188 protein-coding genes, 1 tRNA gene and 3 pseudogenes (1 of these 192 running past the window's edge) are annotated in these 230686 nt (G+C 71.3%); 91 read left to right on the top strand and 101 right to left on the bottom strand.

Annotated features, from left to right (window positions below; genetic code table 11):
* The 3 genes in view from WME85_RS14785 to WME85_RS14775 are tightly spaced (at most 53 nt apart) and all read left to right on the top strand, a layout consistent with a single transcriptional unit that may run on beyond the window.
* Positions 1-919: the 3' portion of a thymidine phosphorylase gene (locus tag WME85_RS14785; RefSeq protein WP_437838807.1), read on the top strand. Its footprint begins 392 nt before the window's first position; only the last 919 of its 1311 coding nucleotides appear in the window; its start codon lies off the left edge, out of view; it ends in the stop codon at positions 917-919.
* A 53-nt stretch (positions 920-972) separates the two neighbouring features.
* A complete protein-coding gene (locus WME85_RS14780) occupies positions 973-1986 on the top strand; it encodes a sensor histidine kinase (RefSeq protein WP_437838805.1) in 1014 nt (337 codons plus the stop codon).
* Between the two features lie 22 nt (positions 1987-2008).
* Positions 2009-2740 carry a response regulator transcription factor gene (locus WME85_RS14775; RefSeq protein WP_437838803.1) on the top strand — a complete coding sequence of 244 codons (732 nt, stop codon included), beginning with the start codon at positions 2009-2011 and terminating at the stop codon, positions 2738-2740.
* A 97-nt stretch (positions 2741-2837) separates the two neighbouring features.
* Here WME85_RS14775 and WME85_RS14770 read toward each other — a convergent pair whose 3' ends face one another.
* On the bottom strand, positions 2838-3278 hold the full coding sequence (locus tag WME85_RS14770; protein WP_437309740.1) for a hypothetical protein: 441 nt from the start codon (positions 3276-3278) through the stop codon (positions 2838-2840).
* 129 nt (positions 3279-3407) lie between these two features.
* Entirely contained in the window at positions 3408-3875 is a 468-nt protein-coding gene (locus tag WME85_RS14765; protein ID WP_436617061.1) for a DUF3293 domain-containing protein, read from the bottom strand.
* A gap of 312 nt (positions 3876-4187) precedes the next feature.
* Between WME85_RS14765 and WME85_RS14760 the strand changes: the two genes are divergently transcribed.
* The 8 genes from WME85_RS14760 (at position 4188) to WME85_RS14725 (ending at position 13170) form a co-directional block, all read left to right on the top strand.
* Positions 4188-5258, top strand: coding sequence for an ABC transporter ATP-binding protein (locus tag WME85_RS14760; protein WP_437838801.1), 1071 nt, complete (start codon positions 4188-4190; stop codon positions 5256-5258).
* Complete coding sequence (locus WME85_RS14755) at positions 5255-6001, top strand: ABC transporter permease (RefSeq protein ID WP_437838799.1); 747 nt, start codon at positions 5255-5257, stop codon at positions 5999-6001. Before WME85_RS14760 ends, WME85_RS14755 begins: the two co-directional genes overlap by 4 nt.
* Positions 6001-7761 (top strand): GldG family protein, encoded by a 1761-nt coding sequence (locus tag WME85_RS14750; RefSeq protein ID WP_437838797.1) that lies wholly within the window; start codon positions 6001-6003, stop codon positions 7759-7761. The genes WME85_RS14755 and WME85_RS14750 overlap by 1 nt, the downstream gene beginning before the upstream one ends.
* Complete coding sequence (locus WME85_RS14745) at positions 7761-10118, top strand: DUF4340 domain-containing protein (protein WP_437842297.1); 2358 nt, start codon at positions 7761-7763, stop codon at positions 10116-10118. The genes WME85_RS14750 and WME85_RS14745 overlap by 1 nt, the downstream gene beginning before the upstream one ends.
* A 63-nt stretch (positions 10119-10181) precedes the next feature.
* Positions 10182-11096: an SH3 domain-containing protein gene (locus WME85_RS14740; RefSeq protein WP_437838795.1), complete on the top strand. Its 915-nt coding sequence runs from the start codon at positions 10182-10184 to the stop codon at positions 11094-11096.
* An 89-nt stretch (positions 11097-11185) separates the two neighbouring features.
* Complete coding sequence (locus WME85_RS14735; protein WP_437838793.1) at positions 11186-11989, top strand: alpha/beta fold hydrolase; 804 nt, start codon at positions 11186-11188, stop codon at positions 11987-11989.
* A gap of 117 nt (positions 11990-12106) precedes the next feature.
* A complete protein-coding gene (locus tag WME85_RS14730) occupies positions 12107-12679 on the top strand; it encodes a hypothetical protein (RefSeq protein WP_437838791.1) in 573 nt (190 codons plus the stop codon).
* 155 nt (positions 12680-12834) lie between these two features.
* On the top strand, positions 12835-13170 hold the full coding sequence (locus tag WME85_RS14725; RefSeq protein ID WP_437838789.1) for a hypothetical protein: 336 nt from the start codon (positions 12835-12837) through the stop codon (positions 13168-13170).
* 257 nt (positions 13171-13427) lie between these two features.
* Here WME85_RS14725 and WME85_RS14720 read toward each other — a convergent pair whose 3' ends face one another.
* The 10 genes from WME85_RS14720 to WME85_RS14675 all read right to left on the bottom strand — a co-directional run bounded on the left by WME85_RS14720 (position 13428) and on the right by WME85_RS14675 (position 25410).
* The gene (locus WME85_RS14720; RefSeq protein ID WP_436617053.1) at positions 13428-13913 is read right to left on the bottom strand and encodes a response regulator; all 486 of its coding nucleotides are present in this window, start codon (positions 13911-13913) and stop codon (positions 13428-13430) included.
* A 334-nt stretch (positions 13914-14247) separates the two neighbouring features.
* Positions 14248-14320 (bottom strand) — tRNA-Phe (locus tag WME85_RS14715).
* A gap of 284 nt (positions 14321-14604) precedes the next feature.
* Positions 14605-15510, bottom strand: coding sequence for a hypothetical protein (locus WME85_RS14710; RefSeq protein ID WP_437838787.1), 906 nt, complete (start codon positions 15508-15510; stop codon positions 14605-14607).
* 23 nt (positions 15511-15533) lie between these two features.
* Positions 15534-17534, bottom strand: a complete 2001-nt coding sequence (locus WME85_RS14705; RefSeq protein WP_437838785.1) for a M1 family metallopeptidase — start codon at positions 17532-17534, stop codon at positions 15534-15536.
* 259 nt (positions 17535-17793) lie between these two features.
* Positions 17794-19134 carry a hypothetical protein gene (locus WME85_RS14700; RefSeq protein WP_437838783.1) on the bottom strand — a complete coding sequence of 447 codons (1341 nt, stop codon included), beginning with the start codon at positions 19132-19134 and terminating at the stop codon, positions 17794-17796.
* Between the two features lie 34 nt (positions 19135-19168).
* Positions 19169-20998, bottom strand: a complete 1830-nt coding sequence (gene dnaK, locus WME85_RS14695; protein WP_437309728.1) for a molecular chaperone DnaK — start codon at positions 20996-20998, stop codon at positions 19169-19171.
* Between the two features lie 289 nt (positions 20999-21287).
* Positions 21288-22985, bottom strand: coding sequence for a DnaJ domain-containing protein (locus WME85_RS14690; protein ID WP_437838782.1), 1698 nt, complete (start codon positions 22983-22985; stop codon positions 21288-21290).
* Positions 22986-23267: 282 nt separating this feature from the next.
* Entirely contained in the window at positions 23268-23873 is a 606-nt protein-coding gene (locus WME85_RS14685; protein ID WP_437838780.1) for a hypothetical protein, read from the bottom strand.
* On the bottom strand, positions 23873-24739 hold the full coding sequence (locus tag WME85_RS14680; protein WP_437838778.1) for a hypothetical protein: 867 nt from the start codon (positions 24737-24739) through the stop codon (positions 23873-23875). The genes WME85_RS14685 and WME85_RS14680 overlap by 1 nt, the downstream gene beginning before the upstream one ends.
* On the bottom strand, positions 24736-25410 hold the full coding sequence (locus WME85_RS14675) for an RNA polymerase sigma factor (protein WP_437309724.1): 675 nt from the start codon (positions 25408-25410) through the stop codon (positions 24736-24738). Before WME85_RS14675 ends, WME85_RS14680 begins: the two co-directional genes overlap by 4 nt.
* A gap of 324 nt (positions 25411-25734) precedes the next feature.
* Here WME85_RS14675 and WME85_RS14670 point away from each other — a divergent pair, with 324 nt between their 5' ends.
* From WME85_RS14670 to WME85_RS14660, 3 genes are all read left to right on the top strand, one after another.
* The gene (locus WME85_RS14670) at positions 25735-26661 is read left to right on the top strand and encodes a rhomboid family intramembrane serine protease (RefSeq protein ID WP_437838775.1); all 927 of its coding nucleotides are present in this window, start codon (positions 25735-25737) and stop codon (positions 26659-26661) included.
* Between the two features lie 142 nt (positions 26662-26803).
* On the top strand, positions 26804-27505 hold the full coding sequence (locus WME85_RS14665; RefSeq protein WP_437838773.1) for a PA14 domain-containing protein: 702 nt from the start codon (positions 26804-26806) through the stop codon (positions 27503-27505).
* Between the two features lie 179 nt (positions 27506-27684).
* Entirely contained in the window at positions 27685-28998 is a 1314-nt protein-coding gene (locus tag WME85_RS14660) for a GTP-binding protein (protein WP_437838771.1), read from the top strand.
* Positions 28999-29025: 27 nt separating this feature from the next.
* On the opposite strand, the gene rodA is transcribed toward WME85_RS14660, so the two are convergent.
* The 8 genes from rodA to WME85_RS14620 all read right to left on the bottom strand — a co-directional run bounded on the left by rodA (position 29026) and on the right by WME85_RS14620 (position 37726).
* Entirely contained in the window at positions 29026-30162 is a 1137-nt protein-coding gene (rodA, locus tag WME85_RS14655; protein ID WP_437309720.1) for an FtsW/RodA/SpoVE family cell cycle protein, read from the bottom strand.
* Positions 30159-32114 (bottom strand): penicillin-binding protein 2, encoded by a 1956-nt coding sequence (gene mrdA, locus WME85_RS14650; protein ID WP_437838769.1) that lies wholly within the window; start codon positions 32112-32114, stop codon positions 30159-30161. Before mrdA ends, rodA begins: the two co-directional genes overlap by 4 nt.
* The gene (locus WME85_RS14645; protein WP_437838767.1) at positions 32111-32635 is read right to left on the bottom strand and encodes a hypothetical protein; all 525 of its coding nucleotides are present in this window, start codon (positions 32633-32635) and stop codon (positions 32111-32113) included. Before WME85_RS14645 ends, mrdA begins: the two co-directional genes overlap by 4 nt.
* Positions 32636-32639: 4 nt before the next feature.
* The gene (gene mreC, locus WME85_RS14640; protein WP_437309718.1) at positions 32640-33497 is read right to left on the bottom strand and encodes a rod shape-determining protein MreC; all 858 of its coding nucleotides are present in this window, start codon (positions 33495-33497) and stop codon (positions 32640-32642) included.
* A 152-nt stretch (positions 33498-33649) separates the two neighbouring features.
* Complete coding sequence (locus tag WME85_RS14635) at positions 33650-34684, bottom strand: rod shape-determining protein (protein WP_276598056.1); 1035 nt, start codon at positions 34682-34684, stop codon at positions 33650-33652.
* 113 nt (positions 34685-34797) lie between these two features.
* Positions 34798-34959, bottom strand: a complete 162-nt coding sequence (gene rpmG / locus WME85_RS14630) for a 50S ribosomal protein L33 (protein ID WP_061616520.1) — start codon at positions 34957-34959, stop codon at positions 34798-34800.
* 194 nt (positions 34960-35153) lie between these two features.
* Complete coding sequence (locus tag WME85_RS14625) at positions 35154-36089, bottom strand: RNA recognition motif domain-containing protein (protein ID WP_437838765.1); 936 nt, start codon at positions 36087-36089, stop codon at positions 35154-35156.
* Positions 36090-36751: 662 nt separating this feature from the next.
* Positions 36752-37726, bottom strand: coding sequence for a prolipoprotein diacylglyceryl transferase (locus WME85_RS14620; RefSeq protein ID WP_437838763.1), 975 nt, complete (start codon positions 37724-37726; stop codon positions 36752-36754).
* Positions 37727-37965: 239 nt separating this feature from the next.
* Here WME85_RS14620 and WME85_RS14615 point away from each other — a divergent pair, with 239 nt between their 5' ends.
* The 5 genes from WME85_RS14615 to carB all read left to right on the top strand — a co-directional run bounded on the left by WME85_RS14615 (position 37966) and on the right by carB (position 46304).
* Entirely contained in the window at positions 37966-38493 is a 528-nt protein-coding gene (locus WME85_RS14615) for a MogA/MoaB family molybdenum cofactor biosynthesis protein (RefSeq protein ID WP_437838761.1), read from the top strand.
* Positions 38490-39707, top strand: coding sequence for a molybdopterin molybdotransferase MoeA (locus WME85_RS14610; protein WP_437838759.1), 1218 nt, complete (start codon positions 38490-38492; stop codon positions 39705-39707). The genes WME85_RS14615 and WME85_RS14610 overlap by 4 nt, the downstream gene beginning before the upstream one ends.
* Positions 39708-39782: 75 nt before the next feature.
* On the top strand, positions 39783-41501 hold the full coding sequence (locus WME85_RS14605; protein WP_437838757.1) for a carbamoyltransferase family protein: 1719 nt from the start codon (positions 39783-39785) through the stop codon (positions 41499-41501).
* Positions 41502-41868: 367 nt separating this feature from the next.
* Entirely contained in the window at positions 41869-43029 is a 1161-nt protein-coding gene (carA, locus tag WME85_RS14600) for a glutamine-hydrolyzing carbamoyl-phosphate synthase small subunit (protein WP_437838755.1), read from the top strand.
* Positions 43030-43031: 2 nt separating this feature from the next.
* Entirely contained in the window at positions 43032-46304 is a 3273-nt protein-coding gene (gene carB / locus WME85_RS14595) for a carbamoyl-phosphate synthase (glutamine-hydrolyzing) large subunit (RefSeq protein WP_437838753.1), read from the top strand.
* 256 nt (positions 46305-46560) lie between these two features.
* Here the strand turns inward: carB and WME85_RS14590 are convergent, their stop codons facing one another.
* Positions 46561-47712 carry a collagen-like protein gene (locus tag WME85_RS14590; RefSeq protein WP_437838751.1) on the bottom strand — a complete coding sequence of 384 codons (1152 nt, stop codon included), beginning with the start codon at positions 47710-47712 and terminating at the stop codon, positions 46561-46563.
* On the bottom strand, positions 47709-48074 hold the full coding sequence (locus WME85_RS14585) for a hypothetical protein (RefSeq protein ID WP_437838749.1): 366 nt from the start codon (positions 48072-48074) through the stop codon (positions 47709-47711). The genes WME85_RS14590 and WME85_RS14585 overlap by 4 nt, the downstream gene beginning before the upstream one ends.
* 373 nt (positions 48075-48447) lie before the next feature.
* Here WME85_RS14585 and WME85_RS14580 point away from each other — a divergent pair, with 373 nt between their 5' ends.
* Positions 48448-48735 (top strand): TMEM165/GDT1 family protein, encoded by a 288-nt coding sequence (locus WME85_RS14580; protein ID WP_437309708.1) that lies wholly within the window; start codon positions 48448-48450, stop codon positions 48733-48735.
* On the opposite strand, the gene WME85_RS14575 is transcribed toward WME85_RS14580, so the two are convergent.
* The 4 genes from WME85_RS14575 to WME85_RS14560 form a co-directional block, all read right to left on the bottom strand.
* A complete protein-coding gene (locus WME85_RS14575) occupies positions 48732-49418 on the bottom strand; it encodes an HMA2 domain-containing protein (protein WP_437838747.1) in 687 nt (228 codons plus the stop codon). The two genes, WME85_RS14580 and WME85_RS14575, sit on opposite strands and share 4 nt — an antisense overlap.
* Positions 49415-49699, bottom strand: a complete 285-nt coding sequence (locus tag WME85_RS14570) for a hypothetical protein (protein WP_437838745.1) — start codon at positions 49697-49699, stop codon at positions 49415-49417. The genes WME85_RS14575 and WME85_RS14570 overlap by 4 nt, the downstream gene beginning before the upstream one ends.
* A gap of 23 nt (positions 49700-49722) precedes the next feature.
* Positions 49723-52815: a cation-translocating P-type ATPase gene (locus WME85_RS14565; RefSeq protein WP_437838743.1), complete on the bottom strand. Its 3093-nt coding sequence runs from the start codon at positions 52813-52815 to the stop codon at positions 49723-49725.
* A 254-nt stretch (positions 52816-53069) separates the two neighbouring features.
* Entirely contained in the window at positions 53070-54170 is a 1101-nt protein-coding gene (locus tag WME85_RS14560) for a polyprenyl synthetase family protein (RefSeq protein WP_437838741.1), read from the bottom strand.
* Positions 54171-54449: 279 nt separating this feature from the next.
* Between WME85_RS14560 and WME85_RS14555 the strand changes: the two genes are divergently transcribed.
* Complete coding sequence (locus WME85_RS14555) at positions 54450-55061, top strand: methyltransferase family protein (RefSeq protein ID WP_437838739.1); 612 nt, start codon at positions 54450-54452, stop codon at positions 55059-55061.
* 37 nt (positions 55062-55098) lie between these two features.
* Here WME85_RS14555 and WME85_RS14550 read toward each other — a convergent pair whose 3' ends face one another.
* The 4 genes from WME85_RS14550 to treY all read right to left on the bottom strand — a co-directional run bounded on the left by WME85_RS14550 (position 55099) and on the right by treY (position 64370).
* A complete protein-coding gene (locus tag WME85_RS14550) occupies positions 55099-58161 on the bottom strand; it encodes a PAS domain S-box protein (protein WP_437838737.1) in 3063 nt (1020 codons plus the stop codon).
* Between the two features lie 383 nt (positions 58162-58544).
* Entirely contained in the window at positions 58545-59354 is an 810-nt protein-coding gene (gene tsaA / locus WME85_RS14545; RefSeq protein WP_437838735.1) for a tRNA (N6-threonylcarbamoyladenosine(37)-N6)-methyltransferase TrmO, read from the bottom strand.
* An 11-nt stretch (positions 59355-59365) separates the two neighbouring features.
* Positions 59366-61186, bottom strand: a complete 1821-nt coding sequence (gene treZ / locus WME85_RS14540; RefSeq protein WP_437838733.1) for a malto-oligosyltrehalose trehalohydrolase — start codon at positions 61184-61186, stop codon at positions 59366-59368.
* A 1-nt stretch (position 61187) separates the two neighbouring features.
* On the bottom strand, positions 61188-64370 hold the full coding sequence (gene treY / locus WME85_RS14535) for a malto-oligosyltrehalose synthase (RefSeq protein ID WP_437838731.1): 3183 nt from the start codon (positions 64368-64370) through the stop codon (positions 61188-61190).
* 508 nt (positions 64371-64878) lie between these two features.
* On the opposite strand from treY, the gene WME85_RS14530 reads away from it, so the two are divergent.
* Complete coding sequence (locus tag WME85_RS14530) at positions 64879-66462, top strand: RecQ family ATP-dependent DNA helicase (protein ID WP_437838729.1); 1584 nt, start codon at positions 64879-64881, stop codon at positions 66460-66462.
* A 163-nt stretch (positions 66463-66625) separates the two neighbouring features.
* On the opposite strand, the gene glgX is transcribed toward WME85_RS14530, so the two are convergent.
* Entirely contained in the window at positions 66626-68992 is a 2367-nt protein-coding gene (gene glgX, locus WME85_RS14525; protein WP_437838727.1) for a glycogen debranching protein GlgX, read from the bottom strand.
* A gap of 262 nt (positions 68993-69254) precedes the next feature.
* Here glgX and WME85_RS14520 point away from each other — a divergent pair, with 262 nt between their 5' ends.
* The 4 genes from WME85_RS14520 (at position 69255) to WME85_RS14505 (ending at position 73270) form a co-directional block, all read left to right on the top strand.
* On the top strand, positions 69255-70907 hold the full coding sequence (locus tag WME85_RS14520) for a 4-alpha-glucanotransferase (protein WP_437838725.1): 1653 nt from the start codon (positions 69255-69257) through the stop codon (positions 70905-70907).
* 101 nt (positions 70908-71008) lie between these two features.
* On the top strand, positions 71009-71329 hold the full coding sequence (locus tag WME85_RS14515; protein ID WP_437842295.1) for an ArsR/SmtB family transcription factor: 321 nt from the start codon (positions 71009-71011) through the stop codon (positions 71327-71329).
* The gene (locus WME85_RS14510) at positions 71322-71753 is read left to right on the top strand and encodes an SRPBCC family protein (protein WP_437838723.1); all 432 of its coding nucleotides are present in this window, start codon (positions 71322-71324) and stop codon (positions 71751-71753) included. Before WME85_RS14515 ends, WME85_RS14510 begins: the two co-directional genes overlap by 8 nt.
* 209 nt (positions 71754-71962) lie before the next feature.
* On the top strand, positions 71963-73270 hold the full coding sequence (locus WME85_RS14505) for an ammonium transporter (RefSeq protein WP_437838721.1): 1308 nt from the start codon (positions 71963-71965) through the stop codon (positions 73268-73270).
* Positions 73271-73671: 401 nt separating this feature from the next.
* On the opposite strand, the gene WME85_RS14500 is transcribed toward WME85_RS14505, so the two are convergent.
* The 6 genes from WME85_RS14500 to WME85_RS14475 form a co-directional block, all read right to left on the bottom strand.
* On the bottom strand, positions 73672-74403 hold the full coding sequence (locus WME85_RS14500; protein ID WP_437838719.1) for a hypothetical protein: 732 nt from the start codon (positions 74401-74403) through the stop codon (positions 73672-73674).
* A gap of 168 nt (positions 74404-74571) precedes the next feature.
* Complete coding sequence (locus WME85_RS14495; RefSeq protein WP_437838717.1) at positions 74572-75000, bottom strand: arsenate reductase ArsC; 429 nt, start codon at positions 74998-75000, stop codon at positions 74572-74574.
* The gene (locus WME85_RS14490; protein WP_437838715.1) at positions 74997-75740 is read right to left on the bottom strand and encodes an aquaporin; all 744 of its coding nucleotides are present in this window, start codon (positions 75738-75740) and stop codon (positions 74997-74999) included. The genes WME85_RS14495 and WME85_RS14490 overlap by 4 nt, the downstream gene beginning before the upstream one ends.
* Entirely contained in the window at positions 75724-76197 is a 474-nt protein-coding gene (locus WME85_RS14485) for an ArsI/CadI family heavy metal resistance metalloenzyme (RefSeq protein WP_437838713.1), read from the bottom strand. The genes WME85_RS14490 and WME85_RS14485 overlap by 17 nt, the downstream gene beginning before the upstream one ends.
* A 50-nt stretch (positions 76198-76247) precedes the next feature.
* Positions 76248-76553 (bottom strand): ArsR/SmtB family transcription factor, encoded by a 306-nt coding sequence (locus tag WME85_RS14480; protein ID WP_437309685.1) that lies wholly within the window; start codon positions 76551-76553, stop codon positions 76248-76250.
* Between the two features lie 185 nt (positions 76554-76738).
* Positions 76739-77860 carry a hypothetical protein gene (locus WME85_RS14475; RefSeq protein ID WP_437838711.1) on the bottom strand — a complete coding sequence of 374 codons (1122 nt, stop codon included), beginning with the start codon at positions 77858-77860 and terminating at the stop codon, positions 76739-76741.
* A 549-nt stretch (positions 77861-78409) separates the two neighbouring features.
* Between WME85_RS14475 and WME85_RS14470 the strand changes: the two genes are divergently transcribed.
* The 6 genes from WME85_RS14470 (at position 78410) to WME85_RS14445 (ending at position 83511) form a co-directional block, all read left to right on the top strand.
* The gene (locus WME85_RS14470) at positions 78410-79492 is read left to right on the top strand and encodes a hypothetical protein (protein ID WP_437838709.1); all 1083 of its coding nucleotides are present in this window, start codon (positions 78410-78412) and stop codon (positions 79490-79492) included.
* Positions 79492-80097 (top strand): RNA polymerase sigma factor, encoded by a 606-nt coding sequence (locus tag WME85_RS14465; protein ID WP_437838707.1) that lies wholly within the window; start codon positions 79492-79494, stop codon positions 80095-80097. The genes WME85_RS14470 and WME85_RS14465 overlap by 1 nt, the downstream gene beginning before the upstream one ends.
* Complete coding sequence (locus tag WME85_RS14460) at positions 80094-80852, top strand: hypothetical protein (RefSeq protein WP_437838705.1); 759 nt, start codon at positions 80094-80096, stop codon at positions 80850-80852. The genes WME85_RS14465 and WME85_RS14460 overlap by 4 nt, the downstream gene beginning before the upstream one ends.
* A gap of 93 nt (positions 80853-80945) precedes the next feature.
* Entirely contained in the window at positions 80946-81179 is a 234-nt protein-coding gene (locus tag WME85_RS14455) for a hypothetical protein (RefSeq protein WP_437838703.1), read from the top strand.
* Positions 81180-81665: 486 nt separating this feature from the next.
* Positions 81666-82232, top strand: a complete 567-nt coding sequence (ssuE, locus tag WME85_RS14450; RefSeq protein ID WP_437309681.1) for an NADPH-dependent FMN reductase — start codon at positions 81666-81668, stop codon at positions 82230-82232.
* Positions 82233-82383: 151 nt separating this feature from the next.
* Complete coding sequence (locus WME85_RS14445) at positions 82384-83511, top strand: sigma 54-interacting transcriptional regulator (RefSeq protein ID WP_437838701.1); 1128 nt, start codon at positions 82384-82386, stop codon at positions 83509-83511.
* Between the two features lie 7 nt (positions 83512-83518).
* On the opposite strand, the gene ssuD is transcribed toward WME85_RS14445, so the two are convergent.
* Positions 83519-84658 (bottom strand): FMNH2-dependent alkanesulfonate monooxygenase, encoded by a 1140-nt coding sequence (ssuD, locus tag WME85_RS14440; RefSeq protein ID WP_437838699.1) that lies wholly within the window; start codon positions 84656-84658, stop codon positions 83519-83521.
* 251 nt (positions 84659-84909) lie between these two features.
* Here ssuD and WME85_RS14435 point away from each other — a divergent pair.
* Both WME85_RS14435 and WME85_RS14430 read left to right on the top strand, forming a co-directional pair.
* Positions 84910-85131 (top strand): annotated as a pseudogene (locus tag WME85_RS14435) (acyl-CoA dehydrogenase family protein); the annotation flags it as partial.
* A 195-nt stretch (positions 85132-85326) separates the two neighbouring features.
* Positions 85327-85476: an acyl-CoA dehydrogenase family protein gene (locus tag WME85_RS14430; RefSeq protein ID WP_437838697.1), complete on the top strand. Its 150-nt coding sequence runs from the start codon at positions 85327-85329 to the stop codon at positions 85474-85476.
* On the opposite strand, the gene WME85_RS14425 is transcribed toward WME85_RS14430, so the two are convergent.
* Positions 85477-85629 carry a hypothetical protein gene (locus WME85_RS14425; RefSeq protein WP_437842655.1) on the bottom strand — a complete coding sequence of 51 codons (153 nt, stop codon included), beginning with the start codon at positions 85627-85629 and terminating at the stop codon, positions 85477-85479.
* Here WME85_RS14425 and sfnG point away from each other — a divergent pair.
* Together sfnG and WME85_RS14415 are read left to right on the top strand one after the other, a co-directional pair.
* Positions 85568-86622, top strand: a pseudogene (sfnG, locus tag WME85_RS14420) (dimethylsulfone monooxygenase SfnG). The gene WME85_RS14425 and the pseudogene sfnG overlap by 62 nt on opposite strands.
* A 423-nt stretch (positions 86623-87045) precedes the next feature.
* Positions 87046-87474, top strand: a complete 429-nt coding sequence (locus WME85_RS14415; RefSeq protein ID WP_437838695.1) for a hypothetical protein — start codon at positions 87046-87048, stop codon at positions 87472-87474.
* Positions 87475-87749: 275 nt separating this feature from the next.
* On the opposite strand, the gene WME85_RS14410 is transcribed toward WME85_RS14415, so the two are convergent.
* Positions 87750-88187, bottom strand: a complete 438-nt coding sequence (locus WME85_RS14410; RefSeq protein ID WP_437838693.1) for a hypothetical protein — start codon at positions 88185-88187, stop codon at positions 87750-87752.
* A 344-nt stretch (positions 88188-88531) separates the two neighbouring features.
* On the opposite strand from WME85_RS14410, the gene WME85_RS14405 reads away from it, so the two are divergent.
* Complete coding sequence (locus tag WME85_RS14405) at positions 88532-92500, top strand: protein kinase domain-containing protein (protein WP_437838691.1); 3969 nt, start codon at positions 88532-88534, stop codon at positions 92498-92500.
* 244 nt (positions 92501-92744) lie between these two features.
* A complete protein-coding gene (locus WME85_RS14400) occupies positions 92745-93881 on the top strand; it encodes a lipase family protein (protein WP_437838689.1) in 1137 nt (378 codons plus the stop codon).
* Positions 93882-93935: 54 nt separating this feature from the next.
* Here the strand turns inward: WME85_RS14400 and WME85_RS14395 are convergent, their stop codons facing one another.
* From WME85_RS14395 to WME85_RS14385, 3 genes are all read right to left on the bottom strand, one after another.
* A complete protein-coding gene (locus WME85_RS14395) occupies positions 93936-95192 on the bottom strand; it encodes a radical SAM protein (protein ID WP_437838687.1) in 1257 nt (418 codons plus the stop codon).
* Positions 95193-95291: 99 nt separating this feature from the next.
* A complete protein-coding gene (locus WME85_RS14390) occupies positions 95292-95531 on the bottom strand; it encodes a hypothetical protein (RefSeq protein ID WP_437838686.1) in 240 nt (79 codons plus the stop codon).
* 224 nt (positions 95532-95755) lie between these two features.
* The gene (locus WME85_RS14385) at positions 95756-96028 is read right to left on the bottom strand and encodes a hypothetical protein (protein ID WP_437838684.1); all 273 of its coding nucleotides are present in this window, start codon (positions 96026-96028) and stop codon (positions 95756-95758) included.
* Between the two features lie 277 nt (positions 96029-96305).
* On the opposite strand from WME85_RS14385, the gene WME85_RS14380 reads away from it, so the two are divergent.
* From WME85_RS14380 to trxA, 8 genes are all read left to right on the top strand, one after another.
* Complete coding sequence (locus tag WME85_RS14380; RefSeq protein ID WP_437838682.1) at positions 96306-99038, top strand: DUF2169 domain-containing protein; 2733 nt, start codon at positions 96306-96308, stop codon at positions 99036-99038.
* 97 nt (positions 99039-99135) lie between these two features.
* Entirely contained in the window at positions 99136-101535 is a 2400-nt protein-coding gene (locus tag WME85_RS14375) for a type VI secretion system Vgr family protein (RefSeq protein ID WP_437838680.1), read from the top strand.
* A gap of 119 nt (positions 101536-101654) precedes the next feature.
* Complete coding sequence (locus WME85_RS14370; RefSeq protein ID WP_437838678.1) at positions 101655-104333, top strand: DUF2169 family type VI secretion system accessory protein; 2679 nt, start codon at positions 101655-101657, stop codon at positions 104331-104333.
* Positions 104330-105373, top strand: coding sequence for a pentapeptide repeat-containing protein (locus WME85_RS14365; protein ID WP_437838676.1), 1044 nt, complete (start codon positions 104330-104332; stop codon positions 105371-105373). The genes WME85_RS14370 and WME85_RS14365 overlap by 4 nt, the downstream gene beginning before the upstream one ends.
* A 33-nt stretch (positions 105374-105406) precedes the next feature.
* Complete coding sequence (locus WME85_RS14360; protein ID WP_437838674.1) at positions 105407-106057, top strand: DUF3540 domain-containing protein; 651 nt, start codon at positions 105407-105409, stop codon at positions 106055-106057.
* A gap of 12 nt (positions 106058-106069) precedes the next feature.
* Complete coding sequence (locus WME85_RS14355) at positions 106070-106459, top strand: DUF4150 domain-containing protein (protein ID WP_437838672.1); 390 nt, start codon at positions 106070-106072, stop codon at positions 106457-106459.
* A gap of 7 nt (positions 106460-106466) precedes the next feature.
* On the top strand, positions 106467-106913 hold the full coding sequence (locus tag WME85_RS14350) for a hypothetical protein (protein ID WP_437838670.1): 447 nt from the start codon (positions 106467-106469) through the stop codon (positions 106911-106913).
* Between the two features lie 159 nt (positions 106914-107072).
* Positions 107073-107474, top strand: a complete 402-nt coding sequence (gene trxA, locus WME85_RS14345) for a thioredoxin (RefSeq protein ID WP_437838668.1) — start codon at positions 107073-107075, stop codon at positions 107472-107474.
* Between the two features lie 157 nt (positions 107475-107631).
* Here the strand turns inward: trxA and WME85_RS14340 are convergent, their stop codons facing one another.
* The 4 genes from WME85_RS14340 to WME85_RS14325 all read right to left on the bottom strand — a co-directional run bounded on the left by WME85_RS14340 (position 107632) and on the right by WME85_RS14325 (position 110648).
* Positions 107632-108153 carry a hypothetical protein gene (locus WME85_RS14340; RefSeq protein ID WP_437838667.1) on the bottom strand — a complete coding sequence of 174 codons (522 nt, stop codon included), beginning with the start codon at positions 108151-108153 and terminating at the stop codon, positions 107632-107634.
* 36 nt (positions 108154-108189) lie between these two features.
* Complete coding sequence (locus tag WME85_RS14335; protein WP_437838665.1) at positions 108190-108606, bottom strand: GFA family protein; 417 nt, start codon at positions 108604-108606, stop codon at positions 108190-108192.
* A gap of 86 nt (positions 108607-108692) precedes the next feature.
* Positions 108693-109085, bottom strand: coding sequence for a DUF2809 domain-containing protein (locus WME85_RS14330; protein ID WP_437838663.1), 393 nt, complete (start codon positions 109083-109085; stop codon positions 108693-108695).
* A gap of 393 nt (positions 109086-109478) precedes the next feature.
* Positions 109479-110648 carry an FAD-dependent monooxygenase gene (locus tag WME85_RS14325; protein WP_437838662.1) on the bottom strand — a complete coding sequence of 390 codons (1170 nt, stop codon included), beginning with the start codon at positions 110646-110648 and terminating at the stop codon, positions 109479-109481.
* Positions 110649-110764: 116 nt separating this feature from the next.
* On the opposite strand from WME85_RS14325, the gene WME85_RS14320 reads away from it, so the two are divergent.
* Positions 110765-111586: a TetR family transcriptional regulator gene (locus WME85_RS14320; RefSeq protein WP_437838659.1), complete on the top strand. Its 822-nt coding sequence runs from the start codon at positions 110765-110767 to the stop codon at positions 111584-111586.
* 170 nt (positions 111587-111756) lie between these two features.
* Here the strand turns inward: WME85_RS14320 and WME85_RS14315 are convergent, their stop codons facing one another.
* The 4 genes from WME85_RS14315 to WME85_RS14300 are packed head-to-tail and all read right to left on the bottom strand — an operon-like array spanning position 111757 to position 113808.
* Positions 111757-112533, bottom strand: a complete 777-nt coding sequence (locus tag WME85_RS14315) for a phytanoyl-CoA dioxygenase family protein (protein WP_437838657.1) — start codon at positions 112531-112533, stop codon at positions 111757-111759.
* 51 nt (positions 112534-112584) lie between these two features.
* Positions 112585-113133 (bottom strand): hypothetical protein, encoded by a 549-nt coding sequence (locus tag WME85_RS14310; protein WP_437838656.1) that lies wholly within the window; start codon positions 113131-113133, stop codon positions 112585-112587.
* Positions 113123-113629 carry an RNA polymerase sigma factor gene (locus WME85_RS14305; protein WP_437838654.1) on the bottom strand — a complete coding sequence of 169 codons (507 nt, stop codon included), beginning with the start codon at positions 113627-113629 and terminating at the stop codon, positions 113123-113125. The genes WME85_RS14310 and WME85_RS14305 overlap by 11 nt, the downstream gene beginning before the upstream one ends.
* Positions 113630-113676: 47 nt before the next feature.
* A complete protein-coding gene (locus WME85_RS14300; RefSeq protein WP_437838652.1) occupies positions 113677-113808 on the bottom strand; it encodes a hypothetical protein in 132 nt (43 codons plus the stop codon).
* A gap of 327 nt (positions 113809-114135) precedes the next feature.
* Between WME85_RS14300 and WME85_RS14295 the strand changes: the two genes are divergently transcribed.
* Positions 114136-115554, top strand: coding sequence for a L,D-transpeptidase (locus tag WME85_RS14295; RefSeq protein ID WP_437838649.1), 1419 nt, complete (start codon positions 114136-114138; stop codon positions 115552-115554).
* A gap of 51 nt (positions 115555-115605) precedes the next feature.
* On the opposite strand, the gene WME85_RS14290 is transcribed toward WME85_RS14295, so the two are convergent.
* Together WME85_RS14290 and WME85_RS14285 are read right to left on the bottom strand one after the other, a co-directional pair.
* Positions 115606-116469, bottom strand: a complete 864-nt coding sequence (locus WME85_RS14290) for an STAS domain-containing protein (RefSeq protein WP_437838646.1) — start codon at positions 116467-116469, stop codon at positions 115606-115608.
* Positions 116470-116677: 208 nt separating this feature from the next.
* The gene (locus WME85_RS14285) at positions 116678-117532 is read right to left on the bottom strand and encodes an STAS domain-containing protein (RefSeq protein ID WP_437838643.1); all 855 of its coding nucleotides are present in this window, start codon (positions 117530-117532) and stop codon (positions 116678-116680) included.
* Positions 117533-117823: 291 nt separating this feature from the next.
* On the opposite strand from WME85_RS14285, the gene WME85_RS14280 reads away from it, so the two are divergent.
* On the top strand, positions 117824-118513 hold the full coding sequence (locus WME85_RS14280) for an NUDIX hydrolase (protein WP_437838640.1): 690 nt from the start codon (positions 117824-117826) through the stop codon (positions 118511-118513).
* On the opposite strand, the gene WME85_RS14275 is transcribed toward WME85_RS14280, so the two are convergent.
* Positions 118510-118833 carry a DUF1330 domain-containing protein gene (locus tag WME85_RS14275; protein ID WP_437838637.1) on the bottom strand — a complete coding sequence of 108 codons (324 nt, stop codon included), beginning with the start codon at positions 118831-118833 and terminating at the stop codon, positions 118510-118512. The genes WME85_RS14280 and WME85_RS14275 overlap by 4 nt on opposite strands.
* The gene (locus tag WME85_RS14270) at positions 118823-119554 is read right to left on the bottom strand and encodes an SDR family NAD(P)-dependent oxidoreductase (RefSeq protein ID WP_437838634.1); all 732 of its coding nucleotides are present in this window, start codon (positions 119552-119554) and stop codon (positions 118823-118825) included. Before WME85_RS14270 ends, WME85_RS14275 begins: the two co-directional genes overlap by 11 nt.
* Before the next feature lie 110 nt (positions 119555-119664).
* On the opposite strand from WME85_RS14270, the gene WME85_RS14265 reads away from it, so the two are divergent.
* The 5 genes from WME85_RS14265 to WME85_RS14245 all read left to right on the top strand — a co-directional run bounded on the left by WME85_RS14265 (position 119665) and on the right by WME85_RS14245 (position 125909).
* The gene (locus WME85_RS14265) at positions 119665-120615 is read left to right on the top strand and encodes a LysR family transcriptional regulator (RefSeq protein WP_437838631.1); all 951 of its coding nucleotides are present in this window, start codon (positions 119665-119667) and stop codon (positions 120613-120615) included.
* A 255-nt stretch (positions 120616-120870) separates the two neighbouring features.
* On the top strand, positions 120871-121704 hold the full coding sequence (locus WME85_RS14260; RefSeq protein ID WP_437842294.1) for a protein phosphatase 2C domain-containing protein: 834 nt from the start codon (positions 120871-120873) through the stop codon (positions 121702-121704).
* Between the two features lie 106 nt (positions 121705-121810).
* Entirely contained in the window at positions 121811-123736 is a 1926-nt protein-coding gene (locus WME85_RS14255; protein WP_437838629.1) for a hypothetical protein, read from the top strand.
* Between the two features lie 55 nt (positions 123737-123791).
* Positions 123792-124838, top strand: coding sequence for a nicotinamidase (locus WME85_RS14250; RefSeq protein ID WP_437309647.1), 1047 nt, complete (start codon positions 123792-123794; stop codon positions 124836-124838).
* Positions 124839-125084: 246 nt separating this feature from the next.
* Positions 125085-125909, top strand: coding sequence for a hypothetical protein (locus WME85_RS14245; protein WP_437838626.1), 825 nt, complete (start codon positions 125085-125087; stop codon positions 125907-125909).
* 6 nt (positions 125910-125915) lie between these two features.
* Here WME85_RS14245 and WME85_RS14240 read toward each other — a convergent pair whose 3' ends face one another.
* The 3 genes from WME85_RS14240 to WME85_RS14230 form a co-directional block, all read right to left on the bottom strand.
* Positions 125916-126884, bottom strand: a complete 969-nt coding sequence (locus tag WME85_RS14240) for a hypothetical protein (protein WP_437838624.1) — start codon at positions 126882-126884, stop codon at positions 125916-125918.
* Between the two features lie 138 nt (positions 126885-127022).
* Positions 127023-128042: an NAD(P)-dependent alcohol dehydrogenase gene (locus tag WME85_RS14235; protein WP_437838622.1), complete on the bottom strand. Its 1020-nt coding sequence runs from the start codon at positions 128040-128042 to the stop codon at positions 127023-127025.
* Positions 128043-128259: 217 nt separating this feature from the next.
* Complete coding sequence (locus tag WME85_RS14230; protein ID WP_437838620.1) at positions 128260-129252, bottom strand: helix-turn-helix transcriptional regulator; 993 nt, start codon at positions 129250-129252, stop codon at positions 128260-128262.
* A gap of 298 nt (positions 129253-129550) precedes the next feature.
* Between WME85_RS14230 and WME85_RS14225 the strand changes: the two genes are divergently transcribed.
* Positions 129551-130516, top strand: coding sequence for a hypothetical protein (locus tag WME85_RS14225; protein WP_437838617.1), 966 nt, complete (start codon positions 129551-129553; stop codon positions 130514-130516).
* A 30-nt stretch (positions 130517-130546) separates the two neighbouring features.
* Here the strand turns inward: WME85_RS14225 and WME85_RS14220 are convergent, their stop codons facing one another.
* Positions 130547-131542: an AraC family transcriptional regulator gene (locus WME85_RS14220; protein ID WP_437838615.1), complete on the bottom strand. Its 996-nt coding sequence runs from the start codon at positions 131540-131542 to the stop codon at positions 130547-130549.
* 251 nt (positions 131543-131793) lie between these two features.
* On the opposite strand from WME85_RS14220, the gene WME85_RS14215 reads away from it, so the two are divergent.
* Positions 131794-132339, top strand: a complete 546-nt coding sequence (locus tag WME85_RS14215; RefSeq protein WP_437838613.1) for an NUDIX hydrolase — start codon at positions 131794-131796, stop codon at positions 132337-132339.
* An 85-nt stretch (positions 132340-132424) separates the two neighbouring features.
* On the top strand, positions 132425-133402 hold the full coding sequence (locus WME85_RS14210) for a Uma2 family endonuclease (RefSeq protein WP_437838611.1): 978 nt from the start codon (positions 132425-132427) through the stop codon (positions 133400-133402).
* A 33-nt stretch (positions 133403-133435) separates the two neighbouring features.
* On the opposite strand, the gene arfB is transcribed toward WME85_RS14210, so the two are convergent.
* Together arfB and WME85_RS14200 are read right to left on the bottom strand one after the other, a co-directional pair.
* Positions 133436-133864, bottom strand: a complete 429-nt coding sequence (arfB, locus tag WME85_RS14205) for an alternative ribosome rescue aminoacyl-tRNA hydrolase ArfB (RefSeq protein WP_437838609.1) — start codon at positions 133862-133864, stop codon at positions 133436-133438.
* Between the two features lie 234 nt (positions 133865-134098).
* Positions 134099-134761 carry a glutathione S-transferase family protein gene (locus tag WME85_RS14200; protein ID WP_437838607.1) on the bottom strand — a complete coding sequence of 221 codons (663 nt, stop codon included), beginning with the start codon at positions 134759-134761 and terminating at the stop codon, positions 134099-134101.
* Positions 134762-134852: 91 nt separating this feature from the next.
* On the opposite strand from WME85_RS14200, the gene WME85_RS14195 reads away from it, so the two are divergent.
* A complete protein-coding gene (locus WME85_RS14195; RefSeq protein WP_437838604.1) occupies positions 134853-135353 on the top strand; it encodes a winged helix-turn-helix transcriptional regulator in 501 nt (166 codons plus the stop codon).
* Between the two features lie 99 nt (positions 135354-135452).
* Here WME85_RS14195 and WME85_RS14190 read toward each other — a convergent pair whose 3' ends face one another.
* Positions 135453-136466 carry an aldo/keto reductase gene (locus tag WME85_RS14190; RefSeq protein ID WP_437838603.1) on the bottom strand — a complete coding sequence of 338 codons (1014 nt, stop codon included), beginning with the start codon at positions 136464-136466 and terminating at the stop codon, positions 135453-135455.
* A gap of 132 nt (positions 136467-136598) precedes the next feature.
* Positions 136599-137276, bottom strand: coding sequence for a type 1 glutamine amidotransferase domain-containing protein (locus WME85_RS14185; RefSeq protein WP_437838601.1), 678 nt, complete (start codon positions 137274-137276; stop codon positions 136599-136601).
* Positions 137277-137401: 125 nt separating this feature from the next.
* On the opposite strand from WME85_RS14185, the gene WME85_RS14180 reads away from it, so the two are divergent.
* Both WME85_RS14180 and WME85_RS14175 read left to right on the top strand, forming a co-directional pair.
* Complete coding sequence (locus WME85_RS14180) at positions 137402-138304, top strand: LysR family transcriptional regulator (RefSeq protein WP_437838599.1); 903 nt, start codon at positions 137402-137404, stop codon at positions 138302-138304.
* 128 nt (positions 138305-138432) lie between these two features.
* Positions 138433-138969 (top strand): annotated as a pseudogene (locus tag WME85_RS14175) (rhamnogalacturonan lyase); the annotation flags it as partial.
* 201 nt (positions 138970-139170) lie between these two features.
* On the opposite strand, the gene WME85_RS14170 reads toward WME85_RS14175, so the two are convergent.
* Entirely contained in the window at positions 139171-140682 is a 1512-nt protein-coding gene (locus WME85_RS14170) for a DUF1990 family protein (protein ID WP_437838597.1), read from the bottom strand.
* A 219-nt stretch (positions 140683-140901) separates the two neighbouring features.
* Here WME85_RS14170 and WME85_RS14165 point away from each other — a divergent pair, with 219 nt between their 5' ends.
* Together WME85_RS14165 and WME85_RS14160 are read left to right on the top strand one after the other, a co-directional pair.
* Positions 140902-141225, top strand: coding sequence for a hypothetical protein (locus tag WME85_RS14165; RefSeq protein ID WP_437842292.1), 324 nt, complete (start codon positions 140902-140904; stop codon positions 141223-141225).
* A 9-nt stretch (positions 141226-141234) separates the two neighbouring features.
* On the top strand, positions 141235-141543 hold the full coding sequence (locus tag WME85_RS14160; protein ID WP_437838596.1) for a hypothetical protein: 309 nt from the start codon (positions 141235-141237) through the stop codon (positions 141541-141543).
* A 106-nt stretch (positions 141544-141649) separates the two neighbouring features.
* On the opposite strand, the gene WME85_RS14155 is transcribed toward WME85_RS14160, so the two are convergent.
* Entirely contained in the window at positions 141650-141895 is a 246-nt protein-coding gene (locus WME85_RS14155; RefSeq protein WP_436616944.1) for a hypothetical protein, read from the bottom strand.
* A gap of 155 nt (positions 141896-142050) precedes the next feature.
* Positions 142051-142425 (bottom strand): VOC family protein, encoded by a 375-nt coding sequence (locus WME85_RS14150; protein ID WP_437838594.1) that lies wholly within the window; start codon positions 142423-142425, stop codon positions 142051-142053.
* A gap of 246 nt (positions 142426-142671) precedes the next feature.
* On the opposite strand from WME85_RS14150, the gene WME85_RS14145 reads away from it, so the two are divergent.
* Positions 142672-143589 (top strand): LysR substrate-binding domain-containing protein, encoded by a 918-nt coding sequence (locus WME85_RS14145; protein ID WP_437838592.1) that lies wholly within the window; start codon positions 142672-142674, stop codon positions 143587-143589.
* 50 nt (positions 143590-143639) lie between these two features.
* Here the strand turns inward: WME85_RS14145 and WME85_RS14140 are convergent, their stop codons facing one another.
* The 6 genes from WME85_RS14140 to WME85_RS14115 form a co-directional block, all read right to left on the bottom strand.
* Entirely contained in the window at positions 143640-145469 is a 1830-nt protein-coding gene (locus tag WME85_RS14140; protein ID WP_437838590.1) for a hypothetical protein, read from the bottom strand.
* Positions 145470-145656: 187 nt separating this feature from the next.
* Complete coding sequence (locus WME85_RS14135; RefSeq protein ID WP_437838589.1) at positions 145657-146691, bottom strand: NADP-dependent oxidoreductase; 1035 nt, start codon at positions 146689-146691, stop codon at positions 145657-145659.
* A gap of 166 nt (positions 146692-146857) precedes the next feature.
* Positions 146858-147460, bottom strand: coding sequence for a TetR/AcrR family transcriptional regulator (locus WME85_RS14130; protein ID WP_437838587.1), 603 nt, complete (start codon positions 147458-147460; stop codon positions 146858-146860).
* A gap of 345 nt (positions 147461-147805) precedes the next feature.
* Positions 147806-148936 (bottom strand): glycoside hydrolase family 11 protein, encoded by a 1131-nt coding sequence (locus WME85_RS14125; RefSeq protein ID WP_437838585.1) that lies wholly within the window; start codon positions 148934-148936, stop codon positions 147806-147808.
* A 783-nt stretch (positions 148937-149719) separates the two neighbouring features.
* On the bottom strand, positions 149720-149845 hold the full coding sequence (locus WME85_RS14120) for a hypothetical protein (protein WP_437838584.1): 126 nt from the start codon (positions 149843-149845) through the stop codon (positions 149720-149722).
* A 253-nt stretch (positions 149846-150098) separates the two neighbouring features.
* Entirely contained in the window at positions 150099-150503 is a 405-nt protein-coding gene (locus WME85_RS14115; protein ID WP_437838582.1) for a hypothetical protein, read from the bottom strand.
* A 365-nt stretch (positions 150504-150868) separates the two neighbouring features.
* Between WME85_RS14115 and WME85_RS14110 the strand changes: the two genes are divergently transcribed.
* From WME85_RS14110 to WME85_RS14090, 5 genes are all read left to right on the top strand, one after another.
* Positions 150869-152056 (top strand): FIST signal transduction protein, encoded by a 1188-nt coding sequence (locus WME85_RS14110; RefSeq protein ID WP_437838580.1) that lies wholly within the window; start codon positions 150869-150871, stop codon positions 152054-152056.
* Between the two features lie 6 nt (positions 152057-152062).
* A complete protein-coding gene (locus WME85_RS14105) occupies positions 152063-153055 on the top strand; it encodes an STAS domain-containing protein (RefSeq protein WP_437838578.1) in 993 nt (330 codons plus the stop codon).
* 147 nt (positions 153056-153202) lie between these two features.
* Entirely contained in the window at positions 153203-156028 is a 2826-nt protein-coding gene (locus tag WME85_RS14100) for an ATP-binding protein (RefSeq protein ID WP_437838576.1), read from the top strand.
* A gap of 229 nt (positions 156029-156257) precedes the next feature.
* Positions 156258-159050 (top strand): beta-propeller fold lactonase family protein, encoded by a 2793-nt coding sequence (locus WME85_RS14095; protein ID WP_437838574.1) that lies wholly within the window; start codon positions 156258-156260, stop codon positions 159048-159050.
* 251 nt (positions 159051-159301) lie between these two features.
* Positions 159302-160291 (top strand): aldo/keto reductase, encoded by a 990-nt coding sequence (locus WME85_RS14090; RefSeq protein ID WP_437838572.1) that lies wholly within the window; start codon positions 159302-159304, stop codon positions 160289-160291.
* 185 nt (positions 160292-160476) lie between these two features.
* On the opposite strand, the gene WME85_RS14085 is transcribed toward WME85_RS14090, so the two are convergent.
* A complete protein-coding gene (locus tag WME85_RS14085) occupies positions 160477-161886 on the bottom strand; it encodes a PLP-dependent aminotransferase family protein (RefSeq protein ID WP_437838570.1) in 1410 nt (469 codons plus the stop codon).
* Between the two features lie 267 nt (positions 161887-162153).
* Between WME85_RS14085 and WME85_RS14080 the strand changes: the two genes are divergently transcribed.
* Positions 162154-163668, top strand: a complete 1515-nt coding sequence (locus WME85_RS14080) for an arylsulfatase (protein WP_437838567.1) — start codon at positions 162154-162156, stop codon at positions 163666-163668.
* Positions 163669-163744: 76 nt separating this feature from the next.
* Here WME85_RS14080 and WME85_RS14075 read toward each other — a convergent pair whose 3' ends face one another.
* Positions 163745-165040, bottom strand: a complete 1296-nt coding sequence (locus WME85_RS14075; protein WP_437838565.1) for a S1 family peptidase — start codon at positions 165038-165040, stop codon at positions 163745-163747.
* Between the two features lie 422 nt (positions 165041-165462).
* Positions 165463-166308 carry a ketopantoate reductase family protein gene (locus tag WME85_RS14070; protein WP_437838563.1) on the bottom strand — a complete coding sequence of 282 codons (846 nt, stop codon included), beginning with the start codon at positions 166306-166308 and terminating at the stop codon, positions 165463-165465.
* Between the two features lie 765 nt (positions 166309-167073).
* On the opposite strand from WME85_RS14070, the gene WME85_RS14065 reads away from it, so the two are divergent.
* The 4 genes from WME85_RS14065 to WME85_RS14050 all read left to right on the top strand — a co-directional run bounded on the left by WME85_RS14065 (position 167074) and on the right by WME85_RS14050 (position 172117).
* The gene (locus tag WME85_RS14065; protein WP_437838561.1) at positions 167074-168516 is read left to right on the top strand and encodes an RNA polymerase sigma factor; all 1443 of its coding nucleotides are present in this window, start codon (positions 167074-167076) and stop codon (positions 168514-168516) included.
* Positions 168513-169667, top strand: coding sequence for a hypothetical protein (locus WME85_RS14060; protein WP_437838559.1), 1155 nt, complete (start codon positions 168513-168515; stop codon positions 169665-169667). The genes WME85_RS14065 and WME85_RS14060 overlap by 4 nt, the downstream gene beginning before the upstream one ends.
* A 146-nt stretch (positions 169668-169813) precedes the next feature.
* Positions 169814-170974, top strand: a complete 1161-nt coding sequence (locus WME85_RS14055) for a hypothetical protein (protein WP_437838556.1) — start codon at positions 169814-169816, stop codon at positions 170972-170974.
* Positions 170975-171781: 807 nt separating this feature from the next.
* Complete coding sequence (locus tag WME85_RS14050) at positions 171782-172117, top strand: DUF6968 family protein (protein ID WP_437838554.1); 336 nt, start codon at positions 171782-171784, stop codon at positions 172115-172117.
* A gap of 347 nt (positions 172118-172464) precedes the next feature.
* Here WME85_RS14050 and WME85_RS14045 read toward each other — a convergent pair whose 3' ends face one another.
* From WME85_RS14045 to WME85_RS14030, 4 genes are all read right to left on the bottom strand, one after another.
* Positions 172465-172626: a hypothetical protein gene (locus WME85_RS14045; RefSeq protein WP_437838552.1), complete on the bottom strand. Its 162-nt coding sequence runs from the start codon at positions 172624-172626 to the stop codon at positions 172465-172467.
* 259 nt (positions 172627-172885) lie between these two features.
* On the bottom strand, positions 172886-174634 hold the full coding sequence (locus tag WME85_RS14040) for a DNA primase family protein (protein WP_437838550.1): 1749 nt from the start codon (positions 174632-174634) through the stop codon (positions 172886-172888).
* Positions 174624-175079 carry an ERCC4 domain-containing protein gene (locus WME85_RS14035; protein WP_437838548.1) on the bottom strand — a complete coding sequence of 152 codons (456 nt, stop codon included), beginning with the start codon at positions 175077-175079 and terminating at the stop codon, positions 174624-174626. The genes WME85_RS14040 and WME85_RS14035 overlap by 11 nt, the downstream gene beginning before the upstream one ends.
* Positions 175076-175423 carry a hypothetical protein gene (locus WME85_RS14030; RefSeq protein ID WP_437838545.1) on the bottom strand — a complete coding sequence of 116 codons (348 nt, stop codon included), beginning with the start codon at positions 175421-175423 and terminating at the stop codon, positions 175076-175078. Before WME85_RS14030 ends, WME85_RS14035 begins: the two co-directional genes overlap by 4 nt.
* A 1736-nt stretch (positions 175424-177159) precedes the next feature.
* On the opposite strand from WME85_RS14030, the gene WME85_RS14025 reads away from it, so the two are divergent.
* Entirely contained in the window at positions 177160-177786 is a 627-nt protein-coding gene (locus WME85_RS14025; protein ID WP_437838543.1) for a hypothetical protein, read from the top strand.
* A gap of 234 nt (positions 177787-178020) precedes the next feature.
* On the opposite strand, the gene WME85_RS14020 is transcribed toward WME85_RS14025, so the two are convergent.
* From WME85_RS14020 to WME85_RS14005, 4 genes are all read right to left on the bottom strand, one after another.
* Positions 178021-178746 (bottom strand): ExeA family protein, encoded by a 726-nt coding sequence (locus WME85_RS14020; RefSeq protein ID WP_437838541.1) that lies wholly within the window; start codon positions 178744-178746, stop codon positions 178021-178023.
* Positions 178747-178828: 82 nt separating this feature from the next.
* Positions 178829-180220 (bottom strand): DDE-type integrase/transposase/recombinase, encoded by a 1392-nt coding sequence (locus tag WME85_RS14015; RefSeq protein WP_437838539.1) that lies wholly within the window; start codon positions 180218-180220, stop codon positions 178829-178831.
* Positions 180221-180343: 123 nt separating this feature from the next.
* Positions 180344-180907: a DUF6431 domain-containing protein gene (locus tag WME85_RS14010; RefSeq protein ID WP_437838537.1), complete on the bottom strand. Its 564-nt coding sequence runs from the start codon at positions 180905-180907 to the stop codon at positions 180344-180346.
* 1830 nt (positions 180908-182737) lie between these two features.
* Positions 182738-183847: a lipase family protein gene (locus WME85_RS14005; RefSeq protein ID WP_437838535.1), complete on the bottom strand. Its 1110-nt coding sequence runs from the start codon at positions 183845-183847 to the stop codon at positions 182738-182740.
* Positions 183848-184224: 377 nt separating this feature from the next.
* On the opposite strand from WME85_RS14005, the gene WME85_RS14000 reads away from it, so the two are divergent.
* Positions 184225-185016 (top strand): dienelactone hydrolase family protein, encoded by a 792-nt coding sequence (locus WME85_RS14000; protein WP_437842291.1) that lies wholly within the window; start codon positions 184225-184227, stop codon positions 185014-185016.
* A gap of 136 nt (positions 185017-185152) precedes the next feature.
* Here WME85_RS14000 and WME85_RS13995 read toward each other — a convergent pair whose 3' ends face one another.
* From WME85_RS13995 to WME85_RS13970, 6 genes are all read right to left on the bottom strand, one after another.
* Positions 185153-186490 carry a serpin family protein gene (locus WME85_RS13995; protein ID WP_437838533.1) on the bottom strand — a complete coding sequence of 446 codons (1338 nt, stop codon included), beginning with the start codon at positions 186488-186490 and terminating at the stop codon, positions 185153-185155.
* Positions 186491-186672: 182 nt separating this feature from the next.
* A complete protein-coding gene (locus WME85_RS13990; RefSeq protein WP_437838531.1) occupies positions 186673-189966 on the bottom strand; it encodes a protein kinase domain-containing protein in 3294 nt (1097 codons plus the stop codon).
* Between the two features lie 217 nt (positions 189967-190183).
* Positions 190184-191002 (bottom strand): SRPBCC family protein, encoded by an 819-nt coding sequence (locus WME85_RS13985; RefSeq protein WP_437838529.1) that lies wholly within the window; start codon positions 191000-191002, stop codon positions 190184-190186.
* On the bottom strand, positions 190993-191607 hold the full coding sequence (locus tag WME85_RS13980; protein WP_437838528.1) for a helix-turn-helix domain-containing protein: 615 nt from the start codon (positions 191605-191607) through the stop codon (positions 190993-190995). The genes WME85_RS13985 and WME85_RS13980 overlap by 10 nt, the downstream gene beginning before the upstream one ends.
* Positions 191608-191822: 215 nt before the next feature.
* Positions 191823-192623: an N-formylglutamate amidohydrolase gene (locus WME85_RS13975; RefSeq protein WP_437838526.1), complete on the bottom strand. Its 801-nt coding sequence runs from the start codon at positions 192621-192623 to the stop codon at positions 191823-191825.
* 90 nt (positions 192624-192713) lie between these two features.
* Positions 192714-193250 carry an RNA polymerase sigma factor gene (locus WME85_RS13970; protein ID WP_437838524.1) on the bottom strand — a complete coding sequence of 179 codons (537 nt, stop codon included), beginning with the start codon at positions 193248-193250 and terminating at the stop codon, positions 192714-192716.
* 100 nt (positions 193251-193350) lie between these two features.
* Here WME85_RS13970 and WME85_RS13965 point away from each other — a divergent pair, with 100 nt between their 5' ends.
* Positions 193351-193722: a thioredoxin family protein gene (locus WME85_RS13965; protein WP_437838522.1), complete on the top strand. Its 372-nt coding sequence runs from the start codon at positions 193351-193353 to the stop codon at positions 193720-193722.
* A 101-nt stretch (positions 193723-193823) separates the two neighbouring features.
* Here WME85_RS13965 and WME85_RS13960 read toward each other — a convergent pair whose 3' ends face one another.
* Both WME85_RS13960 and WME85_RS13955 read right to left on the bottom strand, forming a co-directional pair.
* Entirely contained in the window at positions 193824-194207 is a 384-nt protein-coding gene (locus WME85_RS13960; protein WP_437838521.1) for a hypothetical protein, read from the bottom strand.
* 279 nt (positions 194208-194486) lie between these two features.
* Entirely contained in the window at positions 194487-196064 is a 1578-nt protein-coding gene (locus WME85_RS13955; protein WP_437838518.1) for a CotH kinase family protein, read from the bottom strand.
* 664 nt (positions 196065-196728) lie between these two features.
* On the opposite strand from WME85_RS13955, the gene rarD reads away from it, so the two are divergent.
* The 3 genes from rarD to WME85_RS13940 all read left to right on the top strand — a co-directional run bounded on the left by rarD (position 196729) and on the right by WME85_RS13940 (position 200305).
* On the top strand, positions 196729-197655 hold the full coding sequence (rarD, locus tag WME85_RS13950; protein WP_437838516.1) for an EamA family transporter RarD: 927 nt from the start codon (positions 196729-196731) through the stop codon (positions 197653-197655).
* Positions 197656-198122: 467 nt separating this feature from the next.
* Positions 198123-199088, top strand: coding sequence for an ABC transporter substrate-binding protein (locus WME85_RS13945; protein ID WP_437838514.1), 966 nt, complete (start codon positions 198123-198125; stop codon positions 199086-199088).
* Positions 199089-199213: 125 nt separating this feature from the next.
* Positions 199214-200305: a TauD/TfdA family dioxygenase gene (locus WME85_RS13940; RefSeq protein WP_437838511.1), complete on the top strand. Its 1092-nt coding sequence runs from the start codon at positions 199214-199216 to the stop codon at positions 200303-200305.
* Positions 200306-200340: 35 nt separating this feature from the next.
* Here WME85_RS13940 and WME85_RS13935 read toward each other — a convergent pair whose 3' ends face one another.
* A complete protein-coding gene (locus WME85_RS13935) occupies positions 200341-201612 on the bottom strand; it encodes a DUF1592 domain-containing protein (protein WP_437838509.1) in 1272 nt (423 codons plus the stop codon).
* A gap of 483 nt (positions 201613-202095) precedes the next feature.
* On the opposite strand from WME85_RS13935, the gene WME85_RS13930 reads away from it, so the two are divergent.
* From WME85_RS13930 to WME85_RS13920, 3 genes are all read left to right on the top strand, one after another.
* Positions 202096-203172, top strand: a complete 1077-nt coding sequence (locus WME85_RS13930) for a lysylphosphatidylglycerol synthase domain-containing protein (RefSeq protein WP_437838507.1) — start codon at positions 202096-202098, stop codon at positions 203170-203172.
* 702 nt (positions 203173-203874) lie between these two features.
* Entirely contained in the window at positions 203875-205371 is a 1497-nt protein-coding gene (locus WME85_RS13925) for a transposase (protein ID WP_437838505.1), read from the top strand.
* Between the two features lie 1110 nt (positions 205372-206481).
* Positions 206482-206658, top strand: coding sequence for a YjzC family protein (locus WME85_RS13920; RefSeq protein ID WP_437838503.1), 177 nt, complete (start codon positions 206482-206484; stop codon positions 206656-206658).
* Positions 206659-206682: 24 nt separating this feature from the next.
* Here the strand turns inward: WME85_RS13920 and WME85_RS13915 are convergent, their stop codons facing one another.
* Positions 206683-207231, bottom strand: a complete 549-nt coding sequence (locus WME85_RS13915; RefSeq protein WP_437838501.1) for a transposase — start codon at positions 207229-207231, stop codon at positions 206683-206685.
* A 122-nt stretch (positions 207232-207353) separates the two neighbouring features.
* On the bottom strand, positions 207354-208034 hold the full coding sequence (locus WME85_RS13910) for a hypothetical protein (RefSeq protein WP_437838498.1): 681 nt from the start codon (positions 208032-208034) through the stop codon (positions 207354-207356).
* Positions 208035-209212: 1178 nt separating this feature from the next.
* On the opposite strand from WME85_RS13910, the gene WME85_RS13905 reads away from it, so the two are divergent.
* The 4 genes from WME85_RS13905 to WME85_RS13890 all read left to right on the top strand — a co-directional run bounded on the left by WME85_RS13905 (position 209213) and on the right by WME85_RS13890 (position 213722).
* Positions 209213-209584: a hypothetical protein gene (locus WME85_RS13905; protein ID WP_437307435.1), complete on the top strand. Its 372-nt coding sequence runs from the start codon at positions 209213-209215 to the stop codon at positions 209582-209584.
* Positions 209581-211080 (top strand): IS21 family transposase, encoded by a 1500-nt coding sequence (gene istA, locus WME85_RS13900; protein ID WP_437838496.1) that lies wholly within the window; start codon positions 209581-209583, stop codon positions 211078-211080. The genes WME85_RS13905 and istA overlap by 4 nt, the downstream gene beginning before the upstream one ends.
* Complete coding sequence (gene istB, locus WME85_RS13895) at positions 211067-211873, top strand: IS21-like element helper ATPase IstB (protein WP_437838494.1); 807 nt, start codon at positions 211067-211069, stop codon at positions 211871-211873. Before istA ends, istB begins: the two co-directional genes overlap by 14 nt.
* A gap of 680 nt (positions 211874-212553) precedes the next feature.
* Positions 212554-213722, top strand: a protein-coding gene (locus tag WME85_RS13890) for an IS3 family transposase (protein WP_437838492.1) whose coding sequence is annotated in 2 segments (ribosomal slippage) — positions 212554-212809 and positions 212809-213722 — 1170 coding nt in all. Because the reading frame shifts where the segments join, the coding sequence is not laid out codon by codon here.
* A 197-nt stretch (positions 213723-213919) separates the two neighbouring features.
* Here the strand turns inward: WME85_RS13890 and WME85_RS13885 are convergent.
* Complete coding sequence (locus tag WME85_RS13885; protein WP_437838490.1) at positions 213920-215092, bottom strand: poly(ethylene terephthalate) hydrolase family protein; 1173 nt, start codon at positions 215090-215092, stop codon at positions 213920-213922.
* Between the two features lie 972 nt (positions 215093-216064).
* Here WME85_RS13885 and WME85_RS13880 point away from each other — a divergent pair.
* Genes WME85_RS13880 through WME85_RS13870 form a run of 3 tightly spaced genes read left to right on the top strand, consistent with a single transcriptional unit; the run spans position 216065 to position 218818 of the window.
* On the top strand, positions 216065-217054 hold the full coding sequence (locus WME85_RS13880; protein ID WP_437838488.1) for an AraC family transcriptional regulator ligand-binding domain-containing protein: 990 nt from the start codon (positions 216065-216067) through the stop codon (positions 217052-217054).
* Between the two features lie 31 nt (positions 217055-217085).
* Positions 217086-217988: an SDR family NAD(P)-dependent oxidoreductase gene (locus WME85_RS13875; RefSeq protein ID WP_437838486.1), complete on the top strand. Its 903-nt coding sequence runs from the start codon at positions 217086-217088 to the stop codon at positions 217986-217988.
* Positions 217989-218011: 23 nt separating this feature from the next.
* Positions 218012-218818: an SDR family NAD(P)-dependent oxidoreductase gene (locus tag WME85_RS13870; RefSeq protein WP_437838484.1), complete on the top strand. Its 807-nt coding sequence runs from the start codon at positions 218012-218014 to the stop codon at positions 218816-218818.
* 152 nt (positions 218819-218970) lie between these two features.
* Here WME85_RS13870 and WME85_RS13865 read toward each other — a convergent pair whose 3' ends face one another.
* The 5 genes from WME85_RS13865 to WME85_RS13845 form a co-directional block, all read right to left on the bottom strand.
* Entirely contained in the window at positions 218971-219657 is a 687-nt protein-coding gene (locus WME85_RS13865; RefSeq protein ID WP_437838482.1) for a DUF899 family protein, read from the bottom strand.
* A gap of 455 nt (positions 219658-220112) precedes the next feature.
* Positions 220113-221462 (bottom strand): extracellular catalytic domain type 1 short-chain-length polyhydroxyalkanoate depolymerase, encoded by a 1350-nt coding sequence (locus WME85_RS13860; protein ID WP_437838480.1) that lies wholly within the window; start codon positions 221460-221462, stop codon positions 220113-220115.
* 62 nt (positions 221463-221524) lie between these two features.
* Positions 221525-222613: an alpha/beta hydrolase family esterase gene (locus WME85_RS13855; protein ID WP_437838478.1), complete on the bottom strand. Its 1089-nt coding sequence runs from the start codon at positions 222611-222613 to the stop codon at positions 221525-221527.
* 83 nt (positions 222614-222696) lie between these two features.
* Positions 222697-223635 carry a poly(ethylene terephthalate) hydrolase family protein gene (locus WME85_RS13850; protein ID WP_437838475.1) on the bottom strand — a complete coding sequence of 313 codons (939 nt, stop codon included), beginning with the start codon at positions 223633-223635 and terminating at the stop codon, positions 222697-222699.
* Positions 223636-224423: 788 nt separating this feature from the next.
* The gene (locus tag WME85_RS13845) at positions 224424-225452 is read right to left on the bottom strand and encodes a sugar-binding protein (protein WP_437838473.1); all 1029 of its coding nucleotides are present in this window, start codon (positions 225450-225452) and stop codon (positions 224424-224426) included.
* 910 nt (positions 225453-226362) lie between these two features.
* Between WME85_RS13845 and pepN the strand changes: the two genes are divergently transcribed.
* Positions 226363-228981: an aminopeptidase N gene (gene pepN, locus WME85_RS13840; RefSeq protein WP_437838472.1), complete on the top strand. Its 2619-nt coding sequence runs from the start codon at positions 226363-226365 to the stop codon at positions 228979-228981.
* 49 nt (positions 228982-229030) lie between these two features.
* Positions 229031-229678, top strand: coding sequence for a class I SAM-dependent methyltransferase (locus WME85_RS13835; RefSeq protein WP_437838470.1), 648 nt, complete (start codon positions 229031-229033; stop codon positions 229676-229678).
* 340 nt (positions 229679-230018) lie between these two features.
* Here WME85_RS13835 and WME85_RS13830 read toward each other — a convergent pair whose 3' ends face one another.
* The gene (locus WME85_RS13830) at positions 230019-230513 is read right to left on the bottom strand and encodes a CBS domain-containing protein (RefSeq protein WP_437838468.1); all 495 of its coding nucleotides are present in this window, start codon (positions 230511-230513) and stop codon (positions 230019-230021) included.
* Between the last annotated feature and the right edge of the window lie 173 nt (positions 230514-230686).

Raw genomic sequence — 230686 nt, 5'->3', positions numbered from 1 at the left:
CGATGTCGCGCTCGACACCGCCGCGTTCGCGCGCATCGTCCGCGAGGTGGGCACGTGCATGATCGGGCAGACCGCGCGGGTCGCGCCGGCGGACAAGCGCATCTACGCGCTGCGCGACGTCACCGCAACGGTCGAGTCGATCCCGCTCATCGTCGCCAGCATCCTCTCGAAGAAGCTCGCGGAGGGCATCGACGCGCTCGTGCTCGACGTCAAGGTCGGGCGGGGCGCGTTCATGAAGACGCTGGACGACGCCCGCGCGCTCGGGACGGCGCTCGTGCGCGTCGGGACCGCGGCCGGCAAGCGCGTCTCCGCGCTGCTGACCGACATGAGCGCCCCGCTCGGGCGCACCGTCGGCAACGCGATCGAGACCCGCGAGGCGATCGAGGTGCTGCACGGCCGGGGCCCGGGCGACCTCGTCGCGTGCACGCTCGCGCTCGCCGAGGAGATGCTGATCGCGGGCGGCGCCGCGGCGAGCGCCGCCGAGGCGCGCGCGAAGCTCGAGGCCGCCATCGCGAGCGGCGCGGCGGCCGAGGTCCTCGCGCGGATGATCGCCGCGCAGAAGGGCGACCCGGCCGTGGTGCAGGACCCCGGCCGGCTCCCCAGCGCCCCCGTCGTGGTCGAGGTCGCGGCGCAGGACGAGGGGTACGTCGTCGCCGTCGATCCGCTGGAGATCGGGCTGTCCGCCGTCGCGCTCGGCGCCGGGCGGACGCGCGCCGACCAGCGCGTGGACCCCGCCGTCGGGATCGAGCTCGCCGCCGTGCGCGGCGACCGCGTCGACCGCGGGGCGCCCCTCGCCCGCGTCCACGCCCGGGGCGCGGACGACGCGCGGGCCGCGGCCGCTCGCGTCCGCGCGGCCTTCCAGCTCGGCCCGGCGCCGGCCGAGGCGCCCGCGCTCGTGCTGGAGCGGATCGAGCCGTAGCCCTGCGCCCGAGGCCGCTCGCGGCCGGGGCGCCGCCCCATTAAGCTGCCGTCATGCGGACCCCGAGGCGCGACCTCACCACGCTCGGCTACCGGCGGATCATCCAGCTCCTCGTCTACCTGGTCATCGTCCCCGGCGTGCTCCTGTCGGGCGTGGGCTTCCTCCTGCTCGTGCTCGGCGAGGCCCAGTACAACCTCATCGTGGGGATCCTGGTCCTCACGTTCTGCGGGACGCTCGCGACCGGGGTCATCCTCGTGTGGGTCTTCCTCCGGCGCGAGCGCAACCTGTCCGAGCTCCAGGCCGACTTCGTGTCCAAGGTCTCGCACGAGCTGCGCACGCCGCTCACGTCGATCCGGATGTTCACCGAGACCCTGAAGCTCAGGCGCGGCGACACGAGCAGCGAGGATCGCTGCATCGACGCGCTCACGAAGGAGAGCGCCCGCCTCCAGCAGCTCATCGATCGGCTGCTCGACTGGGGGCGCATGGAGAGCGGCCGGCGCGTCTACGAGCTGTCGGAGCACCACCTCGAGGACGTCGTCAACGAGGCGATCCACGCCTTCGAGCCCACCCGCGAGAAGCGCAGCGTCGAGCTCGACGTCGCCGTCGACGCGAACCTCCCGCCCGTGCTCTGCGATCGCAGCGCGCTCGTCGACGCGACCGTGAACCTGCTCTCGAACGCCTACAAGTACGGCGGTCAGCCGCGGCAGATCCGCGTCTCCGCCCATGTAACGAACCGGTCGGCGCTGATCACGGTCCGCGACAACGGCAAGGGCATCGCCCGCCAGGAGCACAAGCGGATCTTCGAGAAGTTCTACCGGGTCGACGACCTCCTGGCCCGGCAGCAGGAGGGCTCCGGGCTCGGGCTGTCGATCGTCAAGCACGTCATCCGCGCGCACGGGGGCAGGATCCTCGTCGACAGCGAGCCCGGGAAGGGCAGCACGTTCACGCTCGTCCTGCCGATCCGGAGCGCACCGAAGACGAGCGCCGCCGCGAGGCGCGCGCTCGACGTCGCGACCGCGGGCCCCGAGCCCGCGGAACACGCCGCCGGAGCGGACGCGCCGCGGTAGGCGCGGCGCCTCCGGTCCGGACATGAACATGCTAGAGGACGTGCTCAGCATGACCCGGAACCCTCAAGCCTCAGCGCGGACCGTCCTGCTCGTGGAGGACGACCCCAGCATCGCGATGGGCCTCGAGATGAACCTGACCGCGGAGGGCTACCGCGTCCTCGTGGCCGAGGACGGCGAGCGCGGGCTCACGCTCGCCCGCGCCGGCGGGATCGACCTCATCATCATCGACGTCATGCTCCCGCGCCTGAACGGCTTCGAGCTGCTCCGCATGCTCCGGAGCGAGCGGCGCACGCTCCCGGTGATCATGCTGTCGGCGCGCGGCGCCGAGATGGACAAGGTGATGGGCCTCGAGCTCGGCGCCGAGGACTACATCACGAAGCCGTTCAGCCTGGCCGAGCTGCTCGCCCGGGTGAAGGCGGTGCTCCGGCGCGACGCGATCGCGCGCGCGGACGCCGAGCAGCTGCACGCCGGCGACATCGTGATCAACGCGGCCACGCGCGAGGTCCGCCGCGGCGACGCGCTGATCGATCTGACGGCGACCGAGTTCGACGTGCTGCTCTGCCTCGCCGAGGCGGGCGGCCGGGTCCTGTCCCGGGAGCAGATCCAGGCCAAGGTGTGGGGCCCGACGCACCACGGTACCCCGCGCACGATCGACAACTTCATCCTCCAGCTCCGCAACAAGCTGGAGGACGACGCGGCCGCCCCGCGCCACCTGGTCACGGTGCGCGGGGTCGGCTACCGCTTCGTGCCCTGACCGCCGCGCGGCGCCACGCCAGCGCCCCGCCGTGCCCGCGCCGGCCCCCGTCAGCGCGGGAGCCCTGACGGGGCCAGCCCCGGCCGGGGCGGCCCGTTCAGGGCGCCTGACAGAACTTGTTGATGTTGTCGACGAGGGGATCTTCCTGCTTGATCGCCTTCTCGATCGCGGCCTGGGCGGTGTTGCTCTTCTCCGCGTCGTTGGCGTCGGCCGCGGTCGCCAGGTCGCGCGCCGCCTTGGCGACGTCCTTGGCCATGGCCTGGTACTCGCCCGAGAACTTCTGCAGCTCCGGGGTGGTCAGCTTCACCTGCGCCGCGTCGGCCGCCACCTTGTCCATCGCATCGGCCATCGCCTTGAGCTCGCTCGACCCGCCCTGGTCGGAGCCAGCCTTGGTGCCCTTCTCGATGCTCTGAACGCCCTTGTTGATGACCTCGATGAGCGCGTTGCACTCCGAGACCTTGTTCTGGCCGCAGCCGCCAGCGCCGGCGACGAGCCCGAGCGCGGCGACGAGCGCCGCGAGGGTGACCTGGGTGCGCATTCTCCTGTGTCTCCTCATGTGGTGAGCGAGGCCGGTCCGCCCATCCCTAAATGCCAAGGCATGAACCCACATTTTGCGGGTATGTTTCAACATGGAATCGGCGATCCGCGGTCGCGGGCGCCCCCAGCGTCACGACCGAACCCGCCAGTTGCCCTGGAAAGTTCGGCCGATGTCGTCAGCTGTCGGGTCCGTGATGATGAGCTCCGGCCGGCCGCCTTGCGCGAACACGATCGTGTTCTGCCGGAAGACGCGGCCGAAGGAGATCGCCTCGTCGCGGTCCATGCCGTGGACGAGCCAGGCCGGCTCGCGCCAGATGCCCTCCGGCTCTGCCTCGGATCCGACGCACGGCTCCACCCGGTAACACCCGAGGATCAAGAGATCGCGGAGGACGTGGTGGCGCTGATCGTTCACCCGGCGGGGGATGAGCATCGAGCGCGGGTTGTAGGCGGTGAGCACGGCGAACTTGCGGGTCAGGAGGTCGGGGAGCCCGGCCTGATCCTGGACGATCTCGCCGTCCAGCGAGACGCGCAGCGTGCCCGCCGCCGTGGGGAACTCGTAAATGGTCGAGAAATACGACCGGAGGAGCGTCTGATCCATCGTGAAGCGGTGGGGGTGAGGGGGCCGCGGCGCTCGGCGCACCGGGTGCGTCGCGCGGCGGAGGGGCCCGTGGCCTGAGCGCCCGGGCCGCCGGGCACGACGGCGGAGGGTTACCAGAGACGCGCGGCTCTGGCTACTCGGCGGCGATCGGCGCGCCGCGCGTCGCCGCGACGCATGGAACTCCGGGCGCGCGCTTCCCCTGCCCCGCCCGGTGCGCTAAGCGTTCCGCGCGTTCGTCCAGCGTGGCGCCGCGCGCTTGCCCGCGCCGCGCGCGGCGCCGACTGCCCCCGACCCCCCCGCCCCGATGTCCCGATGATCGAGGTCGAGCACCTCTCCAAGTCCTACGGTCCCCACCAGGCGGTGAGCGACCTCTCCTTCCGGGTGAGCCAGGGCGAGATCGTCGGGTTCCTCGGGCCGAACGGGGCAGGCAAGAGCACGACGCTGCGCATCCTGGCGGGGTTCCTCGGCGCGACCTCCGGCCGGGTGCGGGTCGCCGGGTACGACATCGCCGAGGAGCCGATGCGCGCGCGGGCCTCGCTCGGGTACATGCCCGAGACCTCGCCGCTCTACCCGGAGATGCGCGTCTCGGAGTACCTCGCCTTCCGCGCCGAGCTGAAGCTCGTGCCCCGGCGCGCGCGCCGCGAGGCGGTCGCGCGGGCCCTCCGCGACGCGCGCATCGAGGACGTGGCGAGCGTGATGATCGGCCACCTCTCGAAGGGCTACCGGCAGCGGGTCGGGCTCGCGGACGCGCTCGTCAGCGACCCGCCGCTGCTCATCCTCGACGAGCCCACGGCGGGCCTCGATCCGAACCAGATCCGCGAGGTGCGCGCGCTCGTGCGCCGGCTCGGGCGCGACCGCACCGTGCTCCTCTCGACGCACATCCTCTCCGAGGTCGAGGCGACCTGCACGCGGGCGCTCGTGATCGCCCGCGGGCGGCTCGTCGCGGAGGGGTCGATCGACGAGCTCCGCGCGATGCGCCGCGCGTCGGGCGTGCGCGTCGTCGTGCGCGGCGCGGCGGACGCGGCGCTCGCGGTGGCGCGCGGCGCGGCGGAGGTCCGGTCCGCCGAGGTGGAGCCGGCCGGCGACGCGGCGCGGCTCACGGTCGAGTTCGACGCCGGCGCCGACGCCGGCGCGGCCACCGAGCGGCTCGTGGGCGCGCTGGTCGGCGCGGGCTTCGGGGTGCGCGAGCTCGTCCCGCGCGCCCCGTCGCTGGAGCAGGTCTTCTCCGAGCTGACCGCCAACGACGACGACGGCGAGCAAGGCGCCGCCGACGAGCCGGCCGCGCCCGGGCCGGGCGGCGAGGGCGAGGCGCCCCGGCGCGCGGCCCAGAACCAGAAGAAGAGCAGCGCGGGGCGCCGCGGCGCGGTGAAGGAGCGGCGGTGAGGGGCTTCTGGCCGATCTTCAAGCGCGAGCTCTTCTCGCTGTTCGTCACGCCGCTCGCGTGGGTGCTGATCACCACGTTCCTGGTCGTGCAGGGCGTGCACTTCTTCCTGATCGCGACCCAGTTCGCGGGCGAGGTGGAGCTCTCGGCCGACACGGGCCCGGTGCAGGTCTTCTTCGGCCAGACGATCCTGATCTACCTGCCGCTGATCTTCGTCTGCCCGCTGCTCACGATGCGGCTCTTCGCGGAGGAGCGCAGGAGCGGCACCATCGAGGCGCTCCTCACGGCGCCCGTCGGGTCCACCGGCGTCGTGCTGGCGAAGTTCGCGGCGGCGCTCGTGACGTACGTCGCGATGTGGGCGCCGACGCTGCTCTACGTGGTCCTCATCGGCAAGACCGGCGAGCTCGACTGGCGGGTCGTGGGGTCGAGCTACCTCGCCGTGGTCGCGGTCGGCGCCGGCTACCTCGCGATCGGGACGATGACGAGCGCGCTGACGAAGAGCCAGCTCATGGCCGCGGTGCTCAGCACGATGGCGGTGATGGGCCTGTTCATCCTCGGCATCGGGGAGTTCATCTTCCCGGACGGCCCGGCGCACGACCTCTGCGCCTACGTCTCGGTGTGGACGCAGATGAACGACTTCTCCCGCGGGATCGTCGACCTGCGCCGGCTCGTCTTCGACGGCACGGTGATCGCGCTGCCGCTGTTCGTGACCGTGCGCGCGGTGGACGCGTGGAGGTGGGGCTGATGGCCGGAGAGCAGCCCGGGCCGGCTCCGCGGTCCACGGAGGTCGGGACCCCGCCTTCGCGGGTCCCTCCGTCCACGCAGGTCGGGACCCCGCCTTCGCGGGTTCCTCCGGGCACCCCGCTCGGCGAGAAGCTCTCGGCGAGCGTCGGGATCATCGCCGCGATGGTGCTCGCGGTGCTGGTCAACCTGCTCGTCGCGCGCCACTACAGGCGCTGGGACTGGACGCAGGGCGGCCTGTACACGCTGAGCGACGCGACGGTCTCGACGCTGCGCGCGCTCGAGGAGCCGATCCGCGTCTACGTCCTGCTCTCCGAGGGCGACCCCCTGACGCTCTCGGTGCGGCACCTGCTCGACGCGTACCGCGCCGAGACGTCGCGCATCGAGGTCGAGGTGACCGACCCGGACCGGCGCCCCGCGGAGTTCCTGGCCGTGCAGCAGCGCTACGGCGTCGTGGCGGGCAAGACCGAGGACGGGCGGATCGTCACGGACGCGGCGATCATCGTCGCGCGCGGGGACCGGCCCCACTTCCTCACCGCGAGCGACCTGGTCGAGGTGGAGGACGAGGACGACCTGCGGGCGCGCCCGCGCCTCGAGCAGGCGCTGACGGGCGCGATCCGGAGCGTCGTGCGCAGCGAGCGGCCGCTGGTCTGCTTCGCGAGCGGCCACGGCGAGAAGTCGGTCGACGTCGGCGGCGCCGGCGGGCTCGCGGCGCTCAAGGACCGGCTCAACAAGAACAACTACGAGGTCGTGGAGCTCGGCGGCGGCCGCGGCGGTCACGACCTCGGCGACGACGACGAGGAGGCCGGCGCCGCGCCGAAGGAGCCCGCGCCGGAGGTCGATCTCGACCGCTGCCGGGTGCTCGTCCTCGCCGAGCCGAGCCAGCCCGTGCCCCCGCGCGACGTGGCCCGCTACCGCGCGTTCGTCGAGCGCGGCGGCAGCGCGCTGATCGCGGTCGGCCCGGTGCCGGACGAGAGCGACCAGCGGTACGTGGACCTCGGGCTCTCGGGACTGCTCGCCGCGGCGGGGGTCGAGCTCCGGTCGGACTTCGTGTTCGAGCTCGACCCGAAGCTCCGCTCGACGCAGGGCTTCGGCGAGACCTTCTCGCCCATCGTGAAGCCGCACCCGATCACCGAGGCGCTCGTCAAGGCGGCCGATCTGGGGCTCGGCCCGGTGCTCACGGTGGCGAGCTCGCTCGCGCCCACGAAGAGCGGGCCCGTGGCCCCGGCGCCGCTGCTCGTCACGAGCGACAGGGCCTTCGGCATGGTCGATTTCTTCGGCTGGGCCAGGGACCCGTCGGAGCCGAAGCCGCGCGACGGCGATCACCCGGGGCCGCTCACGGTCGCCTACGCCGCCGAGCTGCCGAAGCCCGCGGGGTCCAGCGCCGCGCACGGGCCGCGGGTCGTGGTGGTCAGCTCGCCCGGCGTGCTCTACGGCGCGAACTGGCAGAGCCCCGAGCTCCGCGGGACGGCCGTCTTCGTCGAGAGCGCGCTGTCGTGGCTCGCCGCGAGCCCGCCCATGCTCGACATCCCCGACAAGCCCGCGGTCACCGCCGGCCTCCGGCTCAGCGAGGACTCGCTCTCGGGGATCTTCCGCTACGTCATCGTGTACATGCCGCTCGCGGCGGCGTTCCTCGGCCTCGCCGTGCACCTGTCGCGGCGCGGCTCCGAGCGTCGCCGCGGCGGCCCCGACGACAGGCGCGGCCCCGGCGCGCCCGCCGGCCGCGGATCGCCGCGCGGGTCCGAGCGCGAGGGGGCGCCGTGATGCGGCCCCTCCGCCGGCACGCGACGACGCTGGTCCTCGTCGTGCTCGCCGCCGCGGCCGCCGTCGTGCTGCTCGTGCTCGACCGGGGCGCGGTGTCCACGGACGAGGCCGAGCGCCGCAAGAAGCACCTGTTCGAGGCGTGGCGGGCCGACGAGATCACCGAGCTCACCGTGACGCTGGCCTCGCCCGGCGCGCCGCAGACAGCGCGGCTCACCCGCGGCGAGGTCAACGACGCGGGCCAGCGCCCCTGGAGCGTCGAGATCGACGGCCAGCGCTACCCGGCCGACGAGCCCGCGGTCGACCAGCTCCTCGGCACCCTGGAGTTCGCGACGGCGGAGCGCCGCGTGCCCGCGGAGGCGAGCGACCCGGCCGCCCTCGGCCTGGCCTCCCCCAGGCTGTCCATCGCGGTCGCGATGGGCCCGCGCCGCGACCGGCTGCTGCTCGGCGGCAGCGCCCCGACGCCGCCCGGCGCCGTCTACGCCGAGGTCGCCGGCCGGGGCGTCTTCGTCATCTCGAAGCAGCTCGCCGCGGCGCTCGACGTGCCGCCGGATCGCCTTCGCTCCCGGAGCTTCGTCCCCTACCTCGGTGCGGAGCTCGCGGGGCTCACGCTCGAGGGCGAGGGCGGCGCGCGGCGGTTCTCGCGCGCCCCCTGGGGAGGCGGCCGCGGCGCCGGCTTCCGCTTCGCCGAGGGCTCGCCCGAGGGCAGCGGCGTCCGGGTCAGCGCGCCGGCGATCGACGGCGTGCTCTCGGCGCTCGGCCGCCTGCAGGCCGAGGAGTTCCTCTCCGAGGAGGAGGCGCGGCAGGCCCTGGCCTCCGACGGCCCCCGGGTCACGCTGACGCTCCTGCCGAGCGATCCCTCGGCGAAGCCCGGCGTGATCGACGTCGGCGGCGACTGCCCGGACAGGCCCGACCACGTCGTCGCGGTGCGGCGCGAGCCCACGCGCGCGGCCGCGTGCGTGCCCGCGAGCGTCCTCGAGCCGCTCACCGAGGAGGCGTCGCGCTTCGTCGACCTGGCCCTCGTGGGCGCGCCGCTCGACGAGGTCGCCGAGGTGAAGCTCGCTGCCGGCGAGCGCTCGCTGGAGCTCGCGCGGTCGGGCAGCGAGTGGCACCTGCGCGCCCCGGAGGACCGGCCTGTCCCGACGGAGACGGGCCGCGCCCTCGTGCAGGCGATCCTCGACGTCCGCGCGACGCGCCTCCTCCCCTCGGCGAGCGATCCCGGGGCGCTCGGCCTCGTCCCGCCCCGGGCCATGCTCCGCGTCGTCTCGACGCCGCCGGAGTCCCCGGGCGAGGGCGAGCCGCGCGAGCGGGTCGAGACGCTCGAGATCGGCGCCGAGCAGGAAGGCGTGGTGCACGTCCGGCGGCTCGAGGACGCCGCGATCGCCGAGATCCCGGCCCCGGCCGCCGGAGCGCTCCTCCCCTCCGAGGTGTCGCTGCGCTCCATGCAGGTGCTCGATTTCGCTCGGGATCAGGTGAGCGCGCTGCGCGTCGAGCGCCCTGGCCTGGTCCAGCGGCTCCGCCGGACGGGAGACGGCGCCTGGGAGCTCCTCGAGCCGCGCGGCGAGGGCCTCGCGGCCGACGACGCGCTCGCGGACGAGCTCGCCGAGCAGCTCGGCGGCCTCAAGGCCGAGCGCTGGGTCGCCGCGGACGCCGGCCAGGGCTACGGGCTCGGCGCCCCTCGGCTCGTGGTCGAGGCCGAGCTGGCCTCCACGCCGGAGCGCGACGACGGCGCTGCGGGCGGCGCTGCGGCGCGCCCGGCCCGGGTCGAGCTCGGCGCCCTCGCCGGCGCTGGCTCGTTCGCGCGCGCCGGCAAGGGCGGTCCGGTGTTCGTGGCGCCGCCGGCGCTCGAGGCCGCGGCCGGGCGCCTGCTCCTCCGCCGCGACGTCTTCGTGGTCGCGCCGCAGGAGATCGCGCGGGTGACGCTCGTCCCCGCGGACGGCAAGCCGGTCGTCGTCGAGGCCTCGCCGGGCGGCTTCACCGTCGCGGGTGCGGGCGGCGATCAGGCCAGCGCCACCGCGACCGCCGCGGGCGTGCGCGACGCCCTCGCCGACCTGCGCGCCGAGGGCGCCGTGACCCTCGGCAAGCCGGAGAAGCACCACGGGCTGAGCCCGCCGCGGCTCCGGATCAACGTCGATCTCGCCCGGCCGCAGGCTGCGCCGGCCGGCGAGGGCGGCGCGACCCCGCCGCGCCGCGCGCCGGGCTCCTTCACCATCGCGATCGGCGCGGGCGACGCTTTCCGCGGCACGAACGTCTTCTACGCGCGGCGCGACGGCGTGGACGCCGTCTACGCGATCGCGCAATCCAGGGTGCGGCCGCTCCTCGAGGCGGCGGGGCTCGCGGGCGCCGCGGGGGTGCGGTGAGCGGCCCTGCTCGAACGGACTATTTCGTTCTGGCGGCCCACCTGTGCTAGGCGACGTGCTGGCATGGCGAAGGCGGACATGGCGAAGCGGCAGCGCCCGCTGACGGTCGACATCCCCCGTCCCGGCGATGAGCAGCCGGTCTGGTCGCGGGTCGGGGTGGTCGCGCTCGTGGGGTTCGTCGTCGGCATCGCCTGGCCCAGGCTCGCCGGCGTCCGTATCGGCCCGAGCGTCCCCGGCGACCTCAAGGCGACCGCCGAGACGGCGGCGGCGGCAGCGCCGCCCTCCCCTGCGGCCGCCGCGCCCGGGACCGCGGAGCCCGACGCCAAGCCGCCGGAGGCCACCGCGAAGGACCAGCAGCAGGTGGTCGTCGGCCCCGGCAGGATCACGCGCTGCTCCGACAAGAAGAACAAGAAGATCGAGGACTGCGGGGAGCTCCAGTTCGACCCGATCGCCCTGCCCCGGCTGAAGGAGCTCGCCCAGTGCCCGGCTGCGCTCGGGGTCGACGGCAAGCTCCCGATCGGCTTCGAGCTCAACTTCGAGAAGAAGGAAGTGCAGGTCGTCAAGGGCAAGAAGACGACCCTGCCCGCCGCGACGGCCAGCGGCATTCTCCAGTGCGCCGCGCGCGAGTTCTCGAACGTGTCCCTCGAGGAGGTCCCGCACAAGTACCGCCGGTACTCCCTCGTCTACACGGCCACCTTCGTCCCCCCGGGCGCGCAGGCTGAGCCCACGAAGGCCGCGGCGGGCGGCGAGGAGCAGGAGCAGGCCGCCGGCACGACGACGAGCGAGACCGCCGTGAGCGGCCTCGCCACGGTCAGCTGGGATACCGCGCTCGTCCGCGGGGCGCCCAAGGAGGGCGACGTGGTCATGCGCCTCGTGCGCGGGACGCGCGTGAAGCTCGTTGGCCGGCAGAACGATTGGTACAAGATCGAGCACCGGGGGAAGACGGGTTGGATGTACCGCGGCGCGATCGGGCTCTAGCCGCCGCGGCGGCCTCTGCGGGCGCCGCGCCGGGGCGCCGGCGCCGCCGCGCCTGACCAGCCTGGCATCGGTCCTCCAGGAGGTGCTCGATGGCACGGTTCGACCTCGGGGGTTTTGCGCTCTACTACGAGGAGCTCGGGCGGGGCCGCCCGGTCGTGTTCCTGCACGGCGTCTGCATGAGCGGGCGTTTCTTCCACCGCCAGCTCCCGTACTTCTCCGCCGGTTACCGCGCCCTCGTGCCCGACCTGCGGGCGCACGGTCGCTCGACCCAGGTGCCGTCCGGCCACACCCTCCCCACGTACGCGCGCGACCTCCGCGCGTTCCTGGAGCGGCTCGCGCTCGACGACGTGGTGCTCGTCGGCTGGTCGATGGGCTGCCTCGTGATCTGGGAGTACGTGAGGCAGTTCGGGACCGCGCGCCTCGCGGCGACCGTCCTCGTCGAGCAGTCCCCCTCCGACTTCAAGTGGCCTGACTGGCCGCTCGGCGCGTTCGACCTCGCGGGGCTGACGGAAGCCATGGAGCAGCTCCAGACGGACCGCGACGCCTTCGCACACGAGTTCATCTCCCTCATGTTCAAGGACCCTCCGGCCGAGGCCGACCGCCGGTGGATGTTCGACGAGATCACCCGCCTGCACGAGTCGATCGCCGGGGCGATCCTCTTCGATCAGACCCTGCGGGATTACCGTCCGGTCCTCGGGTCGCTCGCGGTCCCATCGCTCGTGATCATGGGTCGGGACGAGAAGCTGGTCCCGGTGGCGGCCGGCGAGCACCTCGTTCGCCACCTCCCCGACGCGCGGCTCCTCGTCTTCGAGGGGAGCGGCCACTGCCCCTTCCTCGAGGAGCCGGATCGGTTCAACGAGGAGGTCGACCGGTTCATCCGCTCGCTGCCCTGACGGGCGCCGGGCGCCGCTCGCTTCCGGGCGCCGCGCTCGCTTCCAGGCGCCGCGCTCGCGCGATTGCGGGACCGCGCGCGCTGTCGCGCGTCGGTTCGCGTAGAATGGTCGAGGCCGATGACGCGCAAGCACTCCCTCCCCCTGCTCAACCTGGGTCACCCCGCCCGTGCCGTGGCGCCCACCTCCGCGAAGCCCACGGTCGACGAGGTGCGCGAGCGCCTCGGCGGGCGCGCGTCGACCGAGCCAGGCGTGGGCGAGCTGGTCCTGCTGACCACCGCCGCGGGCAAGGCGCTGCCCGGGGTGGTCCTCTTCAGGCGCGGCGCCGCCATCGACGTGTGGATCGATGCCTCCGCAGAGGCATCGTCCGTCCAGGACAAAGACATGCGCTCGCTGTCGATGCGCTCCGTGAGCCACCGAGGTCTGGTTCGTCGCGCTCGCCCCGCGGACGTCGCGCCGCTGCGCGTCCCTGCGCCGGAGTCGCTCGTGGCCGTCGCTGCGGACGCGCGCGTCTTTGCCGCGCTGAGCGAGGGCCAGCGCATCCGATTCCAGGACGGGGGCGATCTGGCCGAAGGCACGCTGGTCGAGAAGTGCCGCTTCGGGGGCCTGGTGCAGCGCGACGACGGGGGCATCGTCGGCGTCGGTTTCCGCCGGCTCTGGCCGGCGCAGGCCGAAGGCGCCCCGCGGAACTGAGGGAGCTGCGCTGAAGTGTTATCGCGGGCACGCGCGCTGCCTGGCGCGCGCCGCGGGCAGCCAACGTGCGGCTTGTACCTCCTCCTCGAACGCGATAAGAGGGGCAGCGTCATCGTAGCTCGCGCGCCGCGCGTCCAGGTTGGAGGATACCGCCCTTGAAGCTCGTCCCCTCGTTCACGGTCGCCCTCGCGCTCGCCCTGCTCGCGGGCTGTGGGCCCTCGCTCTCGGGTCTGTGCGGAGACAAGTGCGAGTGCACGGGGTCTTGCAGCGATAGCGACGAGGATGTGTGCGTCGATCGCCTCGAGGACGCCGAGAGGTCCGCGGAGTACGAAGGCTGCGAGGACCAGTTCGACGAGGCCATCTCCTGCATCGACGACGAGTTCGTTTGCGACGGTGATGACGTCGATATCTCCGGATGCAGCCGGCCGCTCGAGAACCTGCGTAAGTGCGCCGGACTCGACGTGAGCGCCGCCGTGTACACCCAGTTCTGAGGGTCCGGCGCGGCGCATGCCGTGCATGGCAGTCCGCGCAGCTCCCTTCGAGCCATCGGGACACGGCCCCTCGTCCGAGGTGCGCCAGCCCTGCCCGGCGCGCGTCCTGCCGAATTGGCCGTGTATCCCGCGCGGCGCGCGCGGTTGCGTCTTCGCGGCCTCGGCAGCGAGAGATCTGCTGCTCCCTGGGGAGGTCCTGTCCGATCGAAAGGGGTCGCCGGTGAGGCCCGGTCGCGCGCCGGGGCGGCCCAGATGGGTTATTCGCCGAGGTGGGTGCGGACCTTCATGAGCAGCGTGTCGCTGTCAAAGGGCTTGATCAGGTAGTCGGTGCACCCGTTGGCGAAGCCGATCTTGATGCTGGTCTGATCGCTCCTCGTCGTCATCATGATGATCGGCACGGTCTTCGTCGCGTCGAAAGCGCGGAGCCACCGACAGGCCTGGAAGCCGTCCATGGCCGGCATGACGACGTCCATGAGGATGAGATCGGGGCGCTCCGCCACCGCCTTGGCGATGGCCTCTTTACCATTGCGCGCGATGACGATGTCGTAGACGTCGACGCCGAGCGTCAGCTGCTGCGATAGCAGCGAAGTCAGCGAATCATCGACGACGAGGATCTTCTTCTTGCGAGCCGCCTCGCTGGGCTGGCTATTTGGCGCGGACGGCCGGCTCCGCGGCGCCGAGTCGGAAGCGGAGGCCGTTTCCGGAGAGCTCTTTCGCGAGGAGTCGACACGACGATCGGCCATGAGGGAGCCTCCATGAGGAGGCGCCGTTCCCTAGGGCGCCTCCGGAGTGTTCAGGTTGCAACGAGTGGTCCCCCCGTCACCTTACCAGGATCGCTACCGCACCGGAACCAAGTTCCACTGTCACCCGATGTGGCCAAACCCGCGAAAGTACTCCTGAACAGACTGTTCGCGTCCTCGCCGTCCCGCCGCCGCGCTAGCCGCTGAAACCGCCTGACGAAAGGCGGAGTCGCCCTGGAGCGCACAACGAGCTCAGGACCGGACCAGACGGAAGCTCACGCACAAATGCGAGGGCGGAGCGGCTGCGTCTGCTCGCCGGTACAAGAAAGAAGGGTAGTGCCCAGGGACGGAATCGAACCGCCCACACGAGGATTTTCAATCCTCTGCTCTACCAACTGAGCTACCTGGGCTTGCTGCGGGCCCCGCGCTTACGCCGGAGCGTCGGTCACGGGCGGGCTACGTTACGCGGATGCGGCGCCATGTCAAGCGATTCTGCGTCGCGCTCGCCGCGTGCCCTGTTTCCAGGCTCGGGAGGCCGCGCCTGCCTGCGCCTCAGGCGCTCGGCGTCCCGGCGTCCCGGCGGGCGCCCTCGCCTCCTCCCCTGCCCTGCGCGTCCGGCTCCGGTGGGGAGCGGTCCGTGGGCTCAGTCGGCATCAGCGGCGTCAGCGGCGGCGGCGCCGTCCGGTATCGCGCGTCATTCGTGCTCCTGCCGGGGCGCGGCGCGGTCGGAGAGCCGCAGGGCGGCGGTCAGCCACGAGGCGCGCAGGTAGGCGGCGGCCGCGAGCGCCGCGAGCTGCGCGGCGAACGCGGCGACCACGCGCGGGCCCGAGCCGGCGCCGGCGAGGTGCACGCCCCACGCCCCGCAGGCGAGCGCGGCCGCCGCGAGGGCTCCGCGCGAAGCCCAAGCCCAGGCCGCCGCCAGCGGCGCGGCCTGGAGCGTGGCGAGCCCCCTGGACGTGGCGGCGTAGAAGCCCCGCTGCTCGTCGACCAGGGCGACCCGGGCGAGGTCGTGGAGCAGGCCGATGGCCGCGACCGGCACCAGCGCGGCCCCGGCGACGGCGACCGCCGCGAGGTCGCGGCTGCGCGGCAGGACCAGCAGCTCCGCGCAGAGCTTCATCCCGGGGAGCAGGACGAGCCCGGCGACGGCGACCTGCGCCGCGAGCGCGGCGCCCCAGAGCAGCGCCAGCGGGCCGAGGGCGCGCGCCGCGCGGCCCCCCACCGCCTGCGCCGAGAGCGGCCCCTCCTGGACCAGCGCGGCGAGCAGCACCGCGAGCGGCACCAGCCCGAGCGCGGCGGCGATCAGGGCGCCGGCGCCGAGCTGCGCCGCGAGGGCCGCGGCGGCGATCGCGGCGAGGCGCTCGAGCTCGGTGAGCATCAGCCCGCCGGGGTCGAAGAGGATCGCGTCGCCGCGCGGGTGGTCGCCGACGACCTGGGCCGCGAGGACGGACAGCGGGGTGGCGATGAGCACCGAGGCGAGCGCCCGGTGGCCGAAGTAGAGCGCGACGGCGCCGAGCCGCTCGTGCGCGGCAGGGCGCCGCCGGGCAGGCCGCGCGCGCGGCGGCTCGGCCTCCGCGGCCGACGCCGGCGGCGCTGGAGCCATCGCGCCCTCCTCCGCCGGCTCGCTCATGGCCCGAGGAGCGTGAGCGCGAGCCCCACGCCGAAGCTGGCGCGCGACAGCACGGCGGGCGCGAGGAGGTCGCGGCTCGCGCGGCGCGCGTTGTTCGCGAGGTCCTCGTCGAGCAGGACCCGGTGGTCCGGATCGATCGCGACGGCGGCGAGCGGCGAGGCGCCGGCGTACGGGATCCTGGCGACGCTCTCGCGCGCCTGCCACCGCGCCCGCTGCACGCTGCCGTCCTCGCCGTGCAGCGCGACGTCGACGGGGAGCACGAGCGAGCCGCGGCGCCGCACGACGGCGTGGCCACGGTAGGCCGCCGCCTCGCGGCCGCCCTCGCCGGGGGCGGCCGCCGCGCCGTCCGCGGGCCACGACTGGAACGTCTCGACCGTGTAGTCGACCCACGCGCGCTCGAAGAGCCCGGCGCGGAGCGCCTCGGCCGCCTCGTCGCCCACCTCGCGGCGCACCGCGTCGAGCAGCGCCTCGGGGCCGGGGTGCCGGAAGCGGTTCTCGCGCGCGTAGCGGCCGACGGCGCGGCGCACGAGGTCCTCGCCGTAGGCGCCCCCGAGGCTCGCGAGGAGCACCGCGGGCCTCGTGTACACGAGCGCGGCGTAGTCCCCCCCGTCGATGAAGTCCGACGCCGGCTGCGCGATGGCGCCATTGTGGCCCGACGCGATCGCGCCGGCGCGGTACTGCGCCATGAGGTCGATCTCGAGCCCGAGCAGCCGCGCCCCCGAGCTGTCGCCGTAGCGCGCGCGCAGCGCGTCGGCCTCGGCGTAGGTGGTGAGGCCCTCGTCGAGGAACGGGTAGCGGTGCTCGTTGGTCGCGACGAGGCCGTAGAACCACTGGTGCGCGAGCTCGTGCATCGTGACCGACTCGACGAAGCGCACGCCCAGCGCGGGCCAGAGCCAGCTGCCGCCGGTCGTGATCAGCGTCGGGTACTCCATCCCGCCAGCCTCCTCGGCGCCCTCTGGCGGGTGCACGATCGTGAGCGTGCCGTACGGGTAGCGCCCGAACGCGGCGCCGAGGTGCGACAGGCCGAACCGCACCAGGTCGACCTCGAGCGCCGCCTCGCGCTCGTTTCCCGCGGGGAACAGGCACCGGATCGCGACGCCGTCGTCGGTCGTCGCGCGCACCTCGCGGAAGCGATCCCACGCCGCGAACGCGAAGTCGTGCACGTCCTCCTGCACGAACCGGCGGAACGCCCGCCCGTCGCGCCGCTGCTCCTCCACGAGCCGGCCGGTGGCCCCGACCGCGAAGCCCTCCGGGACGTCGATGGTCACGTCGTAGGCGCCGAAGTCCGCGTAGAACTCCGAGAGCCGTAGGTAGGGGAAGTGCGCCCAGGTCCCGTCGGGCTCGAGGCGCGCGATCTTCGGGAACCACTGCCCCACCATGTGGAAGCTGCCGTGATGGCCCGTCCTGAGCGCGAGCGAGGGGAGGTGCGCGTCCCACGCGAGGTCGATCGTGATCGCGTCGCCGGGCGCGACCGGCTGCGGCAGCTCCACGCGGATGTCGGTCTCGTCGTCGGGGTCGCCGGGCGTCGTGGGCTTCCCCGGGGGCCACACGTCCGCGCCTCCCATCTCGCGCACCGCGAAGCGCTTCACCTGGATATGGCCGTGATCATGGAGGATTTCGCTCCCGCGAAAGCCGTCGACCGACGCGCGTAGGAAGGCGGTGCGCTGGTCCTTGAAGCCGTTCAGGTAGAGGTGGACGAACAGCTCGCGCTGCGGCGCGCGCGAGGCGTTCCGCCAGACCAGCGTCCCCTCGCCGCGCACCGTGTGCTGCGTGGGATCGAGGCTCGCTCGCAGCGTGTAGCTCGCGATCGGGTCGGCGCGCGCCGGCAGCTCGGCGTCGGGAGAGGGCGCCGGTGTCGCGGGCGCCGGCGCGGCGCGGGCGGCCGGCGGCGGCTGCGCCAGGGCGGCGAGCTCGGTCGTGGAGAGGAGCGACGCGCCCGTGCGGCCGGCGAGCAGCGCGAGCAGGAGACCGACAGCGGCCTGGAGAGCCGTGCGCACCGGTGCAACCTAGCGAGCCAGGGCCATCGCGGAAAGCCACGTCCGGGGGCGCGGCACCCCGGCCAGCACGATTCGCGGCGATCGGCGCTGCGCGCGCGGCGATCGCGGCTGGGTTAAGGCCATGCCGGCGGCGACCGCGAAGCGGACGCCGGGGTTCGGGGCGGAGCCCCGAGGAAACAAAGCTAGGCCGCCCGCGCGAAGCCGCCGCGAAGCGGCGCAGCAGTCCGGCCCTCCATGGGCGGACTGCTGGCGGGCGGAGCTAGACGCCGCAGACGACCCCCTCCTGCACGAGCTCGTACAGGATCCGCAGGGCCTCGAGCGTCTGCATGCCCGACACGTCGAGGATCTCGTCGATCGAGCTGTAGCCGTCGATGCACGAGAGCAGGAAGCCCGCCCGGTGATCGAGGTTCAGCGAGCGGAGCTGGTCCGGCGACACCGCGAGGCGGAGCACGCGCGAGCCATCGCCGAGGCGCGACTGGTACATCTGCCGTAGCGACTCGACGCAGCTGTCGGCGTACTGCCGCGCCATCCAGTCCTTCGGGTTCTCCTCGAGCAGGCCCTCCGCGAGGACGAGCGCGCCGCCGAAGTCGCCCTGATCGAACCGGTGCTGCATCTGCTCCCGCGGCCCCGGGGCGCTCAGCTGGGGCTGGGTCGTGCGGGAGTGAACGCTCCTGTCGACCTTCGCGGCGGACGCCGGCGCGCGCTGCGTCTCGAAGGGGCGCGGCGCGCGCGGCCCGCCCTGCGTGTCGCCCGAGACCCGGTACGACGTGGAGCCGGCGAGCGCGCCCGTCCCGCCGCGGAACGCGGGCTCGTCATCCTCCACGATCAGGCCGTAGCGGAGCGTGCCGGGCGGCGGCGTGATCGGCTGCTCGTCCAGGGGCAGGCCCGGCTCCTCGAAGCCGAGCCCGAGGTCGAGGCGGAAATCGATGCCGACCTGATCGCCGTCATCCGGACCGAGCGCGCGGCCCCGCGCGGGCGGGGGCGCGCGGAAGTCGCGCGTGTCGACCGGAGCGCCGCCGAAGACGTCGATCTCGCCGAAGCCGTGCGGGTAAGGTTCGCCCGGCTCGCGCAGGAGGTCGTCGTCGAGGTCCGACCCGAACTCGCGCTCGGCGTCGGCGAGCGACCCGAACCCCATCCGCCCGCCCGGCCGCGACGGGACCCCCGGCTCGTCGCACTCCAGACCGAGCTGCGAGGAGGCCTCCCGGAGCGGCGAGCCGTGCTTGCCGGAGAAGCTGCTGCCGGGCGGCGGCTCCCAGGGGATGGTCCGCCGCGCCGGCGGGGGCGGGTACCCCTCCGGAGGGACCTCGGATGGACGCGGCCGCTGGGCGGTGATCTCGGAGCTCGAATGAGAGCGACGGGTCATCATCTTTGCCACGTACTCGCTGACCGGGATCGGCGGCGGAAGGGTGATCTTGCCCTCGTCGTCCGGCGGCAGGGGCACGCCGGGTGGCGGGGTTGCCATGCGGGATGAGCTCTGCTCCTCGCGCGCGAGCCCGACGCGGGCGAGGAGCTCCTTCGAGGCGACCGGCTGGGTGTCCTCGAGCTCGTCCACCTCGTCCTGCCCCCAGGAGGCGTCGAGGGTCTTGGAGTCAGGCGGCACCGACCGCATTGTCTTCCCTCATCGCGGCCACGCTTCACCCCTGCGGCCGGGCTACGACACCCTTGAACATCCGGTGGGTGCGCGAGAGCGCCTCCATCTGCTCCTTCACCGCGGCCGCGTCGCGCCGGCCGATCGCCTGGCGCGAGCGGTCCACGATCCCGCGCGCCTTGCCGATGGCGTCGCGGCCGAAGTCGCTCGAGGCCACGATCTGCTCGACCTGCGGGAACATGCGCTCGATCTCGGCGATGAGCTTCTCGGCCTCCTGCCGGACGCCCTCGAACTGGTCGCTCGCGCGGCGATCGACGAGGTACTCCTTGGCGGCTTCCATCATCTCGCCGACCTCTTCCTTCGTGAGGCCGCTCGAGGCGGTGACCTGGATCGACTGCTGCTGGCCCGTCTCCAGATCCTTCGCGCTCACGGAGACGATGCCGTCGCTGTTGATCTCGAACGTCACCTCGATCTCGACCTGGCCCTTCGGGGCGCGGCGCAGGCCCGTGAGGATGAACTCGCCGAGCAGCTCGTTGTCCGTCGCCTTCTGGTGCTCGCCCTGCATGACCAGGATCTTCACCGCGGTCTGGTTGTCGCGGCTCGTCGTGAAGATCTTCGACCGGCTCGTGGGCACGGTCGTGTTCTGCGGGATGAGCTCCTCGAAGTTCGACCCGAAGGTCATGATGCCGAGCGCGTGCGGCGTGACGTCGAGCAGGATCATCTGCTTCGTCTCGTCGACGAGCGCGGCCCCTTGCACCGCCGCGCCGAGCGCGACCACCTCGTCGGGGTGCACCCCCTTGCACGGCTCGCGCTCGAAGAAGTCGCGCACGGCCTCCTGCACCCGGGGCATGCGGGTCATGCCGCCGACGAGCACGACGTCCTCGATCTCGTCGCGCTCGAGCCGCGCGTCCTCGAGCGTCTGGCTGCAGATCTCGATGCACCGCTCGACGAGGTCCTCGCACAGCCCCTCGAGCTCGGCACGCGAGAGCGTGCGCTGGAGGTGGAGCGCCTCGTTCCGCGCGCTCGAGATGATGAAGGGCAGGTTGATCTCGGTCTCGAGCACGCTGGAGAGCTCGCACTTCGCCTTCTCGGCCGCGTCCTTGAGCCGCTGGAGCGCCATCCTGTCCTGCCGCAGGTCCACGTCGTGCTGCTCCTTGAAGCCCTGCACCAGCCAGTCGATGACGCGCGCGTCGAAATCCTCGCCGCCGAGGAACGTATCGCCCGCGGTGGCGATGACCTTGAAGACGCCGCCCGCGCCGATCTCGAGCACCGAGATGTCGAAGGTGCCGCCGCCGAGGTCGAACACGGCGATCGTCTTCTCGACGTTCTTGCCGAACCCGTAGGCGAGCGCCGCCGCCGTCGGCTCGTTGACGATGCGGATGACGTCGAGCCCCGCGATCTGCCCCGCGTCCTTCGTCGCCTGCCGCTGGTTGTCGTTGAAATAGGCGGGGACGGTGATCACCGCCTTCGAGATCGGCTCGTTGAGGTAGTCCTCCGCGAACAGCTTCATCTCCTGGAGGACCATCGCGCTGATCTCGGGGACCGAGTACGTCTTGTCGCGCAGCTGGATGCGGACGTCCCCGTGCGGCCCCTCGACGATCTTGTACGAGGCGGTCAGGATCGCGTTCTTCACCTGCGGGGACGACCACTTGCGGCCGATCAGCCGCTTCGCGGCGTAGACCGTATTCTCGGCGTTGGTGATCGCCTGCCGCTTCGCGATGTGCCCGCAGAGCCGCTTGCCGGCCTCGGTGATCGCGACCATGGACGGCGTCGTCTTGTACCCACCGCGATTCGGGATGACGGTCGGGACGCCCTCCTCGACGATGGCAACGCACGAGTTCGTGGTGCCAAGGTCAATGCCGATGACACGCTCCATCGATGCCGCTGCTCCTCTTGTGATCTTCGGCCCGAACGGCCGCCGAGGTCACGATGCTAGAACGTTTCGCGGAGCCGAGCGGGCCAATCGTGCGCGGCCCTTGCGGAAGTCGACGCGTGCGGCCTGCCCTGTCCGGCGCGGCAGCGCCCCCGGTGGGCCCAGCGACCGCTGAGCGCGGGCACGGAGGCGCCAGCGCGAGGGCTCGCCGGGCGGAGCTTCGTCCCGCGTGAACCCGCGCGGCTCGCCTAGAGCGCGGCCGCTGCCCCGGCAGGGTGCAGGACGAGCGGCACTAGACTTGCTTCCCGGATCGCTTGGCCTGCTCGCGCGCCTGCGCAACGAGGCCGCGCAGCCTGGCGTCGTTTCCTGCCAGCTCGGCGGCGCGATCGAGCTCGCCGCTCGCGCTCTTCGCGAGCCCAGCGGCCGAGTATGCCAGCGCGAGCGTGAGCCGGTACTCCACGGAGGCAGGCACGAGCTCGACCGCTCGCCGCGCGAACTCCACCGCGCGCCGCGTGTTCTCCCCTGACTGCAGCGTCGCATACGCGGCCCGCTCGTGCGCGCCGGCGTCGTCGGGACGACCGTTGCACACCTTCGCGTAGCTCAGCGCCGCGTCGAACCAGCGCCCGGTCTGCGCCTCGTAGTTGGCCTGCTTGAGGTAGCCTTCGGCCAGCGTCACCGCGGCGAGGCGCTGCACGTCGGCCGACAACTTCTGGAGCTCGGGGTCGTCCGGCGCGAGCGAGGCGGCGATCCGGTAGGCGTTGGCCGCGCCCGCGTAGTCGTTCCGCTCCAGCGCGACCCGGGCCGCCTCGGAGTGCCGGGCGATCTGGTTCCGGAGCGCCTCGCTGCGCGCGTTGTCGAAGCGCGCCTTGAGCACCTCGACGGCGCGCATCGACTCGGGCGAGCGGACCGCGCCCGGGTCCTTCGGCATCGTCACCGCGGCCGCCGCCCCCGCCGCCGTGGGCGCCGCGGGGGATGTCGCTACCGGCGCCGCGGAGGGCGCGACCGCCGGGGCGCGCCGCAGGCCCGCGGTGAGCTTGCGCGCGAACGTCTCCCGCCGATCCTTCGCGATCGGCGTGCCCGGCGCGCTCGGCGCAGGCGCGACCGGCGCGGGCGCCGCCGCGGACCGCGCCGCCGCAGGCGCGACCGGCGCGGGCACCGCCGCGGGCCGCACTGCCGCGGGCGCAACCGGCGCGGTCGCCGCCGCGGGCCGCGCCGCCGCGCCGCCGACGTCCGCTGCGCTCCGCTCGTGGGACGCCGGCGCCGGCGAGGCTGCGCGGGCGGAGGACGCGGCCGCCACCTGGGCTTCGGGCGGTCGATCGGACGAGTAACGCCCGGGGGAAGCGGCCACGTCGCGCGGATCGGCGAAGGCGGCGCGCACCGTGGCGTCGACGGCGGTGGTGATCGTGGCGATGTCGCGCGGCGTCTGCTCGATCAGCGCCGCCATCGCCCGGTTCTTGTGGGTCTGCTCGAGGTACGTGTCGTACTCGGCGCGCCGCTGCCTCGACGTCAGCGTGTCGTGCGCCAGCGTGATGCGCGTGAAGATCGCCTCGATCTTCTGCTTGTACGAGCCGAGCTGCTTGCGGAAGTAGGTGTCCGGGTGGAACTCGGGCGCGAGCAGGTAATAGGCGCTCTTGATCTGCTTCTTGTCCGCCTGATCCGAGACGCCGAGCAGCGCGTAATAACTGAGGTCCTCGAGTCGGTAGTAGAGGTCGAGGATCCGCCGCTTCCGCTCGGAGGTGAGCTCGACCGGCTCGTCGAGCTCGGCAGGATCGTAGAGCGGCGGGGACTCGACCTGCTGGAGCGCGTCGCGACCGAGCGGGATCGACTCGCCCCCGGACGCCATCGACTTCTCCGGATCCGCCGCGGCCCCGCGCCGACCCGCGTCGGAACCGCCGCGCGGCGACCCCTGGCCAGGGCCCTCGCCGTCCAGAACAATCGCGCCGAAGTCGCGCAGGCGCCGCAGCGCCTCCACGGTGTCGCCGTGCGACATGCCCGTGATCAAGGACAGATCCCGATCGGTCAGGACGCCATCGATCCGGGAAAGGAGGAACGCCTCCGCCGGTTTCAGCGGGAGCGATCTGAGATCGTACCCGGGTTTCGGCCTTGGAACGCGCAACGTCATCGGGTCGGGCAGCGGCCCCTCGCGACGAGTCTAACGAGGAACGCGCGCCCGTCGCAATTGGAGACGCCAACAGAGACGCAAACAGACGCAAACAGAGACGCAACAGAGACTCGAGGCCACGGCGGGCCCGCGCTTCCGCGGGCCCGCGCTTCAGCGCGGCGTTTCCGGGGCGGCCTTGAGGGCCTCGGTGATAACCTGGTCCTGGACCGAGATCGCCTGCTCCAGGAGGCCGAGCGCGCGCTTCCGGGCCTGGGCCGCCGCGTCGCGATCGCCCTGCCCTTCCAGCGCCTTCGCGCGGCGCTCCTCGACCACGCCCGCCACCTCGTAAAGGTGGCCTTCGTAGTGAGACGGCGCGGGCGCCAGCTTGAGCCCCGCCTCGACGTCACGCGCCGCGGCGTCGAACTCGCCGCCCTCGCTCCGGAGCTCCGCCAGCCGGGCATAGGTGTCCGCCGTCACCTCGGCCACCTCCGGCGGCGCGCCCGGCGGACGCGGCGCGGCGATGATCCCCTCGAGGGCGCGGATCGCGGCGGCGCGATCGCCCGCGCCGAGCGCCACGTCGGCGGCGTGGTGCCCCGCGCGCGACCTGGAGAGAAAGGCGAGCAGCGTCGGATCGACGACCTGCGCCGGGGCGCACGCGCACGCCGTGTCATCCGGGGCGCCGGCGGCGCGCGCCGGATCGCCGTCACCGCGCGCGCACCCGAGGTGCGCCGCCGCGAGGAGCCCCAGGCAGGCGGCGGCGGTGCGCGCTCGCCGCATCAGCGCACCCCCCACGCCGCGTAGCGGTTCTGGCGCAGATCGGAAGCGCGCGCGGCGGCGATGCGATCGATCCGCTCCGTCTGGCCGCCCTCCCTGGGGAACGGCGCGGTCGGATCGAAGAGCGCCGCGGTCGAGCGCGCCTCGATCAGCGAGGGCGGCGGCGCGGCCGCGACGGACGCCGCGCCCGGCGCCGCGGGCGCACGCGCGACGGAGGCGCGCTCCTCCCTGAGCTCGCCGAAGATCAGCGCCGCGGCCGCCGCGGCCGCGGCGAGGGTCGACAGCGCCGCCATCGTGACCGGCGCGATGCGGCGGGCGCGCGGCGCGGGCGCGGCGCGGAGGGCCGCCTCGACGAGCGTGCGGCTCCGGAGCTCCGCGAGCGGCGCCGGGCGCCACGCCGCCTGGAGTGCCGTGGCGAGCTCCGCGAGCTCGTCGCGCGCGTCGAGTGCGTCGCGCCTACCCCGAGCCCCCTCGCCTCCCGGACCGCGGCCGCGCTCCGGCTCGTCCTGGCCGAGGCCCCCCGGCTGGAGCGCGTCCCGCAGGCGCTCGGCGGCGCGCTGCTCGGCCCTGGTGGGCGGCGCGTCCTCGTCGCCGAGCGCGCGCGCGAGCAGCGCCTCGTGATCTGCGCGGTCGAGCCCGGCAGGCCGGGCCGCCGCCCTGAGCGCGGCGGCGAGCGGGACCTCGCCCTGCTCGAGCGCCTCGGCGAGCTCGCGCGCCGCGCGCAGCTCGTCGTCGGACGCGGGCGCGAGCGGATCCGCCTCCGGCGCGACGAGCGCGAGCCGCTGGCCGCGATCCGCGCCGGCGCGGCGATCCGGGGCCTCGTCTCCGGCCGGCGAGGGGCGCGATTCCGGGGGGAGCCGCGGCTTCATCGCGACCTTTCCTTGGGCTCCGCGCGCGGCGCGGCAACCCCTGCGGCGAGCGCCTTTTTCAGCGCGGTCATGGCGCGGTGCAGGACGACATCGAACGTCGCCACGCTCACCCCGAGCGCGACGGCCACCTCGTCGCGGGGCCGCTCCTCGAGGACCCGGAGCCGGATCGCCTCCGCGTAACGCGGGTTGAGGCGCCCGAGCGCGTCCTCGACGCGCGCCCGCGCGTCGGCGAGATCGCGCTTCTCGCAGAGCTCGACCTCGCCGCGGGCGGTGAGGTCGGTCTCGGCGGCGTCGATCTCGCGCTGCAGGTCCTCGGGCTCGAAGAGCGCCTCGCGGCGGCGCGCGCGGAGCATGTCGAGCGCGATGCGCAGCGCGATCACGCGGAGCCAGGGGTAGATGCCGCAGCTCTGCCACTGGAACTGGGAGAACCGCTCGACGACGCGCGCGTACGTCTCGGCCAGAGCGTCCTGCGCGGCCGCGTCGGAGCCGAGGCGGGGCAGCAGCACCGAGCGGTACAGCGCGGGCCCGTACCGGCGGAGCAGCTGGCCGAGCGCGGCGCGATCGCCTTGCGCGGCGCGCTCGCACTGCAGGCGCTCCGCCTCCAGATCCGGCCTCGCTGCTGCCACCGCCGTCACGGCCGCGACGATACCCGGACGTGGAGAGGATCGCACCGATGTCCGCCTCTCGACGCGGGCGGGGCCGCGCGCCGGGCGGCGCCGGTCCACGAGCGCGGGCGCGCCGCCGCGCTGCGCGCCGCCGCGAGCGCGCAGCGCGGCGGCGCGGGCAGCGCGGACCGGGCGCGGGAGGGCTGCCGCATTCACACCTCGACAACGGCCCAAAGCCGTGGACCTTACGGCCAGGAGCCGCCACATTGTGCCGACCTCGACGGCGTGCGTCCGCCGTCAGTCCGCCGTGAAAGGAGCCCCCGTGTCCGTCGATACAACCATCAGGTACCGCGCTCGCCTCGCTGCCGGGCGGCGGGTCGGGCTCGCCCTGTGACGGCGGCCCCCCCCGGCGAGCGGGGGCGCTCGCTTCACTGCACGCGCTGCGGCGCCCTCAACGGTAGCGATTTCGACCGCTGCATCCGCTGCGGCGCGCCGCTCCTCCTGCCCTCTCCCCACGCGCCGCCCGCGCGAGGGCTCCTCGACGGGCGGAGCCTGCTCGCGACCAAGATCCTGGCCGGGCTCACGTCGTTCGTGTTCGTGGGGCAGCTGATGGCGGCGCACGGCCGCGGCCTCGGCCTGCTCTCGGCGTGGGACACGCCGAACTACCTCCGCTTCGGCGCGCTCTTCCTCGTGCCGGGCGCCGCGTTCGAGCCGTTCCGGCTGCTCTCTGCGGTCTTCGTCCACATGGGCGTCCTGCACTTCGGCATGAACATGATGACGCTCGGCATGCTCGCCCGCGCCGCGGAGCCCGCCGTCGGCTCGGCGCGGTTCGCGATCGCCTACGTCGTCACGGGCCTGTTCGGCTTCGGCGCCAGCACGGCCTGGAACCTCCTCGTGCAGCCCGAGGTCGTGTGCACCGCGGGCGCGAGCGGCGCGATCTTCGGCGTGATGGGCCTCCTGCTCGGCTGGCTGGTCCGCCGCCGCGACCCGCGCTGGAAGGACCTCGCGCTCCAGGCCGTCTTCTACATCGTCCTCTTCGGCTTCGTGGTGAACGCGTCGAACACCGGCATCCGCATCAACAACGCGGCGCACATCGGCGGCCTGATCAGCGGCGCGCTGCTCGGGCTGGGCTACGCGGGCCCGGCGCGGCGCCGGTACGAGGGCGTGGTGAACGCGGGCGCGCTCGCCTGCGTGATCGCCTGCGTGGCCGCGCTCGCCCTCGCCCAGCGCTCGCCGCTCTGGCGCGCCGCCGCGTCGCTCGAGGGGCTCTCGCAGCTGGAGATCCACGGGCGCGAGGGGCGCCTCGAGCGGCGCTGAGGCCGGGGCCGGCGGGCTCGCGCCCCGCCGGGCCCGCCGGGCGACGCGACGCTGATTGCCGCGCCCTGCTCGAACGTCTAAGCGCCATCCTCGCATTCACGTGGGGGCGGGCCCGTCCGTCCGTTCCCTCTCAGGAGACGTCATGGTCCGAACCTCATCGCGCATCGCCTCGTGCGTGCTCGCCGCGTCCCTCCTCGGCGGCTGCCATGTCACCATCCAGAGCGGCAACACGCCGGCCGAGACCTCGCCGCCGCCCCCACCCCCCGCCAAGACCGCCTCGAAGTCGCGCAAGCCGGCGAAGCCCGACCCCGAGCCGACGCGCCGCAAGCCCCCGAAGTGGCGCCTGCCCGCGAGCAACGCGCCGCGCATCACCGCCACGAACGTGTTCGGCAACGGAGAGGCCGGCGCCTTCCGGGGCCTCGCGTACGTGATCCCCGAGAACAGCAAGAAGCTCCCGAGCTTCGACGGGCTCGTTCCGTTCGCGATGCTGTTCACGGACAAGTTCGAGGTGAAGTCGCAGGATTTCTCCGGCGGCTTCCCGGGCGCGCTCACGCAGAACGAGTGGTTCGCCATCCGCTTCGAGGGCGAGTTCAAGGTGCCGAAGGAGGGCGTGTACCAGCTCCGGCTCACCTCGGACGACGGCGCGATCCTCTACATCGACGACAAGCGCGTGGTCACGAACGATGGTGTCCACAGCGCGAAGACCGCGGACGGAGAGGCCGAGCTCGCCGAGGGGACGCACCGCCTGCGGCTCGACTACTTCCAGGCGGCGCGGGGTCAGGTCGCGCTCATGCTTCAGATCGGCCAGAAGGACAAGTTCGAGCCGCTCGTCGGGATCCGCTGACGAGGGGCGGCGCCGCGCGGCGCCCGGAGCCCGGGTCGGGCGGTCCGGCGCGGCGCGCGGCGCGTTTCTGACGAGCCCGCACCAGCCCGCACCACCCGCGCTGGCCCGCACCAGCCGGTGCGGGCCAGCGCACGCTCCGGCGCCCCCGATCTCCTTTTCGTGTATCTTCGCCGCCGCCCATGGCGTCGGTGAACCCACTGTCGCGCGAGCTCGTCTTCAAGATCGTCTATTACGGGCCCGGTCTGGGCGGCAAGACGACGACGCTGGAGTACCTGCACGCCACGGCCAAGCCGGAGTACCGCGGCAAGCTCGTCTCCCTCGCGACGCCGGTCGATCGGACGCTCTACTTCGACTTCCTGCCGGTCCGGCTCCCGCAGCTGCGCGGGATGAACGTGCGGCTCCAGCTCTTCACGGTGCCGGGGCAGGTCTACTTCAACGCGACCCGCAAGCTGGTGCTCACGGGCGCCGACGGCATCGTCTTCGTGAGCGACTCGCAGGCCGTCCGCGCCGACGCGAACATGGAAAGCCTGGAAAACCTGCGCGACAACCTCGCCGAGCAGGGGCGGCAGCTGCAGCAGATCCCGCTCGTGTTCCAGCACAACAAGCGGGATCTGCCCGATCTCCTCTCGCTGGAGGACCTCGACGCGATGCTGAACCCGTTCCGCGCCTCCTCGCTGGCGACCTCGGCGAAGACGGGGCTCGGCATCTACGAGGGGCTGGAGGAGATCAGCGCCGCCGTCCTGCGCGCGTTCGAGAGCCGCCTGCCCGACGCGATCGGCGGCAGGCTCGGCGGGTTCGACGCCATCGAGGGCGGGCTCGTCACCGCCCTGCGCGACGCGTCGCCGCCGCCGTCGGCGTCGCTCGAGGCGGTGATCTCGCGTGTCGCGCCGCCCAGCAGGCCGTGGTCGACGATGCCGCCCAACTCGACGATCGGCGACCCGAGCGAGGGTGAGGCCGGCGCGACCGCGCCGCCGAGCCGCGAGGCAGCGCAGCGCAGCGCCGCGGGGCCGCGCAGCGCCGGCGTGCGGGAGCCGGCCAGCCGCGACATCCCGTCATCGCTGCGCCTCGCCGCCCGGAGGCTGGCGGCGTCGGCGGAGGCCCCGGCGACCGCGCGCGCCGACGGGCCGTCCGCGGCGACGAGGCACCTCGCCCAGCCGGGCCTCTCGTTCGTCGCGCTCTGGCCGACGGCAGAGCGCGAGGCGATCGCGGAGATCGAGGCGGCGATCGCCGCGGAGCGGTACGCCGTGGCGGTCCAGCGCTGCGACGCGCTCGTCACCGGGATCTTCTTGCGGGCCGCGGAGCTCGCGGGCGCGAGGGAGGCGTCGCGTGACCCCGCGACGGTGCCGGCGCTGCTCGGGCTGGACGGGCGCCGTTACCTCGGGTTTCGCGCCGCGGTCCGGCGAGCGCACGCCGGAGGCGAGATCACCGAGCGCGACGCGCTCAAGGCGTTCGCCTTCGTCATCGACGCGCGCCTCGCAGAAAGCGCGATCTGACACGGCGGGGGCACGCGCCCCCCGCGGTCACAGCCGCTCGAGCGAGGCCACGCCGGAGTAGCGGCGCATCGACACGCTCATGAGGAGCGCGATCGCGACCATCACCGTGGTCACGCTCGAGCCGCCGTAGGAGAACAGCGGCAGCGTGACCCCGACGACCGGGAGCACGCCCGACGTCATCCCGAGGTTGATGACCGCGTGCCAGAAGATGATCGCCGCGCAGCCGACGCCGAGCACCGCGCCGAAGCGGTCCTTGGCCATCGACGCGATGCGGATCCCCCACACGACCAGGAACGCGTACAGGCACACGAGGACCACGCACCCGATGAACCCCCACTCCTCGGCGAAGACGGGGAACGGGAAGTCCGTGAACTGGTCCGGCAAGAAGAGGAACTGGTTCTGGGTGCCCCTCAGGTACCCGCTGCCGAGCAGACCGCCGTTGCCGATCGCCACGCGCGAGTGGTGGGCGTGCCAGCCGCGGTGCAGGAGGTCCTCCTCGGGGTGGAGGAACACGAGCACGCGGGCGCGCTGGTAGTCGAGCAGCACGTACTCCCAGATGATCGGCACCGCGATGAGGATCGACACGACGAACAGCGCCGCGCTCCGCCAGCGCACCCGCGTCACCGCCGCGATCGTGAGGAAGACGAACACGAGGATGAGCGCCGTCCCGAGGTCCGGCTGCTTGAGCACGAGGAGCGCAGGCACCGCGGTCAGCGCGGCGGGGATCGCCAGGTCGCGCAGGGTGCGGCCCTCGTTGCGCGGGTCGTCGTGCAGGTACTTCGCCAGCGCGATGACCAGGAACACCTTCATGAACTCGCTGGGCTGGAAGCGGAACGCGCCGAACTCGATCCACCGCGCGGAGCCGCGCACGTCGCGCGCGAGCACGAACACGAGCGCCAGCGAGAAGACGCCGAACGTGTAGAGCACGTAGCCGAGGCGCTCCAGGTGCCGGTAGTCGAGCGCGATCAGCACGCCGCCGATGATGCCGCCCATGAAGAGCCAGTAGACCTGGCTGATGTACAGCTCCGCGCGCGCCCCGGAGTAGACGCTCGTCGCGCTGTAGAGGTTGACGACGCCGAGCACCGCGATCGACACCGCGGCGATGAAGAGCGGCCAGTCGAAGTGGTCGCGATCGCGTGATGAGAGAGAGTCGCCCCGGATCATGGCGTGCGCCCCGACGTTGCGGGCGCGCGGCCCGCGCTGCTCTTGCCCGCGCGCGGCCCCTCGCTCGGGCCGCCGCGCCGCTCCTTCGCGAGCTCCTGGTAGGCGCGGACGACCTCGAAGGCGACCGGCGCCGCGTGCTTGCCGCCGGTGCCGCCGTGCTCGACGAGCACGACCACGGCGACCTCGGGCGAGCGGGTCGGCGCGTAGCCGGCGAACCACGCGTGCTCGCGGTTGAAGTACCAGACCCGCTCGGCCTCGACCCCGCGGGTGAGCCGGTGCGAGACCTGCGCGGTCCCGGTCTTGCCGGCCATCTCGACGCCGGCGACGCGCGCCCTGAACGCCGTGCCGCCCTCCTCGTTCACGCCGGCGACCATGGCCTTGTGCACGAGGGTGAGGTTCTCCGGGCGGATGTCGATCTGGCGACGCACGCGCGGCGTGAACTCCTGCACGACCGTGCCGGCGCTCGTCTCGACGGCCCGCACGATCTGCGGCTGGTAGAGCGTGCCCCCGTTCGCGAGCGCCGCGTACGCGAGCGCCAGCTGGAGCACGGTGACCGTCGTCGCGCCCTGGCCGATCGCCGCGTTCAGGCCGAAGCCGAGGCGGAACTGGCCCTTGTTCCGGAGCGTCATCCACGCCCTCGTCGGCATCCTGCCGCCCGCCTCGGCGTTGATGCCGAGCCCCGTCCGCGCGCCGAGCCCGTAGCGCTGCCCCATCTCGGCGATGACGTCCATGCCGACGCCGTACTCCGCCGCGAGCCGGTAGAAGTAGACGTTGCACGACTCGGCGATCGCCTTCTGCATCGCGACCGGCCCGTGCACGTGCGTGCACCGGAAGGTGCGCTTGCCGAACGTCAGGGCGCCCCGGCACCGCGAGGACTGGCGGGGATCGATGAGCCCCTTCTCGAGCGCCGCCAGGGCGGTGAACGGCTTGAACGTCGAGCCGGGCGGGTACGCCCCGGAGAGCGTCTTGTCGAGCGCGGGCTTCAGCGGATCGGAGTAGAGCCGCCGGAAGGCGTCGCGGATGACCTGCTTCCCCGAGCCACCGGAGAGGGCGTTCGGGTTGTAGCCCGGCTTCGAGTAGAGCCCGAGGATCCGCCCGGTGCGCACGTCGATGACCGCGACGCCGCCGGCGAGCTCGCCGCGCATCGCCTTGTCGATCGCCTTCTGGATGTCGGCGTCGAGCGTGAGCCGGAGATCGCGCCCGGGGATCGGGTCGACGCGCCGCGGCTCCTCGATGATCCCGTCGCCGCCCGTCCGTCGCCGCCCCTTGGCGTCGACGAGCACCTTCTCCCAGCCGCGCGTGCCGCGGAGGTAGCTCTCCCAGGCGCGCTCGATGCCGGTGACGCCGATGCGGTCGCCCTCGATGTAGCCGACGCTCCGGAGCGACGCGAGCCGCTCGGCGTCCACCTCGGCCATGTAGCCGAGGACGTGCGAGCCGACCTCCTCGTAGGGGTAGTAGCGCACCGGGACCGGCACCACGTCGACCCCCGGCAGCTCGGCGTCGTGCGTCGCCAGCGTCGCCACCGCGTCGCGCGAGATGTCCTCCTTCAGCAGGATCTGCTGGCTCTTGCGCGGGCCCTCGTCGGCGCGGATCGCCGTGATGAGCGCCTCCAGCCTGGCGCGCTCCTCGATGCCGACGCCGAGGTACTCGACGAGCTTCGGCCAGGTCGTCTCCATGTCGAGGCGCCGCGGGACGACGTACACGTTGTACGAGGGCCGGCTCGCCGCGAGCACCTTGCCGTTCTTGTCCCGGATGATGCCGCGCGTGGTCGCGAGCGTCACCCGCCGCACGATGTTCTCCCGGGCGATGGCCTTGTTCTCGTCGGCCTCGAGGATCTGGAGGTAGAACAGGCGCCCGAGCAGCACCATGAAGCCGACGACCATGCCGAGCGCGATCCACCGGAAGCGCCGGCGGAACTCGCTCACGTCGGAGCGCTGGACGAGCAGGCTCACCGCGGGCTCTCCCCTGGCCGCGGGACGTTGATCGTCACCTGGTGGACGCGCTCCGCCAGCCGGAAGACGAACGGCGCGAAGAGCGCCGTCGAGACCGCGTGCGGCGCGACGAGCAAGGCGAGCGCGCGGGGGCGCGCCGCGTCGCCCCCGAAAATGGCGGTGAGGATCACGATGAGCACCCCCTCGACGAGGCCGAAGACGAAGGCCAGCGCGATCTTCGTGAGCAGCGTCTGCGCGGCGAGCCGCACGCCCGCCGCCCGCGATACAACGAAGGTCGCGACGGTGATGAAGGTGAACAGGCCGACCGGCGCGCCGGCGAAGAGATCGAGCAGGTAGCCGAGCAGGAACGCGAGCGCCGCGCCGCGCGCGATCGAGTACTCGTGCACCCCCATGAACACGACGAGCGGCAGGAGCAGGCTCGGCGTGGAGCCCGGGATGTTCAGCTTGCCGATGAGCCGGAACAGGTTCGACTGCAGGATCAGCAGGGCGGCCCCCATGGCCAGGAACGCGGAGTTTCTCATCGCGTCACCTGCGCTGCGCCTGCGGCGGCGTCTCCTCCGGCGGCGTCGTCGTCACGATGACCACCTCCTCCAGCCGGGAGAAGTCGACGGCCGGCGCGACGTACACCTGCTGGTAGATGCCGAAGTCGCGGCGGACGACCTGCGTCACGGTCCCGACCGGGATCCCCTTCGGGAAGCGCCGGCCGACGCCGCTCGTCACGAGGAGGTCGCCGACCTCGATCTCGTCGGTGCGCTGCACGTACTCCACGCTGCACGAGTACTTGCTCTCGTCGCCCGTGCCGCGCACGAAGCCGCGCGCGCCGGTGCGCTCGACGACCACGTCGACGCCGCTGCCCCCGTCGACGACGAGCCGCACGTCCACGGTGTCACCCGCGCTCTTCAGCGTCGTGCCGACCACGCCGTCCGCGGAGAGGACCGGCAGGTTCGAGCCGATGTCCCGCGCCTCACGATCGAGCGTGACGCGCACCACGCGGAAGAAGTCGTTGGTGCTCTTGCCGACGACCTGGGCGCTCACCACGTCGGTGCGGAGGCTCTGGCGCAGATCGAGGAGCCGGCGCAGGCGCCGGTTCTCGTCCTCGAGCGCCTCGAGCTTGCGCACGCGCTCGCGCAGGCGAGCGATCTGGGAGGCCTGCCTGGCGTTGTCCTCCTTGACGTCGACCAGGTAGATGTAGTCGCCCCAGAGGTTCGAGATGCCGCGCGCCAGCGTCGCGGCCGCGTACTGGATCGGCGCGGCGATGCCGATGATGACCCGATCGGCCCCCGTGTTCTGCTTGGGGTCGCGCATGCTGGCGCGCAGGAACCAGAACGGCACCGCGAGCGCCAGCAGCACGATCACGAAGTCGCGGTAGCGTTTCAGGTTCACCGATGGCTCCCGGACCCAGGTAGTACGAGGCGCCCCGCGAGGCCACCCCTGTCAACGCATCGCGCGGCGCCCGCGAGAGGGGGCGCCGCGCGCCGTGTCCCGTCACACAGAGCCCCGCCGGCATGCTCACGGGCGGGGAATACGACGAAAGATCAGCTGATCGTGACCTCTTTCAAGAGCTCGAGGTGATCCAGCGCCTTGCCGCTGCCGAGCACCACGGCGCTGATCGGGTCGTCGCACACCATCACGGGCAGCCCCGTCTCCTCGCGGAGGAGCACGTCGAGGTTCTTGAGGAGCGAGCCGCCGCCGGTGAGCACGATGCCCTTGTCGACGATGTCGGCCGCGAGCTCCGGCGGCGTGCGCTCCAGGGCGATCAGCACCGCGTCCACGATCGCGTTCGTCGGCTCGCTCAGCGAGTCGCGGATCTCGTCGGAGTTGACCACGACCGTCTTGGGGATGCCCGCGACCATGTCGCGCCCCTTGACCTCCATCGTGAGCTGCTGCTCGAGCGGGTACGCGTTGCCGATCGTGATCTTGATGCGCTCCGCGGTCTGCTCGCCGATGGCCATGTTGTACTTGCGCTTCATGTAGGCCATGATCGACTCGTCCATCTTGTCGCCGCCGACGCGCACGCTCTGCGAGTAGACGATGCCGGCGAGGGAGATCACGGCGACCTCGGTCGTGCCGCCGCCGATGTCGACGACCATGTTGCCGCTCGGCTCGGTGATCGGCAGCCCGGCGCCGATGGCGGCCGCCATGGGCTCCTCGATGAGATAGACCTCGCGCGCGCCGGCGCCCTCGGCGCTCTCCTTCACCGCCCGCTTCTCGACCTCGGTGATGCCGAACGGGACGCAGATGATGATGCGCGGCTTGACGAGCGTGCGGCGGTTGTGCGCGCGCGCGATGAAGTAGCGGAGCATCGCCTCGGTGATCTCGAAGTCGGCGATGACGCCGTCGCGCAGCGGGCGGACCGCCTGGATGTTGCCCGGGGTGCGCCCGAGCATCTCCTTCGCCTCGCGGCCGACGGCGAGCACCTTCTTGCCGCCGCGAGCATCGCGCTGGACGGCGACCACCGAGGGCTCGCACGAAACGATCCCCTTGCCCTTCACGTAGATGAGGGTGGTGGCGGTGCCGAGATCGATCGCGAGATCGTTCGAGAACAGGCCGTAGAGCCAGTCGAAGATCATCGCTTCGTCCTAGAGATGAACAAGGTTAAGCCGAGCACCGCGAGGGCGCAGGCGCCTGACCCGAGGCCCGCACGCGCGGGCCCCGGCGGCAGCCGCCAGCAGTGCAGCGTGGCCTAGCCCTTCGAGATCTTGCCCTCTTTGTGCTCGGTGTGCTTGCGCTCGGTCGGGCAGAACTTCTTGATGACGAACTTGTCCGTCATCGTCCGCTTGTTCTTCGTCGTGTGGTAGTTCGCGCGGCCGCAGGTGCCGCACGTGAGCTTGATGATGTCGCGCATCGGAGGTCTCCGAGGACAGGGCCGGCCTGTTTCCACAGACGGCCCTGGTTGAACCTGGACGCGGGCAGCACGGGAAGCGCTGACACCGCAACCGAAGGGGCCCCAGAGGACGTGAGCGGGGTCAACGACGCCCGTCCGCCCGTCCGGAGGGCGCCTACCCTACGGGAAACGGTGCAGTTGTCAACCGGGAGAGCTCATTCGTCATCCCAGTCGTCACCGGTGCGGCCGGTATCCCACTTCTTGTTGTTGCTGCGACGGCCGCCGCCGCCGGCACCACCACCACCGCCGGGAGGGCCGTCGCCGTCGTGCGCGCCGCGCCGCCGGCGATCGTCGAAGGTCTTGCGCGCAGGAGGCGGGGGCGCGCCGCCACCGCCACCGGGGAAGCCGCCGCCACCACCGCCGCCGCTGAAGCCGCCGCCGCCGCCGCTGAAGCCGCCGCCGCCGCCGAAGCCGCCGCCACCACCGCCGAAGCCGCCGCCGCCGAAGCCGCCCGGGCGCTCCTCGCGCCCGGCCGGCCGCTCGCCCTTCGGGTGAGCGAGGTTGACGACCAGCCGCCGGCCGCGCACGTCGGCGCCGCGCAGCGCATCGATCGCGCCGCGCGCCGCCTCGGCGCTGGCCATCGTCACGAAGCCGAACCCGCGCTTGCGACCATCAGGATCCATGGGGAGGTGGACCCGCACCACCGGACCGGCGCCCGTCGCGCCGATGAGCCCCTCGACCTCCTCGACGCTCGCGTCATAGGGGAGGTTGCCGACGTAGAGGGTGCGATCCGGCGCCGCGGCTGGCCCGCCGCCAGGGCCGCCCATCCCGCCGCCAGGGCCGCCTCCAGGGCCGCCGCCGGGTCCCATCGGGCGCCCTTCGCGCCGCGGCGGCTCGGCCTGGAAGGGCCGGACCGAGATCGACTTCCCGCCCTGAAATGAGCCGTCGAGCGACTCGCGCGCGGCGTTGGCTTCGCCGGTCGTCGAGAGCGTGACGAATCCGAACCCGCGCGGACGACCTGTCGCGCGATCTTTCGGAAGACTGACCTCGACGACGTTGCCGCCGGTGGCCTCGAAGAGTTGCCGCAAAACGTCTTCGGTGATGGAGTCGGGCAAGCCCGCCACGAACAACTTACGCGAATCTTCAGCCATTGTAGAAAAACCTGGGGTTGGCCCCTGCGTTCCCTCTTTTTTGGTCCACTCGCTCCGTGATCGATGTCGATGATGCGGAGCCTCTCGCGAGCGCGCCTCGATCGATCCCCCCTTCGGCGGAAGGAGCAACCGAGCTCAATCGAGCGAAGGTCGGCGGGCCGACCCTCTGGTGCAAACTCCACCCCACGATATCTAGTGCCCCAGGCGCGTCAAGGGACCCGCCGCGGGCGAGCGAGCCAAATGCAAGGCCGCGAGGAGCACTCCCGACCCCGCTCCCCAGGGCGCGGACCCGATGGGCAGGGCGGCAGCGCACGCGCCTCCGCCGCCTCCCGCCTCCGTCACAGGCGGGCGCTGCAGGACGAGGGCTCGGGAAGATCGAGTGGTCCAGCGCTGACCAGCTCATGAGGGCATCACCCGACGCCGCGCTGTCCACGAGGGCCGGGCGCCGGCGTCTGGGTCCCGGGAATCCCGAGGGAAATGAGGGTATCGCGCGGCGCCGGGGGCGGAGGGCTCGACGCGCCTGCCCAGCAGACCGGCGTCTCCCCCGGACCGGCGGCCCGCGCGAGAGCGCCAGTCGCCCCTCCTGTCCGCCTGAATCGACGAAGGAGCTGCCCGACGGCCCGGTCCCATAGGACCCCCGCGGGAGAGCGGCCCTCGGAGGACTACCGGCCGGCGCGCGCGCGAGGCGCCCGGGGCTCGTCGGCCTCGCCGTCCTTCTCGTCTTCCTCGTCCTCGTCGTCGGACGGATCTTCGTCCGCGACGCGAGGGTCGCCGCCGATCGAGCCGGTCCCGGCGCTCGACGGCTCGCCGCGCGCCGCCATGCGCAGGAAGTAAATGCCCAGCGCGAGCAGCCCGAAGCAGGCCCACTGCGCCGGCGTGAGGCCGCCGTAGCGCGGGTCGCCGCCGAGGACCGTGCCCTCGTGCTCGCGCAGGAAGTCGAGCCCGAACCGCACCGGAGCGTACGCGGTGCACATGACACCGGTGTAGAACCCGAGGGGGCGATGGGGGTTCCTGCGCCAGAGCACCGCGAACGCGACCGCGAGCGGTATCGAGAGCAGGCACTCGTAGAGGCCGAGATCGAACCGGCCGACGTGACCGGTGCCGAGCGGGTAGCGGACCGCGAACCACGCGTCGGAGAGGCGTCCCGGGTGATCGTGGACCGACGCGCAGCCAGCGCGCCCGAACACCCACGCGAGCGGGAACGCGCTGTTGACCACCTCGCAGTAGGGCAGGATCCTCTCGCGGCGATAGAAGCGCCACGAGGCGGCGCCGATCAGCGCGCCAGTGAAGCCGCCGAAGCTCGACAGGCCGTCCCAGAGCGCGAAGAGGTAGAGCGGATCGCGCGCGACCCGATGCGGGTGATAGAAGATCGCATCGAAGACGTGCCCGCCGATGAAGCCGGCCGCCACGACCCAGAAGATGAACTCGCTCATCTTCTTCTCGTCGAGCCGCCGCTCGCGCGCGTGCCGCGTCGCGACCACGGCGCCGATGTAGACGCCGAGCGCCACCAGCGTGCCGAACGGCTTGATCGAGGGCGGCTTGGCCGGATCGATGTACTGGCCCAGGATCGGGATGTGCTCCAGGAACGAGAGCGGGATCTCGGGGAGCTGGATGTAAGGGATCAGGGGGCCGGACACGCCGCTCCCCTAGCGCAGCGGCGATGCGAACGCCATCCGCCGTCGAGGACACGTCGCGATACCGCCCGCGGCGCGACGCCGGGCCCGCGGGCCAGCGCCGACGGCGCGCCGGCGCGGACGATGGGCCGCGAGCCCGCCCGCGCCCGGGCGGCCACGGCGTCCGCGAGGAGGCCCGGGGCGGCCGCGCCGGCGCCATCAAGTGTTCGCCAACCGCCGGCGACAGGCGTAGATCTCGCCGCATGAGCCGCTCCCCCGTGCGCGTCGCCACGCTGACGCTCAGTGACACCCGCACCCTCGACGATGACGAGGGCGGAAAGCTCCTCGGCGAGCTCCTGACGAGCGCCGGGTTCTCCGTGACGTCCCACGCCGTCCTGCGCGAAGAGCCCGAGCTCCTGCGCGCGGCCATCGAGCAGATCGCGAGCGCAGGAACGGCCGACGCGATCGTCACCACCGGCGGGACCGGGATCGCGCCGCGGGACCGGACCTTCGAGGCCCTGGCGCCGCTCTTCGAGAAGACGCTCGACGGGTTCGGCGAGGCGTTCCGGCGCCTGAGCTGGGACGCGATCGGGCCGAACGCGATCCTGTCGCGCGCCGCCGCGGGCGTCGTGCGCGGGCTCGTCGTGATCGCGCTCCCGGGCAGCCCGAAGGCGGTGGAGCTCGCGGTCGCGCAGCTCATCGGCCCGGTCCTCGGGCACGCGGTGGCGCTCGCGTCCGGCAAGGGCGGCCACCACCACCGGCACCCGCAGGACAGGGAGCCGCGCGGATGATCCCCTTCGACGAGGCGCTCGCGCGGCTGCTCGCGACCGCGGTCCCGGTCGGCCCGGAGCGGGTCTCGCTCGACGACGCGGTCGGGCGCGTGCTCGCCGAGGACATCGCGGCGGCCGACGCGATGCCGGCCTTCGATTACAGCTCGATGGACGGCTACGCGGTGGCGTCGGCCGACCTCGCGGGGAGCGGGCCCTGGAAGCTCCCCGTGCGCGGCGAGAGCGCGGCCGGCCGGCCGCTGCCGGTGCTCGACCCGGGCACGGCGTGCCGGATCTTCACCGGCGCGCGGCTGCCGCCCGGCTCGGACACGATCGTGCCGCAGGAGGACGTGGCGCGGAGCGGCGACGAGATCGCCCTGCGGGAGGCGCCGCGCGCGGGCGCCTGGGTGCGGCGCCGGGGCGCGGATCTCGCGGAGGGCGCCGTGGCGCTGCGCCGAGGAGCGCGCCTCACGCCGGGGAAGGTCGCGCTCGCGGCGGCGCTCGATCGGCCGAGCGTCCTCGTCGCGCGCCGCCCCGTGATCACGGTGCTGTGCTCCGGCGACGAGCTGCGCGCCCCCGGCTCGCCCGGCCTCGCCGGCTCGGTGCCGGAGTCGAACAGCTACTTCGTCGCCGCGACAGCGCGCGCGGCGGGCGCGGCGGTCCGCGTCGCGCCCTTCGTCCCCGACGACGCGGCGCGCGCCGCCCAGGCGGTGTCGACGGCGCTGCGCGGGTCGGATCTCGTGGTGACCGTCGGGGGCGTGAGCGTCGGCGACCACGACGTGGTCCGGCCCGCCCTCGAGGCCGCGGGCGTGACGCTCGACTTCTGGCGCGTCGCCATCAAGCCGGGCAAGCCGCTCGCGGTGGGCCGCGCCGAGCTCTCGCGCGGCGGCGTCGTGCACGTGCTCGGGCTGCCGGGCAACCCGGCCTCCGCCTCGCTCACGTTCGTCCTCTTCGGCGTGCCGCTGATCCGCGCCCTCCAGGACGACGCGGCGCCGCTGCCGCCGCGCGTCGTCGTCCGCGCGGCCGGCGGCCTGCGGCGCCAGACCGGGCGCGCCGAGTTCCTCCGCGCGCGCCTCGAGCTCTCGGGCGGCGAGCTCGTCGCGCGCGTCGCCTCGAACCAGGCGTCCGGCGCGGTGACGAGCTTCGCCGAGGCCGACGCGCTCATCGTCGTGCCGGCCGATCAGGACCGCATCGACGACGGCGACCGTCTCCAGGCCATCCGCCTCGCCGAGATCTGAGCGCGCGGCGGGCCTGCGCTCGCGGCGGAGCGCTCACCTTGACCGTCGCGCGCGGGCACCAGAAGATGGCCTCGCATGCTCATCCTCGGCATCAACGCCTACCACGGTGACGCGTCGGCCGCGCTGCTCGTCGACGGACAGCTCGTCGCGGCGGCGGAGGAGGAGCGGTTCAGCAGGATCAAGCACTGCGCGGGCTTCCCGCGGCTCGCGGTCGAGTACTGCCTCGGCGCCGCCGGCGCGCGCGTCGAGGACATCGATCACATCGCGATCGGGCGCGATCCGAAGGCGCACCTCGGCGACAAGCTCCTCTACGCGCTGACGCGGCGCTCGCCGGCCGGGCTCCTCAAGGGCTCGTTCAGCGCGAGCGACCCGAAGGTGCACCTCGGCGCCGCGCTCGGCGTCGACCCGAAGCGCATCCGCGCCGCGTCGCACAGCGTCGAGCACCACCGCGCGCACCTCGCCTCCGCGTTCTTCCCCTCGGGCTTCGACGACGCGGCCGTCGTGTCGATCGACGGCTTCGGCGACTTCGTCAGCACGATGTGGGCGCGCGGCCGCGGCAACAAGCTCGAGATCCTCCGGCGCGTCGGCTTCCCGCACTCGCTCGGGCTGTTCTACTCGGGCCTGACGCAGTACCTCGGCTTCCCCAAGTTCGGCGACGAGTACAAGGTCATGGGGCTGTCGGCCCACGGCCAGCCGGAGCTGCTCGACAAGCTCCGGCAGGTGGTGCGCGTCAAGGACGGGGCCTTCGAGCTCGGGCTCGAGTACTTCCAGCACCACACGAAGGGCATCGCGATGACGTGGGAGGGCGAACCGCGCTACGGGACCATCCACTCCGAGCGCCTCGTCGATCTGCTCGGCCCCGCCCGCAGCCCGAAGAGCCGGATGGAGGACCGCTTCAAGGCGGTCGCCGCCTCGACGCAGGCGGTGTTCGAGGAGGTCTACTTCGAGCTGCTCGCGACGGCGAAGCACCTCACCGGCTCGCCGCGCCTCGCGCTCGCGGGCGGCTGCGCCTACAACTGCGTTGCCGCCGGGAAGATCCGGCCGAAGGGGCTGTTCGAGGACGTCTTCATCCAGCCCGCGGCCGGCGACGCCGGCACGTCGTTCGGCGCGGCGCTCTACGTCTATCACCACACCCTCGGCAACCCCCGCCGCTTCCACCAGACGCACAGCTACTTCGGCCCGGCCTTCTCGCAGGAGGCGATCGAGGAGCTGCTCCGGAAGGAGCAGGTCGCGTTCGAGACGCTCGCGGACGACGACCTGGTCCCGCGCGTCGCCAGGGCCATCGCCGAGGGCAAGGTGGTCGGCTGGTTCCAGGGGCGGATGGAGTACGGCCCCCGCGCGCTCGGCAACCGCAGCATCCTCTGCGACCCGCGGCGCACGGACATGAAGGACATCATGAACGAGCGGATCAAGCGCCGCGAGGTGTTCCGCCCGTTCGCGCCGGCGCTCCCCCTCGAGCACGTGGGCGACTACTTCGAGCAGACCTCGCCCGATCCGTTCATGGTCAGGGTCTCCAGGATCAGGCCCGAGCGCCGCGCCGAGCTCCCCGCCGTGACCCACGTCGACGGCACGGGTCGCCTCCAGACGGTCACGGCCGAGGAGAACCCGCGCTACCACGCGCTCCTCCGCGAGTTCGGCCGGCTCACGGGCACGCCCGTGCTCCTGAACACATCGTTCAACGCGAGCGAGCCGATCGTTTGCACCCCAAAGGAAGCGCTCGACTGCTTCCTCCGGACGAAGATGGACGTGCTCGTCCTCGAGCGGGCGTACCTGGAGCGCGCGCCGGCGTCGTAGGCAGGCCCGCGCGCCCCCGGCGGGCTCGTGAGAGGCTCGCGAAAAGCGCGCCAGAAGCGGCCGGGAAAGCTCAGGCGAAAGTTCCTGGTTGACGTGGAGCGAGGGGACGGCAAATGGGCGTCCCCGGCATGTGGAAGAACGGGACGGCGGGCGCCATGCCCACCTCGACGGAATGCCGGAGCGCGCGGCTCTGGCGACCGGAGGTGCTTGAACGCCCAGCCTCGAGCATGATGCCGGCCCGTCGCGCGGCTAGCGCGCGGACCTGGTACCCCATGGGCCCTCGGCGCGGCACGCGCTCTCGGCCCCTCCTGCGTAAGGGTCCGCGCCGCGGCGGCCCAGGCGGTCAAAGAGGATGGATGCGAATCGGATGAAGCTCGTACTCGAAGACGGCACGACGATGACGGGCCGGTGCTTCGGCGCCCCGCGCGCGGTGAGCGGCGAGGTCGTCTTCAACACCGGCATGACGGGGTACGTCGAGACGCTCACGGATCCGTCGTACAAGGGGCAGATCCTCGCGATCACGTACCCGCTCGTGGGCAGCTACGGCGTGCCCGCGCCGCGGCAGGCTGGCAGCGTCGACGGGCCCTACGAGGCCGACCGGATCCAGGTGCAAGGGCTCGTCGTCCAGAACTACGTCGAGCGCTACAGCCACCACGCTGCGGTCCGCTCCCTCGGCGCCTGGCTCGCGAGCGAGGGCATCCCGGCGATCACGGGGATCGACACGCGCACGCTGACGCGGCGGCTCCGCGAGGCCGGCACCATGAAGGGCTGGCTGCTCCCGGCCGAGATGGACCTGGAGCGGGCGAAGCGCTCGGCCGAGGCCGTCGACATGCGCGAGGAGGTGTTCCGCGCCGTCTCACCCCGCGAGCCGATCACGTACGAGGGCGGCCCCATGAAGGTGCTGCTGATCGACGCGGGCGCGAAGGACAACATCGTCCGCTCGCTCCTGAAGCGCGGGGTCACCGTCATCCGCGCCCCCTACCACGCGAAGATCGCCGAGCTCGCCGAGAGCGCCGACGGCATCCTCATCGGCAACGGCCCCGGCGACCCGAAGGACCTCGGCCAGCTCGTCGCCGCGGTGCGCGGCCTGCTCGGCACGTACACCAAGCCGATCTTCGGCATCTGCCTCGGCAACCAGATCCTCGCGCTCGCCGCCGGGGGCGACACCTACAAGCTGCCGTACGGGCACCGCGGGGTGAACCAGCCGGTGCAGGACCTCCTGAGCCGCCGCTGTTACGTCACGAGCCAGAACCACGGGTACGCGGTGAAGCACGAGTCGCTGCCCGCCGAGTGGGAGCCCTGGTTCGTCAACATCAACGACGGCACCAACGAGGGCATCCGCTCGCGGCTGCGCCCCTTCTTCAGCGTCCAGTTCCACCCCGAGGCGACGCCCGGGCCCGAGGACGCGGGGTACCTCTTCGACGACTTCCTGCGCCTCTGCGGCGCGATGAAGGGGTCCGCCGATTCGCGATTCAAGACCGCAGGGACCGCCAGCGCGGAGCCCCGCCCCACCGCAGGAAGGAGCTGAGCATGTACGGCGCCTATCTCCCCAAGAAACCCCGGCGCGTCCTCGTGCTCGGCTCCGGCGCGCTCCAGATCGGTCAGGCCGGCGAGTTCGACTACTCGGGGTCCCAGGCGATCAAGGCCCTCAAGGAAGAGGGGATCGCCACCGTCCTCGTGAACCCCAACATCGCCACCATCCAGACGAGCGAGGGGCTCGCCGACCGCATCCACCTCTGCGCGGTCACCCCGGAGTTCGTCGAGCGGATCATCGTCAAGGAGGAGGTCGACGCGATCGCCCTCTCCTTCGGCGGGCAGACGGCGCTCAACTGCGGGCTCGAGCTCCACGACGCCGGGATCCTCGACAAGTACGGCGTGCGGGTGCTCGGGACGCCGATCAAGGCGATCCGCGACACCGAGGACCGGCGGCTCTTCATCGACCGGCTCGACGAGATCGGCGTGAAGACGGCGCGGAGCCGCGCCTGCCGCACGCCCGCCGAGGCCGTGGCCGCGGCGCGCGAGATCGGCTTCCCCGTGATGCTCCGCGGCGGCTACGCGCTCGGCGGCAAGGGCAGCGGCATCGTCGAGAGCGAGCGCGACCTCGACGACGCCGTGCGGCGCGGCTTCGCCGGCGGCGTGCCCCAGGTGCTCGTCGAGGAGTGCCTCCGCGGCTGGAAGGAGATCGAGTACGAGGTCGTCCGCGACGGGCGCGACAACTGCATCACCGTCTGCAACATGGAGAACCTCGATCCGATGGGGATCCATACCGGGGAGTCGATCGTCGTCGCCCCGTCGCAGACGCTGAACGACGAGGAGTACCAGCTCCTCCGCTCCGTGGCGCTGAAGACCATCCGCCACCTCGGCATCGTGGGCGAGTGCAACATCCAGTACGCGCTCGACCCGCACAGCACCGATTACCGGGTCATCGAGGTGAACGCGCGCCTCTCCCGGTCGAGCGCCCTGGCCAGCAAGGCGACGGGCTACCCGCTCGCCTACGTCGCCGCGAAGATCGCGGTCGGCTACACGATGCCGGAGATCGCCAACGCGATCACCCGCAGGACGACCGCGTTCTTCGAGCCGGCGCTCGACTACCTCGTCTGCAAGATGCCCCGCTGGGACCTCGCCAAGTTCCGCGGCGCCTCGACGCGGATCGGCAGCGAGATGAAGAGCGTCGGCGAGGTCATGGCCATCGGCAGGACGTTCCCCGAGGTCATCCAGAAGGCGCTCCGGATGCTCGACATCGGGGTGAAGGGGCTCGACCCCGACGCGTTCACCTTCGAGGACCTCCCCGACGCGCTGAAGAACGCGACGCCGCACCGGATCTTCGCCGTCGCCCGGGCGCTCCAGGAGGGGATGTCGGTCGACGCGATCCACGATCTCACCAAGATCGATCGGTGGTTCTTGCACCAGATCGAGCCCGTGGTGCGGATGCACCGGGATCTGAAGGCGCTCAAGGTCGCCGTCCCGGCGCAGGCCGACAAGGCCGCGCCGGCGCAGGAGCCCGCGATCGGCGAGGCGATCCTCCGGGAGGCCAAGCAGCTCGGCTTCAGCGACCGGATGATCGGCACGCTGACGGGCGCGGCGCGCGGCTCGATCCGGGAGCTCAGGAAGCGGCACGGCGTCGTGCCGCACCTCGCCCAGATCGACACGCTCGCGGCCGAGTTCCCCGCCGAGACGAACTACCTCTATTCGAGCTACCACGCGTCGGCCACGGACGTCGCGCCGTCCTGGCGGAAGAAGATCATGGTGCTCGGCTCCGGCGCCTACCGCATCGGATCGAGCGTCGAGTTCGACTGGTGCTGCGTCAACGCGATCCGCGCGGCCTCGGAGCTCGGCTACGAGACCATGATGCTGAACTACAACCCGGAGACGGTCAGCACCGACTACGACACGTGCGACAAGCTGGTCTTCGACGAGATCAGCTTCGAGACGGTGCTCGACATCTACGAGCGGGAGCAGCCCTACGGCATCGTGGTCAGCATGGGCGGGCAGGTCCCGAACAACCTGGCGCTCCGGCTGCACCAGGCGGGGGCGCGCATCCTCGGCACGAGCGCGGGGAGCATCGACGCCGCCGAGGACCGGAAGAAGTTCAGCGACCTGCTCGACCGGCTGGAGATCGATCAGCCGCGCTGGGCCCACGTCACCGACGCGGCCGAGGCGGGCGAGATCGTGAACAAGCTCGGCGGCTTCCCCGTCCTCGTGCGCCCGAGTTACGTGCTGAGCGGCGCGGCCATGAGCGTGGCGCACGAGCCCAACGAGCTCGATCGCATCCTCGCCCGGGCCAAGGCCGTCTCGCCCGCGTACCCCGTGGTCGTCTCGAAGTTCGAGACCCACGCCCGCGAGGTGGAGATCGACGCGGTCGCCGACCGCGGGGAGATCATCCTCTGGGCGATCAGCGAGCACGTCGAGAACGCTGGCGTCCACAGCGGCGACGCGACGCTCGTCCTGCCCCCGCAGTCGCTCTACATCGCGACGATCCGCAGGATCAAGCAGATCGCCCAGCAGGTGGCGCGGTCGCTCTCGATCACCGGGCCGTTCAACATGCAGTTCCTCGCCAAGCACAACACCGTGAAGGTGATCGAGTGCAACCTGCGCGCGTCGCGGAGCTTCCCCTTCGTGTCCAAGGTGACGGGGAACAACTTCGTCCGGGAGGCGATGCGCAGGATGCTGGGCGTGTCGCAGCCGGTCGAGAACCGCGGGCTCGACCTCGATTACGTGGGCGTCAAGGCGCCGATGTTCTCGTTCTCGCGCCTCGTGGGAGCCGACCCGATGCTCGGCGTCGAGATGGCGAGCACGGGCGAGGTCGGCTGCTTCGGGGACGACATGCACGAGGCGCTGCTCCACGCGCTGCTCGCGACCGGCTTCCGGTTCCCGAAGAAGGGCGTGCTGCTCTCGCTCGGGCCGCTGGAGGACAAGTACTGGTTCGCCGACGAGGCGCGCGTCATCGCCGAGCACCTGAAGCTCCCCATCTTCGCGACGCCGGGCACGGCCGAGGCGCTGCGGGCGCTCGGGCTCGCGTGCACGAGCCTCGCGAAGCAGCCCGACGAGGGGGAGACGGCGATGAGCGCGATCGAGCAGGGGAAGGTCGACCTCGTGATCAACATCCCCCGCGAGTACGACCAGCTCGGCCGGCCCGACGGCTACCTGATCCGCCGGCGCGCGGTCGACGCGAACATCCCGCTGATCACGGACCTCCAGCTGGCGCGCGCGGTCATCGGGGCGATGCGCTCCAAGCGGATCGGGGATCTGCGCACCCTCGCTTACGACGAGTACATCGCGCGCAGCCCGGTGGCGCTGCGCTGACGCGCGGCCGCGCGCCCCTCCACGGGGGCGCGCGGCGCCTCTTCACGATCCATCGACCCAGCCGATAGCCGGCGGGGCGCCCCGCGGGCCTCACGGCGGAGGCGCCCTGCGGCAGCAGGCCTCACACCGGAGGCGCCACGCGGGCCTCACGGCGGAGGCGCCTGCAGCAGCACGACGGAGGCGCCACGCGGGCCTCACGGCGGAGGCGCCCTGCGGCAGCACGACGGAGGCGCCACGCCCGGCGCGGGCGGCGCCCTCAGTCGTTCGTGACGATGAACCAGCCGTTCACGATCGAGCCGATGCCCTGGATCGCGCTCGCGCCGTCGTTGCGAAGGCACATGCCGACGTTCCACGTCCCCTCCCCGAGCACCGTCGTGGCGGACACCGAGTAGGTGGCGCGTGTCGTCGAGAACGGGTGGTGCGCGAAGCCAGGCCCGAAGAAGTTGACGATCTCGCCGGTGCCTCCGCCGACCTGCTGATAGCAGAGGCCCACCATGGAGATCTGCGGGGAAGCGCCCGCTGGCAGCAGGCCCAGCGCCGCGGAAGCCGAGCCGGTCACGCGCTGGCTTCTCCCGGTGATCGTCACCGACCCCGGAGGACCGACGAAGTTGTAGACGGCGCTGTTGGCGGTGAAGTTGCCCCCCACGTTGCCCGCCAGCGCGATGGTCGCAAGGACGCCGGACGGACCGACGGGCCCCTCGGGACCCGCTGGCCCCTCGGGCCCAGGCGGCCCCTCGGGCCCGGTCGGCCCTTCAGGACCCCGCTCGCCAGGCGGGCCAGCCGCGCCCGGGAGGCCGATCGGCCCCTCGGGCCCGGGAGGCCCCTCCGGCCCGGTCGGCCCTTCAGGACCCCGCTCTCCAGACGGACCAGCCGCCCCCGCAGGGCCCGCCGGCCCCTCGGGGCCCATGGGCCCCGCTGGCCCCGCGATGCCGCTCGAGTTGCCCACCCAGTTGCCGTTCTCGTCGATGACGACCTTGTCGCCGATCTTCACCAGCTTCGGCGTGATCTCACCGACAGCGTTGTTCGCGACCAGCGCATAAGGAACGCTCCCGATCGGAGAGCGAGGCTCCATCTCCGGGTCGTCCCCGACCGTGATGCCGAGGTAGCGGACCGAGCCGTTGAAGACCTTCGCCGCCTGCTCCTCGTCGAGCTCGAGCACCGTGGAGAAGTAGCCGTCGTCGAACGAGATCGCGATCGACTCGCTCCAGACGGGCTCCGCGTCCCCCTCGGCGGCGTAGATGGCGAACGTAACCGGGAGCGCGTCATTCACCGGATCGCCGTTGGCCGAGAAGAGCCGGCCCTGATGCGTGATCTGCGTTGGCACCGCGGCGGCCGCGCCGCGCACGAAGCCGACCGAGGCGGCGAGGAGAACACACACCGCGAGGACACGCCGTCCCATCCCGTTCATGGCAAGCTCCCGTTGGCCCCGACCAGACCGCCCTGCATGCGGTAGCTCGGTGAGGTCGTCTTTCCCTGATTCTGAGTCGGCTGACCGAGCGTGAAGACCATGCGATAGCTCGGACTCCGCACGACCTGGCCCGCGCTGACCACATCGCTCGCGGCGACGCCCCGGTCCGCGACCTCGGGCTCCCCGCCCTCGCCACCCCCGCCGTTCGCGGCCACCTGCGAGCCAGCCTCGCCGCCACCGCCGCCGGATCCCCCGAAGCCCGTCGCGCCCGCCGCCACCCTCGCGTCGTCCGTGCCGCAGCTGCAGCCGGGCGACACGGCGAACGACGCAACCGACAGGCCAAGCCACGCAGAAAATTGCACTCGCGTCATCAACGTGTTCCCCTCTGCTTCCGGGGCTTACGATCCGCAGCAGGAAGGTACGCGGCCCGGCGTCAAGGTTCAATCAATTCCCGAGTTATCGCGAGGCCTGACCGCTTTACGTCGGGGTCAACGGGCGCGCCACCAGGACGAAGACGCGCCGAAACACCCGAGAGAGAGAGAGAGAGATGTCCAGAGGCGAGGCGCGCGACGAGAAACAACACCTCTCCGGCGGAATGCTCTCCCTCCGTCCTTTCCTGCCCACGGCGCCGTGAGGACGCTCCCGGCGAGCCGAGTCGATGGTTCGACCGACGGCCGCGCTCCGGGTCGGCCCGACACGAGGAGCCCTGGACGGCGGGGCGTGCTTCTCTAGGGCATGGATCTGAAAGTCCTTCTGGCGACCTTCTGGACGGTGTTCCTGGCCGAGCTCGGCGACAAGACGCAGCTCGCGGTGTTCACGCTGGGCGCGGCCGGTAAGAGCCGCGTTTCCGTGTTCATCGGCGCGTCCGCCGCCCTGGTGCTGAGCACGCTCATCGCCGTCGCGCTGGCCGAGGCGGTCAACTCGCGCATCAACCCGCGCTGGACTCAAGGGCTCGCAGGCGCCCTGCTCATCGTGATGGGCGGCATCTACCTGGTTGGCGCGCTCCGGCCGGGGGCGGGCTAGGCCGCCGTCACGCCCGCGCGGCGCCACGCGGCTAGCGCTCGCCGCGAGGCGGGCCCGCCGCGCCAGGGCCGCCGCCCGCGAAGGCCGGGTCGGACGGCGCGCCGCCGCCGGCGGCGGCGCGCAGCTCCTCCGACACCGACACCGATGGCGGTGCGCAGCTCCTCCGACACCGCCCCCGGGTTGAACGTCATGAACGACCGGAGCGACCACCAGAGCAGGTTGAACCACGCGGGCGCCGGCAACCTGCGCGTCACGCCGACCTCGGCGAGCCCCGCCGTCGCGAACACGACCGGCAAGAGGGTGCCGAGGTCCGCGCGGTAGCCCATCGCCTCGCGCACGTCCGCGTTGATCGCGGCGACGGCGTGAGCGACGGCGCGGGCGACGCGCGTCGGGCCAGGGTGCGCGTCGGGCCGCGGCGCGCCGAGCAGGTGGCCCTCGTCGTCGCGCGCCTCGTTCACCAGCTCGGCGAGCCGGCCGCGGAGCCGCTCGGGATCGAGCGCGCCCTCGAGGCGCTCGACGATCACGGAGCCGGTGGCCGGGCGGACCGTGACGACCTCGCAGCCGGGATCGGCCGCGAGCTGCTCCGCGACGCGCTCGCACGCGCGGCGGTGGCCGGCCAGCGCGGGCGCGCGCAGGCGGACGCGCCGCTCGAGGGCGTGGGCGACGAGCACCGGCGCCCTCATGACGGCTCGCCGTGGAGCGCGGAGGCGCCGTTGGTCCTCCGCGGCGCGTGCTCGCGGCGCGCCGCGCCGCCGGCCCTGCGCCGCGCGCGCTCGACGACCTCGGCCCAGAGATCCTCGGCGTGCTCCCGCTGGCGCTCGACCAGGGCGAGGCCGAGCCGGCCCAGGTGGAGCCCGAGCGCCGCGATCTCGACGACCACGGGCCGGAGGTGCTGCTTCTTGCCCATCAGGAGGACAGCGCTGCCGACCCCCAGGGCGAACGACGGTGGGTGGAACCTCATCATGCCGTGCCTCCCTCGCGCGCGGATCAGGCCGCGCGCGCGCCGCCCGCGGCCTGATCCGCGCGCGCGGCGTTGACTGTGTTGACGATCGAGATCTCGCGGCCGGCGCCCGCGGAGAGCCCCGCGGGGCCGCGCAGCAGCGAGGGCAGCGCGCCCGCGGCGACGGCCAGCGCGAGCTCCCCGGCGCGGAGGCGCTGCGCGCCGAGCAGGCGGCGGAGAGCGGGTGAGCCGAGCGCGAGCGCCTGGAGCGCGGAGGTCGCGGCGAGCGCGCGGGCGACGTGGGGGTTTTCCGCGCGGGGCGAGGGCTCCGGGGCGCGCCCCGCGACGCCGGCGCCAGCGCGGCACGCGAGGATGTGGAGCAGCTGCGCGGTCACGAGCGCGGTGAACGCCCTCGTCCCCGCGGCGGCGCGGCCGCCGAGCGCGTACGCCGCGAGCGAGGCGCCGGACATGCGGGCCGCGTCCGCGGCGAGCGCGCGGACGTCGCGGGGGCCGAACAGCCGCGCCCGAGGGTCGCGCGGGGGGCGCCGCATGACGCCGGGCTCGGCCGGCTCGAGCGCGAGCGCGAGCGCGGGCGCCACGTCGGTGAGGAGGTTGATCCAGAGGAGCTGCAGCGGGGTGAGCGGGGAGACGCCGGCCAGGGCGCCGGCCAGCATCGCGAGGACCTCGCTCGCGTTCGTCGCGACGAAGTACGCGATGGCGCGGCGGACGTTGTCGTGCAGCCGCCGGCCCTCGCAGACCGCCTCGGTGAGGCTCGGCAGGTCGTCCTCGGCGAGGACCACGTCGGCCACGGCCCGCGCGATGTCCGTGCCGCGCTTGCCCATGGCCACGCCGACGTCGGACGCCTTGAGCGCGGGCCCGTCGTTCACGCCGTCGCCCGTCATCGCCACGATCTCGCCGCGCCGCTGGAGCGCCCTCACGATGTCGAGCTTGGCCTCGGGCGTGACCCGGCTGTGCACCGCGTCCTCCGGGATGCCGAGCTCGGCGCCGATCGCGCGCGCGGTCCGCTCCTGGTCGCCCGTGAGCATCAGCGCGCGGATGCCCGCGCCGGAGAGGGCGGCGAGCGCCTCCTTGACGCCTGCCCGCGCGGGGTCGCGGAGCCCGACGAGGCCGGCGAGCACGAGCGGGGCGTCGTTGTCGGGCCGGCCGTTCTGCCGCCACGCGAGGGCGAGCACGCGCAGGCCGCGCGAGGCCATCGCCTCGTTGCGCCGGAGCACCTCGCCGCGCGCCTCGCCGAGGGCGTCGCAGCGCGCGACGACCTGCTCGGGCGCGCCCTTCACGAGCTCGATGTGCCCGAGCTCCGGGTGGTCGTGGACCGTCACCATGAACGCACGCTCGGGCGAGCGGCGCTCCTCGCTCACGCGCCGCGCCGCGAGGCGCCGCGCGCACACGGGGTAGCCGGCCCCGAGCGCGAACTCGACCAGGGCGCGCTCGGTGCCGCTGCCCTGGACGACCTTGCCCACCTCGCTCAGCTCGACGTCGGCGTTGAGCGCGGCGATGCGCGCGAGCGCGTGGACGGGCGCGGCGCTCGGGGCGACCTCGCGCCCGTCCTCGCCGAAGAGCGCGACGCCGCGCGGCGGCCCGGCGCCGTCGCCGTCGGCGCGCTCGGCGCGGTCGGCGCGGTCGGCATTCACCCGCGCGACGACCCGCAGCGCGCCCTCGCCGGGGAGGAAGATCTCGACGACCCGCATCCGGTTCTCGGTGAGCGTGCCGGTCTTGTCGGCGCAGACGACGCTCACCGCGCCGAGCGTCTCGGCCGCGGCCAGGCGGCGGATCACGATGCCGCGGCCGCGCAGGCGGCGGCTCGCGAGCGCGAGCGCGGTGGTGCCCACGGCGGGGAACCCCTCGGGGATGGCGGCGACGCCGAGGGCGACGGCGCTCCGCGCGAGCGCGCGGAGCGGCCGCCGGCGCGCGAGGCCGACCGCCACCACCGCCGACGAGCTCGCGAGCGCGAAGGCCGCGAGTCGACGGCCGATCCAGGCGAGCTCCTGCTCGAGCGGCGGGGTGCGCTCGCCCTCGCGGGACAGCGCGCGCTGGATGTCGCCGAGCGCGGTCCGCCGGCCCGTCGCGACGACCACCGCCGCCCCCTCGCCCGAGGCGATCGTGGTGCCCGCGTACACCATGCTGCGGCGATCGGCGAGGGGCGCGCCGTCCTCGACCTTCGCCGGGCCCTTCTCGGCGGGCTCGCTCTCGCCTGTCAGCGTGCTCTCGTCGGCGGCGAGACCGCCCGCGGCGGTGAAGACGACGCGCGCGTCCGCCGCGACCGGCTCGCCGGCGCGCAGCGCGAGCATGTCGCCGGGGACGAGCTCCGAGGCCGCGAGCCGCTGCTCGCGCCCGTCGCGCACGACGCGCGCCCACCCGACCCGGAGGTCGCCCCAGGCGTGCAGGAGCTCCTCGGCGCGCGATTCGGTGTACGTGCCCACCGCGGCGTTGGTGCCGACGACGAGGAGGACGGCGCCCGCGTCGAACACGTCGCCGAGCGCGAGCGAGAGGCCCGCCGCGCCGAGGAGCAGCGCGGTGGGGACGGTGAAGATCTGGCCGGCGAGGATCTCGACCGGCGAGCGGGTCGCGACGCCCGCGAGCTCGTTCCGGCCGACCGCGCGGAGCCGGCGCTGCGCCTCGGCGGCGTCGAGCCCCGCGCGCGGATCCACGCCGAGGGCGCGGGCGACGTCGCGCGCGTCCTCGGCGTGGGCGCGGGAGGCGACGGCGAAGCGGCGAGCGCCCTCCCCTTCGCGCCGCCCGGCCGCCGCCTGCTCCTGGCCGCCGCCCGGCGCGTCGGGTGGCTGCCCCCCGGCAGACGCCGGGGGCCCGTCGCGAGCGACCTCGCCCGCCGCGACGTCCGCGCGCCGCGCGCGTCGCGCCGCGCGGACGAGCGCGCCCACGCCCTCGAGAACGGCGCGCGCCGCGCGGCGCGCCGAGGGCGGCGGCGGGGCGCCCGGCACGACGTGCGCGTCGAGCACGGCGGCCGCCGCCTCCGCCGCGTCCTCCCGCACCCGCACGAGCACCCGTCCTGTCCGCGCGCTCGCCCGCGCGGACAGGACGCCGGGGACCGCGGCGAGGTCCCGCTCGATGCGCGCGACGCGCGCAGGGTCCCCGAAGAGGCCGGCCACCTCCGCGCGCACCCGCGCGACCTCTGCGCGCCCGTGCAGATCGCGCCCAGGCGCGGCGGAGCGCGCCCGCCGAGCGCGACCGCCGGCGCGGCCCCGACCCCCCGCAGCGTGCCCGATCCAGCCCGTGCCCGAACGCTCCATGATCCTCCGCGCTGGGCCGGAGCCCTTCCGGAGCCCTTTTCAAAGCTCGAGCCAGCGCCCGTGTGCGAGCCGGCCACAGCGACCCGGCGCGCCAGCGCGGCGGCGCGCCGGGGGCCCGGGCCGCGTCAGCCGTAGCTCTGCTTGAGCTGCTCGATCTCGCGCTCGAGCTCGACCACCGCCGGCGCGCCCCCGACCGCGGCGCCGAGCCTGGCGAGGGCGCCGCCGAGGTGGTCCGCGACGCGGCTCCGGCCGAGCGCCTCGACCCGCTCGCGGAGCAGCTCGGCGACGCGCTGCAGGTCGCGCTCGTCGTCGGCGAGGCAGAGCCGCCGCTGGGCCTCGGCGAAGGTCCCCGGATCGGCGACCTCGGCGAGCCACGCCCAGGGCCACGTCGATCGGCGGTGGCGCAGGTCCTCGAGCCCCTTGTCCGCCCGCGCCCTGGAGGTGATGCCGCCGAGGTCGTCGAGCATCTGCAGCCCCACGCCGACGTCGCGGCAGCACCGAGCGACGCTCCGCACGAGCTGCTCCCGCGCGCTCGCCGCGCGCGCGCCGACGTAGCCGCAGAAGGCCATCAGGCTGCCGGTCTTGAGCCGCGTGATGCTCGCCACGACCCGGGGCACGAGCGGCCGCTCGAGCTCCCCGACGCGCACGGTGAGATCGAGCGCCTGCCCCTCGTGGCAGCGCATGAGGGTGCGGCTGAGGCGGCGGTAGATCGCGAGGCGGGTCGCGGCGCCGAGGCGCGCGCGGCCGAGCAGGTCGAACGCCCAGAAATACATCCAGTTGCCGGTGTTGATGGCGAGCGGCACCCCGCAGACGCGGTGCAGCGCCGGCGCGCCGCGCCGCGCGGCGGAGTCGTCCTGAACATCGTCCACGATGAGCGAGCCGGCGTGGAGGATCTCCACGAGGAGCGGCAGCTCGTCGGGCAGCTCCTCTGCCGCACCGCCGCCGAGCGCCCAGCAGAGCGCCACGAGCCGCGCGCGGAAGTCCTTGCCAGGGCGCTGCAAGAAGTCACGCGCCGGCCCGGTCAGCGCCTTGCTCCACAGCTCCTCCGGCAGCGCCAGGGGGAGCGCGCCGGGCCCCGCGCCGAGCGCCCGCCGCAGCGCGCCGGTGAGCGGCGTGTCGCGCAGCTGCGCTCCGGAGAGGAGGCCCTTCTTCACCTGTCGCCCCCCGGCGGGGTGCTCGCCGAGGAGCAGGGGCGCCGACGCGAGGCGCGACCGCGGCTCGCTCATGGATCCGTTGCTATCCGGCAGACCGGGCGACACGGCGCTGCGCCCCCGTCGCGCTCGACTCCCTCGCGTTCCGATGACCACGCGCGCAGCATCCATCGCCTGTCCGAGGAGCGCCAGGGCCGCGCTGGACGCCGTGCGCGACGCACGCGCCAGCGTCGAGCGGGTCGGTCCGAGAAATCCGAGGAAGAGGACCGTAGCCGCAGCAGGAGCGCGCCGAGCTTCCGCCTTGACGCCCACTTTGCCCCCGGGGTCGCCCGCCGTGATAGCTCTGGAGGTTCGATGGCCCGCCCCTGGATTGCCCTGGTCCTGTTCACCGTCTACTGCGCGCTCGCGTTCGGGTGGCGCTCGCTGCGCCAGCGCCGGGCGACCGGCTCCACCGGGTTCCGCGGCATCTCTGGCCGTCCCGGCTCGGTGGAGTGGACGGGCGGCGCGCTCTTCGCCGTCGCGATCGCCCTCGCCGTGGCGGCGCCGATCGCGGAGATCGCGGGGTGGGTCGCGCCGCTCGCCGCGCCCGTCGCGGCCGCCGTGGGGCTCGGGGCCGCGACGGTGCTCGCGGGGACCGCCGGCACGCTCTGGTCGCAGGCCGCGATGGGCGACTCCTGGCGCATCGGCGTCAGCGCGAACGAGCGCACGACGCTCGTGACGCGAGGGCCGTTCACCGCGGTGCGCAACCCGATCTTCAGCTTCATGATCCTGACCGCCTCGGGGATGCTGCTCGTCGTCCCCGACCCGCTCGCGATCGCGTCGCTCGTGGCGCTCGTCGTGGCCATCGAGCTGCAGGTCCGCTTCGTGGAAGAGCCGTATCTCCTGCGCACCCACGGCGACAGCTACGCGGACTACTGCGCCCGCGTGGGGCGCTTCGTCCCGGGGCTCGGCCTCCGGGCCCGGTAGACGCGCGGCCCGCGCGCGGCCCGCCCGGGCGAGCCCCTCACGCCTGCGGCGTGAACGAGGCCAGGAGCTTCTGCAGCGAGCCCGGATCGATCGGCTTGATGAAGTGCATGTCGAAGCCGGCCTCCCGGACCCGGCGCTGATCGTCCTCCTGGCCATAGCCGGTCAGCGCGATCATCAGCGAGGGAGGGACGCCCACGCCCCCCTTGAGCGCCCTCGCCACCCCGTATCCATCCATCCCGCCGGGGAGGCCGATGTCACACAGGATGACCTCCGGCCGGAACGACCGCGCCGCTTCCACGCCAGCGGGGCCGGACAGGGCGACCTCGACCCGGTAGCCGTTCATCGTGAGCAGCGCCTGCAGGCTCTGCGCGGCGTCCTCGTTGTCCTCGATGATCAGGATGCGGAGCGACCTCGAGCGGCGGCGCGAGGAAGGCGCCGGGCGCCCGCACGACGCCTCGGGCGTGCGCTCCAGCGGCAGGTGGACGACCATCTCCGTCCCGTGGCCGATCCCCTGGCTCTCGGCCGAGACCGTGCCGCCGTGGAGCGTGACGAGGCCCTTGACGAGGGCGAGGCCCAGCCCGAGCCCGCCGCGGCTGCGCTCCAGGCTGCGCTCGGCCTGGCTGAACGGCTCGAACACGCGCGCGAGCATCGCCGGATCCATCCCGATGCCGGTGTCGCGGACGCGGACCACGGCGGAGCCCTCCGACGTCGCCGAGAGCGCCGCCGTCACCCGGCCGCCGGCGTCGGTGAACTTGCACGCGTTGTGCAGCACGTTGCTGAACACCTGCGCCAGGCGCGTCGGATCGCCGTGGACCCAGAGCGGCTCCTCGGGCAGCTCCAGCTCGAGCCGCAGCCCGTTCGCCTCGAGCGTGCTGCGGTAGTCCTCGGCCGTCTGCCGGAGCAGCTGCGAGAGCTCGCAGCGCTCCCTGCGCAGCTGGACCTTGCCGCGCCCGACGCGCGAGACGTCGAGCAGGTCGTCCACCAGCCGGGCCATGTGAGTCACCTGCCGGTCGATCACGCCGCACGCGCGGACCAGCGACGGCTGCTGCGCCGCGATGCGCTGCAGGATCTCGACCGCGTTGCGGATGGGCCCGAGCGGGTTGCGCAGCTCGTGCGCGAGCATCGCCAGGAAGTCGTCCTTGCGCTGGTCCGCGTCCTTGAGCGCCGCCTCGGCGCACTTCCGATCGTGGATGTCCGTGCAGGTGCCATACCATCGCACGACGTCGCCCGACGGCCCCCGGACCGGCAGGGCGCGGCACAGGTACCAGCGGTGCTCGCGCGCGGTGGGGAACCCGAGGCGGTGCTCGATCTCGTAGGGCGCGCCGGTCGCGACCGAGTGGATCCAGGCGCCGAGGACCCGCTCGCGATCGTCCTCGTGCAGGAACGACTGCCAGCTCTCGCCCGTCACCGCGGCCTCGTCGACGCCGGCCAGCTCGTGCCACCTGCGGTTGTAGTAATCGATGTCGCCGTCCGGACGGGCGGTCCAGACGATCTGCGGCATCGCGTCGGCGAGCTCCCGGAACTTCGCCTCGCTCTCGCGGAGCGCGCCGCTGATCCGCTCCCGCTCCGTGATGTCGTGCGCGATGCTGATCACGAGGCGACGGCCCGACGCGTCCTTCCCGAGCGGCGCGGAGCTGAAGACCCACGTGCGCGTCGCGCCGCTCGCCGTGGTGATCGTGTAGTCCCCCTCGGCCGACTTGCCCTGCATGGTGTACAGCGCGTCGATCACGGAGCGCACGGCGCCCTTGCGCGCCCCGTACGCCCGCTCCGTCCACTCGGCGATGGTGGGGATCTGCTCGAGGCTGTAGCCGCTGATCTCCGTCCACGCGCGGTTGATGCTGATGACCTGGCCGTCGTCGGCGTGGATCATGATGGGGAACGGGGTCGCCATCACGGCGCGGCGGAACCGCTCCTCGCTCTCCCGCATGAGGAGCTCCGCCTCCTTCCGCTCGGTGATGTCGATCACCGAGCCGACGTAGCCGAGGAACTCGCCGTCCGGGCCGAGCCGCGGCGAGGCCGTGTCGATGCACCAGCGGTAGGCGCCGTCGTCGCGGCGCAGGCGGTAATCGAGCCGGAAGGGCTCCCGCCGCTCGTGGACGCGCCAGAACGCCTCCGCCACCGCCGCCTGATCCGCGGGGTGCACCGCCTCGATCCAGCCGAAGCCGAGCCCCGTCGCCTCCGTCTGGCCCGTGAGCTCGTACCACCGCCGGTTGAGGTACGTGCACGACGCGTCCGGGCCCGTGACCCAGATCATCACCGGCGCGTGATCCGCCATGTTGCGGAACCGCTCCTCGCTCTCGCGCAGCGAGAGCTCCGAGAGCTTGCGCGCGGTGATGTCGCCGACCACGCCCGTCATCCGGAGCGGCTGCCCCTCCTGGTCCCGCAGCACCAGCGCGCGGTCATGGATCCAGCGCACCTCTCCGCCGGCGCCGACGATGCGGAACTCGCTCGAGTACTCCGTCTCCCCGCGCAGCGCGCTCTCGACCCGCGCCCAGGCAGCAGCCTTGTCGTCCGGGTGGATGAGCTTCGTGAAATCGTCCAGCGTGCCGCCGAAATCCGCCTCGTCCGCGCCGAGCAGCGCGAACGTCTCGCGGGGCCAGAAGATGCGCCCGCTCGGGAGATCCCACTCCCAGGCGCCGAGCTGGCCGCCGGCGAGGGCCAGCCGGAGCCGCTCCTCGCTCACGCGCAGGCTCTCCTCGGCCCGCTTGCGCTCGTCGACGTCGGTGGACGTGCCAAACCAGCGGACCACCCGGCCGCCGGCGTCCTTGATGGGCTCCGCCCGACCGAGGAACCAGCGGTACACGCCGTCGTGGCGCCGCAGCCGGAGCTCCAGCTCGAACGGCGCGCCCGCCTCGATGGCGGCGCGCCGCGCGGCGGCGACGCGCGCGGCGTCGTCCGGATGGACCGCGACGTCGATCCCCGCGCCCATCGCTTGCTCCGCCGATTGCCCGGTGTAGTCGCGCCAGCGGCCGTTGACGTAGTCGCACGCGCCGTCGCCGCGCGCCCCCCAGACGAGCAGCGGGAGGGCCTCGGCGAGCAGGCGGAACTGCGGCTCCACCCCGGGCTCCCCGGCGCCGCAGCCGCAGATCGACGACGTCACGTCCATTTCATTTATCACGAATAGTCCACGGTCGCACGGCAGGGCTCGCCGAGCCGCTCCGGCGGTGACGGCCGCCGGCACCGGGCGCCTTCCTCGCGCGCTGCGCTGCCACCGGCTGCCCGGCGATCGCCAGGGTCGGTGAGTGTTGCTCAGGGACCGGCGCCGGGACGCAACGGCGCCGTGTCCATCGAGTTTCCTTCACCGGGGCGACCTGCACAGGCCGAGCGTTCTTGTCTGCTTCGCCTCGCGCCGCAAGCGCGCCGCGTCGAAGCAGCGAGCACCGAAGCCCCTTTGAAAGACGAGAATTACAGCAATCTGGCAGGAACGCTCACCGCGCGTCGCGCGTCGCGGCCGCGAGGCGGACGCCGGGGTTGCGGGCGGAGCTAGCCGCGCCCGAACCGCTCCACGAACTGTCGGTGCGCCGCGAGCTCGGGGGCCTCTCCGCCCCAGAGCTCCTTCTCCCGGTAGCCGGTCGTCACGGAGAGCACCTCGATGCGCCGCCCCTCCGCCCTGAACCGCACCCGCCACGAGGTCACGGCGAGGCGCATCGCGTCCCCGTCGGCGCGGATCCGCCGGTAGGGGTGCGGCTGCGGGCCGAGCGCGAGCACCAGGTCCACGCGCTCCCGCAGCGCGACGCCGTGCGCCGCGTCGAGCCACGCGGCCTGCTCGGCGGCCCGCTCGGTCCAGACCACCTCGAAGCCCGGCTCCGGGTCGGTCGGCGCCTCGGCGCGCGGGTCGCCCGCGAGCGGCGCGACCCAGCCGGTGCGCGCGTGGGGGTACGCGTCCGCGTAGGGCACGTACGGCTTCAGATCGAGCACCGGCGTGCCGTCGATCATGTCCACCCCGCCGACGCGCAGGCAGAGCCCGTCCACCGCGAGGAGCTTGACCACGCTGAGGCCGATCGGGTTCGGGCGGTGCGGCGAGCGCGTCGACAGCACCCCGCGCCGCTTGCCGGCGCTCCGGGGCGGCAGGACCTTCGGGCGCCAGCCCTCGTTGAGGTGGAACCAGAAGACCACCCAGAGGTAGTCCCACCCCTCGATGTCACAGAGCGCGTGCTCCAGCCCGCGGCCGGGCACGAGCTCGATCGTCCCCTCCGCGCCGGCCGCGGCGTGCGGCTGCCGCGGCGCGCTCACCCGATCGGGGAACGGGGTGCGCACCACGCCGATGGGCGTGAACGTGACCGGCTTCAGCATCGCGCGGGAATCTACACCTCGACGAGCAGGACCGCCGGGCCCTCGAACGCCACCCGGCCGCGCTCAAACGGCGCCCGCTGCGCCGCGCCGCCGAACCGCGGCTCCTCGCTGAACGCGAGCACCCGCGCCTCCGGGCGGCCGAGGTCGAGGGACAGCGCGCCGCGGAGCGCGATCAGCGCGACCACCGCGGTCTCGGCCCCGCGGCGATCGATCCGGATCGCGTCCGGCGAGAGCGCCTCGACCGAGAAGTCGCCGCGCGCGCGGCTCCGCAGCGCGGGGTGCGCGGCGCGCAGGCCGAGGAGCTCGCGGTACCACGCGAGCACGCCGGCGTGCTCCGGCCGGCGCCGCTCGCTCCAGTCGAGCTTCGAGCGCTCGAACGTCCGCGGATCCTGCGGATCCGGCACCTCCGCGCCGCTGAACGACGTGAAGTACTGGAACTCGCGCCGGCGGCCCTCGGTCACGAGCCGGCCGAGCTCGGCGTTGTGGTCGGTGAAGTACTGGAACGGCGTCCGCGCGTTCCACTCCTGGCCCATGAACAGGAGCGGCGTGTACGGCGTGACCAGGAGGAGCGCCGACATGGTCCGGAAGGCCGCCGGGCTCACCTTCTCGCCGAGCCGGTCGCCGAGCGCGCGGTTGCCGATCTGGTCGTGGTTCTGGATGCAGTGCACGAAGCGCGGCGGCGGCACCGGCTCGGCCGGCGTACCCCGCGGCTTGCCCGCGTGCTTCGAGACCTGCCCCTCGTAGAGCCACCCCTTGCGGATCGCCGCCGCGATGTCCTCCGCCGTGCCCCGGTGATCCTCGAAATAGCCGTCGCGATCCCCGGCGAAGAGGACGCGGAGCTCGTGGTGGAAGTCGTCGGCCCACACGCCGTCGAGGCCGTAGCCGCCCTGCTCCACGGGCGTCACCAGGCGCGTGTCGTTCGAGCTGTCCTCGGCGATCACCACGACGCGCCGCCCCCCGCCGGCCGCCCGCGCGCGCTCGGCGATCACCTGGAGGATGTGGGGCTCGGTGTCGTCGAGGATCGCGTGGGTCGCGTCGAGGCGCAGGCCGTCGATGTGGTAGTCGCGGATCCACATCTCGGCGTTCGTTATCGCCAGCGCGCGCACCTGCTCGGCGCCCTCGCCGTCGTAGTTCACCGCGTCGCCCCAGGGCGTCTTGTGCCGCTCGGTGAAGTAGCGCTTCGTGTAGGCGCGCAGGTAGTTCCCGTCCGGGCCGAAGTGGTTGTAGACGCAGTCGAGGATCACCCCGAGCCCCGCGGCGTGCGCCGCGTCGACCAGGCGGCGGAGCCCCTCTGGGCCGCCGTAGGCCGCGGCCGGCGCGAAGAGATCGACGCCGTCGTACCCCCACCCGCGCTCGCCCGGGAAGCTCGCGACGGGCATGATCTCGATCGCCGTGACGCCGAGCTCCCGGAGGTCCGGCAGCCGCGAGATCAGCCCGTCGAACGTGCCCTCCGGGGTCGCCGCGCCGACGTGAACCTCGTAGAGGACGAGGTCCTCGAGCGCGACGCCCTTCCACCCCGCGTCGGTCCACGCGAACGACGGATCGTCGACCGCGGACGGGCCGTGCACGCCGAGCGGCTGCGCGCGGGCGTAGGGATCCGGGAACGGCCCCTCGCCGTCGACCTTCACCTTGTAGAGCGCGCCGGCGCCGAGGCCCGGCGCCGTGGCCTCGAAGTAGCCGTCGCCGGTCGGGCTCGCCGGCAGCGTGCCCGTGACCTCCTTGCCGTCCTTTCCGTACGTGACGATCTCGATCCGATCGTGCTCGGGCGCCCAGACGCGGAAGCGGACCGCGCCGCCCTCGATCCAGGCCCCCATGGTGCGAATCGCCTTCATTTCACTGACCTCGCTGAGCCGCCCGCAGCAGCAGGGCGACGGGGAAATCGGAGAGCACGCGATCGAGCGGCAGCGACGCGCCGCCCTTCTGGTCGGACGTCGCGGCCGCGTCGCGCGGCAAGGAAGCGGAAGGCGACGCCTCGATCTCGGCGCCGGTGAAGAGATCCGTGTAGAGGCCGGGCTCCACGTCGACGGAGGTGCCGGCCCACACCTTGCCGATCGGCGGGGCGCAGGCGCCGCCGACGAGCCGCGCGCTGAACCGGGGCGCGACGACGACGAGCGACTGCGCGCTCGACGTGTCCGCGCCGCCGCGGCGCGCGAAGGCGACGACGTGGGTCTCGCGATCGCCGCTCACGGCGCGCGGCACGTAGGCCCCGTCGGCCCCGAAGAGCGCCGGGTGCCGCCGGCGCAGCTCGAGCGCGACGTGCGTGACGAAGAGCTTGATGCGGCCGTCGCGCGCCTCGGCGCAGAGCTCGCGCGCGAGCGCGACGTCCCCGCCGTTCCACCGCGCGCGGAGCGCCGCGAGCGCCTTCTGGCGCGTCGCGTAGTCGACCGCGCGGCGGTTGTCGGGGTCGACGAGGCTGAAGTCCCACACCTCGTTGCCCTGGTAGATGTCGGGCACGCCCGGCGCCGTGAGCTTCAGCAGCGTCTGCGAGAGCGAGCCCCACATGCCGTGGTACGCGACGACGCGCGCGAGCGGCAGGAGCGCGCCCACCACCTCCGGGGAAGCGATCGCCTTGCGCACGAACGCCTCGACGGCGGCGTCGTACTCGGGCTGCGCGTCGATCCAGGACGTGTTGACCTTCGCCTCCTTCGTGGCCTTGCGCATGTAGTCCACGAGGCGATCCGCGTAGGCCGAGAGCGCGTCGCCCTCGGGCGCCCGCGGGTCGTCGGACGGGCCGAGCAGCGGCTCGATCGGCAGGCTCCCGAGGAGCGTCTGGTAGAACAGGTACTCCTCGTTGCTGTCCGGCGCGAGGCGGCCCTCGATCTCGGCCTTGAGCGGCGCGGCGGCGGCGGCGGCGCGCTGGAGCGCCTCTTCCCAGGCCGACGGCAGCTCCGAGAGCACGCTGATGCGCGACCGCACGTCCTCGCTCCGCTTCGTGTCGTGCGTCGACGTCGCGAGCATCGAGTACGGCCACGTCCGGTGCCGCTGCACGTTGCCGCGGTGGAACGCGAGCACGCTCGCGCCGTAGCGCTCGGGCTCGCCCCCGACCTCGTTGAGCGACACGAGCCGGTTGTAGATGTAGAACGACGTGTCCTCGAGCCCCTTGGCCATCACCGGCCCGGTGAGCTGCTGGAACTTCATCACGAACTCGCAGTAGGGGCGCCGGTCCTCCTCGCGGGAGAAGTCCGTCGTGTCGAGCGTGAGGACCGAGCGGACGAACGTGAAGATCGAGGCCTCCATCGTCGGGTTGCGCCGGCGCGCGAGGGCGACGGCGCGGCCGATGGCCACGCGGTCGTGATCGCTGATCGTCGGCGTCCGCTCGTTGACGTACGTCCGGTACACCGGGAAGCACGCGATCACCTCGCGCAGGGCCTCGTTGAGCGAGCCCAGGGTGAAGTCGCGGACGCGGCGGTCGCGCTCGGTGAGCCGGTTCAGCGCGTGGGTGAGCACGTTGAGCTCGCTCGCGAGCGCCGTCCGCAGGATGACCTTCTTCTTCTCGTAAACGAGCGTCTCGAAATCCAGCTGGTCGCCGATGAACCGCTCGTAGATCGCCGTCATCGGCGCCTCGCTCGAGGCGTCGACGAACAGCTCGCCCACGGACGCGGTGAAGTCGTAGCCGCTCGTCCCGTGGATGGCCCAGGCCTCGGGCAGCGTCTCGCCGCGGGCGAGGATCTTCTCGACGGCGACGTACATCGGCCGCGCGACGAGCGCGGCGCCCGCACCTTCCCCGCGCGCGCGTGCCGCGAGCGCCGCGCGGAGCGCCGGCTCCAGCCGGGCGAAGCGGGCCTCCGGGCGGCGCTTCGGATCGAGGAAGCTGCGCGGCTCCGGCTCGCTCTCCGCCTCGGCGAAGAAGCGGCGGCGGCAGCGCTCGATCAGGTAGCCCTGCTGCAGCTCCTCGAAGTAGCCGATCGGGTCCCAGAGGCCGTCGGGGTGGTCGATGCGAAGCCCCGTGACCTGGCCCCGCTCGCAGAGCTCGAAGACGAGCCGGTGCGCCTCGGTGAACACCGGCCGGTGCTCCATCTTGATCGCCGCGAGCTCGTTGATGTCGAAGAACCGGCGGTAGTTGATCTCCTCGGCGGCGGTGCGCCAGAAGCTCAGCCGGTAGGCCTGCTCCTCGAGCAGCGCCTCGAGCGGGTCGAAGCTCCGCGGGTCGCCGACCTTGCCGTTGATGCGCTCGACCCCCTCCTGCACCGCCGCCGCGACGTCGGGCGAGTCCGCCACGAGCGCCGCGAGCCGCCGCTTGAGGACCTCCTTCTCGCGCCGCCGCTCGATGACCTTGGCCCGCTGCGTCTCGGTCCGCGGCGGCAGGTTGCGGAGCCCGGTCAGGATGCTCTGCAGCTCGAGGAGCGCGTCGTGCTCCTCGCCGAGCGCGGCGGCGAGCCCGGGCACGAGCGGCCCGATGACCATCCCGAACGTCCGCGGGTTCACCGGGAAGGCGTGATCGAAGTAGCGGAGGACGAACGCGCCGCTCTCGTACGCGATCTTGAGCTCGCCGCGCTCGAGCACGCGCCCGTAGTGGTCGCCGAGCACGGGGAGCAGCACCTTTTGCTTGAGCTCCGTCTTGAGCGGCGCCCAGTCGATGTCGAAGAACGGCGAGTAGAGCGAGCTCGGGCCGTTCTCGAGGACGTCGTTCCACCAGGCGTTGTCGGAGGTGCCGACGCCCATGTGGTTGGGCACGAAGTCGAGGAGCAGGCCCATGCCGTGCTCCGCGAGCTCGCCCGTGAGCCGATCGAGGTCGGCGCGCTCGCCGATCGCGGGGTTCAGCGCGTTGTGATCGACGAGGTCGTAGCCGTGCAGGCTCTCGGGGCGGGCCTTGAAGAAGGGCGAAGAGTAAAGGTCGCTGACGCCGAGCGCGTCGAGGTAGGCGACGATGCTCCGCGCCTGCTCGAAGGTGAAGTCCTTGTTGAGCTGCACGCGGTACGTCGCGCGCGGCAGCCGCGGCGCCACGCCCTCGCACGCCGCCTCGACGAGCCGCGCCACCGTCGCTTGCTGCGCGGCACTGTCAGCCTGGCTGCTCAACTTCTGATCGTCCGACGCTTCCGTCATTCCTCGTGTGCCTCCGCGGCAGAATCTACTTCGAATGAGGCATCGTGCAGGAGGGGATTTGCCGTGATCGCCACGAGCCCCTGTCGCTCCGACTCCGCATACGAAGGAATAACCTGAGTCCCATAGGGAACCGCAGCAGCAGTGTGCCCCACGCCGCCCGGACACATGCTGAGCGCAAAGCCTCGTCGCCTGGCGCGCCGCCGCGGCGCCCGGGCGGCGGCCGCGCGCCCGATGCGGTCACCCTGGTAGAGGAGCGGCCGTGAAACGGGCTCGCTCGCGGCCGCGCCGCGCGATTCGCCGCTGCGCATGGAAGTCATTACAAACCTTCACCTGGGTTTGCCAGCGCCGCGCGCGCCGGCGGAAGTGTGGCTTTTCGTCTCAACGAACTCCCTGACTCGCCACGGCGGAGCCGCGCAGCGAGGGCGCGAGTTCCAGCGCGCGAGCATGGCGCGCGCAGGGAGGGCGCGCCATGCTCGCGCGCATGGAACAACAGAGGGGCGCGCCGATGTCGCTGGAGGGCTGGCCAGAGATCCGGCAGATGGCGCGCGAGCGGTTCGGCGTGAAGACCTTCCGGCCGGGCCAGCGTGAGCTCATCGAGGCGGTGCTCTCCGGGCGAGACGCCCTGGGGCTCCTCCCCACCGGAGCGGGCAAGTCGCTCTGTTATCAGCTCCCGGCGCTCCTCCTGCCGAGCCCCGCTGTGGTCGTCTCACCGCTCATCTCGTTGATGCAAGATCAACAGGAGAAGCTGGCGGAGGCGGACATCCCTGCGGCCAGGCTCAACTCCACGCTGAGCACGACCGAGGAGCGGGAGGCCGTCGACGGGATCCGTCACGGCGATCTACCGCTCATCTACGTGACGCCCGAGCGGCTCGAGAACCCGGAGTACATCGAGCTCCTCCGGCGCTCGGGCGTGTCGCTCTTCGTGGTGGACGAGGCGCACTGCGTCTCTCAGTGGGGCCATGACTTCCGCCCTGCGTACCTCGCGCTCCGCGACGCGATCGCGGCGCTCGGGCGGCCGCCGGTCCTGGCGCTCACGGCCACCGCGACGCCGGAGGTGGCGAATGACATCGTGGAGCAGCTCGGCATGCGGTCCGCGGCGGTCGTGAACACCGGCATCGACCGCCCTCAGCTGTCGCTGGAGGTGCTCCGCACCCCGAACGAGGAGAAGAAGCGCGAGCGCCTCCTGCAGATCCTCGAGGAGGAGAGCGGCGTCGGGATCGCGTACGCGGCGACGGTCCGGGTCGCGAACGATCTGCACCGCTGGCTCGAGGGCCGCGGCGTGCGGGTGGGCCGCTACAACGGGCAGATGCGCCCGAAGGAGCGGGAGGAGACGCAGCAGCGGTTCATGAACGACGAGTACCGGATCATCGTCGCGACCAAGGCGTTCGGCCTCGGCATCGACAAGCCCGATATCCGGTTCGTCGTCCACTACAACTTCCCCGACTCGCTCGAGAGCTATTACCAGGAGGCCGGGCGCGCCGGGCGCGACGGCCGCCCGGCGCGGGGCATCCTCCTCTATCGCGTGGAGGACCGGCGAATCCAGGCGTTCTTCCTGGGCGGCAAGTACCCGCGCTCCGACGAGAGCCACCGCGTCTACGAGACCATCGGCCGCCTCGAGGCGCAGCGGCCCGAGGGCAAGCGGAGGGGTCCTGGCATCCCGGTGAAGACCCTGGCGGAGGTCGCGGACCTGCCCGAGCGCAAGGTGAAGGTGGTCGTGGCGCTGCTCGAGTCGGCCGGGATCATCGACCGGAGCCGCGGCGTGCGCAGGCTGCGCGACTTCGCCGACGAGGCGGAGTTCGACGCGTTCCTCCGGGCCTACGAGGAGCGGCGGGTGGGCGATCGCGAGCGGCTCGAGGCGGTGATGCGTTACGCCGAGACCCCGGAGTGCAGGATGGCGGTCCTGAAGGCGTACTTCGAGGAGGCGGTCGACCTGGAAGACGGCGTGAGCGTGCCGGCCTGCGAGCGATGCGACAACTGCCGGCACACGGCCGACTCGAACCGCGCCGTCGTCGACCGCCTGACCGCCGCGGCGGCGCCCCTCGAGGGAGAGCGCGCGGCGATGTGAGCGGCGGTGCTCCCGAGCAGCGGAGCATGTGAAGAAAGAGATTTGAACCGCCAAGACGCCAAGAACGCCAAGAGAGAAAGAGAAAATTTAAATTCTCTCTCTCGTCTTGGCGTCCTTGGCGCTCTTGGCGGTTGATCTCTTCTCTCTCTGCCCGCGCTCCCCGCTAGCCCTTCCGCGACTTCGGGGCCCTGACCTTCTTCTTCGTGTTCGTGCCCTTCCGCTCCAGGAGCCGCAGCACCGCCACGGACCGGTCGACGAGGAGGTAGCGCTCCCCCCCTGCCCTCGCGGGCACCGTGCGCCCCGGCTCCGCGGCGGTGCGGGTGTCGATGAGCACCTCCCAGCGCTCGCCGAGCTCGACCGCGGGCAGCACGAACTCGAGCGGCGAGTGGTTCGCGTTGATGAGGACGAGCAGCGTGTCGCCGGTGATCGGCTCGCCCCGCGGGTCGGGCGTGCAGATGGCGTCGCCCCCGAGCAAGTAGCCGATCGCCCGCGCGTTCGGGTGGGTCCAGTCCTCCGCGTTCATCTCGGCGCCGTCAGGCCGGAACCACACGATGTCCTTCATCCCGCTGCCGTGGACGGAGCCGCCCGAGAAGAACGTCCGCCGGCGCAGCACGGGCTGGCTCCGCCGGAGCGCGATGAGGCGGCAGGTGAACTCGAAGAGCTGCTTGCGCCGCTCGTCGAGGTCCCAGTCGTGCCAGGAGAGCTCGTTGTCCTGGCAGTACGCGTTGTTGTTGCCGTTCTGCGTCTTGCCGATCTCGTCGCCGGCGTTGATCATCGGCACCCCTTGCGACAGGAGCAGCGTCGCGAGGAGGTTGCGCTTCTGCCGCTCGCGCAGCTCGACCACCGCGGGGTCGCTGGAGGGGCCCTCGACGCCGTGGTTGTAGCTGTGGTTGTTGTTCGTGCCGTCCCGGTTGCCCTCGCCGTTCGCCTCGTTGTGCTTGTCGTTGTACGAGACGAGGTCGTTCAGCGTGAAGCCGTCGTGCGCCGTCACGAAGTTGACGCTCGCGTACGGCCGCCGCCCGCTCGACGCGTACAGGTCGCTCGACCCGGTGAGCCGGTAGCCGAGGTCGGCCGCGAGCAGATCCCCCTTCCAGAAGCGGCGCACCGAGTCGCGGTAGCGATCGTTCCACTCCGTCCAGAGGACGGGGAAGTTGGCGACCTGATAGCCGCCCTCGCCCACGTCCCACGGCTCCGCGATGAGCTTCGTGCGCGAGAGGACCGGGTCCTGGTGGATGATGTCGAAGAACGAGCTCAGGCGGTCGTAGTCGTGGTGCCCGCGGGCGAGCGCCGACGCGAGGTCGAAGCGGAAGCCGTCGACGTGCATCTCGGTCACCCAGTACCGCAGGCTGTCCATCACCAGCTTCAGCGTCTGGTAGTGCCGCGTGTTCACCGTGTTCCCGCACCCGGTGAAGTCCATGTAGTAGCGCGGGTTGTGCGGGACGAGCCGGTAGTAGCTCCAGTTGTCGACGCCCTTGAGCGAGAGCGTCGGGCCGAGGTGGTTCCCCTCCGCGGTGTGGTTGTAGACGACGTCGAGGATCACCTCGATGCCGGCGGCGTGGAGCGCCTTCACCATCGCCTTGAACTCGTTCACCTGCTGGCCGAGCCGCCCGCTCGACGCGTAGCGGCCCGCGGGCGCGAAGTACGAGAGCGTGTTGTAGCCCCAGTAGTTGATGTGCCCGCGCTCCCAGATCTCGCGCTCGCTCGCCATCTCGTGCACGGGGAGCAGCTCGAGCGCCGTGACGCCGAGCTTCTTGAAGTGCGCGATCGCCGCCTCGGAGGCGAGCCCCGCGTAGGTGCCGCGCAGGTGCGCGGGGACGCCGGGGTGCCGCTGCGTGAAGCCCTTGACGTGCACCTCGTAGATGATCGTGTCCTGCCAGCGCGTCGCCGGCGGTTTGTCGCCGTCCCACGCGAAGCGGTGGTCGACGACCACGGACTTCGGCGCGCCCCAGGCGCTGTCGCGGTGGCAGATCTCGAGGTCGTCGAGGGGCGCCGGCGGAGGGGGCGGCGGGGGCGGCACCGAGCACTCCTTCGCCCTCGGCGGCGGCTCCGAGGCGCGGCGCTCGCTCGCCGCCTTGCTCGCGCGCGCCCCGTCCCCCTTCTCGCCCGCCGCGCCGTCGCGGCCGGGCTTCGGGGGCGGCTTGCTCGGGGTGCCCTCGCGCTCGGGGTGCTCGCCGCGGTCGTAGGCGTAGAGCGGCGCCTTCCAGTTCGGCTCGCTGGAGAGCGCGTACGCGTACGGATCGACGAGGAGCTTCGCCGGGTTGAAGCGGTGCCCCGAGCGCGGGTCGTACGGCCCGTGCACCCGGTAGCCATAGAGCTGGCCGGGCTTGAGCCCCGGCACGTACCCGTGGAAGACGTGCGCCGTGCGCTCGGAGAGCTCGATGCGCACGCGCTCCACGACGTCGTCGACGGCCTCGAAGAGGCAGAGCTCGACCTTCGTGGCGGACTGTGAAAACAGCGTGAAGTTCACCCCCTCGCCGTCATAGACGGCGCCGAGGGGGGTCGGCGTACCGGGCCATATGCGTCTGGTCATCGAAAAACCTGTGGAGCCGCCCTATTCGCGAAATCAGCGCCGCTGTCGAGACACAAGCGCCCGCGGCTCGACTTTTTTACCGCGCCGGGGCTCCCGGACCATCCCGCCGGTTCGGGCGCCGCCCGGCCGCCGGTCGGGTGGTGCCTGCGCGCGCTGCAGCGGCGGCGTGACGAGCGCTCGGCGCGCGGAAGGAGCATCGCGAAGGCGCGCGACCCGGGATAGACTCCGCCCCCGAACGCCTGGAGCCAAGCCAAGAAAGCACATGTCTTCCCCCTCTGCTGAAAACCAGTCGCAGGGCTCGTCTCAGAGCTCACCCTCTTCCTCGGGCGCGCGCCGTCGCATCTCCGGCGTGACGGTGCCGCTCTTCTCGCTGCGCAGCGAGCGCTCGTGGGGCATCGGCGAGATCGGCGATCTCCCCGAGTTCGCCGCGTGGGTGCAGCCCGTGGGGCTGCGCCTCGTGCAGCTCTTGCCGCTCGGCGAGGTGGCGGGCGGCGAGACGTCGCCCTACATGGCGCTCTCCGCCTTCGGGATCGATCCGATGTACATCTCGCTCTCGGCCGTGCCGGAGCTGCCGGCGGAGGCGGTCGGCGAGGCGCTCGGCGAGGACGTCGAGGCGCTCGAGCGCGCGAAGAAGAGCCCGCGGGTCGACTACGATCTCGTCCGGCGCGTGAAGGGGCGGGCGCTCCGCTTCGCCTTTGATCGGTTCGAGCGCGAGCACCACGCGAAGCAGACGCCGCGCGCGGCCGAGCTGGCGGCGTTCGTGAAGCAGCAGTCGGACTGGCTGCCCGACTATGCGCAGTTCCGCGCGTTCAAGGACGGCTTCGGGGGCATCGCGTGGTGGGACTGGCCCGAGGAGATCCGGCAGCGCAAGCCGGCGGCGCTCGAGAACCTGCGGCGCGAGCGCGCGCGGGACATCCTCTATTACGAGTACGTCCAGTGGCTCGCGCACACGCAGTGGGAGGCGGCGCGCGCGGATCTCCGGGGCAAGGGGCTGGAGATCATGGGCGATCTCCCGTTCATGGTGGCGCGCGACAGCGCCGACGTGTGGGCGCACCAGGACGAGTTCCGGCACGACATGTCGGTCGGCGCGCCGCCCGACCAGTTCAACACGGAGGGGCAGAACTGGGGGCTCCCGCCGTACTTCTGGGCCCGGATGCGGGAGAACGACTTCGCGTGGCTCCGGCGGCGGTGCCGCTACACGGGGCTGCTCTACGATCGGTTCCGGATCGATCACCTGGTCGGCTTCTACCGGACGTACATCTTCCCGGAGCAGAAGGGCCAGGGTCAGGGGGGCGAGCGGCCCAAGGCGACGTTCGATCCGGCGGAGGAGCCGGCGCAGCGCGAGCACGGCGAGCGCGTCGTGCGGGCGATGATCGAGGGGGCGGCGGAGACCGGGGCGAAGCTCGTCGCGGAGGATCTCGGCGCGGTGCCGCCGTGGGTGCGGGCGTCGCTGACCGAGCTCGGCGTGCCGGGCTACAAGGTGCTGATCTGGGAGAAGGACGACGTGGTGTTCCGCGATCCGGCGGAGTATCCGCCGCTGTCGGTGTCGTGCTTCGGGACGCACGACACCGACTCGGTGGTGGTGTGGTGGGAGTCGCGGGACGACCGGGAGCGCGCCGGGGTGCTCGATCTGCCGCAGCTCGCGCCGCGTCGGAACGAGTTCGGCCGGGAGTTCACGAAGGAGACGCACCGGGCGCTGCTCGATCTGATCCACGGGGCGAAGAGCGAGCTCGTGCTGCTGCTCGTCCAGGATGTGCTCGCGACGCGGGACCGGATCAACACGCCGGGGACCGTGGGGCCGGAGAACTGGTCGCTGCGGCTGGCGGCGCCGCCGGCGGAGCTGGATCGGGATCCCGAGGTGCGGGGGGCGCTCGATCGGGTGCGGGAGAGCATCCAGGCGAGCGGGCGCGGGTGAGCTGAGCTGCCCGGCCCAGGGCGCGCGGCGTGGCTGGCCCGCGCGCCGGCGCTTGACATGCAACCAAACGGTTGCATGATGGTCCGGTGAGCGCCGGCTCGATGGACAAGGTCTTCAAGGCGCTCGCCGACAGGAGCCGCAGGAAGCTGCTCGACCGGCTGCACGCCGAGAACGGCCGGACCCTCGGGCAGCTCTGCGAGGGGCTGGAGATGACACGCCAGGCGGTGAGCAAGCACCTGGCCGTGCTGGAGGACGCCAACCTCGTCGTCGTCGTCTGGCAGGGCCGGGAGAAGCTCCACTACCTGAACCCCGCGCCCATCGGCGAGATCTACGAACGATGGATAGGCAAATACGAGCGGCAGCGCGTGCGCGCGCTCGGCGCGCTCAAGCGCACGCTGGAGGGAGAGAGCAACGATGAGTAAGCCCGAGTTCGTCTACGTGACGTACATCGCCTCGACGCTGGAGAAGGTCTGGGAGGCGCTGACCACCGGGGAGTTCACCCGGCAATACTGGGGCGGCAGGACCATCCAGTCCGACTGGAGGCCAGGGTCGTCCGTGAGGCACGTCAAGGAAGACGGCTCCTTCGACTGGGAAGGCGAGATCCTCAAAGCCGACCCGCCGAAGCTCCTCTCCTACACCTTCGGCAACAAGCACGGCGAGCGCCCGTCGCGCGTCACGTTCGAGCTGACCCTCCTGGGCCCGCACGTGAAGCTCACGCTCACCCACGGCGACTTCGCGGAGGACAGCAAGGTGCTCCCGGCCATCAGCAACGGGTGGCCGGCGATCCTGTCGAGCATGAAGAGCCTCCTCGAGACAGGGAAGGCCCTCTACCCGGAGTGGCGCTGACCCGAGGAGCGCGGCGCCGCCATGTAGCCGCGCTGCAAATCTGTCAACGCGCTGAACGCCCCAGTCTGTAACGCGCCCGGACAGTTGGGCAGCACACGGGGCTGACTCGCTGCGTCGCGGTAGCATGTTTCACGAGTTCGTGAAGTACATGCCGGCGAAACATTCCGGAAAACTGCCTTCTCTTACCTTCGCGGTCGAGGAGGCCACCAGTGAACGAAATCAACGCCTCGGACACCACCTGGCTCCTGGTCTCGTCGGCAATGGTTCTGCTGATGACGCCAGCGCTGGCCCTGTTTTACGGGGGCATGGTCCGAACGAAAAACACGCTCAGCACATTCATGCACAGCTTCTTCGCCATGGGGATCGTGACCCTGGCGTGGGTAACGCTCGGTTACTCGATGGCGTTCGCCGAAACCAAGGGCGGGTTCATTGGCGGCCTCGACTACGCGTTCCTGAACGGTGTTGGTACGGACCCGCGCGCCGGGACGACGGTGCCTCACCTCCTGTTCATGGCGTTCCAGATGATGTTCGCGATCATCACGCCGGCGCTGATCTCCGGCGCGTACGCGGAGCGCATCAAGTTCTCGTCGTATGTGGTGTTCACGCTGCTCTGGTCGCTCGCGGTCTACAGCCCCATCTGTCACTGGGTGTGGAACCCGGGCGGGTGGCTCCTTGCGCGCGGCGCGCTCGACTTCGCCGGCGGCACCGTCGTGCACCTCGCCTCGGGCGCGAGCGCGCTCGTGATCGCGATCATGATCGGCAAGCGCAAGGGGTACCCGACGCGCAAGATCGTGCCGCACAACCTCACGATGACGCTCCTCGGCGCCGGCATGCTGTGGTTCGGCTGGTTCGGCTTCAACGGCGGCTCCTCGCTCGCCGCGAACGGGCTCGCGACGGTGGCGTTCGTGAACACGCACATCGCGGCCGCCATCGGCGCGCTCGCCTGGGCGCTCATCGAGGCCGTGCGCTTCGGCAAGCCGTCGCTCCTCGGCGTGGCGTCGGGGCTCGTCGCGGGCCTCGTCGCCATCACGCCGGCCGCGGGCTTCGTCGGGCCGATGGCCTCGATCGCGATCGGGCTCGCGGCGGGCGCCGTGTGCTACGGCGCCGTGATGATGAAGGGCAAGCTGGGCTATGACGACAGCCTGGACGCGTTCGGCATCCACGGTGTGGGCGGCCTCCTCGGCGCGCTCCTCACCGGCGTGTTCGCCTCCAAGGTGTGGAACTCGGCCGGCCAGGACGGCCTCATCAAGGGCAACTCCGCGCTGCTCACGGAGCAGGCGATCGCGGCCCTGGTCGCGGCGGGCTACGCGGCGGTGGTCACCTTCGTGCTCGTGAAGGGGATCAACGCGGTGATGGGCTTCCGGGTCGACACGGAGACCGAAGACGAGGGCCTCGACGGCATCCTCCACGGCGAGGAGGCCTACTCGCTCGGCGAGGGCGGCGTTCACACGGCCGTGTCGGAGCGCCCGTCCTCGCTGCCCGCTGCGGCGCCGGTCCTCGCGCGCGAAGGCGCCTGATCCAGCGCAGCGGAAGCTCGCTCGCGGAGGCCGCCTGGCATGCGCCGGGCGGCCTTCGCCGCTTTGTCCCCCCTGCGCTTCGCCCGCGACGGCGCTCGACCGCGGAAGAGCGAGCCGCGTTCCACGAGCGGCGCCTCGCGAACAGGCCGCCGTGCGGGCGCGAGGAGCGGAGCGTGGCGCCGAGCCTGGAGCGACGGGCGTGGTCGTGTGAGCCAGAGAGAGTGAACCACAGAGGCACAGAGGCACAGAGGCACAGAGGGAGAGAGAGCTCGGAGAGAGACCTGAAAGAGAGCTCGGAGAGAGCTCAACATCTCATCTTCATACCTCTGTGCCCTCTGTGCCTCTGTGGTTCACTCTCTTCCTCTCCTCCGTGAGCGTCGAGATGCTCGGCGCGCACGGCGTCACCTGCACGCGAAGGAAGGCTCGCCGGTTTCCCCGCAGCCCTGCTCGCACGTGATCTTGGCGCAACCGCAGCGGCGCAGCGCGCCGCGGTCGCCGGCGCCCTGATGATCGCAGCTGTCGCTCAGGCTGCTGCACTCGGCCTTGCAGCGCGCGCTCTGGGCACGCGACGGGGCGCAATCGACGCCCTCCGCCCGGCCATCGGCGCCGGCGTCGCTGCACAGGTCGACCGACGCGACCTGCTCGAGCAGCGGGATGCGCCCGCCCTGCAGGCACTGCGCGTGCGGCTCGCAGACGTGGTCCCGCAGCACCGCCAGCACGCGGACGCGCTGCCCGCTCAGCGCGCGCCAGTCGGGGCCGAGCCAGCGCTCGGCGTCCTCCCGCGACATGATCCGCCCGGCGATCATGGGCTGCGCGCCCTTCGTGAGCTCCAGCGTGCCGACCCAGCGCTCGCGCGGGGGCGCCTCGGCAAGTCGCTCGGGATCGGCCGGCGGAGGTGCGGGCGACGCCCCGGCGGGCGCGGACCGCGCGCCGGCGGGCGCGGAGCTCGCCGCTTTCGCCGTCGAGGCGGCGGCCGGCGCGGCGGGCGCGGGCGCCGGGGGCGAGCTCTTCGCGCAGCCGAGCGCCCCGGCGCAGCACGCGCCGACCAGCGCTCTGCAAAGCCAGCTCCGGGCGCCCGTCGCGACGGGATCGCGCCGCGAGGCGCGCGCTGAGGCCGAGATCGAGGAAGGCACGCGCCGTTCTATCACGCTCCGTCGCGGCGGAGCGCGCGGGCGCGGGCGGCGCCAGCGCGGCGCTGAGCGACCAGATCAGCGCGACGCTGAGCAGATCAGCGCGGCGCGCCGCCATGGCCTGGAGGGCCGATCACGCGCGCGTCCCGAGGGACCAGGCCGGCTCGAAGCTCATGCTCGGCCCGCTGCGCCCGTGCCAGCGGCGGCCCACCCCTCGCGAGCGACGAGCTGCTCCACCCGCGCGCGGACCTCGTCGCGGATCTCCCGCACGCGCTCCACCGGCTTTCCCTTGGGATCCTCGAGGGGCCAGTCTTCACGGCGAAGCCCTGGAACCGCGGGGCACGCTTCCCCGCATCCCATGGTGACGAGCAGCGCTGCCTGGCTCGCCAGCTCGTCGGTGAGCCGCTGGGGCGTCACGGCCGAGAGGTCGATCCCCTCCTCCGCCATCGCGGCGAGCACCTCCGGATGGACGCGCGGGCCGGGCGCGGTGCCGGCCGAGATGGCGCGCGCCCTGGAAGGGTCGGATAGAGCGTTGAACCACGCCGCGGCCATCTGGGAGCGGCCCGCGTTGTGAATGCAGGCAAAGAGCACGGTCTTCATGGAACATCCTCCGGAATCGTGCGATCGACGACGCGATCGACGACGCGATCGACGACGCGATCGGCGACCCTGGGCAGGGCGGGAACGAGCCAGCGAAACACGAGCGTTGCCGCCGCTGCGCCAGCGAGCTGCGCGACGATGAACCCCGGCGCGTCGGCCGGGCGGATGCCCGCGAACGTGTCGCTCGCGGCCCTGGCGAGCGTCACGGCCGGGTTGGCGAACGACGTGGACGAGGTGAACCAGTAGGCCGCGGTGATGTACGCGCCGACGGCGAAGGGAACCGCCGCGGCCCGCCTCCGGACGCCGCCCCAGATGACGGCGAGCAACCCGAACGTCGCGACGAACTCGCTCACCAGCTGGGCCAGCCCCGAGCGGTCGTGTCGCGACGCCGAGAAGAGGGCCTCGCCGAACATGACGTGGGCCACCGCGACGCCCGCGAAGGCGCCGGCGACCTGGGCCATGAGGTACGCGGGCACCTCGCGCCAGGGGAGCCCGCCCTGGCTCGCGTCGGCGAGCGTGACGGCGGGGTTGAAGTGTGCGCCGGAGATGGCCCCGAAGGTCAGGATGAGCGCCACCAGCGCGGCCCCCGTCGCGATCGTGTTCGCGAGCAGGGCGATCGCCACGTTCCCGCCGGCGAGGCGCTCGGCCATGATCCCGGACCCGACCACCGTCGCGAGCAGCAGGGCCGTCCCGAGCGCCTCGGCGACGGCCCTGCGGGTGAGATCAGCGCGCGGCGGCATCGTCGAGCCCGGACGGGGCGCAGCGCCCGGGCGCGCAGCACGGGGCCTCGCCCTTCGCGGACATCGCCGGCTGGCTCCCCATCACGGCCGCGTCGCCCTTGACCACGAACACCTCCCACGAGTTGCCGTCGGGATCCTCGATCCAGACCTTGTCCTGCACCGCGTAGCAGCAGGCCGTGTCCTCCTCCGTGAAGGTCTTGAGCTCCGCGGCCTCGAAGCGGCTCCTGGCCTCGAGCACGTCCTCCGTGCTCGCCACCTGGACGCCGAAGTGGCTCGCGTTGACGCCCGTCCGCGGCGCCTCCTGCATCGTGAGGTTCAAGGAAGGCGACGCGAGGTCGAACTTCGCGTAGCCAGGACGGCGCTTGGTGGCCCGGACGCCAAACGCCTTCTCGTAGAACGCAACCGAGGCGTCGATGTTGGATACGTTGAGAGAGACATGAGGCTTGATGATGTTCATCGCGCACCTTCCTTCCAAAAATATCGAAGTAGAGGGTAAAAAAAGAGCTATCAGCAGCACGATTTGCCGCGCTTGCAGCAGTCCTCCCAGAGGTAGTCCGTGAGGGCGCGGAGCGCGTCGTAGGCAGCGCTGTAGTAGTGAAACGTCCCTTCCGAGCGCGTCCTCAGGATGCCTGCGTCGACGAGCCGCTTCAGGTGGTGGCTCAGCGTCGAGGCAGCCAGCCCGACGTGCGCCTGGATGTCGCCAGCAGAGGCGCCCTCCGCGCCGGCCTGCACCACGAAGCGCAGGACGGAGAGCCGCACCGGGTGACCGAGCGCGGCGAGCTGCTCGGCGTGGTGGTCGAGCTTCGACGGCACGCCCTACTTCTAACAATTTCGAAGCACCGGCGCCAGCCCTTCTTCCAGAAAACACGAAGTAGCCGGCAGGCTGGTGCGCCAAGCTTGTCCATGGCTGGGATCGAGGCGTACTCGACATCATCCCCCTGGGTGCTGCTCGAAGATGGAGGGCTCGCCCGGCTGTGAGGCCGGGCCTCCGCGCTCGCTTACCGCGCGGCCGCCGGCCACTCCACCGCGACGCGCACGGCCGCGGGCTTGCCGTCGCTGGTGCACGCCAGGCGGCCTCGCGAAAGCGCCTTTTCCACGCACGCCGCGAGCGCGCGCCGCGGCGCGCCCGACAGCACCCGGGCGCGCTCGACCGAGCCGTCCTCCCGCGCGTCGAGCTGCGCCACGACCAGCCCGCCCGGCGCCGCTTCGCAGCGCGCGAGCGCCGGGGCGAGCGCGTCCAGGTTGTCGATGCCGAGCCGGTGGACCGACCGCGAGACGCGCGAGACGTGCGAGACGTCCGCCGCACGCGTGGCGTGCCACTCCTCCGCGGCGTGCAGGTTCGTCGTCGCGTCGACGACGCGCAGCTCGGGGCGCGGCCGGCCCGCGATCTCGGGAGCGGCATAGTCGACGCGCAGCACGCGCCGCCCGCCCGCCGCCTGCAGCCCCGCCGAGCTCCGGACGGCCGCGCAAAGGCAGGCCTCGCGCTTCCCCCGCGGCCCCTCGACATCGTCGAGATCGGCGATCTCGCAGCGCGCGGCGGGCGCGTCGATCAGGAGCTCGTCCGCCGCGGCGTCCTCCCCCGCGTAACATGCGGCGAGCGCGGCGGCCCGATCGCGCCAGCCGCTCGTCTCGGGCCGGCACGCGGAGAAGGGCGCCTGCTCGCACAGGGTGACGGCGCCCTCCGTCACGGCGCCGGCCCCGCCGCCGCCGGCGATGCCACCGACGAGCGCGGCGCCGTCAGGCTTCCGCTCCAGCGCCGCGAACGCCTTCTGGTAGCGCTCGAGCGGCGCGGCCGCCGGGTCCAGCGCGCCGCCGAACGTCACCATCGCCGTGTTGCCCCCGCCCACGAGCTCGACCCACAGCTCCTCGCCGGAGCTCCCGGGGAGGCCGCCTACCCGCAGGATCTCGGTCCAGCGCCACCCCGCGTCCTCGGCGCGCCGCTCGAGCGGGACCTCGTCGAAGGCGCAGCGCGCGCCCGTGGTCGCCGACACAGGACGGAGCTCCGCGTCGACCTCGTCGAGCGGGACCAGGGCGTGGTCCGGCGCCCGCTGCGCGAGGACGCTCGCGAGCGTCTGCCGCAGGGCGGCGCGCTCGTCGCGGAACAGCTCATCGTCGAGCACGGGCAGCACCGCGAGCTCCGGCCGTTCGCCGTCCTCCGGCGCCGCTGCCGGCGCCGGCGCCGGCGCTGGCAGCGGCGCCGGAGGCGGCGGAGCAGCGGCTCGGGCCGGCGCGACAGGCGCCGGAGGGCAAGGCCGAACCACAGCGCAGGCGATCCCCGAGAACGATATGGCGGTAAAAATCCAGCAATGAAGCAGTTGGCGAGCGCGGCGCGATCCGGAGGTCAGCATCGTCGGCGCCCATCCTAATGGACCCGAGGACAGGGCCGCACCGGAGGAACGCCCTCGGCCGCACGCCGCGCGAACCGCACGTCGACATGACGTGAAGCGCGCAGGCGCCGAGCCTTCTCCGCGCGGTGCTTCTCGTGTACACGCCATGTGGGAGCAAGCCCGCAGTGGCGCCGTAAATTGCTGTGACTTGTGGATGCCCTGGGTGTACAGGGGCGCCGCTCTCTTCGAGTGAGCTACCATCCTCTCCGTGATGACGCGTCGCACCGTACGAAGTCGCTCCGCCGCCCGCAGATCTCCGCGCAGCTGGCGAGGTGCGACGCGATGGTGAGCGCGGGGGCCGTGCGTGGACTGGCGGCGGTCGTCATCTCCTCATTCGCCGCGCTCACCCCCGCGGCGGCGCAGGCAGCAGAGGAGTGCGACCGCGCCGCCGCGGACGTCTCGTGGGTGCGCCTCGAGGGCGCAGAGGCGAAGTGCCCCTCGGCATCGCAGATCCGCGCCGAGGTCTCGCGGCGGCTCGGGCGGGAGCTCGTCACGTCGGGCAAGGTCACCTCGATCGAGGCCGTGGTGCAGGGCCAGCCCGGGGCCTGGTCCGCCCAGGTCCGCACCGAGGGGTGCGACGGCGCCCCCCCGACCGTCCGCGCCATCTCCGATCACGGCATGAGCTGCGACGGGATCATGGCCGCCGTCACACAGATCATCGTCCTCGCCGTCGATCCCGACGCCGAGCTCGCCTCCCCGGCTGCCCCCCCCGAGCCGCCCGCCCCCAAGCCGCCCGCCCCCGAGCCGCCTCGCCCTCCGCCCCCTCCGGCGGCCACGAGGCCGCCGGAACCGCCGTTCCCCTGGCCGGCGGAGACCAGGCCAGCGCGCCCGGCGCCGGCCCCGAGCCCGCAGCCCGCAGGGCTCTCGATCACCTGGCGCGGGTTCGCCTCGGTGGGCCTCGTCCCCTCGCCTGGCGCCGGCCTCGCGCTCGCGGGCGAGTGGGCGCTCCTGCCGCGGCTCACCCTCGAGACGGGGACGCTGTGGCTCCCGGAGCAGCACGCGACCGACCCGACGTTCGCCTTCGGCCTCACCGCGGGCTGGCTCGGCGCTTGCGCGGAGGCGATCCGCACCCGGACGGTCGCCTTCGGGCTCTGCGGCCGGCTCCTCGTGGGCGCCGTCTACGCCGTCATCGACGAGGACGAGCGGTACGTCCCCACGGATCCCGGCGCGCGGGCGTGGGTCAGCGCCAGCGCGGGCGCGCGGCTCGGCCTGCGCGTCATCGGGCCGCTGCAGCTCGAGACAGGGATCGACCTCTTCGTCCCCATGACGCGGTACAGCTTCCAGCTCGAGGGAGAGCAGCCGGTGCCCTTCGAGCAGCCGATCGTCGCCGGCGCGGCGTTCGGAGGCGTCGGGGTCACCTTTTGATGAAGGATCCCCGGGGTGCCGGCATTCACCAGGGCGTGGAGCAATGCTTACAAGCCGAGGTCCTGGGGGGCGCCAAGCAGCCGCCCCAGAGCCTCGTCTCCTTGCACGCCGAGCACGGCGGCTTCGTCTGGGCCACCCTGCAACGGTTCGGCATCCAGCAGCCCGACCTGGAAGACGCGTTCCAGGACGTCTTCATCGTCGTCCAGCGCCGCCTCCCCTCGTTCGACTGGGCGTGCCCCGTCACGACGTGGCTCTTCGCCATCTGCCGGCGGGTCGCCGCGTCGCACCGCCGCCGCGCGCACACGCGGCGGGAGCGGCTCGGCGAGGTGGTCGACGACGTGCCCGACTCCGCGAGAAGCCCCGAAGAGGCCACCTCCCAACAGCAGGCGAGATTGCAGCTCGAGGCGATCCTCGAGGCCATGGATCTCGACCGCAGGGCCGTGTTCGTCATGTTCGAGATCGAAGAGATGCCGTGCAACGAGATCGCGAGCCTGGTCGGCGTCCCCGTCGGGACCGTCTACTCGCGGCTCCATGCAGCGCGCAAAGAGTTCGCGAGTCTGTTAAAGAAGGCCGAGACCGAGCGCACGCGCAGGGGGGCGACATGAGCGATCCGAAGCGATGGATCCAGGACGGTGGGGGTGCCCCGCAGGGGGCCCGCGAGCTTCTCCTCGCCGCGTCGCGCCCGCGGGCGATGACGTCCGCCGAGCTCGCGCGCACCGCGGCCCGGGTGGCGCCGCTCGGGACGGCCGCGGGCGCCGGGACGACGCTGCCGATGTGGGTCAAGGGGCTCTTCCTCGCGGTGGGGCTCGGGCTCGGCGGGGCCGCGCTCCACGCCACCCTCGACGGCGGCCCGGGCGGGGCCGCCTCGACGGCGGCCCCGCCGATACTCACGGACCTGCCGCTGGAGCAGCTGCTCTCGCGCTCGCGCGGCGGCGCGCCCGTCGCGGCGCCGGCGCAGGTGGCCCTGGCGCCGCTGGTCGGCGCCGCGCCAGAGGTCGAGGCGCCGCGCCCGGCCGCGCCCCCCGCGCGACGCGACGCGCCTCGGAACAGCCGGCCGGCCGCGCCGGCGCCGGCCGCCCCGATCGACAGCGACGAGCTACTCCGGGAGTCCAACCTCATCGATCGGGCCAGGGCGGCGGCCACGCAGAACCCGGAGGCCGCCCTGTCGGCGGTGGGCGAGCACCAGCGCGAGTTCCCGGCGGGGCGGCTCGTCGAGGAGCGGGAGTACGTCGCGATCCGGGCGCTGATGCGCCTCGGGCGCGTCGACGAGGCGCGGGCGCGCGCCGACGCGTTCCTCGCGCGGTACCCGTCGACCTCCTACGCCGACCGCGTGCACCGGGCCGTCGGCGCCGCCCCCTGAAGAAAAACGACGCCGCAGGAGCGCCAGGCACGGCGGACATCCGGACTTCGGCGCGCGAGCGGATGTTCACAGGAATGTCAGTTCGATGAATCGATGAGCCCCACGATCCCGTCCGCCGGCGTCAACCACCCGTGGATTGGCAACGTCGCGCTCACCCCCCTCGCCCGGGGTGAGCTCGTGAGGGTCCAGTTCGCCCAGCTGCCGACGGCCACCGAGAACGCGCCGAGCGCCAATCCCCCTCCCAGCAACGTGACGCTGCTGATCAGCCTCGAGGTGATCACCAACTCGGGTCCTTGCTACCTGGACAACGTCCGGTTCGAGAGCTAGCCGCGGGCGCGCGCTCCTCGAGCGCGCGCTCATGAAGAGGACGCCGGCTCCCCCCGCCGGCGTCCTCTTCTTTCTTTTTGTCTCCTGTGTCGCAATGGGCGGGACAGCGGCGGAGATCCGAGCCAGCTGCTCTCCAGTGGAAAGCTCGTGCCTGCCTGTGGTGAGCCCCCGGATGAGGACGAGAGATCCGTTCGCGGCGTCGATTGCATGAAGGACGCGCGCGCTCGGTACATCCACCTGACAAGGGGCATGAACGACGACCGGGACGGCGCGGATCGATACGGCAGCAAGAGCGCGGCCGAGGGCCCGCCGGACGTCATGGAGGTGCATGTGGTTGCTGCCATGCGCGGCGGCGATGCCCAGGGTCCCCCGGGAAACGGGCCTGCCTGCGCCGCCAGGGCGCTGGTCCACCTGGCACCATCTCTTATGACGGATGATTTATCCGTTATAGTAGACATAAGGCCCTGGCCTTGTTATGACGCGCCCATGTCAAGCATTGCCATCATCACGGGAAGCGTCTCCGCGCGCTCCAAGACGGGGGCGCTCGCGGCCCGCATCGGGGCGCGGCTCGGGCGCGAGGGGTTCCGCGTCACCACCGTCAATGTCCGCGACCTCCCCGCCGAGGATGTCCTCTTCGGACGCGTCGACTCCCCCGCTGTCGCGGAGGCGACGCGGATCATCGCCGAGGCGGCCGGGGTCGTCATCGCGACGCCCATCTACAAGGCCTCGTACACCGGCGCGCTCAAGGCGCTGCTCGACCTCCTGCCGCAGTTCGGGCTCGCGGGGAAGGCCGTGCTGCCGCTCGCGACGGGCGGAACGCTCGCGCACGTGCTCGCCATCGACTACGGGCTGCGCCCGGTCCTCCAGTCGCTCGGCGCGCGGCACGTGCTCGCAGGGCTGTTCCTCCTCGACAAGGCGCTGCGGCTCGGCGAGGACGGGCAGCTCGAGATCGACGACGAGCTCGGGAACAAGCTGGAAGAGATCGTGAGGCCGTTCATCGACAGCGTGCTCCGCGAAGGCCTCGCGCTCCCGGCGCGCGAGGTAGCCGCCTGAGGTCCGGCCGGGGAGGGGGCGGCGCACGCGCGTGCGCGCTCTTTGAGCTCACCGCAGCTCACCGCAGCTCACCGCAAGTCCGTCGCAGGTCCACTGCAGATGCTTTGCAGGCCACATGCCAGGAACTGGCTGGCGATTCGAGGTTAGACCCATGCGCTTGCTCACCCTCCCCGCCCCGGAATCGACGACCCCCCCGACCGAGCGCGCGAGGGCCCTCGTCTTCGAGGACCCCAGATCGCAACAGCTGCTCCAGCGCGTGAAGCAGGTCGCTTTGACCGACGCGGCGGTGCTGATCAGCGGGGAGACCGGGACCGGGAAGGAGATCCTGGCGCGGCACGTGCATGAGCTCGGCGCGCGGCGCGCCCGCCCCTTCCTCGCCGTCAGCTGCGGAGCGCTGTCGCCGTCGCTCGCGGAGGCCGAGCTCTTCGGCCACGAGCAGCAGATCTGCCCGCGGGGGCGCGGCCTGTTCGAGGCCGCCGAGGGCGGCACGCTCTACCTCGACGAGGTCGGGGACCTGCCGCTCGGCGTGCAGGCCAGGCTGCTGCGCGTGCTGCAGGAGCGCGAGGCGGTCCGGGGCGGCGCGCGACGGGCGGCGCCGGTCGACGTGCGCGTCATCGCCGCGACGAGCGTCCCGCTCGAGAGCGTGGCCGCCGTGGGCAGGTTTCGCGACGACCTGCTCACCAGGCTGAGCGGCGCGACGCTCGCCGTGCCGCCCCTGCGCGAGCGGCCGGGCGACATCCTGCCGCTCGCGCGCTATTTCGTCGGGCTCCACGGGCGCCGCGCCGGGTCCGCGCCGTGCGGGCTCGCGTCGTCCGCGGTGGAGCGCCTGCTCGCGCACGCGTGGCCGGGCAACATCCGCGAGCTCGAGCAGGTCATCCGTCAGGCGCTGCTCGTCTGCCGCGCGGGCCGGGTGACGAGGGACGATCTGCGGCTCACGGCCGCCCAGCCGCAGGCGCCCGCGCCGGCGAGCGCCCAGGCCACGGTCGACGGGCTGATCGCCACGCTCGAGACGACGATCGCCGCGCTCTACGAGAGCGGCATCCCTGGCGTGCACGAGCGCGTCGAGGAGGTCGTGATCCGCGCTGTGTACCGCCGCTGCGAGCGCAACCTGGGGCAGACGGCGAGCCGGCTCGGCGTCAGCCGCGACCTCGTGCGCGCGCGGCTGCTGCCGTCGGGCGAGCTCGCGGCGCCGCCCACGTCCGAGCCCCCGGCCCCGCTGTCGAGGAGGGCCGGAGAGGTGCGGGCGGCGGTGCGGGAGCGCCTCGACTCTCCTTCCTGATTCCTGATCAGCTCTGCGAGCGCTGGGGGAGGATGTCGTTGGCGATCACCTCGCCGAACGGGCCCGTGAGGTTCGGGCGGACGTCGAGCCCCTTCCGCTCGATGGAGAGCCGCGGGAAGAGCAGCTCGGCGACGCGATAGGCCTCTTCGAGGTGCGGATAGCCGGACAGGATGAACGTCTCGATGCCGAGGTCCGCGTACTCGCGCATGCGGCGCGCGACCGTCTCGGGGTCGCCGACGAGCGCCGTGCCGGCGCCGCCGCGGACGAGCCCGACGCCGGCCCAGAGGTTCGGGCTGATCTCGAGCGCCTCGCGCCGGCCGTTGTGCAGCGCCGCCATGCGCCGCTGGCCCTCGGAGTCGAAGCGCGAGAAGGCCTGCTGCGCCGCGGCGATGGCGCGGTCGTCGAGGTGGCGAATGAGGTCGTTCGCCGCCGCCCACGCCGCCTCGGCGGTCTCGCGGACGATGACGTGCATCCGGATCCCGAACCGCACCTGGCGCTGCTCTGCGGCCGCGCGGCGGCGCACGTCGGCGATCTTCTCGGCCACGGCGGCCGGCGGCTCGCCCCAGGTCAGGTAGACGTCGTGGTGCCGCGCCGCCAGCGCGTGGGCCGCGGGCGACGACCCGCCGATGTAGAGCGGCGGGTGCGGCGTCTGGATCGGCGGATACAGGAGCTTCGCGCCCTTGACGCGCAGGTGCTTGCCCTCGAAATCGACCGTCTCGCCGGCCATGACGCGGCGCCAGATCGTGAGGAACTCATCGGTCACGGCATACCGCTCGTCGTGCCCGAGGAAGACGCCGTCGCCCTCGGCCTCGGCGGGGTCGCCGCCGGTCACCACGTTGAGCAGCAGGCGGCCGCCCGAGAGGCGATCGACCGTGGCTGCCAGGCGGGCCGCCGACGTGGGCGCGACGATGCCCGGGCGCAGCGCGACGAGGAACCGGAGCCGCTGCGTGAGCGGGATCATGGCCGACGCGACCGCCCACGCGTCCTCGCAGGACCGCCCGGTGGGGAGCAGCACGCCGTGATAACCGAGGTCGTCGGCGGCCTGCGCGATCTGGCGCAGGTAAGAGAGCGAGACGGGGCGCGCCCCCTCGGCAGTGCCGAGGTAGCGGCCGTCACCGTGCGTCGGGAGAAACCAGAAGATGTTCATCGAAGGATTGGGCTCCTCGCCCGTGCATCGCCGGGCCGCTGGCGTGCATCGCCGGGCCGCTGGCGTGCATCGCCGGGCCGCTGGCGTGCATCGCCGGGCCGCTGGCCCGGAGGCACGTTTCACGCCGCCACCGTGAAACAAGCGCGCCCCCGCGCGAGCGCTGGCCGCCGCCACGGAGCCCCGCGGGCGCGGGCGGCCACCGGTGCTGCTCCAGCAACACCTCGCGAGCACCCTTGCTGCTGGAGCAGCAGCTCGCCGAGGAGAAGGTGGCGACGTCGCGCGCGGGGCTGGAGATCACGAACGGGATGTTCGAGGTGATGGGGGCGAGCGCGACGACCGCGAGCGCCGGGATGGACCGGTACTGGCGAAACCTGCGGACGCACACGCTGCACGACCCGGTCGACTACAAGTCGCGCGAGCTCGGCGCCTACGCGCTGAACGGGGCGATCCCGGAGCCGAGCTTCTACTCCTGAGGAGAGCGGGTCATGGGACCGCGCCCCGCGGGTCAACGCCGCACGCCGGACAGCGCCCTTCCGGGACGGCGGCGCGCGGCGTGGGGCGTCGACACGCGGCACGCGCACCGCGGGGTACCGGCCGGACAGGGGCTCGCCTGACCGGGACGAGGGAAAGAGCCATCGGCGCGCCTGCGCCGTCACGAGGAGAGAGACATGGCGAGACGAGATGATGCTGCGATCCGCGAGAGCGTGAGGGCGATTGTCGCCGCCGTGATCGCGCCGAACGCCGAGCGGGTCGATCGCGAAGGGACCTTCCCGCGCGAGAACTTCGAGGCGCTCGCACGGGGTCGCGCGGATGAGTGATCACGGAAAGACTGCGCAAACGACGCAATCCACGACATCGACGGCATCGACGGGGTCGGCGGCGCGCGCCCCGGTGAAGTTCGCGTACTGGGTGCCGAACGTCAGCGGCGGCCTCGTGGTGAGCAAGATCGAGCAGCGGACGCACTGGGGCATCGACTATAACCGGAAGCTCGCCCGGCTCGCCGAGGACAGCGGCTTCGAGTACGCGCTCAGCCGGTCCGTTACATGGCGAGCTACGGCGCCGAGAACCAGCACGAGTCGACGTCGTTCAGCCTCGCGCTGCTGCTCGCGACCGAGCGGCTCCGGGTGATCGCGGCCGTCCACCCGGGGCTGTGGCACCCCGGGGTGCTCGCGAAGCTCGGCGCGACGGCCGACGATCTGTCGAGCGGACGGTTCGCGGTCAACGTCGTGAGCGGCTGATTCAAGGGGGAGTTCACCGCCCTCGGCGAGCCGTGGCTCGAGCACGACGAGCGATACAGGCGCTCGGAGGAGTTCATCCGGGCGCTCCGGGGCATCTGGACCGAGGACCACTTCTCGCTGCGGGGGGACTTCTACCGGATCAATGACTTCACGCTGAAGCCGAAGCCGGTGCAGAAGCCGCACCCCGAGATCTTCCAGGGAGGCAACTCGAAGGCGGCGCGGCAGATGGCCGCGCGGGTGGCGGACTGGTACTTCATGAACGGCAACTCCATCGAGGGCGTCCGCGCCCAGGTGACCGAGATCCAGGAGCTCGCCGCGCGCGAGGGGCGACGCGTGAAGTTCGGCCTGAACGCCTTCATCATCGCCCGCGACACCGAGGAGGAGGCGAAGCAGGTCCTGCGCGACATCATCGCTCACGCGGACGTGGAGGCGGTGAACGGCTTCGGCGAGGCCGTGCGGCAGGCCGGCCGGGCGTCGCCGGAGCGCGAGGGCATGTGGGCCAACTCGAACTTCGAGGATCTCGTGCAGTACAACGACGGGTTCCGCACGGGCCTCATCGGCACGCCCGAGCAGATCGCGCGGCGGATCGTCGCCTATCAGGCGGCCGGGGTCGACCTGGTGCTGGGCGGGTTCCTGCACTACCTCGAAGACGTGGAGCAGTTCGGGAAGAAGGTCCTCCCGATCGTCCGCGAGCTCGAGGCCGACGAGGCCCGCAAGGCGGCCTGAAGTCGTCCGGCGCCCAGGGCTCGCGGAGAGCTCTGCCAGGCCTGACCCAGGCCGGCGCCGGGATCCTCGAACCGACGCGCACGGTCAACAGCCTCCATGCGCGAGGCATGCGACATGCAACCACGCTGCGCCCGCCGGGCAGCGGGGGCGCTGGGCGCGCCGACGGCGGCCAGTCCTCCGGGCCGGGAGCGCGACCCGAGCGCAGCGATTGCGTGTCCGGCCTGACAGGCGCGCAAACGATGCTGCCGTAGGGGCTGCCGTGAGCCTCTGGATGAAGTCCAGCTTCCCTATGGAGCCGTGGCGCGCGAGATGCAAGTCCGGCAGGTGTACGGAGGTCGGCGGGCAAAACGAGGAGGGATCTGTATGGGCTCAACGCATCTCGGCATGGCAACGAGCTGTAGGCGCGCTTCGTCGGCGCCGCGCATGACACAGGGCGGCGCGACGGTCACTCCTGGCGCACGGGCGCCGGCGCCCTCCGAGAAGGCAGCCGAACCACCATCCGCCGTCGCCGGCGCGCTGGCCCGCGCCGCCGAGGCCGAGCGCGGCGAGCGCAGCGAGTCGTGGGAGCTCTGCAGCGCGCTGCTTGCCGTGGGCGTCGGCTGGCTCGCCTGGTCGTCGCAGCCAGCACCGAGCGCCCACGCCGTGCTGTTCGTCGCGCTCTGCCTGGCGCTCGTCGCGATCGAGCACCGCCGGGCCGGGGCGCGGTTCCGGAGCGCGATCGCTGCGGCCGGGGTGGCGCACGGCCTCACGGCAGGCGAGGCAGCGCGCGAGGCGTGGCGGCAGGACGCGGCCTTCCGCGCCGCCCGCGCCGCGGGGCAGGGCGTCATGGGCGCTGACGCGGAGCGCCGCTGAACGACCTCGCTCGCCGGCGGCGGCCCCGCAGCGCCTCGCGACGTCCGGCATGAATTGCGCGCCCGGCGGCCATCGTGAGGCGCCTGCCATGGGCGCACGGAGCGACACGGGGGCGGGCGGCCCGCGCACGAGACGCCGGAGCGCGGCGCCGCCCGCTAGCAGCTGGCCGCCCAGGGCTCTCCCCCTCGCCGTCTCGCGCTGACGTCATCGGCGACTCCTCCCTTGTCGCGGCGCCGTCCCCGGCCGGCTCCCTCGCGAGCGCTGCGGCGCCGCCCTCACCCGCACCGCGGGCGCCAGCCGCCCCCCACGTCGCGCTCGCGGAACTCGGGGCGCAGCTCGCTGCGGGCGTCGGGCGCGAGCAGCTCGCAGGGGTCGAAGTAATGGGTCGTCCGCGCCTGCGCGGCGATGGGCGGCAGATCGCCGGAGAACTCGGGCACGCCGGGGCAGCGATGGTGCCAGAGCGCACGGCGGTCCGGGACCTCGCCGAAGCAAAGCACCTCCTTCACGCCGCCGTTGCAGTTCGTGCTCACGACGAGCACCGGCCCCGGCAGCGGCGCGGCGCGGTGGACCCGGATGACCACGTCGTGGTGAAACTCGCCCTGCTTCCAGTGGGCCAGGAGATCGAACTCGCCATGTCGATCCCGGACCTCCTGCAGCAGCGAGCCGAGATCCATGGCGTCGGCGAGGGCTCGGACAGACGCGTGCGCTTCCATCGATGCGATGCTCCTTCTGGGCCAGCTGTTACCCACGTTGTAGCACAGTGTCCTCGCGGCGCCGGTCGCGCGCGGCTCCCGCGAAACCCGCGCGGAGGAGCGTCGCGGCGCGGTGTCGCTGAACGACAAAGACGTTGTCACCCCCGCTCAAGCCTGTTCGAGGACCGGCGGTGACTGGCCCCGGTGGCGGCCGGATTCCGACGGGGCAATGGGCAGAAATGCCCAGTGTTCTTCCCGCCTTCATGGAAGCTCTCTCCAGACCGAGGCGCGCGGCGGCTCGCCTCGCGGCGGCGCGGAACGGCGATGGCGAATGCGCCGGTGTTCCATGAGATACTCGAGACACGATGACACCGGGGGAGCGTCTGGGGGACCGCTACACCATCGAGCGGCAGGCGGGGAAGGGCGGGCTCGGCACGGTCTACCGCGCGCGCGACGCCACGAGCGGCGCGCCGGTGGCGATCAAGGTCCTGCGCGACCCGACCCCCGACAAGCGCGGCCGGTTCGCCCGCGAGGCGCGCGCGCTGGCCGCCCTCTCGCACCCCTGCATCGTCCGCTACGTCGACCACGGGCTGACGCCGGACGGCGAGCTCTTCCTCGCCATGGAGTGGCTCGAGGGGGAGGACCTCGCGGCGCGGATCGCCCGCGGGAGGCTGGAGCCCGCCGCCGCGCTCAAGGTCCTGACCCGGGTGTCCGAGGGGCTCGCTTTCGCGCACGCGCAGGGCGTCATCCACCGCGACATCAAGCCCCAGAACATCTTCCTCCCGGGCGGAGAGCTCGAGCGGGCGACGATCGTCGACCTCGGCCTCGCGCGCCTCGGGGACGCGACGTCGTCGCTGACGCACACAGGGGCGACGGTGGGCACGCCGTCGTTCATGGCGCCGGAGCAGGTGGCCGGCGAGGGCGCGGTCGACGCCCGCGCGGACATCTACTCGCTCGGGTGCGTCCTCTTCGCCTGCCTCACCGGCAGGCCGCCCTTCGCCGCGGCGCACCCGTTCGCCGTGCTGGCCAGGGTGCTCTTCGAGGAAGCGCCGCGCCCGAGCGGGCTCGCGCCCGGGCTGCCGCCGGAGCTCGACGCCTTCGTGACGCGGCTGCTCGCCAAGCGGCCGGAGGAGCGCCCGGAGGCGAGGGTGGTCCTCGCGGAGCTGCGGGCGCTCGAGGCGCTCGTCGCGGAGTCGTCGGTGACAGCGCCCGCGTCGGTCGGCCTGACGCGCCGCGAGCGGCGCCTCGTGAGCGTCATCCTCGCGCTCGCGCCCGACGCGGCGGCCGGCGGGCACATCTCCGCCGACTCGCGCGCCCCCACCGCCTCCCTCAGCGACGCCCCGCTGCTGAGCACGCTCTACAGCACGTCGCAGTCGCTCCGGCAGGTGGCGGCCCGGCACGGCGCCCACCTCGAGCTCCTGCGGGACGGCTCCCTCGCGGCCGTCATCACCGGCGCGGGCTCGCCGACGGACCTCGCCGTGAGCGCCGGGCGCTGCGCCATCGCCCTCCGCGAGCTCTTGCCCGGCGCGCGCGTGGCGCTCTCGACCGGGTGGGACGAGCTCGAGAGGACCCAGCCCATGGGGCAGGTCATCGATCGCGCGAGCGCGCTGCTCACGGGGAGCACGGCCGACCGCGCGCTCCACAACGCGGGGAGCGGGGCGCCCATCCTCCTCGACCGGATGACCGCGGATCTCCTGGGCGACCGCTTCGAGGTGTCCCTCGACGGCACGGGGCTGGCGCTGCTCGGCGAGCTCGAGCCGGCGGACGAGGCGCGCAAGCTGCTCGGCAAGCCGACGCGGTGCGCGGGGCGCGAGCGCGAGCTGATCCTCCTGCAGGCGACCTTCGACGAGTGCGTCGCCGAGTCCGAGGCCCGCGCGGTGCTGGTCACGGCGGAGGCCGGCGTGGGCAAGTCGCGCCTGCGCCACGAGCTCGCGCGGCGCCTCGCCGGCCGCGGCGAGGCCTTCGAGCTGTGGATCGCGCGCGGCGATCCGATGCGGCTGGGCGCGCCGTTCGGCATGCTGGGCCAGGTGGTCCGCCGCGCCGCGCGGCTGCTCGACGGCGAGCCGCTCGACGCGCGGCGGCAGAAGCTCGCCGCGCGCGTGGCGGTGAACGTCGCCGAGCCGCTGCGGCGGCAGGTCGCCGAGTTCCTGGGCGAGATGGTGGGCACGCCCTTCCCGGAGGACGAGAGCGTGCTGCTCCGGGCGGCGCGGCAGGACCCGAAGCTCATGGGCGATCAGACGCAGGCGGCCTGGGTCGAGCTCGCGCGCGCCGAGTGCCGGGCGCGGCCGCTCTTGCTCGTGCTGGAGGACCTGCACTGGGGCGACCGGCCCACGGTCGAGTACGTCGACGCGGCGCTCCGGGTCCTCGAGGGCGAGCGGCTGATGGTCCTCGCGCTCGCGCGCCCCGAGGTGCGCGAGGCCTTCCCGGACCTGTGGAGCAAGCGGGCGCTGACCGACCTGCGGCTCACGCCGCTCTCGCGGAGGACGTGCGAGAAGCTCGTCGGCGAGGCGCTCGCGGGGCTCGACGCCGAGGGCGTCGCGCGGATCGTCGATCGCTCGGGGGGCAACGCGTTCTTCCTCGAGGAGCTCGTGCGCGCCGCGGCGGAGGGCCACGGCGGCGGCGTCCCGGAGACGGTGCTCGCGATGATGCAGTCGCGCCTGGAGGGGCTCGCGCCCGACGCGCGGCGGGTGCTGCGCGCGGGCAGCGTGTTCGGGGGCGTGTTCTGGCGCGGCGCGGCGGGCGCGCTGCTCGGCGCCGAGGTGGACGGGCCGCACCTCGACGCCTGCCTGGAGGAGCTCGCGCGGAGCGAGCTCCTCTCGCGCCTGCAGGAGTCGACGTTCCAGGGCGAGGTGGAGTACGCCTTCCGGCACGCGCTCGTGCGCGACGCGGCCTACGAGATGCTGACCGAGGAGGACCGGCTGCTCGGCCACCGCCTCGCGGGCGCGTGGCTCGCCCAGGCCGGCGAGACCGACGCCATGGTCCTCGCCAAGCACTTCGAGCGCGGCGGCGAGCTCGAGCGCGCGATCGACTGCTACCGGCGCGCGGCCGAGCAGGCGCTCGGCGGCAACGACTACGCGGCGGTGATCGAGCGCGCCGAGCGCGCGGTCGCGTGCGGCGCGGCCGGCGAGGCGCTCGGCGAGGTCGAGACGGTCCAGGCGGAGGCGTACCGCTTCCGGGGCGAGAGCGCGGCGGCCGAGCTGCACGCGACGATGGCGATGCTGGCGCTGCCCGAGGGGAGCGCGTCGTGGTGCCGCGCGCTGGGCGTCGCGCTCTGGGCCTCCAACCTCGTGGGTCGCGGGGACGCCGTCGTCGCGATCGCCAGGACGCTGTGCGCCCGGTGGTCGGCCGAGGCGGTGACCGGGCCCGAGCTCGGCGCCATGGCGCAGGCGGCGCTGGTCCTGCTCTACATGAAGGGCCAGTGCGAGGAGACGGCGGCGCTCTCGTCGCGCATCGACGCGTCGTTCGGGCGCTTCCAGCACGACCCGACCGTCAGCGCGCCCATCCTGCGGCTGCGCACGCTCCACGCGATCCTGGCCGGGGACGTCGGCGCCGCCTGGGAGCTCTGCGAGGCGTCGGTGCGCTGCTTCGAGGCGGCTGGCGACGTGCGCGGCGCCTGCGGGGCGCGCATCAACGCCGGTCATTTCTGCAACGAGCTCGGCGCCTACGCCGACGCCGCGCGCCAGCTCCGCGCCGCGCTGGCCGACACGGGGCGGCTCGGCCTGCTGTTCATGGCGGCGGTCGCGAAGGAGAACCTCGGCCGCACGCTCCTCCTGCTCGGCGATCTCGACGAGGCGCGCGCCCTGCTCGACGACGCGCTCCGGTCGTTCATCGCGTCGGGCGACCGGCGGATGGAGGGCGGCACCTACGTCTACCTCGCGGAGGTATCGCGGGTCGCGGGGGACCTCGACCGCGCCGAGGCCGAGGCGCGCCGCGGCTGCGAGCTGCTCGCCGGCGTCGCGCCGCTCATCCCGTGCGCGCTGGGCATCCTGGCGGGGGTGCTGCTCGCCGCGGGGCGCGCCGCCGAGGCGCTCGAGGCCGTGAACCGGGCCGCGGAGCTCGCCGCCCCGATCATCGCCGCGCAGGGGCACCTCGAGGAGGGCGAGTCGCAGATCTACCTGGTGCGGGCGGAGGCCCTCGAGGCGTGCGGCGCGCACGGGGAGGCCCGCGCCGCGATCGCGACCGCCCGCGAACGGCTGCTGGAGCGCACGGCGCGGATCGCGAACCCCGCGTGGCGGGCGGGCTTCCTGGAGAACGTGCCCGAGCACGCGCGCACGCTCGCGCTCGCCCGCGCGTGGTTGGGCGAGCGCGACGGCGCAGGCCTGCCCCCGTCATGAGCGACCGCGCCGCGCGCCGGAGTAGACGGACGGCTTGAAAAGCGACCCGAGCCGGTAGCGGCCGCTCCTCACAAGGAGCTCACCCGCCCGTTGCGACGGTGCGGGTCGGGTCCTACGAAAGTAAGACGAAGAGACGAGTGCTCCCATGCCTCATGGGCGCCAAGGCAACGTCAGCGCCATGACGGCTGCCGCAGCCCCGCGCGGACACCGGGTCGTGTTACGTCGATACACGGAGGGGACGATCATGAAGTTCCATCATCCTGCGCGAAGTCCCGGTGAGGTTGTTCCCGACCAGATATCGTCTGTCTCGGATGGTGCCATCGCCCGCATGGATCGGCAAGAGAGCGCAAAAAGCGAGGGCAACCACCAGCTGGTCGATTACATGGTGAGCGCGGGGGAGGGCCACGACCCGGTGATCACGGCGACGCTCGCCAGGGCATCGATGTGGGCTTACTCGGAACTTACCGAGTTTCAGTTGATGCTGAAACAGCAGGGACTCGATTGCCTGTGTGTCAAGGTCACTTTCGAGAATGAAGCGCTCTTCGTGTCCCCGTACGCGTACTTCGCACAGAGCAGAGACGGGCGGCTGGCGATCCTCTGCTTCCGGGGAACACGGCCAGTAAGCCTCATCACGTGGCTCATGAGCACGAACGTCCGGACCGCCGCGTTCCGTTGGGGAGGATTCGTACACGGCGGCTTCTATCGCGCCACCTCGGCCCTGTGGCCGAGGCTCAAACTGTACCTGGGTGCTGCGATGAGAGGCAAATCCATCTGCCGCACTCTGCACGAGGTGCGGCCCCCCAAGTCCTGTTCTCCGCGGCGCTCGGTGGAGGGAGCCGCCAGGCGTCGCCGCGGGGCGCGAAGCGAGCCTGACGAGGCGCCCCGGTCCACGCTGAAGGCTCTCTACATCACGGGTCACAGCCTGGGCGGCGCGCTGGCGGTCCTCACCGCGGCGCGCATCTGCACCAACGGCGACGTCGAGGGACTCAGGAGCGCGCTCCGCGGCGTGTATACCTTCGGGCAGCCGATGGTCGGCGACAGGACCTTCGCCCGCACCGTCGGGAGGAAATTCGAGCGCAAGCTCTTCCGGCACATCTATCGCAACGACATCGTGCCGCGCTTACCGCCACGCACTTTGGGTCATTTCGAACATTTCGGCCAGGAGTACATCGAAAAAAGCGGCAACTGGATGTACCGAAGGGAAACGACGGAACAAGCCCCGTATTTGGTGCTGTACATGGCTTTCGGGATCCTGGCGTTGATCATGGATCAGTTCCCGCGCTTCAGGCGCGTCCGTCTGCCAGTCTCCTGGAGCGACCACTCGCCGCTATATTACCTGCTCACCTCGCAGAAGCTCGAGCCCGGATCCGAGTTCGAATGACACCGGCGCGTCACGGCGACGAAGCGTCCCAGTTGACCCATCGTGTCGGCGAGCTCATGCCCGCTCCGCTCTCTCGGTATCGCGCCGCTCGTCAGCGCGGCCGCCGGCCTCGCACGCCGTCGCGCGCCCTGAGGCCGCGGCGAGCAGATGGGGAGGCAGCGAGTCGATGACGCGCCTCCGGATGTGATGGATGAGCTTCAGCAGGTCGGGGCAGTACACGGAGGGGTTGTCGAACCGCCGCTCGCGGCTGAAGCGGTGCGGCATGTACCCGCCTCCGCACACGTCGCGCAGCTCGCAGGCGCGGCACTGCGCGCAGAGCTCGGATACGCCGCCCAGCATATTGCGCAGTATGGAGGACCGGTACGCTTCGTCGATCTCGTTGCGCAGCACGTTGATGCCGAGCTTGGTGATGCCGTTCTCGCAGCACTTGAAGGCGTCCGTCGGCTCGATGCCGCCGTCGGTCTCGATGATGATCGCGCCCACCGGCTTTCCGCCGATGTTGTCGGTGCTCATCGGATGCCCGAAGAGCAGGCGCAGGATGTTCTCGAAGTACCTCACGTGGCGATCCGGCCGATTCTGCTCGAACCAGAGATCGAAGAACTCGATCATCCAGTCGCCGTGCGACACAGCGCCCGAGGGCGGCGCGTGCGCGTGGTTCGCGTGGGGGAGGTTGACCTCCAGGCCCGGGACATCCAGGAACTGCCACAGATCGAACATCTCGCGGGGGGGGATATCCGTGTTGATCACCGCGAGCACGTTGGCGAAGATCCCGGGACCCAGACGGTGGGCTTGGAGGCGCCGGATCGCCGTCACCACGTCGTCGAACGAGCCGCGGCCCTGATGGTCCACTCGATGGCGATCATGAAACCGCTTCGGACCGTCGATGCTGAGGCCCACGCGCACGGAAAGCTCGGCGAGGAGCTCGATCCATGCATCGTCGATCAGGACGCCGTTCGACTGGACGGTGAAGCACGACGACACACCGCCCTGATCAAGCGTGAGCCTGACCTGCTCAACCCACGCGTGGAAGCGCTGCCTGCCGAGGAGCAGGGGCTCTCCGCCGTGCGCGATGATGTGCACGCCCGCGACGCCGTGCCGACCTGCGTGCGACAGGATGCGCCGACACATCGCCGCCGTGACTTCCTCGCGCATGATCGCCGGCTGGCTCCTGTAGGTCTGATCCGCCAGGTTGTACATGTAGCAATAGCTACAGTTGAGATTGCAGCGGCTCACGAGCTTGACGACATAGGTCGAGATGGGCACGGCGTGCTCTGGCTCGCCCACGACGGGCAGCCTCATCATCGGTTCCATGGCTGTGGCTTCTCCCCCACGAGGTGGTCGGCAGAGGACCACGAGGTGGTCGGCAGAGTACGGGCTGCGCCCTGCGCTCGTGCCGCCGCGCTCCCAGCGCTATACGCGCGGCCCCGGCGCAGAGGCGAAATCCTCCCACTCGCCGAGGGTGAGCGAATCGCAGCGCCTCCGGCCCTGGCGCAGCTCCGCCACCGAGAGGATGGCTGATCTCACCGCCTCTTGCCGGATGCTCGCCAGTTGCTCCTCGGTGAGCATCAGCGCGGTGAGATCGGGATTCACAGGACCGCCGTCGTGCGGCGCGGCGGCGGCTTGCGAGGACTCCTTGCTGTCCATGCTCATCTCTGAACTCCTCCCCCTGGGCGCCGGAGCTCGTCCCGAGGCCGGGAGCCCGTGCTGGTCACCGTGGGTTGCGCGGGCCCCTCCGACCACGGAGGGCAGTCCTGAAAATCACATCAGGATCGCTGTCAAGCGGCGCCTCGCGGCGCACGGGCGCACACGACGCGGCATCGTTCCGACCGATGGCTCGGTGCAGGACACCAGGACACGACGACGACCAGGGCCGCTCAGGCGGCGAGGATCGCGCGGCGCACGAACGCCATGTGGAACTGGACGCGCGCCCGCGCGGGCGTGAGCACGGTGACCACGATGGAGACGTGCTGCTCGGCGCGCACGGAGCGGAAGATGAAGTCGAAGCTCTGGACGCGCACCGGGTCGCGGGCGAGATCGAGGAAGCGCCGGGGCGCGTCACCGGCCGCGAGGACTCGCGCCGCGTCCGCCGCTGCTGCCAGCGAGCGAGGCCGCTCGTCTCCGCGCCTCCACGAGGAGGACAGAAGCATCGTGTCCTCACACCGTGCGCGCGGGCGCCCCACACGAGGCGGGCGCCGGAAGATCTTCACAGCGACATGGTCCGGTGAGCAAAGCAAACACTCGATACGAGGTGAGCTCACGCCGACTCCCCCGCTTGCGTCCGAGAGACGCGCCGCGTATCGTCGGTTGCCTGCCCTCCGCGGCGATGAAGGCGCGCAGGCCAGCCGAGATCACGCCGTGCAATCGCCCTGGCCTCTCCCGATCGTTGCCCTGACGCCGGCCTCTTGCGGGGCCGTGCGGTGGCGCATGCAGGGCGCGGAGCGGCTGACGTTCATCGTCAAGGCGACGTTCGCCCTCGTCCACGACAGGAGCGCGGAGCTCGCCGCCCCGGCGGAGCTGGTCCGCTCCGACCGGCCGCGAGACGGGCGGGGCAGCCTGGAGGAGGCGTGCGAGACAGCGCCTTACCTGCCGGGCGCAGGGGTCCTCGTGCGCGGGCACGCGGCCGCGCCGGCGGGGACGACGGCGACGGGGCTCTCGGTGCGGGTGGCGCTCTTCCGCGAGGATCGCTGGCTCCTCGACAAGGTGCTCCACGTGTACGGCGACTGGACGCGCGAGGCCCCGAGCCCGCGGCCGTTCAGCCTGATGCCGCTCGTGTACGAGCGCGCGTACGGCGGTCCGCACATCGACGCGAACCCGGTCGGCGTGGGCGGCGTGGGCGGCGTGGGCGGCGTGGGCGGCGTGGGCTCGGGGATGGCGCTGCCGAACATCGTCGATCCGGCCGATCCGCTGAGGCCAGCGGGCCTCGGGCCGATCGCGAGGCACTGGGCGCCGAGGAGAGGCCTGCTCGCGCGCGACCGGGCGCTCGATCACCCGGTCCCGGAGCTCGATGGCAGCTTCGACTTCCTCCCGGTCCCGGAGCTCGATGGCAGCTTCGACTTCCGCTATTTTCACGCCGCGCCGGCGGACCAGCAGATCGAGCCTTTGCGGGGCGACGAGTGGATCTTCCTCCAGGGGCTGCACCCGCGCTGTCCGTGGCTGCGGTCCAGGCTGCCCTCGGCGCGCGCGCTGGCGCGGCTCTACCGGACCGGGGCGGGGAGCGACGAGGGCGGACAGCCGATCGAGCTCGTCGCCGACACGCTGACCATCGACGCAGATCGCCTGCTCTGCTCGGTGATCTGGCGAGGGAACGTCGCGCTGCCGCCAGGCGACGCGCTGGCCCGGATGCGCGTCGTCGCGGGCGTCGAGGTGCCGGGGCGGCCCCTCCTGTGGCCCTCGGCGGCGGCGGGCCCGGCTTCGTCACGCCCCCGGCCTCCGGCGCCTGGCGTTGCCGGGGACGCGCCAGGGGCCGCGAGGAGCCCCGATATCGAGGGCGAGCGCACGGCGGGCGGCGACGGCAGCCCGGCCGTGGCGGGCATCGCTCGTCCGCTCGCGTCCGTCGCGATCGCCGAGGGAGCGGGCCCACCGGCAGCCCCCGGGACGGAGATCCCGGCGGGGCACTGGAGCGTTGTCACGCAGCAGGTGACGCGGCTGGGCGCGGTGCCTCCCCTGCCCTTCTCGAAGCAAAAGGAAGCGCACTGGAGCGCTGTCACGCAGCAGGTGCCGCTGCTGAGCTCGATACCTCCTCTGCCCTTCTCGCAGCAAAAGGAAGCGCACTGGAGCGCTGTCACGCAGCAGGTGCCGCCGCTGGGCCCGCCGCCTCCCCTGCCCTTCTTGCCCGCGCCCGAGCCGCCGCCACGCCCGGAGCCTCCCCCGGGGTCGGTGCCGTTCGCGATGCCCTTCGCCCGCTCCGGGCTGCACGCCTCGCTGGTCGAGCCGCCTCCTCCGGTGCGGCCGCCGCTGGCCGGGCTCGACGAGACGCACCCTGTCATCGACCAGCCGCATGCGCAGCAGGGGCAGCCGGCGGGCGCGACGCGCGAGGAGGGGGCTGCTGTCGCCGAGCAGCCTCCTTCGCAGCCGCTGCCGGCGGGCGCGACGCGCGACGGGGCTGGCGCCGTCGCGGGACAGCCTTCTTCGCCGGGGCAGCCGGCGCCCTCAGCGCTCGATGAAACGGGTCCTGTCGCGGCACAGCCGCCTTGTCCGGCGCAGCCGGCGCTCGCGAGCACCGATGAGACCAGCCCCGCTGTCGAGGGCCCGCGCTCGCCGGCCGTTGCCGCGCCCGCGCTTCAGCCGGAGCCCCCCGCGCTCGCGACCGACGCCGCGCCCGCCGAGGCGGCGTCGTCTGCGGATGATCTCGCGCCCGCCGACGCCGCCCTCCCCGACGCCGCGCCCGCCGACGCCGCCCACCCCGACGCCGCGCCCGCCGACGCCGCCCACCCCGACGCCGCGCCCGCAGAGCCGCCTCCGCCCGAGCTCGAGGCCCGGGGCCTGCGAGCGACGGTGCTCGCCCGCCTGAGGAGCGGCCAGCCGCTCTACGACCTCGAGCTCGCGGGCGCCGAGCTCGGCGGCATCGACTGGAGCGGCGCCTCCCTCGAGCGCCTGAACCTCGCCGGCGCCACGCTCGCCCGGTGCAACTTCGCCTCGGCGCGCCTCGCCAGGACCAACCTGAGCGGCGCCGATCTGACCGACGCCCGCCTCCACGCGGCCGACCTCACGCGCGCCGACCTCTCCCGCGCGACGCTGGACGGCGCGCAGCTCTGCTCGGCGATCCTCAAGAACGCGGATCTCACCTCGGCCAGGGGCGCGAAGACGAGCTTCGAGGGCGCGTCGCTGGACGGCGCCGATCTGCGGCAGGCGCGCCTGACCGAGGCGGTCTTCGACCGGGCGAGCCTCGCCGACATCAACGGGAGCAAGGCGGACATCTCCCGATCGAGCTTCGCGCACGCCAACCTCGCCGGCGCCATCCTGCGCGCGGCGAAGCTCAAGGAGGCGAGCCTCCCCTGCGCCAACGTCGATGGCGCCGATCTGCGCGAAGCCGATCTCGCCGGCGCCAACGTCTATGGAGTCAAGCTCGCAAACGCGAAGTCGAACGGTGCAATATTACGCTCCTTGGTCGAGATCGCGCCGCCCGAGGGAGACATTAACGTTTCTTCACAAGGTTGACTCCCTGACTCCTTTTCGTCTAGCTCCATAGAACGCCCTCCCTCGGGACCAACAAGGCGGAGCACTCACCACCTCGCACCCCGGAAGAGACACGGCCATGAGCGACCTCATCACGTTTTCCTCGAGCATCCTGCAGGTCCCGGCGCGCGTCGTCGGCTTCCGCGGCGTGGAGGCGATCTCGCGCCCGTACAGGTTCGAGATCTTCCTGTCGATCCCGAGCGAGGGAGAGGACGACACGAACTTCGCGGAGATGGTCGGGGCCCGGGCGCGCCTCTCGATTGACCGCCAGGACGATATCAATCCGCCCTACCTGTTCACCGGCGTGCTCGCCGGGATCGACCTCTTGCACGAGTTCGGGGGCCGCGCGCTGCTGCGGGCGGTGCTCGTGCCGCGGCTCTGGGGGCTCACGCTGTCGAAGCACAGCCGAATCTTCACGAAGAAGAGCGTCCCCGAGGTGATCCAGCTCGTGCTCGAGGAGAACGGCATCACGAGCGCCGATATCGAGCTCAACCTCGGCGGCTACGAGACCGAGGAGCACATCTGCCAGTACCGTGAGAGCGACTTCGACTTCATCTCGCGCTGGATGGAGCGGGAAGGGATCTTCTACCACTTCGAGCACACCGAGGACGGCGAGAAGCTCATCCTCCGCGACAACAAGAGCTACCCCGCCGAGCCGCTCCGCGCGCCGGTCCGCTACCACCCGCAGACGGGCGAGGACCGGAGCGCCTCCGCGTCGTTCCGCACCTTCTCCTGCCAGCACGGGGCGCTGCCGTCGCGGGTGAAGCTCAAGGACTACGACTATGTCCGGCCGCAATTCCCCCTCGCCGGCACGGCGCCCGTGTCCCGGTACGGCGCCGGGGAGATCAGCCTGTATGGCGAGCGCTTCTTCAGCGCCGACGCCGGCAAGCGGCTCGCGCAGCTGCGCGCGGAGGAGTACCTCGCCCGGGAGGCGGTCTATCAGGCCACCGGATCGCGGCTCCACCTGCGCTCGGGGTACACGTTCGAGCTCGAGGACCACCCGCGCGCGCGGTTCAACGCGAAGTACCTCGCCGTCGAGCTGCGCCACCACGGCAACCAGTCCGCGGGGCACGCCGACTTCGAGGAGCTCGTCGGGCTGGAGCACGAGGAGGCCTATCTCGTCGAGGTCTCGGCCATCCCGGCGGCGACGCAGTTCCGGGCGGAGTCGCGCACGGCGTGGCCGCGGATCTACGGTTACGAGAACGGCACGGTCGACGGCTCCGCGTCGAGCGAGTACGCGCAGATCGACGACCACGGGCGCTACCTCGTCAAGCTCAAGTTCGACGAGGCGAGCCCGCGCGACGGCAGCGGCTCCACGTACGTGCGCATGATGCAGCCGCACGGCGGCGGCGTCGAAGGGTTCCACTTCCCGCTGCGCCGGGGGACCGAGGTGGTGCTGAGCTTCCTCGGCGGCGACCCGGATCGGCCCGTGATCTCCGGCGTGGTGCCCAACGTGCTCACGCCGAGCCCGGTGACGAGCGGCAACCACACGAAGAACGTGATCCAGACCGGCGGCAGGAACCGGCTGGAGCTGGAGGATCAGGCCGGGGCGCAGCGCATCACGCTGTCGACGCCTTACTCGAACACGTACCTGAGGATGGGCGCCCCCAACGACAGCCACGAGCTCATCGCCAAGACCGACGCCAACAGCGTGTGGGACTCCGGGAGCAACTTCGACGTGAACGTCGGCAAGCAGGGCGGCGGCAACTGGTCGGTCAACGTCCGCGACCACGTCACGATGGACATCGAGGCGGGCAACTACAAGGCCAAGGCGAACGCCGGAGGAATGGAGTTCTACGCGGCGCAGAAGGTGACCTGGGAGAGCGCCGGCGAGGGCAAGGCCATCCTGGGAGACAAGACCGATCTGATCATGGGCAACCACACCACCCTGCGCATGGGTGAGTTCCTGGTCTGGACCGGCGGAACGGTGACCAACGCGACGTACGGCGACAGCACGACCTACACGATCGGCAACGTGAAGTCGGTGAACTACTCCAACACCGAGGAGATCAAGGAGGGCAATTTCAGGAGCATCGTCCACGGGAACACGTACGACGAGAAGACGGGCACGTTCGAGTCGCACACGTTCGGCACGACGAAGGATTTCAAGCACAGCGACGCCCATACGGTCACGGACGGCAGCACCTACGATCACAAGAAGGGCACCTTCACGTCGCTCACGCAGGGGGCGACCGTCGACGCCAAGCTGTCGGGGGCCCTCGAGTTCACGGTCGGGAGCAAGCTGTCGATGTCGTGCGCCGTCAACGCGGAGGTCGTCATGGGGGTCAAGCTGTCGACGAACCTCGCGGCCTCGGTGGATCTCAAGATGGGTCCGGCCGTGACCATCAAGAACGGTCCGGAGCTGGTCATCCAGAACATCAAGTTCGAGGCCGAGACGATCAGGGTCAGGAACGGGGTCTTCACGCTGAAGAACGTCGCCGCCCACATCAACAGGAGCGGCATCTTCATGGTCACCTGATGCGCGGGTGAGCCGCGCCGCGCGCTCCCCCGCGCTGGCGCTCGTCGACGGAGCGCCAGCGCCCACCCGCGCCGAGGTCCTCGCCAGGCGCTCCGGCCACAACTTACGATTCGAGCCCCATGCGCGTCATCAAGCCCCTTCGCCTCGCCGTCCTCCAGCGCGTGCTCACGATCCGGCGCAGCCATCACCTGAGCGTCGGGCTGCTCATGTTCTTCCCGCTCGACGCCCCGGAGGTGCCGCTGCCCGAGGTCTCGATGTGGCAGCGGGTGATGCCCCCGCTCGGCAAGGACGCCCTCCTCGATGAGGGCATGCCCAAGCCGCGGGGCGAGGTCCTCGTCTTCGGCAAGGCGTACTCGCCCGGGGGGGAGCCCCGGCCCGCGTTCGCCGCGGGCGTGACGGTCGGCCCGGCCGACAAGCCGCTCGTCGACAAGTCCGTCGCGGTCGTGGGCAAGCGGCGGTGGCACCACGGCGCGCCGACCGAGCCGGAGCCGATCACCGAGATGCCGCTGGTGTGGGAAAACGCGTTCGGCGGCCCCGATTACCCGCTGAACCCGAAGGGGATGGGGCTCGCGCCGGTCGAGGAGGAGGGGGCCAAGGTGCATTACCTGCCCCACCTCGAGGACCCGAAGCGCCTCCTGAAGTCGCCGGGCGACAGGCCGGCGCCCGCGTGCTTCGGGGCGCTCGATCCGACGCTCGCCTCGCGGATCGCGAAGCTCGGCACGTACGGCCCCGAGTGGCTGCAGCACGATTTCCCCGGGTTCGCGCGGGATCTCGACCCCGAGTACTTCCAGGTGGCCCCGGAGGACCAGCGCCTGCCGGACTACTTCCAGGGAGGCGAGCCGATCGGCCTCAAGCACCTCCACCCGACGCGGCCGCAGATCGGGACCCACGTCCCGAGGCTCCGCGCCCGGTGCTTCGTGCGGCAGCGGGGCGGGGCGGACGCAGACGCGACGGGAGACGGGGTGGAGGGCCTCCGGGAGGTCGCGACCCGCCTGGAGACGGTGCTCCTGTTCCCCGAGCTGGAGCGCGGCGTCGCGATCTTCCGCGGCGTCGTCCCGATCGCGGAGGACGACGCCGACGACGTGCAGCTGCTCGTCGCCGGCCTGGAGCGGGCCGACGCGCCGAGGCCGGTCGAGCACTACCGCGCCGTGGTGGAGAAGCGGCTCGACAAGGACAAGGGGCACCTCCACGCCCTGAACGACAGGGAGCTCCTCCCCGAGCCCGACCCCGACGCCCCGTCGTTCCCGGACGAGGTGATCAGCGACATGGACGAGCTCATCCGGCGCGAGGGGGCGATGGAGCAGCGGTCGTTCACGCGGACGCAGCGGGAGCTCGACAAGGCGCGGCTCAGCCTGCGGATGCTCGGGGTGGACCCGGACGATAAGCTCCCGCGGAAGATCGAGCGGCCGGCGGAGCCGAGGCCGGACGAGCTCGCGGAGCTCTCCGAGCGGATGGAGCGCGAGGCCGCGGAGCTCCAGAAGGGGTCCGAGGTGCAGCGCAAGGACGCCGAGGCGGAGGCGCGGAAGCTCTGCGCGGAGCAGGGGATCGACTTCGACGCGCTGCTCGCGAAGGGCAAGCGCGAGGGGGGCGGCCCGCCGAAGTTCAGCGCCGACACGGAGCTGGCCCGCCTGCGCGAGCTCGCCGAGGCGGGGCGCAAGGCGGGCGCGCCGCTCGAGGACCTCGAGGCGAGGCTCGCCGACCCGGCGTTCGTCGCGAGCCTCCGCACCACCGAGGAGGGCGTCCGCTCGACGTACCGCGCCTTCGCCCACCTTCTCCCGCCGGGCGAGCCCGCGGACCAGGGCACGAAATCCGGGCTGCGCGCCGAGGTCGAGCGGGCGCTCGCCGCCGGCGAGTCGCTCGCCCGGCGCGATCTGACCGGCGCCGACCTGCACGAGCTCAGCCTCGCGGGCGCCGATCTGCGCGAGGCGCTCCTCGAGGGCGCGGACCTGTCGGCGTGCGAGCTCGGCGGGGCCGACCTGTCGGGCGCGGTGTTGACGCGCGCGCTTCTCGAGAGAGCGCGGCTCGGGAAGGCCACGCTGCGCGGGGCGAACCTCGGCGAGGTGCGCGCCTCGGGCGCGAGCTTCGACGGGGCCGACCTCCGCAAGGCGGTCCTCCACAAGGCGTGGCTCGAGGGCGCGCAGCTCTCCGGGGCCGACCTCGCCGAGGCCGATCTCCTGGAGGCCAGGGTCGCCGGCGCGGACTTCAGCGGCGCCCTGGCCGACGATGTCCTCTTCTTCAAGCTCGACCTCACCGGCGCGCGGTTCACCGGGGCGAGCCTGCGCAGGGCGACGTTCTTCCAGTGCGCCGGCGCCGGCGCGGACTTCGGCGAGGCGGCGCTCGAGGACGCGGCCTTCGTCGAGTTCAAGGGCGAGAAGGCCTCGTTCCGGAAGGCGAGGGCCGCGGCCCTGCGCGTGGTCTCCGCCTCCGCGCTGCCGGGCGCGGACTTCTCCGGCGCCGAGCTCGCGCGGGCGAACCTGCGCGGGGTCGACCTGGTGGGCGCGACCTTCGAGGGCGCCTCGGCGGACGACGCCGATTTCAGCGAGGCGAACCTCCGCGAGGCGCGCCTCGGGCAGCTCGGCGGCAAGGGCGCGCGGTTCATGCGAGCCGACCTGACCGACGCGGATCTGACCGGCGCGAACCTGATGGACGCCCTGCTGCAGAAGGCGAAGGTGTCCGGCGCCCGCTTCGAGAAGGCGAACCTCTTCCGCGCGAACCTGCTCGACGCGAAGGGCGATCAGCGGACCACGTTCGCCGACGCGCACACCAAGAACGTCGTGTTCACGGGGCAGATCAAATGACGCGCGACGAGCTGCTCGCGAGGGTGGACGAGGGCGAGATCATCGCCGAGGAGGACCTGTCGGGGCTCGACCTGTCGGGGCTCGACCTGTCGGGCGTCCTCTTCGAGAAGACGAGCCTCCGCGGCGCCCTGCTGAAGGGCGCGAAGATCAGCGAGTCGATGTTCAACGACTGCGACCTCTCGGGCGCCGACCTGTCCGGCGCGCGGGCCCGCCACGCCGTCTGGACGAAGTGCGCGCTCCTCCACGCGCGCCTCGACGGCTGCGACCTGGTCTCCGCGAACTTCGCCGAGTGCGACGTGTCGCGCGCGAGCTTCGACCGCGCGAACCTCACCATCGGCAGCATGGCGAAGGGGCGCGCCGACGAGGTGAGCTTCCGCGAGGCCAACCTGGACCGCTTCTCGCTCGTCGAGACCGAGGCGGCGCGCCTCGCGCTCGACGGGGCGAAGCTCAGGCAGGCCTGCCTCATCAAGGCGGACCTGTCGGCCGCGAGCCTGCGCGGCGCGACGATGCACCTCACGGTGCTGATCCGGGCGAGCCTGCGCGGGCAGGACCTGTCGGGCATGGACCTGACGCTGGCGCAGCTCGTCGACGCCGACCTCGCCGGCTGCGACCTGCGGGGCGCGCGGCTCGTCCAGACGAACTTCAAGGGCGCGGACCTCACCGCGGCGAAGCTCGACGGCGCGGACGCCGAGCGCGGCCTCTTCATCGGCGCGCGGCTCGCCGGGGTGTCGGCCGCCGGCCTCAAGGCGCGCCAGGCGATCTTCTCCGAGGCCGACCTCGAGGCGGCGAACCTTATTGGCGCCGACCTCTACCAGGCCATCTTCCACCGGGCGGTCTGCCCACTCGCGAGCTTCCGCGACGCGGACCTGACCTACGCCGATTTCTCGCACGCGAGCGTCGAGAAGGCGGACCTTTCCCATGCGAAGCTCTTCCGCGCCCGCTTCCACCAGACGCGCGACGCGGGCGCGACCTTCACGAGCCGGTCCGCCGCGCTCGGCGACGACCCGGAGCTGCTCGAAGCCGAGCGCTGGACGCCCTGAGGGGATGCCCCTCCCGACAGCAGGAGAGAGACGATGCGAGACAATCTGGCGAGACAACGGGTGGAGACCTTCGCGATCCAGGAGGTCGGCACGGTGATCGGCGCGATCGACCGATCGCTCCAGGTGCGCGTCGGGTCGGGCGACTACGCGGCGAAGCGCGCGGTGAGCTGCCTGGTCGAGCCGGAGCTCGGCGACCGGGTGCTCGTCGCGCTGCACGACGCGGGGTGCCACGTGCTCGCGGTGCTCGACCGCGAGGGCGGCGCGCCGACGCGCCTCGTGGCCGAGGGGGACCTGGAGCTGAGCGCCCCGGCCGGGCGCGTCACGGTCACCGCGGGCGAGGGCGTGCGCCTCGTCACGCCGGCCGAGGCCACGGTGGCCGCGGGCAAGGTGCGCGTCGCCGCGGGCGAGGGGTCGCTCGCCGTCGGGGCGATGACGTACGTGGGCGAGCGGCTCGTCGCGCAGGTCGACCGCGTGAAGACGGTCGCGCGGTCGGTCGAGTCGATCGCGGACCGCTGGGTGCAGCGGCTCGACCGGGCGTACCGGTTCATCGCCGAGTCGGAGCAGGTGCGGACGCAGTACTACGAGGTCACCGCGAAGGCCGCGGTGAACATCAAGGCGCAGGCGACGCTCGTCTCGAGCGGCGAGCTGACCAAGATCGACGGTGGGCAGATCCACCTCGGCTGACAGGAGGTCACGATGTTCGCGAACACGCAGATGGGAGGCTTGGCCCTGGGCGGGCCTGACGTGTGCCTGACGCCGCCGGCGCACCTGCCGGTGCCTTATCCCAACCTGTCGGCGCAGCCGATGGGGGTGCCCGCGGCCTACAACGTGCTGTTCATGTGCACGCCGGCGCACAACATGATCACCCAGGTGCCGCTGACGAACGGCGACAACCCCGGCCTGGAGACGGGCCTCGTCTCGCACACGGTGATGGGCCCCTCGCGGCACATCACGGCGGCGTTCACCGTGCTCGTCGGCCCCGCGCCCGCCACGCGGATGACGAGCATCACGCTGCAGAACACGGTGAACTCCCCCGGGGTCAGCCTCGTTCCGAGCCAGGTCAAGGTGCTCCTCCTCGCCCCGTAGGCCGCTCGTGAAGGAACACAACCGGCTCCGGATCGAGCGCCTCACGGCGCGCTACGCGCGGCGCATCGAGGCGGCGCGCGCCCCCGCGGAGGCCGATTTCCTCCGCGAGTTCGACGAGCTGCGCGAGCGCTTGCTCCGCCCGCCGATGGAGGAGCTCGCGGTCGAGCTCCGGAAGGCGGGGCACGCGCCGCGCATCGTGATCGACGAGGGGCACGACACGCCGAGCATCGAGCTCGCCCTCGGCCTGCGCGAGGCCAAGGCGACCCGCAACGTGGTCGGGTTCTGCGTCATCCGCTGGTCCGGCTACCCGCTCCAGATCCTCGCCTACCTCGAGGTCAACCCCACGCCGTTCGATCTGGAGCGCTTCGCCAGCGCCGCGGACATCGGGGCCGATCGCGTCGAGCAGCTCCTCGTCGACGCGGTCGAGCAGATCATGGTCTGCAATGCGCCCTGAGCGCGCGGCAGCGGCGGAAGCAGCGCAAGACGGCTCGGCGCCGCGCCCCGCCCTGCACGTTCGCTTCGCTGAGCCCGCCGGAGACGGTGCGGGCTCAGCCCTGGTGCGCCTGGCCGGCGGCACGGGGACAGGTGTGGGTTTCGGGGCTATGCTCCGCGGATGAGTACCACAGAGCTCAGCGCGGCGAACTTCGAACAGACGGTCGACTCGAACGACATCGTGCTCATCGACTGGTGGGCGCCCTGGTGCGGCCCCTGCAAGGTCTTCGCGCCCGTCTTCGAGAAGGCCTCCGAGAAGCACGCGGACATCGTGTTCGCGAAGATCAACACCGACGAGCAGCAGGACCTGGCCCAGGCCTTCAACATCCGCTCGATCCCGACGCTCTTCATCTTCCGCGAGAAGGTGCTCCTCTTCGCGCAGGCGGGCTCGCTGCCCGCGTCGGCGCTCGATCAGGTGATCGAGAAGGTGCGCTCGCTCGACATGGACGAGGTGCGCGCGAAGATCGCCGAGGAAGAGGCCAAGAGGGCGGCCGGCGGAGGCGAGGCCAGCGAAGGGGCCTGAGGCGCGCGGCCGGACAGCCGGGGACGATCCGGCAGGAACGCTCCGCGCCGGGCTCGATCGCCGAGCCGGCGCGGAAGCTCACTGACAGGTATGACAGGTAGCAGCACGCGACCAGCGCGACGGGCCTCGATGAGCTCCCTCGGGTGAGGGCCGCGTGTCACCTCTTGTCGTCTTCGGGCCGTCGAGGAGCCGGAGGAACGTAGACGAAAAAGAGCGTGGGGAGAGCGTAGAAGAGCAGCCAGTGTCCCGAGAAGCCACGTATCTGGTAGACGTTCTGCTCGTGCGTCGGAGGCGCCGCGATGGCCGCTCTTGGAAAACCTCCCTTTGGACCGCGCGACATGGTCGCCTGGAAGTTGAAGGAGACATAGACGAACAGCCCGATGGCGACGACAGGCACCCAACGGGGGAAGAACCTGGCCAGGGACGACCAGTCCAACTGGACTCTGAAAGATCCGCTGCCGGGCACCTTCCACTCGATGAGCCCGATAATGAACGGGATGAACACGACGAAGATGCCCACGTGGAGCGCCCAGACGACGGGCACGGACTCATGGACCGCGATGCCCGCGTAGGACAGGACGTGAACGAGCGCGCTGAGGCCGAGGCCCGTCGCGGCCATGCCGGCGAGCAAGCGCCGGCGTGGACGTGGTTGCTGGCTGGACAGGGGGCGCTCTGACATGGCTGCACCGTCGCGCTGGTGGTTGGAGTGGTCAGGCTAGCTCTGGCTGCCGGTCTTGTCACCGCGGTAGTCGGTGGCGCCTGGGATGACGGGAAGCCAGGGCACGCGGTGCACGGTCCAGAGCTGGAAGGACGGCGGCGGCAGGTCGCTGGGCCTGTCCATGGTGCCCAGGAAGATGTCGAGCTCCCGGGACCCGTCGCGGCGCCAGAACAGCGACGAACCGCAGGTGGAGCAGAACTGGCGTACAGCGACGCTGGAGGACCGATACGTCGCGGGCGAGCCGGAGAGCAGCTCGAAGCGCTCTTCCGGGAAGGTGGCGAACGCCGGCATCGGCGCACCGCTCTGTCGCCGGCACTGGCTGCAGTAGCAGATGTTGGTGCTCGACGGCGCGCCGCGCGCGCGGTAGCGGACCGCGCCGCACAGACAGCCGCCGGTGTGGTGAGCCTCGGGCATGGACGTCGCCTCCGTGTTCCTGGATGGTGCGAGCGCCAGCCTGGCCGCTCCGGGCGCGCGCCGCAACCGCGCGCGCGGCGCCGGCGTCACGCTGAGGCCCGGAACGGACGGCAGAGCGCGTAGCCCAGGGCGCAGCCGACGCCGTAAAGCGCGAAGTCGGCCGGGTCGAATCCGCCGTTCGCGCCGAGCAGGAGCCGCCCCGGGGTGGTGCTGCGCGCGGCCCACAGCCAGGGCCACTCGCTCAGCTGGAGCAGCTCGATCGCGCACGTGCCGGCGAAGACCGCCAGCGCCAGCCGGTGGGTGCGGGCGGAGATCCACACGAGCTGCGCGGCGGCGATCCACACGACCTCGTAGAGCACCGCGCCGGCGCTGTTGCGCAGCCAGAGCGGACCGCCGTGGAACCGGGCGATCAGGCCGGCGGGGATGACCGCGGCGATGAGGAGGGCCAGCGCGACGCGCTTGCGGGCGACTTCCGTCATCAGCAGAGTCTAGCGCGTTGTCGCCCGGGTTCGTGCCTGGTTTCATGCGAGAAGGAACCGCAGAGACATGAGGGCATGGAGAAACGAGGAGGGAGAGCAAGAGTCCTTCTCTCCCCCTGTGCCCTCTGTGCCTCTGCGGCTCAATCTCTTCCCATCACGAAACCGGGAACGAGCTTGGCTAGAACGCCGATCACGTCAAGACCCGGAGAATTTTCACAGGGAGGCGGGGAGGCGGGGAGGAAGAAAAAAAATGAAGTTCTTTCTCTTGCCGTCTCTCGCTCCCCGCCTCCCCGCCTCCCTGTAAAATCCCTGCTTTTCTCGTGTTTTCAAACCGTTTGTCGCTCTAGCTAGAAGGACGAGCAAGCTTCTGTACCGCGGCGGCGCGCCACGCGGTCAAGGAGCATGTCCACCCATGTGGGGAGATCGTTCGGCGCCCCGGCGGACATTGCCCGCCCCGCCCAGCGCCCACAGGCGCATGGCGAGGTTGCGCACCGCGATGCCGCCGCGCGTGGCCGGCACGAGCAGCGCGGCCGCCGTGGTGAACGCTCGGCCCTTCGGGTCGACCAGCACGCGGTGGCGAGCCTCGTACTCGCGGAACGCGCGCGCGTGGTCGTCGGGGCTCTCGGCGAGCGCCTCGGCGAGCGTGAACGCGCCCGCGATGGCCAGGCTCGAGCCGTCGCCGAAGAGCGAGAGGCACGACGCGGCGTCGCCCAGCAGCGCGACGCGGCCGCGCGACCACGACGCGAGCCGCACGCGGCTCACGGCGTCGAAGTACAGATCGTCCGAGGTGCGCACGTGCGCGAGCAGCTCGGGCACGCGCCAGCCGGCGTCCGCGTACGCCTCGGCGACGAGCCGCTTGTGCTGCGCGGCGTCGCGGTGGTCGAAGCCCCGCGCCGCCGCCGCGCTGCGAAACATGAACGCGGCGATCGCGCGCCCGCGCGCCGGGTGGACCGCGACGGCCCGGCCGGGCGTGTTGTACATCACGACCTGGTGCGGCGGCTCGACGGCGCCCGCGAGCGGCACCGTCGCGACGAACATCCCCAGCGGCCGCACGAACGACGATTCGGGCCCGAACGCCAGGCGGCGCACCGCGGAGTGCAGCCCGTCGGCGCCGAACACCAGGTCGAACCGCCGCGGTCGTCCGCGCTCGAACTCGACCTCGACGCCGCCGCCATCCTCGCGGAGCGCGGTGATGGCGTCGTGAAAGACGTACTCCGCGTGGTCGCGGCTCGCCTCGAGCAGGATCGCCGCCAGGTCGCCGCGCGGCAGCTCGACCTCGCGGCTGCCGCGGCGCTGCGTCGCGACCCGGCCCGCGCGCCGACCTCGGTCGTCCACGAAGACCAGCTCGGTCACGGCCGTGCCCGCGTCGCGCACCCTGGGCATCACGCCCATGCGCTCGACCACGTCGACCGCGCGGCCGCGCACGTCGACGGGGCTGCCGCTCGAGCGCAGCGCCGCGGCGCGCTCGACGACGGTGCAGCGGTAGCCGCGGCGCGCGAGCCAGTACGCCAGCGTCGGCCCGGCGATGCCAGCTCCAGAGATCAACACGGTGCGATCGTTCATCACGGCCTCCATGGACGGGTACGAGCGCGCGGCTCGCTGACCATTGGTCAGGTTTTGAACGTAGAGCTTGCCCGATGGTCAGTCAACCGGTACCGTCCCCGGACCGCTCACGCCCCATGAGGACCGACGAGACCCACGCCCGCGGCGCGCCCTCCGGCGCGGTCGACCCGGGCGACACCCGCGCGCGCATCCTCGACGCCGCGCTGCGCGAGTTCTCCGCGCGCGGCTATCACGCCACCTCCGTGCGCGAGATCGCCGCGCGCGTCGGCGTGACGAAGACGGCGGTGCTCTACCACTTCCCCGGCAAGGCCGACATCCTCGCCGCGCTCGCCGCGCCGATGCTGAGCGCGCTCGAGGCCGCCGTGGAGGCGGCGGCGCGGCTCGACCCGCCCCGCGCGCGATGGGCCGTGATCGAGGGGCTGCTCGACGTGTGGCTGGCGCACCGGCGCTTGCTCCGCACGAACCTGCACGACCTGGGGCTCGCCGAGGTGGGCGGCGTCTTCGCGCGGTTCCGCGACGCGCTCGTGCGCGCCAACCACCTGGTCGCCGGCCCGCGCGCCGACTTCGCGCGGCGCGTGCGCGCGGCGCAGGCGATCGCGATGCTGAGCGACCCGGTCGTGCTCTTCGCCGACGCGCCGACCGACGCGCTGCGCGCCGAGGTCCTGCGCGGCGTCCGGCAGCTGCTCGGCGCGCGTCCCCTGACGCGGCGCGCGCGCGGGGGAGGCGCGGAGTCGGGCCCGGCGGCGGACGGCAGCGCACGACCGGGCGACGAAGGGCCGGCGCGCTCCCGGCGCGGTCGCCCGGCGGCCATGAGCGCGGCGATGGTGGCGCGGGCGCGGTCGATGCACGCGGCCGGCAGCAGCGCCGAGCAGATCGCGGCGCGCCTGGGCGTCTCGCGCGCGACGGTGTACCGGCACCTCACGCCGGTGGATGAATAATGAGATTTTTTGAGATCGTTTTGAGATTTTTTTGAGACCGATCGATTATTTTTGAGACAGCTGCGCGTAGCCCCCCCCTGGCGCGTGGCGCGCGGAGCGCGCCTCTCACGTCGCCTGGCGCCTCTGCGGTCGTCCTCTTCTGCTCGGCGCGTGACCCCGGGCCGGCCCGATCATCCCATCAGCCCGAGGACGTGGCGCGCCGCCGGGGGCATGGTCTCGGTCTCGTCCACCACGGTCATCGACACGCCGCGGTGCTCCCGCGCGACGAAGCCGCACTGCAGCGCGCGCCGCGGGGCGCCGCTCCGGTTGCGCGTCCCGGAGTGCCAGAGATGGCCGTTGAAGACGAGCACCGAGCCCGCCTCCGCCTCGACCGTCACCTCCTGCGGGTGATGGCCGGCTGGATCCGCGAGATCCTTCGGCGGCCTGCGCCGCAGCTTGTGAGACCCGGGCACCAGCCGCGTCGCGCCGTTGTCCGGCGTGACCTCGTCCAGGTACCACAGCGCGGTGACGACGTGGAACGCGCCCGGATCCCCCGGCCCGCTCCAGTCCATGTGAAGGCCCTGCTGCCCCAGGCCGGGACGCGGGCAGCGCCACGCCACCGCGCCCAGCGAGAACGGCCGGCGCAGCACGCGCCAGGCCGCCGCGAGCAGCCGGGGCCACCGGAGGGCGCGGAGGACGGCGCCCTGGTGCTCACCGAGGCGCGCCAGCTGCTGGTTGCCGCCCTGGGCCGAGCCGCCGGCGCCCCAGGCGCCCCACCCCTCGCAGTCCGCGCGCAGCGCCTCGAGCCACGCGGGCTCGACCACCGAGCGGAACAGGACGTACCCCGCGTCGTCCAGCGCCCGCCCCTCGCCGGCGGAGAGCGCAGCGGGCCCCGCGCCGAGCGCGGCCAGGGCCTCCTCGAACGCGGCGTCCCGGGGGGTCGCGGCCTCCTCCATGGCGCCCAGCATACACCGCTGCTGCCGGGCCGGGCTGCGGCGCCGCCGGCCCGCGCTCCGGCGTCACGCGCCGCCGCGCGCGGGGCGGAGCGCGAGCGGCGCGGTGCCGGCGAGCAGCCCCGCCGCGAGCGCGAGCACGCCGCCGAAGCCGACGCAGGCGCACCCGAGCGCGCCGGTCAGGGCGGCGACGGCGCACGCCGAAGCCCAGGAGGCCCCGAGCCGCTCCGACCGGCGCAGCGCGCGCGAGAGCAGCGCGCCGGCGGCGACCCCGCCCGCCAGGCACGCGGGGACGCAGATCGACACGCACCCTTCCGGCGTGCACAGGTGACCGTGGACGCGCGCCGCGTGCGCCACCGCGAAGGGCACGAGCCCCGCCGCGACCCCCGGGAGCACGCCCCGGCCGAGCTGCCGCCCTCGCCACGACAGCAGCGCCGCCGTGACGTAGAGCGCCGCGCCGATGACCGCGGTGGTGAGCGGGCGGTCGCTCATGAGCGCGGCCACGAGCGCGACAGCGAGCGTCGGGGTCGCCGCCCAGGCGGCCCGTCGCGCCCTCCCGCGCTCGTACGCACGATAGGCCCTCTCCTTCAGGCCAGCGAGCGCCTCAGGTTCCATAGATCCTCCTCCACGCCTCCCGGAGGCGGGCAAATGCGCGCTCGCGGCGCTTGCGGAACGCCGCGCCCGATATCGATGGATCGCGGTCGCCCTCCAGCACGGTCGCCCGCAGCGCCTCGCGATCCGCCTCCGCCAGCGTGCCGAGCACCTCGCGCGCCGCGTCGTCCAGATCCCGGGCGATCGCCGCGTCCTCCGGCGTGGGCGCGTCGGCCGCGATCGACGGGACGAGCTCGCCCGTCGCCTCCCTGGACCGAGCGCGCCGCCGCCGCGCCGTGCGGCACTCCCACGCCGCGATGGCGAGCGCCCAGGTGAGGGCGTCGGCCTCGGGGTCGAACGTGCTGGCGCGGTCGAAGATCTTGAGGAGCGCCTGCTGCGCCGCGTCCTCCGCGTCCGCCGCGCCCCCGAGCATGCGGCGGCAGAACGCGCTGATCGCCGGCCAGAGGGCGGCATAGACAGGATCGAACGCCGCGCGATCGCCGTCAGCCAGGCGTCTCATCGACGCGTTGAGCAGCGATCGCGCGCGGGGTTCCAACGGCTAGGTCCTCAGCCGCAGGGGCAGTCCGGGCAGGGGCAATCCGCGCACGGACAGCCGCCCGCGAGGTGCGTACCAGCATAGGCCACCGCCGGGATTCCGAGGACGGCCGCGATCAGGGTCACCTTGAGCCAACGACGCATGGGCGCTCTCCTTCGATGTTGCGGCCGGCTGTCGTCGCCGGCCTTCCCCGGCTCTAGGCGCGAGCAGGGCCGAGCGTGACACCGCGGCGATCGAAATTCTGGTGGAGGGCACGTCGCCGCTGATCTCCGCGCCTCCCGGGCCGCGCGGCGCGCGCCGCGCGCCCATTGTCCCGGCTTTGCAGGTCATTCCGCCGGACAGGCTCGACGTGCTAGGGTGTCGCGCCTATGCCCGGCCGCTTCTGTAGTGCTGCCCTTGGCGTCCTGTGGCTCGGGTGCACGTCGCGGCACGACGCCGGCCCGGGCGCCGGTCCGTCGGGGACCGCCGGCGTGGCGGTCGCGGAGCCCGCCGACGAGCGCGCCGCGGGCGCCCTGGGCGCCACCATGCCCGCGGTCGCGCCCGATCCCTCCCTCGCGGCTCAGGCCGCCGCGGCGCCGCCCGTCCCGGCCGCGGGGGAGCCGGCCAAGGCGGCGCCGCCGGCCCCGACCCACGTGTACGCGCGCAGCCGCGAGGTGCTGATCCGGGCCGCGCCGCGGCCCAAGTCCCAGTGGATCGGCCAGCTCTCGCTCGGCGGCTCGGTCCGGCTGAAGAGCGCCGCCCCCCTGCGGGGCTCCGGCGACTGCCCGGCTTTCTACGCCGTCGAGCCGCGCGGCTACGTCTGCGTCGACGGCGAGAGCGCCACCCTCGACGCGGCCGATCCGATGCTCCAGACGCTGGCCGCCCACGCCCCGCTCGTCGATCAGCCGCTGCCGTACCGCTACGGCGAGTCGCTCGGGCTCAAGCGCCTCCTGGAGGTGGAGGGCATCGCCACCCCCGAGTGGCCGTCGGGGATGCACGATCTGCGTCACATGCAGGTCCGCCCGCGGTCGTCGGTCGCGTGGACGAGGGAGGTCGAGGCCGGCGGGGCGACATGGCTCTGGGCCTCCGATCTCACGTTCGTGCCGAAGGACAAGGTCAAGCCGTACGAGGGCGCCGCCTTCCAGGGGGTACACCTCACCTCCGAGGCGCGCCTGCCCATCGCGTTCTTCCGCCGCAAGCCGCGCCCCAAGTACCGCCTCACGGAGGGGAACGGGCTCGAGAAGACGGACGCCGTGTGGGAGCGCCTCGACCGGGTCGAGCTGACGGGCAAATCGAAGCAGGTCGGCGACCGGACGTACCTGGAGACGCGCGACGACGGGAACTGGGTGCTGGAGCGGGATGCGGTGGTCGTCAGGCCGCGGAAAGGGCGGAACCCGTGGGGGCGCCCCATCCGGCTCGACGGCGGCGCGCCCGCGGCGCAGGCCGACGGGCCGAGGAACACGTGGGTCGAGATCGCGGCCCTCGACGGCTGGCTCATCGCCTACGAGGACGACCGGCCCGTCTTCGCGACGCTCATCTCGGCCGGGCGCAACGGGGCCGAGGAGCCGGAGCGGACCGAGCCGTTCGTGCCCCCTTCCACGACCCCGCTCGGCCAGTACCGCATCAACCGCAAATGGGTGACGAAGACGCTCATCACGCCCCATGTCGACGAGGACGACTGGATCGAGGCGGAGGTGCCGTGGAGCCAGCACTTCTTCAGCAAGTACCTCCTGCACGCGGCGTACTGGCACAACAACTGGGGTGACGGGCAGAGCGGCGGCTGCGTGAACCTCTCGCCGGTCGACGCGAAGTGGCTCTTTCACTGGACCGAGCCGTCGGTTCCGGAGGGGTGGTACGCGGTCCAGGCGACGCGCAAGGACCCCTCGACGCGCGTCGTGATCCACCGCTGATCCGCCGCCCCCCTGCGCGCCCTCTGCCCGCCAGAGGGGCCGTGCGAGCCGCTATTTCGCCGGCGCGTTCGCCGGCGCGCTGCTCGCCTGGTCCGCCGCGGCCATGCGCCGCATGCACAGCTTGAGTCCGGCGCGCAGGTTGCCCACCGTCGTGACGCTCGAGAGGTCGAGCCCGAGCGCGATCATCGTCTGCGCCACGTTCGCGCGGATCCCCGTGATGATCCCCTCCGCGCCCAGCAGCCGGATCGCCTTGATCATCTCGATGAGGTACCCGGCTGTCTGCGTGTCCACGGCGTCCACCCCGGTGAGGTCGAGGATCGCGTACCGAGCGTCCTTGTTCACGACCGCCGTCAGCAGGTTATCCATCACCTCGGAGATCCGCAGGCTGTCCACGACCCCCACCATGGGCAACGTCAGCACCTTGTCCCAGACCTCGATGATCGGCGTCGAGAGATCGCGGATGACGTCCTGCTGCTTCTCGATCAGCATCAGCTTGTTTTGCAGCTCGACCTCTCGCTGCCTCGCCGCCGTGGCGTCCATGGTGATGCTGACCACGCCGGGCTCCCCGCGGTCGTCGCGCACGGGGACGAACCATGTCTCCCAGGTGAGGCCGTGCGCCTCGGTGACCATGTGCGAGGCCTTTCCCGCGAGCGCCTTCTGGATGGACTCCACGGCCCCCGGAGCGCCGGCGTAGAGCTCGTAGACGTTCTTGCCGAGGTGCTCCCCGGGCCGGATGCCGGAGACCTCCAGCCCCTTGCCGTCGTGGAACCTGAAGATGCCCTCGCGATCGTACCTGCACACGGCGACCGGAAGATTGTCGAGGATCGCCCGGAGGAGCAGCGCTGCCTCGCCGAGCTTCGCCTCGGGCTCATTCCGGATCTCCGCCCCCGCCGCCGACGTCTCGTCCCCCGTCATGAGAGTCTTCTACCGCGCTCGCGCGCGGCGCGTCGAGGGTTTGTCGACCTTCACCGGAACGTTTCGTGACTGGCAGGGGGAACGTCGCACAGTCCAGCTGAGCCCGCCTGACGCCTGCCCTGCGCGGGTGGGGTACTCGCCATTTCCCGCGCCCGCGCCCGTCGGGGATCGCCAGCGGGCCTCTTCGAGCTCTTATTTCACTCTTGTTTCACTTCACCGGCGCGCTGCTCGCCTGGTCCGCCGCGGCCATGCGCCGCATGCACAGCTTGAGTCCGGCGCGCAGGTTGCCCACCGTCGTGACGCTCGAGAGGTCGAGCCCGAGCGCGATCATCGTCTGCGCCACGTTCGCGCGGATCCCCGTGATGATCCCCTCCGCGCCCAGCAGCCGGATCGCCTTGATCATCTCGATGAGGTACCCGGCTGTCTGCGTGTCCACGGCGTCCACCCCGGTGAGGTCGAGGATCGCGTACCGAGCGTCCTTGTTCACCACCGCCGTCAGCAGGTTATCCATCACCTCGGAGATCCGCAGGCTGTCCACGACCCCCACCATGGGCAACGTCAGCACCTTGTCCCAGACCTCGATGATCGGCGTCGAGAGATCGCGGATGACGCCCTGCTGCTTCTCGATCAGCGCCAGCTTGTTTTGCAGCTCGATCTCTCGCTGCCTCGCCGCCGTGGCGTCCAGGGTGACGGTGACGAACCCATCGGGCTCCCCGACGTCGTCGCGGACGGGGACGTGCCATGTCTCGAAGACGGCGCCGTACGCCTCGTAGACCTCGTGCGTCGGCTCCCCCGCGAGCCCGCGACGCAGGCCCACCAGGGCCTCCTCATGCTCCTTGTAGAGCTCGAGCACGTTCGCGCCGACGAGCTGCCCCGGCTTCATCCCGGCGGCCCCGAGCCCCTTTCCGTCCTGGAAGGTGAAGACGCCCTCGCGGTCGTACCTGGCCACGCTGATTGGAAGGTTGTCCAGGATGGCGCGGAGCACCAGCTGTGCCTCCCGCAGCTCCTCCTCGCTCTCACCCTGAGCATCCGGCCCGCCCCTCGCCCCCTCGTCCCCCGTCATGCGCAACGTTCTACCGTGCGCGCGCGCGGCTCGTCGAGGGCCAGTCGGACCTCGCCGGGCGTTTGATCCGGTGGGCCGGCCGTGAGGAAACGTCGCACCGCTTGTCGAGCTCGCCGGCCCCTCGGACGCGCGCGCGATGCCCTGGTCAGGGAACCCAGGCGAGGCGGCACTCCGCCGCGCCCGCGCCTCCCCGCGCCTCCCCGCTACCACGAGCCGGGCTCTGCGAGGCGCTCGCTTGACATGGTGTACCGTATACACCAAGCTTGGTGTGCAAGACACACGGAGGGTCGAATGTCTTTCTCGTACGAGCACCCGCGGCCGGCGCTCACGGTGGATTGCGTCGTGTTCGGCCTCGACGAGGAGGACCTCAAGGTCCTGCTCATCCGCCGGGAGCTCGAGCCGTTCCGCGGCAGGTGGGCGCTCCCGGGCGGCTTCGTGCACGTCGACGAGGCGCTGGACGACGCCGCGCGGCGGGAGCTCGCGGAGGAGACGGGGCTCTCGGGGGTGTTCCTGGAGCAGCTCTACACGTTCGGCGCCCCCGGGCGCGACCCGCGCGAGCGCGTCGTCTCGGTGGCGTACTACGCGCTGGTCAAGCTCGGGGACCACCGGGTCAAGGCGGCGACCGACGCGCGCGAGGCGGCGTGGTTCTCGGTGGACGACACGCCGGCGCTCGCCTTCGATCACGAGGAGATCTTCTCGGTCGCGCTGGAGCGGCTCAAGGGCAAGGTGCGGTATCGGCCGATCGGGTTCGAGCTCCTGCCGCCGAAGTTCACGCTGTCGCAGCTCCAGCGGCTCTACGAGCAGATCCTCGAGCGCCCGCTCGACAAGCGCAACTTCCGCAAGAAGGCGCTCGGCACCGGGCTGCTCGTGGAGCTCGACGAGGTCGAGCAGGACGTCGCGCACCGCGCGGCGCGGCTCTACCGGTTCGACCGGCGGAAGTACGAGCGGCTCGAGAAGGAGGGGTTCAGCTTCGAGATCTAGCGCCGCGCGTCGGCGAGCTCGAGCTCGCCGAGGACGAGCGCCGTCGCGACCGATGGCTCGAAGAGCTCGGCGCGCGCGGCGCGGTACTGCGCATCCGCGAAGAACCGCTCCTGCGTCGCGTGGTCGGGGAACAGGAGCGTGAAGACGCGGTTGATGCGCGCATCCCCCTTCAGCACGCGCGACACGACGAAATCATGGCCGAAGGCGCCGCCGTAGGACGAGAGGATCGGCGTCATGCGGGCGCGGTAGCTGGCGTAGGTCGCCTCGTCCGTCACCTGGAGCCCCATCAGGAGCACGTGCTTTCGGCCCTCAGCGCCCATGGGAGTACCCGCCATCCACGTTGAGCGTCGTGCCGGTCACGAAGCCGGCTCTGGCCAGGAACAGCGCTGCGTCCGTCGTGTCCCGCACCTCGCCGATCCGCCGCAGCGGGTGGATCGAGGCCATCGAATCCGCGCTTTCGCCGCTGAGCGGCGTGCGGATGACGCCGGGCGCCAGCGTGTTCACGCGGATGTCGTGGCGGGCGAGCTCGGCCGCGAGCGAGACGGTGAGCGCGTGGACGCCGCCCTTGCTGGCCATGGCGGCCGAGGCGGGCATCCCCGCCATGGCCTGCTGGACGAGCACCGTGCCGACATTGATGATCGAGCCTCCGCCGCCCTCGATCATCAGCGGCACCGCGGCTTGCGTCATCAGGAACGTCCCTTTCAGGTTGGTGGTGAAGAACCGGTCCAGGTCCTCCTCCGTGCTCTCGAGGAACGGCTTCACGCCGAAGATCCCCGCGTTGTTGATCAGCACATCGACGCCGCCGAAATGCTCCCGCGCGGCGGCGACGACCGCCCGCGCCGTGGCCCGATCGCCCACGTGGCCCGGCACGGCGACGACGCGCGCGCCGCCGTCGAGGCTCCGCCGCGCCTGGTCGAGCTTCCCCGGATCGCGCCCGTTCACGACGAGGCTCGAGCCCTCGGCCAGAAAGCGCCTCGCGAGATCGAGGCCGATACCGCTGCTGGCCCCGGTGATGATGACACGATCGATTCGGTTGGACATGGAGTGTCGCTCCCTTCTGGTCGACAACCTAGGGCCGCTCCTCGGACCATGAAAATGGTATGTTTCTATGGACTTCATAACCTCTGGTTCTGGACTCTGCGCGCGCCGCCATGACCTACGATCAGCTCGTCGCCTTCCTCGCCGTCGCGGGCGAGGGCTCGTTCAGCGCCGCCTCGGCGCGGCTGCACAAGTCCCAGCCGGCGGTGAGCAAGCTGGTGCGCAACCTGGAGAGCGAGCTGGGGGTCGAGCTGTTCGATCGCCGGGAGTACCGCGCCACGCTCACCGACGCCGGCCGCCTGTTCCACGAGCGCGCGGCGGCGGTCATCGAGAGCACCGAGGCGCTGCGGAGCTTCGGAATGCTCCTCTCGGGCAAGGTGGAGCCGATCGTGCGGCTCGCCGTCGACGCGGTGACGCCGCTCGGGCCGATCATGGACATCTTGCGCCGGGTGCAGGCGCGTTATCCGCAGGTGCGCATCGAGCTCGGCACCGAGCGGCTGGCGGGAGCCGCCGACGCGCTGCGCGAGCACCGCGCCGATCTCGCGGTCGCCACGAGGTTAGGGATCGACGCGTCCGAGGCATCCGACGTGGAGCTCGCGCGCTTCTGCGACGTGCGGGTGCTCCCGGTGGCGCGCTCGGATCACCCGGTGGCCACCTGCGGCACGCCGATCCCGCCGGCGCTGCTGCGGGCGCACGCGCAGATCGTCCTGCGCGACAGCGCGACGGGGGGCGCCTCGCCGTCCCTGAACGTGCTGCCGGGCGCCCTGCGCTGGACCGTCACCGACGTCGCGGCGAAGAAGGAGGTCATCCTGGCGGGCATGGGCTGGGGCGGGCTGCCCGAGCACGTGGTCGCCGACGCGCTCGCGACGGGCGAGCTGGTGCGGTTGCAGGTGCCCGAGTTCAGAGACGACCTCATGGAGCTGTTCGTGATGCGTCGCCGTGACCGCCCGCACGGCGTGGTCGCGCAGGCGCTCTGGGAAGAGCTGCGGCGCGACGGCCGCGTCGCCGCGGCGCCGGCGCCGGCGCCGGTCGGAAAGGCCCGGCGCCGGCCGAGGAGGGGCTGAGGCCAGGGGCTGCGCCTCGCGCATCCCGCCCGAGGGTTGACATGGTGTCGATCGGACACTAAGCTTGGTGTGTAGACAACACGAACATCGGGTGCTCGCCGCGTTCGAGCACCCACGGCCGGCATCGATGCTGGAGCGCTGACGACCGGAGCGCCGCGCGTCTCGCCGTCTGTCGGCCCGATGTCCGTCCGCAGCGCCCCCTCGCCGGGCGCAGAAGGGATGTCCATGTCTCGCGAGGTCGCTTTCTTGGCTGACGTGGGGGGAGGTTCGCTGTTCCAGGTCGCCGGCGGCACGGTGACCGGGGCTGACCACCTCGCGGTGGGGCGGCCCAACCAGGATGCCTATGCCTACCGGGCCGAGGGCGGCTGTCTGGCCGCCGTGGTCTGCGACGGCTGCGGCAGCGGCGCGCGCAGCGAGGTGGGGGCGGCGCTCGGGGCGCGGCTCGTGACCGAGCAGGTGCTCGGCGCGCTCCGGCGGGGTGGAGATATCGAGTCGCCGGTGACGTGGGAAGAGGTGCGGCGCGGGACGCTCGCGCCGCTCCGGGCGGTGGCCGACGGCATGGGCGGGAGCCTGGCCGAGGTCGTGTCGACCTACTTCCTCTTCACTGCGGTCGGCCTCGCGATCTCCGGAGACACGGCGTGCATTTTCTCGCTCGGAGACGGCCTCATCGCGCTCGGCGACGAGCTGTTGCGGCTCGGCCCTTTCCCGCGGAACGAGCCCCCGTACCTCGCGTATGGCCTGCTCGATCGCCCGCCGGGCGGCGAGGCGCCGCGCTTCACCGTGCACCGCGCCTTCCCGGCGAGCGCGCTCGGGACTGCCCTGCTGGGGACGGACGGCGCGCTCGATCTGCTGGAGTCGTCGTCGCGGCAGCTCCCGGGCGGCGGCGGCGAGGTCGGCCCGCTCTCGCGCTTCTGGGAGGACGACCGTTACTTCCGGAACCCCGACGCGGTGAGGAGGCGGCTCGCGCTCATCAACCGACAGGTGGCGCGGCCCGTGTGGAACGAAGAGCGGATGGAGCGCGAGGGCGGGCTGCTCCGCGACGACACGACGCTGGTCATCGTGCGAAGGGCGCGCGTGGCGAGCGCCTGAGGCGCGCCTGACGCGGGCGCTTCGCGAGGCCGGCGCGGCGCCTCTGGCGCTGGAGCGCGGTCACTTGATCTGGAGTTGCGCTGGATTGCGCCCGAAGGAGGCGAAGGTGGACGTGTATCTTGGTGCAAAGCGGGTCCGGCTCGACCCCAGGGCCTCGATCGGCAAGGGCGGCGAGGCGGACGTCTTCGACCTCGGCGACGGCCGGGCGCTCAAGGTGTGGAAGACGCCGGATCACCCCGATTACGCGGGGCAGGACGCCGAGCAGCGCGCCGCGGAGCGCCGCATCGAGCGCCACCAGGACAAGCTGCGCGCGTTCCCGGCGGCGCTGCCCGACCAGGTGATCGCGCCCGTCGAGCTCGCGACCGACAAGGCGAGGAAGCGCGTCGTGGGCTATGCCATGCGCCTCGTGCGCGGCGCGGAGCCGCTCCTGCGCTACGGCGAGCCGTCGATGCGCCACGGCGGGCTCCAGGCGGCCGCCGTCTCCGGGGTGCTCGCGCGCCTCCACCGGACGGTGGCGGCGATCCACGACTGCGGCGTGGTGATCGGCGACTTCAACGATCTCAACGTCCTTGTCGTCGGCGGCGAGGCGTTCGTCATCGACGCCGACAGCTTCCAGTTCGGGCCGTTCCTCTGTCAGGTGTTCACCGAGCGCTTCGTCGACCCGCTGCTCTGCGACCCTTCCCTCCCCCGGCCGGTCCTGGCGCGGCCGTATTCACGCGACTCCGACTGGTACGCGTTCGCCGTGATGGTCATGCAGAGCCTGCTCTGCGTCGGGCCCCATGGCGGCGTCTTCCGGCCGCGGTCCGCGTCGGCGCGGGTGCCCGAGAGCGCGAGGCCGCTCCGCCGCATCACCGTGTTCGATCGCGAGGTGCGGTATCCGAAGCCGGCGATCCCTTACCGCGTCTTGCCGGACGACCTCCTGGACGCGCTGTACCGCGTCTTCGTCAAGGACGAGCGCGGCGTGTTCCCGCGCCGGCTGCTCGACGCGCTCGCCTGGACGAGGTGCCCGGGGTGCGGCGTGGAGCACGCGCGCGCCGCCTGCCCGACCTGCGCGGGCGCCGCGCCGGCCGCGGTGAAGGCGTCGACGGTGGTCCACGGCGAGGTGCTCGCGACGCGGGTCCTGAGCACGCGCGGGGTGATCCTCGCCGCGTCCGTCGGGCCGGGCGGGCTCTGCGCCTTGCTCCACGAGGACGGGCGCTTCCTGCGGGAAGACGGCGCCGCCGTCATGTCCGGCGCCCCTCACCCCGCGATGCGCTTCGCGGTGCAGGGCAGCGCGACGCTGATCGGCCGGGGCGGCGAGCTCGTGGTGCTCTCGCCGGGCGCAGCGCCCGAGCGGATCCAGGTCGATTGCCTGGGGACGAGGCCGATCTTCGACGTCAACGCGCGTGCCCGCTACTGGGCGCGCGGCGGGCAGCTGCTGCGCAGCGGCAGGCTGGGCGCCGGCGCGCTCTCGGGCGAGGCGGCCGCCGTCCCGATGGGCGACGTCCTCGCCGGGCAAACGGTGTTCTGGGCAGGTCCCCGGTTCGGGCTCGGCTTCTACCGCGCCGGGAGCGTCTCGATCGCGTTCGTGTTCGACGCCGAGCGGCCCGGCCTCAAGGACACGGTCAAGCTGCCTTTCCCCGGCGGCAAGCTCACCGCGGCCACGTGCGTGTTCGACGCGGGCCCGGGCGCCGCGCCCGGCGCCGGCCGCGGGCGCGCCTGGCTCTTCCTCGCCGCCGAGCAGGCCGGGCGGACGGTGCACCGGTGCGTCGTCGTGCGCGAGGACGGCGCGGTGGAGGCGACCGCCGACGCCGACGGGGACGGCGGCTCGTGGCTCGGGTCGCTCTCGGGCAAGTGCGCTGCCTCGGGGTTCCTGCTCTCGGCGAGCGACAGCGGCGTCGTCCGCGTCGAGGTCCGCGGGGGAGCGCTCGTGGAGACGCGGCAGTTCCCCGGCACCGAGCCGTTCGTCAACCAGGCTTCCCGGCTGCTCGTCGGCCCCGAGGGGCTGTTCGTCGTCGACGCGCAGACGATCACCTTGCTTCGCATCTCGTGAATCCACGGCTGAGCTGGCGGCCCGCCATCGCGGGCCGCCCGAGAGGAGAGAGACAATGAAATCGACAGAGCTCCCGCTTCCCGCCTTCTACGATCCGAGGAACGCCGAGCGGTGGGGTTACCACCCCGACGAGACGGCGCTCCACGGCGCGGCGGCCGCGTGGCGGAAGGCGCACGGCGTGAAGCCGTCGGCGGCGGACGCGCAGAACGTCCACCTCCTGCTCATCGACGTGCAGAAGGACTTCTGCTTCCCGCAGGGGTCGCTCTACGTCGCCGGCAGGAGCGGCACGGGCGCGGTCGACGACAGCCGCCGCATCGCCGAGTTCATCTACAGGAACCTCGCGTCCATCACGAACGTCACGGTCACGATGGACACCCACTTTGCTTACCAGATCTTCTTCCCGGCCTTCTGGGTGGATCGCGAGGACCGGCCGCTCACCGCGCACCGCGAGATCACGACCGCGCAGATCGACGCGGGCGAGGTGCGGCCTAACCCGGCGGTGGCGAGGTGGCTTTGCGGCGGGAGCTACCCGTGGCTCATGAAGCAGGTCCGGTACTACTGCGAGGAGCTCGAGAAGGCGGGCAAATACAGGCTGTACCTGTGGCCGCCGCACTGCATCCTCGGGAGCGACGGGCACGCGCTCGCGGGCGTCGTGCACGAGGCGCGGATGTTCCACGCGTTCGCGCGCGGGGTGCAGTCGTGGGTGGAGGTGAAGGGCGGCAACCCGCTCACCGAGAACTACTCGGTGATGCAGCCCGAGGTGCTCACGCGGCACGACGGCCAGCCGCTGGCGCAGCGGAGCACGCTCTTCCTGAAGACGCTGCTCCACGCCGACGCGGTGATCATCGCCGGCCAGGCGGCGAGCCACTGCGTGCGCAGCTCGATCGAGGACATCCTGACGGAGATCGCGCTGACCGACCGGGCGCTCGCGAAGAAGATCTACGTCATGACCGACTGCATGTCGCCGGTCACGGTGCCCGACGGCAAGGGAGGCTTCGTCGCCGACTTCACCGCCGAGGCGGACAAGGCGCTGAGCCGCTTCGCCGCGGCCGGGATGAACCTGGTGAAGAGCACCGACCCGATCGCGCGGTGGCTCGTCTAGTCCCGCGCTGTCCGGCCCGGTGAAGAGAAGAAGAGAAAGAGAATTTGAACCACAGAGGCACAGAGACACAGAGGAAGAGAAAGAAATAGAATATATTATTCTCCCTCTCCCCTCTGTGCCCTCTGTGCCTCTGTGGTTTCACATCTCTTCTCTTCATCGAGCCATGAAAGGGCGCCGGCGAGCGCGCGACCAGCGCCGGCCGCCTCTGATTTCGCGCGCTTGAAACATGTGATCGTGGAGGTTTCGATGAACATGAGCAAGGACGACGGGAACAGGCCGGCTCGGGGTGGATCGATCGATATAGAGCAGCTCTTCGAGGCGGCGCGTGACGAGGGCGCGCTCTCGAACGAGGCGATGCAGGCGCTGCACATCACCGATCTGGGCGCCCAGATCCAGGCCGGCTTCGGCGTGCAGGTGGACGACGTCGCGTCGTCCGAGGTGGTGCTTGTCACGGTGATGCCCGACGACTCCGGGTCCATCAAGTTCGCCGGCAACGCTCGGTCGGTGCGGGACGGGCACAATCTGGTGGTCGGCGCGCTCGCCGACTCGAGGCAGCGCGACTCCATCCTGGCGCACAACCGCTACCTGAACGGGACGGTGCTGTATCCGTACTGCCCGATCGCCCAGGCGGTGAAGATGGATACGAAGAACTATGACCCCCAGCTCGGCACGCCGCTCTACGACCAGACCGTGGTGCTCCTCGGCACGGTGATCGCGAAGGCGCAGGAGTTCGCGCTGAGCGGCGTCCCGGCGCGCACGGTCACGCTGATCATCTCGGACGGCGCCGACGCGGGGTCGACGTGGGCCAAGGCCAAGGACGTGTGCGCGCTCGTCCGCGACATGCGGAGGGCCGAGGCCCACATCGTGGCGGCGATCGGCATCGACGACGGGAACACCGACTTTCGCGCTGTCTTCCGCGACATGGGCATCGAGGATCGCTGGATCCTGACGCCGAAGAGCGACGCGGCCGACATCCGCAAGGCGTTCGCGCTGTTCTCCCAGTCCGCGGTGCGCGCCAGCCAGGGCGGCGCGTCGTTCTCGAAGACGGCCGCTGGCGGCTTCGGCGGATGAGGCTCGTCAGGCGGCGGCCGCCAGGGGGAGCACGCCGTAGCGGTGGCGCAGCTCCTCGAGATCCACCGACATGACCGACCAGAAGTCCCAATCGTCCATCAGGTCGATGTTCATCCTCGTGCCTCGAACGAACGATCGCACGAGATCGTCGGCGAGCCCCGGCGTCGCGAGCATCCCCTGCTGCGACGGCGCGAGCACCGTGAGCTGGACCCCTTGCTGGAGCTGGACCAGCAAGAACACGAGGATGCCAAACGGGTTCTCGCGGCGATACCCCGCCTGGAAGGCGAGCGTCATGGCCTCTCCGCGCAGGTCGGTGCCGTAGCCAGCGAGGAGGTGGCTCAGATCGTGGGTGAGCACGCCCTCGGGCACGCCGCGCTTCTCGCCGGGAAACGAGAAGCCGTTCTCTCGGTAGAAGGTGAAGAGCGCCTTGCCGAGCGTGCCCTCCCGGTAGCCCTCGAGCGAGCGGTAGCGCGCGGCCACGGGCTCGTTCTCGAGGATTCCGGCGAAGCTCGCGAGGTTCCGGGCGAGCCCGTAGACCCCGCCCTCGTCGAGCATGCGCCGCACGCTCTTGCCGAGCAGCGCGTTGCGGCTGATGTCGATGCGCAGGAGGAGCAGCTGCCGCTCGTACAGGCGGTGGAGCTGGCGGACCGCGGGCGGGCGCGCCCCGAGCGCCGCGGCGAAGCGCTCGACCTCGAGCAGCTCGCGCTCATCGACGCGCTCGCCGCACAGGGTCATGGCGCAGAGGCCGCTCACGAGCTGCTCGCGGAGCGCGGGCTCGCGGGCGGCGCGCGCGAGCTCCTCGGGCGCGATCGGGTCGAGCGCTTCGATGTCGAATTCCGTGTGGAGGAGGTGCCGCTGCACCGCGGCGATCGCGTCGCGTCGCGGCGGGTCGAGGGGACCGGCCGAGGTGAGGACGGCCTTGATGGCGCGCAGGCCCGCGTGTGCCTGCTCTTGGCTCGGAGTGATGTAGGTCATGCCGGAAAGAATGAGGACGAGCGCGCGTCGTGTCCTTGACCGACCGCGCCAATGAGTTGACCGGGCGCGCCTCCAGGCGGAGCGACCGGGGCTCCCGTGGATGAGCCGCCTCGTCTCGATGCCCGGCCTCGGTCGACATCACGCCGGGCGCGGATCGGAAGTGGCCGCGCGCGGCGGCCCGTCCACGGTAAGCACGACGTTTCCCCGCTTGTGTCCGGCTTCGACATACCGATGCGCCTGGGCGGCGTCGGCCAGTGGATAGGATCGGTCGATCACCGCGGTCAGCTTTCCGGCCTCGATCAGGTCACGAAGGTAGGCGAGATCGGCAGGCGTCCAATGGAAATTGGAGGCTCCGCCGAGGATGCGCTTTCCTCCCACCAGGGACGTCCAGAGCATCCGCAGGATCTCCCGGATGCCAAACACGGTCACCAGGTAGCGGCCCCTGGGACGGAGGGAGCCCTCGACCTCGGCCATCGACGTCTTGCCGATCGTGTCGAAGACGATGTCATAGGCCTGGCCGTTTCTGGTGAAATCCTGCCTGGTATAGTCGATGACCTCGTCGGCGCCCAGGGACTCGACAAGGGCCAGGTTTCGTCCGCTGCAGACCCCCGTGACCCGAGCGCCGAGGGCCTTGGCGAGCTGCACCGCCGCCGTGCCGACCGCCCCGGAAGCGCCATAGACGAGGACGTTCTCGTGGGGCCGGAGCCTGGCCATGTTCCTCAGATACACCAGGGCGGTCAGCGCCCCGTTGGGGATGGAGGCCGCCTGTTCGTAGCTCAACTTGCTCGGCATGGCCGCCATGATCGCGCGCTCGGGGATGCACTTGTACTCGGCGTGGGCACCAAAGCTTGTTCCGGTGTAGCCGAAGACGGGATCCCCCTCGCGGTAGCGGGTGACGTCCTTGCCCACCGCCTCGACCTCTCCCGCGAATTCGGTGCCCAGGATCGTCCTTCTTGGCCGTCGAAACCCGAAGAGCATGCCTATCGGGAGCCAGAGCAGGGGCGGATGCTTGAACGCCCTCAGCTTCGGATCCTCGGCGGTCACCGTGGTTGCGCGGATGCGGACGAGCACGTCATGGCTCCCGGGAGCGGGCTTGTCGACCTCCGCGAGCTGGAGGACCTCCGGGGGACCGTACGCGGTGTAGACGACTGCTTTCATCGGGGGTCTCTTTCGGTTGGTGGGCGCGGCGGGGCGCGGACGCGCCGCGGCCGATTCAGTCGTGCGTCATGCCGGCGCGCCGCTTCTCCCCACGGTAGCGCCCGCTGGCGTATGGGGCCGCTCCAGGACGGAGCATCTCTGCTCCGAGCCGGCGGCTTCGATGCGGCTCGAGCGGCGGGATCGCACGCGGAGGGCTCGAGGTCTCGGCCGAGCAGCGCTAGGTGACTTGCGACGGCGGGACGCCGAACCTCTCGCGAAAGGCGGCCGCGAACTTGCTCGGATTGGTGTAGCCCACGCGCGCGGCCACCTCGCTGACGCTGTATCGTCGCTGTCGCAAGAGGCGATGGGCCTCGTCCAGACGCCGGTGGCGAAGGTACCCGTACACGGTGTCTCCAAAGAGGGTGCGGAACCCGGCCTTGAGCTTGGCTTCGTTCAATCCCGCCAGGCGAGCCAGGTCGGGCAGGCGCGGCGGGTCGTCCATGCGGGCGAGTACGATCTGTCGGGCGCGTTCCAGGCGGTCGATGTCGCACGCCGAGAGCGCCGACGATGCCGCGCGCTCGGTCTCCTCGAGGCAATCCACCATCACGGCCAGCAACTCGAGCCCCTTCGCTTCGAGGTAAAGCTGGCGCGAGGACCGCCGGGCATCACAGTGGAGGATCTCGTCGATCAGCCGGAACAACGCCGGCACGCCGGGCTGGGCATCGCTGGGATAGGCGTGCGGGCTGGACAGCACGCGCTCCACCGCGGCGGGCAAGATCTTCGTACCAAGCAGCTCGCTCAGTCGCGAGCGATCGATCTCGAGCGAGAGCTGCTCGTGATCCCTTCTGGCCCCGCAGTCATCGAAATCGAACTGCAGGCGCACCGGTCGCTTGATCTGGCTGACGTGGAATGATCCTCCCTCGAGGCGATGGCGATCCCCCGCGCTGGTCGTGAGCCGAGCCTCAGGCCCTCGCAGCACGACGAGCTTGAGCCGTGAGGCCCCATGGTCGAGCGCCATGGACCACGCGCGCTCCCATCGGAGCTTCGCGACGGTCAGGTCGATTCCTGAGCGCAGCGCGATGGATCGGGTGACCCCGGAGCGGTCCATGATGTTCCAGCGCACCTGACGCTCGACGGGGCTCAGCGCCTCGACCACCGTGGAGCCGCTCAAGACCCGCGCGGCGAACCGGTCGAGGTCCGTTTCGCTGCCGCCCATGGTCACCGCGCCCATGCCGTCCAGTGTACCACGAGGCTCGCCGCGGCTGGTTCCACCGCCTCTTCCGGAGCCCAGCGCAATCAACTGCGAGCTTCACCGATGTCGATGTGGCTCCGGACATCACCCGTTCTCGGTGCTCGCAGGGCGGTCGAACCGCCCCCGCACCACCGTTCTCGGGTTGCCGAGCCCCGCGGGTTGCGGGGCCGCCACCCGCCATGGCGCCGCCACCCACCCGCTGCGCGCGCCTCACCACGACCCCCCTCGATTTCAGCCTCCTCAACCCCTGGTACGCGCTCTGCTAGGGGCGCGGCGCATGGGAGACGCCGACATCACCTTGCGCCACCTCGCCCGAAGGCACCCCGGGGACCTGGTGCGCGCCCTCGTCCCCGAGGGCGAACCCATCGAGGTCCTCGGGTGGGTCGACAGCCAGGTCACCCACATCGAGCGTCGCCTCGACAAGGCCCTGCGCCTGCGAATCGACGGCGAGCCGCGGGTACTGCACGTCGAGTTCTGCTTCGCGCTCCGCGACGATGTCCCGGATCGCGTCTTCGAGTACCTCGGCTTCCTCTTCGCCGCGCTCCGCCTCGACGCCCCCGGCGAGCCGGTGCCGCCCATCGAGAGCGTCGCCGTGGTCCTCTCGGGCCGCAGGCGGCGCTTGCCCAGGACCGAGAAGCGCCGCACCGCGTGGCCGGGGCGGCCGTTCAGCGGCACGCACTTCCGCGTCGACGCCGTCTACCAGCGCACCGTCTCCGAGCTCCGTGCGCGCGGCAGCGTGCTCTGGCTGGTGTTCGCCCCGCTCGCGCGCGATGCGACCGAGGCGGCGCTGCGGGAGGTCGTCGCGGACATCCACGCGGCGGCGAACACCGCCGAGGAGCGGGCCGAGCTGTACACGGCGCTCCTGGTGATGGCGACCATCGATCCCTGGGGGCATAATCTGCGGAAGGAGCTCATCAAGATGATGGAGGACAAGGAAGAGGGCCTGCTCCGTCGCACGCCGATCATCGGAGAGATGATCATCGAGGCCGAGCAACGAGGCGAGCAGCGAGGCGAGCAACGAGGCGAGCAACGAGGACAGGAGCGCGGGAAGCAGGAGGCGATCGCGGAGCTGCTCGGTCGTCTCTTCGCGCGGCGGCTCGGGCGACGACCGAACGCCGAAGAAGAGCGCTCGATCATCGAGCGGGCACGCGTGCTCGGTCCGGGCGAGGTCGAGGACGCCTTGCTCGATCTCGAGGGCGAGGCGCTGGTTCGCTGGCTCGCGGAGCCGATTCGCTCATCGTGAGCTCCCGCGCCCGTCGATGCGCCCCGCTCGTCAGCCGGAGCGCCGGTACGCGGCCGGGCTGTGCCCGGTCCAGCGGCGGAAGGCGCGCGAGAAGGCGCTCACCTCGGAGAAGCCCAGCAGGAACGCGACCTCGGAGACGGTGCGGCCGCGCTCGCGCATGTGGGCGACCGCGAGCTTGCGGCGCGCCTCGTCGAGGACGCCCTTGTAACTCTCGCCCTCGTCCCCGAGCCTCCTTTGCAAGGTCCGCGCGCTCATGCCGAGGGCGCGCGCGGCCGCGGCGACGTCGGGGACGCCGCGCCCCAGCGCCTCGATGAGGTGGCGCTCGAGGGCGCCACGCACGCTGGGCTCGGCCGGCAGCCGGGCGAGCAGCTCGTCGGCGTGCCGGCGCAGCACGGCCCCGAGCGCCGGATCCGAGCGCACCGTGGGGGTGTCGAGGAACGAGGCGTCGAAGAGGACGGCGTTCTCTTCCGCATCGAAGGCGAGCGGCACGGCGAGGAGGCGGTCGTACTCGCGCCGATCCGCCGGGGCAGGATGGGCGAAGGTGACCCGGTGGGGCGCGAAGGGCACGCCGGTGAGGGCGCGCGCGCGCAGGACCCACAGGCCCACGATGAAGCTCGAGAGCTGCGGCGGCGCGGCGGCGCCGGCGAAGCGCTGCGAGATGCGGGCGCGCGCGCCGTCCACCGTCAGCCGCACGTCCACGGCGTCGTGGATCAGGCGCTGGTAGCGCAGCACGCAGCCGATCACCTCGCGCACCGTCGCGCACTGGTCGGTGACGAAATCGACGACGTCGAACAGCTGGCCGACGAGCAGCTCGGCCGCGTGCAGGCCGAACGCGGGGTCGCGCGCGAGCTCGGGGATGCGGGTCCACGCGCGGGCGACCGTGTCGTGCGGGACGCGGGCGGTGGGGTCCTCGAGCAGGGCGCGGTCGACCTCGGCCGCGGCGAGGGCCTCGCGCGGGTCGACGCCCGCGCGCGACGCGGTGAGGACGCAGAGTCGGATGGCCTTGATGCAGCCGGTGGGGCCCATGGCGCTCGCCTCACCGTCGTACCCGATTTCGCGCCCGCCTTCACGAGCGCGCGCCGTTGCCCGAGAGCAAGGCCGGCTGCGCCTCGTGGTCGCTCGCTGTCCCGGCGCGCGGCCGCCAGGCGAGCCGGCGCGTGGCCCCGCGGGACCGGCCGGCGCGACGCCGCGCCCGCGATGGGCTACGCCTGCGCCTCCGGTCCTCCGGCCCTCCTCGCGGAGCAGCAGGAGCGCGCCGGGCTCGGAGGTGGCTCTTCATGACGGTCGTGCGGTGGAAGGCACTGGAGCGGCGCGTGATCCAGCACTCGCCGTGGCGGAGGATCGAGGACGTCACCTTCGAGCTCCCGGACGGGCAAGTCCGCACGTTCTCGCTCAAGAAGGAAGGGCGGGTCGTCTGCGTCCTCCCCATCTCCCGCGACAACACGGTGATCCTGGCGCGCCAGTACCGGCCGGGGCCGGACCGGATCCTCGACGAGCTCCCCGGCGGCGGCGTCGAGCCGGGCGAGACGCCCGAGGACGCCGCCGCGCGCGAGCTGCTCGAGGAGACGGGGTATGTCGCCGGGCGGCTCCTGCCGCTCGGCCGCCCGCTCGAGTGCGCCTACTCGACGATCGAGCGGCACGCGTTCCTGGCCGTGGCGTGCGAGCGCCGGGGGGCGCAGTCGCTGGATGAGGCCGAGTTCATCGATGTGATCGAGAAGCCGATCAAAGACTTCGTCGCGCAGCTCAGGGAGGGCGCCTGCACGGATCCGGAGGTCGGATGGATGGGGCTTTACGAGCTGGGTCATCTGAACGTGCCGGCATGATCCAGCGACTCGGCGCGGGCTGGACGCCGGGCGCGCGCCCGCACATCGATCGCCGTCGAGCGCTCACCGCGCTATGCTGCGGGCCATGAGCAAGCGCGATCACGCCCTCCTGGCACCCGGCGTCGATGCGTCTGGTCGCACCCTCCACGCGCCTCCGCGGGCCGGGGCGCGCCAGCGCGCGCCGCATGTGGACGACCGGCTGGCGCCGCCCGAGACGCGGGTGGAGTACCTCGACGGCGCCGAGATCTTCGCCGCCCCGGCCGATCCGCCGCACGCGACCCAGCACTTCGATCTGACCTACGTCCTCGGCGCCCACGTCGCGAAGGGTTACCGGGGCGCGGTCGACATGCTCACCCGGGTCGACGAGGGGAGCGACTACGCGCCCGACGCCAGCGTCTTTCCGGTCAAGCCCGACCGCGGCGGCCGCCGGCGGCTCGAGGAGCTCGCGTTCGAGGTCTGCGACAAACAGGCGCTGACCGTCCCGACCAGCAAGGCGCGCCGGCTCATCGACCGCGGCGTGCGGCGGGTGTTCTGCATCCTGGTGAAACAGCGCCGCGTCCTGGAATGGTCCCGCGCGACGGACGGCTGGCAGCCGCTCCCGAAGGATGCGGTCGTCGAGGACCCGTGCTTCGTGCGGCCGCTGCCGATCCAGGCGTTGCTCGACGCCGCAAGCTCGGACGACGCCGTGGCCCGCGCGCTGCTGGACAAGCGCGTGCCCGCTCTCGAGGCAGCGCTCGCGGAAGGCGAAGCGCGCGGCGAGGCGCGCGGCGAGGCGCGCGGCGAGGCGCGCGGCGAGGCGCGCGGCGCCGCGCTCGGCGAGGCGCGCGGCGAGGCGCGCGGCGAGGCGCGCGGTGCCGCGCTCGGCGAGGCGCGCGGCGAGATCAGGATGGCGCAGGAGGCCATCACCACCGTGCTGCGGTCGCGCCGGATCGAGATCCCGGCCGACGTGGCGCACGCGATCGCCGACTGCGACGACGTCAACAAGCTGCGGCGCTGGCTCAAGAGCGCGGCCACCGCGACGACGGCGGCCGACGTGGTCGCGGGATCCCGGCGCAAGCGCTGAGCCCACGCCCCGGCGCGCCCGCCGCGCGCCGCGTCAGTCGGCGCCCCCGCCGCGGCGCACCTGCTTCTTCTCGCCCGTGCGCCGCTTGTCGTCGAGCCGCCTCGCCTTCGAGGCGCGCGTCGGCCGCGTCGGCCTCCGCAGCGCCGGCGGCTCGAGCGCCCGCAGCAGCAACACGCGCAGCTTCTCGCGCGCGTCGTCGAGGTTGCGCTGCTGGTCGCGCGTGAGCTGACTTACAATCAACAGCCGCCCCTCGGCGTCGAGCTTTCCGCGGCCGAGCTCACGCAGCCTCGCCTTGGCGCCCGCGTCGAGCTCGGGCCACGGGGCGAAGTCGAAGCGCAGCTCGACCTTCGAGGCGACCTTGTTGACGTTCTGACCGCCGGGCCCCGACGCGCGGACGGCGCTCCAGCTGAGGAGGGCGGCGGGGACGATCAGCGCATCGTTGATGACGAGGGGGTGTGACACGGCGGCTCGCTTTGCCCTGCGCCGCGCGCGACGCGCGGGCGGGGTGCCATGCATTCATATCGCGCGCAAGAAATCTCGCCAGACCGCGCGGACGATGATCGTGAACAGCGACCGCGATCCCTTCGTGTCGACGCGTGGGCGCACGCGCGCCGCGGGGGCGGCTGGATCTCGCACGGCTCCCCGGACCTCTCGCGAAGTAACGCGCAGTTGCGCCGGCGCTCGCGGCGCGGAGCTTCAATCCCGGTCCGGCGCTCCCAGGGGGAAGAGCGGCCGGAACGGCCGCGCGTCCTCCACCGCGCGGGCGAAGGACGGGCGCGCAAGCAACCGCGCGCGGTAGGCGCGCAGCACGGGAAAAGCCTCGGAGATCCGGTGCGTCCAGTCCGCGTAGAACAGCGAAGGCGCGGCCGCGCAGTCCGCCATCGTGAAGTCCGCGCCAGCGGCGGCCCAGGTCCTTCCGGCGAGCTGCCCTTCGAGCCAGGCGTAGGCGAGCTCCAGCTTCGTCGCAGCAAGGGCCAGTCCCTCCTGGCGCTTCACCGGATCACCCGTCAGCGCACCGTCTACCGCGTGCTGCACCGGGCTCATGACGTGCAGGTCGAAGAAGCGGTCGAGAAAACGCACGTCCAGCGCGGCCATCGGGTCTGCGGGCAGCAGGCGCACTGGCCCGGGATGCACGAGCTGCAGGTACTCGATGAGGATGCTGGTCTCGACGATGTTGCGCTCGCCATCCACCAGCAGCGGAAACTTGCGCAGCGGCCAGCGTTGCATCCACTCGGCCGCGTACTGCGGCGTATCCGGCCCGAGGCAACGGAACTCGAAGGGTGTGCCGTTCTCGTACAGCGCAATGAGTGCTTTCTGCGTGTACGAGGAGAAGGGATGACCGTACAGCACGAGCGACATGCGGGACTCCTGGTTCGGACCACTTGCAAATTGCAATCGGTCCGAACCCTATTCCTACCGCTTGCGAATTGCAAGTACTAGTCTCAGGAGGATGGCCGTGCCGCAGACAGGACGATCCGGCTGCCCGATCAACCTGATGCTCGAACAGCTCGGCGACCGCTGGAGCCTGATCGTCATCCGCGACGTCATGTTCGGGAACAGGCGCAGCTACGGCGAGCTGCTCGCGCAGAGCGAGGAAGGCATCGCCTCGAACATCCTCGCAGACCGGCTGAAGCGCCTGACCGCGTCCGGCCTGCTGACGCGACGCTCCGATCCGAAACACCGGCAGAAAGGGATCTACAGCCTCACGGAAGCGGCCATCCAGCTCGTGCCGCTGCTCGCGCACATGGGCGCCTGGGGCCGCCGCCATACGCGCCCGAGCAAGGAACTGTCCGTACGCGCGGAGCTGCTGGAAAAGGGCGGCGCTCCGCTCTGGAACGCCTTCATGGACGAGCTGCGCCACCTGCATCTCGGCGCGCCGCGCCCGGCGCGCTCGGTGTTCGGCGAGCTGCAGGCCGCCTACGAGAAGGCACTGACGCGCCGCGCCCGCTGAGGGACGTGGAGGGGCTACCGCCGCCGGCGGCACGGAGCCGCCACGCCGAGATCGCGCTGCTGGTCGCGGCGAACAACCGCACCGATGGTTGTATGTCGGTCAATCCGCGATGGGCAGGGGCGCGGCAGGGCTGACGAGACCTGCGCTCCGCAGCTCGCGCCAGAAATCGGCCGGCACGACCTCGTTCAGCGCAGCCCGGTCCTCCGCGATGCGGCCCGGCTTGCTGGCGCCGGGAATGACCGCGGCCACGGCCGAATTGGCCAGCGCGAACTGCAGCCCCGCCGCCTTCATGCTGACACCGTGACGGTCGGCGATCGCCTTGATCCGGGCGACCCTGTCGAGGATCTCCGGCCTGGCGGGCGCGTATTCGAAATTCGGGCCGCCGACCAGCGCGCCCGAGCTGTACGGTCCGCCCACGACGATGCCCAGGCCGCGCGCCGCGACCTCCGGCATCACGCGCTGCAGCGCGCGCTCGTGGTCGAGCAGCGAATAGCGGCCCGCCAGCAGGAACCCGTCGGGACGGGGCTCTTCAAGGGCGAGCAGCAGCTCGATGGGCTCCACCCGGTTGACGCCCAGGCCCCAGGCCTTGATCACGCCTTCGTCGCGCAGCCGGTCGAGCGCCCTGAAGGCGCCCTTGCGCGCGTTGTCGAAGATGCCGAGCCATTCGTCGCCGTAGAAATCCTGCGCGACGTCATGGACCCAGACGATCTCGATATGGTCCGTCTTCAGGCGCTCGAGGCTGTCTTCGATGGACCGCTTGGTCGCGTCTGCGGAATAGTCGTTCACGATCTTGTTCGGGCGTCCGTATCTGAAAACATCGCCCTTTTCGCCGAGGTCGCGGGCGTTCACATCCTGCACCTGGTCGAGGATGATGCGGCCGACCTTGGTGCTGATGACGTAGTCCTGGCGCGGCCGCCCGGCGAGGGCTTCACCCATGCGGATCTCCGCGAGGCCCGCGCCGTAAAACGGCGCATTGTCGAAATACCGGATGCCGTCGTTCCACGCAGCATCCACCGTCGCCCGCGCTTCCGCCTCGGGAATATCGCGGAACATGTTGCCGAGCGGCGCGGTTCCGAAGCCGAGCTTGCCGGGAATGATATCCTTGAGCTTCATTGTCAGATCCTCTCCGTGCAGTTACGCCGACGCCATCCAACGGCTGCATGTTCCAGCCGCGGAGCACGCCGCCGAGGGAGCCGGCCGTCGTCATCCACCGGGAGACCACGACGACCGGCTCGAGCGAGCTCATCACGTTCCCTTCCGCAGAGCGGCGACGATCTCCTTGGCGAGAGGGCCGCCCGACGCCGGATTCTGGCCGGTGATGAGCCGCCCGTCGACGATGACCTTCGGCTGCCAGGGATCCGTCGCGTCGTACTCGGCTCCCTCCGCGCGGAGCGCGCTCTCGAGCATGAACGGGACGTCGGCCTTGGCGTATCCCTCCTCCTCCGCGTTCGAGAAGGAGGTGAGCCGGCGACCTCGAACGAGCGGGGCTCCGTCGTCGAGGGAGACGCCGAGGAACGCGGCGGGGCCGTGGCAAACGGCGGCCACGATCTTGCCGCCGTTCCAGGCGCGGAGGACGGCGCGCTTCACGTCCGGGTCCTTCGCGATGTCCACCATCGGCCCGAGGCCGCCGGGGAAGAAGATCGCGTCGTAGTCGAGGACGTCGACCTCGGAGAGCTTGCGGCTCCGGTTCATGCGGCGCATCGCCTGGCTCTCCCGGAAGGCGCGCTGCGCGGGATCGTTTGCGTCGTATCCGTCCCACGGCGTCGCGCCGCCCAGGGGCGACGCGTACTCCACCGCGATCCCGGCGCCGTCGAACACCTCGTAGGGGTGAGCGACCTCCGGAAAGAAGAACCCCGTGGCGCGGTCGTGCGGACCGATCTTGGCTGCGTTGGTCACGATGAAAAGGACATGCTGAACACTCATTGCGCGCTCCTTTCGCTTCGAGGGATCCGGACCGTTCGGACGAGGAGGACTCTACGCGCGCTCTCGCGGGCGGGGCAGATTCGCCGCGCTTGACGGATTGGCTTACGGGATAGGACAATCCGCGGATGCCCGAGGTGGCGTCGATCCTCGACGAGCTGCGCGCGATGGCGATCTTCGCGACCGTCGTACGCTGCGGGAGCTTTGCGGCCGCCGCGCGCGAGCTGGGGCTCACCCGCGCCGTCGTGAGCCACCACGTCCGCGCGCTCGAGGCGAACCTCGGCGTGCCGCTCGCGCAGCGAAGTACGCGCAGCTTCAGCCTCACCCCGGCTGGCGAGGCGTTCCGTGTGCACTGTGAGCGCCTCGTCGTGGAGGCGCACGACGGGATCCGCGGAATGGAGCTCTTGCGCACCGAGCCGCGCGGAGAAGTCCGACTGACGTGCTCCCATCACTTCGGCAGCAAGCGAATCCTCCCTGCGCTGCTCGCGTTCCGGCGGCGCTACCCGGCGGTGCGCCTCCACGTGGCGATGTCCGACGCGAACATGGACCTCGTGCAGCAGGGGATCGAGCTGGCCGTGCGCGCGGGCCCCCTCAAGGACTCCTTGCTGCACGCGCGCAAGCTGGTCCACGAGGCCACGATGCTGTGCGCGTCGCCGGCCTACCTGCGCCGGCATCGGTCGCCGAGATCCATCGCGGATCTCGAACAACACCGCTGGGTGATATATCCGCCGAGCCAGCGGAGCGTCGTCGTGCGGTCGAACGGGAAAGACGTCGAGATCCCGGTCCAGGGGGACGTCGTGACGGACAGCGCGACCTCGAGGCTTGCGTTCGTCCTCGCCGGAGAGGGCATCGCGCGTCTGCCCGCCTACGACGCGGCCGCCCCGCTCGCGTCCGGCGATCTGGTCCGCGTGCTTCCGGAGGTCGAGACCGCCCCGCTGGAGATCTTCCTGGTCCACACCAATCGGATCGGTCCGAGCGCGCGGCTCCTGCGGGATTTCCTGCTGCAAACGGCGCGCGAGAACGAGTGGTAAGTCACATCATGCGATGACAAGGGGGCGTGCCGCCCGGCCGGTCGCCGGAAACAGGTTCCCGCGAGCCCGTGCCCGGCGACGTCGCCGATCCCGAGCCTCCCGCCCTCGGGCGTCGGGATGACATCGTAGCAGTCGCCGCCGACCTCTATCGAACATCTCGCGGGCGAGCTCGGTCTTCTTCAGGTGGCTCGCCTCCGGCCATGAGCCTTCCTTGGCGAGACAGCCGTGCTCGCCTCGTCGTCCCAGACTGTAATGGTCGCAATATCGGCTCCCGTCCCCGCCAGGTGAACTTCCTGATCTGGTGGGACGGCGACGAGAGCCGCGAGCTGCTCGACGGCAACACCGTCACGAACTTCGACGGAGAAGGTCGAGGCTTCACCGCGAGCGGCTGCACCTCGATCAACGGCAGCAAATCGGTGCCGACGCTCAGCGCGGATCTGTTCGGTGACTGGCGCGAGGAGGTCGTGTTCCTGTGCGGCGACAGCCTGCGTATCTACACCACCGATCAGATCACCCGACGCCGCATCTACACGCTGATGCACGATCCGCAGTACCGCGCCAACGTGTCGGCGCAAAACGCGACCTACAACCAGCCGCCGCACACCAGCTTCCACATCGGCGACGGCATGATCGAGCCCCCCAGGCCCAACATCACCGTGCGGTGATGCCGGCGTGCCGGCGCGCGGCCGGCGCCGCCCGCCTGCGCGCGTCCCCGCCATCCACGCGCGCGAGCCGCGGCGTGGCGGGTTGCCCCGATCCGCGCCGCGATCGAGGCACGAAGCGACACGCCGCGCGCGAGCGCCGACAGGGCCGAGCGCGCGCCGAGCCGCGCCGAGCCGCCAGGCCCGGGCGGCGCCCGCCTGGCGTCAACCGGCGGCCATCGCGGGAGCCGAGGCGCCGTCGCGCCGCACGCGGCGCAGGATGAGGTCCTCCAGCCAGCGCTCGAAGGTGTTGGCCTCGCGCTCGTCCGGGTCGTCGCGCGTCACCTCGACGCCCTTCTCGGCGCGGCCGCCGCTGCGCTCGATGATCGTCTCGACGAGCGACGTCCACGTGTACGTCTGGATCGCTCCGCCCACGGTCTCCATGACCAGGAGGTCGGCGAGGGTCGAGGCGCGGTTCCATGTCTGCACCTCGAAGCGGACCGCCCCGTCGCCGGCGGGCTCGGCCAGGAAGCGCACCGCGCCAGCGAGCGGGTGGCCCTCGAGCGTGGCGAGGGTGATCGCGCGGGGCGAGACCTCCTCGACGCGCACCTGGACGTGCCCGCGCAGCGGCAGGGCCATCGTGAGGGTCGCGCCCGGCTCGATGCGCGTCGGGCTCTCGGGCTCGGCGCCGATGACCACGGTCTCGCGGGGGGCGAGCTCCGGGAAATTGTCGCGCAGCAGCCCGATGAGCCCCTCGGCGTCGAGGCGCGAGCCGCGGATCGCGGCGCGGTAGAGCTTGCGGTGCATCGGGCCGATGCCCTCGGAAGGCAGCCGCTCGGGCAGCGAGTCGCCGAGCTTGCCCAGGCTCTCGTCGAGGGGCACCGGCTTGACGCCGAGCACGTCGAGGGCGTTCTCGCGCCCCTCGGGGATGACGTTGCCCTCGGTCACCATCGTGATCTGGTCGGCGCCGACAGGCGTCTCGATGCCGAACTTCGCCGCGAGCTTCGCGCCGGTCGACTCGATCCACGCCGGGAGCGGGACCCGGGTCGGGTGCCTGTCGGTCATCGCCTCGAAGCGGTCGAGCAGCTTGTTCATCGAGGTCACCTCGGGGCCCGCCAGGTCGAGCTCGCGCCCCGCGAGCTCGGCGCGCTCGGCCGCGATGGCGAGCGCCTCGCCGCAGTCCTCGCACCAGACCGGCTGGAACGGATCGTCGCCTTTGCCGACGAGGGGCACGACCGGCAGCGTGCGCACCATCTTGAGCAGGAGCGAGATCTGCTCGTCGCCGGGGCCGAAGACGTTGCCGGGGCGGAGGATGATCCACTCGCGCGAGAAGGTGCGGGCGATGTCCTCGCCCTTCTTCTTCGAGCGGTGGTACTCCGAGTCGCCCCTGTCGGCGCCGAGCGACGAGACGTAGACGAAGCGCAGCACGCGCGCCCGCTCGGCTTCGGCGACGATGTTGCGTGTGCCCTCGACGTTGACGCGCTCGAACGTGACCTCCGGCGGCCGCTGGGCGACCACGGCCGCCAGGTGAATGACAGCGTCGCACCCCTCGGCGGCGCCGTGCACCGACGCGGCGTCGCCGATGTTGCCGTCAAAGGCCTCGACGTCGCCCTCGAACGCCTTGCGATCGTCGCTCGCGTGGCGCGACAGGAGCCGGACGCTGTGCCCCCTCCTCAGGAGCCGCCGCACCACCTCCGGGCCCACCACCCCCGTGCCGCCGGTCACCAGAACCTTCATCGCCCGTTCTCCTTTGCACCCATCAGGTGGCCGACCACAGGCGAAGGCTGTGCCAGGCCGCCGCCTGCGGTGTGCCCGACATTTGCCTGAGCGCAGCGTATGAGCCCCCGCGCGGCCGCCGCGCCGCGATCCTCGACCGATGCGAAGCGCCCCGCGGCCGCCCCGCAGCGACCGGCGGCCGGTGCGAAGCGCCCCGCGGCCGCCGCACCGGGGCCGCTCGTGACGCCCGATGGCCGCTACCTGATCGTGCGCGGGCGCCTGTGGCGCCGGGCCAACCCCTCGCTGCCGGAGGACACGCGGAAGCGCCTCGTGGCCGAGCTCATGGCGGCGCGGCGCGAGGTCGGGCGCGCGCTGCGCGCGGGCGACGAGCGGGCGCTGCGGGCGGCCCGCGGCCGCGTGAACGAGGCGAAGATCGCCCTGGGCGAGCGGGGTCCGCCGTGGTGGAGCGACGGCGCGCCCGACGAGAACCGGCGCCTCGTCGCCTCGACGGGCTACGCGCGCTGGTACGAGGGGCTCCGCCGAGGGGAGGCGCCCGCGCCGTAGAGTCGCCCCGTGCAGGGCCAGCCCGACCTCTCCGCCTCGCCGCCGGGAGCGCCGCGCCGCGGCCGCGCGCCCGCTCGGCGGGTGAGCCCGCTGCGCTGGTTCGGGGCTGCGCGCGGCACGCACCAGCCCGAATTGCATGTGGACCACCGAGCGACACGCGACGACGTGGCTGGCGCCCTGGCGCCGAGCGCCACGGACGTGCAGTTTTACCGCCGGCTCCGCGACAGCATCGGCCTGCCGGCGGCCTGGATCACGAACGGGCTGGACACGGCCCGCTTCTCCGCTGCCGCGTTCGAAGTCCTGGCGGCCGCGGAGTAGGCCTCCCCCGGCAGGAGAGCTCGCCGACGCCGAGGATCCCCATCCACCCTGGCATCCTCGTTGTCGAAGCGCAGATCTTGAATCGCGGCGGGGAGCCGGCGCTCGGCTACCGCGTGCAGAGGCAGGTCGTACAGCCGGCCCACCGACAGACGCCGGAGCCGGGGCCGTCGCACTTCGCGTCGCAGTCGCTGTTCTTGACGCACTCCCAGCACGCCGCGGGCTCCGCCTCCGTGGCCGCCGCCGCGGGGGTCTCCGTGGCCGCCGCCGCGGGGGCGCCGGCGGCGCACACCCAGAGGCCCACGCCGGAAAGCAGAAGCACGGAGGCAAAGGCCCGTCGAATCATCCTCGTCATCGTGAGCTCCTTTCGATCTCGCCGCCTCGGATAAGGCCCGAAACGAGGAGATGTTCAGGAAGGTAGCTTACTGGCGCGCTGTCTTCCGGTCACCCAGGTTCCTCGACGAGGAGCCGGGATCTCGGTCGTTCCATTTGCATTGAACAATTCAGCCCTCAACGCGCCGACTGCCAGAGCTCGATCGGATTGCCGGACGGGTCGTCGAGCAGGATCTGGGAGCCGCCGACTCCCCTCACGACGTCGTTGCGGAACCGCAGTCCGGCCTCGCGGAGCCGGGCTACCTCGGCGTTGAGATCGGCCACTGGCAGCTGGATGCGGTTCCAGCCGCCGGGGACAGGCTGGCGCCCGTCGGGCATGGGCCGCGCGCCGGAGCTGGCCTTCCCGCTGAGCAGGAGCCGCAGGTCGCCGCGGGTGACGGACGCGAACGCGGGTCGGGCGTCGGTCTGGAGCGCGAAGCCGAGGTGCGTCGTGTAGAAGGCAATGGCGGCGTCGACATCGTCGACCATGTAGCGGACGCTGACGGTGCTCATGGGCTGAAGGGCTCCTCGCGGTGATGCGCTCGGTAAGGGGGTGCAGCTGGACAGCCATGCTCCGTACAGGACCGACCAGGCCTTGAACGCCGGCCGCGCGAGGATCGATCGTCTTTTTCTGCTGAAGCACATGAAACGCGCGTCCTCCGTTCCTCGGGGGACAAGATACCTGTGCGCTCGCAGATGACCATGAGGAACGCGGGCAAAGCATTGTCAACCACAGGTTAACGACCTACCCTCGCCGCCGTGGACCTCTTCACCGGCGTGATCCCGTTCGTCTGCGTGGCGGAGGCAGGTGGCTTCCGCGCCGCGGCCGCGCGCCTCGGCGTCACGGCCGCCGCGGTGAGCAAGTCGGTGGCCAAGCTGGAAGCCGAGCTCGGGGTCGTGCTCCTCGAGCGCACGTCGCGCCACGTCGCGCTCACGCCAGAGGGCGCGATGTTTCTCGAGCGCTGTCGCGGGGCGATGGCGCAGCTCCAGGCGGGGCGCGAGCAGGTCGCCGGCGCGCAGCGGGAGCCGCACGGCACGCTGCGCGTGACGTTGCCGCCGGTGCTCGGTCGCAGCGTCCTGCCGGTCGTCGCGCGGCTGTCGGCGCGTTACCCGCGGCTGTCGATCCGGCTCGTCGTCACCAACCGCCTCCTGCGGCTCGCGGAGGAGGAGATCGATGTCGCGCTGCGCCTGGGGCCGCTCGCGAACTCATCGCTCATCGCGCGCGCGCTGCGGACTCCGCGCTGGATCACCGTCGCCGCCCCGGCTTACCTCGCGAGCCGGAGTGCGCCGACCTCGCCGGCTGACCTCGCGCGGCACGAGTGCATCAAGTTCGTGCTGCGCGGCAAGGTCGTCGAGTGGAGCTTCCGCGCTGGCCACGGCGCCGTCGACGTCGCGACGCCCTCGCGCATCCTGCTCGATCAGAGCGATCTGCTCATCGACGCGGCGGTGCAAGCGGTCGGGGTGGCGCAGGTCCTCGATTTCATGGCCGCGCCGCTGCTCGAGGCGGGGCTCCTCGTGGAGGTGCTCGCGCCGTTCGCGACCGACGGACCACCGCTGCACGCGCTCACGCCGGCGCGCCGGGCGTCCGTGCCGCGCGTGCGCGTCTTCCTCGATGCGCTCGGCGACGCGCTCGGCCGCGGCGGTCATGGCCTTCGGAGCCCGTCGAGAACGGGGTGAAGAAGGGGTGACTCCGACGCGGCCAACGCCACCATCACGGCTCGTCGATATCAATCCGAGATGACCTTCGTGCACGTCGCGCCGAAGTCGATGTAGCCGACCGGGCAGCTCCCCCAGCACACAGGGCCCGCGCCGCTGTAGCCGGAGGCGCAGGACGGATAGCAGAGCCCCGCGTCGTACTGCTGGCCCGCGCCGCAGCTCGTCGGCACGGAGCCGACGCCGCGACCATAGGAGCTCTTGGCGAAGATGTGCGCGTCGACGCGGCACGTGCAGCCGTCGTTGGTGTAACCCGCCGGGCAGGTGGAGCAGCCCTTGGCGAAGGTCAGCCCACAGGCGTCATACCAGGGGCACGAGGAGTTGTCGGCGTTGATGATGCGCGCGTCGCGCCGGCACGTGAGGCCGTCATCCGTGTACCCGGACGGGCAGCTCTGCCAGCACACCGGGCCGACCCCGCGATAGCCCGACGCGCAGAGCGGATAACAGAGCCCCGCGTCGTACTGCTGGCCCGCTCCGCAGAGCGTCGGCGCCGCGCCGACGCCGCGCCCGTAGCTCGGTTTGCTGACCGTGGACGAGCACGTCGCCCCATCGTCGCTGAAGCCGGGCGGACAGGCCGGCACCGCGGCGGGCGCCGGAATGTCAGGGTCCTGCACGTGGAGGCGCGACTGGAACTCGTACAGGCTGTGGATCGTCCCGGGGTTCGCCTCCAGCACCTCGATCATCGCCCTGTCGCCGGCGATGTCGGACAGATCGAGCAGCGCGTCGGCGATGAGCTTCTCGTTCCAGTCCCGGAACTGGCCAGGCGGGCACGCGTTCACGCCGCCGCAGAGGCGGCCGCGCGCCTGGGCCCGGGCTCGCTCCCAGTAGTTCGCGAAGCCCTCGTTGAAGGCATATTCCTTGTTCGCGATCTCGGAGCCGTCGTGCGAGCGCCCATAGACGTAGGCCACGTCGTCCCCGTTCCAGTGGTTCAGATCGCCGTCGGCGACGTGCCGCACGCTGTGCCCGAACTCGTGGGTGATGCCCCTCCGGCGCTCCGCCGCCGTGCTCCCCCAGGTGCTCGTGAGGAAGTCGGTGCGGATGTTGATGTGATCGTAGAACGTGTAGGGCGCGCCCAGGTAGACACCGCTCCAGCGCAGCACGCGCAGCGCGTGCGCCGGCGGCTGGGCCTCGCGGACAGCGTGGAAGTCTCGCAGGGTATCGACGCCGAGCCGCCAGAGCTCGCAGTCGACGCCGCTCAGCGTGACCACGTCGACGTCGAGATCGCCGCTCGAGCGAGGGCTGCCGGCGACGTCGATCCCCTGGCCGCGCGGGGCGTGCAGGTCGTCCATGATCGTGAGCGGCGTCGTCACCCCGCTGGAGCTCACGACGCCATCGTACGTCACGTCGAGGTGCACGCTCGCGCTCGCGGTCGACGAGACGGGAATCCTGAAATCACCGTTCGCGTCCGTCACGCCGCTCCCGAGCCCGGGAATGCGGAGCGGGACGAACGCGAGCGCGTTCGTGACCGTCCCCGCGCCGTCCGGCGCGGTGCACTGCAGGTGCCCGATGACGGAGGCGGACGCGGGGACGCAGTGGAGGCTCGTCACCTCCGCGGCGCAGATCGAGTCCCACTGGGTAGCGCAGCAGAACGGGTCCTCGGCGCACACGCAGCTCTGGACAGGCGCGTCGTTGCAGCCGGCAAAGGGGTGTGGGTTCACGCAGTCGTTCACCTTGAGCGCGCCGTCGGCCTCCGCCGTCGCTTCGTCCTCGGCTGGCGACTCGCCTGGATCGCCGGAGGGCCCGGCTCCCTCGGGGACGGCGCAGGCGGCGAACGCCCCCACGGTGAAGAACAGCACGGCAGACGCAGCAACCCTCGTCACCCCGACGTCTCGTGTCGATGACATGACCCCTCTCCTTGATGTCTTCTGGACAGCTCCATGTCGTCCAGGCATCCCAGCTACGCGGGCCGCGCTCGGTCGTTTCGCTGCACAGTCCGGTTTTGCAGCGACGGAACGCGGCCACGGCCCGGGCGCTCTTGGTCAGGAGGAGCTGCGCCTGCCCCCGCCGCCAGGGCTCGGCGGCCGACACCGATCAAGCGTCGGCGACGCGCACCACGAGCTTGCCGAAGTTGCGCCCCTCGAGCAGGCCGATGAACGCCGCCGGCGCGCTCTCCAGCCCGTCGACCCGGTCCTCGCGCAGCTTCACCCGGCCGGCGCCGACCCACGCGCCCATGTCGCGGCGGAAGGCGTCGAAGCGGTCGGCGTAGTGGTCGAGGATGACAAGGCCCTGCACTCGAATGCGCTTCTGCAGCACCGTCGACATCGTCTTCGGCAAGCGGTCCGGGCCGGGCGGCGGAGCGTCGTCGTTGTAATGGGCGATCACGCCGCACACCGGCACGCGCGCGCCGATGTTGAGCAGCGGCAGCACCGCGTCGAACACCGCGCCGCCGACGTTCTCGAAATAGACGTCGATGCCGCCCGGGCAGGCGGCGGCGAGCCGCTGCGCCAGCTGCGGATCGCGCCGGTCGAGGCAGACGTCGAAGCCGAGCTCCTCGACCGCGAAGCGGCGCTTGTCGGCGCCGCCGGCGATGCCGACCACGCGCGCGCCCTCGAGCCTGGCGATCTGCCCGACCACCGCGCCGACAGCGCCTGTCGCCGCGGCCACGACCACGGTCTCGCCCGGCCTGGGCCGGCCTATATCGAGCAGGCCGACGTAGGCGGTGAACGCGGGCATGCCGAGCCCGCCCAGCGCCAGCGACGGCTGCGCCATCTCGCCGAGCGGGACCAGATCCTGGCCGTCCGACAGCGCGTAGTCCTGCCAGCCCGCGCTGCCGAGCACCAGGTCGCCGGCGCGGAATTGCGGGTGCCTGGAGGCGACGACGCGGTTGACCGTGCCGCCGACCATCGGCTCGCCCAGCCGCACCGACGGCGCGTAGGCAGGCCCGATCTCGTTCATCACCTCGCGCATGTACGGATCGAGCGAGAGGTAGAGCGTGCGCAACAACACCTGCCCTTCGCCCGGCGTGGGCACGGCGGTGTCTTCGAGGCGAAAGTCCTGCGGTGTCGGCAGACCGCGCGGGCGCGCGGCGAGGACGATGCGGCGATTGACGGGTTCGCTTGACGGCATGGGCTTGCTCCTGTGGCGTGGGTGGAAGCGCTCCGGCTGGACCGCCCCCGCGCGCCGGACGGCAAGGGCGAGCACGGACCAGCCAGAGCAGTGGGCACTTTCACGAGTAGACCGGTCGTCTAGAAACGGGGTGCAGCAAAGGCGGGAGCGCGCGCGCATCTCCGCCTCAAGCGTCGTGCGCCAGGCCGAGCAGCTGCCGCGTGCTGGCCATGGCGGTGTCCAGGGGCGCGCGGTGGCGGGCGATCTTGGCCAGCAGGCTCGCGCCGAGCCAGGTCTGGTAGAGGGAGGCGGCGACGGCCTGCGCGTCCGGCCTGGCCGGCAGCGAGCCGTCAGCCCTGCCCGCCTCGATGCAGCGCGCCAGTCGTTCGATCACGCCGCGGGTGCCGCGCTCGAGCGCCGCGCGCATGCTCTCGGAGAGATCGCTGACCTCCGCGCCGAGCTTGACCGCGAGGCAACGGCCCTGCGCCTCGTCGCCGGTCTGCGAGTCGATCCAGTCCCGGAAGTAGACCATCAGCCGCTGCGCGGCCGTGCCCGGCTGCGCCAGGAGCGCGTCCATCCGCGCCAGGTAGTCGGCGAAGTAGGCCTCGAGCACCGCCTCGCCGAAGGCCTCCTTGGAGCCGAAGTAGTGATAGAACGAGCCTTTCGGCACCTGCGCCGCCGCCAGCACCTCGGCCAGCCCGACCGCGGTGAAGCCCTTGCGCAGCAGCAGCGGCTTGGCCACCTCGAGGATGTGCTGGCGGACGTCGGTGCCGGCGGCGGTGGCGTTCACGGAGCCGTACTGTAGCGGCTATTAGACCGGTCGTCTAGCCCTGCCGAAGGGCGGGCTCCCCGGCGCCGTCGGCGGCCGGGGATCGGGAGGATGAGGCTCGCCGACGGACTGGCAGTGCTGGGGAGCTCGGCCGATGTGGATGATCCGGCTCAGGAGGCGTTCCTGATCGTGATCGCCGAGAGTGGTGAGGGAGGAGGGAGGAGGGAGGAGGGAGGAGGGAGGAGGGAGTCCAGACGCCGCGGAGAGGTCAGGCCCCAGCTACGGGGCCTGCCCTGGGCTGCCAGAGCACTCTTCGCTGCGCTCCGCCCCACTGCGTCGCGCCGCCGAGCGCTCAAGGCCCGGCGCTCATCTCATCGACACGTTCACGTCAGCGCTCCCGCTGCTCTGGTACCCTTCGACGACCATCGAGACCTCATACAGGTTCCCCAGGTTCATCCCCAGGCTCGCCCACGCATTGAAGTGGTTGGCGACGGTGATGGTCCCGCTGGTGCGCTTCGCCGTCCGGACGCTCCAGTACTGATAGAAGGTCGCGTTGCCGTCGATGGACGGCTGGTTGACGCGCTGGGTCCGATAGATGTCGTAGGTACCTCCATCGGTCGTAACGCTGCCCATGCGACCCTCGCCGCCCGGCGGACGCCAGCTGCCCCAGCTATCCACGATGTAGTACTCCACGAGCGGGCTCCGCGTCCACCCGTAGACACCGAGGTACGAATTGCCGTTCGGCCGGTAGTCGGCGGAGTAGTCCACGATCTGGTTCTTCGAACCGGGTCGCAGACCTTTACGGCCCAGCAGGTTGTTGATGTTGTTCCATTCAACGCTGAAGCCATCATTGGTGTTGGTCTGGCAGCCGGTCCCCGAGTCCTTCCAGTACTCGAAGGTGTATCCGCAGTGGGTGCCCGTCTGATTGGCGCAGACCCTCTGGTCGGCTGACGAGCACGTGCTGCCGCCGCCGCCCGCCCCGCCGCTGCCGCCGGAGCCGCCCGCTCCGCCGGAGCCGCCCGCTCCGCCGGCGCCGCCCGCCCCCGAGCTGCTGCTGCTGCTCGACGACACGCTCGAGCTGCTGCTCGACGACGTGCTCGAGCTGCTGCTCGACGAGGAGGAGGTGCCCGTGCCGGCCGAGCCTCCGGTGCCGGTGACCGACGCGATCGAAGGCCGCCCGGAGCCGCTGCCGCAGAAGCCCCACTCCACCGAGCCGCCCTTCGGCACCGCTCCGTTGTGGCCCACGTTCGTGGCAGTGAACTGCCCGCTCCCCGGCGTGACGTTCACGTTCCACGGCGTGCTGTTCGTCGAGCCGTTGAGCGCGATGCCCACGCTCCAGCCGGTCGTCGCCGGTGTGCGGGTGTTGTTCGTTACCTTCACGCTCGCGCAGTAGCCGCTCCCCCAGTCCGACTGAAGCGAGAGTACCGCCGCCATCGAGCCGTCCGCGCTGGTCACGGCGGAGTCGAGCTGATCGACCTCCTCACCCTCGATGGGCATGACGCTGCAAGCGAGCAGACTGAAAGCGAACGAAGCGGAAATGTAGCCAAGCAGGCTAGTGACGCGCATTAAGATTTCTCCATGACAGGATCGATCGAGCCGCAGGCTTCTACTCAAGATGAAGAAGTACACAAACGAGACGCCTGCGAGCGCCACCGATCCATTGGTTAGAGGTCAAGATTCCCGGCAACCATGATCTTGATCACGGCTGCGTCTGCGGGCGTGCCGACAATATGCCTGGCATACACGAGGATTGTCGGAGAGACACTCACGTGCGGGCACCCCGCGCGACGGGGGCCTACATCGGGAAAAGCAAGGGCAACCTGGACGCACTGCTGCAAGAAGTAAGTTATCCGACAGGTACATCCCCCCGCGTCGGCCCTTGTGCGTCCTGCGACCGACCCCGGCGACCGGCCGAGAGCGCTCCGGATCGCCAGGTGGGATTAGACTATTCATACAAATGGGGGGGGAAAGTCAAGAGTCTTTTCTAACCCCGAGGCCGTTTTGCCCCGCTGCGTCCTGCAAGGTACAGCCACGTTGCGCGCGGGGGGTCGATGACAGAACGAGGATCAGTTCACTCTCCTGGAAAAGCGACACCGTATCGAGGCTCGATCCATGCCGCCGGCGCGGCCCGCTGTTCAGCGCGTCAGCCCGCGGGCGCTCGGCCCTTTCGACTCGGCATCGCCCCCGCGGCGCCGGGCGGCTTCCGCGCCGCGCCTGGCCTTCTGGCGATCGAGGTCATCCGATCGTGCGGTGAAACTCCACGAAGAGCCGCACCGGATCTCAGGGGTCGACCTGATGCAGCACCTCTGGCGCGATGAGCCCAGGGCGCTCGGGGTCGAGCAGCACCTCTCGACCGCCGAGTCCGTCGATGGGATGTCGGAGCCGCCCGGAGGCAATGTAGCTCACGCCACACACACCGGGTCTGGTCGCCTGGGATCGACTGGGACTCTCTCGCCGCTGAGCTGCCTTCTCCGGCGCTGGCCCGGGGCGAGGTTGCCGCCGTGCTGGGCGGACGCGGGAGGCCGGAAGGCAGCCGGCTGGACCCGCGCTGCGCCCGCTGGCAGAGGCGCTCTCTGCCGTTCTTCCCGCCTCCGGCCGGCCCCTCTCCGGGTCGACGCCAGGCTCACCGGAGGCAAGATGCGACGTCGGCGTGCGCCGCTCAGGACGCCTTGCGGCGCGCCGACTCCCACCCGCGCCGCACGGTGCCCTTGGCCTCATCCCAGGTGCGCCCGCTCTTGAGGTCTGTCCACTCCTCCTTGAGCTTGCTCTCGACCCGGTCGTCCCAGTCGTGGTGCTCGGTGTACTGGCCCGCGGCGCCCCAGCCGTAGCGCAGCCCCGGCTCGGCATCATCCCAGTCGCTGTTCGGCACGTGGCGGGGGGGAATCGCCTCCTTGCCGAGCGCCTGCTTCACCGTGTCGCCGACATCCTGGTTGAGCTCCTGTCCCTTGTTGTTGGTGAAGTCCGCCTTGGTCTGCTCCCAGTCGCGCCGCAGCGCCTCCTTCACGCGCTCCCAGCCGGACGTCTTGTGCTCATCCCACCACCTCGGATAACTTGCCTGGGCCATTGGTACCTCCATCGATTCCGTTGAACTGCGCCGGCTCGAGTGCCGAGCACGCCGCGGCATGGCCCTGGCGATACACGAACGGTGCCGCCGCGATAGCCTCCCGGAAATCTGGTGGACATACGGGCATTTGCAGCGCGGCGCCCGACGTCCGCGCGACCCCCCTGCCCGCTCGCCCGCGTCCACAGGAGCGTCGCGTGCGGCAGGCAGTCACAGCTGAGACGAGATGCCACAGCACATCCTCCGTCCTCGCCGACATCCAGGTCGCCGCCAAATCGCGGCAGGGCCGGCCCGCGTTCGTGTATAGGTACCGTGGTCATCGCGCGGTCGTGAGCAAGTGCGCAAGTGCGCAAGGGAGAGCGGTGCCCATGAAGATTGCTACCTCAGCCTCCACCGCGACGGCGGCCGGCGCGGCGTTCGACGAGGCCCTGTCCGCGCTCCGGGCCAGCCTGGGCACGGCGCCCGACCACATCTTCCTGAGCTACACAGAACCCTACGATGTCGGCGAGCTCGCGCGCGCCACCGCGGCGCTTCCGGCCTCGGTCCGCGTCCACGGCTCGAGCTCGTGCCTGTCGGTCATGACCGCCGCCGGGGTCCACGGCGCGCCCGGCCCCGGCCTCGCCCTGCTCGGGATCGCCGACGCCGAGGGGGCTTACGGCGTCGCCGCCGAGCGGATCGGCGCTGCGCCGCGCGCGGCCGGCGCCCGCGCGGCGCAGCGCGCCATCGAGGACGCCGGCCGCGCCGGCGAGCTCCCGGCCCTGTTCTGGCTCACCTCGCAGACAGGCGCGGAGGAGCAGGTCCTGCTCGGCATCGAGGACGTCGTCGGCCCCGACGTGCCCGTGTTCGGCGGCTCCTCGGCGGCCGACTCCCTCGACGGAGCGCAATCGCAGCTGGAGCGCGGCCGCGCCCACAGGGACGCCGTGCTCCTGACTGCCCTCTACCCGTCCGGGGAGATCAGCCATGCATTCAGCAGCGGCTATGTCCCGACCGAGCACCGCTGTCGCGTCACCCGCGCCGAGGGCAGGCGCCTGCCCGAGATCGACGGGCTCCCGGCCGCCGAGGTGTACAACCGCTGGACCGGCGGCCTGATCTCCGGGCAGCTCGGCGGCGGTTCCATCCTGGAGCACACGGCGCTCCACCCCGTCGGGCGGCCCTCGGGCTGGATCGGCAAGGTCCCCCAGTTCCTGCTGATTCACCCGAGCACCGTGGAGAAGGACAACTCCATGACGTTCAGCGCGAACATCAACGAGGGGGACGAGCTCGTGCTCATGAGCGGGTCGCGGGAGAGCCTCATCGGCCGCGTCCGCTCCGTCGTCGACGCCGCGCGGGAGTCCGCGCCGCCCTCGTTCCGCGCGCAGGGGGCGCTCGTGATCTTCTGCGCGGGGTGCATGCTCGCCGTGCGCGACGAGATCGACCGCGTGGCCCAGGGCATCGTCGCGTCGCTCGGCGCGACGCCGTTCCTCGGCAGGTTCACCTTCGGGGAGCAAGGGTGCTTCACGCGCGGCAAGAACCAGCACGCGAACCTCTCCATCGCCGTGATCCTCCTCGGGCAGTGAGGCGCGATGGAGGACGAGGCCGCCCGCGAGACCATCGCCGAGCTGCTGCGCGCGCGTGAAGAGGAGCGCGCGCTCCGGCTGGAGGCAGAGGGGCTGGCGGAGGCGCTCCTGCTCTTCACGGAGCCGGGCACCTTCGCGGAGACGCTGGCGCGCATCGTCGAGGTGGTCGCGCAGCGGCTCGGCGCCGCCGCCGGGCTCTTGATCGCCTTTCCCGAGGGGGCCGACGGCGAGGTCATCGCCGCCACCGATCCAGCGCTGTCGACGACCGCGTGGCAGAGCGGGCCGGCGTTCACCCGCGCCCTCGCGGGCCGGCCGGTCGTCAGCTTCGACGTCACCCAGCTCGCCGAGTGGCAGCGCCAGCCGGAAGCCGTCCTGACGCGCTACGGCTCCGCGCTCCACGCGCCCCTCCAGGCCGGGGGCCTGCAGGCGCTGCTCGTGCTCGCCCACCCCGCGCGCGCCTTCTTCAGCGCGCGCCACGTCAGCCTCGTCCGCCGCCTCCTGCCCGCGGCGGCGCAGGCGCTCGCGCGCGCCCGCGCCGAGGAGGAGCTCGCCCGGGCGCGCGAGCTCGCCCACGAGCGGGAGATCACCGAGAAGCTCACGCTCATCGAGCACCAGCGCGCCGCGATGCGCGCCCTGTCCATGCCGATCCTCCAGGTGTGGAGCCGGATCCTGTGCGTCCCGGTGATCGGCCTCGTCGACGAGGAGCGCTGCGCGGACCTGATGGAGAAGCTGCTCGTCGCCGTGAGGGCCACCAGGGCGCGCGCGGTGATCATCGACGTCACCGGGCTCGATCGGATGGAGGCGAGCGCGCTCGCGCTCTTCCTGCGCGTGGCGACCGCGGTGAGGCTGCTCGGCAGCGCCTGCGTGCTGGCCGGCATCGGCCCCGAGGTCGCCCGGGGCCTCGCGCAAGAACAAGAAGGCGAGGAGTGGCGCGCGATCGTGACGTACCGCCGCCTGCAGGACGCGCTCCGACAGCTGCTCCCCTCCGCGCGCAAGTAGGAGCAGGCGCGGGCGAAGCGCGCGGGGCGCGGCGCGACCGCGAGACGCAGTGTTTCGGAATAGGCCACGTCGCTGTTCCGTGTACGATGGCCGGTCATGACCAAACAGGCGGGGCGGGGTGGGCCAGGGCTTCGCGCAGCACCAAGCTTGTCCTTCTGGGTCGCAGGACCGCTGGTCTTCGCGCTGCTCGTGTTCGTGGTCCCGGGGATCTGGATCGCGGCGTGGGCCATCGAGCGCGCGATCCTGACGAACGAGCTGGGGGTCCACACGCGGACGCACGACGAGTGGACCCGCCGCATGAACGACCGCTTGCTGGAGGCGGAGGCGAGCGCCGCCCGGTATGGCCGTATCCTCACCATGGCGCTCCAGGAAGACCCTGTGGGCTCCCCGGAGAGGTTCGACGCCCTGGTCGGGCCCGCGCGCGACGGTGGGATGGTGTCGCGCAAGGCGGGCTTCACCCCGGGGCGCGACGCCGTCATCTGGCTCCCCGCAGGCTACCCGCTCGACGACAGGGAGAAGCTCTTCTTCCTGGAGACGAAGCGCGTGACCGAGCTGTACTCGGCGGGAGCTCCGGGGGAGCCCGTCAATACATGGTTCATCCCCGCCCGGAACGGGCTCGTGATGTACTGGCCCGGCTACACGAGCTACATCGACCAGGTCGACACGACGGTGGACTTCGTCAACTCGGAGTGGACGACGCTGGTGCTCCCGGCGAACAACCCCGAGGGGAAGCCGCGCTGGACGCCGACGAGCTACGATCCGGCGGCGCGAGAGTGGCTGGTGAGCGTCGTGGCGCCGTTCTTCCGCGCCGGGGCGTTCGCGGGCAGCGCCGGGCACGACGTGACGGTCGACTCGGTGATGAAGAGCTTCCGGGAGCTCTCGCTGTACCCGGGGACGGAGCACGCCCTCGTGCGGGGCGACGGAACGCTGCTCGTGTCGAGCGTGCACCAGAGCGAGATCCACGAGAGCAAAGGGACGCTGACGGTCGACTCCATCGGCGACGCGGCGCTGAAGCGGGCGTTCGAGGAGGCGAAGCGCGCGGACGGCCAGGCGGCGCGCGTCGTCAGCGACACCGACGAGCGCGTGATCGTGGCGGCGCGCATCGCGGCGCCGGACTGGTACCTGCTCACCGACGTGCCTCGCGCGGCGATGCTCTCGTCGGTGAAGGGGCTGTACTGGGACTACCTGCTGATCGCGGCGATCTCGATCCTGGCGATCGTGGCGCTGCCCGTGCTCGTGATCATGCGCGTGACCTTGCCTTCGGTGCGGCAGCTCGTCGCGGCGGCCGAGCGCATCCGGGGCGGTGACCTCGAGCAGCGCTTCGAGGCGTCGGGCACGCGGGAGTTCGTGCACATCGGCGGCGCGCTCAACGCCATGGCGCAGCAGCTCCGCGAGACGTTCGCCGCGCTGGAGAAGACGAACGAGGAGCTCGAGCAGCGCGTCGAGCAGCGCACCGCCGAGCTCAAGGAGGCCAAGACCGCCGCGGACGCGGCCAACCGGGCGAAGAGCGACTTCCTCGCCAACATGAGCCACGAGCTGCGCACGCCGCTGAACGGCATCCTGGGATACGCCCAGATCCTGAAGCGCTCCACGCGCCTCGGCGAGCAGGAGCAGCGCGGGGTCGACGTCATCTCCGAGTCAGGCGCCCACCTGCTGACCCTCATCAACGATGTCCTCGACCTCGCGAAGATCGAGTCGCGGACGATGGAGCTCCACCCGAACGATTTCGACTTCCCGTCCTTCCTGCGCGCGACGGTCGAGATCTGCCGGATCCGCGCGGAGCAGAAGGGGATCGAGTTCGTCTACAGGCCCGGCCCCGCGCTGCCCGGGGGCGTGCGCGTCGACCAGCGGCGCCTGCGCCAGGTCCTGCTCAACCTGCTCGGCAACGCGATCAAGTTCACCGAGAAGGGCCGCGTCACCTTCACGGTCACGGAGGTGCAGGGCGGAGAGCAGGGCGCGCGCGACGAGCTCACGCAGGACGGCGCGAGCCGCGGAGCGCAGGCCGTGAAGCGCACGATACGCTTCGAGATCGAGGACACGGGCAGCGGGATCAGCGCCGAGCACCTGGACCAGATCTTCCTGCCGTTCAAGCAGGTAGGGGACAAGAAGCGCCACAGCGAGGGCACCGGGCTCGGGCTGGCCATCAGCCAGCGGATCGTCGCGCTGATGGGCAGCTCCATCCAGGTCAGGAGCGAGCTCGACAAGGGGAGCGTCTTCTGGCTGGAGCTGACGCTCGCCGAGGCGCCAAACTGGACCGAGACGGCGAGGCAGACCGCGCACGGGCAGATCGTCGGTTACAACGGCGCGCGGCGGAAGCTGCTCGTCGTCGACGACAAGCGGGAGAACCGCGCCGTCATCATCAACATGCTGGAGCCCCTCGGGTTCGCGGTGACGGAGGCGAGCGACGGCCAGGAGGGCCTCGACAGGACGGCGAAGGAGGGGTTCGACCTGATCATCACCGACATCGCGATGCCCGTGCTCGACGGCTGGGAGATGATGCGCCGTATCCGGAAGATGCCGGAGCGCGCGGGGACGATCCTCATCGCGTCGTCCGCCAGCGCCTTCGTCACCGACCAGGACAAGAGCCTGGAGGCAGGCGCGGACGACTTCGTCGCCAAGCCGCTGCAGATGGATGAGCTCCTCGAGAAGATGCAGCGGCACCTCGGGCTGGAGTGGATCCACGAGCGGCAGGACGGCGCGACCGGGGAGGCGGAGGCCAGCCCCAGCTCGGGGGTGACCCCCGCCTTCGGCACCCAGGAGGTCCTCCTGCCCCCGGTCGAGGACCTCAGGGCCCTGCGCGATCTCGCGCACAGGGGTCTCGTCAACCAGATCCAGAAGTACGCGGACAAGCTCGATCAGTCGAACCCGGCGCTGGCGCCGTTCACCAGGCACGTGCGCCAGCTCTCCAGGGACTTTCGGCTTGAAGCCATAGAAGAATTCGTCGGCCGGCACCTCGACAGCGACGCCCCGTGAGCGCCGCTCGGGGGCCTCGGGCCCTCGAGCACCCAGCACCGAGCCAATGCGCCGCGCCAATGCGCCGCGCCAATGCGCTTCTTTCGCCTCGACGGGGCTTCGTCCCTGGCCTGACCGGCCCTGTGTGTGAGCGTGTAGCCGGATCGACGTCAGTGATCCCGCAATGGGGGCGCGATCACACATTCACGTTTTTTATTGTGAAAGACTTCACCTCACGTACGTTGAAGAAATGCTGCACCAATCCTACCTGCGCCGCTTCCTGGCTGTATGCACCGGTGCTACGGCCACGCTCCTCACCGCCACTCCCCCTGCGGCGGCCGCAACGCCGTTCACGACCTTCGAATCGGGCCAGGTCCGCCCCATGGCTCTGTCCAGGGACGGCAAGCTGCTCTTCGCCGTGAACACGCCCGACAACCGGCTGGAGATCTTCCGCGTCCACGCAAATCGTTTGCAACTCAAAGCGTCTGTGCCCGTGGGCCTCGAGCCGGTCGCCGTCGCGGCCCGTGGTGACGACGAGGTCTGGGTGGTGAACCACCTGTCCGACAGCGTGAGCGTCGTCGATGTCCACGACGCCGAGAAGGCGCGCGTCGTTCGCTCGCTGCTCGTCGGCGATGAGCCGCGCGACATCGTATTCGCCGGGCCGCGCCGCTCGCGGGCGTTCATCACCACGGCCCACCGCGGGCAGAACATCCCCTTCGATCCGCAGATCACGACGCCCGGCGTGGGGCGCGCGGACGTCTGGGTGTTCGACGCAGACCACCTCGGGACGTCGCTCGGCGGGGCGCCGCTCTCCATCGTGACGCTCTTCAGCGACACGCCGCGCGCGCTCGCGGTGACGCCGGACGGCAAGCGCGTCTATGCCGCCGCCTTCCACTCGGGGAACCGCACGACGAGCATCGACGAGAGCCTCGTGCCGAACGGCGGGGAGGCCGAGGGCGGGCTGCCGTGGCCCAACACGAATGTCGAGGGCATCCCCCAGCCGGAGGTCGGGCTCATCCTCAAGTTCGACGGGGCGCACTGGGTCGACGAGCTCGGTCGTCCCTGGGACGACGCGGTGCGCTTCTCGCTGCCCGACAAGGACGTCTTCGTCATCGACGCGACCGCCAATCCGCCGCGCCAGGTGCCCGGGCCAGGCGGCTTCTTCACGGGCGTGGGGACCATCCTGTTCAACATGGTCGTGAACCCGGTGAACGGGAAGGTCTACGTGTCCAACACCGACGCCAACAACGCGGAGCGCTTCGAGGGGCCGGGGCTCTTCGCTGGTCACAGCGTGCGGGGCCACCTGCACGAGAGCCGGATCACCGTCCTCGGCCCGAGCGGCGTCGTCCCGAGGCACCTCAACAAGCACATCGATTACAGCAGCTGCTGCGCGCCCGTCTCGAGCGCCGAGAACGCGAAGAGCCTCGCGCAGCCCACGGAGATGGCCGTGACGAGCGACGGCAAGACGCTGTATGTCGCGGCGCTCGGCTCGGACAAGATCGGCGTCTTCGACACGGCGAAGCTCGAGAAGGGCACGTTCGTGCCGAGCACGGCGAACCAGATCCACGTCCCCGGGGGCGGCCCGACCGGGCTCGTCCTCGACGAAGACAGGCATCGGCTCTATGTGCTCGCGCGCTTCGACAACGCGATCTCGGTCATCGACACGCGGACCCGCCACGAGGTCGCGCACGTGCCGATGCACAACCCGGAGCCTCCGAGCGTCGTCCGGGGGCGCCGCTTCCTCTATGACGCGTCGCTGAGCTCGAGCCACGGCGACTCGTCCTGCGCGAGCTGCCATATCTTCGGCGACTTCGACAGCCTCGCGTGGGATCTAGGGAACCCGGACGGCTCCATGCTGAACCCGGACGGCTCGGTGGTGTCGAACCCGGGGCCGTTCTGCACCGATCTCTTCGGCCTGGATCCGCGCTTCCATCCGATGAAGGGGCCGATGACGACGCAGAGCCTGCGCGGCATGGCCAACCACGGGCCGATGCACTGGCGCGGCGACCGGACGGGCGGCCATGACGAGCCCACCGCGCAGCCGGACAGCGGGGTGTTCGACGAGCGGGCGGCGTTCAAGAAGTTCCGGAACTCGTTCGTGGACCTGCTGGGGCGAGACGAGGCGATCTCGGAGGAGGACATGGACGCGTTCGCGGACTTCATCCTCCAGGTCACCTATCCGCCGAACCCGATCCGGGCGCTCGACGACTCGCTCACGCCCGATCAGCAGGCGGGGCGCGCCTTCTTCGGGGGGCCAGTCTCGAGCATCCTCGGCGCCTCGTGCATCGGGTGCCACACGGTCGACCCGGAGGCCAACCCCGACGACTTCGCGCCGGGCTTCTTCGGCAGCGACGGCGGCTCGGCCAACGCCAACGAGTCGCAGATCTTCAAGGTCCCGCACCTGCGCAATCAGTACCAGAAGGTCGGGATGTTCGGCATGGCCGAGTCGTTCGTGTTCCCGTTCGGCGGCTCCAACGCGCACATGGGCGACCAGGTCCGCGGCTTCGGGTTCTTGCACGACGGCGCGGTCGATACGCTGTTCCGCTTCAACGCCTTCTCCGATTTCGTCCAGACGCCGGAGACACCGGGCGGCTTCCCCGTCGGCCCCGAGGGGGACCTCATGAAGCACCAGGTGGAAGCGTACATGCTGGCGCTGGAGTCGAACCTGAAGCCGATCGTGGGCCAGCAGATCACGCTCACGTCGTCGAACGCGGCGGTGGCCGGGCCGCGGATCGACCTGCTCGTGGCGCGCGCCGACGCGGGCGATTGCGATCTCGTGGTCAAGGGCTGGTCCCACGGCGAGGAGCTCGGCTTCCTGTACACCGGGGGTGGCCGGTTCGAGGCTGACCGCGAATGCGAGCCGTGGCGATCGGGAGCCGAGCTGCGGCTGCTCGCCAGGGGGCGCCGCGGCGAGCTGACGTATACGTGCGTGCCGCCGGGCTCGGGGGAGCGGATCGGCATCGATCGCGACGGCGACGGCTTCCGCGACGGGGACGAGCGGGACGCGGGGAGCGACCCGGGCGACGCGGCGAGCGTGCCGTGACGGAGCACCAGGGGACCTGAGGTTCGACGGGCGAACAGGTCCGACGTCCGCTCCCGCGCGCTCGCTGTAGGTCGCCCCCCTCTCGGCCTTGCTTCACAAAGCTCAGCTGGTAGTGCGGTAAATTCATCCGAGCTGGAGGAGCTTGCCCCCGGGGGCGGTGGTCCACGCCGGAGCCGCAGCGGCGGTCCTCGTTCCCGCGCGGCTGCGGCCTCATATCTGGCCCCGGACGTTCGGTCCACGAGGAGGACGCCATGAAGCGACGATGGGAGAGAGCGGGTATCGAGACGAGCGCCCTGGGCCTGGGGTGCTGGGCCATCGCGGGGAAGTGGAACGACCCGGCCGCGAGCTGGGAGTGGCACGGCACCGACGACACGGAGTCGGTCCGGGCCATCCGCGCCGGCATCGACGCCGGCGTCACGCTGCTCGACACCGCCGACGTGTACGGGTCGGGGCACAGCGAGGTCCTGGTCGGGAAGGCCATCCAGGGGATTCGCGACCGGGTCACCCTGGCCACCAAGTTCGGTCACCTCTTCGAGGAGAAGCACGCCAACCTGGGCGGGACCGACGCCAGCCCGGCGTACATCCGGCGTGCCGTGGAGGGGAGCCTGCGGCGGCTGGGGACCGATCGAATCGACCTTTACCAACTCCACATCTGGGAGTACCCGCCGGAGGAGGCCGGCGAGGTGGTGGAGGTGCTCGAGCAGCTCGTGAAGGAGGGGAAGATCCGCACCTACGGCTGGAGCACCGACGTGCGGGCCTCGGTCGAGGCCTTCGCCCGCGGCCCGCACTGCGGCGCGGCCCAGATCCTGCTCAACGTGTTCGAGGGGAACGACCGGCTGATCGCCTACGGCGAGGGCAAGGGGCTGGCGCTCCTGTGCCGGAGCCCGCTGGCCATGGGCATGCTCTCGGGCCGGTACACGAAGGGCGAGACCTTGCCCGGCGGCGACGTGCGGACCAGCAACTTCGCGTGGATCACCTGGTTCAAGGACGGCAAGGTGAACCCCAACTACGCCCGCCGTCTGGAGGCCGCCCGCGAGATCCTGACCAGCAACGGCCGGACCCTGGTTCAGGGCGCGCTGGCGTGGATCTGGGCCAAGAGCCCGAACACCCTCCCCATCCCCGGCTTCAAGAACACGGCCCAGGCCGTGGAGAACGCGCAGGCCATGGAGAAGGGGCCGCTCACCGCCGAGCAGGCGCGGCAGGTGTCGGAGCTGGTGGCGTACGAGGATCGGAACCTGTAGGGCCGCCCCTCGACGCCGGGTGGTGGCCGGACTTGAACATGAAGGCGGGAAGGCGGGAAGAAAAGATCAATAATCTTCCTGCCTTCCCGCCTTCATGCGAATCACTCCGAGGCAAATTGGGCCGCCATTCGACGCCGCCTGCCCTGAGCGCAGCGCCGCAGGCGCGGAGAGCGGAGAGGTAAAGCTCAGGGCGAACGGATCTCACGGTCCGCGTTCCGCTCGACGAGGGCTCCAAGCAGCTCGAGACCCTCGTCGAGCTTCTCGTCCGCCACGTTGCCATAGCCGATCACGATCGCGTCGCTCTCGCTCGACGGCTCGGCCCGGAACTCGTCCTCGGTCGAGATCCGCAGCCCCTCCGCGCTGCAGGCTTCGGTGAAGGTCGGGCCGAAGCGCCGCCCGCCGAAGCGGACATGCAGGTGGAATCCGGTCTCGCCGCCGCCGGTGCGGACCTGATCCCCATACCGGGTCTCCAGGAAGGCGAGGATCGCCTCCAGCCGGGCGCGGTAGCGCCGCTTCATCGCGAAGATGTGGCGCTCGAGATGGCCTTCCTCGATGAAGCGGGCCAGCGTCCGCTGGTGTGGGATGGAGCCCCGGAGGTTGGTGCGCCGCACCAGGTCCGCGATCGGGCCGACGAGGTGGGGCGGGGCGATGAGGTAGCCGACCCGCACGAAGGGCGCGAGGCATTTCGAGAAGGTCCCCAGGTAGACGACGCGCTCGGCGTCGAGCGAGGCGAGCGGCGGGACCGGGCTGCCGCGGAAGCGGAACTCGGAGTCGTAGTCGTCCTCGAGCACCAGCCCTTCCGCCGAGGCGGCCAGCTCCAGGAACTTCACCCGTCGCTTGAGCGGCAGGAGGGCGCCGGTCGGGAACTGGTGGGAGGGCGTCAGATAGAAGAGCGCGCCGCGGGGCACGTCGCCCAGGCCGGAAGGGAGCGCGCCGGAGTCGTCGACGTGCACGGGGCGGCAGCGGAACCCGGCCGAGGCGAAGGCGTCGCGGGCGAAGGTGAGCCCGGGCTCCTCGCAGAAAAGGGTCGTGGCGGGGAGGAGCCGCGAGAGCAGCGACAGGGAATGCGAGGTGCCGGAGGTGATGCAGATCTGCTCTGGATCGGCGGCCAGCCCGCGGAACCGGACCAGGTAGTCGGAGATGGCCTGGCGCAGCCTGGCGTCGCCGAGCGGTGGGCCGTAGGAGAGATCGGCGGCCTGCGCCAGCGAGATCGCGTCGTCGGCGGCGCGGCGCCACGCTTGCCGAGGGAACCTGGCGAGATCGGGGATACCGGGGGTGAAGTCGAAGCGGATGGTGGGCCGCCGCGGCCGGAGGGTGGCCACCCCCGAGACGCTGGCGCGCGGCGCCCGCACCGGCAGCGCGGCGGCGTAGGTCCCGTGGCCCGCGCGGGTCTCGAAATACCCCTCTCCGGTGAGCTGCTCGTAGGCGTCCGTCACCAGCCGCCGGGCGATACCCAGCTCCGCCGCCAGCTGGCGCGAGGGCGGAAGCCTGGCGCCGGGCGCGAGCTCGCCGGCGACGACCGCCCTGCGCAGCCCGTCCGCGAGCTGGAGCGCCAGCGAGCGCCGCGAGGCGCGATCGAGCGCGATACCGAACATGGAGCCGAGGATAGTGCGCGACCTGGGTCGAGCACCAGTTACCGCCAGATCAACCTGATCAGTCCTCCAGCGGCTCCCCGTGGCGCTCATGTTTTCCGCGATCTGTCCTTCCAGCAGATCGCCACGTCCTCAGCTGCAGTGAGGACAGCGCGAACGCCACCGTCCATCACGGGATCACGGGGCTGCCGAGCGCTGAGCCCATGTTCGGTGCGCCCAGTGCGGGCTCTCCCGACTTGTCGGACATCGTTCGTGTGCCACGCTATCGCCATGTCTACGCCTGGTACGCCTGCTCAGAAGACGGCAAAGAAGCCCAGTGGCAAGCCCAACGTGCTCATCCTCTGGGGAGACGACATAGGCGTCTGGAACATCAGCTTCCATAGCCGCGGGATGATGGGGTATCGAACCCCGAACATCGACCGGATCGCGGAGGAGGGGCTCGCCTTCACCGATTACTACGGGCAGCAGAGCTGCACCGCTGGCCGGGCCGCGTTCATCACCGGCCAGAACCCGATCCGCACCGGGCTCACCAGGGTGGGAATGCCCGGCGCCGATGTCGGCCTCCGGCCCGAGGACCCCACGATCGCCGAGCTCTTGAAGCCGCTCGGCTACGTGACCGGGCAGTTCGGCAAGAACCACCTCGGCGACCGGGACGAGCACCTGCCCACGAACCACGGCTTCGACGAGTTCTACGGCAACCTCTACCACCTGAACGCCGAAGAGGAGCCGGAGCACCCCGACTACCCCAAGGACGCAGCGTTCCGCAAGAGGTTCGGGCCGCGAGGTGTGCTCCACTGTTTCGCCGACGGGCGCATCGAGGACACCGGCCCGCTCACGCGCAAGCGGATGGAGACCATCGACGACGAGATCACGGACCGGTGCCTGGAGTTCCTCGAGCGCGCCCACCGCGAAGGGAAGCCGTTCTTCATCTGGTACAACACGACCCACATGCACTTCCGCACGCGCGCGAAGCAGGAGGTGCAGGGGAAGAGCGGCCAGGGCTCCTACAACGACGTGATGGTCGAGCATGACGAGTATATAGGCAAGCTCCTCTCCAAGCTCGATGAGCTCGGGATCGCCGACGACACCATCGTCCTGTACTCGACAGACAATGGGCCCCACTTCAACACCTGGCCGGACGCCGGCATCACCTGCTTCCGCAGCGAGAAGAACACGAACTGGGAGGGCGCGTTCCGGGTGCCGGCGTTCGTGAGGTGGCCCGGGAAGATCCCGGCCGGGAAGGTGCTCAACGGGGTAGTCTCCCACCAGGACTGGCTGCCGACGCTGCTCGCTGCCGCGGGCGTCACCGATATCAAGGAGAAGCTCCTCCACGGCCACGAGGCGGGCGACAGGAGGTTCAAGGTGCACATCGACGGCTACGACATGCTGCCCTACTTCACCGGGCAGGTGACGGAGAGCCCGCGAAAGGAGTTCTTCTATATCGGCGACGACGGCGATGTCCTGGCGATGCGCTATGAGGACTGGAAGCTCGTCTTCATGGAGCAGCGCGCCACGCGCTTGCAGATCTGGGTCGAGCCGTTCGTCTCGCTCCGGACCCCGAAGATCTTCCACCTCCGCCGCGACCCCTTCGAGCGGGCCGACGACGGCTCGAACACGTACTGGGACTGGGTCCTCGACCATGCGTTCCTCCTCGTGCCCTGCCAGGCCTACGTGGCGAACGTACTCAAGTCGTTCGAGGAGTTTCCAATCCGGCAGAGGCCGGCGGTGTTCAATCTCGAGCGCGTGATGGAGAAGCTCAACCAGAACCGCATCAACGGTGACTGATGACGGGGCGACCAGGCCCTGCTCGAGGCCAGCGCGCGGCTCGGAGCTGCGCGCTGGCCGCGCTGCGCGCTCGCTCCTACAAGCGCTCGATGAGGAGGCTCCGGCTCTTGTTGTCGAAATTGAGGGGGGCGAGGTTCGCGTCTGTCGTGAGGACGCGCGACTCGGACGAGTATTGCCAGAGCCCGTTGTAGAGCGTCAGCCTGAAGCCGGTGGGGACGCGGACGGAGCTGACCCTCTGGTCCCATGGGGTGCTTAAAAAGTGGGAGTTGCCGACGCCGTACAGGACCGAGGCGCCCGAGAAGTTGGCGTTCTCGTAGAACGTGACCACGTCGAGCTGCGGGTCCGAGGCGGGCGCGACGATGATGCTCGAGATGGTGTTGTCGAAGCCCGCGGCCACGAGATCCGTGTCCGCGGTGAAGACGCGCGCCTCGCCCCCGAAGTCGTGGTGAAGGAAGGCCGTGACCCGGAGCCCGGCGGGGATCCTGATGGCGCTCGCGCGGTTGTCGCCCATGATCGTCGTGTTGTGGAGATTGTGGCGGCCGATCCCGAAGCCCTGCGAGATGCCGGAGAAGTTCGAGAGATCGTGGAGCACGACCTGGCCGCTGGGGTGGACGGTGGGGCCGCCGGCGATCGTCGCGTCGATCCACGCGCGGTGGCGCGCGACGTCGACGCCGAGGTGCCGCGCGTGCAAGTTCGTGCCGTCCTGCGAGTTCACGCCCGAGAAGACGGCGACCTGACGCCCGTCGACGAACCACGGGCCGCCGGAGTCGCCGCTCCAGCCCGAGCCCGTCACGCCGGTCGCCAGGAGCTCCTCGTCGGAGTACCGGCTGTCGATGTGGAGGGTCGCCTTCTTCAACGCCGGCGCCATCACCAGCGGCGTGCCCTCGCTCCCCCAGCCGTAGGCCGTCGCGTCCCTGCCGATCGCGACCGACGTCGCCTGGGCCAGCTGGACGAACGGTCCATCGGCATTCTCGGTCAGGTGGAGCAGCGCGATGTCGGCAATGGCCGAGGGCACCTCGACGGCGTCGACCGCGATGCGCCGGCCCTCGCGGTACGTGTTGCTGCCGACGCGCACCGCCGACGTCTCGCCCTCGTCCGCGATGCAGTGCTGCGCGGTGAGCACCCAGCGCGCCGCGACCAGGGTGCCGGTGCACTGGTAGAAGTCGCCCGTGCTCCCGCGCACGTCGAAGACCTGGACGGCCCAGGGGCTCGCCTCGGCGACCTCGCCGCCGACGATCTCGGACGACTGCGAGTCGAGTGGATCGAGCGGATCGTCCGACGCGCCTTCAAACGAGCAGCCCGTGGAGAGGCCGAGCGCGGCGACCGCGCACACGGCGAGACCAAGATGATGACCAAGTTCTCTCTTCTTCATTCTGTCTCCACATCAAGGTTCTTTTCAGACGTTCGTCCGCGCCGAGGAGTCCGGCTCCGCCAGGCGGCTGCCAGCGCCATCGAGGTCGAGCCAGCGTTCACCAGCAGGCAGATCGACAGGCCCTGTGATCAAGGCATGTCCCGGCTCGGCGACGGTATCTCCGAGCAGACCCAAGGACACACCGGGTCGACCACGGTGGATGGACCGTCGGAGCGGGAGGCCCGGGGATGGGCATGAGAAACCCGCTCCGGGACGGCTCGAGAATCACGTCCGGAGTGTGTCGCGTTACCGGGAGCGACGCCAGACAGCTATCTGGAACGGCCGCGTTCGAGGCGTGGAACAACGCGCCATCCCGCTGTTCGCATCGAGCTGCATCTTTATGATGAGCGCCCTGCCCTGGTCAGCCCCGTGAGGCGGCAGGGTCAGGGGCGGATGGCCTGCAGCGCGGCGGTGCGGCCCGGCGCGGCGGCCGACATCATGTCGATCAGCATGCGCGCCTCGGCGGGTCCGAGGGCGCCCAGGTCGCGCAGCAGCTTCGTGCGACTCAGGCCCCACAGGAGCGCGGTGACCACGAAGCTGGACAGGCGGCTGAGCGCGGCGATCACCGGCGGACGGAGCGTGTTCCCGAGGTCGCGCACCAGGCGCAGGCCCGCCGCCAGCGCGTCCGCGTGTCGCGTCGCCTCGCGCCAGGTGAGCCCCGCGCCGCGCCGGACCACGAGCACGCTCGCGGCCATCAGCGGCACCACGAGCGCCGCGTGCGAGCGCAGCCAGCTGTGCATGTCGGCGTCGACCACCGTCGGGATGCCCGCGTCCGTGAAGACGCGCGCCCACGACGCCTCGCCCACGGTGGTGCCGGCGCGGATCTGCGGCGCGAGCACGCCGTCGCGGAGGAGCGCGAAGACGCCGCCCGGGAACCCGAACGCGAACCGCGCCGCGCCGACCGCGTCGCGCAGCGGCTCGAGCGGCTCGAACGTGTTGAACATGAACATCACCGTGCGCGCGGCGCTGCGGGCGAGGGTTGGGAGGACATCCGCGACCTGCGGCGCGAGGACCGTGACGAGCAAAAGGTCGTAGGGGACGCCCTCGTCGAGCGCCGCGGTCACCCGCACCGGCGCGCGGTCGCCCGAGGCGAGCACCACGGCGCCGTCGCGCTGGAGCTGCGCGAGCCGCGCGTTGCGCGCGACGACGGTGACGTCGTGTCCCGCGCGGGCGAGCTGGAAGGCGAAGGTGCTCCCGATGGCGCCGGGTCCGAAGATGGCGATCTGCATGGGGCGCAACATGCGGGGCGCGGGGAGCACCGTCAACGCGCAGCGGTGGCAAGCGGTTTTCCACGGGTGCAAAACGGGTGGCGCGTGTGTGGGGCGCGCCGTCCACACCCTCGCAAACCCGATGGCGGATGAGCTTCATTCGCTTTTTTTTCAAAAGCAGCTTTGTGTATCCACACCGAACATAGGTGAGCTATTCCCTCGCGCATCCGATTCCGTAGACGGCCATAAGGATCTGCCGGACAGGAGGCTTCGTGATTGGCACTTAGCAGCTGGTCTGAGCCGTACTTTCAGCTTCGGCCCCTGAGCACACGATGCCAGGAGCCATTCACGGCGACATCACCCATGCAATTCGCGCGCGGAGGCCATGACACCAGCTGCCACGCCCGGATGGTTGATGGGGCCGGCGACAAGCTGAGCTGCCACGCCCGCACGGTGTCCGACGTTTCGAGGGAAGCTCAGCTGGCCCGGCAGGACCGCTTCCGGTACCAGAGGACCAAGCGCAGGGTAGTGCTCAAAATTGAACATGAAGGCGGGAAGGCGGGAAGAAAACATCAATGATCTTCCCGTCTTCCCGCCTTCATGTGAACTCTCTCCGGCCAGATTTGAGCACTACCAAGCCCAGCTCCCCCCGAGGCCGCTTCCGGTCTCCGACGGCAACTCCGCCGACCCCGGTCGACCGCAGGCGAGGACCGGGAGCGTCTTCGTCCCGCGCACCGGGCGGTGCGATTTCCAGACGGACCCGGAAAGCTCCGCGCAATTCTGGATATGAGCACACGCGCTGCTGCCTCCAAAGACACCTCCCGCGATCCCACCTGGAATTCCGTTCACACTGCCGCCCTGAAGGTCCTTCCCCGCGCGCTCCGGCTGCTGGGGGTCGACGAGCCCGACATCGACGACCTCTGCCAGGAGGTCCTGCTCGCGGCGTACGAGAGCCTGGATCGGTTCGATCCCGCCTACCCCGCGTCCGCCTTGCCATCGCCGCCGCTCGAGGCCGCCTCCGCCGACCATCCTCCGCCGCGGGAGGGACGGCACCAGCACGGCAGCAGCGCGGAGGCCCGATGGGTGTACGGGATCGCGTGGCGGAAGGTCAGCCACTACCTGGACCGCGCCTACCGCCGCCGCGAGTTCCCGAACGGCTTGCACCCCGCGCCTTACGGCCAGCCCGTCGATCCCGTGCCGAGCAGCGAGCAGCGCATCGCGGAGCGAGAGCGGCTCGCGCTCGCGATCGAGGTGCTCGGCACGATCGCCCCGGAGCGACGGATCGTCCTCGTCCTGCACGAGGCGTACGAGGTGCCGGTCGTCGAGATCGCGCGCGAGCTCGCCATCAACTACAACACCGCCTGCAGCCGGCTGCGCCTCGCCCGCGAGGACTACCGCGCCGCCGTCCAACGGCTGCGCCCGGAGCAGCGACAGGCCCTGCGCGCCTGCTGGCTCCCGTTCGCGCTGACGTCGGGCTTCCTGGCGCGCGATGAGGGCGCGAGCGACTCCGCGCCGCACGCGCCCGCCGCGACCGTACCGCAGGCGCCCTCGCCGCAGGCGCCCTCGCCGCAGGCGCCCTCGCCGCAGGTGCCTGCGCCGCCGCAGGTGCCTGCGCCACCCGTGCCGCCGGCTCCCCCACCCCGCTCGCCCGCTCCTCCTGGCCTGCCGATGCCATCGGCTCCCCCACCCGGCTCGCCTGCGACCTCGACCCTGCGACGGACACTCGCCGAGCTCGGCCCTTCCCTCGGCTCGGCAGCGGCGGGCGGCGTCGGGGCCGTCGCCCTGCTGGTCGCCCTCGCCCCGCCGCCGCTCCTCTGGGCTGGCCGCTTCGGGACGCTGGTGCCCGAGATGCTGCCCGCGCGCAGCGCCAGCCTCGCAGCGATCCCGCCACCGCACGCGCCGGAGCCGCCGCCCGTCCCGCCGCCGCCCGTCCCTCCCGCGGCCGAGGCGCTCCATCGCCCGTGCGCCACCACGTCGCGGACAGCGCCGCCGGCCAGCGAGCAGGAGACCCCGACGGACATGTTCGAGCAGGAACGCCGGCTGCTCGCCGCGGCGCGCGATGCGCTCGCCGCCGGCGATCCCGCGGGGGCCCTCCGGCTGCTCGCCGTGCACGAGGCGAGGTTTCCCGCCGGCCGGCTGAAGTTCGCACGGGAGCGGCTGCGCACCGTCGCCAGCACGCGCCTCGCCCAGGCGGCGCAGAGCCCGTCAGGAAGCGAGCCCTCGCGATGAGCAGGCCCAGGATCGAACACGCGCTCGGCGCGCCCCCGGCCCGCTGCTCCCCCGGATCGCCGCGGAGCGCTCGCCTCGCTCGCCTCCCCGCGCGCGCCGCGGTGGCCGCGGCCATGGGCCTGCTCCGCGCCGCGGACGCTCACGCCGCGCCGGAGCCGCCCCGGGCGGCGATCCGGCTCGATTTCGTGCTAGGCCCCGGCACCGAGGGCTGCCCCGGCGAGGCGTTCCTGCGCGAGGAGGTGGCGCGCGGGCTCGGCGCCGACCCGTTCCAGGACGACGCCGACGCCCCGCAGGTGCTCACGGTCCGCATCGCCCGGGAGGGACCGGAGCTCGCGGCCTCGCTGGCCCTGCGCGACCGCGAAGGAGAGACCCGGTGGGCGGATGGCTTCGGCACCCGCAGCCCCTGCGACGAGCTGCTCGCCGGCGTGGCCCTCGCGATCGTCGCGCAGCTGCTCGACACGCCGGAGCCGGCTCCCCCGCCGCCCGAACGCTCTCCACCGCCCGAGCCGCCGCCACCCGCCCCCTCGCGGCCCGAGCCCTCGCTACCGCCTCCGCAGGCCCGGCGCGCCGCGCCGGAGCCACCCCGCCGGGCCGGGCTGCCGCAGGCGCGATCGCGGCCGGAAGCGGCGCCGGCGCCCGCGGAGCGGCCGCGGCTCGAAGCGGGGCTCGGGGCGACCCTGGGCCTGGGGATCACGCCGGGGGCCGCGGCCGGGATGACGCTCTCCGTCGGCGTTCGCCGGCCCGGATGGTCGGTCGCGATCGAGGGGCGAGGGCTCGTGGCCCTGGCGCAGGAGGTCAAAGAGATGACCATCAGCACGAGGGCCTTGACGGCAACGGGTGTGGGCTGCCTGCACGGCCACCACCTGTTCGGCTGCGGGGTCGCAACGTTCGGCGTCGTCCGGTTCGTCCCCGGGCATCCGTGGGACATGACGTTGCGCGACGACGCGCTGTTCAGCGCCGGAGCGCGGCTTGGCAGCGACTGGCCCCTCTCGGACACGTGGAGCGCGCGCGTCTACGCCGAGGCCACCTGGATCGTGGCGGACGCGGTGCTCCGGCGTCAGGGCGGGCGGCGCGACACCGCTGGATCCCTCACGTGGACATCCCCGCCGATCGGCGCGGCGCTCGGACTCGGTATCACGGCGACGTACTGAACGACCTCGTCCACATCGTACCGTCCTCGCCAGAAGCCAAAGACGACTTCATTTTTTGAAACGGAACCACAAGGCTCTGCGTAAGCGGCTATTTCGCGCAAGTAGCCCGTTGTCAGCGCAAGGGCTGCTTGAGTACCTTGCTCGGCATGCGAATCGTCCCGTTGCTGCTCGCCGGAATCGTTTTGTTGCCTGGCTGTCCCGGAGATCCGACCGTCTACGGCCCCTGTCAGCCGCAGGAATACGGCAACCCAGGCTGTCCGTGGCCCGAGGAAGGCGGCGGCGGGGGCGGCGGCGAGGGCGGGGACGGCGGCGGCGGTGGGGCCGGCGGCGAGGGCGGAGACGGCGGCGGCGGCGGGGCCGGCGGCGACGAGACCGCCTGCGCCGGCGACTGCATCCCGCCGGCGCCGCTCGGATGGTTCGGTCCGGCGCTCCTCTGGTACGGCCCGCCGGACCAGGCGCCGGATTGCCCCGACGCGGCGCCGAACGCCAGCTATGAGGGGTTCGCCGACCTGGCCCCCGCGCCGTTCGCCTGCGCCGCCTGCCTGTGCGACCCGCCCGACGCGGCAGCGGCCTCGTGCCAGCTCCCGGTGGGCTGGTCGGCGCACGCGGCGACGTGTGCCGCTACGGTCCCCGACACCGTCGAGACCGCCTTCGCGGCGCCCGAGGCCTGGGACGGCGCCTGCACCGCGGAGAACGCCATCCCTGCCGGCCAGGACTGCGGCGGGCAGCCGTGCGTGCAGTCGCTCTCGATCGACGCTCCCGCCGTGACGGTGACCGCCGCCTGCACGGCCAGGGTGGACGAGCCGCCGCCGCCGGCGCGCCTCGATCCGTGGCAGACTCGGGCGCTCGCCTGCGTGCCCGGCGCCTACACCGAGTGCCCGGGCGACCGGAGCACCTGCATGCCGTCGCCGGGCCAGCCCGGGGAGCCGCCGCCCGGCGGCTTCCTGACGTGCGTCTTCCACGAGGGCGACGTCACGTGCGAGGAGCCTTATCTCGACCGGCACGTCTTCTACGGCGGCGCCGACGACACCCGCGGCTGCTCCGAGTGCGCCTGCGGGGAGCCCGAGGGCGCCTCGTGCACCATCATGGCCTCGGTCTACAGCGACGGCGCGTGCGCGAATCTGCTCGCGTCGAACATCGTGAGCTCGACGACGCCGTTCTGCGGGGTCACGCCGCCTGGCGTCGGCCTCGGCAGCAAGTCCGCGGAGGTCGTCGCGGTGGATCCCGGCGGCTGTGCCCCGAGCGGCGGCGAGCCGATCGGCGAGCTGCTGCCGGCCGCGCCGTCGACGTTCTGCTGCCTGGCGTAGGCAGCGCACCGGCACCGGCGCGAGGGATCCTGGCAGTGGTTGAGCCCTCGCTGGCGACCTGAGAGTGAGTTCAATCTGGCAGTGCGCGGTGTGCGTCGTTGCCACAGATTCGCGGCACTTCGGTCGAGGTGCCCATGCTCGGGCGCCGTGCCGCTCGCTTCTTCGATAAAAATCCTGGGCAGATGACCGGAATGCGGATGCCGTGGTTCCGTGGACGTGATCCTCTCCCATGCTGCCGCGGGCCGCGGAGACCTCCAGGCTGCGGGTCGTGAGTGGATAGCCTGGCAGTCTCACGGGGACACATGTACCGTACCAAGGCACCCTGATCCGCGTGCCCCTCCCGCTCCCACACGTGCGCTTCATATAAGCAAGCGGGGGACAGACCATGCTCAAAACTGCGCTCGCAACGTCCACGCTGTTGTTTACCCTTCGACCTGGAGCACTCGCAGCAGAGGATCTGGAACCCGAACGCACATCACAGGGGCGATGCGACAACGCAGTAAACGATGGAGCGGACGTGTGGCAACTCATGTGCGGCGCCTTGGTGGCACCTCCCAAGACCAAATGGCAATGCCATGCCGAACAGAACCAAAGTCGCGCGACGGCTGTGGCTGCCTGCAGATTTGTCACTTGTGAAAACGCCTGCGGAACGCTCGATGAAGGCTGGGATCTGTATTGCTCGGAGAGAATTCCACGTAAGCACCGAAAAGTGTGCAACAGAGCACGCACGGTCGGCAACGGCAGGTGTCTTGCAGTATGCAGAGGACGGACGCTTGACGATGCCGAGGACGGTGGCACCATCGGCGCATGCAGCTCCCCATCGCAGAGCGAGAGCTCACGCTGAAGCGGCCGGACGGTACCGAACAAGCGATCCGTGTCCTGCTGTGGAAGCCGGAGTTCAGGCATGAGCGCGGATGGGAAGTTGACTTCGAAATCCGAGGACCGGGTGGCGAGGTCACGCGCTCTCATGGGTCAGGGCTCGACGCCTTTCAAGCTTTGTACGGCGCGTTGCACATGATACCGATCCTGATGGACCGCCTCAGTGGATTGGGCCAGGTGAGCGCGCATGAGGACGACTGGCACTGGTTTCCGGCGATCCCGCAACTGACGAAGCCAACGCCCGGCAAGCCCCACTCCGAGTAGGGGGCACGCGAGGGTCCTCGACACAGCCGCCAGCCCGGACCGTACGACGAGGCACGGCCGGCGAGTTCGGCCTCACCCCCGGCCATCTGTCGATAAATACGTTCGGAAACGGATCCATCACAAGCCCACCTCCCGCTGCTTTACCGATAGCCCCCCGGATTCGTCTCGTCGTGTGGCCTCCGTGTGCCCCGACGTCTGGGGATGGGGCTCCACGAGAGGGCACGCGGGTATACAAGAGAAACTGAGTCCTCGATGGCCTCTGACACCGCTCCGACGCGTCCGACGCGGCATCCGCACGAGCCCCGTAGGATGGGACACACAGCGCGCCAAAACGCCTTGAAACCAAGTCATCGCGAGATCGAATCGTCAGGGCGAAGTGTCAGCGCTTCGCGCGGCTGAGCTCCGCCGAGGGCGAGGGCGCCATGCGGACCGGCTCCGGCGACCACGAGCGCGTCGAGGTCGAGGCCGACGTCGCGATGCAGCCCGCATCGATCGGCAGGCGCGTTCATGCGGCTCCGCCATGGCCAGGAGGTCGACGGGCACCAGCGCCAGCCGGACCGCCAAGCCCGATGCCAGGGCGGCCAGCGGGCAGCGGCAGGGCGAAGCGCGCAGCGTTCCGGGACGGGCCGACGTCGAGGGGGCGCGCCTCGATCGGCTGTAGGCATGTAGGCAGAACGAGGGGGCTGTTTCCATAAACCTCCCTGGTGTCGACGCCTGCCCTTGCGTGGAGGAAGTTCCCGGATCTGGTCCCTACAAGTGCCTACGTGCCTACAAGCCTGCAACGCCGGCCCCTTCCGGCTGGTCGTCGCCCTGGTACCGGAGCCCGATGCGGCGCCACACGTCACGCGGGGAGCTGTGGCCGTGGACACGCTTCGTGCCCTCACCCGCGCCGAGGTCTCGGATCCGAACCGCGAAGCGTTTGGACCCGAGCGGGTACTTGTTGCCGTTGTCCTGGCACCATCGCTCGTACTCCCGACGCAGCGCCGCTTTCTCGACCCATGCCTCCTCTGCGACGACGCAGCGATCGTGGATGAAGTCGCGCAGCGGATCGTTCTCGGCGCGGTAGGCTTCCGTCGCTCGCGTGATCGACGCCGGCACGTCCAGACCTCGCTCCAGCCATTCGCGGCACCCGCGCACCGCCCAGGCCAGGATCGCCGGACCTCCGACCGCCGGATCGAGCAGCGCTGCCGTGACCTGCGGGTCGCGCTTCTTCTTTGGAACGGTGTGCTCGAACGGGATCCGAAGGATGCGGCGCCAGATCGCGGCGTCATCGTCCCGCACGCGCGGCGCATCGTTCGCGGCGAGCCAGAGCTTGAACGCCGGCTTGAACTCGAAGGACTCCCGGTAGAGGAACCGCGCCGTCACCGTGTCGCCGCCCGTCAGTTGCTTCACGAGCCCTTCGGCGAGCCGCTTGCCCTCGTCGACCTCGATCGAGAGCACGAGGCGAGCCCCCGCGAGCCGCGCGATGTCGTTGCGCGGGCCGCCGGAGTCACGCCGGGCGATGAAGGTCTCGAAGTCTGCCTTCGCGGCATACTCGCCCATGGTGATCTTCAGCGCTTCGAGGAACGTCGACTTCCCGGAGGCCGGCGGACCGTGGACGAAGAAGAGCACCTCGTGGCGGACGTCGCCGGTCAGCGTGTAGCCTGTGGCGCGGCGGAGGAACCCGATCATTTCCTCATCGTTGCCCGTCACGTCAGCGAGGAAGCGATCCCAGATCGGCAGCTCCGCGTCTGGCTCGAACGCGACCGGAACGATCCGGCGCATCATGTCGCGACGGTCGTGGTCCCGCAGCTCTCCGGTGCGGAGGTCGAGCACGCCGTTGCGGCAGTTCAGCAGCCAGGGATCGGCGTCGAAGTCACCGGGCTCGGCGCGGACGATCGGCTCCGTTTCCGCAAGGCGGAGCATCGCATCGATGCCGCGCGCCGACTGCGATCGCTTCGCCCAGTTGAACAGCGCGGTCGCTTCCTTGTGCTGTGCCTTCGCCTTCGCCACCTCGTCGTCATCGTGCGCGCGCTTCACCCGCTTCGCCGCCTCGCTCATCGCGAGTTCGGCATCCATCAGCAAGCGGCGCGTCGTCTCCTTCGCGAGCTCTGCCGCCTTCGCTCGATCGCTGCACCATCGGGAGCCGGTCCAGGTTTGCCAGCCGCCGAGCGCATCGACGTGGCGCAGATCGCGACCGTACAGCGCAACGAGGGGCTCCGCGTTCGCGAGATCACTGTCCGGCGCGGTGCCCTGCCTCAACGTCACGAGGACGACGTGTGGCGACCCGTTGCCGTTCGCTGCACCGCCGCCGGTGGACGGCTCTGCCGACACCATCGAGGCGCCGCACGCATCCAACCAGAGCCCATCGCCGCGCGAGATTGGCTCGCCGTCGCCGGCCTGGTCGGCGTCCGCCTTCGCGTCGCCGTGGTCGCTCGGCTCGCTCGGCTCGACGTCGTTCGCCGCGCGCGTCTCGTCGTCGTGGTGCCGCTCCGGTCCGGCCGTCGACGGCTGCGCCGAGGTAGGTTCAGCGTGCATCCCGCACCTCCACACGCTTCCGGTGAAATCGCGAGAGAGTCAGCGCGGCAATCTTCTCGGCGGACTCGCGCGAGCCTGCCCACGTCGTGCTGATGCCGTAGTCCTGCTCGATGGCGAGCGCGCTCGCGATCACCGCCTGCGGCGTCGTCTTGCTGCGATAGCGATGCGCCCAGACATCGGGGACGCTGGCCTCCACCAGGATCGTCTTGAGCTCGTACGACCGAAGCCGCTCGCACTCACGGAGAAAACGGCAGCGCTCCCACGTTACGCTCTGCACGAAGTCGTCCAAGCTCTTCCGCTCGATCGCGACGCTCGTCTCGAAGCCGGCGATCGAGTAGTCACCGGCGGGCAGCGTCGCGCGCTCGAGGCGGAAGGCGCCGACGAACGTCCACGGTCGCTGCTCTCGGGTGTCGACGATGACCGTCATCGTGTCCGCTTGCTTCATCGCCGCGGTCTCCGCGGCTGGAGAGACGCGAAGAAGGCCGCGTCCGCGTCGTCGCCGTTCTGCGCCTTCGGCTTCGGCGTCCGCGCTTGGGTAGCGATCCATGCGTCCACGTCGACCTTCCTCGCCACGACCTTCCGGCCGACCTTGAACGAGGGGAAAGCGCCCGCGGCAGCCGCACGCCGAAACGTCGTGGGCCCCATCGGGGAGGTCTTCGCGTCGTAGTAGGCGGGGCTGGCGTCAGCGGCAGCGTTCTCATTGGCCACCTCGCGCATCGAGTCCGCCAAGTAGCGGGCGATAGTAGCAAATGCTCTCGACAGTTCGTCCTGGGTAACAGCTTTTCTCAATGACACCTCCGAGAAACAGCACGATCCATGAGCGCGGCGGTACGGTCCTGCGGCGCGCCCGACGCAGGGACCCGAGCCTCACGACGGGTCCGGACCCGCGGCCCTCGTGGCCGACGGCACCAGCCGACGCGGCTAGGCGACCGAAGACGAACGAATCGCTGGCGATGCGCGGCCGCTGCGCATGCCGAAGGCGAACGGGAGCGGCCTCGGTGTTCGAGGCTGAGGCGCCACCAGCGCCTGGCGCCGGTCAGGGACCGGGGCTGGTCGAGGTCCCCCACGCGCCGGCGTTGTGGCGGTCGGCGCTGCTCTCGGTCGCGCGACCTCGGGCGCCATGCGAACGAGCCGAGCGGCGGGGCGAGGCGCCCGAACGTGATGCCTGGCAGGGGCCGAAGGGGGTCCTCCTTAGATCAAGGAGCTCGAGATCGAGGGTGCTGTGATTCTTTGCGGGGCGGCGACCTGGGGTCCGGCACCGGCCGGTCGAGCTTTCCCACGCTCCGGCGCGCTGCCGGTCGAGCCAGAGCCGACCGCGCGATCGGGGGTGCGCCACGAGGGCGAGCCGAGCGGCGGGGCGAAGCGCCCGACCGTGATGCCGGGTCAGGAGGCGACGGGACGCCCTCATTAGATCATGCTGCTCGAGATCGAGGGTGCTGTGATACGTCGTGGCGCGAGGTTGCCGCACCATCGGCCCGCCCATTCTCGCGCGGAACGGCGAGCCAGCGAGCTCCACGTAAATTCAACACCGGGTTCGATTCCCGGCGCCTCCACTCAGAAGACACGGCGAGAGCCGTGTCTTTATTTCTTTTGTGTGCCCTGCGTGTGACCTGATAAATTTTGACACCGCTGGATTTGGAGTGAGACCGGTGTGAGTGTGGTCACCGGAAGCGGGCGCGGCTGGTGACGCCAGGGTACGGGGCTCCACGGAGCTCCACGGAGGGCACGCTGCGGGCGACGCCGATCCCGGGTCCGAGCCTGTGATGCCGGAACCAGGCGAGCAAACACGAGGGCACAAGCGCGTGGGTGTAGGCGGGTCATAGCCGGCCGTCCCCCTCCGCTCTGCAGGCGGGGCCCCCTGCTGACCGCATGCCCCGTCTTGACACGGGACGGCATCTCCGCGGCCTTACAGTTCGGGGTAGCTATGGGGGGTAGCTGGAGCGGCGGCGAGGACCAGAGAGCTACCTCGGGGATGCTCGCGCGGAATGAGCGCGATCGTGCCCCGTCGATATTGCTCTCACTGAGCTCGTCAGACCCGCCGCCTCCCCCTCTTGGCCGGCTTCGTGCTGGACTCGCACGCCTCGCGTGCCTGCGGCAGACATGACCCCGGACTCCACGTCCAGTCACAGCTGAACCACTCAGGAGCCGCCCGTCGGGGACCAACGTCGGCCGGGCGCCCTTCCCCCTGCCGGAGGCACCGAAGGCAGCCCCGTCTTGACACGGGACGGTATCTCCGTTGGCCTCGCAGAGTGGGATGGCCATGGGGGTAGCTGGACCGCCGGCGAGGCGGGGGAGATGTCATCCCGGATCAGGAAGAGGGGCAACCGTAGAGAGGAGCGCCAAAGCCCTATTCCCGCCGGAGATTCCTGACGCGAAACGGTACCCCGAGCCCCACGGAGCCACGACACCGCCCAGGCGGAATCTGCGCCCGACGGACGGGTCCGGCATTCCGGGTCCGCCTATGCCATCCCGGAACGCGCTCGGCTGACCGTTGACAAGACGATTTCGGTGACTAGACGAATACGATGAACCTTCGAACGCTGGGCTGTGTCGTTACACTGGTAGCGATCTGCTTCATCGCGATTCCACAGGCTTTAAAGCGTCGTGAGGATTTTGCGGCAGTTCGCAACGTATTCATCGAAAGGGGCGCGAACTGCAAACGGAAGGACGCCAGCATGGTGTCGAACGCCACGCACAATGCGTGGGGCCGCCGCATCCATTCGCGGCGACATCTCCCCGAGGTAAAGTGCATCATCGAAAACATTACAAGCTCGAACATCGAGGGCACAGCGCAACTCGAGCTATCGGACGAACAACGCATCAAACTATATTCTGCAATCGACCCTCCTTTAGCAAGAGATCTTTTGTCGCTGGCCCATGAAGACGACGGAATACTGTTTGCACGCGGCATCGTTCGCCTCGCGGACAATCTTACAGTCCGCGGGCGGCACGACAGCGCCGCACTCCTCGCTGGGCTTGCAAGTGCCCACGGCTACCATGTAAAGAGAGACGCTCTCGATGCGGAGCACACCATGTTACGCGGGTTTCGCAATTTTTCTGATCCAGTCGATACATTCCTCCCGCGAATCGCCCGCCCAATCGATGCAATATATGACACTCTCGACACAGCGGCACCCGCGGTAGATCCGTAGGTGTTACCGAGCCGACTGGCTAATGGCACTGCGCCCCGCCTGGATGATGGCCATCTCGCGGCCGCTCGGTAGGGTCTCATCTGCGCCGATGGCCATCGCGGGCGTTGCCCCGACGCCCCACGGCGCGATGGGCATCCTGCCGGCCACCGCCCGTTGCTGCGAGACGATGACCATCGTGGACCTGAGCGACTCAGCCCACGAGGCCGATGAGCCTCGTGGGCTGCACGCCGCCGTTTAGCCGAGGGACGAGGAGAGCGTGAGCGTCTCCGCAACGCGGGCGACCACGTCGCGGTCGACCAACTTCCGCTTGCGGCGCGCCGATTCCCGCATCGCCGCCGAGGCGAGGCGGTCGATCTCGCGCAGCGAGCCGGACGCGAGCTCATGCAGAGCCGCGAGCGACTCGCGCGAGAAGAGCTCGTGGTCCGCGCCTGCGCCCTTCAGCCGGAAGGCCACGTACTCCGCCGTGTCGTCCACCGTTGCCGGCTCGATCATGAAGCGGTGGTGGATGCGCGTGAGCAGCGAGCGGTGGGAGCGCAGCGCCATGCGGCCCTCGAGTTCCGGAAGGCCAACAAGGACGATCGACAGAAGAGCGCGGCTGTCCCACTCATGATTCAAGAGGATGTGCAAATGCGCCATCATGTCCGGGTGGAGCAGATGGGCTTCGTCGAGCAGAAACACCGGGTGCACCTGATCTCTGCGCAACTCATGGACGTGCCGCTCGACGGCGAGGAACAGGTTCGCGGCGCTCGAGGTCGGCTGCAGGCCGAGCGCATGGCAGAGGTAGCGGTAGAAGTCGCGCCGGCCGAGCGTCGCATTGTGGCAGTAGGTCAGGCGGAATCCGGCCTGGGGTAGCCGATGCCGCAAGGCCCGTAGCACACACGTTTTGCCGACCCCCGGCTCACCGACGAGGAGCACGCTGGCGCGCTCGAGGAGCGCAGCTTCGAGATCGTCGACGAGCACCTGCTTGGACGTGGTCAACCACAGCTCGGCATCGTCGAGCTCCTTGGAGAAGGGGGCCGTGCGCAGGCCGAAGAAGCCGAGCTCAGAAGATCGCATCGAGATCCTCCTCTGCGTCGAGGTCGTCCACGCCAGACGCCAGAGCCGCGTCGCGCGCGCTCTTGACGAGCAGGGCGCCGGCCGGGTCGAAGGCGACAGGCTGCCCCGCGGGCGACTCGCCGCCCTTGGTGGCACGGCGCGGAGGCCGCTTCACGTGTGCATTGTGCACCGGGTCGACGAGGCGAAGCGGGATCCGCTGCCCCTCGATCTCGACGACTGGGGCGAGAGGCTCGTCGAGCAGGCAGTAGGCGACGGTCACGACGCGGCCGGCGAGGTAGCCGTGATCGAGCTCGTAGAGCCGCCCTCGGACGGAGACGGTCGTGTCGCGGCGCACGCGCCGACGCTGCCGGAGCGTGAGCGCTTCGCGCAGGCGAGCCTCCGAGAGGGGGTCGATCTCGCGCTGCCCAGGCGCGTACACGAGCCCCGGCGCGCGCCCCATCAGACCGGCGTGCGGGGACGGATGGTCGTGGACGTCGACGAAGGCCTGAATACGAGAGGAGATGTCCTCCAGCGAGGTGATCGAGCCCAGGTGGTCGAGCACGTTTTCTCGAAGCGTCCGCCAGAATCTCTCCATCTTGCCGCGCGCCTGCGGGTCATAGGGGCGCGCATGAAGCAGGGTGATCCCGAGGCGCGAGCAGAAGAGGCGCAAGGCGTCACCACGGTAGGTAGCGCCGTTGTCCAGATACAGGGCGCTTGGAACGCCGTAGAGCCGGAGGGCGCGGACGAGCAGCCGCAACATGGTGTCTTCCTTCTCGTCGCTCTCGACCGAGATGACCAGGATGAAGCGCGAAGCATCGTCGAGCAGGGCGTGGATTCGGACGGTGACCCTACGCCCGGCGAGATGGAGTGTAGGGCCGTGACAGACGTCGCCATGCCAGAGCGCATCGGGGTGGTCGGCTTGCCACTTGAGCCGAGTCGTCGGCCCCTTGCCGTCGCGCTGCGGGATCCTGTCGAGCCCCTCTTGACGGAACAGGCGGCGCACGGTCGAGGCGCTGACCGTGGCGCACAGTCGTCCGTCGGCGCGGAGCGTGCGCAGGATGAGCGGCACCGAGGCATCCGGGTGCTCCCGCCGGATGTCGCACAAGAGCTGCCGCAGTACGGGGTCGAGCTCGCGGCCGCGCCCGCGGTCGCGACGGGCGCGAGGGCGGAGACCTTCGAGGCCCCGCCGGCGATAGGCATAGAGCCAGCGCTCGAGGGTCGGTATCGAGAAGGAGCGCGTGCACGCGCTCCCGGGCGGACGCAGGCGCTGCATCGAGAGGGCGCGTAGCGCTTCGGCGAGGTCGCCGTGCTCGAGATCACGAGCGCAGAGCTGCCCGATGACACCGTGGCGGAAAATGGCGATTTCCTCCGCGTGATCTTTGGGTTTGAGGATGTCCACGAACGGTCCTTTCCACGGGTGCGTTTCGACGACCCGTGTGCATCCCGTGCCTTATCTGCCTGCCGCCGTGCCCGATCCTGTGCGGTGGAGTCGTCAGAGCTCGCGTTCGCCTGCGGATGGGCATCACGCGGCGAGCGCGGCGCCGCGGAACGCCAGGTGAGCGGCACGATCGGCTGCGCGGCCTCGCGGCGACAGCGCGACGAGCTGCATCGCCGTCCGCTCGGCGACCTGCGCGCGGGTGCTCTCCGCGCCATGGCGCCCGAGCCGGGGGAACAGCTGTCCGCGGCGACTGGCCTCGATCCATCGCGACGGCGCGAGCCACCGCTCGGCCGCCGCGACGCCCAGAATCGTGGAGCAGCAGACCTCGGCGCGGACGGCCGGCGTGGTTGCGCCGTCGACTCCGATGCGCGCGAGCACCCAGCCGATCGCCGCCGCGGAGTAGCGCCGCCGGGGCAGCAGCCCGCGGGGCACCACGAGCACGACTGCGCGGCAGGCGCTGCAGCGGTAGCGCCGAGCTTGCACCGTGACCTGCTGCGGAGCGCCGCCCGCCTCGCGCGGGCCGTACACCTGACGCTCGCGCAGGCCGTGGCCCCGCATCCCCAGCGGACCGTCGACGGGTCGGCCGGCCGCGTCACAGCAGGGACAGCGCGCCGGCCGCAGGTGCTCAACCGTTGGCAGCACCGTCATCCAGCGCTTGATATCCACGTCGGCTTGAACGATCCTGCATGAGCTCCGCTCCTGCATGGTGCTCGGAGCACGACGAGGGGAGGACGGGTCGCCACAACACGCATCCCCTCGTCACCTATTTTGTGGCCGGCCTCGCGCCAATGCTCCGCTCCGTCGGCCCGGCCTTACGTCGGCGGCGGTGCTGACGTGGTGCAAAGTGCACTGGTAATTGGGGACAAGGAACCGGAATCCATGACGACCGAAGCGATGCGGTCTTGGGTCCAAGATTTTGTGAGAATTCTTGGTGATAGTACGGAATGAACGACGGCGAGCGCCGACCGACGCTGGAGCCGCTGCATCCACCCCGGCTCCCTCTCCCTGGTCCGCACCGACTCCATGAGGGAGGAGCACGGACCACTCAGGGAATAGCCATAACGAACAGGGATCGAGATCGGGGCGAACTCCACTTCTGGGGGGGCGCGGTAATACGCGGGTCCGCCGATTTCGTCCGGGATTCGTCCGGCTCACGAGATTTCGCGCACTTAGCCGCCGTCGTCGGCACGCTTGCCGCTCCCGTCGCATGCGGAAGCCTACGCGATCCCTGCGGATCCCGACCCTCGGCAGGCGTTTCGATTCCCGGCGCCTCCACTAAAAAGACACGGTGAGAGCCGTGTCCTTTTTTTAGCGTGTGCCCTGCGTGTGACCTGACAAATTTCGGCTACGCTGGATTTGGGGCAGGTCCGGTGTGAGCGAGACTATCGGACACGGGCGCGGGGGGTAACGCCAGGGTACGGGGCTCCACGGGGCTCCAGGGCGAGCACCAGGCCGGTGGGGCCGACCTCGGGTCCGAACCGGTGTACTGCACAGCCCGAAGCCAGGCGAACGGACGCGGCATATACTACGTCCCGATTAAATTTCTTCGGGGTAGCGACCGGACTCCACCGACCGGCCGCCAGATCGTCCGCCCAGACCACTGCGTCAGGTATTATGGCGACATGGTACGCCGCAAACTCCCGCATGCACTCAGCCCTGTCCTCGCCCTCCTCCTGACCGGGTGCAGCGGGACCGAGGAGGCCCCGAGCTCTTCAGACACACAAGCCAAAGTAGCCATTGCCTGTGACGCCGTTACCTGCGAACAGGTCTGCTGTCCCTTATCAGCGAGTTGCGCTGAAGAGGTAGACGCATGCCTCGATCCGACAAACGGTCACGGCGTCTATATGAAGTGCGACGGGCCAGAAGACTGTTCCGATGGTGAGGTATGCTGCATCGGTGTTGGAGCCGCTCTCTTCGGTAGCACAGCGTGTATTGCAGCTTCCGAGTGCTCCGCGTCATTCCAGCAGATCGCGTGTCACGGCGGAGGGGACTGCCCTCCTGGAACGACCTGCCAGCCAGCAACGAGCGCTGATATCTTCGTGCCGACACTACTCGGCTGCCAGTAACTGGTATGGTTTGGGTACCTGGGACGACTCTCAGTGCGAGGCCGCCTCCATGTCAGCGAGATGGCGCACGGCGAGCGCCCCCCGGCCGAAGGCAGGCATGCACCCCCTTGACGCGAGGCATCGCGGATGACCTCGCAGAGACGGAGCTCCACGACGGGCACCAGGCCGACGAGGCAGATCCCGGGTCCGAGTCTGCGTGCTGGCGCAGCCCGCGTGCTGGCGCAGCCCGAAACCTGGTGGGCGAGCACGGCTGCCTGGAGCTGTAGGTGGCAGTGAACCCTCGCGCCCGTGCGGCGAACGCCGCGTGAGCGCCGTCACGACGGCGTGCGCCGGTCGGTCCGGAGGGACGCACTGGAAAAGTGACGCTGTATCAGCAATTTATCCGTGCGTGCACTCGGGGCCACCTCCCTCTTCAGCCCGCGGGAGGAAGGGTGCTGATCTGGGAGCATCTGAGGTAATTGATGGGGGAGTGGTCAGCCCACGAGAGAACAAACCATCGCGTGAAGGGGATATACTCGGTCACGAACGAGAGGGCGGGATTAACCCATCTCGTGGCGGTGAAGAGCCTGAGCGCGAAAGGGAACACCCCTAACAGGTTGGCCAGGATCCCGGTGTATGCCTGCCTGACGGTCTCCCCACGCACCCAGCCTTCGGCGGTGCTATGGTACGTCGTCCCGAAGTGCTGGAAGTTCCCCGTCGACAAGGGCGGCATACGCGGCACGATGTCGTTCTCGTAGACGTGCATGTAGGTTCGGGCCACGAGCTTAGGCGAAAGCGCGTTCACCATCGTTGCATCTCCGACCGCCGGTGCTCCGAATGTATACAAGCCGCGGAACTTACCCTGAAACGCTCGGCGGAGCTCCTCATCCCCTCGATCGGCCCACAGCATCACCGTCGTCAGGGCGGCTATGGCGCCCCCGAGGCTGTGCCCGGTCACGTAGAGCACGTCGATCGGACTCTTCGTCTTCAGCAGTTCATTGCGGAGCGTTTCGCGGATCGTACTTCCGAGCCGCCAGACATTTCGCATAAAGCCGCTGTGCACATGGCCGTAGTCCCCGAACTGCGTGGTCTCGACGCTCGCGTCGATCACCCAGTCGAGAGCGCTCCCCCAGGACGTCCCCCGGAAGACGAGGATGCCGATGTGCTTCGGCGGCTTCCCTTCCTCGACCGTTACATCGATCACAACCAGGTAGGCATGCGCGTTGACGAGGAGCGCGTCGTTGGTGAGGGAGAAGCTGTGAGACCTGACCGCGTTTCCCAATATCTGGACCAACACACGGTCGAAATCTGCGCGCTCTGCATACGCCCACGCGGAGAGTTGCGCGAGGATGTATGTTGCCCTCGCGAGGTGTTCCGACTCGTCGGTGGGGCCCAGGAGCTGCGCGAATTCCGCTGATGCGGTGACCTCCGGAAAAGGGGGCGTCGTGGTGCCCACTTGAGGATGTTGCCCCTTGACCGGAACCGTGGGGTCCTGGAAATCCCCGTGCTCCGCCTTCACTCTCCTCCTGCCTTTTTTGCTCATCTTCCTTCTCCTCTAGGAGCGAACCAACGGCACGGAGGTCCACGCCGTGCCCTTCCCGACGTCTCCACGAGACCGGTTTGCGACTCCATGGTGCGGACTGGAGGGCCTCCAGTCGAGGCTCGCCGCTGCGGGTTCTCGTGTTGCCGCGGACGAGCGAGCGCAAGGTGAGGCGCTCCCTCTACGCGGCGTCCGACGGCGCCCATGGCCGCGCCGAGGCCACGACTTGCTTCCTCCGCGGATAGGGAGCTCTACCGACCGGCCTTCTTCCCGCCCATCATGAATGTCGGCAATGTCCGGCCCTCGCGTGAGTACAGGGATAGCGGGATTTGATAGCCGCTGCCTCGCTTCGCGCGCGAACGCATGCTATCTTGCCCGATGTGTCGCTCTACGGCTTTGCGGAGACATCGTTTCAGCATGGCGGCGTCACGCGGAAGGTGTATCGCCGCGGAGCCGGCCCAGGCGTCGTCATCCTCCACGAGCTGCCAGGCCTCATTCCCGAGGACATCGCGCTCGGCGCGCGGGTGGCGGACGCCGGCTTCACCGTCTTCATGCCGAGCCTGATGGGGACGCCGGGCAAGAAGGGGTCGTGCCTTTACGACCTCGAAGCCGCAGTTCGCGTCACCATAAGCCGTGATTTCAACAGCTTTGCGACGAGGCGGCGGAGCCCCATCACCGACTGGGTGCGCGCCCTCTGCCGTGCGGTGCACGCGGAGCTCGGGGGCAAGGGCGTCGGCGCGATCGGCATGTGCCTTACTGGGAACTTCGCGCTGGCGCTCATGGTCGATCCGGTGATCGCGGCGCCCGTGGTATGCCACCCGGCGCTGCCCGCACCCTTTTTGCGCGCGCAGCGGGTCGCTCTCCAGCTCTCGGACACCGAGCTCGACGTCGTCAAAAAGCGCGTCGCGGCGGGCACGCCGGTGCTCGGGCTCCGCTTCAGCCGTGACTCGATTTCTCCGAAAGAGCGCTTCGACCGGCTCGCCGCCGAGCTCGGAGACGGCTTCGAGAGGCTCGAGCTGGACTCGTCAGAAGGGAATCCATACGGGATCCCGAGTGATGCCCACTCGGTCCTGACCGTCGATCTGGTCGATCGCGACGGCCACCCGACGCGCATGGCGCTGGCGCGTCTCCTCGCCTTTCTCCGCGAGCGTCTCCTCGAGGCGAGCAGTTAGCACTGCTGCGGGAAGTTGCCGCGCAGCTCCGCCGCACCGAGCCGGCCGATGTGATTGTTTCGACCCGACGACAGATGACCCTGACGAATCCCGGTGTGCACGTCGCGCGCAGCGGGAGGAACGGGTCTGTCCGCGATCAGCTCGCGCTGGGGTCCGCGATGCGGCCGACGAACAGGATGCTGCCGGTCGCGTTGTCGCGGATGAAGAACAGGAACGGATTCACGAGCGCGAGCGACACCTGCTCGGGCGCCGACTCGTCGCCGACGATGACCGCTGTCGCGGCCGCCGCCTCGGTGCCTGCCTCGTTCACGCCGACGAACGCCTTGTGGATGACGTCCTGGATGTAGGGCTGTCCCTGGGCGTTGATCCCGGTGAAGTCCGCGACGCCGGGCGTGAACGCGACCTCCATCCCCATCGCCTCCAGCGTCTCCTTGAGGCTCAGCTGGTACTCGAACTTGAACTTGGGCATCGTGGTGATGACCAGGTGCTCGCTCATCGCGCCGACGATGCCGTCGACCTTCGCCGCGTCGAGCGACGCCTCGAACGCGTCGAGCGTGCCCTTCTCCGGCAGGACGATCACCATCGACAGCTCGTCCCCGTCATAGGGCATCGCGACCGCCTGGTAGCCGTCGCCCTCGGCGTACGGCATCTCCAGACCGCGGTGCATCAGGGGCACCGTCACCTCGGTCCCGTCGGCCGTCACGAACTCGCCGTCCTCCGTCGCGGTGGTCTCGAACGGGGTGCGCCACGCCGCGTTGAAGTAGATGGCGTTCGTGAGGACCAGCACCGTCTCGACGGTGATCGCCTCGACGGGCACCAGCTTCTCGATCTTGCCCTCGGTCTGCTCGCTGACCCAGCCGTTGATGAGATCGACCGACTCCTGCTTCTGGCCCACGAAGTCCACGACGTGCATCCCGGCGCCGTAGTTCAGCGCGAGCGTGTCCAGGAAGGGCGCCTCGAACCGGTAGCCGATCTGCCCCCAGAGCGCGTTCACGACGTTGAGGCGGAAGCCCTTTCCGTCCGCGCCCTGCGCGCCCTGACCGCGGCTCTCGAGCTCCTGGTCGAGCCAGTTGAACGCCGGGTGGAGCCTGTCCTGCCCGAGGTCGAAGTGCATCGTGCCGGCCATGGCCGTCTCGGTCTCGCCCTTCGCGCCAGCCCACGTCATCGCGAGCGCGGTCGAGATGCTGTAGGGCGAGTAGAAGACGTTGCCTGGCTTTCCGCGGAGCTGCTGGTAGAGGTCGAGCGAGAACGCGGAGTTGCCCGAGACGAGCGCCGCCCCGTCCTCCGCCGGCACGTCCGGGGTCGAGATGCGCTGTTTGTCCGAGGCGACCACGCATCCGGGCGTGTCGTCGCACGCCTCGCCCCCGGGGTCGGGGTTCGGGTCCTCCTTCGGGTCGGTGGATGTCTCGCAGCCGAGGATCGCGGCCAGAGACAGGACGAAGAGCGGAGCGAATGTTCGAAGGGTTCGTAGCATGCCGCCCCGCCGAGCATTCGCCGTGCCGCGCCGGCCCCCGAGCGCGGGCTCCTGCGGTTCAGAGACGGCACGCGCGGCGCGCCAGAGCCGCCGCACGCCACGCGCGGCCGAACCCTGACATCCAGCGAAAGGGCTGGCCCGGTCTGGCACACGATCCCGGCCCGAACCCGAGCCCACGCCGCTCAAGCACCCCCACCGGGACCGGTGGTGGTCCCGCTCGTCTCCTCCGCCCGGGATGAGCCCAGCAGGCGCCGCAGCGCCTCGAGCACGTCGCGGTGAAAGGCGACCAGCACGCTCACGAGCGCAGGCACGGCCGTGGCCACCTTGATCGCGCCGTCAAAGGTCCGCTTGATCGCGGCGAGGGGATCATCCTTGATCCGGAGATCCACGACAAGCCTGGCCTGGCTCGCCTTCGACATCACCTCCGCGCGAAGCCGATAGTCGTCCTCGCCCGGCGAGACCAGCGTCACCGGCACCTCGACCATGCGGCAATCGGTCCCGGGCTTGCAGCGCATGAGGTCGGACTTGCCGCCGTCTTGGCCGTAGATCTTGGCCACGGTCCCCATGTCCACGAACAGATCGATCGGCCCCGGATCCGCCCCGACCTCGCAATGGCGAAACACGTAGATCGAAAGCGTATCCGTGGCAGTTCCGCGCTCCGGAGCCCGGACCTGGTAGGTGCAGCCTTCCAGCGCCTGGGGAGCGCTGAGCACGCTCCTGGACCGGAACCACGTCCAGTAGGCCCCGAACGCGAGCGCCGTGAGCGACGCGCCGATCGCCAGGATCTGCGCGCGCCGTTGTCGGCTCTTGCGCACCTCGCCGGGCGTGTTCTCGAGGTGCTGCTTCACCCACGCCTCGAGCAGCGGAATCGCGATCCGTACGCGGCCGTCCTTCACCTCGACGAACCCCATCTCGTGGAGCCGGTCGACGGCCTCGGCGCAGGCGCCGGGCGACAGCATCCCGGCGAGCGCCGTCTTCACGTGGCGCACCGATCGGGGTCGCTTCGCGGCGATGTATTGCAGCACGGACCGGTCCACGGCCGAGAGCAATGCCATCACCGTCCTCTCGAACGTCCCCGGCAAGACCTCCAGCGCGCGCGCCGCCTCGCGCACCGCCTCGCGTCGTACGGTGATGGCCTCGAGCGGCCGCGGCCGCCCGCCTCGCCGGGCCTCCCGCTCGAGCGCGCCGCTCGTGAGCCGCCGCGCGAGGTCGATGTTCCCCCCGGACAGCGCGTGGACCTCCGCGAGCGCGTCCGCATCGAGCTCCACGTTGATCTCTGCGCCGAGATCCCGGAGCATCCGCGCGATCGCCGGCAGGTCCAACCGCTCGATCCGGAGGATCTTCGCGATGGCGGCGGCCGGATTGTCCCAGCCGAGCATGCTGCGCTTCTCCAGGATGAACCCATAGAAGCCGGTGAAGACCACGCCGAGCGTGCCGCGCCGCGCCTCTCGGCCGAGCGCGGAGACGAGCTCGCGCGCTTCTCGCTGCGCCTCCGCGGCCGCGCCCGGATCGACGAGCGGCGAGAGCAGCCAGTCGGAGTCCTCGAGGACAAGCAAGGCCCTTCTCCCTTCCTTCCGGGCTGCCTCGTGGGCGTTCTCGGCGGCGCGCTGGATCCGTTCGCCCAGCGCCCCTTCTGCCCTCGTGGCCTCACCGCCGGGATCGAGGTGCCGGAGAATCTCCTCGGCGAACGCCAGCGCCCTGCGCTCGGCGGCCTCGCTCGCGCGCAGGCGGATCGCGCGGAGCCCCTCCAGGCCGTACTCGGCCATGTTCACGAGCGATGTCTTGCCTGATCCGGGCGGCCCCGTGACCGCGACGAACGCCACGTCGCGGTCGAGCGCGGCCGAGAGCTCGGCGAGCTCGCGCTTCATCCCATAAAAGCGCGTCGGGTCGCGCACCGCGTCGCGGCTCGCGAAGACATCCTCGCGGGTATGGTATTCCGACAGACGATCATCGAAGAGCTCCGCCGCGCGCCCCTCGCGGTCCGCCTTGCGCACCTCGACGACGTGCAGGGGCACGACATGCGCGCTGTACGCCTTGCGGTACTCGAAGATCTTCCGGCGGACACCGGCGCCCAGCTCCGGCGAGTCCACGATGGTGACGACGACCTTGCGCTCCTCCCTCGCGAACGAAGCGAGTCGCCCCTCGAGCGGGATGGCATAGTTGAGGAACGTCCTCGTGCCGAGCTTGTCCTCCGCGCCTCGCGAGACGCCGGCCATGAAGAGGGCGAAGAAATGATAGTCCCCGACCTGTCCACGGGAAGGGCTCGATAGGCGCAGGACGCCGCGCGCGTCCGCAGGCTCTATGTTCTGGAACGTGGCGAGCAAGAAGCGCGTGATGGCCTCGTGATGCGGGCGCAGCTCGGCGGGCAACGCGGCCCTGACGAGATCCGCCGGCGAAGGAAGCGGCACGGGCTCGACCACCGGCGCGCGCTCGACGGCCACGGCGGCGCGCGGCGGGGCGGACGGCGCCTCGCGACGCGCCCCATGGGGCGGCGGCGAGACCTGCTTGGGCGCGAGTGTCTCGAGCGCCTCCAACCCTGGCACCGCCGCCTCGACGCCGGCTTCGTTCGCCAGACCGAGCAGGCCCTTCAGCGAGAAGGAGGCTGACGACTGCCTGCTCACCGGGAGCTCCGCGGGCTGGCCGAGCAGGCTCCCGATCTCCCGCGCGCGCCGGGCCACCTCCTCCATCGAGCTGGGCCTGCGCGCGGGATTGCGGGCGATCATGTCTTGGACGAGCGCGCGCAGGGGCTCCGGGACGGAGCTGTCGAGCGCGAGCGAGGGCTCGTCGCTGTCCTTTGACAAGGCCAGCAAGCTCCGCAAGTCAGCTGCACCGATCGGCTGCGCTCCGGTGAGCGCCTCGCGGGCCACGAGGCCCAGCCCGTAGATGTCTGTCGTTGTCGAGGCGCCCTGCCCGAGCAGGAGCTCCGGAGCCATGTAGCCAGGTGTCCCGAGGACTATCTCCGGGGCATCCTCGCGCTCGCCTGCGCCCATCAACCGGGCGATCCCGAAGTCCAGGACCTTCACGCCGACCGCGGCGCCCGACACCGCGAAGCCGATGTTGCCCGGCTTGACGTCCCCGTGGATGATCCCTGCGTCGTGAGCAGCCTGGATCGCCTCCGCGGCTTCCGCCACGATGCGGACCACGTCGCCCGGCGGGAGCTTTTGGTTCCCACGCACGAGCTCTGCCAGGCTTCCACCGCGCAGCAGCTCCATCACGAAGAAAGGGCCCACGCCGTCTGCGACGCCCACGTCGTAGATCCGCACGATGCCGGGGTGTTCGAGCCGCGCGATGGCCTGGGCTTCGCGCAGGAAGCGCTGCCGCCCCTCGGCGCCTTGAGCGATCTCCGGACGAATGAGCTTGAGGGCGACGTCCCGCCCGAGCACCTGATCCTTCGCGCGGTAGACCTGGGCCATGCCTCCGGCGCCGATCCGCTCGACGATGAGGTAGCGGTCGATGTGCTGGCCAGCGAGGAGCATCGCAGCAAGGCTCGCGCGAACAGGACCGCGGGTCAACGGGGCCGCCATCCAGCGCAAGGCCGAGAGGCGTGACGCTGGCGGGCACGGAGCCAGTATGTTCAGGCGGTGACCGCCGCGCGAGGCGGTGTTCGCGCGGCCCGTATGCGTCGAGCGCCCCCCGCTCGGGGAGGCGGTTGATCAGCGTGGGCTGACTCCCATCTCCAGGCGAGCTGGCGTCTCAACCGGCCTGTGGACCGGGAAACCGCTCAGCCATCCACGCCTGCCACGACGGCTCGGCGCGCGCCGCTGCGTCCCTGGCCTGGTCGCCATACAGGTAGACGCGGATCGGCAGGAAGATCTGTCCGCCCATGGGCAGCGCGAAGAGGTGCGCGATCCCCGGCGCCGGCTCCTCGAGCCGGAGCAGCAGCTCCGGGAACTCGCTCGGACCGACGCGCTCGGCCACGCCGGCGAGGGGCGGCGCGCCGGCGGAGGTGCTCACCCGCTGTCCCTCGGCGGCGCCCGCCAGCCCGAGCGGACCGACCAGCGCGTCCCACGCCGCGGCGTGGGGCCCGGGGGCGGCGCCCATCAGCTGGAATGCCACGGAAGGTCGACCGCGGAAGTGCGACAGATACAGCCGCAGGATGCGGAAGAACGCCGCCCAGCCGTGCGCGTGGCCCTCGAACTGGTTGTCCCAGTCATCGGTGCTCGCGAACCAGCTGTGAACGACGCGCACGACGCACGTGCCGCCGGACTGCGCCTCCACGATCCACTCCGTGCCGACAGTCGCGCTGCCCGGCCCCATGGCCTCCGGGCTCTCGGCGGCGAACCGGCGAGGCGGATCCCAGGTCGTGATCTTCGCGACCGCATCCATGCTCGATCCCGGGCCGAAGTGAGAGACGGTCGTGCCGCCTTCGCGCTCCTCCACCTCGCTCGGCACGAACCACGACGAGATCCCGGGCCCGGTCGCGATCGCCTCCCATACCTCTTCGGGGCTGCCGGGGACCTCGACCTCGGCTTGCACGGACCGGCGTCCAGACGCCTCTTTTCTCACTGGCATGTTGGCTCCTTTCGGGATGTCTCGTTGGGTGTGGGTGTGGGGTGCGCGACGATCACAAGGCGGTGCGGCCGCCCGCCGGGCGCCGACTCATCGTGGTAGCGCGAGACGAGCGACGTCACGGCGCGGGTGAGCTCCTGGCTGAACGCGGCGCGCTCGGCCGGAGAGCGGAAACGAACCTCGGTGTCGATCGCCAGGGTGGCGAGGTGCTTGTCGGCCTCCCGCGCCCTCCGCAGGAGATCGCTGACCTCGCGCACGACGCGGGCGCCCAGCGCGATGAGGTAGCTCGCGGAGAGGCGGTCCGCAGCGCGCGCCGGATCCGCAGCGGCAGGCCCGAGCGCGCCGGGCGACACGACATAGGAAGCCGCGCTCGCGACCAGCAGGCGCTCCGTCAGCCCACCCCACCGGCGCGTCTCGGCCACGCGCACGAGCCCGTGCGCCTCGAGGGCGCGCAGGTGGTAGTTGATCTTCTGGCGCGCGATCCCGAGCCGCGCGGCGAGCGCCGCCGCGGACGCCGGCGCCGCCAGCTCGGAGAGCAGCCGGCTCCTGACAGGCTCGAGCGCCGCCACCGCCGCAGCCGGATCCTCGATGACGTCGACGTCGAGCACACGGCTGTACCTATCCTTGACAACTTTTCTTGTCAAGGATCGCGCGACCGCGCTTCCCCGGCGCGAGGCGCTGGCCGAGACGCACCTCGCCGCGTCGCGCGGCCGGTGTTCGGGCGCGCCGCTACAGCGTCATCGCCACGCCGGCCGGCGCGGCGGCGCGGGCTGTCCCGCGACCTTCTCGGTCACCCGCCGGCGGCACGGCCCCCGCGCCGCGGTCAGGCGCTGCTGCCGGCGGCGAGGAGGCCCCCCGCCTCGATCTGCCGGTAGATCGCCGCCAGGCGCTGCGCCCAGGCCTCCACGCCCTCGGCGCTGAGCAGGCCGTCCTGGCGGATCTCGAGGAGCACGGCCGGCAGGCCGCGGGCCTCGCCGTACATGGGGATCCCGAAGTCTCCGCCGTCGGTGATGCGGTACGGCTCGTTGTCGCCGACGCAGAGCCCGGGCTCGCGCCGCATCGCCTCGAGGAACAGCGCGGCGAGCCGCCGGTCGCGCCCGTAGAGGACGGCCGCGTGCCAGGGCCGGTCCTGGCCGAACATCGAGGGCGTGAAGCTGTGGACGCTGAGGATCGCCGTGGCCTCCCCGCGGTCCCGCCGCGCGTCGAGGAGCGCGGCGATCGCGTTGTGGTAGGGCCAGAAGCAGGCCTCGGCGCGCGCCCTGGCCTCGTCGGGGCCGATGGTGTTGCCGGGGATGGGCACGCCGCAGCTGATCTCGGGGATGGAGGTCGGCGAGCCCAGCGGCCGGTTGCAGTCGATGACCAGGCGCGAATAGCCAGAGAGCACGAGCGCGGCGTCGAGGAGCGCGGAGAGGCGGCGCGAGAGGAGCGCCGCGCCGATGTCCCAGCCGGTGTGCTGGCTGAGCGCTTCCTCCTGCATGGCGAGCTCGGAGAGGCTCCGCGGGACCGCGTTGGAGGCGTGATCGCAGAGCAGGACCGCGCTGGACCGGCCGTCAGGGTTCACCACCTCGAACGCAGGCGGCTCGTCGGGCGCAAGGATGCGCAAGGCAGGCGGAGGGGAGCTCATGGCGTCTCGCCCGAGACATAGCAGACCCGGGCGGGCCGGCGCCGCGCGGATCAGGAAGGCGCCGTCGTGCAGGGGCCGGCGCCGCGCGGATCAGGAAGGCGCCGTCATGCAGGCGCGCAGCGCGAGCTTCGCGCGGTGCAGGAGGACCGCGACGTGGCCGGCGGAGATGCCGAGCGCGCGCGCCACGTCCTCTCCCGGCTGCTCCTCGAGCATGCGCAGCGTCACGACCGCCTTCTGGATCTCGCAGAGCTCCTCGACGCACGCGCGCAGGCGGACGTGCTCCTCGGCGCGCGCGATCGCCTCGTCGGTCGCCAGCGCCTCCCCCGCGGCCTCCGGGTGCGCGTCCACGTCCTCGTGCGGCCGCGCGCGGAAGTGACGGCGGCGCCGGTTGCGCGCGGCGTTGCGCACGATGCCGGCGAGCAGACCCCCCCACGCGCCGGCGTCCTCCGGGAGCTCGCCCCGGTGCGCGAGGGTGAGCAGCGTGCAGAGCCCCTCCTGCACGCAGTCGACAGCGTCCTCGGGCGTCACCCCCTCCGCGCGCGCCAGCGCGGCGAGCGCCGAGCGCTCCGAGCGCACAAGGTGCGATACATGGCTCAGGATGTCGTCCGCGTGCTTGAGGGCGTCCATGGTCTACGGAGGTCAGGTCTCGAGCCGCGCCCACATTACAGCGTCGAGGGCTGTAATGGTCGCCGATGTCGAGACCTGGCCAGGCATGGAGGATCGCGCAATGTCCACGAATGCTGTCCACGAGGTCGACGATCTGAGCTTCGACGCCGAGGTGCTGGAGGCCGGGGTGCCTGTCCTGGTCGAGTTCACCGCGACGTGGTGCCCGCCGTGCCGCGCGCTCGCGCCGATCCTGCACCGGCTGGCGGAGGAGGGCGCCGGGCGCCTGAGGGTGGTGGCGGTCGACGGCGACCGCTGCCCGGCGCTCGCCCGCCGCTTCAACGTGCGCGCGTTCCCGACGGTCGTCGCGCTGGACGCGGGCAAGGAGGTGGCGCGCCACGTGGGGCTGACCACGAAGGAGAAGCTGCTGAAGCTCGTCGAAGGGCGAGGGCTCCCCGGGGCGGCGCGGGGGGAGCGGGCGCCGTCGCCGGCGTGACGGCGGCACGGCCGCTCTCCCTGGCCCGGTGACGCTGCGGCGGGCGGGCCCGAACAGGTTCGCGCGGGGAGGTCGCGCAGGTGGCGCGGTCCGCCCGCGCGCTACCGTCGTTGCCTGTCGCGGTCCCGCTGCGCGCCGCGATCCCGCTGCGTGCCGCGATCCCCCCGCGTGTCGCGCTGCTGGTCGGCGGCGGGGAAGCTGACCGTGCGGGTCGCCTCCTCGGTCCCGGAGACCTCGAACGGGCCTACCGGGAGCGGATCGCTGACCGGCTTGCCGTTCTCGTCGACGAGCGTCAGCGTCCCGACGTAGTCATCCGCGGTGACCTGCACGCTCGCGTCGAAACGCTCGCACGGGACCACCTGCTTCGTGACGTGGTTGTCCTTCGTGTTGATGAGCACCAGCTCGACCGCCTTGGCGCCGTATGCCTTGCACTGCTCGGCTTCGGTCTTGTCCTCGATCGCCCAGTGGACGGTGACGAACCCCATTTCCTCCGGCTTTGTCTCTCCAGGCTCCCTTTCTCCAGGCTGTGTCCCCTCGGTCGAATGATCCATGCACGCGACCAGCGTCGCCGCACAGACCGCTGCCGCTGCCACAGAGTAGATACTTCGCATGCCTACCTCGCTGTGCTCGGCGCACTTCCGGCGCCGCGCCCCGCGCCCAGCAACGCAGGTGCCACGCGGACATCACGGCGCAGCGGCGAGCTCGGCGCGCGCGTCGGCGGGCGCACGAGCAGGGGTATCCATCGGCGGCCGGCGCCGGCCGTGTCACGGCAGGTTGGCGTCCATCCAGGCGAGCCGCTCCCGCAGGAAGTCGCGCATGACCTGCAGCTGGCCCTCCCACGTGGGCACGGTGGGGCCGCCCACGAAGCCGGTCTCCGACTCGATGACGCTCGACACCGGCCACTTCTCGTAATCGCGGACCACGGCCTGCGAGAGCGGCGCGCTCAGGCTGTTCATGCGCTGCTCGAGCGCCGCCTCGGACAGGAGCGTCCCGCGGAGCTCCGTGTAGCGCGCCCTCACCTGCGCCATGAAACCCGGGTCCGCGGTGAGCTTCTGATACCAGTTGTTGACGTTCCTCTGGCCGCTGAAGCGCCAGCCTGTGTCTCGCTCCGACTCCGGCGTCGCGCTCTTGGCGCCGACACCGCCGAGCGCGAAGTTGTAGTCCCACAGCGGGCCGGCCTTGAGCTTCTGATCGCGATCCTTGTGATAAAAGGCGCTCCGCACGTAAGCGTCGACGTTGAGCGTCAGCTCGCTGATGATCAGGTAGTCGATGAACGACGGCACGTCGATGTACGCCGCGTAATCGCCGATGGGCGTCTGGTGAACGGCGTCGTGGAACTGCTGGATATACTGCGTCAGCCAGGTCTTCTGCTCGTCGTTCAGGGGGTCGGGGTCCACGACCTCGAGATCGACCCAGCACGTGCCGCCGCTCTCCGAGCCCGGACGCGGGCCGCCGAAGCCTCCGAACCCCGGGAGAGGATCCGAGCCCGTGCAGGTGAGCAGCGGCTCCTCGGCGGCGGCCTGGTCGAACTTGAAGATGTAGCCGCCGCTGATGTCGGGCAGCCCCCGGTCCTCCTCCTCGAGCTGCGCGAGATCGGTGCGGGCCTTGTTGTTCTTGATCGTCTCCGAGACCCAGTAGATGCCCTGGTAATCCGCGTCGCCGAGGGGGCGCGCGTCGTAGTTCAGGTAGACCTCGGCGAACTCGCTGCGCGGCGCCTCCAGCCCCATCTCCTGGCCGAGGGAGTAGGTGAACGGATTGCGGATCAACGTGCGGTCGTAAAAGGGTGGGATCAGCGCCCAGTCCGAGTCGGCGGGCATGCCCAGCACCGAGTAGTCGAGGTCCTTGCCGTCGTTGTCCCACAGCTCGAGCTTGTACGGCGTCTGCGGAAAGTTCATCGACGACTGACCGCGCACGTGATAGCCCGCGCGCATTGCCATCGTGGGCAGCGAGGCGATCGAGGCCACGCCGTTGACCGGCTCCCAGATCATCACCGCCGCGTCGAAGTAGACTTCTTTATCGGTCGGCTTGCCCGTGCCGTAACCGTCCACGATGATGATCGGGATGTCGGAGGTCGCGTCGATGGTGCGCGCGATGTAGAGGCCCGTGCTCACCGCGCCGCGCGCGGCGCCCCCCACGAACGCCTGCGCGCGGATCTGCGTCGTGGCGGTGAGGGTCACGGGCTCGCCCGTGTACAGCGTCGAGGCCGCGGTCGGCGGCTGCCCATCCACCGTGTAGCGGATCTCGGCCCCTTCGAGGGTCGTGGTCATCCCGACCTGGATCTGGTCCCTGAACGTCTGGCTCGGCGTGGAAAACGCGACATCGCCGACCAGAGATGGGTTCACCGGCGTGTTGTCATCGCCAGAGCTGCCGGGGCCGTCCGGTGCCTGACCACAGGCAACGCACACAGCCAGGAGGGCGAGAGAGACGGAACGGTGAAGCCAGGCAAAGCGCGTGCGTTTGTCCGTGTTGCTATTTTTCACTGTGAACCTCATCAACACTTCAAGCTCTCGTCATTGTACTGACACACAGGGCTGCGGCGCTACCCGTTTCTCGCGCGGCGCTTCGGCGCGCACGAGCGGGAATTCTGAGGTCACCTGAATTCAACGGGGTAGCCGCACCGCCCGGCGAGCAGTGGCTTCTGGGCTCGACAACCCGATCAGAGCTCCCGTTCACTCAGCGACGAGCTCGGGTTACGGGGTATCGGCCGGCGCTGGTCGATGTCGCCCTCGTGGCGCGAGCGCGACCTGAACATCGATGTTGTCGGCGTCGCGTGGCGCTGCGCACCGCCCCGGGATCGGCGCCGTTCACCGCTGCAGCCACCCAGCGGAGGGAGGATGCAACGGCATTCCCTGAAGAGAAGGCGAGTCGCGCGGCACACCCATCCCTCAGAAGACGCTTGAAATTTGCAGCCGATTTGGACATGTTCACCGCCGGCCGGACGCGAGCAGCGCCGCGTGGCGGCTGCGTCGAGCGCGGCGCATCGCACCTCGGAAGGCACAACCGTTCATGCACACGCCCGAGAACGCTCACGACAGCCGCCGGGAGGCTGCGTGGGGCGTGGTCTACGGCGTCGCGGCCTACAGCTCCTGGGGCGTCGTCCCCGTGTTCTGGAAGCAGCTCCGCCACGTCGGCGCGGTCGAGATCCTGGCCCACCGCACGGTGTGGAGCCTGCTCGCGTTCGCGGTCCTCACGCTCGCCACGGGGCAGCTCCGCGCGCTCGGCGCGGCGCTGCGGGACCGGCGCGTCGTCGGGGCCATGGCGGCGACCGGGGCGCTCGTCTCGGCGAACTGGGTGCTGTTCATCTACGCCGTCGCCGTGGGGCGGGTGCTCGACGCGAGCCTCGGCTACTTCATCAACCCGCTGCTCAGCGTGCTCCTCGGCATGGTCTTCCTGCGCGAGCGGCTGCGCCCGGCGCAGTGGCTCGCGCTCGGCCTCGCCGCCGCGGGCGTCGTTCACCTGGCGGTGCGCGCGGGCTCAGTCCCCTGGATCGCGCTGGGACTGGCCGCGACGTTCGGTGTCTATGGCCTCCTGCGCAAGGTCGCCGCCGTCAACTCGCTCCCTGGCTCCACCCTGGAGACCCTGTTCATCGCCCCGCTCGGCGCGGCCTACCTGGCCACCCTCCACGCGCAGGGCGCCGGCGCGATGGGCCGCGCCGATCTGCGGACGCACGTCCTCCTCGCCGCGACGGGCATCATCACCGCGCTGCCGCTCGTCTGGTTCACGAACGCGGCGCGCCGCCTGTCGCTGACCACCCTCGGTTTTCTCCAGTACCTCGCGCCGAGCGGCCAGTTCCTGCTGGCCGTGCTGGTCTATGGCGAGCCGTTCACGACCACCCAGGCCGTGAGCTTCGCCTGCATCTGGGCCGGGCTCGCGCTGTTCAGCGCCGACGCCGCGCTGCGCGCGCGCCGCGGGCGAAGGGCGAGCGCCGGCTGACAACCATGCTCGATCCCAGCCGCGCTCCTGCGGCGCATTCTGGACTGATCGTTCCAGAATGATCAGCCCCGAATGCCTCGTAGGCGCGAGGGTCACGACACCCCCGCAGGGTCCCGCGCCGCGCGACGAGCACGGGTTTCCGGGCTGGGTAACCCGGCACGACCTCCCGTGCACCCGGGGACGAACCCACACCCTACTTCCCCTGGCGCCGCCCCTGCCAGCCCAAGCGGCGCGCGCGCCTCGCCGTGCGGCGCCAGCAGCATCGCCTGCGGATCCATTGCTCCCGGAGCAGCACCGCGCGGCGCTCACCCCGTGAAATGAAGGCCCCCGAGATGCCGGCACACCCGCTGCATACCGGGCGCGCCATGCATAGACGTCAGTTCTTGGGGGGCGCTGCGGCCGCTGTATCCGGAGCGCTCCTCGCAGGCAAAGCCCACGCCGCTGGGCCGAGTGTCATCCGAGTCGGCGTGCCCGGCGTCGGCGTGGGCAACCGCCCCGTCACGGGAGGCAGCTTCTTCTCCTTGCTGCACCTCCAGGGCAGCCTCGCCGAGGAGTTCAAGAAGGACGGCATCGAGGTCAAGTGGAACTTCTTCCGCGGCGCCGGTCCGGCCGTGAACGAGGCCGTCGCGAACGACCTGCTCGACATCTGGACCCACGGGCACCTGCCCTCGGTCGTCGGCCGGGCGAGCGGACTCAAGACGCGGCTCCTGGCGAGCGCCAGCCGGCGCGGCCACGCATACCTCGTGGTGCCCTCCGACTCCCCCATCAACGGCGTCCGCGACCTGCGCGGCAAGAGGGTGGCCTTCCAGAAGGGCACGGCCACGCAGCTGTCCGCGAACCGGATCCTCGAGGGCCACGGGCTCACCGAGCGGGACGTCCGCGCCATCAGCATGGACGCGTCCACGGCCAAGGCGGCGATCGCCACGAAGGACATCGACGCTGTCTTCGGCGGCACCGACTACCTCTCCCTGCGCGACCAAGGGATCGCGAAGATCGTCTACTCGACGAAGGGCGACTCGCCGACCTACCCGAGCAACTCGGGCATCGTCGCGCGAGAGGGCTTCATCAACGATCACCCCGAGGTCGTGCAGCGGATCATCACGCTCGCGGTCAAGTCCGCGGCGTGGGTCGCAGACGAGAAGAACCGGACGCAGGTCTTCCAGCTGTGGTCGAAGTCGGGCACGCCCTTCGCGAACTACAAGGAATCGCAGCAGGGCGAGGACATGAAGCAGAACGCGAGCCCCCTGCTCGACGAGTACGCCGTTGCCCGCTACAAGGCGGCGGTCGCCGACTCGAAGAAGTTCGGCCTGATCAGGAACGCCTACGACGTCGAGCCGTGGATCGACCGGCGCTTCCTCAACCGGGCGCTCAAGGACCTCGGCCTCGAGCGCTTCTGGGCCGAGTGGGACGCGAACGGCAAGCCGAAGGGCTGATCGCGCGAGGCGCCGGTCCGGAGGCGCGCCGCGCGTGCGCCCCGGCCCGCCTTGCGATAAGCGTGCGCTCCGGCGCGCGCGCCTCCGGGCAAGGCGCCTCGCGCGCCGCGCCCGGAGGCGAGACGATGAGCTCCGAAGAGACCACACCGACAACCGACCTCTCGCAGATCCCCCCGTGGATCGACGGCCCCTCGGCCTGGTACGGCCCCGCGATCTCACAGGGCGATGTCTGGATCGAGCACCTCACGCCGGCCGAGGTCGACGAGGTCGAGGCCGCCGTCCGGCGCTTCGCCGAGACCGGCGCCGACCCGGCCCAGATCCGCCGCGAGGACTTCCCGCTGCCGTCGCTCGCCGCGCGCCTCCGCCGCGTGCTCGCCGAGGTGCTCGACGGCCGCGGCTTCGCCCTCCTCCGCGGGCTGCGCGGCGGCTGGCTCGAGCGCCGCGACCTCCGCGCGGCCGCGATCGCGTTCCTCGGCATCGGCAGCCACCTGGGGAGCGCGCGCTCGCAGAACGCGAGCGGGCACGTCCTCGGGCACGTGAAGGACCTCGGCGTGTCGAGCCAGGACCCGAGCGTGCGCATCTACCAGACGCGCGAGCGGCAGACCTTCCACACCGACTCCTGCGACGTCGTGGCGCTGCTCTGCCTCCGGACCGCGAGGGCGGGCGGGCTCTCGGCGCTGGTCAGCTCGGTCACGCTGTACAACGAGCTGCGGCGGGCGCGCCCGGACCTCGTCGAGGCGCTCTTCGCGCCCATCGAGACCGATCGCCGGGGCGAGGTGCCGGCCGGCGAGAGGCCTTGTTTCCGGATCCCGGTGTTCAACTGGCACGCTGGGCTCCTGTCCGCCGTCTATCAGCGGCAGTACATCGAGTCGGCGCGCCGCTTCCCCGACGTCCCGCCGCTCACGGCGCGGCAGGTCGAGGCGCTCGATCTCTTCGACGCCCTCGCCAACGACCCCGCGCTCCACATGACCATGGAGCTCCGCCCCGGCGACATCCAGCTCGTGCACAACCACACGCTGCTCCACGACCGGACGGCCTTCGAGGACTGGCCCGATCCGGATCGCAAGCGGCACCTGCTCCGCCTCTGGCTCGCCCCGCCCGGCGCGCGGCCGCTGCCGCCGGTGTTCCGGGAGCGCTACGGCGCGCTGACGCCGGGCGACCGCGGGGGCATCGTCGTCCCCGGCGCGCGCCTCCACGCCCCGCTCGCTCCGGGGTGAGCGGCGGGGTCACGCGCGCGAGGGCCCGCGGGCGCTCACGGCAGCGGGTTCGGATCCGGATAGCCCCACGTGATCTCCGGCTCGCCGAGGAACTCGGGTGTCCCGACCACGTCGATGAGCAGCTCGCGCAGGTTGCGCCCCGAGCGGCCGAAGGCCTCCGACAGCACCCCGATGCGCGGCGCCACCTCCGCCGGGGCGCCCGTGTTTGCGCCCGAGCGGGGATCGGTCGCGTAGTGCAGCGCCATCTGCGCGATGCAGCGGTGGACCTCCGGGAGCTCTTTCAATATCTCGAGCAGCTCGCGGACATCGCTGTATCTGGGCTCGCCGGGCACGCCGGTCACCCAGCCGGAGGTGTCGAACGGCGCGCCGTTGTCGCTCACGAGCTCGCGACCCATGCTGTCGAACCGGAGAAAGGCGAACCCCGGGGGGTTCAGCTGGCTGTGGCAGGGGCTGCACGTATCCGGAGCGGTCGCCTCGATCAGCTGCTCGCGGATCGAGCGGTCGAGCTTGAGCTCCTCGGCCGGCGACCCATCGGGGAGCTCGGTGCAGAGCAGTGCGGAGCGGACGAGCCAGCCTCGCTTGACGGGCCAGGTGATGGGGAACGCGCTGCGGAACGTCCTCATGATCGAGGCGCTGGTGAAGAGCCCCATCCGGTTCGGCGAGCCGTACGGAACGCGCCTCGGCTCCTCGCCCTCGACGCCGGTCATGCCGTAGTGCTCCGCGAGCCGCGCGTCCACGAAGGTATAGGGCGCGAACATCAGCGTATCGAGGGTGCCGTCCTCGTCGAGGACGACCGCGCTCCCGTACGCCGCGACCTCCTCGCGCATCGACGCGAGCAGGGGGTCGTCGACGGGCTCGCCCTCGGGGGTGAAGTCTCTGAGCAGCTTCGAGCGCAGCCACCAGCCGAAGAAGCGCCCCACGCCGTCCCTGGCGCGCGGATCCTGGAGCATCTCGCGCGCGAGCGCCTGGACGGCCTGCGCCTCCACGGGAGCTCTCAGGCGCCCGCTGATCTCGCCGGCGAGCGCCGCGTCGTTCCAGAGGAACCTGGTCAGGCGCGGCGCGATGACGTCCGGCGTGGCCGGCGGGATGTCGGGCAGCTCGGGAGGAACGATGTCGCCGCCCGCGGCGCCCGAGCCCCCGGCGCCCCCCTGTCCCCCGGCGCCGCCCGAGGCCCCGGCGCCTGATTTGCCGTCGATCAGCGCCGCGTCGTCCGGAGACGAGCCGCACGCGGCCAGGCCGCACGCGGAGGCGGCCAGCAGCGCGGCTGCGGTGCCGAGACGGAGAGCCGCGACTCTCCCACGATGCACCGATTCACGATTCAAGTAAGCCATGGGATGGAGTGCAGTCTCTCACGGACTCCCTCCGATGGATGAGGAAGATCCGCGCCTGACTCCGCTCCTTTCCTGCTCGCTCTCCCTGGTGCGACGCGCGGATCCGAGCGCGGAGTACACACCCGCCCGCGCCCGCCGAAACCCTGCTCCCCTCGCGCGTGCAGGAAACCAGCTCCGCCCGAGCCCGCCGGGAGCCTGCTCTGCCCGAGCCCGCCGGGAGCCTGCTCCCCCCGAGCCCGCCGGGAGCCTGCTCCGCCCGAGCCCGCCGGGAGCCTGCTCCCCCCGAGCCCGCCGGTGGTTTCGCCCGGCCTCGTCCCGTGCGTCGCGCACGCCGCGAGGCGCGCCCAGGGCGCCTCTGGCGCGCCCAGGGCGCCTCTGCCGCGCGCCACGTCGCGCCGCGGCGTGCGCACGCCGCGCGCACACGGCGCCGGCACGCGCCTCGCAGCGCAGGTCCTTCCCATGGCTCCCTTGCCTCCCGCCCGAGCGGCAGAGGAATGTCCCGGCAGCGGCGCCGGGCGCGCGGGCGGCGGCGAGGGAGCGGCCCTCTCCCCCGCCCCGCTGCCCGCGCGGCCCGCCCGCGGCGCCGCCGCCCGCCGCGCGCGCCGCCGGGCGCTGCTTCACGCGGCGCTCGGCGTCTTCGGCCTCGGCGCCCTCGCCGCGCTCATCCGGCACGTCGGCGCGGCGGAGATGCTCGAGGCGGTGACGCGCGCCGCGCCGTTCCTGCCCATCCTCGTCGCGCTGGAGGCCGCGCGCGTCGGCTGCGAGACGCTCGCGACGGGCGCGCTCTGCCCGCGGCGGAGCGTCCCGCCCGCGGAGCTCCTTCGCATCCACGTCGTCTCCTACCCCGTCATGGCGCTGATGCCGGCCGGCCGCGCGGCCGGCGAGGCGGTCAAGGCGGCGCTCCTCTCTCCGCACGTCGGCGCCCCGCGCGCGGCCGCGATCGCCACGGCGAACCAGTCGCTCGCGCTCCTCTCGGCGGCCCCGCTGTCGCTCCTCGCCGCCCTGGCCATCTGGCGCATCGGCGGCGGCGCCTCGGCGCTCGCCCTCGGTGTGCTCGCGCACGCCGCGCTCCTTGTCGCGAGCGGCCTCGGCGTCGCGTTCGCGGCGCGGCAGCGCGCCGCCTTCGCCTGGCTCGCCCGGCGGTTCGCCAGCGCCGGCCACGCCGCGGCCTCCTTCCACGAGGCCGTCCGCGAGCACGCGCCCGTCCCGGCCCGGCCGTTCGCCGCCTGCGTCGCCGGCCGCGCGATCCAGGCCGCGCAGTACGCCGTGCTCCTCGCCGCCGTCGGCGCCGCGAGCGGCCCTGTCCGCGCGCTCGCCGCGTATGGGGTGGGCGCGGCCGGCACGGCGGTCGGCGACCTCATCCCCGGCCAGGTCGGCGCCACGGACGGCGCCTTCACGCTCGCCGCCCCGCTGCTCGGGCTCACCGCGGGGTCTGCGATCGCCATCTCCGTGCTCGTCCACCTCCTCCAGGCGGCCTTCGCGCTCGCGGGCATCGTCACCACGGTCGCGTGGCGCCGCAGGCCTCCGGCGCCCTGAGCCGCCCCTCGGAGGGTGTGGAGGCAGCCGTCGAGGGACTGCGTACCGGCGTCAGAAGTCCCGCCAGGATTCCGCCGCGATGGCGAACGGTCGCGATCTGTCACTTCTTGCGGGATTTCGGGGGGGAGCGACGACCGATCGCAGACCCTCGGACGGCATGGAGGCAAGCGCGGCGGCGTGCGCAGGCGACGACCCTCTCGCCGCGTTGCTGCATGGCGACGCCATGGCGGAACTGCGGACGCCACGGGGAGCGGTGGGAAAACGAGTGGCGAAGCGGCTCCTGCATGCTGGCGCGCAGGCGGCACGCGCACCATGCGCCTCGGCGCCAGAGAGCGCAGATTCAAGCACGAGTCTGACACGCTGCTCATCCATGGTCCCGATGAGAGGCATGACCATCACCTGCTCGGTGATCGGGATCATCGGCGTGGACAGCTCCGCTAGCCGGCTCTGCTGCACCCGGATGATCTCCTCCTGCAACGCTGCGCGATCGCGTTCTGCGTTCTCGCGCGCCGACATATCGAGCGCGAGCCGGGGGCTCGGCGAGCGCCTCCGCCGCCGCGGCAGCGAGCGTCGCGGCCCGCCGGCCCCCGGCCCGCCGCTCCGCCATGGCGCCGCCATGGGCGATAGCCCGGCGGGTTGTCGAAATTCGCGGCGAAAACGCGCCCTCACCGCGTGGCGTGCGGCGTGCGGTGTCGGCGCCGTGTGGCCAGCGCGGCTCGCACCACGGGCGTCGTCTACGAGCGCCGTCGTCCCGAGAAGACGACGCTCTACGAGATCGTGCGCGACAACGTGGAGACGCTGTACGGGGCCATCGACGACGGCGCCATCGCCGTCCGGATACCCAAGCACGCGAAGAAGGAGCTCGAAGCCTACCTCGACTGCGGGCTGCTCTGCCGCGGGTTCGCGCGGCTCCGGTGCGAGCGCTGCGAAGAGAGTCGGCTGGTGGCCTTCAGCTGTAAAGGACGCGGTTTCTGCCCGTCGTGTCTGGGCCGACGCATGTGTTCCACGGCGGCGAACCTGATCGAGGACGTCCTGCCCGAGGTGGCGCACCGTCCGTGGGTGTTGACGTTTCCGTTTCCGTGGCGGCGCAGGCTCGCCCAGGACGGGTTATTGTTCGGCGTGCTGACCCGCCTCTTCGTCGAGAGCGTGGAGCGGTTCTACGAAGAGCGCGGTGCGCGCCGAGGCGCGTGCGGCGCGGTCAAGAGCGGCGCGGTGACCGTCGTGCAACGCACGTCCGGCGACATGCGGCTCAATCCGCATCTGCACGTGGTCTTCCTCGACGGGGCTTATCACGAAGACGGCACCGAGCTCGTGTGGAACGAACTCGGTCACCTGCGAGCTCGAGGTCGGTCAGGTCATAGAGCACGCCGTCGGGCGGATGCTCCGTTACCTCCGGCGGCACGGGCATCTCGAGATCGAGCACGACGTCGAGGAGGACGGCGAGCCCGAGGCAGCGCTCTGTGCCTCCGCCGTCTCAGGACGAGAGCCGCGCCACACGTCGTCGCCCCGCAATGGCTCCGCGGGCTGTCGCCGTCTTCTCCGAGCGCGCTCGCGTACGACAAGCCGCTGTGCGCTGCGCTCAATGGCTTCACCTTGCACGCAGCGACGCGCGCCGGTGCGCACCATGCCGCGGCGAGGGAGGCGCTGCTGCGTTACGTGCTGCGACCCCCGATCGCAAACGAGCGCGTCGAGCCGCAGCAGGACGGCCTGGTGCGGCTGTCGCGGAGGCGCGCCTTCGCTGACGGGACTGTCGCGGTGGACATGGATCCGCTCTCGCTCTTGTGTCGCCTCGCAGCCAGCGTCCCGCCGCCGCGCTTTCACACCGTCAAGTACGCGGGCGTGCTCGCCTCGGCAAGTCGCCCACGTTGGCGCGCAATCGCATCGGACCGCGCCCTGCTAAGCCACAAGAGCCTACGAAGGCGGACGAAGGCGCCGCTTCGAAACGCAAGCGTGGCGGCTATCGGGCGGTCGACAAACCGCGCCGAGCTCTTGCGCCGCACATTTGCGATCGACGTCCTCGAGTGCCCAGCTTGCAAGGGGCGGATGAAGCTCGTCGCCATGGTGACCGAGCCAAGGAACATCGCCCGCTTCCTCTCCGCGCTCGGCGAACCGACCGACGTACCAGCACGCTCTCCCAGCGTCCACGCGGCGGCCGCCGTACTGGAAGAGCACCGTTGTGCGCCGCAAGGCGCCCGGTGACGCCGCATAGCGTCTCGCGACGCGCCTCCCGGGCCAGACCAACGCCCGGACGGACACGTGTGCCCACGGCACGCCGATGCGCCCCGTAGCGCGCTCGGCGCCGCCCCGGACCACGCTCTTTCGGCCCAGGACCGAGCCATCACGACGCTCGCGGCCCCACCCTTTCGGTTTACTGCGCTACACTTCTTCGCGCTGCGATCCGGCTTCTTTTACCTACGCGCTCGGCGGGGCGGGTGCTTGTGTCGAGATCGTGTCCGTTACTGTCCTTCGGTTCAGCGCCATCCGCCTGCGCCGCCGGGCCTGCCGCGCTCGGTTCGAGGCCACCCCCTTCGGCGTTCGCGCGTAGGCGCGGTTGGCCCGTCGGTGCGCCTCGCGCCGGCGCTCGCCCGCGCACTCCCCGCAGCACGCGCCCACCGACGCGCACGGCCCGCAGAAGACCCGCACCCGCCCGCAGCTCCGGCATCGCCCGAATCGACCGTCCACGCGCCGCTCCCGCCTGGAGCCGCTGGACAGGCGCCGCGATCTGCCGCACCCTCTCGCGCGGTGGGCGCGTTGCCTGCGCTTACCGCGAAGGCTCGGGTGGCTAGACCCGGGCCTTCACCTTCTCCATAGCCGAGATCTACCTCAGCGCCGCGCGCTTGGGGGCGAACCGCTCGCCGGCGACGGCAGTCGCGACGCTCCCACCACATCCTCCACAGCCGGCCCCAGGTTTTCAGTCTCCCCCTGGACCCCCTCGGACCACCTGCACCGCAGCGAGCTGCTCACGCCAGCTGAACCGCCACTACGACGACGGCGTGATGTTTATCAACGAGAGGGCCCGAGCGATCGACGTCGTCGCCGCAGGCGCACGCGATGACGACAGGGAGGGATCAGTCCAGCGGGACTTCGTCAGAATCCGGCGACACCAGGTGATCATCGACAACAGCTCTGCACGCAGCTGTACCAGCTCCCTGCTTCCTGGCATCGCTCGCTCCTCTTCGCGCGGCGAGGGCACGGCCCTCATCTGGCGTCGCGTAGCGTGTAACCGAATCTGGCCAGGGGAAAGACGCGGTCTGCGGAGCGGCTACATGTCGCGCGGCGAGGTGCTGCGCAGGAAGGATCGCGTCGAAGATGAGCAAGCCGCAGAAGCCGGGTCTGAATCCCAACAAGCCCGGCCCGAAAATCGAGGTCAGACCCGGCGGGAAGCCGGCCTCACCACCGAACGAGATCGTCATGCCCCCCGGGCACAAACCGCTCCCGCCTACCGAGAAACCCGGCCACAAGTGGGTCGATCCCAAGAAGAAGTAGCGCCCCCTGCCGCCGAGGCGCGGATTAGTCCGCTATAACGTCCCCCGACCAAGCCACATACCGCCCCCGGGTGCGCGGGAGAGCGCGCACCTCCACCGGGTTGCGGCGCGTTCCGGGTTGCGGCGCGTTGCGGTCGCGAGCACGCTGCCCTTCGCGCCACTTCTCGGGGCCTACGAGCGCCGGGTTGCGGCGGAAGCGAGCCGCATCGAGCAGCGCTTCTTGGAGGAGCTCGACGCGCACTGGGGTGCGTACCGCAAGAAGCTCGTCGAGCTCTTCGACGCGAGGAGCTCCGCGGAGCAGGAAGGCGCCCCGCTCCGCGGGCGCGAGCTGCTCGGCGGCGAGTACCAGGCGCAGCTTATCTTCGGCTGTCTTCGGCGGTCCGCTGGGCGCCGGTCGCTCCGGCGCCTTGGTCTTGGGGGTCATCGCGGCACGATGGGCCTCGCGCCGCCACTTCGACAGGGTGGGCTGCGTGACGCCGACCTGCTTGGCGAGCTGCGTGGCGGTCAGGGCGCCCGGTCCGATCATCCGCTGAACCATCTTCTCTCGAAAGGTCTTTGAATACGGCGGTCTCAAGCGAGTTCTCCAACCTCGCCCTGGTCATAATCTCCCGAACTCCTCAGGCCGGACTTCCGGACCGAGGAGGCGACAACTTCCCTGACGTATAGGGCTCACCTCGCGCCTGCGCCTACGCTCCGTCACCAGGGACGGCGGCCGGCGAGCACATCAAGCACGCGCTCGGCTCGCGCGTCGCCCGGCAGCGCGCCGAGCACCATAGCCGCCTGCGCTCGGGCACCCATCCGTTCCAGATGCATACCGAAGCTACGCCAGGAAGGCCAGAACGTCTCATCACCGTCGGACCTGCTCGCAAACGAGAGCATTTCGGCGACGGCGGCCTTCCCCCAAAAACTGAGTATCGGCGCGAAGCGCACGTCCGGGGCAATCGTCTCCTCGAGGGTGGAGAGACCCAGTTTGCCGCCAAGTTCGGGCAGCGATGCACCGTTGGTCGTTCGGCGGAGGAAGCACCGTATGAACTGCTGCGGCATGACGCCGGGCGTCCCGTTCAGACGACGGGCAAGTGGCGACTCGTTCTTCTTCGCCCGCGCCGTCGTCTCAACCGCCGCGGCTTCGGCCACGCTCCGGCACCAGTGCCCGAGGCGTGCCGCCCCATCCGTATCGGGCGGAGCTTCGGTCAACGCCTTCAGGTCCAATGCCGTGCCGACAACCGGAATCGCATCGGTCGCGTCCGGCACCGCCCATCCAATAAAGTGGACCAAGCGCTGCGTCATCGTTGTTTGAGGGCCATGATCCCACCCTCCCGCAACGACGATCACGACGAACCCGAGGACCCCCACCAAGACGTTCCCGTTGAGTCGCACCCCCGCACCTTGCTCATGCCCGGCGCCGCCTGCAAGGTCGGAAGCGGAAAGCCGAACGGTTTACGGTGATGCGCAAGGTCTGGGCCCGGCGAGACGCCAGCCAGCGGACCGTTGGCGAGACACCGGCGGTCAATGCGAGCGGCGCTCCCCGCCCATCGACCTGGTAGGTCGAGAATGCGATGTAGGTCAATGTGGGTCATTCCATAAATTCGCGCCTCGTCCCTCCAACTTGGGCCGGGCGAGGTCGAGCATGTTCTCCCCGCTCCAATAGAGGGGCTCCTTGAGCGCGCACGTCTCCTGACGGACGGGAGGCCACGGACCGACCTCAGCTCGTTACCCCGCTGTTACCCCGACGGGTGGGTTCTCGTGTCCCCTTGCGTCGCGTCCCGTCCGATGTCGGCGCCCCCTCCCTTGTCGCAGAGCGTGCGGAATGACCGTGCTTTCTGTTGATTTTCGATGGGTTGGGAGAGGGCACTGAGGGCAGGGGAGCCGCCTGTTCCTAAACCGTTGGTCGGGATTTCGGCGAGGTCCTCCGCTGCCTTCTCCGGACGTGGCGGATCACCCAGACGACGATCTTCTTCGCCTCCTTCGGTGTTAGTAGCCACCCCGATCCGCAGATTTCTGCTCCTCACCTCGTGACGCCTGGGGGCGAGCGCGGGCGGCCGGGAAGTTCGTCAGCGCGAGGCGCGGCGGTAGAGATCGCGCCCGAGCGGCGCGCCGGAAAAGAAGAAGGCCCTGGGTAGCGACCAGGGCCTTCCGGGGATCGGCGACAGACCGATGTTCGGCCTGTCTCGCACGACCCAGGCAGCGAGGGCAACTTCCCGGCGCGCTGGTCCGGGGACTCGTGCAAGACAGCTTCCGGCTCGCGCGCTGCGGGCTCTGCGCCGCGATCTTCTTTGTCTGCGGCCGGTGTGATCGAGGGCAGCTCTACTGCGGCAGCGCCTGCCGCGACGCGGCTCGCCACCGGGCGCAACGCGCGGCTCGGCTGCGGCACCAGCGCTCCCACGAGGGGCGCCTCGATCACCGTGATCGCCAGCGGGCCTACCGCGCCCGACAGGGCCGGCGCGTGATGGATAGGGGTTCCGACAACTTGCCCGCATCCGCCAGCGTGTGCCCGCGGACCGGCGCGCCGACGTCGAAGGACGACGTGGCCGCCGCCGGCCCGCAGGAGTCGATGGATGGACGAGCTCGTGATGACGATCTCCGCGACGCCGCAGGAGACGCGGGTGCTGCTGACGCAGGGGCCCGACGAGGTGATGAAGGCCCGGCTGCGATCGGTGGCCACGCCGGCGCATCGGTTTGCCGGGCCAATGCTGTGCGAGTCGATGGCGCTCTGGCACGACCAGAGGGTCCGTGCTGTCGTTTCTGCGGAGTCCGAGGACATCTTGTTCGCGCTGGGGTTGTGCGACGGCCTCGGCGTCGCGCGCGCGACGCTGCACTACGTCGTCGAGCCTCTCTTCATGGACGCCCCGCCCCGCCGCGGGCAACGCCTGCCGGGACTCGGTAATTTCCGTGGCGAGCATCGCCTTCGCAGGAGCCTCGGTCGATGACGATCGACGAGGCCAAGGAGGCGGAGATCCGCCGCCTGCACTTCGCCGAGCACTGGAAGATCGGCACCATCGCGACGCAGCTCGGCCTGCACCACGACGCGGTCGAGCGCGTGCTCGGCCTGGGTAAGGGGGCGCGCTCGCGGCCCGTCGTTCGCGGCGCGGAGGCCGCGGTGAGCGAGGCGCCTTTGCCGCTGCGCGGCTACGAGGCCTTCGTCATCGAGACGCTGACACAGTATCCTCGGCTCCGCGCCACGCGCCTGTACGACATGCTGGTGGAGCGCGGCTACGAGGGCAGTGTGCGCACGGTGCGACGGCATGTCCGGCTCGTGCGCCCGGCGCCGAAGAGCGAGGTGTTCCTCCGCGTCGAGCCGCTCATCGCCGAGCAGGCCCAGGTCGACTGGGCCTACGTCGGCAAGCTGCGCGTCGCGGGCGGCATGCGCCAGCTCTGGGCCTTCGTCATGGTTCTGTCGTACTCGCGCGCGATCTGGGGCGAGCTCGTGCTCGACCTGTCCGCGAGCTCGCTCCGCCGCTCGCTTGTACGCGCGTGCTGCTACTTTGGCGGCGCGACGAGACAATGGCTCTTCGACAACCCCAAGACCGTTGTCCTCGAGCGGCACGGCGACGCCGTGCGCTTCCACCCGGACCTGCTCGCGCTCGCCGGTCAGCTCCGCGTCGCGCCGCGGCTCTGCGCCGTGCGCAAACCGCAGCAAAAGGGCAAGGTCGAGCGAGCGATTCGCTTCCTGCGCGACCGCTTCTTCGCCGCGCGTACGATTCGTGATCTCGACCGTGGCAACGCCGAGCTGCTCGTCTTCCTCGACGAGATCGCCAACGTGCGTCCGCACCCGCGATGGCCTGAGCGGCGCGTCGACCAGGTGCTCGCGGAGGAGAGGACGCGGCTGCTCGCGCTGCCCGATCCGCTGCCCGAGACGGACCTCGTCGAGCCCGTGCCCGTCGACAAGACCGCCTTCGTGCACTTCGACGGAAACCGCTATTCGGCCCCGTCGATCCACCACGGCAAGACGCTGATGCTCATCGCCAATGACACCACCGTGCGGCTCTCGGACGGCGGCACGGAGGTCGCGCGGCACGTGCGCTGCTGGGGACGACACCAGAGCATCGAGGCGCCCGAGCACCGTGCCGAGCTGCTGGACCACAAGCGCGCCGCCCGCGAGGCCAAGGGGCGGGATCGGCTCGGCGCCGCGATCCCCGGCTTCGAGATCCTGCAAGAGCGCTGGGTGGAGGCCGGTCGCAACGTCGGCTTCATGACCGCCAAGGCCCTGCGCCTTCTCGACCTGTACGGCGTCGAGATCCTCGGCGCTGCGGCGCGCGAGGCCATCGCCCGCGGCACGCACGATCCCGGTGCCCTCGCCGTGCTCTGCGAGGAGCGCCGCCGCGCCGCCGACGGCCCTGTCCCCATCGACATCGCCCTCGGAGCCCACGTCCCCGATCGCGACGTGATCCCCCACGACCTGGAGTCCTACGATGCCCAACGATGACGTCGCTGAGCTGGTGCGCTCCCTCGGCGTACGCGTGTCGCGCGAGGCGCTGCTCGCGCTGATCGCGCATGCCACCACGGCGCGCCTGTCGCCGGTGCAGACGTTCGAGGAGCTCGCCGCCATCGCCCACCGCGAGCGCGCCGAGCGCAATCTCGCCGCGCGCGCCAAGGCAGCGACCATCGGCACCTTCAAGCCCCTCGATCGCTTCGACTGGAACCACCCGCGCACGATCCAGCGTGAGCTCGTCGAGGAGCTCATGACCCTCGACTTCGTCGCCAAGGGGCACAACGTCCTGCTCCGGGGTCCGAGCGGCGTTGGCAAGACGATGCTCGCCCAGAACCTCGGCATGCTCGCGCTCCAGCGCGGCTACACCGTCCGCTTCACGACGCTGTCGGCCGCCCTCGCGGATCTGCTCAAGCAGGAGTCGCTGCCGGCCCTTGAGCGACGGCTGCGGAAATACACGGCCCCGTCGCTGCTCATTCTGGACGAGATCGGCTATCTGCCGTGCAGCCGTCAGTCCGCCGATCTGCTCTACAACATCATCAGCCGCAGGCACGAGAGCCGATCGCTCGTGCTGACGACGAATCTGCCGTTCAAGCAGTGGAGCACGGTCTTTCCGGGCGCAGCGTGCGTCTCGGCGCTGATCGACCGCTTCGTCCAGCACTGCCACATCCTCGACATCGACGCCGACTCGTGGCGGCAGAAGGAGTCGCTGGCCATGAGCGAGGCGCGACCCAAGCCGAGACCGGAAACCGCCGAGCCGTCTGCGCCGGCGGCCGCGAAGAAGCGCTGACCCGGCCGACGCCAGGTCAGATTCCCGCGGCGCCCGGGGTCAGGTTTCCGCGGGCGCCGCGGTCATTTTTCTGCGGACGCGAGGGTCACGTTTCCGCGAATCTCCGTGGTTAGATTCCTGCGGATCTCCGAGACCATCTACACCTTCGGCGTGAAGCCCCACTTTGCGCGGGGCCCCTCGGAGAGCTTCCGACCAGCAGGGAGCTCGCTTCCGAGGCGCCTGCGGATCGTCTGCATGGAGCACGCGGCCCGGCGCGCCAGTTCTTCGAGACCGACGAGAACTGGCTTCGGGCCGCCATGGTGCCCGAGCCAAGGAACATCGCCCGCTTCCTCTCCGCGCTCGGCGAACCGACCGACGTACCAGCACGCTCTCCCAACCGAGGGCCGCCGTACTGGAAGAGCACCGTTGTGCGCCGCAAGGCGCCCGGGGACGCCGCATAGCGTCTCGCGACGCGCCTCCCGGGCCAGACCAACGCCCGGACGGACACGTGTGCCCACGGCACGCCGATGCGCCCCGTAGCGCGCTCGGCGCCGCCCGGACCACGCTCTTTCGGCCCAGGACCGAGCCATCACGACGCTCGCGGCCCCACCCTTTCGGTTTACTGCGCTACACTTCTTCGCGCTGCGATCCTGGTCCTGCCCCGCTTCCGTAGACACCCCCGGAGGCACCAGGAGGCAGGGATGGGACGGAGAAAGAGGAGGGCGTTCACGCCCGAGTTCAAGGCGGAGGCGGTACGGCTGGCGAAGGCGGGCGACCGCAGCATCGGCCGGGTGGCGAAGGACCTCGACCTGACCGAGACGGCGCTGCGCGACTGGATCAAGCACGCGGACGCCGACGCGGGTCACGGACCGCCGGGGGCGCTGACGACGCCGGAGCGTGAGGAACTGCAGCGGCTGCGCCGCGACGTGAAGCGGCTGGAGATGGAGCGCGAGATCCTAAAAAAAGCGGCGGCCTTCTTCGCGAAGGAAAACGAGTGAGGTTCGAGTTCATCGACGCGGAGAAGGCGCACTATCCGGTGCTGGTGCTCTGCGCGGTGCTGCAGGTCTCGCGCAGCGGCTACTACGCGTGGGCCAAGCGCTCGGAGTCCGCACGAGCCAAGGCAGACGCACAGCTCAGCGCCCAGATCCAGGTCGCGCACCGCAAGAGCCGTGGCAGATACGGCAGCCCGCGCATCCACGCAGAACTGCGTGCTCGCGGCATACGTGTCGGCAGGAAGCGGGTTGCACGGCTGATGCGCGCGGAGCGGCTCGCGGCGCGCAGGAAGCGTCGCTTCCGTCGCACCACCGACTCGCGGCACAAGGGCCCGATCGCCCCGAATGTGATCGAGCGGCAGTTCGACGCTCAAGCGCCCAACCAAGTCTGGGTTACGGACGTGACGTACATCCCCACCGGCGAGGGCTGGCTGTACCTGGCCGTGATCCTGGACCTGTTCTCGCGATGCGTGGTCGGCTGGGCCGCGAGCGCGATCAACGATCGCGCGCTGGCGCTCGGCGCGCTGGCGCTCGCCTTGGCCGCGCGCCGACCCGCGCCGGGGCTGGTGCACCACTCGGACCGCGGTAGCCCCTACGCCAGCGACGACTACCGCATGATGCTCGGAGCGCATGGGCTCATCCCGAGCATGAGCCGCGCCGGCGACTGCTACGACAACGCGGTGGCCGAGAGCTTCTTCGCGACACTGAAGGCGGAGTTGGTTGAGTACGAACGCTACCCGACGCGAGCGGCCGCCATCGCGTCGATCGGCGACTACATCGAGAATTTCTACAACCTGAAACGACGACATTCACGGCTCGCCTACATGAGCCCGATCGAGTTCGAATTGAGGACCTACGTGACCGCGCTCGCGGCATAGTGGGACTGTCCGCGCAAGCGGGGGAGGACCATCCGGCTTCTTTTACCTACGCGCCCCCTTCGTGACCGCCGCTTCGAAGAACTGGGCCGAAGGAAGTCCCGTCACCGTAACGGACGCCACGCTCCCGACGGCCCTCGAAGCCATGAGCGTGACGACGTTCGTGAGTCAGTGAAGCCTAGCCAGATCGGCCCCGTCGCTCAGGGGACATTCATCAGGGCGTTCTGCTCTGCTTGCACGCGGCCATCGGTGCAGAACTTGCAGTTGTCGCCGTAGAAGAAGTTCCTGTTCGCTGTGTCATCCATCAGATGAACGCGGAACCAGGCCGCGGCCGACGACAGGGACACGCCATTTGCGCCCTGATAGACCCAGCTACCGTGATCCGCGTTGAGCTCGTTGAGGAAAAACGCGGGCTGATCGGTGACCGTCTTGAAGACATCGTGGACCCCGCTGCATTTCACCGTGGAGTCTTTCCCCCCGCAGAAGAACAACATGGGGGTGTGCACTCCCTCGAGGGCCCTGGTGCCGCAAATCGTGCCGAGGGCCGAGAAACGGGGATCGGAGGCCGTCATGCAAGTCGACATGCCCCCATAGGAATGGCCAAGCTGGCCGATCTTCGTGGTGTCGAGGGCGTGATAGTACGGGCTGCTCGCATCCTCGGCTTGTTCCAAGATCCAATCGAGGCCCGCGGTCGTGGGAAGAGGATCGCCTTCGGCGGTCGCGGTGCTGAGAGAAGCCACCACGACGAAACCGTGGGACGCGAGATGGTTGACGATCGGTCCGTATTGTCCGCACCACTGATTGCTGCCGGCGTTGACGACGCATTTCGGCGGTCTCTGCTCCGGATTGTCCCGGTAGCCATTGGCCCAGATCAGGATCGGATGGCAGTGGCCGCTGGTTGCGATATCGCTCGGGCGGTACACGTTGAAGCGCTGTTGCTCGTCCCCATAGATCGGATCGGGAACGACGCCGGCGAGGGGGCCGACGTTCTTGTCTGCGGTGACCGAGAAGGGGCCCGTCTTGGTAGGATCGGCCGTGGGGAACGGGTCGCCGACGCAGCCACTGACCGAGCCGCCGCTACCGGTCGTGCCGCCGCTTCCGGCATTTCCTTGGCCGCCGCCGCCCGAAGCCGCGCCACCCGTGGCCCCACTCGAGCCGCCAGCCCCACCACTGGATGCGCCGCTACCGGTCGTGCCGCCGCTTTCGGCCGTTCCCCCAGAGCCCGTCGTACCACCGGAGGCCGGGCCCCCGCTGCCCGTCCCACCGCTGTCCGTGCCAACCGCGCCCCCGCTCGCGGCAGCGTCCCCATTCGATCCGTTACCACACGCCGCGGTGGAAACGCACACGCCCAAAGTCAGTAGCCAACGCCTCATGGTGACTCCGTCCTCGCCCAGCCGCTCAGCGTCGTCAAGCGCTTTGGCGGATAGGACAAGCAAACGCGTTCCGCAAAGTCAAGATTCTCGGAGCCGTTCCTGGCTCGTGCAGTCCGACTGTACGAGCTTATCGACAGAACGGGCCTTATGCGATCAGACATGCCTTCCACTCGTGAAACGCCTGCGATTACCGCGACGTCGCACCAAGCGGAAGGCATCCTACCGTATAGCTGTACACTACTGGCACCAAGCGGAAGGCATCCTACCGTATAGCTGTACACTACTGAGCTCGTCCAAACGGCCGCCGTCGCGGTTCGCGGCGCGTCGTGATGGCCGGCGCACGCACCTCAGGGCAGACCTCCCCCCCGGCCACGTCGTCGAGCAGCGTCCCTCCCCTTTCAGTTTCGTCACGCGGGGTCCGCCGGGTACCGGGCGAGGTGGAGCGGTCGCTAGAAAGCTTAGCTATTCCGATGGCTTCCGGCGGTTTCACCGCCGAGGGCGGCTCCGACGTGGCCCAACGGGGCGCCCTCCGCCGCCGCGTCGCCCGCGGTAAAGGGCTCGCAGCATCACCGGTACCACCGTACGGCCACGCTGCACGCGCTGGTTGACATGAAACACCTTCCGCCATCCGCTCCCCTCCTGGAAAAGTGACGCTGTATCGACAACTTCTATGCGATCCGGCCCTTCTGGAGAAACAGCGACATCGACACCGTGAAGGGCACGTCGATCCAGGGGACAGCGCACTTCGACGCGGGGGCCTCGGTTCCCCCGCTCACGGCTCCGGATGTAGCCTGTCCCCCCAGAGCGCCGGGCTTCCGTGCCCAGTCGCTCCTTTGCAGCCCCACGAGGGGTTCGGCTTCACCATTCTGACGGCGGGCTCGCTGGCACCTTGAGCCGCGCCGTCGCGCTCGGGTTGGCGCGTTGGCGCGATCGGACTGGTGGTGACGGCTCGACCTCGGTAGGTTCTTCGCGATGAACGGTGACGTCGTCCGCCTCTCGTCAGCGGTGCGCGCTCGGCTCGCGCGCCTCGGTGCGAACGTGCCCCATGCGACCGCCGCCGCGCGGGCGCCGTCCAGCGGCGAGCTGAGCACCGCGCAGTTCTTCACCTTCTGGGAAGCGCTCGGCGCGTCGTCGCCGCACGACGTCGGGCTTCGTCTGGCGACGGAGACGCAGGTGCACGAGTACGACATCTCGTCGCTCGCGGCGCTGCACTCTCCCGACCTCGGCACCGCCTTGACCAAGCTCGCCCGCTACAAGCGGCTTTGCGGGCCGAAGGACATGGCCATCGACACGACGGAGAAAGAGGTGGCGATCCACACGACCTACCTGCACGCGCCAGGCCCCGTGCCCCCGCGTCTGGTCGACGCATCGCTCGCCTCGCTCCTCGTGCTCTTGCAGCGAGGCAGCGGGCTCGCGCTCGCGCCGAAGCGCGTCGAGCTCTCTCGCGCGCGCAGCGACGAGCCGATGCTGCTGCGTTTCTTCGGCTGTCCGCTGCGGTTCCGCGCGAAGCGCGACGCACTCGTCCTCGAGGAGCGCCTCCTGACGACGCCGTTCATCACGCACAACGCCGACCTGTTGCAGGTGCTCGTCCCCAGCCTCGACCAGAAGCTCGCGCCTCTGGAGCATGGTTCGTTCGTCGAGCAGGTCCGCGCGGTGGTCGCTCGCCGCATGGCGGGCGAGCGGCCGAGCATCGCGAAGGTGGCGCGCGAGCTGTCGCTCAGCACGCGCACGTTACAGCGGCGCCTGGGCGAGCTGGGGGTCAGCTATCAGCGCGTGCTCGACGAGGTCCGGCACCACGCCGCGCTGCGCCTCCTGCGCACCGACGACGTCGACGTCAACGAGATCGCCTTCCTGCTCGGCTTCGACGAGGTCAACTCCTTCACGCGGGCGTTCCGAGCCTGGGAGGGGACGACCCCGAACCGCTGGCGCGATTCGATTCATTTGTGGCGCGATCGGATTTGATCGCTGGCGCCTCGCGCACGATGTTTCGTGCATGACGGAGAACAACTCGCAAGTATGGTTCATCACCGGAAGCTCGCGGGGGCTCGGCCGCGCCATCGCCCTCGCGGTGCTCGCCGCTGGGCACCGCGTCGTCGCCTCGGCGCGCAAGCCCGCCGATCTCGATGACCTCGTGAGACAGCACGGCGACCGCGTGAAGGCAGTGGCGCTCGACGTCACGCAGCCCGAGCAGGCCGTGAGCGCGGTCAAGGAAGCGGTCGACGCCTTCGGTCGCATCGACGTGCTCGTCAACAATGCGGGCTACGCGAACGTCGACTCGGCTGAAGATATCCCGCTCGACGATTTCCGCGCGCAGATCGACACCAATTTCTACGGCGTCGTACACGTCACGCGCGCGGTGCTGCCCGTGATGCGCGAGCAGCGCAGCGGGCGTATCCTGCAGATCAGCTCCATCGGCGGACGGCGTGGCGGCACGCCGGGTCTGAGCGCGTACCAGGCGGCGAAGTTCGCCGTCGCGGGCTTCAGCGAGGTCGTCCTCAACGAGGTCGCGCCGCTCGGCATCCAGGTCACCATCGTCGAGCCGGGCGGCTTTGGCACCGACTGGGCTGGCAGCTCGATGACGATCTACCCGTCGCAGCTCGACTACGAAGCCACCGTGGGCGCGACCAACAAGCGGCTCCGGGGCAACCCCGGCGCGGCGCGCGGCGTGCCCGAGAAGGCCGCGAAGGCGCTGCTCGAGCTTGCGTCGATGGACAGGCAGCCGCGGCGCCTGCTGCTGGGGAGCGACGCGTACGTGCTCGCCAAGCTGACGCTGCGAGAGCTCGGTGCCAGCGATGATGCCCACCGGGCCCTCAGCGCGAGCACCGACGCCGACGGCATACCCGACTTCGCCGACACCGACGTGGGGCGAGCGATGCTGAACCTGCACCACAACTGACGAGAGCGCAAAGCGAGGACACCATGGAACTTCATCTGAGAGACAAGCGCGCCCTCGTCACCGGATCGAGCTCGGGCATCGGCGCGGAGACGGCGCGGCTCATGGCGCGCGAGGGCGTCGAGGTCGTCGTGCACGGCCGCAACGCCGAGCGCGCCCAGGCCGTCGCGAACGAGATCACCACGGCGGGAGGACGCGCGGCCGTCGCGATCGGTGACCTGTCGACCGTCGATGGTCTGAGCAGCGTCATCGACGCCGCCGAGCGCGCCTTTCGCGGCATCGACATCCTGGTCAACAACGCGGGTGGCGCGACGAACGTGGCCCACGCGTCGTGGTTCGACGCGCCGCTCGAGGAGTGGCTCGACGAGTACAAGAGCAACACGATGCCTGCCGTGCGGCTCGTGCAGGCGTTCGTGCCGGGAATGCGGGAGCGTCGGTGGGGCCGCGTCATCCAGATCTCGTCGCGCAACGCGATCTCACCGCACGCGCAGTTCGGTGCCTACGGCGCGTCGAAGGCGGCGCTCAACAACTTCACGCTGAGTTTGTCGAAGGCCCTGGCCGGGACCGGCGTGACGTCGAACGGCATCATGCCCGGGCTCATCTACACGCCCAGCCTCGACGGGTGGTTCCGCGAGGTCGCCGCCAAGCAAGGCGTGACCGATCCCGCCGAAGGACGCGCGTGGGTGTTGAAGAACGCGGTTCATCAGACGGTGGATCGCCTCGGCATGCCGGCCGACATCGCTGCAGCGGTGTGCTTCCTCGCGAGTCCGCTGACGGACTTCATGACGGGCACGACCTTTCGCATCGATGGAGGGGCCACGCCCACGTTGTGACGACGAGGAGGGCGGCGCACGGGCAACGCGGGGTCGCCCGCCCGCTCGATCGGGACACAGAAGGCACTGAGACGATGTGAGTCTGCCCGACGCCAGCGTTCAGCCGCGGCCCCACGAGGCGGGGACGTCGGCCGCGACGCTTCTGTCAGGGGTCATTGGTTGTCGTATGGATGAGGAAGATCCTGGACCCACCAGGTCGGATGCTGAGGGTAACCGGGCGGTGAGTCCTCCCACTCCTCCTGACGCCCGTAAGGCAAGAGGTCTCGCATGCTGTTGGCGAAGACCAGCCGGTCCACCCCACGTTGCGTGGTGGCATAGGTGCGGTAAACGCCGTCGGCGTTACGGAGGAACACGCTCAGCAGAAAGCTGCCGCCTGCCCCACAGTCAGCGGAGAAGGTCGTGCCTCGCGACGATGCGAACGGAATGTGCATCCACCGCTGATGCTCCCACGCTCTCTGCATCTGCTCCAGCGGCATGTCCGATACGGTCGCCCAGCTCGCGCCGGCTTGCGCGAGCCGCGCGAGGCCGCTGGCCGGGATGCCGTCGGTGAACCACGTGCAACCCGGGCAAATGTGCTTCGGCCCCGCGTCCATGAACTGGTACAGGAGCAACTGGCTATTCTCACCGAACAAGTCGAGCAACGAGACCGTTCCGCGTGGAGTTGCGAACGCATAGTCGGATCGAAACCTCACCATCGGCAAACGGCGACGCTGCGCTGCCACTGCGTCCTGGGCACGGGTGGCCGCCTTCTCGGCGGCGAGGAGCTCCGCGCGGGCACGAGCCCACTCCTCGGGATCGACGACATCGGGCTCTTTGCCCGTCGGAGTCGGCTGCTTCATGGTTCTTCCTCCATCAACGAGATTGCGCGACGACGCCTGACCGTCCGTCGATCGGTCAGCCGAAGCCGCCGGACGAGGTCTATCTGACTCGCCGCCTCCTGTGATGTCGCACACGAAAAGTTTCATGGATCGGCTCTGCGCCGCAAGGCCCGAATGCTGTCCAGCGCCATAGGGTAAATCCGTCCAGCTCCGGCGGCAGTCGCCGCCTTCCCGGGGGTCGGCGGCGCCTGGAGGGGCGCGGCGGACGCACAGCCGGAGGTGTCGCGCCGCGTCTTGTCTGGGTGACACGGCGCGGCTGCCTCATCGGGAGTTTGCCGGACGCCGGTCATGCTGGGTCAGCAGCGCGGCCGGTGACTGCTTGTCGGCACGCAGCCACTGCGCCCGGGCGATCTCAGCAGAGCCTGCGGGCGCTGGCGAGCGGCGAGGCCCGGAGGAGGGTCTGGCGCTCGAGCACTTCAGCGCGGCCGGCGCTTCGACCGACCGAGCAGCAATCCCAGCGCCGCGAGGAGGAGCCCCGCCTGGGCGCCCGAGCCTCTCGCGTCGTCGCCCAGCGCGCAACTGCACCCGGAGTCCGTGCTTTCTCCTCCCGTCGAGCCGTCAGCTCCCGAGCTGGCCTCCTCCCCGTTCGCCCCCCCGGCCCCGGTGCCCATCGCGCCGCCGCTGCCCACGCTGCCGCCAGCGCCACCTTCCACCACCCCGCCCGCACCTCCGGTTCCGGTTCCCGCCGCGCCTCCCGCACCGCCGGCTCCGACCGCGGCGGCCGCGCCGCCCGCACCCCCGGTTCCGGCCGCGCCCCCCGCACCCCCCGTGTCACCACCGGGCACAGCGCCGGGACAAGCTGCCGTCTCGGGATCCTGCCCACCGACCCTGTCGAGGCCGAAATAGGCCGCGACGGCGCGTCCGTCGAACGGCACAGAGTGCCCGACGCCGTCCATCGAGAAGGCCTCGTAGACGGTGTAGCCGCAAGCGCTGTTCCAGAACTGGCGCGTGGTTCCCCGCTGTGGCGTGTCGGTCCCGTCCGGGGTCTCGTTCAAGCCCAGGAGGTTCGTCCACTCCTTGACGTCTTCAGCCATGTTCTTGTAGCTGAGGATCGTGTCGGCGGTGCCATGCCAGTGCTGCAGGCGCGGTCGATGGCCGGTGTAACCGGGATAGTACGAACGAACGAGGTCTCCCCACTGCTGCGCGGTCTTCGTGACGTTGCCGCCCCCGCAGGGCCCGCTCCACTGGGCAGAGTTCCCCGTCCCGGTGATGTCGTTGTAGCCCTCGGCCCAGCAGCCACACGGGACGCCCATCAGCGACACGCCGGCCATGAACACGTCGGGGTACACACCCAGGAGCGCCTCGGTCATGATGCCGCCCGACGACCCGCCGACCGAGTACACGCGGCCCGCGTCGCCGTCGTACTTCGCGAGCGTGTATTTTACCATCTGGACGATGGCTCCCGTGTCGCCACCGCCGTCGTGCTTGAGCGATCTCGTCGATCCCGCGTCCCAGCAGTTCTGCCCGGTGGCCTCCGGGAAGATCATGATGAAGCCACTGGTGTTCGCGATCGAGACCAGGCTCGACATCTCGCCGAACGTCCCCGGGCCAGTTCCCTGGCAATGATGGGGAGCCACGACGATGGGAGGCTTGGTCGCCAGCTCGTCAGGCACGTAGATGTGCATGTTGACGTAGCTGGGAAGGCCGTCCACCCCCCATTCGCTCTGGTTGACCTTCTGCAGCGATGCCCCGCGCGCAGGCAGCGCCGCGAGCAGCGCGAACGAGAGCGACGCGAACCCGAGCAGGTGACTTCGGAACTGGTTCATAAGACAGGGATCCTTTGATGACGCCAGCCTGGTACGCAAGCCAGCGCCGCTTTGCCGCGCGGCTAGAACTGGGTCAGAAAGGTCCAGACTTCCTGGGGCATCCACGACGTGTCCTGCCCGGCGTCGTTCGGCGACGGAGTATGACCGCCGTCGTAATCACACCAGCGGGTGGGATGCCCCGCGGAGCAGTTCTTGTAGTCCGAGCAGGCGTGGCCGCCCCTGGGCGCCTTGGCCAGCGGCTCCACCGTACATCCGTTCTGCATGGCGAAGAAATCGCTGTTGGAGGTCTGTCCTGCTCCGCCGCTCTCCTGCTGACCGAGCGAGGACATGAAGGCCACCGGCTGACAGCTCGCGGGCCGGGCGACACCGCCGCCGGAGTGGACCACCGCGGCGCGGTAGACTTCCGGGCGCGCGCAGGCCAGCGTCCACACCATGGCGCCGCCCTGGCTGAAGCCCTCGAGCTCGATGCGCGAGGTATCGATGCAAAGATCGGCTGTGACCTGCTCGAGGATGTCGTCGACGAAGGTCACATCCTCGCCGGCTGACCAGAACCCGCCGACAGCGTCGGGCGCGATGAAGATGGTGCTCCCTTCGGAGAGCGACCAGAGCCCGAAGTACGAAGGCGCAACCTGGCCGCTGTTACCCGTGGCCCCGTGGAAGGAGAGGATGAGCCGGTACGGGTGGCTGTTATCGTAATCGTCGGGGACGCGCAGGGTGTACTTGCGGCTCTTCCCGCCGCTCATCACGGCGCCAGCGCCGTTCTGGAGCGTGCGCATCTTGCCGCAGCCGGCGGACTTCATCGCGTCGCCGCCGTCTCCGCCGCCGCCGCCGCCGGCCCCGGCCGTGGCGGCGCCGCCCGCGCCGCCCGCTCCACCCGAGCCCGCGGTCGCTCCGCCGCTGCCGGCTGCACCGCCGCTGCCGGCGGCGCCGCCGCTGCCGGCTGCATCGCCGCTGCTCGTGCCGCCGGAGGCGGCGCCGCCGCCAGAGCCGCTCGCGGAGGTCTCACCGGCGGCCGATCCGCCGGCGTCCCCGTCGTCGCTACAGCCGAGGCTGAGCGCGGCGCAGAGGCCCAAGCCGCCCCAGAGCGGCCGCAGCCAGCGCGAGCGACGGTGAATGCAATCGGAGCTCATCAAGCCAACACCAGACGACATGGTTGCTCTCCTCGACTGACGTCCACCCCACGGGGTCACGAAAGAGGCGCGGTCCCGGGCGCTCTGGCGCCCTCGACGCGACGTCATTCCCAGTTCTTGCGCTGTGGATTCACCCAGGGCGAGGTGCACATCACGCAATCATCGCCGTAGAAATAGTGCTTCCCGCCGGCGTCGTTGTAGATCCAGTAACGGAGCCAGGCCACGATCGCCGGCCGCTGGACGCCCCCCACGTCGCGCGTGATGTATCCATGATCCGCGCCCATCACCGTCGCCAGGAACGTCTGGGTCTGGGACATGTCGTAGGTCTTTTGCTGCATGGGCAGCCCGACCGTGTCCTGCGTTCCGCTGGTCTGCAGCATGGGCCCGTGCAGGGCCGCTGTCGCGACGTGGCCGTGGATCGAGACCACCGTGGCCACGGCCTCATGACCGCCGAGCTCCACGGCGGCGGTGCCGCCGACCGAGTAGCCCATGGAAACGGCGTGAGCCACGTCGATCTTGCCCTGGTAGACGCTGCCCGCCTTGCTGTTTTGCTCGATGATCCAGTCGAGCCCCTCCAGCATGGCCGCGCGGTTGTTGGGGGCATTGGGACCGCCCGTGAGGAGATTGGCGCCAACCACCACGAAGCCGTGAGAAGCGAAGTTCTTCAGGAGATCCGTGTAGCTGGTCACCTGCGTGTTGATCCCGGGCCCGAAGATGATCGGCGCGTGCAAGAAGCCGCCCTCACCCAGGCGTTCAGGCCTGAAGATCGTGTGGTTTCCGCTGGGCCCCGAGCCCCGCTCCACCGTCGTCGCGAACGGCCCCTCGGCCGCGTAATCCGTGATCGGCGGGAGCGGCGAGCCACCGGCCCCGCCCGCTGCATCGCCGCCGTCACCTGCTCCGCCGGCGCCCGCGCCCGCGCCCGCGCCCGTGCCCGCGCCCGCCCCGCCCATTCCACCGTCGCTGGTGTCGGCGCCGCCACTGCCGCTGACGGCGCCACCTGACCCAGCGGTCGCGCTGGTCGACGCCCCGCTGGTGGCTGACACGCCCGAGCCGCCCGCACCGGCAGCCTGCGCCGCTTCACCGCCACCTTCGCTGCACGAAAGCAGCGCGACGCTCGTGAGCAAGCAGAGGACACTGAAGCGCCTGACGGCTTTCTTTTCGTTGTACACGAGGCCTCCCTGGTTGCGTCGCGTCAGCGCGAAACGCTTGCTTCAGGCCGACGATGCCGAAATTGGCAGACAGGTGGTTGCCAGACGTTCCGCACTCGGAGTGCGCCTTGATGTCAATCCAGGCCGAGCCCGACTGCTGCTCCTCTACCCCTGCGTGCGCCTCGTCTGGAGCCATGGCGCGACCGTCAAGGCGAAGCGCATGAGGACGCAGGTCCCGGTGCGCATGACGGCCTGATCCAGGGCAATGCAGAATATCCGGAGCGCCGAATGTGAACGCTCACATTGCCGGAGTCAATCAAAAACTGGCGCGCGGCGATCGCCGGCGAGCGCGAGGTGCGCGTCTGGCGGGGAGCGGAGCTGACGGCGCGGCATGGCCGCCTTCGCGCCTCAGGCTCGCGCCGCCGACCCCGGCCACACCGACGCATTGCGGCGCAGGCCTGCCGCGCCGACGCCGCCGGAGGGCGCGCAGCGTCGCTCCGGCAGCGAGTCGGCACGAGCGGCGGGCTCGGCGTTCGGTCCAGGCGCGCTCACCCTCTGGCGCCGCCGGCAGCGTCGAGCCCAGGCCTCCTGATGTCGAGGAGCACGAGCGGCTCCCGGTGGGCTTACCGCCGCGCCCGCGCAGCGCGGCGGCCGTGTCGTGGGGCGATCGAGGGGTGAACGGGCTACTTCTTCATCTCGGCGAGGGTGGCCTTGAACTGCGCGACGTTGTCCTTGTTGATCACCTCGACGCCGGTGTCGATTGTCTTGCTCGGGGGGATGGCGGCGATGGCCGCGTCGCCCTTCGTCGCGAGCTCGTGGAGCCACTTGCTCCCCAGGTAACCGAACTGGAACGGCTTCTGCACGACGGTGCAGGCGACGGTGCCGTTCTCGATGCCGGCGAGCGTCGCGTCCTCCTCATCGAACACGGCCGGGATGACCTTGCCCTTCTTCCCGAGCGCCTCGACGGCGGCGACGATGGCAGGCCCGTTGTACGACCAGAGGCCGGTCGCGACATTGAGGTCCGGGTGGGCGTTGATGATGTCCTCCACGTTCGAGCGCGCCTTGGCGAGATCGGTGTTGTCCTCGCGCTTGTCGGCGAGCTGGATGTTGTGGGGAGTGACCGCGTCCTGGATGCCCTTGAAGCGCTGGGCCGCGTTGTCGACCGCGAACATGCCGACGAAGACGGCCATCTTCCCGCCTTTCGGCAGGAGCTTCACGATCTCGTTGCCGAGCACCTTGCCAGCCTCGTAGTTGTTCGTGCCGATGTAGAGCAGCCGGTTCGACTTCGGGGCGTCGGAGTCGAACGTGATCAGCTTGACCTTCTCCGCGACCTTGTTGAGCACGGTCACCTGATCGTCCGGCGCCAGGACGCTCACGCCGACGGCGTCGTAGCCCTGGCTGGCGAGGCTCTCGAGGATCTGGTTCTGCTCCGCGGGCGTGCTGTTCTGCGGCACCTTGATGTCGACCTGGATCTTGGCCTCTTGCTCGTACTTGTGGACGCCGGCGAACGCGATCTTCCAGAAGTCGCTGGATCCGTTCGTCACGAACGCGAGCTTGACGACCTTGGCCGTGGCTTCTTTGCCGCTGCCCTTGCCGTCGCCTTTGGCGCTGACCTCGCCCCCACCTCCCTGATCGCAGCCTGCGATCAACGCCATCGACAGCATGGCGAACGCTGCACACGTGAGCTTCCTGAAACCCGTCTGAGTTTTCACGGCAGTTCTCCTCGGTTCATCCCGCCAAGCGCGCGTTGAGACGACGTCGCTGTCCGCGACATCGGTGATCCCCTGGATCGATGCTAGCGACTCACCTCGACGATGTCGCGCCTCGCGTGAACGACCCAGGCCGATTGTCGAGGCGACACGCCGGGCACCTGTTCCGGCATGGCGCGGGGGTGTGCGAGCCCACCAGATCCAGAAAACAAGCGACGCCGGGCACATCGAATGTGCGGTGCAAATCACCTGATTATGGGGTTGATGCTGAGGAGGTGTCCGCAGGGCGGCGTCGTGGTGCGCGCGAGGCGCACCGGGGGCCATGTCGGGAGCGCGCGGACGTCGCTCTCGTCAAGGCCCTCTCCTGCGGCCCGACCGAGCGCCACCAGCGCGCCGGGACCGGCGTCCTCCGCGCGCGCGCCAACACGCGGCGCGCAGGCATCTCCTCCGAGGCAGGGTACCCACACGAGCGCTCTGCCTCGCGGTCCGGAGGGGTCCGAACCCCCCTTGTGGCACAACGAGGAGGGCGGTTGTGGGGTGGATGGCACAGAAATTCGTCTAGAACTACGGACTCTGGCACAATTTTGGCCTGAAACTCGCTCCGCCGGGCGTCCTCGAGGGATCCGGACCCCGGTGTGTCGCAATGCACTGCGCTTGAGCCAGTGCCGGCCCCCCTCCCCTGGCACAGAACCGCGCGGTCCTGGCACAGAAGCAGGGCCTGCTCCTCTCCGGAGCCCCCTGGGGTGTCGCCCGGCCACGGTCGAGGGAGCCGTCCCGTCCTTCGTCCGTCCCTGGTTCGCCCGCCCGCCCGTCCACAAGCCACCCCTCCGGTCCTCGCGCCGGGGCGGCGATCCCGGCCATGGCGCGGATGCGCTGGCCACCCTCCGGCGGTTCGTCCTAGGGTGTGAACCTCATGATGGCGGAAAAGACCGGTGGCCCCGGACGGGACGTGCTCACCCAGAAGGAGGCCGAGGAGCGCGCCGCGCGCATCGGCAGCGCGCGCTACGAGCTCTCGCTCGACCTCTCGCGCGGCGGCAGCGGCTACCGCGGCGAGGCGATCGCCTACTTCGACGTCCGCGGCCGCGGCGACACCTTCATCGACTTCCGCGGCCGGCACATCGAGCGGCTCGAGATCAACGGCGTCGAGGTCGAGCCCGAGTGGTCCGACTGCCGCCTCCGGCTGCCCGGGAAGCTGCTCGACCCGGAGACGCGCGTGCGCGTCGTCTACGAGAACGACTACGACCACACGGGCGACGGCTTCCACCACTTCCGCGACCCGGAGGACGGCGAGGACTACCTTTACACTGACCTCGAGCCGTTCAGCGCGCACCGCCTCTTCCCCTGCTTCGACCAGCCGGACATCAAGGCGAGCTACCGCCTGTCCGTGACCGCGCCCGAGGACTGGGAGGTCATCGGCAACGCCCGCGTCACCCGCACGATCGCCGCGGGCCCGGGGCGCTCGACGCGCGTGTTCGAGGAGACCACCCGGTTCAGCACCTACATCTTCGCGCTCATCGCCGGGCCCTACAGCGGCGTCCGCGACGAGCACCGCGGCATCCCGCTCGGGCTCTACTGTCGCAGGTCGCTCGCGCGGCACCTCGACCCCGAGGAGCTCTTCACCGTCACGAAGCAGGGCTTCGACTTCTACCCCGACTTCTTCGACTACCCCTATCCGTTCACCAAGTACGATCAGATCTTCGTCCCGGAGTTCAACGCCGGCGCCATGGAGAACGTCGGCGCCGTGACCCACAGCGAGCGGATGATCTTCCGGGACCCGCCGACGGACCACCAGCGCCTCACGCGCGCCGAGGTGCTCCTCCACGAGATGGCCCACATGTGGTTCGGCAACCTCGTGACCATGCGGTGGTGGAACGATCTCTGGCTGAACGAGAGCTTCGCCACGTACATGGCCTTCCTCGCCATGGAGCAGGCGACCCGGTTCCAGCCGGCCGTGTGGAAGGCGTTCAACGTCATGAAGAGCTGGGCCTACCGGCAGGACCAGCTCGTGACGACGCACCCCATCGCCGGGGAGCTCGCGGACACGGAGCACACGTTCCTGAACTTCGACGGCATCACGTACGGCAAGGGCGCGGCCGCGATGAAGCAGCTGGTCGCGGCGATCGGCCTCCCGGCCTTCCGCGACGGGATGCGCCGGTACTTCAAGCGCTACCAGTACGGCAACGCGACGCTGCGCGAGTTCCTCTCCGCGCTGGAGGAGGGCTCCGGCCGCGACCTCGGCGCCTGGTCGCGCGTGTGGCTGGAGCAGGCGTCGCTCAACACGCTGACGGCCGAGTGGGAGCCCGACGGCGACCGCATCGGCCGGCTCCGCGTGGTGCAGACCGCCCCCGCGGACTACCCGACCCTCAGGCCGCACCGCATCGACGTGGCGCTCGCGCGCGAGGAGGCCGGCGCGCTCGTCGTCGACTCGGTGCCCGCCGAGATCGACGGCGCGACGACCGACGTCGCGGCGGCGCGGGGGCAGCGGGCGCCGCTCTTCGTGTTCCCGAACCACAACGACCTCACGTTCGCGAAGATCGCGCTCGACCCGGGCTCGCTCGAGTTCGTGCGCGAGCACATGGGCCGCGTCGAGGATCCGCTGCTGCGCCAGCTGCTCTGGTCGTCGCTCTGGAGCATGGTGCGCGACCAGAAGCTCGCCTCCCCCGCGTACCTCGCGCTCGTGCGCGACAAGCTGCCCGCCGAGCCGGACCTCTCGCTGCTCGAGCCGGTGCTCACGAACGCGGTGACGGCGCTCGCGCGCTACGTGCCGGACTCGCTGCGCGACGCCGAGGCGAGCGCGTTCACGGGCCTCGCCCTCTCGGCCCTCCGGGCGGCGCCGCGCGGCGACGCGCAGATCATCTGGGCGCGGGCGCTCCTCAACGCCGCCTACTCGGCGCCGGATCTCGCCCTCGCCGCCCGCCTCGTGGACGGCGAGCTCGAGGTGGATGGGCTCGAGATCGACCAGGAGATGCGCTGGACGGTCGCCGTCAAGTGGGTCGCGCGCGGCATGGCGGGCGCGGCCGAGCGGCTCGACGCCGAGCGCGGGCGCGACCCTTCCGACCGCGGCCAGCGCGCCGCGCTGCGCGCCGAGACCGCGCGGCCGGACGCCGCGGCGAAGGCGGCGGCGTGGGAGCGCTTCCACGAGGACGGCTACGGGTCGCTGCACCTCACGAGCGCGGCGATGTCGGGCTTCAACTGGTCGTTCCAGCGCGCGCTGCTCGAGCCCTACGTGGAGGCGTTCTTCGAGCGGGCGCAGCAGGTCTTCGAGACGCGGACGCACGAGCTCGCGTCCGCGTATTTCACCCACCTGTTCCCCTCGTACCGCGTCGACAGGGACATCCTCGGCCGCGCCGAGGCGCGGCTCGCGGCGCTCCTCCAGCAGACCCCGGGCGGCGCGCCGCGGCTGCCCATGCTGGTGCGGATGCTCCGCGAGGCGAGCGACGACCTCGCGCGGGCGATCGCCTGCCGGGAGCTCGCGGCGGCGAGCGGCCAGGTCGCCGCGGCGTCCCCGCCCGGGGCGCCGGGGGCGCGCTGACCCGCGCGGGGCGGCGCGGGATGGCGGACAAGCGGCGGTCGAGGCGGCGATGATCGTGCAGCTCGGCAAGGCGTCTGTCGCGTGGACGCGCGCGGACCTCGAGGCGAAGATCGAGGGCCACGCGCGCGTCCTCATCGACGTCGGCACCGGCGACGGCCGCTTCGTGTACCGCTCGGCCGGCGCGCACCCGGACACCTACTGCATCGGCGTCGACCCCGCGGGCGAGCGGATGCGCGAGGTGTCGTGGCGCGCCGGCCGCAAGGTAGCCCGGGGCGGCCGGCCGAACGCGCTCTTCGTCGTCGCGTCGGTGCAGGCGCTGCCCGAGGAGCTCACCGGGCTCGCGCACACCCTCACGTTGAACTTCCCCTGGGCCTCGCTGCTCTCGGCGCTCGTGCTGCCGGAGGCGCCGGTGATCGAGGCGCTGCGCCGGCTCGTCCGGCCGGGCGGCGAGCTCATCGCCCTGCTGAACCAGAGCGTCTTCGACGATCGGGCGTACGCGGCGCGGCTAGGGCTCCCGGAGCTCTCGGACGCGCGGGTGGAAGACGCGCTGCGCCCCGCCTACCGCGCCGCGGGGTTCGAGATCCGGGGGAGCGAGATCGTGGAAGGGGACATGCCCCACCAGACGAGCTGGGGACAGCACCTCACGCTCGCGTCGGGCCGGAGGACTCGCCTGCTCACGGCCGAGGCGATCGGCTGATCTCGGCCCGGCGCACCTCGCTCCATCACGCCGCTGCTCCAGCTAGCTAGCGCCAAGCGCTCCCAGACGATCTTTCTCCATCAGAACACTCTTCCGGCTGTGCCCCTTCGCACGACGATACCGTTCAGCGTGCGGGCCAAGTCTTCGAAGAGAAAATTTGAACCACAGAGGCACAGAGGGCACAGAGGAGAGAGAGAGAGAGAAAAAGATCTTTCTCCTCTTCTTCTCTGTGCCTCTGTGCCTCTGTGCCTCTGTGGTTTATCTTCTTTTATTCTCGGGCTTCCAGGTTGACGATGAAAGCCCCTGGTGAATGCAAGAGGCACCGCGGGTGCGTTTGGCGCTAGCCGCTGCCCCGCTGCTCCGCGACTCCATCGCTCCGCGACTCGACAGCTCCGTTGCTCGGCCCCGACCCTGTGGGCTGCCTCCGCTCGGTCACCCGGCGCACGGTCTGCGCCGTGTTCCTGTCGTCCTCGCGCCGCGCGATGTCGGACAGGCTGATGACGCCGACCAGCTGGCCGTCCGCCTCGGTGCACAGGACGCGCGACTTGTGGTGCTGCCCCATCAGCTGCTCCGCGCGCAGCACGTCGTCGTCGGGCCGGCACGCGATCACCTCGCGGCTCATCACGTCGGCCGCCTTCGTGCTCAGCGGGCGGTTGTCGGCCAGCACCCGGATGGCGAGGTCGCGATCCGTCAGCGTCCCGAGCACCCTCCACGCCTCGTCGCAGACAGGGAGGAACCCGACGTTGGCGTCGCGCATCTTGCGCGCGGCCGTCTGGATCGTGTCCTCGGCCATGATGCACTGGACCTCTGTCTTCATGATCTCCCGGCACAGCATGCTTGCCTCCTCCGGATTCGGTCGCGGCGTGCGGTGACATCGCCGCGCACACGTGGACCTTAGGGGGCCGGCGCCGGAAGAGGATGGAGCAGCAGGATGAATGAGGCGTCGGGCCCCGCTGGACGTCGATGACGCTGGCGGCGCCGGTCTCATCGGCTCCGGCCGGGCGAGCG

It is taken from the genome of Sorangium sp. So ce1153 (genome assembly GCF_051521595.1).
GTDB lineage: Bacteria > Myxococcota_A > Polyangia > Polyangiales > Polyangiaceae > Sorangium.
This window is presented reverse-complemented; position numbering and strand designations above follow the sequence as displayed.

Coding starts and splice junctions, on each gene's coding strand:
- WME85_RS14305 (WP_437838654.1), bottom strand. CDS start 113,629: ATGAGACGCCTGGCTGACGGCGATCGCGCGGCGTTCGATCCTGTCTAT.
- WME85_RS13855 (WP_437838478.1), bottom strand. CDS start 222,613: ATGTCGTCTGGTGTTGGCTTGATGAGCTCCGATTGCATTCACCGTCGC.
- WME85_RS14065 (WP_437838561.1), top strand. CDS start 167,074: ATGAGCACACGCGCTGCTGCCTCCAAAGACACCTCCCGCGATCCCACC.
- WME85_RS14340 (WP_437838667.1), bottom strand. CDS start 108,153: ATGTCAGAGCGCCCCCTGTCCAGCCAGCAACCACGTCCACGCCGGCGC.
- WME85_RS14190 (WP_437838603.1), bottom strand. CDS start 136,466: ATGAAGCTCAAGGATATCATTCCCGGCAAGCTCGGCTTCGGAACCGCG.
- WME85_RS13885 (WP_437838490.1), bottom strand. CDS start 215,092: ATGAGGCGTTGGCTACTGACTTTGGGCGTGTGCGTTTCCACCGCGGCG.
- WME85_RS14325 (WP_437838662.1), bottom strand. CDS start 110,648: ATGAACGATCGCACCGTGTTGATCTCTGGAGCTGGCATCGCCGGGCCG.
- WME85_RS14335 (WP_437838665.1), bottom strand. CDS start 108,606: ATGCCCGAGGCTCACCACACCGGCGGCTGTCTGTGCGGCGCGGTCCGC.
- WME85_RS14375 (WP_437838680.1), top strand. CDS start 99,136: ATGAGCGACCTCATCACGTTTTCCTCGAGCATCCTGCAGGTCCCGGCG.
- WME85_RS13920 (WP_437838503.1), top strand. CDS start 206,482: ATGAGCAAGCCGCAGAAGCCGGGTCTGAATCCCAACAAGCCCGGCCCG.
- WME85_RS14105 (WP_437838578.1), top strand. CDS start 152,063: ATGGAGGACGAGGCCGCCCGCGAGACCATCGCCGAGCTGCTGCGCGCG.
- WME85_RS14180 (WP_437838599.1), top strand. CDS start 137,402: ATGCCCGAGGTGGCGTCGATCCTCGACGAGCTGCGCGCGATGGCGATC.
- WME85_RS14070 (WP_437838563.1), bottom strand. CDS start 166,308: ATGCAGATCGCCATCTTCGGACCCGGCGCCATCGGGAGCACCTTCGCC.
- WME85_RS14025 (WP_437838543.1), top strand. CDS start 177,160: ATGAACCTTCGAACGCTGGGCTGTGTCGTTACACTGGTAGCGATCTGC.
- WME85_RS14075 (WP_437838565.1), bottom strand. CDS start 165,040: ATGAAGAAGAGAGAACTTGGTCATCATCTTGGTCTCGCCGTGTGCGCG.
- WME85_RS14010 (WP_437838537.1), bottom strand. CDS start 180,907: ATGACGGTGCTGCCAACGGTTGAGCACCTGCGGCCGGCGCGCTGTCCC.
- WME85_RS14035 (WP_437838548.1), bottom strand. CDS start 175,079: ATGAAGCAAGCGGACACGATGACGGTCATCGTCGACACCCGAGAGCAG.
- rodA (WP_437309720.1), bottom strand. CDS start 30,162: ATGATCCGGGGCGACTCTCTCTCATCACGCGATCGCGACCACTTCGAC.
- WME85_RS14470 (WP_437838709.1), top strand. CDS start 78,410: ATGGTGAGCGCGGGGGCCGTGCGTGGACTGGCGGCGGTCGTCATCTCC.
- WME85_RS14040 (WP_437838550.1), bottom strand. CDS start 174,634: ATGCACGCTGAACCTACCTCGGCGCAGCCGTCGACGGCCGGACCGGAG.
- WME85_RS14320 (WP_437838659.1), top strand. CDS start 110,765: ATGAGGACCGACGAGACCCACGCCCGCGGCGCGCCCTCCGGCGCGGTC.
- treZ (WP_437838733.1), bottom strand. CDS start 61,186: ATGAAGGCGATTCGCACCATGGGGGCCTGGATCGAGGGCGGCGCGGTC.
- WME85_RS14680 (WP_437838778.1), bottom strand. CDS start 24,739: ATGAAGCCGCGGCTCCCCCCGGAATCGCGCCCCTCGCCGGCCGGAGAC.
- WME85_RS14660 (WP_437838771.1), top strand. CDS start 27,685: ATGGCGTCGGTGAACCCACTGTCGCGCGAGCTCGTCTTCAAGATCGTC.
- WME85_RS14265 (WP_437838631.1), top strand. CDS start 119,665: ATGACCTACGATCAGCTCGTCGCCTTCCTCGCCGTCGCGGGCGAGGGC.
- WME85_RS14240 (WP_437838624.1), bottom strand. CDS start 126,884: ATGACCTACATCACTCCGAGCCAAGAGCAGGCACACGCGGGCCTGCGC.
- WME85_RS14115 (WP_437838582.1), bottom strand. CDS start 150,503: ATGGCCCAGGCAAGTTATCCGAGGTGGTGGGATGAGCACAAGACGTCC.
- WME85_RS14250 (WP_437309647.1), top strand. CDS start 123,792: ATGAAATCGACAGAGCTCCCGCTTCCCGCCTTCTACGATCCGAGGAAC.
- WME85_RS14605 (WP_437838757.1), top strand. CDS start 39,783: ATGCTCATCCTCGGCATCAACGCCTACCACGGTGACGCGTCGGCCGCG.
- WME85_RS14400 (WP_437838689.1), top strand. CDS start 92,745: ATGAAGTTCCATCATCCTGCGCGAAGTCCCGGTGAGGTTGTTCCCGAC.
- WME85_RS14135 (WP_437838589.1), bottom strand. CDS start 146,691: ATGCCGTCAAGCGAACCCGTCAATCGCCGCATCGTCCTCGCCGCGCGC.
- WME85_RS14610 (WP_437838759.1), top strand. CDS start 38,490: ATGATCCCCTTCGACGAGGCGCTCGCGCGGCTGCTCGCGACCGCGGTC.
- WME85_RS13875 (WP_437838486.1), top strand. CDS start 217,086: ATGACGGAGAACAACTCGCAAGTATGGTTCATCACCGGAAGCTCGCGG.
- WME85_RS14760 (WP_437838801.1), top strand. CDS start 4,188: ATGATCGAGGTCGAGCACCTCTCCAAGTCCTACGGTCCCCACCAGGCG.
- WME85_RS14635 (WP_276598056.1), bottom strand. CDS start 34,684: ATGATCTTCGACTGGCTCTACGGCCTGTTCTCGAACGATCTCGCGATC.
- WME85_RS13995 (WP_437838533.1), bottom strand. CDS start 186,490: ATGCTACGAACCCTTCGAACATTCGCTCCGCTCTTCGTCCTGTCTCTG.
- WME85_RS14740 (WP_437838795.1), top strand. CDS start 10,182: ATGGCGAAGGCGGACATGGCGAAGCGGCAGCGCCCGCTGACGGTCGAC.
- ssuE (WP_437309681.1), top strand. CDS start 81,666: ATGTCAAGCATTGCCATCATCACGGGAAGCGTCTCCGCGCGCTCCAAG.
- WME85_RS14575 (WP_437838747.1), bottom strand. CDS start 49,418: ATGAGGGCGCCGGTGCTCGTCGCCCACGCCCTCGAGCGGCGCGTCCGC.
- WME85_RS14730 (WP_437838791.1), top strand. CDS start 12,107: ATGACGCGCAAGCACTCCCTCCCCCTGCTCAACCTGGGTCACCCCGCC.
- WME85_RS14645 (WP_437838767.1), bottom strand. CDS start 32,635: ATGAGAAACTCCGCGTTCCTGGCCATGGGGGCCGCCCTGCTGATCCTG.
- WME85_RS14045 (WP_437838552.1), bottom strand. CDS start 172,626: ATGAACGCGCCTGCCGATCGATGCGGGCTGCATCGCGACGTCGGCCTC.
- trxA (WP_437838668.1), top strand. CDS start 107,073: ATGAGTACCACAGAGCTCAGCGCGGCGAACTTCGAACAGACGGTCGAC.
- WME85_RS14510 (WP_437838723.1), top strand. CDS start 71,322: ATGAGTAAGCCCGAGTTCGTCTACGTGACGTACATCGCCTCGACGCTG.
- WME85_RS14210 (WP_437838611.1), top strand. CDS start 132,425: ATGAGCAAGCGCGATCACGCCCTCCTGGCACCCGGCGTCGATGCGTCT.
- istA (WP_437838496.1), top strand. CDS start 209,581: ATGACGATCGACGAGGCCAAGGAGGCGGAGATCCGCCGCCTGCACTTC.
- WME85_RS13985 (WP_437838529.1), bottom strand. CDS start 191,002: ATGCCAGTGAGAAAAGAGGCGTCTGGACGCCGGTCCGTGCAAGCCGAG.
- WME85_RS14395 (WP_437838687.1), bottom strand. CDS start 95,192: ATGGAACCGATGATGAGGCTGCCCGTCGTGGGCGAGCCAGAGCACGCC.
- WME85_RS14590 (WP_437838751.1), bottom strand. CDS start 47,712: ATGAACGGGATGGGACGGCGTGTCCTCGCGGTGTGTGTTCTCCTCGCC.
- WME85_RS14300 (WP_437838652.1), bottom strand. CDS start 113,808: ATGCGTCGTTGGCTCAAGGTGACCCTGATCGCGGCCGTCCTCGGAATC.
- WME85_RS13975 (WP_437838526.1), bottom strand. CDS start 192,623: ATGAGCTCCCCTCCGCCTGCCTTGCGCATCCTTGCGCCCGACGAGCCG.
- WME85_RS14095 (WP_437838574.1), top strand. CDS start 156,258: ATGCTGCACCAATCCTACCTGCGCCGCTTCCTGGCTGTATGCACCGGT.
- WME85_RS14275 (WP_437838637.1), bottom strand. CDS start 118,833: ATGGGCGCTGAGGGCCGAAAGCACGTGCTCCTGATGGGGCTCCAGGTG.
- WME85_RS13940 (WP_437838511.1), top strand. CDS start 199,214: ATGAGCTCCGAAGAGACCACACCGACAACCGACCTCTCGCAGATCCCC.
- WME85_RS13865 (WP_437838482.1), bottom strand. CDS start 219,657: ATGAAGCAGCCGACTCCGACGGGCAAAGAGCCCGATGTCGTCGATCCC.
- WME85_RS14090 (WP_437838572.1), top strand. CDS start 159,302: ATGAAGCGACGATGGGAGAGAGCGGGTATCGAGACGAGCGCCCTGGGC.
- WME85_RS14530 (WP_437838729.1), top strand. CDS start 64,879: ATGGAACAACAGAGGGGCGCGCCGATGTCGCTGGAGGGCTGGCCAGAG.
- WME85_RS14380 (WP_437838682.1), top strand. CDS start 96,306: ATGCAGGGCGCGGAGCGGCTGACGTTCATCGTCAAGGCGACGTTCGCC.
- WME85_RS14685 (WP_437838780.1), bottom strand. CDS start 23,873: ATGCGGCGAGCGCGCACCGCCGCCGCCTGCCTGGGGCTCCTCGCGGCG.
- WME85_RS14710 (WP_437838787.1), bottom strand. CDS start 15,510: ATGGCTCCAGCGCCGCCGGCGTCGGCCGCGGAGGCCGAGCCGCCGCGC.
- WME85_RS14405 (WP_437838691.1), top strand. CDS start 88,532: ATGACACCGGGGGAGCGTCTGGGGGACCGCTACACCATCGAGCGGCAG.
- WME85_RS14110 (WP_437838580.1), top strand. CDS start 150,869: ATGAAGATTGCTACCTCAGCCTCCACCGCGACGGCGGCCGGCGCGGCG.
- WME85_RS14625 (WP_437838765.1), bottom strand. CDS start 36,089: ATGGCTGAAGATTCGCGTAAGTTGTTCGTGGCGGGCTTGCCCGACTCC.
- WME85_RS14235 (WP_437838622.1), bottom strand. CDS start 128,042: ATGAAAGCAGTCGTCTACACCGCGTACGGTCCCCCGGAGGTCCTCCAG.
- WME85_RS14560 (WP_437838741.1), bottom strand. CDS start 54,170: ATGAGCGAGCCGCGGTCGCGCCTCGCGTCGGCGCCCCTGCTCCTCGGC.
- WME85_RS14230 (WP_437838620.1), bottom strand. CDS start 129,252: ATGGGCGCGGTGACCATGGGCGGCAGCGAAACGGACCTCGACCGGTTC.
- WME85_RS14080 (WP_437838567.1), top strand. CDS start 162,154: ATGTCTACGCCTGGTACGCCTGCTCAGAAGACGGCAAAGAAGCCCAGT.
- WME85_RS14285 (WP_437838643.1), bottom strand. CDS start 117,532: ATGACGGGGGACGAGGGGGCGAGGGGCGGGCCGGATGCTCAGGGTGAG.
- WME85_RS13870 (WP_437838484.1), top strand. CDS start 218,012: ATGGAACTTCATCTGAGAGACAAGCGCGCCCTCGTCACCGGATCGAGC.
- WME85_RS14155 (WP_436616944.1), bottom strand. CDS start 141,895: ATGACGAGGATGATTCGACGGGCCTTTGCCTCCGTGCTTCTGCTTTCC.
- WME85_RS14485 (WP_437838713.1), bottom strand. CDS start 76,197: ATGAACATCATCAAGCCTCATGTCTCTCTCAACGTATCCAACATCGAC.
- istB (WP_437838494.1), top strand. CDS start 211,067: ATGCCCAACGATGACGTCGCTGAGCTGGTGCGCTCCCTCGGCGTACGC.
- WME85_RS14185 (WP_437838601.1), bottom strand. CDS start 137,276: ATGAGTGTTCAGCATGTCCTTTTCATCGTGACCAACGCAGCCAAGATC.
- WME85_RS14385 (WP_437838684.1), bottom strand. CDS start 96,028: ATGCTTCTGTCCTCCTCGTGGAGGCGCGGAGACGAGCGGCCTCGCTCG.
- WME85_RS14220 (WP_437838615.1), bottom strand. CDS start 131,542: ATGGGCCCCACCGGCTGCATCAAGGCCATCCGACTCTGCGTCCTCACC.
- WME85_RS14750 (WP_437838797.1), top strand. CDS start 6,001: ATGGCCGGAGAGCAGCCCGGGCCGGCTCCGCGGTCCACGGAGGTCGGG.
- WME85_RS14200 (WP_437838607.1), bottom strand. CDS start 134,761: ATGTCGCTCGTGCTGTACGGTCATCCCTTCTCCTCGTACACGCAGAAA.
- pepN (WP_437838472.1), top strand. CDS start 226,363: ATGATGGCGGAAAAGACCGGTGGCCCCGGACGGGACGTGCTCACCCAG.
- WME85_RS14570 (WP_437838745.1), bottom strand. CDS start 49,699: ATGATGAGGTTCCACCCACCGTCGTTCGCCCTGGGGGTCGGCAGCGCT.
- WME85_RS14050 (WP_437838554.1), top strand. CDS start 171,782: ATGCAGCTCCCCATCGCAGAGCGAGAGCTCACGCTGAAGCGGCCGGAC.
- WME85_RS14215 (WP_437838613.1), top strand. CDS start 131,794: ATGACGGTCGTGCGGTGGAAGGCACTGGAGCGGCGCGTGATCCAGCAC.
- WME85_RS14425 (WP_437842655.1), bottom strand. CDS start 85,629: ATGCCCCAGTGCGTCCGCTGCTCGATCTTGCTCACCACGAGGCCGCCG.
- carB (WP_437838753.1), top strand. CDS start 43,032: ATGTACGGCGCCTATCTCCCCAAGAAACCCCGGCGCGTCCTCGTGCTC.
- WME85_RS14355 (WP_437838672.1), top strand. CDS start 106,070: ATGTTCGCGAACACGCAGATGGGAGGCTTGGCCCTGGGCGGGCCTGAC.
- WME85_RS14520 (WP_437838725.1), top strand. CDS start 69,255: ATGTCTTCCCCCTCTGCTGAAAACCAGTCGCAGGGCTCGTCTCAGAGC.
- WME85_RS14310 (WP_437838656.1), bottom strand. CDS start 113,133: ATGGAACCTGAGGCGCTCGCTGGCCTGAAGGAGAGGGCCTATCGTGCG.
- dnaK (WP_437309728.1), bottom strand. CDS start 20,998: ATGGAGCGTGTCATCGGCATTGACCTTGGCACCACGAACTCGTGCGTT.
- WME85_RS14060 (WP_437838559.1), top strand. CDS start 168,513: ATGAGCAGGCCCAGGATCGAACACGCGCTCGGCGCGCCCCCGGCCCGC.
- WME85_RS13880 (WP_437838488.1), top strand. CDS start 216,065: ATGAACGGTGACGTCGTCCGCCTCTCGTCAGCGGTGCGCGCTCGGCTC.
- WME85_RS14085 (WP_437838570.1), bottom strand. CDS start 161,886: ATGTTCGGTATCGCGCTCGATCGCGCCTCGCGGCGCTCGCTGGCGCTC.
- WME85_RS14490 (WP_437838715.1), bottom strand. CDS start 75,740: ATGCCGCCGCGCGCTGATCTCACCCGCAGGGCCGTCGCCGAGGCGCTC.
- WME85_RS14140 (WP_437838590.1), bottom strand. CDS start 145,469: ATGTCATCGACACGAGACGTCGGGGTGACGAGGGTTGCTGCGTCTGCC.
- WME85_RS14495 (WP_437838717.1), bottom strand. CDS start 75,000: ATGAAGACCGTGCTCTTTGCCTGCATTCACAACGCGGGCCGCTCCCAG.
- WME85_RS14170 (WP_437838597.1), bottom strand. CDS start 140,682: ATGAAGGTTCTGGTGACCGGCGGCACGGGGGTGGTGGGCCCGGAGGTG.
- WME85_RS14005 (WP_437838535.1), bottom strand. CDS start 183,847: ATGAGCAAAAAAGGCAGGAGGAGAGTGAAGGCGGAGCACGGGGATTTC.
- WME85_RS14515 (WP_437842295.1), top strand. CDS start 71,009: ATGGACAAGGTCTTCAAGGCGCTCGCCGACAGGAGCCGCAGGAAGCTG.
- WME85_RS14410 (WP_437838693.1), bottom strand. CDS start 88,187: ATGGAAGCGCACGCGTCTGTCCGAGCCCTCGCCGACGCCATGGATCTC.
- WME85_RS14615 (WP_437838761.1), top strand. CDS start 37,966: ATGAGCCGCTCCCCCGTGCGCGTCGCCACGCTGACGCTCAGTGACACC.
- WME85_RS13930 (WP_437838507.1), top strand. CDS start 202,096: ATGGCTCCCTTGCCTCCCGCCCGAGCGGCAGAGGAATGTCCCGGCAGC.
- WME85_RS14365 (WP_437838676.1), top strand. CDS start 104,330: ATGACGCGCGACGAGCTGCTCGCGAGGGTGGACGAGGGCGAGATCATC.
- WME85_RS14270 (WP_437838634.1), bottom strand. CDS start 119,554: ATGTCCAACCGAATCGATCGTGTCATCATCACCGGGGCCAGCAGCGGT.
- WME85_RS14290 (WP_437838646.1), bottom strand. CDS start 116,469: ATGACGGGGGACGAGACGTCGGCGGCGGGGGCGGAGATCCGGAATGAG.
- WME85_RS14415 (WP_437838695.1), top strand. CDS start 87,046: ATGACACAGGGCGGCGCGACGGTCACTCCTGGCGCACGGGCGCCGGCG.
- WME85_RS13990 (WP_437838531.1), bottom strand. CDS start 189,966: ATGCTCCTCGCTGGCCAGCACATCGACCGCTACCTCATCGTCGAGCGG.
- WME85_RS14125 (WP_437838585.1), bottom strand. CDS start 148,936: ATGCCCATCGAGGGTGAGGAGGTCGATCAGCTCGACTCCGCCGTGACC.
- WME85_RS13965 (WP_437838522.1), top strand. CDS start 193,351: ATGTCCACGAATGCTGTCCACGAGGTCGACGATCTGAGCTTCGACGCC.
- WME85_RS13860 (WP_437838480.1), bottom strand. CDS start 221,462: ATGAACCAGTTCCGAAGTCACCTGCTCGGGTTCGCGTCGCTCTCGTTC.
- WME85_RS14735 (WP_437838793.1), top strand. CDS start 11,186: ATGGCACGGTTCGACCTCGGGGGTTTTGCGCTCTACTACGAGGAGCTC.
- WME85_RS13970 (WP_437838524.1), bottom strand. CDS start 193,250: ATGGACGCCCTCAAGCACGCGGACGACATCCTGAGCCATGTATCGCAC.
- WME85_RS14465 (WP_437838707.1), top strand. CDS start 79,492: ATGAAGGATCCCCGGGGTGCCGGCATTCACCAGGGCGTGGAGCAATGC.
- WME85_RS14370 (WP_437838678.1), top strand. CDS start 101,655: ATGCGCGTCATCAAGCCCCTTCGCCTCGCCGTCCTCCAGCGCGTGCTC.
- WME85_RS14780 (WP_437838805.1), top strand. CDS start 973: ATGCGGACCCCGAGGCGCGACCTCACCACGCTCGGCTACCGGCGGATC.
- WME85_RS14430 (WP_437838697.1), top strand. CDS start 85,327: ATGGCGAGACGAGATGATGCTGCGATCCGCGAGAGCGTGAGGGCGATT.
- ssuD (WP_437838699.1), bottom strand. CDS start 84,658: ATGAACATCTTCTGGTTTCTCCCGACGCACGGTGACGGCCGCTACCTC.
- rpmG (WP_061616520.1), bottom strand. CDS start 34,959: ATGCGCGACATCATCAAGCTCACGTGCGGCACCTGCGGCCGCGCGAAC.
- WME85_RS13835 (WP_437838470.1), top strand. CDS start 229,031: ATGATCGTGCAGCTCGGCAAGGCGTCTGTCGCGTGGACGCGCGCGGAC.
- WME85_RS14360 (WP_437838674.1), top strand. CDS start 105,407: ATGCGAGACAATCTGGCGAGACAACGGGTGGAGACCTTCGCGATCCAG.
- WME85_RS14665 (WP_437838773.1), top strand. CDS start 26,804: ATGGTCCGAACCTCATCGCGCATCGCCTCGTGCGTGCTCGCCGCGTCC.
- WME85_RS14195 (WP_437838604.1), top strand. CDS start 134,853: ATGGCCGTGCCGCAGACAGGACGATCCGGCTGCCCGATCAACCTGATG.
- WME85_RS14330 (WP_437838663.1), bottom strand. CDS start 109,085: ATGACGGAAGTCGCCCGCAAGCGCGTCGCGCTGGCCCTCCTCATCGCC.
- WME85_RS14690 (WP_437838782.1), bottom strand. CDS start 22,985: ATGTCGCACGGCGACACCGTGGAGGCGCTGCGGCGCCTGCGCGACTTC.
- WME85_RS14150 (WP_437838594.1), bottom strand. CDS start 142,425: ATGAGCACCGTCAGCGTCCGCTACATGGTCGACGATGTCGACGCCGCC.
- WME85_RS13905 (WP_437307435.1), top strand. CDS start 209,213: ATGGACGAGCTCGTGATGACGATCTCCGCGACGCCGCAGGAGACGCGG.
- carA (WP_437838755.1), top strand. CDS start 41,869: ATGAAGCTCGTACTCGAAGACGGCACGACGATGACGGGCCGGTGCTTC.
- WME85_RS14390 (WP_437838686.1), bottom strand. CDS start 95,531: ATGAGCATGGACAGCAAGGAGTCCTCGCAAGCCGCCGCCGCGCCGCAC.
- WME85_RS14445 (WP_437838701.1), top strand. CDS start 82,384: ATGCGCTTGCTCACCCTCCCCGCCCCGGAATCGACGACCCCCCCGACC.
- WME85_RS14455 (WP_437838703.1), top strand. CDS start 80,946: ATGAGCCCCACGATCCCGTCCGCCGGCGTCAACCACCCGTGGATTGGC.
- WME85_RS13960 (WP_437838521.1), bottom strand. CDS start 194,207: ATGGGGTTCGTCACCGTCCACTGGGCGATCGAGGACAAGACCGAAGCC.
- WME85_RS14745 (WP_437842297.1), top strand. CDS start 7,761: ATGCGGCCCCTCCGCCGGCACGCGACGACGCTGGTCCTCGTCGTGCTC.
- WME85_RS14770 (WP_437309740.1), bottom strand. CDS start 3,278: ATGCGCACCCAGGTCACCCTCGCGGCGCTCGTCGCCGCGCTCGGGCTC.
- WME85_RS14460 (WP_437838705.1), top strand. CDS start 80,094: ATGAGCGATCCGAAGCGATGGATCCAGGACGGTGGGGGTGCCCCGCAG.
- WME85_RS14555 (WP_437838739.1), top strand. CDS start 54,450: ATGGCCCGCCCCTGGATTGCCCTGGTCCTGTTCACCGTCTACTGCGCG.
- WME85_RS14580 (WP_437309708.1), top strand. CDS start 48,448: ATGGATCTGAAAGTCCTTCTGGCGACCTTCTGGACGGTGTTCCTGGCC.
- WME85_RS14720 (WP_436617053.1), bottom strand. CDS start 13,913: ATGGCCGATCGTCGTGTCGACTCCTCGCGAAAGAGCTCTCCGGAAACG.
- WME85_RS14775 (WP_437838803.1), top strand. CDS start 2,009: ATGAACATGCTAGAGGACGTGCTCAGCATGACCCGGAACCCTCAAGCC.
- WME85_RS14225 (WP_437838617.1), top strand. CDS start 129,551: ATGGGAGACGCCGACATCACCTTGCGCCACCTCGCCCGAAGGCACCCC.
- WME85_RS13830 (WP_437838468.1), bottom strand. CDS start 230,513: ATGCTGTGCCGGGAGATCATGAAGACAGAGGTCCAGTGCATCATGGCC.
- rarD (WP_437838516.1), top strand. CDS start 196,729: ATGCACACGCCCGAGAACGCTCACGACAGCCGCCGGGAGGCTGCGTGG.
- glgX (WP_437838727.1), bottom strand. CDS start 68,992: ATGACCAGACGCATATGGCCCGGTACGCCGACCCCCCTCGGCGCCGTC.
- WME85_RS14280 (WP_437838640.1), top strand. CDS start 117,824: ATGTCTTTCTCGTACGAGCACCCGCGGCCGGCGCTCACGGTGGATTGC.
- WME85_RS14315 (WP_437838657.1), bottom strand. CDS start 112,533: ATGCTGGGCGCCATGGAGGAGGCCGCGACCCCCCGGGACGCCGCGTTC.
- WME85_RS14055 (WP_437838556.1), top strand. CDS start 169,814: ATGCGAATCGTCCCGTTGCTGCTCGCCGGAATCGTTTTGTTGCCTGGC.
- tsaA (WP_437838735.1), bottom strand. CDS start 59,354: ATGCTGAAGCCGGTCACGTTCACGCCCATCGGCGTGGTGCGCACCCCG.
- WME85_RS14245 (WP_437838626.1), top strand. CDS start 125,085: ATGAACATGAGCAAGGACGACGGGAACAGGCCGGCTCGGGGTGGATCG.
- WME85_RS14765 (WP_436617061.1), bottom strand. CDS start 3,875: ATGGATCAGACGCTCCTCCGGTCGTATTTCTCGACCATTTACGAGTTC.